The organism is Desulfobacter sp. (assembly GCA_028768525.1).
Classification (GTDB): Bacteria; Desulfobacterota; Desulfobacteria; order Desulfobacterales; family Desulfobacteraceae; genus Desulfobacter.
This window is the reverse complement of record CP054837.1, coordinates 57,672-288,357: the sequence shown is the minus strand read 5'-3', so window position 1 is coordinate 288,357 and position 230,686 is coordinate 57,672. Positions and strand designations below refer to the sequence as shown.

Here is a 230,686-nt window from a genome sequence, read left to right as displayed (position 1 = left end):
GGAGCTTCTCTTTGAATGGATACAGGCCCTGCCTGCCGAAATGACCGCCAAAGACCCATGGCTTATTTTTTTCGCAACGGCCGCCCGGCGGATCAAGGGAGGGAAAGCCAATATTACCGCATTTAAGCAGGCATTAGACCTGTTCCGGGACAGGGGGGACCTCAGGGGAACCCTGCTTTGCCTGGCCTATCTCATCGAAGCGGCCGTGTTTATCCGGCAGCCGGCCACGGTGATTCTAAAATGGATCCGCCAGGGAGAAGATGCCTTGACGGCCATGCAGGGCAAACAGCGGTATACCTGGGCCAGGACCCTTCTCTGGCAGCAGATCGGCCTGGGCTATATCACCGGCAACGGGGATATACCAAAGGGGATTTCCGCCTGCCGCAACGCCATGCTACTGGCCAGGGGAATTGAAAACAGGGACCTGCTGCTCAATGCATCGGTGATTCTGACCCTGGGCTTTGTCCAGTCCGGAGACTTTTCCGGGGCCAGGGAAATGCTGGACAGAATATCCGCCTCCACCGGAGAGGAGCCTTTTCCTGAATACAGGGCACTGAACAATATCACCAATATCGATTTTGCCCTGAAACGGGGGGAACTGGATACGGCGGGCCGGCTCCTGGCAAGGGCCGAGGAGGATATTGAAAAATTCGGCCTTATTTTCCTTTACCCTGGATTTGTGGAGGCCAAGGCCATTTACCATACTGCCAGGGGACAATACGACCAGGCCCTTCAGACCGCCGATCACCTGTCGGATTTTTCCATCCTCGAAGGCAATGAGTTCTACCTCGGAGTGGCCCACCGCATCAAGGCGGTGACCTGGCTTTCCCAGGGGGAATACCGCCGGGCCGTTGATGCGGCCCAGGCGGCAGTCAGGGAACTGGGGCGGCGCATGCGGGGGGATATCCATCTGAATCTGGCCCGCCAGGTGCTGGGTATTTCCCTCTTCCACTTAGGAGAATACGGGGCTGCAGTTCCTTTGCTTGAACAAGTCCTGGAATATTTCAGGGGCATCGGTTCGGATCTCAGCCTCTGCGAAACGGACCTGGTGCTTGGGCTGATCGCCGTTGAAAAAGGTGAAGACGGAGCCGCCTGGTTCGCCGAAGGATTTGAAAAGGCTGTGGAAAACCGGTATCTCAATTTTCCGTTTCTGGGTGCCGGCCTTCTGGGGCGGTCCCTGGCAGCGGCTGCGGCTGCAGGGGCGGTTCCCGGCGGTTTGACGGCATATTTCAATGCGGCCAAGGACCATAGCCTTGGCGGGGCTGTGAAAGCGGGGATCACCACCTGCCTGGAACGGGCAGGGAAGAAAGAACAGGCGACCCTGGCCGGACGGCTGGAACCCCTTTACAGGGCGGCCCAGCCACCGGTTTTCATCCGGACCCTGGGCAGTTTCCGGGTGAGCCTTGGGGGGCGTGAGCTTATGCCTTCCCTTTTCGGCGGAGCCAAGCCCCTTCTCCTGCTCAAGGCCATGGTGCTCAAGGGGAGGGAGGAGATACCCAAGGAGGTGCTCATTGATTCCCTATGGCCAGGGGCCGCTGCCGCAGCCGGGGATAAAAATTTCAAAATCAATCTCCACCGGTTGAGAAAGGCGCTGGAACCTGATCCGGTAAAAAATTTCGGGTATGTCTATATCGCTCAGAAATCCGGACGGGTCTCCCTTGATCCGGATCTGGTCCGGCTGGATACCCAGGATTTTCTGGACGCCTATTCCCAGGGCTGCAGGCTTGAGGCAGGCAATGAACCGGAAAAGGCCATTGATGCCTTTGACAGGGCCTGGGAATTATACGGGGGCGAATACTTTGCCGATGACCTTTATCTGGAATGGGTGGGCCACCATCGGGAGTTTTATCGGCACAAGTGCATTGAAATTCTGGAAAAAAAAGCCGCGCTTCACCGGCAACTCAACCAGCTTCAGGCGGCCGCAAATACCTGGCAGGCGGTGCTAACCCTGGACTGCTGCCGTGAAGAGGCATTCCGGCATCTCATGGCCCATTACGGGGAGGCCGGGCTGAAAGGGGAGGTGGTGCGCCTGTACCACCAGTGCCGGGCCGCCCTGAGATCCGAACTGGATGCCGAGCCGGACAAGGCCACCCTGGATCTTTTGACAAGATACACAGGCGGCGATGCATAAAGCTGCGGTGATTACTTCATCGGGTATTCAACCGGCCCTCCACTCATTTCGCTGAAATCCTTCCACCCCAATTTGTTTGAGCTTCCATGGAAGAATAAGACATTTAACTCACTGAATACTCTGTGAGCCCTAGCTTCTAGGACAATGAATTAGGGTGAGATGAATCTTGAAAATTCCTGGAGGGCCAGCCCGATAGGGATGGCAAAGCCCAGGCCTTCAAAATTGCGGGTCAGTTCCTTCATGGTATTGATGCCCATGACCCGGCCCTCTTCGGTGACCAGGGGGCCGCCGCTGTTTCCCGGATAGATCTGGGCATTGGTTTGGATATACCCCCGTTCCATGCCGGAAACGATGCCCGAGGACACCGAATCCTTCAGGCCGATGGGGCTGCCGATGGCAAAGGCGGGCATGCCCTGGCGGGCGCCGCCGCGGTGGGCTGGTAAAAGACGGGGCGTTGTATACCGGTCCAGTTTAAGCAGGGCAAGATCGTATTGTTTGCTGACCGCAACCAGGTAGACATCGTGGGTTGAACCATCCTTGAGGATGGCCGTGAAATGCCTGGCCCGGCTTGCGGTATTGGTCCTGCGGTGAAAATCCGATTTCTGCCGTTGGTAGTCGTTTTTCCGGCTGTTGAATTCCCGGAGCCGCTGGTTGTAAATCTGTTTCCGGCGCTGGTAGTCCTTTTCAACCACGGCATATTTCGCCTCTTCGTTTTTTTTCAGGGCACCGCTTTCCAGGGAGGCGATATAGGTGCGGAACCGGGCGAGGTAGGTTTGGATTTTTTCGAGCTGGGCCTTTTCCTTGGAAAAATAGGCAGTATAGTCTTTGAGCTGCTGGTCGGCCTTGTCAAACTGCTGCCTGGCCCGCTGGGTGTCGCCCTGGCTGCCCCGGATCACATGTTTGTTGGTGATGATATAGCCCGTGGGGGTGATGAAAAATCCTGAACCGGTACCGGCGGGACTGCGGATGGTCATGACAGAGAGGGAAGCGGTTTCAACCCCTGTCCTCGGGCGGAATTTTTTCTTCATCCGGCCGGCCAGATCCGTATTCCCGGCATCAACGGTGCCGTCCAGGGTATTCAGGGACTGCTGCCCGGCAGGCGGGGTGTCGGTGAAAATCCAGTTGCCCTGCGCATCTTTGTACTTGTATATCTGCGCGGAAGAGATGCCAATGAAGGGCAGGGCAAGGAGTACTATAGCCAGGGGAATCAGGTATTTTTTCATTGTCCGTCCTTTTTTTATCATGAAATAACCATAGCCCAAGGCTAAAGTCAAATGGGCTGGGCACCCCGGTATTTTATGGGCATGGAAAATACCGGGATGACGAGGGTGGATTTCAGGCTAGATCACCTGCCACTTCGCCTTGAGGCGGTCGTAGGTGCCGTCCTCTATCAGCTCAGAGAGGGCCGTGTCGATTTCCCGCTGCAGGGCGGCCTTGTCCTTGCCCATGGCAACGGCGATCTCCTCGCGCTGAAGCGGGGTGATCAGGATTCTGAACCCCTTGGCCGATACATAGGTGTTGGCAATGGCATCCTCCAGGACAACAGCGTCGGCTTTGCCGGTTTCAAGCAGGGAGACGGCGGTGCTTAAACTGTCCACGGCCTTCAGCTGGGCGCCGTCGATGAGCTGGGCCGAATCTATGGCGGTGGTGGCCTTGACAGCAGCAACGATTTTACCGTCCATGTTTCCAAGGGTTTGGATGGGGGAGCTTCCGGCAACCATCACCACCTGGGAGGTGACAATATAGGGGGTGGAGAATTGGACCTGGATTTTCCTGGCGCCGGTGATGGAGAGGCCTGACATTCCGATATCGACCATCCCCTTTCCCACTTCGGTAATGATTCGGTCAAAGGGCATTCCCTTAATATCGGTTTTCACCCCTATCTTTTCAGCCACGGCCTTGATCAGATCGATGTCAAAGCCTACGATTTTTCCTTTTTCATCTTTGGTTTCAAAGGGCGGGTAATCCGGGCTGGTGGCCACGGTGATCACACCGGCCTTTTTAATCTGATCCAAGGCGGTGTCCTGTTTTTTCTCTTTTTCATTGCATCCGGTCGCCAAAGTTAAGGCGGTGAACATCAGGATTGCAATTGCAAAAAGTGTGCGCTTGTTATTCATTCGAGCTCCTGTAATTATACTGATAATGCGGTTACACCTCTGGCAGGTACTTCAGATGGCAAACCGCCAGAGGCAACGGGGCAAAATACACCGGTTATCGTGAATTGTCAAATACTTGCTGCCGACTCTGCTTGACTTGAGTTCTCCATTTAATTATTGTTTTTGTATCCATGGGGAATGGGGTTTATCCTGGATAATATGGTTGAAAAAGGAAAAATTTTTACCAACCAACCGAAACAACTGGAGGCAAAATGAAATTTTTTAAATGCGTATTCATTTTTATGGCTGTGATCTGTTTGATGTCACCATCCTTTCTTTTCGCCGGGGAAAAGGTGATTCTGGCAAACGGGGATTGGGCCCCTTACCTGGGAAAAAACCTGAAGGACGGCGGCCCGACAAGCCACGTGGTCACCCTGGCCTTTAAAGAGGCGGGAATTGAAGTGGAATATAAGTGGTACGGGGAAAGCTGGAAGCGGGCCTATCACGATGCCCTGGCAGGACAGAAGGCCCACGGGACACTGGTCTGGTCAAGAAAACCGGAAAGGGAAAAAGAGATGTTTTATTCCGAAGGAATTTTGATCCCTGGACGAAAAACCGTGTTCTTTCACCTCAAGGACAAATCCTTTGACTGGAAAACCATAGATGATCTCAAGGGGCTTAAAATAGGCGGAAGACTTGGCTACACCTATGGAGAAGCTTTTGATGCGGCCGCTGAAAAAGGCCTGTTCAAGCTTGAGCGGACCGATAAAGAAATTATAAATTTTAAAAAACTCATCGCCAATCGGCTTGACCTTGTGGTGGTGGGGCTGGATGTTGGGGAAGCGCTGCTGAAAAAGGAGTTGGCAGCGGAGCAGGCGGCCCGGATCGTCGTCCATCCCACCCCTGTCCGGATTTCAGGATACCATCTGCTGCTAACCAAGGCCCTTCCAGGAAATGAAGCGCTGATGAAAAAATTCGATGAAGGCTTTAAAAAACTGGTAGACAAAGGCCTTTTTGATAAAATTATGTCAGGAATTTAATCCTCTGTACCCGTCAGTTGACGGGAGACCCTGCCTAGATACCTTTTTTCACGTGCCGGTGCTGAGTCCGACCCCAATCCGGCATCTCCCCTTAGAAAAAGTGGGCTGATAAAAATTTGTCAGCCCACTTTTACCGGTTGGCGAATTGGATGTGAACAATTTTTCATTGCGGACTGCGATGGTGGATGCCAGGCTCTGACCATTCGACCAAACAGGTAATGGTTGACAAGGCAAGATTGGAGGGTTAAATTGTCCTACAATTAAACAGTTTAATTTTAATCCATTTATTGGAGGTTGCCTTGGCCTTGAATTTTACCCAAATGGTCCCCAAAAAGTCCTACGAACATGTGGTGGAGCAGATCCAGGAGGCCATATTTGAGGGGCGGATCAAGCCCGGGGAACGGCTTCCCTCGGAGATGAAGCTCAAGGAGACCTTCAACACCAGCCGGGGCACCATCCGGGAAGCCCTGAGGGTGCTGGAGCATAAGGGCCTGGTTGCCATCCGTACCGGGGTGAAGGGCGGCGCCGTAATCAAACAGGCGAATTCACGGGCCATGCGGGACGGCATTGAACTGCTCATCCGCCACCGGCAGGTTTCACTGGAACAGCTTGCTGAGTTCAGGGCCCACCTGGAAGGGTATGCGGCGCGGAAGGCGGCTGAAAAAAAAGATAAGGAAACGCTGGAGATCCTCAACAATATTCTGGAAGAGATCCGGATCCATGTTGACAGCCGCCCAAAAGACTGGGAAGAATTCCACAGGCTGGACGCCCGGTTCCACAAACAGACGGCCATCATGGCTGACAACCCATTGGTACTGGCCAACCTCACTGCCGTCCATGAGAATATCCATGTTTATTTTCACTCCTATCTGCCTTTTTCCCCACAACTGCTGGAGGAGGATTTCAACGACCTGTGCCGGATCGCCAGGTCCGTGGCCGCCGGAGACGGCGATGCCGCAGAGGCCGCCGCCCAAAACCACATTGCCAAGTTTTCCCGGCTGATGGAAGGACGGCAAGACTGATGGCCATGGGGAAACTGTTTGCCATAAAAAAATATGCCATCCATGACGGCCCTGCCATCAGGACCACGGTGTTTTTCAAGGGCTGCCCCCTGAGTTGCGCCTGGTGCCACAACCCGGAAGGCATGTCTCCGGAAGTGGACCTGGTGTGGCTGAAAGACCGCTGCGCCGGCTGCGGTCAATGTCTCCAGGAGTGCAGGGCAGGGGCCCTCACCCTGGAACAGGAGACTATTGTCAGGGACAGGGTGCGTTGTACCGGGTGCGGGCATTGTGCCGATGTCTGCCCGGCCCTGGCCCATGAGGTCAGCGGGTGGGAGGCTGAGGCCGCCCAGGTTATGGATGAGGTCAAAAAGGATATGCTCTTTTACGACCAGTCCGGGGGCGGGGTGACCTTTTCCGGAGGTGACCCCCTGTTCCAGCCGGAGTTTTTATCGGAACTGCTCAGGGCCTGCGGGGAACTGGGCATCCACCGGACCGTTGATACCTGCGCCCATACCACACCGGCGCAGATCAAGGACATCGCTGCCCTTACTGATCTTTTTCTCATCGATATCAAGCATATGGACACGGCTGCCCACAAGCGGTTCACCGGAGCGGGCAACGGGCAGATCCTTGAGAACATCCGGTTATTGGCAGGAATGAAAAAGGAGATCCGGTTTCGCATTCCCCTGATAGAGGGGGTGAACAGCGATGCCGCAAATATCGCAGAAACCGGGGCTTTTATAGCAGATGCCGCACCGGGGAGCCGGGTGGACCTGCTGCCCTATCATCGCCTGGCCGGATCCAAATATGCCAAACTGGGAATGGCCATGGTGCATGGGGAATTTTCAGCACAGTTTAACACCCCTGGTCAAGACCGCTTGAAATACTGTGCACAACAGCTTGAAGGATTCGGCCTCAAGGTGACCCTGGGAGGATGATATGACAGCCAGAATAAAAAAATTAAGGGATATCAGTTTCAATGCCAAACCCTCTATTTCCATAGAGCGGGCGTTGATCGAAACCCGGTTTTACAGGGAAAATGCCGGCAAGTATTCACTGCCCGTGTTACGGGCCCGGTTTTTTAAAACCCTTTGCAGGGAAAAAAATATTTATATCGGCGAGGGCGAACTCATTGTGGGTGAACGGGGCCCTGCCCCCAAGGCGGTGCCCACCTTTCCTGAACTGACCTGCCACAGCGCCCAGGACCTGCACACCCTCAACACCCGGGAAATGACCCGGTACCGGGTGGATCCGTCGGATATACAAAACTATCAAAAAAAAGTGATCCCCTATTGGCAGGGGCGGTCCATCAGGGACCGGATTTTTTCCAAGGTGCCGGAAAACTGGAAAAAATCCTACGAGGCCGGAATGTTCACCGAATTTATGGAGCAGCGGGCCCCGGGCCATACGGCCCTGGACGGCCGTATTTACCGCCTGGGGATGGCCGGCTTTAAGGAACAAATCAGGGAGAATATTCAAAACCTGGATTATCTCACCGATCCCGGTGCACCGGACCGGTTTGAGCAGCTGTCCGCCATGGAGATTGCCTGTGACGCCCTGATCCTATTTGCCCGGCGCCATGCCGATCTGGCAGAGCAGATGGCGGGTGGGGAAGCAGATCCCGGACGGAAGGCAGAGCTTTTGGAGATCGCCCGGATCTGCCGCCGGGTGCCTGAATATCCGCCCCAAACATTTTACGAGGCGGTTCAGATGTACTGGTTTGTTCACCTTGGCACCATCACCGAGCTCAACGGCTGGGACGCCATGTCTCCGGGCCACCTGGACCAGCACCTGGATCCCTTTTATCAAAAGGGGCTGGCCGACGGCAGCCTGGACCGGGACCGGGCCAAGGAACTGCTGGCCTGCCTCTGGATCAAGATCAACAACCATACTGCCCCGCCAAAGGTGGGCGTGACGGCTAAGGAAAGCGGCACTTACAACGATTTCACCCAGATCAATCTCGGCGGGCTCAGGGCCGACGGCAGTGACGGCAGTTCAGAGGTGTCCTTCATGGCCCTGGAAGTGGCGGACGAACTGCAGCTGCTCCAGCCCCAGCCTTCGGTGCACATCAGTGCCAGGACCCCGGACCGGCTCCTGGAGGCAGCCGCACGGGTGATCCGCAAGGGATACGGCTACCCCTCCATATTCAATACCGACACCGTGGTTATGGAACAGGTGGGGATGGGAAAAAGCGTCGAAGATGCCAGGGAAGGCGGCACCTCTGGCTGTATCGAGACCGGCGCCTTCGGCAAGGAGGCCTATATTCTCACAGGCTACCTTAACGTGCCCAAGATCCTTGAAATCACCCTGAACAACGGGATTGACCCCCTCACCGGGGAGAGGGTGGGGGTAGAGACCGGTGATCCTGCCGGATTTCACACCTATGAAGACCTCTACCGGGCCTTTGTCCGGCAGCTGGAATATACGGTGGACCTTAAAATCCGGGTGAACAACTACATCGAACGGATGTATGCCAAGTATTGCCCGGCCCCGCTGCTTTCCGTGGTCATTGATGGGTGCATTGAAACCGGCAAGGACTACTACGACGGGGGCCCCAGGTACAACACCAACTATATTCAATGCTGCGGCATCGGCACGGTTACGGACAGCCTCTCTGCCATCAAAACCCATGTATTTGAGCAGAATAATATCTCCATGGCAGACTTGCTCACCGCCCTGGAAAACAATTTTAAAGGGGCGGAACCCCTGCGTCTCAGGCTCTGGAACAGGACCCCCTTTTTCGGGAACGACGACGACCGTGCCGATGCCATCATGCAGCAGGTCTACAACAGCCTTCTGGAGGCCATTGACGGAAAGCCCAATACCAAGGGGACGGCATACCGGCTGAACATGCTGTCTACCACCTGCCACGTCTATTTCGGCAAAATGTTGGGAGCCACTCCAAACGGACGCTTTGCCCATACCCCTGCATCCGATGGAACCTCCCCCTCCCACGGGGCCGACCGCCACGGTCCCACGGCCGTGATCAAATCCCTGAGCAAAATGGACCAGAGCAGATCCGGTGGCACCCTGCTCAACCAGCGGTTTCTGCCCTCGGTGCTTTCCACGGACAAGGATTTGAAAAAACTGTGTGCCCTTATCCGGACCTATTTCAGATTGGGGGGCCACCATATTCAGTTTAACGTGGTGGATACGGCAACCCTCAGGGCGGCCCAGCAGTCGCCGGATGATTACAGAAATCTTCTGGTCCGGGTGGCCGGCTACAGCGATTATTTTGTGGATCTGGACCGGGACCACCAGGAGGAGATCATCAGCCGGACCGAGCAGGCGCTGTCCTAAAAAAGAAGGTCCCTGCCCAGCCGGACAGGCCTGGCAAAGGATGGGCTGCCGTTTAAAAGTGGCTTGGCAAGCTCCCGAAGAGTATGATACAGCTTGAGTTAAACGGGTATCGTAACGGAGTTTGGTCATGATCAAAAAGAGATTCAGGTATCTTTTATATCACTATCTTTTTCCCTACGCCGGTCTTTTCCTGGTCAGGTTGCTGGCAGCCACCTACAGGGTCCGCATTGTGGATCCCGAGAATGAGCAGGATATTTTAAACAATAAAGGGCAATTGGTATATGCCTCCTGGCATCAGCGCTTTTTCCCCGGGATCACATTCTTTTCCTCCCGCAGACCCATTGCCATTATGATTTCCAGGAGCAGGGACGGGGAAATGGCGGCCAGGGCCGTCAATATCCTGGGATGGCATGCGGTACGGGGCTCCTCATCCAAGGGGGGCAAAGAGGCCCTGGCTCAAATCAAGGCCCTTACCCAGCAGGGCTACAAGGTCGGCCATATTGTGGACGGGCCCCAGGGGCCCTTTGGCACGGTTAAGCCAGGGCTCATCAGCATTGCCCAGCATGCCGGCCTTTCAATCCTGCCCACCATCACCTCGGGCCAGAACCGCTGGGTATTCAACTCCTGGGACCGGTTCATGGTGCCCAAGCCCTTTTCACGGGTTATCATCCGGTTCGGCCGGTCCATTGAGGTGCCGGAAGAACTTGATACGGCGTCTTTTAATCGCCTGCAAAAAAAAGTGGAAAAACGCCTGGCAGACCTGTACAGGGATACAGACGATATCTGGCGATCCCCGACGCGCATCAATTCAATCTACGGTTAGGTTCGCTCGTTGACAACTCAAAGGGAACCATTTAGTATTGTAAACAAACCAACCCTTGATTGACGGATTCAACATGAAGACCAAATCCCGGCAGAAACAATTAAATGCGGAAAAATACGCCAAATACGCCCAGATCCTTGAGCGGACAAAATGGGCCAAGGATTTTTCCTGGAATCACATTAAAAAGATCTGTCTGTATATTGATCCGGTGATGGCCAAGCCCGGTGCCATTGTGTTCAAGGAAGGGGAAAAGGACAAGAGCCTGGGTATCATCGTAAAAGGCGCCATCGATATTATCAAAGAGAATACCAAAGTCGCCACCCTCACCAGTTCGCAGACTTTCGGTGAGATGGCCCTCATCGACGGCGAGCCCAGGTCGGCCTCGGGGGTCGCGGCCACCGAGACCATCATTTTTTTCATGCGCGAGGACCATCTTCTGCGCCTCACCGAAGACGATCCCCAGCTCGGGGTCCAGCTATTGTGGAAAATTTCAAAGGCTATCAGCCAGCGGCTGCGTCAGACCACGGGACAACTGGTGGATTATATGGGAGATCACGACACCCATTGACCAGGGCCCTCTGGACAATCAATTATTGAAAAAATAGCGGGACTCAAACCCTCTAAACAGGAATCGGCCACGGAATTTCGGCGGGTCCCCTGGGTTGAAAAATTCCCTGGCCAGGCCAATTAAAATGACATGCTGGACATAGCCCGCAGGCGATGAATAGAAAATTAATCTTTTTCAGCCTCAGCCTTTTTATCCTCTAAAATTTCCCACCTGGCATATAATTGCTGGACCTTTGATTCTGCCGCTTCAAGCTCGGCGCAGATTCCGGTGAGCAATTCCGGGTCTGAAATCACTTCATGGGTCTGGACCTTTTCGGTGAGTTCGGCGACGGCATCTTCCGCTTCAAGGATGTTTTCTTCAATGTGTTCCAGCTCATACTTATCCTTGTAGGACAATGCCTTTGATGATTTGCCTCTTTTGGGGGCCTGTTTTTTTTCGGCCTGGGTCTGGCCGGCCTCTATTTTGGTGCGGCGGGCGGTCTCTTCGGCGTCAGCTTTGGCCTTCAGGATCTGGGCAAAATCCCTGTAAAATGCAGGGGGCCTGTTTTTATCCAGGAAAAGCATTCGGTGGCAGACATTATCCATGAGATACCGGTCATGGGAAACGATGATCACGGCCCCGGGAAATTCGCGGATGGAATTTTCAAGCACTTCAAGGGATAGGATATCCAAATCGTTGGTGGGCTCGTCCAGGAGCAGGATGTCACAGGGGCGGCGCATGATGTCCGCCAGCATAATCCTTGCCTTTTCGCCGCCGGAAAGCCGTTTTACAGGCATGTCCAGCTGGTCGGGCATGAAGAGGAATCGCTTGGCCCAGCTCACCACATGGATGGTCCGGTCCTTGTAATTCACCGAGTCCCCGCCCGAGGGGTTCAAGGCTTCCCTGAGGGTGAGTTCCGGGTCAAGCCGGGTGCGGTTCTGGTCGAATACGGCAATTTTAAGATTTTCAGCCCATTTGACCGTGCCCTGGTCCGGGGCGGCGGTCTGTTCCAGCAGAGAGAGGAAGGTGGATTTTCCGCTCCCGTTTTCCCCCACCACGCCGAGGCAGAATCCCGGACCCAGCTCAAAGGTAATATTGGAAAAAAGAGGTTTCCCGCCGAATCCCTTGCACAGGTTGTGCACCCTGAGCAGTTTCCGGGTCTGGCGGCCTGTACCGGAGAAATCAATATCCACTTTTGCGGTCTGCCGGTTCCTGTCCTTAACCGCGGCCAGTTCCTGTCTAAGGACAGCAGCCTGGTCAATTCGGTATTTGGCCTTGGTGGTCCGGGCCTTGGCGCCCTGGCGCAGCCATTCTTCCTCCCGCCGCATTTTTGAGGCCAGGGATGCCTGTTTCTTTGACTGGGCCTCCAGGTATTTTTCCCGTTCCTCTTCGAATTTTTTGTACCGTCCCTGAATTTTGAAGTGGCCCCCCTCAAAGCAGGCGCCTATTTCCATGGTATGGGAACAGACATTTTCAAGAAAGGTCCGGTCATGGCTGACCAGCACAAAGGAAAATCTGGCGGACTTAAGCATTTTTTCCAGCCAGAGAATACCGGTGATGTCCAGATGGTTGGTGGGTTCGTCCAGCAGCAGAAGGTCCGGCTGCATGCACAGGGCACGGGTGATGGCCAGGCGCTTGCGCCATCCGCCGGACAGCTGGGCGGTTTTTTCGGTTGCATTGGCAAAACCGCCCCGGCCCAGGGCCTGGCTGACCCGCCTGTGGCGCTCTTTATCATCAATGGGCAGAGAGGCAAGGGCCTTGTACAGCACCTCTTCAATCGAGTCCTCCGGATCAAACCGGTCCTCCTGGGCCAGGTAGACCAGCAGATCTCCGGATTTGACCTTGACCTCGCCTTCATCGGGCAGGGTCATTCCGGCAACAATCCGGAGCAGGGTGGACTTGCCCGAACCGTTCATGCCGATGAGGCCGAGTTTCTCACCCCGTTTGACATCAAAGCTCAGGTTGGAAAAAAGGGTGTCATCCCCGTATGATTTTGAAATTTCACTAACACTGAATAGTACGGTCATATTTTTTATTACTGGCTTATTTTTCAGGTAATTTGTTTTCAGGTGCGGCAGGGGCCTTAAGCTGGCGGTAAACCCGGATCATTTTTATCATGAAACCGGCCCCAAGGGCCAGGCTGATCAGAATAATAAAGCTGGATGCAAAAAATGTCATAATGAATTCAAAGGGGTGCCCAAGCTGGTAGGATGCACGGAGCAGATCCAGCCCGAAAACAAGAAAAAATACGGAAACCAGCACCACCATCGACTGGAGTATCCACCAGGTATATTTCATAAAAATCCTTTATTATCAATCGGTCACAGCCATTCACCGGGCAGAGAGAATACCGGTTCCCCCAAAAAAAATCAAATGAATAACGGCATAAAACAGATAGACGCTGCGGTTTTTATTAATTGAAATATCCCTTGGAAGACCGGATTAAAGGCGGTCAAGGGCTTTAATGATCATGCCCAGGTCCGGGCGGATATTAATATCGGATACATGGATCCAGCGGATAACTCCCTTTTTATCGATGAGAATCAGGGCCCGCTCCGCTGTTCCGTCGCTTCTGAGGACCCCGTAGGCCCCTGCGGTTTGACCGTGGGGCCAGAAGTCGGAGAGCACGTCGAACCATAGCTGCCCCATTTCCCGGGTCCATGAATAGAGGGTGGGGATATTGTCCGTGGTGATCCCCAGAAGAACGGTATCTTTTTGTTCAAACAAGGGGCGGGCGATATTATATCCCGGCCACTGATCCGAACATACCGGTGTCCAGGCTGCCGGCACAAAGGTGAGGAGCACGTTTTTTTTCTGTCTGTAGCCGTCCAGGGAAATGGTGTTGCCTGAAACCGCTTTAAGTGTGAAACCCGGCGCAGGATCCCCCACCGCCACCTTGAGGCTGCTGTCAATGGGGGGGAGCCTGCCGGGGTCGTACACCTTATCCCCAAATGCCAGGGTAAGGGCCTTCACCGGAAACACCGGGGCGGATAGAAGCAGGAAATTGACCATGAAGAAAATGAAAAGTCGGCGCACGGTACCCTCCTTTATTCCGCCGCCTTGAGCAGGCGGCCGATAAATGCGTCCAGGTCCTTGATCTCCCCGGAGTGGGTGAAAAAGATACGGCTTCCCTTGGGCGCATTGGGTTTTAATCCGATGAAATACGGCGTCCCTTTTTCACCTACTTTTTTATGGATGATGAATTTACCGTCGCTGAAAAGGGGGAATTCAATGCCGTAGGTTTTTTGGAAATACTGGGTTTCGAAATCAGAATTGCCGGCCCCGATACCCATTAGCCTGACGGATTTTTCCTTGATTTTGGTTATCCGTTCATAAAGGGTGTTGACCTTGGGCGCCTCCCTCTGGCAGATGGGACAGTACATGGAAAAGATTTCAATGATCAGGATATCGGCCTTTATCCGGTCCGGGGTAAAGGATGTGCCCGCTTCAAGGCCGAGATACCGGAGATGGGTCTGACCTTCAGGGGCGGGAAGGGTGAACTCAAGTTCATGCAGTTGGGCATTGGCCGGATCTGTTTTATTGGTGCCTGCAGCGGCCATACCTGTAAGTGTAAGGATGACCGCAGTGATGACCAGTATTCGCATGCGATAAACTCCCATAGGCTTTCATTAATGTTCAGGTGAGGCTGCCGTCCTGGACCGGGGGCCGGTATCCCTCCTCGCCGGCTTTCATGTCCAGGTGGATGGTGGCGATCTGTTCCAGTTTGGGATAAAGCCTGCGGCCCATCTGCCGGACATCCACGGCTTTGATGTAGCGGCGGCAGTTGTTGCAGCAATAGACCCTGTATTCGGCCTCATCGCCGGTGAAAAAGTATTGCTGGTCCTCTCTGTTTTGGGAATCGCAGAAGAGGCAGCCCATGCGCGGTACCGGCCAGATATGGCTGCAGAGGCTGCAGGACACATGCCTGGCCCCGGTCTCATCGAACAGGGCCAGGTTGGGGGCGCTGCCGCAGACCGGGCAATATCCCCTGGCTGTGCTGCTTCTTTCGGGCATCTGTTCAAGATAGGGGGCCAATTGCAGGGCACATGCCTGGATGGACGGCGCCATGGCAGAGAATCCGAACAGGGCCAGGGCCTCTGCCGGGATATCCAGGGCCTCAGCGGTCTGCTTCATGTCCATGCCGTCCAACAGGTCTGTGAACATCCGGGGCAGGTCCAGTTTTTCGGCGGCCAGGGCCCGGCCCATGTTTTCTCCTGCTCCGGAGAGTTTGGGGGCATAGGCCACGGCAAGGTTACAGATTTCACCCATCAGCTTTTTTGCCGCTGCCACATCAATTCTGAACTGCACCGGCGTGACCAGGGGCATTTCGTTTTCGCCCTTAAGGGCCAGCGCCTCCTTTTCCAGGATAATGGGCGGGATGACGGTTTCTGCCATGGCAGCGGCCTGGGCCCTGAAAACCCGGCTGTAAAATTCAATGATGGGGCCGTAGGCCGGCCGGATTTTTTGGAGGGCGCCGGCAGCAGTGCGTATCTGGTCCTCGGTCAGGTTCACGCAAAAGGTGGTGGCAGACGGATTCGGGTGGTTCAGGATTTCTTGACTCATTATTGTATCCTTAGAATTGATCCTTGCCCCGGGATTCCCGGGGCAAGGCAGTGGACAATTAAACTATACCTTCATTAGCCTGGCAAAGGGGCCCATCATCCTGCGGATGGCAGCTGTCCGGGTTATGCCGCCGCTGCGGCGGCTCGTGCCGGCAACGGCAAAATCCCAGTACAGGGCCGGATCCTGGGCCGTCAGATAGATAACACTCACGTCATCGGGATCCAGGAGCATGGCCTTGGGATTCTTTTTTTGTACTTTTTCCAGCCGTTCCCGGGCAAGGGCCAGCATCTCATCCCTGTCGCCGAAGTTCATGGCGCCGGTGGGACAGGTGGTGACACAGGCCGGTTTCAGTCCATTGTGAACCCTGTCGTTGCACATATCACACTTATACAGGGTGCCGTCGGGCCCCTGGCGCGGGATGTTGTAGGGACAGGAGCCGATGATTTCTTCGGCATCCAGCTTTGCGGTGTTGGCCGTATAGATGATGGCACCGGTGGCCTCGTCCCTGTAGATGGCGGTGTCGTCAAAGGCCGTTTCCAGGCAGGGAGCCTCGATGCAGTGGCGGCACTGGTCGGGAAAAAAGAGCCAGTGCAGCCTGTTGTCGATGACTTCCTCTGTCATGCGCACCAGTTTATAGGTCATATAGGACAGGTCCGGCGGATTCTGGAAGCTGCCCTGGTTTACGGTTTTTTCCGCCGGCAGGTCGTGCCATTGCTTGCAGGCCACCTGGCAGCCCCTGCAGGCGGTACACAGGGTGGTATCTACGAAAAATGATTTCGTCATAATCTTCCCTCCTTACAGCTTAGTCACATTGACCATAAAGGCCTTGGTTTCCGGGATCCTTGTGTTGGGATCGCCGGCCGGCGGGGTCAGCAGGTTGGCGCTTTCTTCTGTGCCGGTTGAGGGCCAGCGCCAGCCGAAATGCCAGGGAATGCCCACCTGGTGGACCGTGGCATACCCGATCTTAAAGGGCTTGAACCGCTTGGTGACGATGGCTGTACACTCCAGGGAGGCCCGGGCAGAGGATACCAGCACCCGTTCTCCGTTTGAAATGCCGCGCAACTGGGCAAGCTCCTCGCTCATCTCAACAAATACATTGGGCTGCAGTTCCATGAGCCACTCCTGGGGACGGGTCATCAGCCCGGTCTGCCAATGCTCGCTCACCCGGTAGGTGGTGCCCACAAAGGGGAAGCGGGGATCGCAGGTAGCGTGCTGGTCGTCCTTGGTGGAGTAGACCACGGCCGTGGGATTGACCATCTGGGAGGAAAAGAAATTCTTTTCCACGGGGCATTCCAGCGGCTCGTAGTGCTCGGGGAAGGGCCCGTCTGTCCGGCCCGGGCCGAAGATCTGGCCGTGGCCGTGCTTGCGCATGATAAAAGGATACTTGGAGTCCTTGCGCTTGGAGCCGTCGGGGTTTTCCATGGGATACCAGCCGCCGTCGGGTACATCTCCGGTCCATTTTTTGGAAACATATTTGCCGTTCTTTGCCTCCCCTTCAAACCGGATGACCCAGTCTTTTTCATCCCAGGGCCTTCCCTTGGGATCCACGGAGGCACGGTTGTAGATGATGCGGCGGTTGACCGGCCAGCACCAGGCAAACTCGGGATACAGACCGATATTGTTTTTGGCGTCCTTCTGGGAACGCCGGGCGGACATATTGCCCTTTTCCGTATAGGAATTGCAGTACAGCCAATTGGCCGAAGAGGTGGAACCGTCGGCCTGGAGAAAGGCAAAGGAGGGGACCAGGGTGCCTTTTTTATAGGTTTTGCCCTTGATCTTTACATCTTTGAGGAAATAGCCGTTGACCTCCTTGGCCATTTTGTGGGGATCGTAAACCCCATCGGTTTCATAGTCCCATTTCAGGTTGAGGATGGGGTCGGGGAATTTGCCGCCCTTGGCATATTCTTTTTTGATCAGATGCCCCAGGTGCATGATGATGTCGCCGTCGGGAAGGCTGTTGCCCAAGGGTTTAGGCCCCTGGTACCGCCACTGCATCCACCGGCCGGAGTTGGTGATGGACCCTTCCTTTTCAACGGATACGCAGGCAGGGAGCATGAAAACTTCGGTTTTGATCTTTTTGGGATCCATGCCCGGCCCTTTCCAGAAGGAACCGGTCTCGTTGTCAAAAATATTGACATTGACCATCCAGTCCAGTTCCGCCATGGATTTTCTTATTTTGGAGGCATTTGAGCCGGAGCAGGCGGGATTCTGGCCCCAGGCAAAAAATCCGTTGATCTGTTTTTTGTACATGGCGTCAAAGAGATCAAACCAGGAATATCCCTTACCGTCGTCGACCTTGGGCAGCCAGTCATACCCAAACCCGTTTGATTCTTTTGCAGTGTCTCCGAAAAAGGATTTAAGCAGGCTGACGGAGTATTTGGGATAATTCTGCCACCAGTTGGCGGAGAGGGGATCGTTGCTCTTCGGGGTCCACTTTTTATTATAGGCGGCCAGACTGGTATTGGAGGACCTCGGGGTTTTCAGGTATCCGGGCCAGATATGCCAGAGCAGGCAGTGGTCTGTGGATCCCTGGACGTTTGACTCCCCGCGCAGGGCGTTGACCCCGCCGCCGGCCACGCCCATGTTGCCCAGCAGCAGCTGGATCATGGCCATGGTACGGATGATCTGGGTGCCCACGGTATGCTGGGTCCAGCCCATGGCATACATGATGGTGCCGGCCTTGCCCCTTGCCCCGGTGGCGGTATAGGTCTTGTAGACCTGGAGAAGATCCTTTTTAGGGGTGCCGGTTACCTTGGAAACCTTGTCCAGGTCGTACCGTTCATAGTGTTTTTTCAGCAGCTGGAATACGGAACGCTCGTGCTTGAGGCTCCGGTCCATTTTGGGCACGCCATTGGCATCCATTTCAAAGGCCCATTTGGATTTGTCGTAACTGCCCAGGGCCGGGCCTTCCTTGGCGGATTTGTATCCGGAGAACAGGCCGTCGTCAAAACCGAATGCCTTGCCCACGATAAAGGGGGCATTGGTATAGGCTGCCGTATAGGCCTTGTTGTATAGGTTGTTGTCCAGGATGTACTTGATCATCCCCCCCAGAAAGGCGATGTCTGTGCCGGAGCGAAGCGCTGTGTAAATATCGGCCTTGGCCGATGTCCGGGTGAACCTCGGATCCACGGAAATGAGTTTGGCCCCTTTTTCCATTGCCTGGGTCACATATTTGAAGGATATGGGATGGTTTTCGGCAGCGTTGCTGCCCATGATTATAATGCAGTCACTGTTTTTAAGGTCGATCCAGTGGTTGGTCATTGCACCGCGTCCAAACGACTCTGCCAGAGCCGCTACAGTTGCGCTGTGTCAGATCCTGGCCTGGTGTTCGACATATACCAGCCCCAGGGACCGCATCAGGGCCTGGTAAATCCAGCACTCCTCGTTATCCATGGCCGCCGATCCCACCGAAGCCATGTTGGTGACCCGGTTAACCACCTGGCCCTTGCCGTTTTTATGGGTGAACCCTTTGTCCCGGGTCTCTTTTACCCTTTTGGCAATGGTTTTAAGCGCCCATTCCCAGGAAACCTTTTCCCATTTATCGGAGTTGGGGGCCCGGTACATGGGTTCGGTAAGGCGGTTTTCGTTCTCGGCCAGCTGTTTCAGGGAAGACCCTTTGGAGCAGAGCGCTCCCCGGTTGATGACATGATCGGGATCCCCTTCAATGTTAATCACCCGGCCGTCGCCCCGTTGGCTGGTGTGAACGATGGCACCGCAACCCACTGCACAATAGCAGCAGATGGTGGTGGTTTCCTTGGCATACTTGGTTTTCAGCATCTGGGCATGGGACTTGACCGGTTTCAGGTCAAATCCTAGGCCGCTTACGGCCACCCCGGCAGCCGTAACTCCTGAAATCTTGATAAACTCCCTTCTGTTGAGTTCCATCGACTTTCTGCCTCCTTGACAAAGTATTATTGACATACTGCCAAGCCGGTATCCGGCCGGAAATGGAGGTGCCCAGAACTGCAGGCCCGGATGGATACCGGCAGGCAGCTAACCCTCACGCAGAAATTTCCATACCATGGAAGGGGTTACAAAAAAGTTACAAGGCAAAAGGGGGAAGGTAGGAAAGAAAGAAGTGGTTTTATATCGCATGCGTAATTATATTTAACTGATGGTGAAATATAATAAAATTATCAATCCACTATTCCCTAAGCGCCAGGTATTGTAGCACGTTTTTTGCTACACTCCAGTGTATAGCGAAACCGATAATAAAGGGGGATGTTATGAATAAATCGTCTGCTGTCAAATGGGTCCGGGGTGTTGGCGCGGCTGTGATCTTCCTGGCCTTGTGGACCTGCCCGGGATTTTGCAAGGACGAACAAGAGGCCGTGCGTTCCGCAGGGTCAGGATTTCATATCATGGCCCTGACCCGGGCGGTAACTGAGGTGCCCATGTTCATATCCTTTAACGGCATCTCAGACCGGTTTGCCTCCAGGGGCGCCGGAGAACCGGTTACCGGCAGGCCCGCCGTCCGTCTTCCCTTATCCGGTTCCGGCTCCGGCATTGTGGCCCGGCTGGCAAAGTTCAAAAACTGCCTGTTCCAGTATATACAGGTATCCGGGATGAAGGAGATATCCGGTCCGGGCATCGGGTTCCCGGCGGCTGCCGTACCCGGTTCAGAGGGTTCCGGTTCCGCCGGGGACATCAGCCTGGAATTCCAGGCCGATATGGCGGATAAGAGCGGCGCCCTGTTGTTTGTATTCCAGCTATGATTTAGGCCGGCAATGCCTCCGGAAACCCGAGCCGTTTAACAAAGTCGGCATGGAAATCCGGGTCTGCAGCCAGGTCAACCACCTTTATTTTTCCGGTCATGGCCCTGGCCGCTTCTAAATAGTCCCCATGGCAGAGTGCCATTACGGCGCCGGTGCCCGCTGCATTGCCTGCCATCTTAATCCGTCCGTCTTCAAGGTTCGGGATCATGCCCAGAGTTTTCATATCCCCCTGGTTCAGGTGGGATCCGAATGCCCCTGCAATAATCAGTTTTTCCGGAGAGGGGATTCCAGCCTTTTTCAATAGAAAATCAATACCGGTAATGAGCGCTCCTTTTCCCAACTGCACCGACCGGATATCCTTTTGACTGATGTATACCGGCCCCAGCCTCAATTCTGATCTCCCCGGGGCAATGGTATACCGGTATTTTCCCGCCTTGTCCCGGTTCAGTGACGGGGATCCTGAATGGGGATTAAACCCGCCGTCGGGCAGGATGATCTGCTGCCTGCAGAACTGGGCCACGGCGGAAACCACCCCTGAACCGCAGATGCCTGTGGGGCCGTTCACGTTGTTTTTGGGGCCAATGATGCAGTCGAATTCAGGCTGGGCCCCGGGGGAAGGAATGGAGACCCGGTTAACGGCCCCGGGCACCGCCTGCATCCCGCATGCAAGGGTGGCTCCTTCAAAGGCCGGTCCGGTGGCGCAGGAGGTGGCAAAGAGCCCTTGCTCCCCCCGGAGCATCAGTTCCCCATTGGTGCCCAGGTCAATGAGCAGGGTGCCAACGGGTTGGTTGGGCAGATCCACGGCCAGGGCCGCCGCCAGGATATCCCCGCCGATGAACCCGGATACCTGGGGCAGGGTATGGACAGGAAAATTTCCTGAACTGAAGCCAAGTGTTTCTGAAGCAAGGGTTTTTGGCTCGTAAAAGGCGGGCTGGTAGGGGGAGACGCCAATGGGGGCAGGATCCACACCGGTGAAAATATGGATCATGGCAGGGTTGCCCACCACCACCATTTTAGAGATATCAATTCCCTTAAATCTTTTCGCTTTTGTCAGTTCCCGGAGGCCTTCTTCCATGGCGCCCACCACCAGGCCCTGGAGGTGGGGCAGATTTGCCGGGGCCTGGCCGATGGCGCCGATGCGGCTCATGACATCGTCGCCGTACAGGGCCTGGGGGTTTTTGATGCTGGCGGAGGCCATCACCGTTCCCCGGGTCATATTGCACAGATAGACGGCGATGGTAGTGGTGCCCAGGTCCGCGGCAATGCCGAATCTGTCGGATGCGGTTGTTTTTCCCGGTTGGGAAGCGGAAAATCTATCCGTGAATTCTCCGGGAAGGTCAATGGCCGCTTTTCCCAGGGTGTGAGTGGAAAAGAGCGCTTCCGGGGGAATTTCAATTTTAAGGTTGGATTCGACGGGATGGTTGCAGCTCAGGACATCCTCCCTGTCCCCTGTGAGGGGATGGATAATGTCAACCCGGCATTTGCCGCATTTCCCCTTTCCCCCGCAGTCCGAGCGCAGAATGATATTTTTTCCCTTAAGGGCATTAATGAGAAATTCCCCTTTGTCCGCCTTAATTTTCCGGCCGTGGGGGGCAAGTTCGATGGTATAGCTCTCCTCTGTCATGACGCCTGTCCTGTATTTTGGTTGTGGCGGATGGTGCAGTGCTCACGCCGGCTGCATACCCGGCAGGTGGACCCCACCTTCCGGCTTTTATATCCGGGGCCGATGCCGATGAGGCAGGAAATGGTTTTAAAGGGGGAAAAGACCCCGGTTCCGGACATGCTGACCCCGATGTCGCTTAAGGGGAGAAATGAAGCCAGGCACACCTGTTCTTCAAGCGCCCACCCGTGGACGGAACCGGGACTGAGAAAGGGGCTGACACCCCAGCCCCTGCGAGCGGCCTGTTCTTCGGCCTGCTGTTTTACAAGCGCTTCGGTTTTTTCAAGGACCAGAAGGCCGATAAGATCGATGAAATGGGCGCCCATGAAGTCTTTTGCTTCACTGGCCGCAGCCGCCAGTTCATCAATCTGGCTGCCGGCCGTATAAACGGCTGCAAGGGCATCCCCGGCCTGGTCGAGAAATCTGGCGGAATGTCCGGGATGGATCCGGATACCGGTGCCGTCGGGCAGGGTTATGGTGCCGTTCTCTTTGCCCGGGCCTGGTGAGTACCCTACCCATTGCAGGGCCATGGCAGGCTGCCATTTTCCTTTTGCCTTGTCAAATGCGGATTCGGCAGCCTGGAGAATGGCGGGATTGGGACTCTTCATCTGGATTTTTTGGACCAGGTCGCTGAATTCAAGATGGATTTTAACCGTTTTGTCCACATGGGGGGGGCTGTCAATCAATGTCGGCTTTCCTTGGGGCTGTCAACCCTGTTTAATTTCCTAAGGTCAGGAGAATCCTCAACTGCAACATCAAATAAAATGTGCGCCCTCCCAATTTTGTCAAGGGCTGTGTCCGACTATATTAATGAGGGTGAGGGCATTCCCCATTGTCCCGGCCGACCTGGCCCGGTCGCCGGCGCAAGTTTATTAAATTCAGTCCTGCCTTTAAAGGGTGGCGGTAGGGGGGCCTAGGGAAACCCGTTGAAAAGAATTGCAAATGCCCATGAAATACAATAAGATTTATCCATTTCCACAGATCTTGATTCTCAACCAGATTCTGCCTGTTTTTCGTTCAGGACCGTTCCGGGCTGATTTCCATTTCACGGCGTCAATATAACCCAGGATTCAGAACGCAACTATTGGGACGGGGTATATGCAGCACAGCATAAAACGCACTCTCAATACCCAGATCGGCCTGGTGATCATCAGCATCAACCTCATTGTCGGCATGATCTTTTACCATGTGTCCATGGAGGCCAGCCGGGATGATTTCCAAAAGCGGATGGAGCTTGAGACCATTTATCTCGTTAGTGCTTTCACCAGGCATCTTTGGTACATTGAAGAGCTTGCATGGCTCAATGTCGCAGATATAGCCATGCGTTCCAGGGATATCGCCGGGCTGCGATTAACAAATGAAATAAATGAAGTCCTGGTTGAAAAAGGGCGGTTTGATATCCCCACCGCCGTAAATGTCAAAAAAAAACTGCTGTATGAAGAGGTGCAATACACGGGGCTGCTTGAGATTTCATTTGTCAACCGCACCGGAGAAAAGCAGCAGAAGATGACAATGGTGACCGGTACATTGCTGGCCGCCGCCACAATATTGATTTCCTTTCTGGTGATCACTTTTCTTTTAAACCGGCATCTGGTCCTCCCCCTGGAGCATCTGCAGCAGGATATGAATTCTCTGGCCAACGGCGTGTTCAAGCAGACCTCGGCTTCGGACCATAAAAAAGAAATTCAAAGCATCATCGATATTTTCAATTCCATGTCTCTGGCCATTGAGGGCAGGGAAAAGGCCATCCGGAAAAATGAGAAAAAGTATAAAAGCCTGTTTGAGAATACAGGCACAGCCACCTTCGTGGCCGACAAAAACGGTACCATAACTGAGGTCAATGAGAATGGGATCCGGCTGATCCATTCCTCGCGAAACCAGATTCTCGGGAAGATGAAACTCTTTGATTTTTACCACGGGGCGGCACTTGACCTGGTATCGGAGAAATCAGTGGCTGACGGCCCCGGACTGAACCATGGAATAAATGAGTATGAATTCACAATTTCACCGCCTGAATCGGCGACCATCCATGCCGTCGCCTGCATCGGCAGGATTCCCGAGTCTGAAGAGGTCATTGCATCGGTGATGGATATTTCCAGCCTTAAACAGGCGGAAAAATTAAACCGCGCGCTTTTCCAGATATCCAATGCCGTCAACACGGCCCCAAGCCTAAAAGATCTGTATACAGCCATTCATTGCGCCTTAAGCGGGTTGCTGAATTTTGATGATCTGTTTATCGGGCTCTATGACAGGAGCGGGAAAAAATTATCAATCCCCTTCCATCTGGATGGTCGGGAATTCAGTGAATCCGGTACCGGCAGCCTGCGGCGGTTTCTGACAGACAGGGACAGAAAGGCATTTGCAGACCTGGTCCTCGACAGCAGTGCGCCAATGAAACTGAATCCAAATACCGGATCTCAAGAGGGTCGGGGCTCAGGGGAGGCAACGGCGCCTGGGAACTGGATGGGTGCCCCTCTGATTATTGAGGAGGAGGCCCTTGGCGTAATCGCGGCCTGGCGCTCTAAAGAGGCGGCGGTGTTCACCGACGGCGAGCTTGAAATCCTGGGCGCTGTATCAGACCAGGTGGCCATTGCCGTGCAGCGGAAACAATACCGGGAGTCCTTGCTGGCCTACCATGAGCAGCTTGAAGATTTGGTGAGAAAACGGACCCTGGAACTGGAAGAGGAAAAAAAACGTGCCGAGGCCGCCAACAGGGCCAAAAGCAGGTTTCTTGCCAATATGAGCCATGAGATCCGGACCCCCATGAATGCCATCATCGGCCTGTCGGAACTCGCCCTGAGAACCGATCTCTCCCTTCGGCAGCAGGATTACCTGGAAAAGATACGAATGTCATCAAACACCCTGCTGACCATTATTAACGATATCCTGGATTTTTCTAAAATCGAAGCGGGCAAGCTGAAACTGGAGGCCATTGTTTTCAGTCTTGAAAGGGTGATCAAGGAGATCACCGACCTGGTTGTACTGGAAGCGGAAAAGAAGGGGCTGGAATTGCTGGTGGATATCAGCGGCAACGTACCGGACCGTCTCGTGGGAGATCCTTTGAGGGTAGGGCAGATCATCCTGAACCTGGCGGCCAACGCCATTAAATTCACCGATCAGGGTCAGGTGGTGATCCGGGTGGACAGCCAGAAAGCCGGTACCGGCAATGGCGTGGAAAAAGTCAGGTTAGCGGTGTCTGTTCAGGATACGGGCATGGGCATGACCCGAAAACAGGTTAAGGGCCTGTTTCAGTCCTTTGTCCAGGCGGACGGGTCTGTCACGAGAAAACACGGGGGCACAGGGCTCGGCCTGGTCATCTGCAGGCGCCTGGTAGAGATGATGGACGGCAGGATCACCGTTGACAGCCGTTTTGGTGAAGGAAGCCGCTTTGATTTTTACATCGTACTGGGAGTGGCACTAAAAGATAAGGAAAGAAAAGAACTGCCTGAGGCCTTAAAAAAGATGAAGGTAATGGTGACAGACGACAATGAACCGGCACGGAAAATCCTGGCCCGTAATCTTAAAACCTTTGCCTTTGAGGTCTTTCAGGCGGAATCCGGCCGGGCTGCCATTGATCAACTGAAGCAGGCCTACCTGGCCGGCAGGCCTTACAGACTCATATTCATGGACTGGAAAATGCCTGGAATGGACGGACTTGAAACCGCGGGCAGGATTAAAGCCCAACCTGAAAAATGCGGAACCCCCGCAATTCTTATGCTCACGGCCTACGGCAGCGAGTCCCTTAAAAAAGAATGTACGGCAATGGGACTAGACGGCTTTTTGAACAAACCGGTTTCCAGGAGCCTGCTATTTGATGTCATTATGGACACCCTGGGTTTGGGGAGAGGTACACAAAAACATACGGGGGAAAGAGAGAGGACATCTCTGGTCAAGGGGCTTGACCATATACGGGGGGCCAGAATCCTTGTGGTGGAGGATAACCGGATCAACCAGCAGGTGGTCGCGGAATTGCTGACCGCGGAGTCCTTTTTTACTGATATTGCGGAAAACGGTGCCCAGGCCCTTGACCGCATCACCAGGGCCTTATCCAAGGGCATCCCTTATGATGCCCTGCTCATGGACATTCAAATGCCGGTAATGGACGGTTATACGGCCACCCGGAAAATCAGGGCACTGGATGACGTGCCGGTCATTGCCATTACCGCCCATGCCCTGTCCGGGGAAAGGGAAAAATGCATGGCCGCCGGCATGAACGGTTATGTAAGCAAGCCCATAGATCCGGGGACATTGCTTGCGGAACTCGTCAAATGGATAAAACCCGGCCGCCGGGACCTGCCGGTGTCCGGACATGAACAGGGCAGGGGGGAGGGCGGCCTGCCGGGATCAATAGAGGGAATTGATATTCAAAGCGCCCTGGAAAAGGTGGCCGGGAACCAGGAGGCCGTTGCAAAGATTCTGCTTCGGTTTCCAAAGGACCAGGGCAGGCTTCTGGCAGATCTTGAAACCGCGGCGGCTGAAAATGATGTTGAGAAAATGGCCGCTCTGGTTCACTCCATCAAGGGGGTGGCAGGAAATATCGGCGCCGCCCGGCTCCATAAAAAGGCGGTGGCACTTGAGACGGCCATAAAAGAGAATCCAAAAAACATGGAACCCGTATGGAATGATTTTGCCGCCGCCTTCAGCCAGGTCCTTGATTCCCTTTCCGCCCTTGAAGAACAGCTGCGGAAAAGTGGTCGAAAGGAAGGATACGACCATTCAGGGCCGGCGGTGGATGCTTGTGAACCGGAAGATCTTCTCAGGGAATTTATCAAACAGGTGGAGGTGGATATTATGGCGGCCCGGGGATTGTTCGGGCGGCTGGCAAAAGAGACGAAAAAGAAAGGATTGGAAAATAAAGGGGGGGCCAGTGAACTGGAATGCATGGGCAGGGCCCTGGAGGACTATGATACAGGGGCCGCCGTTGAGGCCGCCGCAGGACTGGCCAGCATCCTCGGGATCAGCTTAAACCGGATGGAAGGAGGGGACGGTGAAAAATAAACATAAACTCCTGATCGTGGATGATGCGGCGGAAAACATCGATATTCTGATATCGCTGCTGACCGCTGACTATAAAATAGGGGTGGCAAGGGACGGCCAGCGTGCGCTTGCAACAGCCGGGAAAACACTGCCCGACCTGATTCTGCTGGATATCATGATGCCCGGGATGGACGGTTATGAGGTCTGCCGCCGCCTCAAGGCCAATGAACGGACAAAGGATATCCCCGTGATTTTTATCACTGCTTTGTCCGAACCCATGGATGAGGCAAAGGCCTTCAGCCTCGGGGCGGTGGACTATATCACAAAGCCCTTTACCCCTGTCACCGTCAAGGCAAGGGTGAACACCCATATCAGCCTCAAGGAAAAAACAGATATGCTGGAACGCATGGTTTCCCTGGACGGGCTCACAGGAATATACAACCGGCGGAAATTCGACGAAATCCTGGCCAAGGAATGGAACCGGGCGGCCCGTTATGAGGATCCGGTGGCCTTGGTAATGATGGATATTGATTATTTCAAGACATTCAATGACCGTTACGGCCATGCCGGAGGAGATGAATGCCTTAAAGCCATCGCTGACTGCATGAATAATTGTATTGAGCGGCCCGGAGACCGCCTCTGCCGGTACGGCGGAGAGGAATTTGCAGCGGTGCTGCCCGGCACAGGCATTGAGGGCGCTTTGCGGGTGGCTGAAAAAATGAGGGCGGCCGTATATGGCCTGGGTATTCCCCATGAGGCATCCCTGGTCGATTCCCGGGTAACCATCAGTGCCGGAGCGGCCTCTGCCATCCCGGGAAGCCCGGGGCAAACCCCGGCCCACCTTCTGGGACTCTCCGATGAAATGCTTTATAAATCCAAGGGCGAAGGCAGGAACCGGATCTCCGGCGCTGAAGGATAGATGGATGCCAGAATTCAGGCGGCATAGGCATTGGGGAATGATGATACTTGCGGCCCTGCCTGTTTTTTTCGCCCTGATTCCATTTATGGTTCCCCCGGCCCTGGCCGGGCAGCCCCAGGTGGTGACCCTCCAGCTCTCCGCCCCACATCAGTTCCAATTTGCCGGGTATTATACGGCAAAGGAAAAGGGCTTTTACCGGAAGGCCGGGCTGGATGTTCTGATTCTGGAAGGAGGACCCGGAGCGGATGTGGCCGGAGCCGTTGCCGCCGGAGATGCGGATTTCGGCATCCTTGGTTCAGAACGTGTTTTCGACCAGTTTGCTTCCGGTCCGGTGGATCCGGCCCGGCTGAACCAATACCGGCCGGACGGAGAAAAGCCGGTGATCATGGGGTTTATTTACCGGCATTCCTCCAAAGGGCTGACGGTGGATCTCTTGTTTAGCTCCGCCCGCTTTTTAAGCCTCAATCAGGAAAAAGCCGCGGTCTTCCGCCGGGCAAGCCTGAAGGGGTGGCAGTATACCCTGACCCACACCCATGAAGTCATTGACCTGATCATGGATACCTATCAACCGGATACAAGCCGCAGCCAAATGGAAAAAGATGCGGCCCTTTTTCGTTCGGTAATCTTTCCCGGCCTGGCCGGTTTGGGTCAGTTGGAGTCCCGGGTCATCCGGAGCAATGGGCAAACCTATATGGAACTGGACCGGTCTCCCATGGGGGAAAAAGGACTGCTGGCCGGATTTATCTACCATGGGGCACCGCCTGAATCCGTCCGCGTATCCCTCACCCCAGGGGAGGCATTATGGCTTAAACGCCATCCAAGGGTCAGGGTTGCCAATGAAATGAACTGGGCACCCTATAATTTCAACAAATATGGAAAACCCAAGGGGCTGGCCATCGAGTATTTCCAGCGGATGGCCGAGATTCTGGGGATAGAACCGGTATTCATAGACGGCCATACCCGGGCGGAATTGCTGGAGATGTTTAAACAAAAGCAGATCGACATCATGCCCGACTTTTACCGGAACACGGAACGGGAGCCCTTTACATTGTTTACCCCGCCCTACACCCGGGCCCGGCTCAGTGTTTTTGTCCGGAACGATGCCCAGAACGCCCTTACCCTTGAAACACTGAAGGGAAGAAAAGTGGGGATTCTGAAGGGGGACGATTACCTGCCGGCGGCCAGAAAGCGGGTTCCCGGGCTCTTGCTTGAGGAGGGTGAAGACGAACTTGGGCTGATCCGTGATCTGGCATCTGGCCGGCTGGATGCCATATTGGGCGATCCCCTCCATATATTCTACCTGGCCCAAGATAACGATATTAAAAATATTGCCCTGGCCTTTGATTTTCATACCGGCGATGACCAGGAGGTGCCGGCATCACATCATATCGGTATACGCAATGACTGGCCAGTACTCCACCGGCTTGTAAAAAAAGCCATGCGTCTCATGGATGATGATGAAATCAGGGCATTGGAGAACAAATGGGGGGCAGGCATCAACAGAAAGGTTCAGCTCACCCCCAGGGAACTGGCTTACCTGAGAAAACATCCCGTGGTCAGGGTAAGCAATGAGTTGGAATGGCCGCCCTTTGATTTTGCCATCGGCGGCCAGGCCCAGGGGTTCAGCATTGATTTGCTCCGACTCATGGCAAAGCGGATCGGTGTCTCTTTAGAGTTTGTAAACGGCTATACCTGGGCCCAATTGCTGGAGATGTTCCAACGCCGGGATATCGATGTGATCCATTCCCTTTGGAAAACGCCGGAACGGGCTGAAATAGGCCTGTTTACCGCCCCTTATTTTAACAGCCGGAATCATTTTGTCATCCACCGGGACTCGCCCGGGGTGAAAGATGTGCAGGATTTATACGGCAAAACCGTTGCCCTGCCGGCGGGATGGGTTACGAAATCATTCCTGGAGGTGCATCATCCTGCCGTCCATATTCTTGCCGTTGATAATATGGACCAGGCATTTGAGGCGGTAAACAAAGGGGAGGCCCATGCCACCATTGAAATCGGTGCCGTGGCCCGTTATCACATCAAAAAGAATCTGCTCACAGACCTGCGTATCTCCGAGCGGTTTACCGAGTTTGACCGCCACTCCCCAAAATCCCTGCATATCCTGGTGAGACGGGACCGGCCGGTGCTTTATCAATTATTTGAAAAGGCCATGGCCGCTGTCACCCAGGAGGAGATGGCCGAACTCAGGACAAAGTGGCTGGGCCGTGAAGAAGGTGACATGAAGCTGGACCTTCTTCCCGGTGAATATGCCTATCTGGACAGCCGGGGACCGATACGGATTGCCGTTGATCCCGACTGGATGCCCTTTGAATGCATCAATGCCAAGGGGGAGCATGAAGGGATGGGGGCGGATTTTGTCAGCCTGATATCCAACCGGATTGACAAACCCTTTATCCTTGAACCCACAAGAACCTGGCTGCAGAGCATGACATACGGCAGGGAACGAAAATGTGATGTCTGGCCCCTGGCCATGGCCACGCCGGAACGCAGCAGGTATATGAGCTTTACCGTCCCGTTGATGACATTCCCCATCGTTGTTGCGACCCGGGCCCAGGAACCCTTTGTGGAGAGCCTGGACAGAATTTTGGATAAACCCCTGGGGGTGGTTAAGGGATATGCGCTGGGGGAACTGCTCCGCTCAAGATATCCCGGTATCGGTCTTGTGGAGGCCAATACCGTGGGCCATGGCCTGGCCATGGTCCGTCAGGGATCCCTCTTCGGTTTTCTGGACAGTGTCCCCGCACTGGCCCACCAGATCCGGAAAATGGGGGGGTATGATCTTAAAATCAACGGCAAATTCGACATTGAATGGTCCCTTTCCATGGGGGTGAGAAAGGACGATCCCCAACTGCTGGGCATCCTGGACAAAGCCGTGAGATCCGTGACCACGGAAGAACGCCAGGGCATATACAATAAATGGATTGCAGTAAAATATGAGCAGAATTTTGATTATTCCTTTATCTGGAAAATCTTCATGGGCGGGATATTGGTTTTCGGTGCTGTATTTTTCTGGAACCGGCATCTGGTGGCCATGAACCGGAAAATCCAGATTGCTGACCGGTTTAAAAGCGAGTTTCTGGCCAATATGAGCCATGAAATCCGGACGCCCATGAATGCCATCATGGGGCTGACGGACCTTGTCCTGCTCACAGAACTTACCGGCCGGCAGCGTGGATTCCTGGAGAAAATCAGGGTGGCCTCTGCATCACTGCTGAGGCTGCTCAACGATATCCTGGATTTTTCAAAAATAGAGGCGGGAAAGCTCTCTCTGGAATCCATCGATTTCAAACTCGGGGAGGTTTTGGGGGATGTGGAGGGGCTGATCGGGCCCAGAGCCAGGGAAAAGGGACTTTCCTTTGATCTTGAAATCGAGAACGGGGTGCCGGAAGACCTGTCCGGTGACCCCCTGCGCCTGGGCCAGGTCATATTGAACCTGGCCGATAATGCCGTCAAATTCACGGAAACCGGTTGGGTCCGGATCACTGCGGGGGTGGAGACAGGGGCCAGAGGCCTGCCAAAAGGGCGGACCCGGCTCAGGTTTGCCGTGACCGATACCGGCATCGGCATGACAAGTGCCCAGGCGGATAACCTCTTCACTTCATTTGTCCAGGCCGACGGCACCACCACCAGAAAATACGGGGGGACCGGCCTGGGCCTTTCCATCTGCAGGCGCCTGGTTGAACTGATGAACGGAAACATAGAGCTGAAAACCGAGTGCGGCCGGGGAAGCTGTTTCAGCTTTTCCTGTGAATTCGGGGTGGTGCAGCGTCAAACGGATACGGCCGGAACGGACCCCAGCCACGGGGCCGTGATGCCTGAAAAGATGCCCTTTGACACCGCCCGTCTCAAGAAAATCAGGGGAGCCAGAATCCTTCTGGTGGAAGATAATCCCATCAACCAGGAGGTGGCGGCTGAATTATTGAAAAGCCAGTCCTTTGCGGTTGAGATCGCGGATACCGGTGAACAGGCTGTGGAGATACTGACGGCCTGCAGCCGCCGGGGCAGGGAGCAGGGCGCTTCAAACGGGTTTGCCGCTGTCCTCATGGATATTCAGATGCCGGTGATGGACGGGTATACGGCCACCCGGAAAATACGGGAACTGCCCGGACGGTCAGGGCAGATTCCGATCATCACCATGACGGCCCATGCCATGGCCGGGGAAAAGGAAAAATGCCTTGGCGCAGGGATGAACGATTATTTGAGCAAACCCATCAATCCGGACCGGCTTTTTTCCGCACTGGTCAAATGGATTGAACCCTTGGAAGGAGATGAAACCAGGGACGTGCATGCCTCCGCAGAGGCGCCTGAACAGGATAGTGATCTGCCCGGCGACCTGCCTGGCATTGATATCAGCGGGGGACTTGCCCGGACCGGGGGGAACAAAATGGCATATTACAGGATTCTCACAAGATTTTGCCATGAACAGGCCGATGCCCTGGATGGGATTTTAAATGCCCTGGAAACCGGAGATGCTGAAACCGCTGCCAGGCGGGTTCATACCATAAAGGGGGTGGCGGGAAACATCGGTGCCGGGGAACTGCATACGGCGGCATCATACCTGGAGGAACAAATTAAAGCCGGAATGGATAAATTGCCGGAGGCCAGCCTTTCAGCATTTGTAAATGCCTTTAATGAAGTCATGGAACCCCTGGGGCAATTGAAGGTGAAGACAGCCGACAAGGGGGCACCGGTGCCGCTGACCGGCGAAGCGGCACAGAACCGGAAACAGGGGATGGCGCAGTTAATTGATGCGTTTATGGCAGAGGTTGAGCTTGACCTGCCCAGGTCCGTGGAATTATGGGAGGCTGTGGCCTGCCGCCTTGATTCCGATGTTGAAAAGGATCTCGACCGCAAGGTCAGGACGGCACTGGATGCCTATGACAGCCAGGAAGCCCTTGAGAACGCCCGATTGCTCAGTCAGCATCTGGGACAATCGGTTTCAAAGGGCTGAATTTTAGGGAAGGTGTTTGACCGGTTTCCCGGCTCGGGCGGCTGGTTTAAAAAATATTGATTTTTAGAATGAACAGGCGCATAACGCTTATGGAGAACAGGCGGTTTGACGGGGGGCTGATCAAACCAAGGACCAAAAGACAATTATGCGTACCGAAAAAATTGATACCATTATCATCGGGGCCGGCCTCAGCGGGATCTATGCCGCTTCGCTGCTGGCGGCAAAACAGGAAAAATTTATCGTGCTTGAAGCCCGGTCCCGGGTGGGGGGCAGAATCTTATGCCCGGCCCATAAGGGGTTTTTTGCCGACCTAGGGCCATCCTGGTACTGGCCCATGATCAATCCCAGGGTCAGCGGGCTGGTAAAGGCCATGGGACTGAAAGCGTATCCCCAGTTTGAAAGCGGCCTGTGCCGGTTCCAGGCCAAGGACGGCCATTCCGAAACCGTTGCAGGTTGTCCAATGGAGCCCGCCGGCTGGCGGCTTGAAGGGGGGATGATTTCCCTGATCCAAGGGCTGTGTGCCAATCTGCCCGCAGATACCGTCCGGCTGGACCACCCGGTCTGCGAGATTCAACGTCAGGACAGCGGTCTCCTGGTCATTGTGGGACGGCTTGACGAAACACCCCGGTGCAGGCTTGTGGCCGACAGAATTATTCTGGCGCTGCCGCCGCGCCTGGCCGCCCGTTCCATCCTGTTTACCCCCGATCTTTCCCACGGCCTCAGCCAGGCCATGTTAAGGGCCAGTACCTGGATGGCGGGGCATGCAAAATTTTTTGCCCTTTACGATAAGGCAAAATGGCGGACATCAGGCCTGTCAGGACAGGGTTTCAGCCTCTGCGGCCCCCTGGGGGAAATCCATGACGGATCCGGCATGGATAACACCCCGTACGGCCTGACCGGGTTTCTGGGCATCCCGGCATTGCGGCGCAGGGATAAGGATGCCATGGTGAACGCCATCCTCTCCCAGCTGGCCAGTGTCTACGGTGAGGAGGCCGGAGAGCCGGTTTCCGTTTATTACAAAGACTGGGCAAAGGAAGAATTCACCGCCACCGAATATGACAAGCGCTCCGCCCATAACCATCCGGAATTCCTGCCGCCTTCCGGAAAAACCAGCATCTGGGACAAGAGCCTTCACTTTGCAGGCACTGAAACCGCAGACGAATTCGGCGGCTACCTTGAAGGTGCATTGGCCAGCGCCGAAAGGGCTGTACATTCCTTTTGTTAATGCCTATACTCTCTCTTGCCAAGGAGTTGCGGGGAAGATGCCCAAGGAGCAAATGATGACCTATTCTGATGCACAAATGAATGCCAGTAATGTTCAGACCCTGTTCCAGGCCCAGAGGGCCGCTTGCCTGGATTCTCCAGAGATCCCCCGCCAAAAGCGGATGGAACTGCTCAGCACCATCGAGACCATTCTCCTGGAAAATGACAGGGAAATCTGTGAGGCCGTATCCGAGGATTTCGGCAACCGGTCCGTCCACGAAACCAAAATTCTGGAAATCACCCCCTCGCTCATGGGACTGAGGTATACCCGGAAGCGGCTGAAGAAATGGATGAAACCCCAGAGGCGCCACGTATCCCTGGTGTTCGCCGGCGGAAAAAACCGGGTGATTCCACAGTCCAAGGGGGTGGTGGGCATCGTCACCCCCTGGAACTATCCCCTTTTTCTGGCCCTCAGCCCCATGACCTCCGCCCTGGCTGCAGGCAATCGGGTGATGGTGAAACAGGCCACCAACAGCCAGAATCTCTGCCGTCTTCTGGACCGGCTATTTTCAGAAAAGATTTCCCGTGAGTATGTTTCCTTTGTGCCCGGTGCCGGGGCAGGGGAATTTTCCAGCCTCCCCTTCGACCACATCATCTTCACCGGGTCTCCCAATGTGGGAAAAACCGTGATGAAAACCGCCGCTGCCAGCCTCACCCCGGTGACCCTGGAACTGGGAGGGAAATCCCCCACCATCATTGCCGATGATTTTGATCTTGGGCTCGCCGTGGAGCGGATCATGTTTGCCAAGCTGATGAATGCCGGCCAGACCTGCGTTGCTCCGGATTATCTCTTTGTGCCGAAAAATAAAATGGATGCCTTTGTTGCCAGGGCGAAAGAGGTGGTCCGGCACCGCTATCCCGCCATGGCGGTGAAGGATTATACCTGTATTATTGATGACAGGGCCTTTGGACGGCTGTCCGAAACACTGGCAGATGCCCGGGATAAAGGCGCGGCAATCATCAATCTTCTGGACGGTCCCATGGCGGATGTGGAAACCCGTAAGATTTCACCCTGCCTGGTCACCGGGATGACCGATGAAATGCGGATTATGCAGGAAGAGATTTTCGGTCCTGTCCTTCCCGTTTTCTGCTATGACACCATTGAAGAAGTCATGGGGTATATCAATGACCGGGAGCGCCCCCTGGGGCTCTATTTGTTCACCAATGACCGTCACCTGGCGGACCGGGTCATCGCCGCCACCCGTTCCGGAGGGGTGACCATAAATGACTGCGCCCTCCATGTGGCCCAGCACGATATCCCCTTCGGCGGCATCGGCAATTCCGGCATGGGCCATTACCACGGGTATGAAGGGTTTGTGGAGTTTTCGAAACTCCGTCCGGTTTTCAGGCAGTCCCGGGTGACCCTGGCCCTGACCCCGCCCTACGGCAAGACCATCAACCGGATTTACCAGGCCGTTAAAAAAATGAAGTGGCTGTCCTGATGCTGATGTCTCAGGGGCACCCGCCCCGCCCTTGGCAAGATCATAAGGTGCCCCTGAGATATTTTAGGTGACAAAGGTATCAGGAGGCGAACCACCACCGTTCAGCGTTTTTATGGCCGTCCATTTCCATATGTGCGGAAACAGGGCCGTGGGCCAGTTGTTTAGAGTGGCCTTCAACAATCTGATTAAACATGGGAATGAGTGTACCGCCGTCATTTTTGCAAAGCGCCTGCATGTCCGTGTACAATTGTCTGCGCTTGCTGTCATCCAGTTCCGCCCGGGCCTCCTTGAGCATCTTGTTGAATTTCTCATTGCTCCAGTGGGTGTCATTCCAGGGGGCGCCCGTTGCATATGCAACCGAGAACATCATATCCTCCACCGGCCGGCCTGACCAATAGCACATGCACCATTCTTTTTTGGTCCAGACATTGCTCCAGTATCCGTCATCAGGCTCACGTACCACGTTGACCTTGATACCGGCTTTCTTGGCGGTTTGCTGGTAGAGCATCGCCGCATCAATGGCACCGCCAAAGGCGGCGTCCGAAGCGTGAAGGTTAAATGTATGATCCGACATGCCGGCCTTTTTCATCAGGAACCTGGCCTTGTCCGGATCATAGGTCCGCTGCTCAAGCCCGGATGCATGATACCGGTTGACCGGTGAGATGGGATGGTCATTGCCCACTTCGCCATATCCCTTGAGGATGGTTTTGACCATTGCCTTTCTGTTAACGGCCAGTTTTAAGGCCGTTCTTACCCTGTTGTCGCTGTACGGCTTCTGATCCACCAGCATGGGCATGGAATAATGCATGGTGCCTGTGAGGGCGGTGACATTGATTCCCGGCATCCGCTTGAGCAGGTGAACGGTTTTCAAATCAACACGGTCCATGGCATCAATCCGCTTGGTTTTCAATGCATTGATCCTGGCATTGACATCTGAAATGGCCAGCGTGTCCACCGAATCAAAATGGGCATGCCCCTCTTTCCAGTAGTTGGGATTGCGTTTGACCTGACCCCTTACCCCCGGTTCCCAGTTCTCAAGGATGTAGCCGCCTGTTCCGATTCCTTTTTCCCAGTCTTTTCCCTGGGTCCCGGCAGGATAGATTTTCAAATGGTAATCCCCCAGGATGAAGGGAAAATCCGCACTGCCTTCTGTCAGCTCAAAGACAACCCCATGGCTGCCGTCCGGTTTTATGTCCCTGACGGTTTTTAAATAGGGCTTTGCCGCGGATTTGGATGTTTCACCCCGGTGGTGGTTGATGGAGAAAATCACATCCTCGGCTGTCATGGTTTTCCCGTTGTGGAACTCCACCCCTTTTCTCAGTTTGAATGTCCACTTTTTGGCGTCGGGAGAGGCATCCCAGGATTCGGCCAGTTCAGGAACCGCCTTAAAATTATGATCGATTTCCACCAGGCAGTTGCTCACCTGGTTGCTGATATTAATGGCGTGGTTGGCCAGGAGTAATGCCGGATCCAGGGAATCCGAGGTGCCGGCACCGGTCAGCGCCTGGCGAAAGTGACCGCCTTTTTGAGGGGTCGCGCCGAAAAGCCTGCCCGGGAACATGGCCGGGGTTATTGCGGCTGCAAGTCCGGCAGCAGAGGCCTGGCGGATGAATTGGCGCCGGGTGATTTTGTTTTGTTCAACCATTTTGATTAACTGAGACAGATCGGCCATCTTTGCACTCCTTATGATAGATTGTGGGTCACAATGAGATTCCGCTTACGCCACGAAACATATAGAACACGAACTATTTTGTCAAATGCCTACCGGCTTGCATTTTAATAACTGCTGATATATAAGCCTTGTTGAGCTTTTGAACACCATTGAACTCTATGATTTGAAATTGCCTTATTCAGGAGGTCGAAGATGAACATCAAAACGGAGAAATCAAATGCATCCTCCTATTGCGACTACAATGATGCATTTACCGGATATGACCACAACAGACAACCCAACGGCCTAAAGGAAATCCTAGCTCTGTTGGGGAAAAATACCATCCCGGTTCAGGAACAGACCATTTTGGAGGGCGGATTCGGAACCGGTGCCTATATTGACCATATCCGGCATTCTGTAAAAAGGATCTTCGGCGTGGAAGGATCCGAGCAGGGATATGAGCAGACCGTCAAAAAAACCAAAGGCGCGGACAATGTCCGCCTCCAGATCGGCAACATTCTGGATCTCTCCTTTGAGCCGGACCTTTTCGATGGCTACATGGTCAACCAGGTCCTTCACCACCTTGATACGGAACCGGCGTTTCCCAATCTTGACACATTTATTAAAGAGGGATACAGGGTATTAAAACCCGGCGGCATCCTCACCATCAACACCTCTTCACAGGAACAGCTCGATCCCCTGTCCGGGGTGTACTGGAATTATAAATATATTGAACAGGCCGCCCGTGCCATGCGGGAACGGTATGTTCCAGTTGACGATCTCATATCACGGCTCACCACCTGCGGATTTACAGATATCCAGACCCTTATTCCTTCGGGAAAACTTTTCCAGGGCGCCTATTATGACAATCCGGATCTTGCACTGACAAAGGAATTCCAAAAAGCCGATTCCGTCTATTGTTTTCTCAGTGAAGAGGAGATCAACGCCGCCAATACCCGGCTTGCCGCTGACATAGCAGACGGTACTGTCTACCGGCATATGGCCGAGAGGGCCGAGAAAGCGGCAACAACCGGAGAGGCAATCATCGTGTCCGCACGGAAACCAGGATAGTATGCCCCAAGGATAGTATGCCCCATGGGTTGCTGGGTGCGGGACCATGTTTAAACGGGGTCTTTTGATGATTCAGGAACCCGCCCGGTTCGGCATCGATGGGAAAAGTAAACACAGGTCCTGAAGCTTCCCTTGGTGTCTTTGTTTACCCCTTTTGCTATTTTGTGTATATTCCCTGTGAATATAAACTATGATTATTCCATGGAGGCGTTTATGGAGATGGAGGCGCAAAGAAAAGCGATTGTAGGGTTTGGGCGGAAAATGGTTGCGTCTGGCCTGACCACGGGGACCGGAGGTAATCTGAGTATCATTGACAGGGATTCGGGCCGCGTGGCCGTCAGTCCCAGCGGCATTGAATATGCCGCCCTCAAGCCGGAGGATGTGGTGCTCACCGATCTTGAAGGCAGCATAGTGGACGGCCAATGCACCCCCACCAGCGAACTGGGATTTCACCTGGCCGTATACCGCAGCCGGCCCGATGCCGGGGCTGTGGTCCACACCCATTCACCCTATGCCACCACCATGGCCTGTCTGGGCTGGGAAATCCCTGCGGTGCATTACCTTGTGGGCTTTGCCGGGAAAAAGGTTCCCATCGCCCCCTATGCCACATTCGGAACCCCTGAACTGGCCGAAAATGTGACACAGACCATCGGAGAATACAATGCCCTGCTCCTTGCCAACCACGGCCTGCTGGCGTTGGGGGCGAACATTGACGCCGCCTTTGCCGCTGCAGAGGAGATCGAATTTGTGGCCCAAATCTATTACCAGACCAAAAGCGTCGGCAGCCCGGTGATTTTGCCTGAAAAGGAGATGGACACCGTGATTGAAAAGTTCAAGACCTACGGGCAGAAGAAAATGGGGTCAGAATAAGCACAAGACACCCGGGAAGAACCATGGCGGGGGCTCCGGACCTTGTCAGAAAAAAATACGGAATGCCGGATTTTTACCCCGGCATTCCGTAACGCTGCGGATCAAAAGGCGCAGACTAATTCTTTTTCAAGTCCTTACCAAATCCTTTGACAATTGAGAACATCATGGCGATCATGACCACCGTGAAGGGGAGGGCACAGACGATGGAGGCGGTCTGAAGGGCTTTCAGCCCGTCGGTCTGGAGCAGGATAATGGCCAGGGTGCCCAGGACGAATCCCCAAACGATTTTCATACCGGCTTTGGGTTCCAGTTCGCCCTTGGACATGAGCATGGCAACCAGAAAGGATGCAGAGTCGGCGGAGGTGATCAAAAAGATGATCAGGCTGACGAAAATCATGATGGAGGCGAAAAATCCCATGGGGTATGCAGAGAGCAGGGTGAAAATTCCCGAACCCATGTCGGCCTGGACGGCCTTCCACAGTTCAACCGTACCTGAGCGTTCTGCAAGTATGGCCGCCCCACCGAAGATGTCAAAGCAGACAAACATGACCACTGAGGGAATGAGTACCACCCACAGGATGAATTCACGGACGGTCCTGCCCTTGGAGATCCGGGCGATGAAGCCGCCGACAAAAGGGACCCAGGCAATCCAGAAGGCCCAGTAAAAGACCGTCCACCATCCCAGCCATTTGCCGTCAAAGGCCTGGTTCATGGAATCGGTCCAGAAGGTCATGGTGATGAAGTTGGACAGATAATGGCCCAAAGAATCCGGGAAGAGGTCCAGCAATTGAAGCGTGGGGCCGGCAAAGAAAATAAAGGCGATGACGGCAAAGGCCAGCCAGAGATTGATCAGACTCATGTATTTCAGGCCGCGTTTCAGTCCGGACACGGAAGAGGCAATATAGGCGGCCATGAAAAGAATGAGTACGAACACAGTGATTCCCGGCGTCATTTCAATGCCTGTGATATGGGTCAGGCCGAATTTAATGGAGAGGATGCCCAGGCCCAGGGCGGTGCTGATGCCGGCGATGGTGGCAAATGCAGTGACCAGGTTGGTCAGCTTGCTCCAGATGCTGGTTTCGGTTTTTTCTCCCAGCAGGCCGTACAGGGAGGTGGCAATGGTCATGGGCTGGTCATGCCTGAAGGAAAAGTAAGCGATGCCCAGGCCCCCCACGGCATACAGGGACCAGGGGTGGAATCCCCAGTGCAGGTAGGAGATCTGAAGGGCCACGGGCACGGCTCCGGCTGTACCCGGTTCAGCGCCGTAGGGGGTCTGCATATAATGGTACAGCGGTTCCGCAATGCCCCAGAATATAAAACCAAGGCCGATGCCGGCTGAAAAGAGCATGGCCAGCCAGGCCATGGTGGAAAATTCGGGCTGGTCCTCATCCTTGCCCAGCTTCATATGGGCAAAGGGGCCTACTGCCGCCCAAAGGGAAAAGATGAGGCAGGCCGCGGTAAAAAGCATATAATACCAGGTGAAGTTGGTGGTAATGAATGATTGTGCTGATTTGAGGGCGGTGGCCAGTTTTTCAGGGGTTGCGACCCCCAGCCCGACGATGAGGCCGAAGATTACAAGGGTGATCCAGAAAAGCTGGTGGTCTGTCTTACCCAGAAATTTTTCCATTACCCCTGTCCTGCTGCTGGTTTGGGGGGACATTACGCTCGGTTGAGTGCTGGTTTGTGTTGCCATTTCTCTGCCTTCCCTTTCTGTTAATTATTTGTTTTTTTATCCACATAGGCATTGAGATCTTTTTCAACCCCCGGATCAATCTCGGGTTTCTCATAAGATTCAATCCTCTTTTTTACGTACTCTGCGGCCCGGGCGACCATATCGCCGTTGTTTTTGGCCACCCAGTCATCGTAGGTGCTTCTGCAGGTCAGCCGGGCCGGGAAAAAGGCCGTCCTGCATTTCATTGCGGTTTCAGGCTGCATCATATAGGAGCCAGAGGGGCCCACCCGTTTGATCAGGTCCGTGTTAATGCTTTCCTCGGAGATATCCAGGGGGGCTACTGCGCGTTTGATCATGCCGCAGACCTCTTCGTCGATGACAAATTTTTCAAGGCTGACAGCGGCGTAGGCCCCCAGGATGCCGCAGGCCTGGTGGATGAAGTGGGCGCCGGCGATCACCGGGGCGGCCATGAGCAGGGCGGACTCGAACCCGGCCTGGGCGTTGATGGCGTATGAGTCGGTCAGGTTGCCTCCGTAGCGGCAGGGCAGACCGTAGTGTTCGGCCATCTGGGCGGCGATGGCAGTAAGCTGCAGGGATTCGGGGCCGCCCAGGCTGACGCCGCCGGTGCGCATGTCAGAGGCGCAGGATGTACCGCCGCAGACACAGGGGACGCCGGGGGTAATCAGCTGGGCCAGGGTGATACCGGCCAGGCATTCGGCCATTTCCTGGGCCGCAGTGCCGGCAATGTCGATGGGGCCGGTAATGCCGGCCAGTACCATGGAGGAAATGAGCAGGGCCTGGCCGTTGCGGGCAAACTCAATTAGCCCTTCCAGGGTATCATCGGCATAGGAGAGGGGGGAGAGGGGGTTCACCGATACGATGGAAACAGGATGCTCCAGGTCGGCGGCCTTTTTACCCCAGACGATGTGCGCCATTTCAGCGATCTCCCGGCCGTTTTCCTTGGCACAGGGATTTGAGATCAAAGGCATGTCCGTCATGGTGATGGCGGCATGAAGCATGCGGGTGGCGGCCTCTTTGGGAGGAAATTCAGCAGGAACAGCCATTGAGCCGGCGGCAAAATCCACATATTCTGAAGTCTGGACCAGCCGGCACATATTTTCCTGATCCCCAAGGGATGCATTGCGGCGGGTGCCGTCTGCATCTATGACAAAGGGGGCGGCCCAGGCCGGGCCGAATGCAAAGTGGTCCCCGCCGAGGCGCACTGATTTTTCAGGGTTGCGGGCCATGATGGTGAACTCGCGGGGCACGGTTTCAAGGGCCTTGAGTACCTGGGACTCTTCAAAGTAAACCTTGTCCCCATCGGTGTTGAAGCCGTGTGCTTTGAAAATTTCTATGGCCTCAGGCAATTTAAAGGCCACCCCGGTCTGGTTGAGGATGCGCATGGCCGCATTGTGGATAATATGGATCTGTTCTCTGGTAAGGGGCTGTAATCTATTTCCCATGTTCATCTTTCCTTTGCAGATGCCTGGGATGTCCCGTCAGGCTATGGGATTCAAAAAACGGAACATCCCGAACACCGGTTTCATCATCTTTGCCAAAAGTGTTAGTCATCTTCCGACCCGGGCTCAAATCCCTGGACGGTACTCTCCCGCCATGTGAGCAATAGCCGTGCCAGATGACGGCTTGGTTTGAAATAACGGTGTGAATCCGGAAGGTTAGACTGTTTAGGCCTGTTTCCTTGATGAGGCGGGTATGCGAAGGTAATTGAGAAAAATGTTAAAATGATAAATTCAAATTTAATAAAATTATCAATAATTTTAAATTAATGAAAACCATTCCCGGAGGCTTTGGTTGTTATTTTTCTTTATACAGCGGCAGTTGCATTAATTTTTATGGGGCAGCAGTTTTGTGGTATGAATATTGGAATTGGTTTATGATAAGTTTTGCTGGATCCGTTTCACGGGAGTGCCCGGAATCCTGGATCTGTTGAATTCCGGAACCGAGTTTAGGAACGTTCAATATGAAATCCCTTGTATGTATACTGAGTACCTCTTTTTTAATCACCTGGGCGGTGTTTTTTGTCTATCCCAGTGTCCATGGGGCCGGGGCGTTGCAGCTGACCGCGGAGGAACAGGAATGGCTGGATGACCATGACGGTAAGATCCGGCTGGTCCATACCCCGGACTGGCCCCCCATGGATTTTCTGGATAAAGAGGGGCGGCCCGCGGGCATGGCCGCCGATTATATCCACCTTATGGAAGAGAAGCTTCAGTTCAGGTTCAAAAAGGTACCGGTGGCTTCCTGGGATGAAATGCTGGAACTGGCAAGGTCAAAAGAGATCGATGTGATTTCAGCCGGCCAGGAAACACCGGAACGCAGGGCCTATATGAGCTGGTCCACCCCTTTTTTGAATCTTAAGACCACGATAATCGTCCAAAAGGGCAGGTTTGGTGATTTGAGCCTGGACCGGATGCAGGGAATGAAAATCGGGGTGGTCAGCCAGTATGCCGTGGGTGAATTTATCCGGGGGCAGTACCCCGACCTTGATCTGGTGGATGTGGCCAGCTCAAAGGAGGGCATCGAAAAGGTCTCATTTGGTGAACTGGATGCCATGATCACCGAGGTGCCCAATGCCCTGTATATCATTGAAACCGAGAAAATCACCAACCTGAGCCTGGCGGGCGACACGGGGTTTGAGCTTCACCACGGGCTGGGAATACGCCGGGACTGGCCCATTTTCAGCCAAATTATTGAAAAGGCCCTGCTCTCCATTTCAGAAGAGGAGCACCAGGCGATCTACGGCCGGTGGGTACGCCTGGACCGCCCCGGCTTTTACCTGTCCCGCACCTTCTGGTACTGGGTTTTGGGCATGGCTGCCTCGGTTTTGCTTATGACAGGCACCGTTCTCGTCTGGAACCGGGCGCTGAAACGGGAGGTGGCCCAGCGCACCGAAGCCCTTCGTTTCAACGAAATCGGTCTGGAGGCTCTGTTGGCCTTGAACGAGGCGCCGCATAATTCCATCCGGGATATTGTGGAATTTTCCTTCCGTCAGATGCTGGACCTCACCAAAAGCCGGTTCGGATATCTGACGCTTGAGGATCAGGAAGGAATTACCTATGTGGTGGAAACCCGGGAGGGGGAAGGGGGACGCCCGGTGACGGTGGCGGTCCGTTCCACCGGGTTTGCCGGGGAAACCAAGGGATTCTGGGGGGATGCCGTAAAAAAAGGCAAACCCATTATCTCCAATGATTACCATTTGTCCAACCCGGGGCTGAAAGGGGTGCTCGAGGCCCATAAACAAATTTACAGGTATATGAATGTTCCCATATTCAGCCACAACCGCATCGTGGTGGTGGCGGGCATGGGCAACAAAAACAGTGACTACACCCCTTCGGACCTCCGCCAGCTCAATCTCCTGGCCCACGGCATGTGGCGCCTGATCCAGCGTAAAAAGGCGGAACAGGCCATACAGAAAAGCGAAAAACGTTTCCAGGATCTGATGGAAAACACCCCCAACGGCATTGCCATTGTCCAGGACAAGATGGTGGTCCACCAGAATGCCAACCAGGTCAAGCTCATGGGGGATGTCAATTTTATGGAGCCGGATTCGGATAACCGTTTCCATGAGGAAGACCTGCCCAAGGTCCGGTCCTTTTTTGCCCAGGTCCGGGACGGCAGCCTTAAGGCCTCGGAGGTGGATTTCAGGTTTTATCCGGGGACTCCGGGTGAGGACAATGATGCCGTGACCTGGGTGTGACTTGCCCCCTTCTTTAGTACAACCCGCAATGTTAGGAAGGCTCCGAATTTTCAAAATATTGTTGTTGTGTACCACTTCCTTTGCTACTTTTCAAATACCTGCCCAGGGGATAGGGCAACGCTGGGGAGCGACCCGAGCACTGCGGCAGGTGCCAATACGGATGGGCCATGTTCATAGCGTGGCCTTTTCCTTTGGCCCATCCGGATGGCCCGTAGGCGTTAAACCCCGGGGGCTTGGGGGCAGAGCCCCCATATAAGATTGTTCCCATTCCTTTCTAATGTTTTCCGGTGTCTGATATCCCAGGCTGCTATGCAATCTTTTCGTGTTGTAGTACTGGCGCCACGTCTCTATGATTGCCCTGGCATCCGGGACGGAATAGAAGACCTCCTGATTCAGACATTCGTCTCTGAACCGGCTGTTAAAGCTTTCTCCAAAAGGATTCTGCCATGGTTTGCCTGGCTCAATGTACTTGGTTTTCACCCCTTGCTCTTTGAGCCAGTCCTGGATTTTATATGCAATAAACTCAGGCCCATTATCGCTCCTGATGTATGTTGGAACCCCACGGGTTGCAAATAGAATCTGCAAAACGATTTTCACCTGTGAAGATGGTATTGAGGTATCAATGTGGATTGCCAGGCTTTCTCGTGTATATTCGTCAACCACCGTTAAAAATCTCAGCCGCTGCCCTTCAAGGCAGGAATCTTCCATGAAATCATAGGTCCATACATGATTGGGATACTTCGCTGATATTGGCAGCGTTGTCCCCTTGCCACGCCGCCTCTTGCGCCTGACCCTCGGCACGCACAGCCCTTGTTCCTGCCAGAGCCGCTCGACTTTCTTATGATTGATGATCATCCCGGATCTGACCAACTGCATATGGGCCTGGCGGTACCCATGCCTCGGATACTTACCAGAGAATGTTCTTAGCCAGATAACCAAAACAGTGTCATCCCTTGGGTTTGCTTGGTATCTGTAGCTTGACCGACTTATCTTCAAAAACAGACATGCTTTGTATTCTGAAAGGCCCCGTTCCGTCATAGTATGTACGGCTTTCCTGCGATCCGGGACCTTTACCACTTTTTTGAGACCACCGCCTTTAGAGCATCAACTTCGAGGTCCCGTTCAGCCAGGAGCCTTTTTAATCGTACGTTCTCCTTCTCCAACTCTCGCAGCCGCTTTACATCCGGAACGGACATGCCACCGTATTTCTTTTTCCAGCGGTAATAGCTTTGCTCGGAGAATCCTCCCAGCTTGCAGAATTCAGCGATAGGTCTTTCCTGTTTCTCGGCTTCAAGCAGAATTTTGACGATCTGTTCTTCAGAATAGCGTTTCTTTTTCATCTTGATCTCCTTTTTAGCTCGGAGATCCTAACATATCACATTGTACTGTTTTTGGGGGGCATGCCCGGTGGCCTGTATCGCCACCCCCATTGATTACCACGACCGCAACGCCTTTCTTCTGGTCTTCATCGATATGACCGAGGCTAAAAAATTGACCCGCCTGCTGACCATACAGGACAAGATGGCCTCCCTGGGCCATGTCTCTGCAGGCATCGCCCATGAAATAAGAAATCCCTTATCCGGAATTAATATCTATCTGGGCACCATAGAGAAGTATTTCAGGAACCCGGATAAAGTTCAAAAAATAGATTCATCCATCCAGGCCATCCGGTCGGCCTCGGGAAAAATTGAATCGGTGATCAAGCGGGTGATGAATTTTGCCAAGCCGGGGGAGCCCAGGTTTGACGTGATCAATATCAACGATCCGGTAAAAGAAGCCGTGAAGCTGACCCGGTTTACCCTGAACAAAAAAGGGATCGACATCATCAATGAACTTGCAGACGGTCTTCCGGACTGTATTGCCGAGCCTCATCTCATTGAAGAGGTGGCCCTGAATCTGATCAACAATGCTGCCGACGCCATTCTTGAGCAAGGGGACCACGGGCGGATCCGGATTTCCTCCAGACAGGAAACAGGAAAAATCATCATCCGGGTGGAGGACGACGGCCCAGGGGTGGCAAGGGATGTCCGGCAGAAAATCTTTGATCCGTTTTTTACCACTAAAAATCATAGTACCGGCATCGGCCTGAGTCTCTGCCACCGGATTATCACCGACCATAAGGGTAAACTGGACATCGGGGTATCGGATCTGGGCGGGGCCTGTTTCAGAGTGGAACTGCCCCTCACCGGGCAGACTGTGATATAGTTGCCGCAACAATAAAAATGAACCACCCCCAGGCGACCCGGGCTGATGAATAAAGACAGTTGAATAAAGATAGTTGAATTAGGACAGATGAATATGGATTACACCCTTTTTATTGTCGATGACGAAACCACCATCAGGGAAGGCATCACCGCTTATATCGAAGATGATTACACCGTATTTTCCTATGGAACCGCAGAAGAGGCCCTTGGGGCCTTTGCTGAAATAAAACCGGACCTGGTGCTTCTGGACATCGGACTGCCGGGCATGGACGGCATGGCCGCCCTTGACCGGTTCAAAGCCCTGGATGGCGATGTGGTGGTGATAATGATCACGGCATACGAGGATGTGGGCTCGGTGATCCAATGCATGAAGCAGGGCGCCTATGACTATATTGTGAAACCCCTGCAGATGGAAGGGCTGGAGGTGACCATTTCCAATGCCCTGGAAACCATTCGGCTGCGCAGGGAAATAAAGGACCTTCAGGAAGGCCGGATCAAAAAGGAGATGCCCTGCTTTATCGGTGAGAGCCGGGTCATTCACGAGATCATGTCCTATATTGAAAAGGTGGCCAAAAGCCCGGATACGCCGGTGCTGATTTTAGGAGAGACCGGTACGGGAAAGGAATTGCTGGCCTCAACCATCCATTACCGGAGTCCGAATTTTGCCGGGCCTTTTATCACCGTGAACTGTGCCGCCATTCCCAGGGATCTCATTGAAAGTGAATTGTTCGGATATGAAAAAGGGGCGTTTTCCGGGGCCGGGCCCAATGGAAAAAAAGGGTTGATTGAGCTGGCGGACAAGGGCACCCTCTTTTTGGACGAGGTGGGTGATCTCAACCCCGATGCCCAGGCTAAGCTGCTCAGGTTCATGGAAAACGGGGAGTTCTACAGGGTGGGGTCCACCCAAAAGCAGCATGTCGCCACCCGGATTGTTTCGGCCACCAACCGGGATCTGGAAGAGATGATCGAAAAGGATGAATTCCGCAGCGACCTTTTTTATAGGATTTCAGTGGTTTCCATCCAGGTGCCGGCCCTGAATCAACGGGGCGGGGATGTGGAAATCTTTGCCCAGCATTTTTTAAAATTTTTCAATGCCAAATTCAGCCGCCGCCTCACCGGGATACGGGATGATGCCATGGCCATGCTCAGGCAGTACAAATGGAAGGGCAATGTCAGGGAAATGAAAAATATGATTGAACGGGGGGTACTCACGGCTGAAGGCCCGGAGCTGACCCCATCGGATCTGGGACTGGATGCCGCCATGGCCGGCAAATCCTCCCAAAAAGCAACCCCCCTTGAACTGCCGCCGTTATCATCGGAGGGGGTGGACCTGGCCCGAATGAAGGCATATATGGATGAGTTTTATTTTACCCGGGCCATGGAACTTGCCGGCGGCAATGAAACCCGGGCTGCAAAACTGCTGAACCTTAAACACCATGCCTTCAGATACCAGTACAAGAAAATTATGGCGGAGAAAGGTTCAGGAAAAGACGCCCCCTGTCAATAATCCCGGGCGCAGGATGCAGAAAAATGGATTCCGTCCAATACGCCCTGTGGTGCGGTGCAGCACTATCCGCCCGGGGCAGGGGACCCGGCCTGGGCCCTGTCAATCATTTCATGTATTTTTGCAGTCAGGTTGCGGGTGTCCACGGGTTTTTGCAGGAAGCAGCAGTTGTCATGCATATAGGCCCTGGCTTTACCGGTCTTCTCCCGGAAACCCGAACAGAGGATGATCGGCAGGGTGGGCCTTTTCCCGAGTATGTGCCGGATAAGGTCATCACCGCTCATTTCCGGCATGGTTAAATCCGTAATTATCAGGTCATACCCATGGGGCACGGCTTCAAAGGCGGCCAGGGCCTCGGCGCCGTTCTTAAAAATGGAAACCTGGTAGCCGCAGTCTTCAAGCATGTCTCTAAATGCGTTTCGAATATTCGCCTCGTCATCCACAACCATGAGGTGCCCGCTGCCTGTTGCAGGGATGCCGGTATCCGCCGGCGGAGTCTCGGACAATTGCGCCTGAGTTCGGGTACAGGGAATAAGAATGGAGAATACAGACCCTTCTCCCCTGACCGAGTCCACGCTGATATGGCCATTGTGATCCTGGATAATCGAATAGACAATGGCCAGGCCAAGGCCGGTGCCGTCCCCCGGTTTTTTGGTGGTGAAATAGGGCTCGAAAATATGTTCCAGATCGGCCTTGGGGATACCGGTTCCGGTATCCTTGATTTCCAGGGAGGCATACCTGCCCGGGGGAAGGGACCGCAGAACGGTGGTATCCTGTTCAGTGATGGATGTTTCGGAAAGTCGTACGGACAAAGTCCCGCCGTTTTTATTCATGGCATGGGCGGCATTGGTGCACAGGTTCATTAAAACCTGGTGGAGGCGGGTGGGATCCCCGAATACACAGGCCTGGGATTCAATCTCTTCATTGACCCGGATATAGGACGGAATGGTGGACCGGATCAGTTTCAACGCTTCCGCCACCAGTTCAGACAGGTTCAATTGAATTTTTTTCTGGTCGTCCCGCCGGGTGAAGGTCAGGATACGGCCGACGAGATCGGCAGCTCTCCGCGTCCCTTTTTCCACCATCTCAATCTGTTTTTTAGCCCTGTCGGGATCCTTGTTGATCTGCATCTGCCCCAGCTGGGCATAGGCCATGATCCCTGTCAGAATATTGTTGAAATCATGGGCGATACCGCCGGCAAGGTTGCCCAGGGATTCCATCTTCCCGGACTGAAAGAGCCGTTTTTCAAGATCCATCCGGGCCTGCTCCCCGGCGATCCGCTCCTCAATCTCTTTTTTTAATTGTTCGTTCACCCCCTGAAGTTCACGGGTCCGCCTCATCACCCGCTGTTCAAGATCTGTTTTAGCGGCCTGGAGTTCAGTCACCTGGGCCTGGATGGTATCCGACATTGAATTCAGGGCATTGAAAATCCCTGACAATTCGGTGAAATCAGCCTCTGAGACAGGAATCCGGTAATTAATATCCTCTCTGATGCGCCGGGTTTCCTGCAATGTCCGCCTGAACCCTGAGATAAATGCCCACCCGAAAAAGAAAAGCAGGAATAGCATGAACAGGCTGGTGCTCAGGGAGAGCATCTGGAGCCCGTTCATCAGCTTGTACATGTCGGTATGGGCCAGGATCTTGAGCTGCTTCTCATGTTCAACATGATCAAGAAAGGTGTTTCTGTTGGCCTCAAATTGTTTCTCAAGGGCCATCAGCCGTGTTTCAATATCAAGAAATTGCTTGAAACTGCTTTCAAATGTCCGGCCGTTAATGAGCAATTCCTCTGTCAGGATGCCGTCCTGGGCATCCAGGGAGTAATCCTCAAACCGATTGACCGAATTGTAAAAGGCCTGGATTCTGGCATTGAATTCCGCGCTGATGCCGGCGGGCGAGAGGCCGGATTTAAGCTTGGAAAAAGTGTCGTAGATCATCTGCATGTCGGCGTGGATCTGGAGAACAGCTTCAATAATGTAAATCTCGGGCGCAGGCGTATCGTTTTTTCTTCCAAAGTAGCCGGGCATGATCCTGCCGTCTGGATTCAGGGGGGTGGCGGTGAGAATATTTTTCAAGTAGGCAATATGGTGGGCATGGATATACTGGATGCTGCCGGCCAGGTTGGGCAGCATGGCCTGTATCCGGGTATGGATGGCATCCCTTTGTTCACGCAGGCCGGTCATCCGGGTGAAAATGCCTTCCCGCTGGGAGACCAGATATGCGGCCATATGTACCCGGGGAGAATACATCAACTGTTTTATTTTGGCGTATTGCACCATGACCTGGTCTTCTTTTTCATCCGCCGGTGCATTGGCGCCATTTTCCAATGAAAGGGCTTTGCAAAGCGCCTGTTCAACGGCCTGGATGATTTCCAGTTCTTTTCTTGCGTCTTCCTGAAAATAATGGATGGCAAAGGTCCCGAGAACCGTGGTGATCTGGAGAATGATGGCAAAAGCGAAGATCCCTGTGCTGTTTTTTATGGTTCTTTTTTTTGCCGGGATTGCTTTCAGCGGGTTAAGGTGCATCATTCTGCCCCGTCCGGTAGGTAATGGGAAATCTTTTTTTGATCCAGTCCCGCATCCCAAACTTGAGTCCGGCGATATTGGTAATGCCGAACCTGGAAAGATGCCTGATGGCAAAACTGTCACGGTTGCCGGTTTCGGTGATGGTTACCAGCATTCCAAAGCGGGGCAGGGATTCAATGGTTTGGGCGTCCATAAGGTCGTCCAGGGTGAGATAGATCCTTGGACAGGAAGTTTTGATGCTGGGCGGCGGGGTGTCCGGATTTAAAAGGATTTCATTTCTAAGGTCCAGCAGGGTCAGGCCCTGCTGCTGTTTCCTTGATCCAGAGCACCGGGTTTCCTGGGAGGTAAGCTTGGCAAATAATTCCTCCGAGGTGATGAATCTGACGGGAATGTCTGGCAGGGGAGCGGCAGATACCAGTTCAAACCCCTGCTTTTTCCAGTCCTTGATGCCGCCGTTATATATCTTGATGTTGGTATAGCCCAGTTTCCTTACGGCAACTGCCGTTTTATATGAGAATACTCACCGATACCCCATACAATAGGTGATGATCAGTATATCAGGTTCGGGGCCGAGGCGTTCGAGGGCTAGGTCCGAGACTCTGGTCCAGGGCAGGTTGATGGAACCCGGAATACTCTGGTTCTGGAAGATAAGTTCTCCCAGGGTATGGACGAGGATGAACTCTTTTTCTCCATTTGCCCGCTGATCAAGCAGACTGACAAGTTCACGGGTGGTAACAATGGGGAACCGCTCCATGGCGCCAAGATCCATGGGGACCAGGGGGATAAGCAGGCAGAACAAAAATAATGGTGACAGGGATCTTGGCATTCCAGATTCTCCTTTCCCAATGGTTGCACTATTGGATTTTTGCCATATTCCGGTCATTTTATGTCAATATCAGGCTAAATGCAACTGCCTGGAATTTCCACCAAAAGCGTGCCGCCACAGGACAATTACCGGGGTGATTACCGGGGTGACTTGTCCCCTTGCCCGGGTCTTTTAAGGAAAGGTGAGTACAGGGAAATATAATACCTAAAATTATGAATATTTTCCCATAAATTGTTCTTTTATATATCAATATGACAGGGGGACTGCCCCACTGATTGGTGCAGAACCTATTGAAATAAAATTGGATCGGGGCATTTCTGAATTCAGGTATATATTTTGCTAATGTAATTAGCATACCTTCCTAACCCCAATTGCAAGACAAGGCAGGTGGCAATGCAGGAAAATAAAAGCAAGAATATAGGACTGGAACTGCTGATACAAAAGTACAAGCGCGAATTTGAAACCGAGGAAAATATCAATTACTACAATTATCAGGATTTTATCCGGGCCCAGCGAAAATACATCAAGTTTCTTCTTGGCGGTGCATCAGGCTCTTTAAACACCTGATTCAATGCGCTGCCCCCGGAATACCCACCTAACAACCACTAAAAAATGATCGGATACGGGCGGTCCACGGGCCGCCCTTGACTTTGTCAGGCCCCGGGAATAGAATCCCCACCAAGTTTACCCGTGCCAAAGAAAGGTATAAATGGAAATCACAGCAGCGGCTGCCTGGAGAAAGCGCCGCAGATGAGGCTGAGTGTAAAGGCAGTTTAGATCAATTGAAAAAAAAGAAAAATCAACATTCTTCCGGTGTTGCTGAAGAAAAGGGGACCATCATCGCCCATTACGGCATTGCCGTGGGGGTGCTCTTTGAATCCGGCCAGCGGCGGAAAATAAAGGTAAAACGGCGGGCAGGCCACGTGGTGGGAGACAATGTGATCTTAAGGGGACATCGCCTTGAGGGGCTTCCCAGGAAGACCGCCTTATCCCGCCGGGATTCCCGGGGCAGTGTCCGAATCATCGGCGCCAATCTCGATATTCTCGGAATCGTGGTGTCGCCGTTGCCGGCCCCCACAGCCGGATTCATCGACCAGGCCGTGATCTGTGCCCGCCAGGCCGGACTGACACCGGTTCTGGTAATCAATAAATCAGACCTCGACATTGCCGATGCATTCGTTTCGGATATAACGTCACTCTACCAGGGGATACTGGATATTTTTGTTGTCAGTGCCCACGCCGGACACGGGCTTGACAGGCTGACCGCCTTCCTGGGTAACGGCCACCGGGGATTTTTCGTAGGGGTGTCAGGTGCGGGGAAAAGCAGCCTGCTCAATACCATCTGCCCGGAGCTGGATCTGAGGATCGGAGACCTTTACGATGCCGGAAAGCGGGGATGCAATACCACCACCGTTTCCACCCTTCATAAGCTGCCCGGGGGCGGAGAACTGGTGGATACACCGGGATTCAACGAATTCGGCCTGGTGGACGTTCGCATGGAAGACCTGGCCGATGTTTTTCCGGGGTTTGAATCCCTGGATCCAGGCGCCTGCCGTTTCCGTAACTGCCGCCACCGTACCGAGCCCGGCTGCGCCCTGTCGGAAATGCTTGAACAGGGCACCATTTCCAGGGAACGGTACGAGGCCTACCTTGCCATCATGGACCAGCTTGAAGCCGGGGACGACCTGTTCAGAAAGCGGCGCTGATTAATGTGTGCCGGCGGCTACTGATGTATGGTCCATGGGATTTCACATTCATCCTTTTCCCCTGAGACATAGATCCTGCCGTCGGAAACGGTGACGCTGATTTCCATTGTCCGCTCTGCCATCGCCGCCATGGACTGGACGCCTTTCCACTGGAACTGGATAACGGATACCGGCAGCAGGGACAGCTTGGCCTGTTCCCGTTTATACCATTCCTCGGATTTGAAATTAAAGGGGTAGACCCTCACCTTTTCGGCCTGCCGGGAAGCCTTTTTGATCCGTTCGGCAGCGGGTTCTCCAATGTCAATCCACAGGGCGACCCGGCCGTCCAGGGACCGTTGCCAAATATCAGGTTCTTCGGTTGTGGACAGCCCTTTTGTAAAGGCCAGGCCCTCACAATCATTCATGCAGAAGGCCAGTACCCTGGCCATCATCCGTTCTGTATTTTCCGAAGGATGGCGGGCAACGGTAAGGCTGAGGTCATTGTAATGGCCCCGGTCGATATCGGCCAGGGTGACTTTGAATTTGTAAATGGTGGGTTTTAACGCCACGCATACCTCCCTGTTTCATGCAGCACCGATCATCCGGCCTGCCCGGCACCAATAAAATAAAAATGATAAGATGTCAATCAGCCCCTTTTGTCGCCGTCGTGAAACCCGGTTGAATTTCCAGGGCAGCGATATTTATATTTTTGATTTAACAAGGATTTATGCTAACCTGGTATTTCAAGCACACACCGGTAAAATTCAAAAAAAAAGGTCCCTGTTAACGGATAGGGACGGAAATTAAAAAACAATTGCGGGTACATTAAAATTTAATGATTTCCCAGCCCCAACATAGGCAGATAGGCAAGCCGGCTCATATTGGAAGCCTGTTCTTGTTTTATGTCTTGTTTTACGTTTTGGTTCTGCTGCTGGTCTCTGTTCGCCCCTCCTTGGGAAAAGATGCCCGTCATGTTTTATTATTGAATTCCTACCATAAAGGATACCTGTGGACCGACGAGATTACGCGAGGCATAGAAGACGGACTGAAAAACGAAAACATCGAGCTTCATGTGGAATACCTGGATACCAAGCGTCAGTTTGATCTGGTTTACAGAAGTATACTGAACAGATTGTTGTCGTGGAAACACAGTCAACACCATTACGATCTGGTGATAACATCAGACAATAATGCCTTTGATTATTTTATCGAACAGGGAAGACAGTTTTTCGGCGATACACCGCATATTTTCTGCGGCTTGAATTATTTAAACAAACAAACGCTAAACGGCCTTGAGCACACCACAGGAATAAACGAAAAGGCGGATCTGAAATCAAATCTTTCCCTGATTAAATACCTGCATCCGCACTGCGATACGGTTTTTGTCATTACGGACAATACCATAACAGGTAAAATAATCCAGCAGGAGGTGAAGAAACTTCAGCCTCTGTTTTCAAAGTCAATACAGATCAAGCTGATCTATGATGTCTCTTTTAAAGAGCTGAAAACAGAGCTAAATCACATGAAATCAGGGGCTGTGGGCCTGTACACCTTTTTTTCCAGGGATAAATACGGAAAATTCATGGAGTTTGATGAGGCTGCACAATTGGTCGCGGATAATTCCCAGGTTCCAATATACGGGGCCTGGGATTTTACATTGGGTTCAGGTATTGTCGGCGGATACCTGGTAGACGGATACCAGCACGGTGAAGCGGCCGCGGCCCAGGCTTTGAAAGTGCTCAATGGCGCAAATATCAGCGATGTTCCAGTAATGTGGGATACCCCGGTCATCTCACTGTTTGATTACAACGGGCTGAAAAAACATAATATCCCGGTACATAGGCTGCCGTCCGATTCGAGGGTGGTCAATAAACCCACATCATTTTATTTCAGGTATAAATTTATGATCTGGAATGTGGTCAGCGGATTTTTATTTCTCATCCTTGCGCTGATCGGAACAATTTCCGGATTAATAAGGGCAAAAAGATCAGAAAAAAAAGAACAGGAAGGCCGGGAACACCTCCAGACCACCTTAAATTCCATCGGCGATGCGGTTATTGCCACGGATATTAACGGATATATCACCCAGATTAACCCGGTGGCCGAGCACCTGACCGGCTGGTCCAGGGATCAGGCGCTGGGGATGCCACTTGGTCAGGTTTTTAAGATTATTCATGCCAAGACCCGCTTGCCGGCAGAAAATCCTGTTCTGGAAGTCCTTGAGACGGGAGACCAGGCAGGGCGACCCAACCACATGGTTCTGGTATCCAGAACCAATGACGAGTATCAAATATCTGAATCCGCCGCGCCCATAACAAGCCGGAATGGGGGGCTCCAGGGCGTTGTCCTGGCTTTTAAGGATATGACAGAAGAATACGCGCTTTTAAATACACTGAGAAAAAGTGAGCTTTTGCATCGAAACCTGTTCGAAAAAAGCAGTGACGCCATTTTTATGGTGAACAGGCACAGCGGCATATGCCTGGATGCCAATCATGCGGCCATTGAACTTACGGAGCGTCGACTTGAGGAGTTGAATCAATTGGCGATCCGGGACATTTTCACAGAAATTGCAGATAAGTGGGCAGCCCCGGGCATAGTTTCGGAACAGGCGGTGAAGCTGGGCGAGGTACGGTATTCACCGCCTGGTGGATCGGACAAAAGGGTCAGGGTCAGTTCTGTCATTCTGGATGATGATACAATGGTGGGGTTTGCAAAAGACATTACCAAGCGGAAAAAGGCGGAAGAGGAATTAATCAAATCCAAAGAAAAATTTTCCAAATTATTCTACCACAGCCCGGTATGGCTGCTGGTGTCCACGGTTGATAAAGGGCGGTACATCGATGTCAATGATGCGTTTTGCCGGGTAACGGGCTATGACAGGGAAGAAGTCATTGGTAAAACATCCATTGAATTCGGGCTTTGGGAAAATCCTGAAGAGCGGAGGGATATTGTTGCGCTTCTCAACAGGGACGGCCAATTTGATGCCCACCCCGTCAGATTCCGGATGAGGGACGGGACCATCCGGAATTTTTTGTGGTCCGCTGTTGTCATCGATGTCGATGGCGAAAACTGTGCACTCAGTACCATCATTGATATCACTGAAATAGAGAATACACGAAAAGAGAAAGACAGGCTTGCGGAACAACTTCACCAGGCACATAAGATGGAGGCCATCGGGACGCTTGCCGGGGGAATTGCCCATGACTTCAACAATATTCTTTCCGGCATTTTCGGATATACCCAAATGGCACTCACCCACATCGGAGACAGGGAAAAGGCGTGCGAGGATATAAACGAGGTATTGAAAGGCGCACATAGGGCGGCCGATTTGACCAGACAGATTCTGACCTTCAGCAGGAAAACAGAGTATGAAAAACGACCGTTTAAAATTTATCTGGAAATTAATGAAGCATTAAAGCTGTTACGGTCGACAATACCCTCTTTCATAGAAATAAAAAAACAGCTTAATTCCCGTTCCATGGTTTTGGCGGATCCCGTCCGGATCCATCAATTGATAATGAATCTTTGCACCAATGCATATCACGCAATGGCGGAGTCCGGCGGGATACTCAATATCTCTTTAACCGATGTCAATGTCACGGAGGACAAATTTATCCGGGGCAAAAGATTGCCGGCTGCCGGCTATTTAAAACTTGAAGTCAGTGATTCCGGCGTGGGCATGGATAAGAATACATTGAAAAGAGCCTTTGATCCCTATTTCACGACAAAAGGTGTCGGGCAGGGAACGGGATTGGGGCTGTCAATTGTCAAGGCAATCGTTGAGGAACATGATGCGTTTTTGGACATCATCAGTGCGCCTTCCAAGGGGTCAACATTTTTCATCTATTTTCCCGTTGTTGAAAAGCAGGAAAAAAATAGGGCGGCGGATACCAAAAGCAGCACCCGCCTGCGCGGCAGTGAAACAATCATGATTGTTGATGATGAAGAGGCGATCCGGAATGTATGTAAAGCCAACTTAGAGGATTACGGATATAAAGTCGCTGTTTATGAAAATGGCGATAAGGCGTTACGGGCATTTAAAAAGGACATCAACTCTTTTGATATGGTTATTTCAGACATAACAATGCCGGTTCTGACCGGGGATAAGCTTTGCCAAGAGATTCTGAAAATTAAACCCGATCTACCCGTAATTTTGTTTACGGGTATCAGCCAGGGCGCTGCCGACTCCAATGCCGTGAAGGCCGGGGCTAAAAAACTGATTCAAAAGCCATTTGACAATACCGAACTGATTGGTTTTGTGCGTGAATTTTTAGACAAAAAAACAAAATGACTGCATAGGAACAGCTTTCCAATGGCGGTTACTGCCGGGACAGGTATTGTTTCAGCATCTGTATCATTTGTTTAGCGAACCTGTCACCTGACCCGAAAACGATCCACAGGGGAACGGCAATGGCAGTGCCGAGCATGGCCAGCCTGGCGCCTGAACCGGCAATGGCCAGTGTGGCCCAGAGTGTTGCGCCGGTTCCCAGTCTGGATTGCCAACCGGCCTCATCCCATCCCGTCCGTTTTAATTCAAGAGCGATTTTTTTTATCAGAGGAAAGAGAAGGGGGGCATCCCTGGTTAATCCGATAAGGGTCCGGAGTTTTTCTTTCCTTGATTTGCCGGAGTTCCTGAGGGTCAGCAGGCTGGCGGTCCAATGGTAAAGCGCCTCGGCCTCCTCATTGGTGATCTCCGCAAGGACCCGGTTGACAATGAGGGTGAATCGGTTTGCCCTGTTGCTCATTTCACTGTGCTGAGCTGTCTTAAGTTACGGGCGGTGATGGGGGCGGTCCTGGGCAGTTTGATGATGAATTTAGTGCCCTTATTCTTGGTGGAAACCACCTTAATATCCCCACGGTGCTGGTTGATGACCTTGTTGGCGATGAACAGCCCCAGCCCTGTCCCCTTGTTTCCCTTGGAGGAGAAAAAGATGGTGAAGATATTTTTAAGGGTGGACTTGTCCATGCCCTGCCCGTTGTCCTGGATTTTGAACAATACCTTTTCCTTGTCCACCCGGGCCTGGAAGGTGATGGTATGGTCCTTGCCGGTATTTTTATCGTCCATACAGGCTTCGATGCCGTTTTCCAGGATATTTACCAAGGCCGTCTGGAGGCTGTTTTTGTCGATATCGAAATTGTCGTTTCCGGTGAGGGTTTCGAATTTGGTTTCAACCACAATACCGTTTTTCTGTGCTTTCATGGCCACCAGGGAAAAGGCTTCGTCAACAAAGGCCTTGCATGATACCGGTTCCCATTCCAGGGTACGTGTTTTGGTATAATAGAGGATATCCAGAACCAGCTTTTTTATCCGTGAGGTCATGTCCCGGGTCATATCATACCCCTCTTTGACCTTTTCGATGCGGTGGGTGTTGAGACCGGTTTCCATCAGGTACAGGCCGCCGTCGAGGTTGGTGAGCAGCCCCTTGATCCCGTGGGAGATGGACCCGATCATGAAACCCAGGGAGGTCAGATGGTCTTCAAGGAGCCTTGCTTCGGTGATGTCCATGAGCACCACAAGGGAGTTCACCGGCCTGCCAGATGCATCCCGGATGGGGGCGGTGTAGCACAGCACCACGTGTTTCACCCCGTCCGAGGAGATGATTTCCATTTCCGAGATCTGGTTCACCCCGTCCTTGATCGTTTTGCGCACCGGACACTCCCGGCAGGGTTCGTCCCGGTTTTTCAGAATGCCGAAGCAGTATTCGCCGATGTGGTGGCCGAAATATTCCTCAAATTTCCGGTTGGCGTCTATGATGCCGTAGTCCCCGTCCTGGACAAAAACAAAGCAGGGCACCTCATTGAACAATTGCTGGTAATTGCGCTGGGAGTGGGCAAACCGGCTTTTATAGCAGTTTTCATTGAAGCAGATATGGCTGTGCAGGTAAATCCGTTCCAAGGCCCTGTTAATGTAAAAATCAAAGGTGGAGGCCTTTGCCGGTACAATCATGAAATCAGATGCGCCGCTTTGCAGGGCCTGGATACCGGTGTCTGAATCATCGATATCAACGGCTGCGATAATTTCCATATTCACCATGCTTTTGGCAATTCTGGCAATTTTTTTAAGACAGCCTTCCCTATGGTCGTCAATGAACACCACGGAAATATCGCTTTGCTGGGTCAGGGTGGAGACATCATAGTCCGCCTTCCGTTTCATGGAGATAAAATTCAGCTTGTCAAAAAATTTGGAGGTCTGGAGATCGGGAACCGCGGTTTCCCAATAGTTGATCATATGGATATAAGGCTTCATGGTTGTCTCTTTTTTTCTGTCTTTTTCCTCAGTCCCGTTTTAGTTTCCGGGGTGCAGCCAGGAAAGGTAGCACGAAGTATGCCTGAAAAAAAGAAAAAAAACTTGTTGCATTAAATAAACAAATGTGAAAAAGATATACATCAAGGAGATGATGATGGAAAATAAAGTCGACATACTGCTTACCCGGCTCATGGCGGCCACGGGAATTTCATCCCAGTCCGAGTTGGCACGGGAACTTGGGATCAACCGTTCCGGCATCACCCACGCCCGGAAAAAAAACCATATCCCGGACAATTGGATTATCAAGCTGTACCGGCGGTTCAGGATGAATCCGGAATGGGTGGAAACCGGTAAAGGCCCCGTGTTTCAAAACCAGGGCGGGCCGGCAAACGGGGCCGGAGGCGAATTCCGCAGAATTCCCAAGGTTGCGGCGCGGCTTTCCGCCGGTACCGGATCCTTTGAATGCGGACAGGATGTGTCGGAATATCTTTCTTTTCCACATTCATGGCTTTCCCGAAAGGGGTCTGCCGCCGCCATGGTAGCCATGGAGGTGTTCGGCCGGAGCATGGAACCCCTGATCCGGGAAGGCGATACAGTACTCATTGACCAGTCCCAAGTGAGAATCATGGCCGGGGCGATTTACGCCGTCGGGGTGGATGACACCATCATGGTCAAACGCCTGGAAAAACACCCCGATGCATTGGTACTCTGCAGTGACAACAAGGATTTTGCCCCCATCCGTCTGGATGTGCATTCCACGGATAAGGTGCGGGTGCTGGGCCGGGTGATCTGGAGCTGCCGGGAATACCGGTAATTTTTTTTGGAGACGATGTTTAGTTTTTTCAACAAACGTGTATTTTTAATTCAACAGGAGATGAACAATGCAGCAATTGAGTGGAAGAACTGAGGCCGCGGCAAATTCAAAAATAAAGAAAATACAACTCCTGATACCGGCGCTGGTGTGGGTGGCGGGGCTGCTGCTGGCCGGCAGCGACGGGCCCTGGATGCCCTATGCCAATTGTGCCGGGGGGCTGGCTTTTTTAGCGGCAACAATCTGGCTGGGCCGGCTGCTGCCTGGGTTGGACCCCAAAGCACAGGAGGAGAGAGAAACAAATAAAGTCAAAGCCTCTAAAGTCAAAGCTTCCCTGTGCCGAAGCGGGGCCTGCATCGTCAAAGGGCGGTTCGCAAGGGATCTGGGGGTTGTTTAGATTAAAAGATTCCATATTGACATCTCGTATTAAATGCAGGATATTTTGTGAACCTGATTTAATGGTTTCTTTGGAAAATTTCAAAAATTAGAATTTTTCAAAAAATTAAATTAGAATTTTCAAAAAAAACCGTATAAAGTTTTGTCCTGATATCTGTTTTTTTCAAAGAAAACAGTCTGTTATTTGCTGAATAAGTATTCATTTTACATGTGGCATATTATCTGCTATATGCTATATCTAGTTGTACATAAAGATTTTGGTAAATGGCAGTTGTGCGGCACGTCTTGGTGCTGAAATTGGCTGCTCGATGCCAGACCCGAGCAGCAAATGATAAAAAGGGATATTGAATATGAGTTTTCAAGAAAAACTTGCCTCCGGGGATTTTGCTGTTTTGGCTGAAATGAATCCTCCCAAAGGGATCGATATATCAAGCCTGATCACCCACGCCACCCACCTTAAATCAAGAATAGACGCCGTTATCATCCCAGATATGGATACCGGTGTCATGCAGATGAGTGCGTTGGCCTGCGGCTCCCTCATGAAGCAACAGGGCATTGACCCCATGATCCACGTTTACGGCAGGGACCGCAACCGTATGGCTCTCCAGGGCGATCTTCTTGCCGCCCATGTTCTGGGTATCCACAATTTTCTCGTGGTTCGCGGAGAGGAAATGGCCTACGGCGACCATCCTGAGGCCAAAGTGGTCGACGATGTTGACGAAATCGGCCTGATCTCCATGATCGGCACCCTTGCCCAGGGCAAGGATATGGCCGGCTTCGATCTCAAGGGGGTGCCTGCCCTCGCTGCCGGCTGTATGGCCGGGCCCATTGCCGATGAAACTGCCATTGAAGCCGAAGTCCAAGCCGTCCGGAAGAAAGTGGAAGCCGGCGCCGGTTTCATAATGCTTCCTCCAGTGTTCGATACAGCCTTCTATGCAAAAATCATTGAAGGCTTTTCTTCTCTCAACGTGCCGGTGATTCCCTGCGTCTTTCTATTGAAAAACGTGGGCATGGCCCGGTATATCTCGATTAACGACCCCAACTCCCGCCTATCCGAGGACCTCATCCGCCGGATCCGGCAGGCTTCAGACCGTGAAGCCGAATGCGTTGCCATTGCCGGTGAGATGATCCAGTCTCTCAAATCCCTGTCCCAGGGTGTGAAGATTTCCGCACTGGGCTGGGAAGACAGACTGCCGGCCATTCTGGACAGCGCAGGTCTTTAGGGAATAATACATCCGTTACCATCCTCTCTGTCTGTGCATCAGCTTGTAAGGGTGTGCCGGCAAATGGATACCCGCGGGTAAAATCGGCTAAAACCAGATAAACGTTAAGGTAACACATGCAAAAGATTAAACAGGACGATAAAACGTCAGGCAAAAAACGCGTGCTCGTCATCGGCGGCGGTGTCGGCGGCATCAGGGCGGCCCTTGATCTGGCCGAATCCCGTAAAGAGGTGCTGCTCATCGACTCGGATTATGCCATCGGCGGCTTGATGACCCAGCTGGACCGCACCTTCCCCACCAATAACTGCGATTTGTGTACAGTCTCCCCCTATTTGTCTGCTTCTGCCAGGGAACAATTCCTCCAGGTCAGCCCCATGACCGTTCTGGACGGGTTGTCCGGAGAAGCCGGCAATTTTACGGCCACCCTTAAAACAGCGCCCCGTTACATTGACATCGACAAATGTACAGGCTGCGGCGAATGCCTTAAAAAATTCCCCGAAGCGGTGCGTTTTACCCCGGGACTGGATCCCAGGGCCCCGACCTGCATGCGGTATCCCCAGGCGACGCCCTATGCTTTTTCCATTGATATGGATAAAATCGAGGATGTTGAGGCCCTGAAATCCGTGTGCAAGGCCGACGCCATCGTCGCCGACGACAAGGAGGAAACCTGTGATGTTACCGTGGGCTCCGTTGTCCTCAGCGTCGGTGCTGAACTCTTCAACCCCGAGGTGCTGGATAATTTCGGCGGGGGAAAATTCGACAACGTGGTGACCGGTCTTGAATACGAACGGATCATGTCCGCCTCAGGCCCCTTCCAGGGGAGCCTGTTGAGGAAATCCGATCAGAAACGGCCAAAGAAGGTGGCCTGGATCCAATGTGTGGGATCCAGAGGGATCAACAGGGCTGATGTCCCCTATTGTTCAGGTGTCTGCTGCATGTATGCCCTGAAAGAAGCCATGGTGACCAAGGAACGGTTTGGTGAGGATATTGAGACCACCATCTTTTTCATGGATATGCGGACCCACGGCAAGGATTATGAACAATATTACAACAGGGCCCGGGAAGATTACGGGGTCCGCATGGTCCGTTCGCGTCCCCATACCATCGTCGAGCTGCCCAACAAAAATCTGTCCATCTCATATGCCATGGAAGAGACCTCTGCCCAGGAGGTGGAAGAATTCGACATGGTAGTGCTGTCAACCGGTTTCAGGCCGTCTGAAAAAACAGTTGAACTGGCAGGAAAACTGGGTATCGACCTCAATGTCCATAACTTTGCAGATACCGACAGTTTCAACCCGGTAAAAACCTCAAAAGAGGGCGTTTTCGTCTGCGGCGTTTATGAAAGCCCCAAAGATATCCCCGAAACCATGGTGCAGGCCAGTGCTGCTGCTTCCATGGCAGGTGCAGTGGTCCAGGGCCACGGTGCCGACGATGTGGATGAATTTGAATTCCCGCCGGAACGTGACATTGCCGGCGAAGATACCAGAATCGGGGTCTTCGTATGCGACTGCGGCTTTGAGATCGGCGGCGTCATCGACGTGCAGCAGATTATCGACCATGCCAATAGCACTCCCGATGTGGTGGTGGCCAAGGCTGTGGGCTACGGATGCTCCGCTGAATCCATGGCAGATATCGAAGCGATGATACAGAGCCACAAGCTCAACCGTGTGGTCATCGGCGGCTGTTCCCCGAGAACCCATGAAACCAAATTCCAGGATCTATTGCGCCGGGCCGGACTCAACCGCTACCTGGTGGAAATCGTCAACCTCAGGGACCAGAACACCTGGGCCCACATCACCGAGCCCAAGGAAGCATTGGACAAGGCCTTCAAACTGATGCAGATCGGCATTGCCGGTGTCAGACAGGCCAAGCCCCTGACGGACAACACCCTGCCCATGAGTCAGAACGCCCTTGTGGTGGGCGGCGGCGTCACCGGTATGACCTCTGCATTGAAGATGGCAGACCAGGGAATCTTCACCTATATCATCGAACGTGGCCCGGCCCTGGGCGGACTGGCACTGAATGTTTCCAGGACCATTGAGGGAGAAGATGTGGGCGCATTTGTCCAGGATCTGGTTGACAAGGTAAATGCCCATGAGAATATCCGGGTAATGACCCGGTCCATTATCGTTGACCACGAAGGCATGCCGGGGCGGTTTAAGACCGGTATCCAGACCGGTCTGCGCATGAACTATATGCAAATTGACCACGGGGTGACGATCCTGGCCACCGGCGCACTGCCCAACCGGCCGGCTGAATACGGACTGGGAAGCATTGACTCTGTCATGACCCAGCTGGACCTGGACGGTATTCTTGAGAATGATCACGATAAGATCCGCGCCATGAACCAGGTGGTCATGATCCAGTGCGTGGGCTCCAGGGAAGGGAACAATCCCAATTGTTCGCGGATCTGCTGCCAGGCTGCCATGAAGAATGCGCTGCGGCTCAAAGAGATTAACCCGGAAATGGAAATCTTTGTGCTTTACCGGGATATCAGGACCTACGGTTTCCAGGAAGATTATTACAGGGAAGCCCGGGACAAAGGGGTTAAATTTCTCAGGTTCGCCGTTGAAAACAAACCCGTTGTCAAAGAAGAAGAGGGGAAGACAACTGTCCTCACCCATGATTTTATCCTGGGTGCCGATGTGGAAATTGAAGCAGACTGCGTGGTGCTCAGCACCGGTCTCATTGCCGACGACGAGACCACCGAAGATCTGGCGATTACCTTCCATCTGCCCAGAACCGAAGACGGTTACTTCCAGGAAGATCATGTAAAACTCCGCCCCGTGGATATGGCCCTGCGCGGCTTTTTTATTGCCGGCACCGCCCATTCTCCAAAGATCATCCGGGAAAGCGTGACCCAGGCCCTGGCCGTCGCCGGCCGCGCACGGACCATGCTGGCCAAAAAGGAAATCAACCTGGGTGCGGCAGTGGCCAAGGTCGATCCCAAAAAGTGCGCCACCTGCCTGATCTGTGTTCGGGCCTGTCCCTTTGACGTTCCCTTTATCAATGCCGACCGGTACTCCGAGATCGATCCGGCCAAGTGCCACGGCTGCGGCGTCTGTGTCGCCGAATGCCCGGCCAAGGCCATCCAGCTGTCGGCCTATGAAGACGACCAGATTCTGGCAAAATTAGATGGTTTATTTGAGAGGTATAACTAATGGAAAACTTTGAACCGGAAATTGTGGCATTCTGCTGTCATTACTGCGCCTATACGGCAGCTGACATGGCCGGCAGCAAACGGATCTCCTATCCGTCCAACGTGAAGATCATCCGGGTGCCCTGCACTGGCAAGGTGGATGCCATCCATTTGATGAAAGCCCTTGAAAAAGGCGCCGACGGCGTATATGTTGCAGGCTGCCTCGAAGGGGACTGCCATTTCAAAAACGGCAACCTCCGGGCCAAAGCCAGGGTCCAACGGGTACAAAAGTTCCTGGAAGATCTGGGCTGGGAAACCGATCGGGTGGCCATGCTCAACATGTCCGCCGGCATGGGCGAACATTTTGCAAAGACTGCCCGTGAATTTACGGAAAAAATTAAAGAACTGGGCCCCAATCCTGCTAAGCTGACAGCAAGCAAGGCCGTGTAAACATAATTTTGGAGAATTATTAAGATGATAACAGCAGAACAAAAACCGTTACAGGAAATTATCCAGTACATTGCGCCCTATGATAAAATTCTTCTGGTCGGCTGCAACGAGTGCGTCACCGTATGTGCTGCCGGCGGCAGAAAAGAAGTCGGCCTGCTGGCTTCCGCCCTTCACCTCAACAGCCTGAAACAGGGCAAAACCATCGATATCAGGGAACTGACCCTGGAACGCCAGTGCGATCCCGAATATGTTGAAGAACTGGCCGCCGAGATCAAGGATGTCCAGGCCATCGTATCCATGGCCTGCGGCTGCGGGGTTCAGACCGTTGCCGCCCGCTACAAAGTGCCTGTATTCCCGGCCGTGAACACCAAGTTCATGGGCGCGTCTGAAAGCCAGGGCATCTGGGCGGAACGCTGCCAGGGCTGCGGCGACTGCATGCTGGGCATCACCGGCGGCATCTGTCCGGTGGCCCGGTGTTCCAAGAGCCTGCTCAACGGCCCCTGCGGCGGCACCTCCAACGGGCAATGCGAAATCAGCCCGGACGTGGACTGTGCATGGCGCCTGATCTGGGAGCGCCTTGTGGAACTGGGCATCCAGGATCGGTATGAAGAACTCAATGCGGCAAAAGACTGGCGGCCGGCCGGCGGCGGCGGACCCAGAAAAATTATCAGGGAGGACTTGGCATAATGAAAACTGAAAGCAGACTGGAAAAAGTACTGGCCGCAGGCCACATCGCAGTAACCTCTGAAGTGGGTCCTCCCAGGGGTTGCGGAGTTGAAATCGTTAAAGAAAAAGCCAACATGATCAAGGATTATGTGGACGGCATCAATATTACGGACAACCAGACCGCCATGGTCAGAATGTCCTCCATCGCCGGCGGCGTCATCATCAAGCAGATGGGGCTGGATCCCATCATCCAGATGGTATCCAGGGACAGAAACCGTCTGGCCATGCAGGCGGATATCATCGGCGCATATGCCCTGGGCATCAACACCATGCTCTGCCTCTCCGGCGATCATCCCAAGTTCGGCGACCATCCCATGGCCAAACCGGTTTACGATATCGACTCGGTGAATATGCTTAAGATGGTAAAGGACATGCGGGACGAAAGCAAATTCCAGGGCGGCGCCGACATCAAAAATCCCCCCAAGATGTTCATCGGCGCGGCAGCCAACCCCTTTGCCGATCCCTTTGAGCTGCGGGTGGCCCGCCTGGCCAAAAAAGTTGCCGCAGGTGTTGATTTTATCCAGACCCAGTGTATATTCAACATGGATAAATTCGAAAAATGGATGGAAGGTGTCTGCGACCGCGGCCTCCACGAAAAAGTTCATATTCTGGCAGGCATCACCCCCATGAAATCCCTGGGCATGGCCCGTTATATGAAAAACAAGGTACCTGGGATGGATGTACCCGACGAAGTCATCAAACGGCTCGAAGGGGTGTCCAAGGAACAGCAGCCCGAAGAAGGCATTAAAATGGCCATCGAGCAGATGGAGCGCCTCAAGGAAGTCAAGGGCGTCGCCGGTTTCCACATCATGGCCATTGAATGGGAAGAACGGGTACACGAATTGGTAGAAGGGGCTGGATTATATCCACGGCCTGAGGTATAAGGAAAGCGTGTAGTTCCATCGCTGGCCCATTAACAGGAAGAACGCCCAAGAACAAGGAGATTTTCCTATGAGTGAAAACAAACTGGTTTTAGTTGTTGATGATGATCCGGATCTGGTAGAAGCGGTATCCATGAAACTGGAAGCCAAATCCTACAAGGTAGAAAAGGCCTATGACGGCGTGGAAGCCATGGAAAAAATCGCGGCGGAAAAGCCGGCCCTGGTGATTCTGGATGTCATGATGCCCCGTAAAAACGGCTGGGAAGTCTGTGAAGAGATCAAGAACGACGACGGGCTCAAGGAAATTGTCGTGGTATTGCTGACGGCGGTGGCCGATTCAGTGAAAACCACTTCATATACCCATCACGACGGCAAAACCACGCTGGCGGACGACTACGTGCCCAAACCCATCGACCTGGACGCGTTGATGGAAATCGTTGACGACCACTGCAAATAAAAGACCACTCGCCACAGGGCTGAATACCTGAAATAAACCTGCGGCAGCCGGGAAACGGTTTACCCATCAACCGGCTGCCGCACATCCTTTACAACCCATCAGCTATGAGGTCCGGGGTGCGTGTTTATCCATGAGTGCTATTCGAATCAACGGCATCCGGGTGGGCCACCGGATGTTTCATCTGAATCAAACACCGGATCCGGCGGTTTCCCCACCGGAAGCGCCGCTTTACCGGAACCTCGCAGGCAAGGGGATAAACCTGCCCTGCCTGGGCGTGGAATCCAACGTCCTCGGCCACACCCTTTCATGCTGCACCGAAGACGATTCCTTACCTGACCATGTGCCCGTGTGCATGGTCTCCGTATACCCCCACGGATCCAGTTCACACATATTGGGGTCTCTGCTCTCCCTTTTCGGTGATTCCAATCTTGATTTTTTCCATATGGTATCCTCCAACGCCATGATTTCTTTCGTCATCGCCCAATATGACAAGAGCCAGGTGCTTGACCGGCTTGAGCAGGCCTTTGATCTCCCCCCCACCCACACCCCCTACGAACCCGGGTTCCATGAAGAAACCGCCGCATTTGTGAAAAAGCGCTACCAGGAGACCCGGGCCTATTTCCGGGAAAATAAGATCAAGACCTATGGGCTTGACCTCAAACAGGGGCTTGCAATTAGCGGACGGCGCTGCTCCATAGACCGGCTCGGACAGGCCGGAGAGGAAATTTCCGCCTTAAATAAAAAATTTTATTTCGCAACCGCCTTTGGCCATGCCCCGGAGAAATCGGTCACCCTCTACCTGGTGGCCGATCAAGAGCAAGTCCATGAAGAAACCGGTTTTAAAACCGGGACGGGCGATGACGGCAGCTGGTTGGCAAATGCGGATATGGTTTATTTCCACGGCCCCCATTTCGGGGACCGGTACGGGATATTCAATGCGGCTGCCGGCTGCCTGGATAATGCCGGTATCCCATTTCTCCTGGCGGGATGTACCGGCGCCTCAATCACCCTGGTCTTTGAGGCCGGCCTCGGAGAGGCCGCTGTGACCGCCCTGAAAACAGGATTTGATACCCCATGAACCCGACACCGGAATTTTCAGATGACCCAAAAACCGGTGAACGCTTCTGGCAGGCCCGTATTTTCGACTCCCTTTCCTATCCGTCCGTGGTGATCGACCCCTCAAGGAGCGTTGTCGGTGCCAACCGGAAGTTTCTCGATACCTACCGCATTACCCTGGACGATATTGTGGGCAAAAAGTGCTTTCACTCTTTTTTGTATAAAGACACCCCCTGCGAGTCAGAAGACTGTCCCATCTCACGGGTTATCCGGGATAAAAAAGTCCATTCCTATACGGTACGGAGACAGTATAAGTGGGAGGACCGGGTGTTTTCCCCTATTTTCGATGATGACGGTGAGGTGGCCTATGTGATTTCCTCCATCCGGGACGTGACCCGGACCAAATCCCTGGAAAACGAACTCATCGGGGTCAAAGAATTCATCAGCCGGGTGATCTATTCCTCGGCCTCGGCCATCGTCGCGGCGGACCGCCAGGGGAAAATCGAATTAATGAATTCCGTGGCAAAGAAATTGTTCGGGGATTTCAACGGCGATTCAGGGAAAATTAAACATGTGGAGCAGCTCTATCCCCCTGGCCGGGCCAAGGAAATCATGAAGATGCTCAGGGATGAAAAAATCGGGGGGCGGGGAAAGCTTATTATCCCCCGTACCGCGATCATCAATGCCGAGGGCGAAGAGATCGAGGTGGAGATGTCCGCGGCCATTATTTACGATGACAAGGGCAACGAATCCGCCACCATGGCCATCTACAACGACCTTAAGGATAAAATCAAGGTGGAGCAGGAGTTGAAGATAACCCAGAAGCAGCTGGCCCAGTCGGAAAAAATGGCTTCCCTGGGCCAATTGGCTGCAGGGGTGGCCCATGAGGTCAACAATCCCCTCACCGGGATTCTGTTTTATGCCAGTCTGCTCATGGAGCGCCAGGATCTGGACGAGAGCGCCAAGGAAGACCTGGGATATATTGTGGAGGATGCCCAGCGATGCAGGAATATCGTTAAAAGCCTTCTGGTCTATTCCCGGGGGATGGATTCCACCAAAAATATCGTCCAGGTCAACGATATCGTCGAAAAAAGCATGAAATTGATTCGGGACCAGAAAAGGTTCCAGAATATCAGGATTAAAAAATACCTCTCCGAAGATATGATGCTGGTCAATGCGGACCTGAATAAAATGAACCAGGTCATTATCAACATGGTCATGAATGCGGCCGATGCCATTGAAGAAGAAGGGACCATCAGCCTGTACACCTACCGGGATAAAACCATAAAAAAAGTATTCCTGGAAATTAAGGACACGGGAAAGGGGATCCCCCATCAGAACCTGTCCAAGATTTTTGATCCCTTTTTTACCACCAAGGAGGTGGGCAAAAGCACCGGGTTGGGGTTGAGTATCGTATACGGTATTATTGAAGAGCACGCGGGCAGGATCAGTGTGAAAAAAACAGGGGCCAAGGGCACCACCTTCATCATTGAACTGCCCCTGTACCTGCCCAAGGAGGGTGGCATGGCCTTCTGCCCGCCTCCCGGGGTCAATGAAGAGCAGATAATGTAGCGTAACCAATGCAGCATAACTAGGATAAAATAAATTAAGGATAACCTTTTCCAATAGAGATGAACCATATGCAGGATATTTCCAGGAATACAGATAGTTCAAGCGGCGCACCCGCCTCCCTCAAACAGATGATTGATGATGTCCGGTTCCATCCCAGGGTGCTGGTGGTGGATGATGAAAAACGGATCAGGGACGCCTGCAGCCGCATGCTTTCGGATGAAGGCTGCCGGGTGGAAACCGCGGACAACGGCGGAATAGGGCTGGATATGCTTAAACAGTCCCATTTTGATATCGTGCTCCTGGATCTGATGATGCCCGGACTGTCGGGACTTGATGTGCTGGCCGATATCAAGGCCAACCATCCGGACACCGTGGTCATCGTTATCACCGGGTATGCCACCCTGGAGCATTCCATAGAGACCATGAAAAAGGGCGCCTTTGATTTTTTATCCAAGCCCTTTTCCCCCAGCCAGCTTCGGGTTATCATCACCAAGGCCATTGAATTCATCCAGACCCTCCAGGACATTGCCACGGAAAAGTCCAGGATGCGGGTGATGATCAACACCCTCAGAGACGGGGTGCTGACCACGGACCACCAGAAAAGAATCGCCCTGGCCAACCCGGCGTTTCTGAGGCTTATGGGGTGTGCCAAGCCCAGGGTCATCGGCAGCGAAGTGTCCAAGGTGGTTAAGGAACCGGTGATTCTGGAAATGATAGACAAGGCCGTTTCCCAGCCCGAAGACGCCTATGCCGAGTTGACCGGGGAAATCACCGTCACCGTGGGCGGGGAAGAGATCATCATCGGGATCCGGTGCATTCCCTTCAGGGACCGGCTCAACCGGAGCCTCGGCACGGTGACGGTATTCCACGACATTACGGCCCTTCGCCAGGAGGACCAGCTCAAATCGGATTTTGTTTCCATGGTGGCCCATGAGATTAAAAGCCCGTTGAATTCCATACTCATGCAGCTGAAGGTGGTGCTGGACGGCCTGGCCGGCAGCGTAACGGAAAAACAAAAGGAGATCCTGGAACGCTCGTCTCTGAAAATTACCTCGCTGACAGAACTGGCAACCGAACTGCTGGATCTGTCCAAAATCGAATCCGGCCTGATCAACCAGGATCGGGAGGCCATGAATCTGGTGCCCCTGATGGAGGAACATGTGGCCCTTTACCAGGCCCAGGCCGAGGAAAAAGAAATCGAGCTTGTTTTAAAGCCGGGGGATGCCGACATCCAGGTGGTGGCCAACCGCAACAACATGGGGGAGGTGCTGTCCAACCTTATTTCCAATGCCATCCGCTATACCCCCCAAGGGGGCCGGGTGGAAGTGCGGGCCGACCAGGACGACAACTGGGCCCGGCTCCATGTGGAAGACAACGGTTTCGGTATCCCCGAGGAGTCCCTGGACCAGATCTGGGAAAAATTTTTCAGGGTAAAAAATGAAAAAACCAGGTTTATCAACGGTACAGGGCTTGGCCTGGCCATTGTCAAGCGCATTGTTGACGGCCACCACGGCCGGATAAAGGTGGCGTCACAGGTGAATAAGGGCACTTGCTTTAGCGTGCGCCTGCCTAAGACCGGCTATCCCATGTCCTAGATCATGCAAAAAATAGCCTGCCCCCGGCCCGGTGCTTGGGCCGGGGCAGGCACCCATCCTTTTTTTTCTTGAATTTAACCTGAAAAAAACATATTCAAAGGGGAAAATTTTTGTGAAAGAGCTTATCTGACGGATAGGTTTTTTTCATGATTTATGGTGGGCAAACCTTTGATGACCAGGGTTGCCCATTGTCGTAAGACAGATGGGGTTCGCGTGGAAAACGAGATACGCATTGAGAAAATAGAACGGCTCAACCTGGTGTTTAACGCCATCAGGGAGGTGGGTCGGCTGCTGGCCAAGGAGAACGACCAGGAGCGGCTCATCAAGGGCATCTGTGATATCCTGGTTGATAAACGGGGATATTACAACGCCTGGATCGGGCTGCTGGATACGGACAAAAAAATCACACGGATCGTTGATTCCGGATTTGACGGCGGATTCCATGGGATGAGGCAGCGGCTTGAGCAGCAAGAATCTTTCCGGTGTATTGATGCGGTAATGGAAAACGGAGGCGTATTTACCGCCGAAGACCCGGTGGCTGAATGTGCCGGATGTATCCTTGCCGAAAATTATGCAGACAGGGGCGCCATTGCCGTGGCCCTGGCCCACGAGACCCGGATCTACGGATTCATGGTGCTTTCCATCCCCCGACGCCTGGCCATGGATAGTATGGAAAAAGCCGTCATAAAAGAGGTGGCCGACGATATTGCCCTGGGGCTCTACCGCATGGACCTTGAGGAAAAACGGTTGACGGCGGAAAGGGCCAGGGAAAGGAGCCGGGCCCGGTTCCAGATGCTCATTGAAAATTCGCTGAACCATATATCCATCATCCAGAACGATACCATCGTTTACCGGAGCCACGGCAGAAGAAAGGTTCACCGGCTCATCGACCAGGCATTCAGCCCGCCGGAGTTTCCCCATGTTTACGAAGAAGACCGGAAACGGATCCAGAAAAAATACCTCGACCTGGCCGAGGGACGGATCGACCACATCGAAACGGATTTCCAATACCATCCCATGGTGGACGGCAAAAAAAACGCGGGCCTGAGATGGGCACTGGTATCCGCATGCAGGATAGACTATCTGGGCGAACCTTCGGTACTGACCAATATTATGGACATCACGGATTCAAAAAAGGTCCAGACTTTTTTAAGGATCCAGGACAAGATGACTTCCCTGGGAAGGGTCACTGCGGGCATTGCCCATGAGATCCGCAATCCCCTGTCCGGCATTTACATCTACCTGAAGGCACTCAAGCAGATTTACAACCATATGGGGGATATCACCAGGGTATTGTCCATCATCGAAAAAATTGAATCGGCCTCCAATAAGATTGAGTCCATTATTCAGCGGGTGATGGATTTTTCAAAGCCCACCCGGCCGAAATTCGTAATGGCGGATCTGAACACCTACATCGACGAGGTCACCAAACTGACGGCTGTATCCCTGAGAAAGAGCCATATTAAACTGGAGAAAAAACTGGATCCGGACCTGCCCAAGTGCTGGGCCGAGCCCCACCTCATCGAGCAGGTGATTCTCAACCTGGTCACCAATGCGGCCGAGGCCATGAAGGCCCATGACGGGGAGAAGCGCATTGAATTGTCAACAGGGCAGTGCAAGGCCAAGGGGGCGATTTTTATCCGGGTGAAAGACACGGGCCCCGGCATTCCCTACGCCCACCAGTCAAAAATTTTTGACCCCTTTTACACCACAAAGGCAAATAGTTCGGGCATCGGCCTCTCCATCTGCCACAGGATAATCCTGGACCACGGCGGGTCACTCAAATTCCACGCCGAAGAGGATCTTGGCGCCGAATTTATCATTAAACTGCCCGTTAACGCTCCGGAAGAACAGCGCCAGTCATGATTGAATATACCGTTGCCATTGTCGATGATGAGGAAAGTATCCGTGATTCTCTGGAGATGGTCCTCTCCCATGAGTATGCGGTCCAGCTCTTTGAAGATGCCGAAACATTCATTGAGTCCCTGGACAGGGAGCCGCCGGACCTGGTGCTCATGGATATCGGCCTGCCCCGGATGAACGGGATTGAGGCCATGGCCCGGATCAAAGGAACCCACCCCGGCATCCCGGTGGTCATGATAACGGCCTACGAAGATATTTCCATGGTCATCCAGTCCATGAAAGGCGGGGCCTTTGATTTTATCATCAAGCCCATTAACCCGGATATCATGGAGCTGACCATTCAGAAGGCAGTGGCCTCCATTGCCTTGACCAAAGAAGTCCATCTTCTGCAGGAAAAATTTCTCAAGGCCAACGAGCCCTGTTTCATCGGAGAGAGCAAAAATATTGAAAATGTGATGGATTTCATCGACATGGTGGCCCAGAGCCCGGATACCCCCATCATGATTCTCGGGGAAACGGGGACGGGCAAGGAGCTTATTGCCAAGGCCATCCATGCCAGAAGCCCGGTATTCCAGGGCCCCTTTGTGGCGGTGAACTGTTCGGCCTTTCCCGAGGACCTGATCGAATCCGAACTCTTCGGCTATGAACCCGGCGCCTTTTCAGGGGCCCGGCCCCAGGGCAAACGGGGATTTATAGAAGAGGCTGACCAGGGCACACTTTTCCTTGACGAGGTGGCGGATCTGAGCGCGGCCGGGCAGGCCAAGCTGCTTCGGTTCCTTGAAAGCAGCGAATTCTACAAGGTGGGCGGCACCCGGAAACTGCAGGTGCAGACCCGGGTCGTATCAGCCACCAATAAGGATATTCAAGCCCTTGTGGAAACTGAAAAATTCAGGAAAGACCTCTTTTTCCGCCTCTGCGTGGTGCATGCGGACATCCCTTCGCTGAACCAGCGGCCCGACGATATCCTTCCGCTGGCCAAGCATTTCCTCCATGAATTTAACACTAAATTCAGGAAGGACTTAAAGGGGTTTTCCGATGAAGCCGTGGGCGTTCTGCTCTCCCATACATTCACCGGCAATGTCCGGGAGCTGAAAAATATCATTGAGCGCAGCGTACTCGTGGCAAAAACCGCCCTGGTCTCTGTGGACGACCTGGGCTTGGGGCCCCGATCCCCGGCCCGGCCGCCGAACTCACGGCCCGAAGAGGTAAAGCCGGTTACAATACCGGAAGAGGGGGTTCACCTGGGGGATATCCTTAACGGGATAGAGCGCCGTTACATGGCCCTGGCGGTGGAGCAGGCCGGGGGAAACGAAAGCCGGGCAGCAAAGCTTTTGAATATGAACCACCACACCTTCAGGTATCGCTGGAAAAAGTTAAGGGGCTGAACGGCCTTAAATCACCTGGCCGGTCTGCTTTAATCGGTGCCGCAAGATATTAATTTAAAAGCTGTTTTCCATACAGCCCCAGTCCGTAGGCCACACTGGTGAAGGCATCCCCGGTGCGGATTTTGTCTGCCCCGATTTTTTCTGAAAAAATGGACCGGATCAACGGAATATGCGAGGAGCCGCCGGTGAGGAACACCACATCCACCTCTTCGGGGGCTAGGCCGGCTCCTGCCAGGGTATCGTCGATGCAGGTGCGGATCTCTTCCACTTCATTAATAATCATCTCTTCAAAATCACTGCGTGAAAGCAGATCCTCTATGGCCATGCCGTAGTCCTTGAAAACCAATGGCGCCTGGTCCTGTCCGGATAGCAGGCACTTAGTCTTTTCAATGGCCCGGAACAGAATATATCCGTAATTGGAATGGATAAGGGTTTCAAGGTTGGTCAGCAGCTTTTTGTCCCTCAGGCCCGCCCCCACTTTTAGCTCCTTAATATTGTCCAGGGTGACAGGCCTGCGCAGCTGTGGGATGAGATGCCATTGCATGAGTTTTCGGATGACCAGGGGGGAAAGCCCGGTCATATTGTCGCTGAACATGGATTTGACCTGGACATTCTTGCCATAGTAATCCGCCACCCGGTTGCGCATGATCTGGGAATCAAAACTGTCGCCGCCCACATAGACGCCGCCCACGGAAAGGATATCACCGGCCCGCGCTTCAAGGTTGCCTTTGCCCGTATTGCCGGCCCGGTGGATGGTGAAGTCCGAAGACCCCGCACCGAAATCCCCGACCAGAACGATCTCTTCTTTGCCGGCCGGAAGACTGTTCTCATAGGAAAAGGCCGCGGCAATGGGTTCCATCTGAAAGGTGATATTTTTAAATCCGGCCAGTTTCGCCGCCCGGATCAGCCGTTCCCCGGCAAGGGTCTCCCGCTCCCTGTCCTGGGAAAAAATGACCGGCCGCCCCAGAACCAGGTCTGAAACCGCTTTACCGATAAGGGCTTCGCCACGCTCTTTCATGATTTTGAGAAAAATACTGATCAATTCTTCAAGGGTGTAGTTCTGGCCGTAAATGGCTGTTTTTTCAAAGCCAGTGTCTGGAAGAAAGGTCTTTATTGACTGCATATAACGGCCTTCGGCCTCGGTGTCGATATACTGGGTGACCCCTTCATATCCCACATAGGAGGTTGTTTTTCCCTCTTCCTTGAGAAAATAGAGGATGGATTTCAGGGAATTTGAAATAGGGTTGCCCGGGTCCACGTCAAGCATCTTTACCTGGCCGTCCATGCATACGGACAGGGCTGAGTTTGAGGTGCCGAAATCAATACCGAATATGGGTGACATAATTTTTTTCCTGTAAGTGATTTAAAGCGCAAAGGATTGGGTATTTACAGGAAAATCTATGAATTGTAAACCTCTGTTTGGAATTCAGTTGCACCTGGACGATGGGATGTTCTGGATGGGGCGCCGGTTCTCCAGGCCAAGGGGCAGTTTCCCCCGCCTGTGGATCAGATAATATTCTGGGGCATTTTTTCGACAAATGCCCGGATTTCATCCCGGACGCTTCGGTAGCAATCCATCTGTCTTTCTTCACTTTCGCCTTTTTGGGCCAATTCCTCGGCCAGCCTGGGCGGGTCGTCAAATCCCACATGAATAACCCTGCACGGCCCGGGGAAATAGGGGCAGTTCTCATTGGCATGGCCGCAGACCGTTACCACCACATCCCAATCCCTGTGATCCAGTTCACTGACCAATTTTGAGGTGTGTCCTGATATATCAATCCCTGCTTCGGCCATCACCTTCACCGCATTGGGGTTGAGCCCGTGGGTTTCGATCCCTGCCGACCAGGCCTTTATTTTGTCTTTTTTGAGTGCATTGGCCCATCCCTCGGCCATCTGGCTTCTGCAGGAGTTGCCGGTGCACAGAAATAACACGTTTAATTTATGGGTCATGATGCGCCCTGGATTCCCTCATGCCTTAGGGGTTTATATCTTTTTTATCCGCTGCCCCGGCCGTTCCTGTGGAAAGGCGTACCCAGATGCGGAACCAGCAGGGGGAATAATCGTACCCGCTTTTACGATAATACCGGTAAATTTTGATTTCATAGCGGATATAAGCGGCCAGGTAAAGGCCGAAAAAAATTGCCGGAACAACGAGTATTAAGTATATAACAGCCATGTTCCACCTCCTCCAGGTCTTGGTAGGATCTTTGAAAAGGATAGCATTTCCGGTATTGTGTTGTAAATACAGGCCGCATAATTGTTTTCGCAGTAATTCCCGGTTTAAAATCGCGACTAAAAATGATATAGCTGCCTGCCGTTGAATAACGATTCTCCTTTATTTTATTGAGGTATTGAGTGGAAACAGAACAAAGAGCGGTATCAAGGCTGATTGCCCAGGCTGGCCGGATGCTGCTGGCCCATGGGGCCGAAAGTACGCTGGTGGGCAATATAATGAACCGGATCGGGAAGGCGGCCGGCATGGATGAGGTTGAGGTCTCCCTCTCCGCCAGTTCTCTGGTGGTGACCACCGTGGCCGGCGGCCATTGCATTACCACGGCCCGGCGCTGTGCCGACCGGGGCATCAACATGCGGGTGGTCACCCAGGTGCAGCGCACCTGTATCCTGATGGAGAAAGGGGTGCTGGACCATTCCGGGGCCCAGGAAAAATTGGACAGCATCTCCCCTGAACGCTATAACCGGTGGCTGGTGGTTGTGATGATCGGGCTCTCCTGTGCGTCCTTCAGCCGCCTGGCCGGGGGGGACTGGCTTGTATTCGGTGTGACTTTTATCGCCTCCGCCGCCGGAATGGTGGTGCGGCAGGAGATGGGATTCCGTCATTTCAATCCCATGCTTACCTTTGGAACCACTGCATTTGTGACCACCCTTATTTCTTCCCAGGCCATGATCTGTCACCTGGGCAATCTGCCCTTTGTCGCCACGGCCTCATCGGTGCTCATGCTGGTGCCGGGGTTTCCGCTGATCAACGCTGCCGCGGATATGCTAAAAGGCTATACCAATATGGGGGTGGCACGGTTTGTCATGGCCAGCCTGCTGACCCTGGCCACCAGCCTTGGAATTGTCGGGGCCATGATGCTCATGAATGTCAGGGGGTGGGTCGGATGATGAGTTCAGCGATGTCCTTTGCCATGGGCCTATTGAACGATATGGCCTTTGCGGCCGTGCCGGCGGTGGGGTTTGCACTGGTGTTCAATGTACCCAGGAATGCACTCGGCTATTGCGCACTGGGCGGCGCCTTGGGGCACGGCAGCCGTTTTTTGTTTATGGCATCCGGTATCCCCATTGAATGGGCCACATTGTTTGCCGCCTCACTGGTGGGAATGATCGGGGTATACTGGTCCCGCCGCTTCCTGGCCCATCCAAAGGTTTTTACCGTTGCCGCCGTGATTCCCATGGTGCCCGGGGTATATGCCTTCAAGGCCATGATCGCCCTTGTGGAAATCAATCACATGGGCTATACCCAGGAACTGGCCGGTGCCATTGCGGAGAATTTTTTAAAGGCCATGTTCATCATTGTGGGCCTGGCCCTGGGGCTGGCCATGCCCGGCCTGCTGATTTACCGGCGGCGGCCTGTCATTTAGCGCCTGTATCCAGAATCCGCGGGCGGCCGAAAGCGGTCTTGAATTGAATCCGTTAACACGGCCCCCGGCAATAAAAACTGTCTCCGAAGAGGCGAGTAATAAAGGAGGATTCCATGAGTGCCAACCACCCGATCCGGTTTACCAGCACCCGGGGAAAAATAGCACCTGTGGGGTTTGATTCAGCCGTACTCCAGGGGTTTGCCCAGGACGGCGGGCTTTTTGTGCCCGACCGCTTGCCGAAATTTTCCAGGGAAGATCTGGAAGAGATGCAGCACCTGGACTATATCCAATTGTGCAGCCGCATCCTTTCCGAATTCATTGATCCGGCCATTATCCCCACGCCCGACCTGGACCGGCTGATCCGTGAAAGCTTTAAAGGGTTCGGCCACCCGGATATCCTTCCGGTGGTTCCATGTCCAGGTCAGAAAGAGATGTACATCCTGGAACTCTTCCACGGACCGACCCTTTCCTTTAAGGATATTGCCATGGGATTCCTGATCCGGACCATGGACTATCTGCTGGCCCGGGAGGATAAACGGCTGAATCTGGTGCTTGCCACCACCGGAGACACCGGCCCGGCTGCCGTCCATGCAGCCGCCGGACGTTCCACCATCAACTGCTGGCCCCTGTTTCCCATCGGGATGATTTCCCCGGAACAGGAGGGGCAGATGACAGGCATACGGGCCGCAAACATACATCCTGTCGGGGTGACCGGCTGCCCGGACGGGGGCGACGACCTGGACCGGGTGGTGCTACGGCTGTTCAGTGAACCCGACAGGAAACACCGGCTGAATCTCTCCAGTGTCAATTCAATCAATTGGTGCCGGGTCATGGTTCAGTCCGTACACTATTTTTATGCCTATTTCCAAGTTAGCCGCCAGCAGGACGGGGGAAAAAGATGGAAGATCGGCGAGCCCTGTGTGTTTTCGGTCCCTTCGGGCGCCTTCGGCAACCTGTTCGCAGGGTACCTGGCCAGGGAAATGGGACTGCCCGTTGAAACATTTGTCTGTGCCGCCAATGCCAACCAGACCCTTTTTCGGGCCTTTACCCAGGGAATTTTCCAGCCCGGCACCCTGATCCCGACCTGCGCCTCGGCCATCGACATTGTCCTTCCCTATAATTTCTGGCGGTTCCTTTATTTTGCAACGGGGCGGCAGACCGGAAAAATCAATTTGTTGATGGATGCCCTGGAGGACAGCGGCGGATTTGAATTGGATGCCCGGACCAGGGCCGAAGTCAACAAAGGGTTTCAGGCTGTTTCCGTGGGCGATGAACTGATCCTGGACACCATTAAGGCCTTTGCCGGTTCCACAAAACGGCCCTACCTGCTGGATCCCCACGGGGCTGTGGCCCTGGCGGGCGCCCTTGAGACCAGGAAAAAGACCGGCCTGCCCGTGGTCTGCCTGGCAACGGCCCATCCGGCAAAATTCCCCCAAGTCATTGCCCGTGCCCTGGGCGCCGGCGGGGAAGGGCCGTTACCGGAAGGGGCCGTTCACCCGGCCCTCTCCCGGATACCGCAAAATAAAAAAAATCTTTCTGTCTGCGCCCTTGAAAACCTTGAAGATTATCTGGCAGGGGAGATAGGTGGCTATGCAGACAGGGGATACAAACCAAATCCATAAGAAAACCAGGAGATGTCATTGGCCGATTACACAAAATTAGATGTTAAGGACATCAACGATATTTTAGGCAGTTACGACCTGGGCCGGGCCGAAAAGGCGGTGCCCCTTTCCGGGGGACAGGCCAATTCTTCCTACCGGCTGAACCTTTCCAAGGGAAATTTCACCCTTTGTGTATGCGATGAAAAGACGCCTGACGAGGTTGAGGTCCTGACCCGGGTGCTGGATTATATTGACGCCGGCGGTTTCCCCTCCACCCGGGCTGTCCATACCGCAGAGGGCTCCAGTTTCATCATCCACGACGGAAAACCGGTGTATATAAAGGAATTCCTGCCAGGGAAGGTGGTCAGGGATCTGGACAGGTCCATGCTGGAACAGGTGGGAGACGCCATGGCCAAACTGCATGAGCTTGAGCCTCCTGCAGGCCTGCCCCAGGCCTTTCCTTACGGCCTCGGCCATTTTGATGAAGTCCTTGATTCCCAGGGGCTCTCCCATCCCTTCAAAGACTGGTTGGCAGAAAAGGAGACCTGGCTGAAAGGGGAACTGGACCCGGCCATGGCCCGGGGATTTATCCACGGTGATATATTCTGGGATAATCTGCTGTTCGACAAGGGCAGGCTGTCAGCGGTGCTGGATTTTGAAGAGGCCAGCCTGTATTATCTGCTCTACGATCTGGGCATGGCTGCTGTGGGCTGCTGCTCGGCCCGCGGCCAGTTTGACCGGGATAAAATCGACGGGATGCTCAGGGGATACCAGAACCGCCGTCCCCTGAGCCGACGGGAAAGGGAGCAGTTCATCCCGTTCCTGGTGTATGCGGCAACGGCGGCTGCCTTCTGGCGGTTCAGGCAGTATAACCTGCGCCATCCAGACCCGGACCTGGCCGACTATTATGAGGAACTTGCGGCTCTGGCCGACCAGGCCGGGGACCTTAAGATACCGGCCATACCCTGAACCCGGTTCAACGGTTTTTCAGGATGACCTGTCAGGCCAAGACACCGTAAAACCGGTGAATTTTCATAATCTATATGGCTATTTTGTATTTTTTCAACAGGCTGTAGAAGTGGGATTTTGACAGTCCTGACCACTCCAGAATGGTCCGGACATTGCCGTCTGCCGCATCGATAACACTTTCAAGATAACACCGTTCCATATCCTGCTTATAGGCTTTGAATCCAGGGAATTTCCCCTGGGAAAAGGCAGGGGCGGATCCGGGCAGGGGGGACGGCCTGTCCTGGGCCTGCCCCTTTTCAATGGAGGCCTTGGCCACCTGGATCCGGATGGTGCCGGGCAGGTGCATGGCATAGAGGGTGCCTTCGTTGCCCGAAGCCACAAAGGCCGTTTCCAGTACATTGAACAACTCCCGAACGTTGCCCGGCCAGGGATAGGCGTCCAGGGTATCGAAAAATCCCTGTTCAAATCCCTTTACCGGCAGGCCGTATTCATCGCAGAGCTGGTTGGTACGGTAGATGGCCAGGCGTTTGATGTCCTTTCCCCGCTTTCGCAGGGGGGGCAGATTGAGGTGGACGGTCTTAAGTCTGTACAGCAGGTCCTGGCGGAAGCTGCCCTTTTCCACCATGGCCTCAAGGTCGCGGTTGGTGGCGGCAATGAGGCGGAAATCGCTTTTTTCCTCAACGGTTTCGCCCAATGGCCTGAATTTTTTTTCCTGGAGCACCCGGAGAAATGATTTCTGGGTGGACAGGGGCATTTCCCCGACTTCATCAAGGAAAAGCGTGCCCCGGTGGGCCAGTTTGACCAGGCCGTCCCGCTTTTCCACCGCTCCGGTAAAGGCGCCTTTTTTATGGCCGAACAAGGTGCTCTCAAGCAAGGTTTCTGTGAGGGAGGCACAGTCCACGACAATAAATCCCTTTTTTTGGCGGGGGCTGTTGTGGTGGATGGTCTGGGCAAAAAGCTCCTTGCCCGTCCCGGTCTCGCCGGTGATGAGCACCGGGGCGTTGGACAGGGCGCCCTTTGCCATGGTTTCAAAGCATTGCCTCATGGCCGGAGATTCCCCGATGATCCGGGTAAGATCCAGGGCAACGGCCTGGTATTTGCTTTTTTTCTCCTCCCTGTAAGTCAGGGCCCGGGTCAGGCTCAGCCGGGTTTCTTTCACGGAGGTGGGCTTGACGATGTAATCCCATACCCCCTGGGCAATGGCGGTCTCCGCACCGTCCGGGTCTCCAAGACCGGTGATGATAAAAATTTCCGGAACGGAAAAGGCGATTTCCTTGATCCGGGGCAGGGCGGCCAGTCCGTCACCATCCGGCAGGCGGACATCCAGAAGCAGAATGTCAATTTCCTGGGTCCGGAGCAGTTCCATCCCCAGGGAGAGACTACCGGCGGAAAGAAAGTCGTGGCCCATGCGAAGGACCAGGCTTTCCATGGTTTCGCAGAAATTGTTATCGTCATCTATGATCAGTATCCGTGCCATATCCCCATCTTATATCACGTCGCCGATGGCCTTGGAAAGTGTGGTTTTATCATAGGGCTTTACAATAAATTCCTTGATATTGCCCGATTCCTGGCGGCTGAATTCCACATTCCGGCCCGAAACCATGATCACCGGGAGATCAGGCATTCTTTTTTTAAGCTCCTTTGCCAGGTCAAGGCCGCTGATTTTAGGCATGTCATAATCTGTGATCACCAGATCGTAATCCTGTGAGGAACGGTCCAGAATATCGAGGGCGACCACCGCACTTTCCGCTGGGAAGACTCGGTATCCAAGTTTTTCTATGATCCTGGGGACGCTTTCCCGCTGTTCCGGATCATCCTCCACAAATAGTATGCGCCCCTGGCCGGAGGTGCTGTTTTCTTCCGTCGGTAATTCCTCTTCACCCTCGTCATCCATCTTGGGAATGAGAATGGTAAACCGGGTCCGGTCAAATGGCCTGCTGGTTATGGAGATGCCTCCGTTGTGGCCCTGGACGATGCCGTGGACCATGGAGAGCCCCAGTCCGGTACCGATATTTTTCCCCTTGGTTGAAAAAAAGGGGTCAAAGATTTTATCCAGTATTTCCGGATCAATACCGGGCCCGTTATCAGACACGGTCAGCGCCACATAATTGCCTTCCGGGACATTGAGCGGCTTTATGCCGGTATCGGATGTATTGCCGTTTTCGACCACCCGGTCCCTGAGCATGACCTCCAGGCGTCCGCCCATGCCGCCCATGGCCTGGAAGGAATTGGTGCACAGGTTCATGACCACCTGGTGGATCTGGGTGGCATCCCCCTGGCACCAGAATTCATTCTGTCCGATATCCGTGACCACCTCTATATTGCCCGGCAGGGAGGTTTCAACAAGGGCCATGGCATCGGCAACCACCCTGGAAATATTCATTTTCCTGAATCTCACGTGGCCGGGCCGGCTGAAAGTGAGGATCTGCTTGACAAGGGCGGCACCCCTTCTTCCCGCCGACAGTACCCGTTCAAGATCTTTCCGGGTCATGGAATTCTCGGGTACGTCGTCAATGGCCAGTTCTGCCGAATTGATAATGGAAGTAAGTATATTATTGAAATCATGGGCAATGCCCCCGGACAATATTCCAAGGGCCTCCATTTTCTGGGCCTGGGCCAATTGTTTTTTCAGATTTATTTTTTTTGTGGTGTCCTCGGCCGTGCTCAGAACGCCTGCCACCTGTCCATTCTTGTCGATAATGGGAATTTTGTTGATTTCAAGCCATATCTGCTCCTGGCTGCGGCGCTGGATTTTAACCAGCTTGGCATAGCAGGGGGTGGCGGTTTCCAGGATTTCCCTGCCCCGCTGCCTGGATGCCTCGGCCGTATAAACCAGGTCCGGTACAGATGAAATGTCCTGTCCAATGATGGTTTCCTTGTCTCGGACATTGAAAAAATCCAGAAAGGACTGGTTGACATCCACCAGTTTCAGGTCCCGGTCCTGCCAGAAAACCAGGTGGGGGATACTGTCAAAGATCAGGCGCAGCTGCTTTTTAGAGGCCTCCATGGCCAGGTTGGCCTTTTTTTTCTGGTCCATGTTCAGGACCAGTAGGAGGACTAAACCGGCTAAAACCGCCATGACACCGATAATCCCCCAGAAAAGCTGACGGTTGAGCCGGTAAAAATTATATGGCTGGTTGATGAGCCGGCTGTTTTCCGGCAGCAGGGAGGTATCCACCTTGAATCGTTTAAGCACCTGGTAATCAAAGACATAGGCATGGCCGCCCCGGGTTTTTACCGGAATAGTATCGGGGTTTTCCCCGTTAAGGATTCTAAGGGCCACACCGGCTGCTGTTTTTCCGTGCTCTACCCCGGAGGCCAGTTTGCCCCCAACAATGCCGGTGCCGGCCAGGAATACCCATGAACTGTAAACCGGCAGGTTGACGGCATTGCAGACCATGCGGCAGATCTCCTCTGAACCGTAGAAGATGCCGTTGCTTTCTTCATATCCCGGCACGGTGTAAATCAGGGTGTCCGGCGGCAGATCATTGAAATAGGACCGCTTCCCGGCGATTAACTCTTCAATACGGAATCCTGTGATAAAGGAGATGGGAAAGTCAATTTTATCCTTTTCAATGGTCTCTTTGATTTCACGTATAATCGCCTCGGAGGTGACGCTGTTGTTGCCGATGACCATCATCTGCCGGGCATTTGGATGCAGCTTCCGGGCAATTTCAAGATTGCTGCTGAAATCCACGCTTTCGGCAATGCCGGTGATTCCCTTTCTGCCCTGGATCATTTCCGGACGATAGTTATTAAGGCCGCAGAAAACAATGGGGACACCAGCAAAAAGGGCTTTCCTGTGGGCGATGGCAAATTCAAAGGCCGCATTGTCCGAGGTAATGACCACGTCAAACCGGTCATCCCTGTATTTATTCTTCAGAAAATTATATACGGTTTCCCGCATGGCGGCAGTACTGTACTGCTTTGTATCCAGGTACTCCACCTGGAAATTCAAGTTCTGAATCTCCCTGGGCAGTACGAGACGGATGCCCTTCAGGATGCCGTCGGACCAGGCATATCCGTTGTGGTAGGAATTCAAGTATAAAATCCGCTTGTCTGCCAGGTTTGCACCCATGGCGCCGGATCCGGCGAACAGCAGCACAGCGATGATCGTAAGAACGTATTTAAATAAGCCCATATTGGTTTGCCTTGATAAAAATAATTGGTTCAGTTTACCCGAAAAACAGGTGCTGAGGCAAGATGGCAAGTTTCATGCCATTAAATTTGACTGCATTGCTGCGGGAATCCTAAAAAAATCGGAGCCGAGGTGGGATAAACCGGGGCAAGGGATATACCAGAATTCTATAATCGGCAGGAACCCCATGAGTCCGAAAAAACAGACTACATTCATAACCGCAGGAATATATAGGAATATTCTATGAGGCCGGGGGGCAAACCCATTTTAATGGTCTGTTTTTTCGGACCATTGGTGCCCGGTATTCCATGATTTTTTATCCAAAAAAATGGATAATTTTCCAATTAATGCATGATTACAAGACCTTATAAACGATGGCACGGAATCTGTAACGGGGGGCATGCGTTGATTAATTTTTAATCTAAAAGTTGCAGGTGTCTTTGGGTACTGAATATGGGACAGGAAAACAACGCGCGGGTACCCTGCCAAAAGATGCTCCCGGAGGGGGTTCACTGTTTTAAACCAAACTGCCTGAAAACAGGCTGGGAATGATATTGAATTCCAATATAACACGATACCTTGTTCTTTATCATTTAGAATTTAAAACAGTGAATGCAATTTTTAGGTTCACTTAAAAGGAGGAAAAATGTCTCTCGGTTTGCTTGCGTTTGTTGCCTTTATCCCAATTGCCATCGTTTTGATTTTCATGGTGGGTCTGAGATGGCCTGCCACCAAAGCCATGCCCCTGGCCTGGCTGGCCTGTGCCATTATCGGTGCCGCTATCTGGAAAATGCCGGCCGGCCTGGTCGCAGCAGCCACCCTCAGCGGTTTCGGCAGCGCCATAAACGTCCTGATCATCGTATTCGGCGCGATTCTGATTCTTTATACCCTGCGGGAAAGCGGGGCAATGGAGACAATTTCCTACGGCTTTACCACCATCTCCCCGGACCGCCGGGTACAGACCATTATAATCGCGTTTTTATTCGGGGCCTTCATTGAGGGGTCTGCCGGATTCGGCACCCCTGCTGCCATTGGCGCCCCTCTGCTGCTCGGCCTTGGGTTTCCTGCACTGGCTGCCGTCTGTGTCTGCCTGATGCTCAACTCCATACCCGTGACCTTCGGGGCGGTGGGCACCCCCATCTGGTTCGGCCTTAAAACCCTGAAAACAACTGTTGAACAAGCCATTGCCGCCGACGGCGCCTCAGGTGCAGTCGCTTCCTTTGACGCCTTCATGAAAGACGTGGGCATATTTTCAGCCTTGACCCACGGAGTGGTTTCCTTTCTGCTCCCCCTGTTTGTTGTCTGCTTTCTCACCCGGTTTTTCGGCAAGAATAAATCCTGGAAAGAAGGGATGGGGGCATGGAAATTCGCCATGTTCGCTGCCGTCTGCTTCTCTCTTCCCTATCTGTTCACCGCATTGGTATTCGGCGTTGAGTTCCCCTCCCTTCTGGGCGGCCTGCTGGGCCTTGCACTGGTCGTTGCCGGTGCCAAGAAAAAAATGTTCCTGCCCAAGGATGTATGGGAGTTTGGAGAACGCGCCGCCTGGGAAAAAGACTGGGTGGGAGAGATCCAGCCCGGTTCCAACAACCTTACACCCAAAATGGGCCAGGTCGCTGCATGGATGCCCTATGTCCTCATTGCCGGCCTCCTGGTGCTCACCCGTATCGGATCCCTTCCCTTTAAAGGCTGGGTCACCTCCTGGGTGATTTCATTTCCCCATATCCTGGGCTTTGAGACCGTCAACTTTGCCATGAAACCGCTTTACCTTCCCGGTGTGGTGCCTTTCATGCTGGTTGCTGTCATTACCATTTTTCTCCACAGGATTCCTGCCGGCAAGGTCAAGACGGCCTGGAAAGATTCCATTGTAAAAATGAAAAATCCAACCATTGCCATGCTTTTTGCCGTGGCCATGGTAGAGATCCTCAAGCAGTCCGCCAACGGGGCAGGGGGATATTCTTCCATGCCCCTGACCATGGCAGAGTTCGTTGCCGGAATCACCGGCGCGGCATGGCCGGTGATGGCCTCCTACGTGGGGGCGCTGGGTGCATTTATCACCGGGTCCTGCACCGTGTCCAATCTCCTGTTTGCCGATTTCCAGTACGGGATTGCATCCAAGATCGGTTCCAGCCATGAGATCATTGTGGCCATGCAGGCTGTGGGGGCCGCCATGGGCAATATGATCTGTGTGCATAATGTCGTGGCCGCATCCGCTACCGTGGGCCTGGTGGGGATGGAAGGCACCATTATCCGCCGCACCATGATCCCCTGTATCCTCTACGGCATTATCGCCGGCGGTCTTGCCCTGGCTTACATTTACATTATTTTCCCCGGTACGTTTTAATTGGAAAGGATATTATAAATGCTTTCAAAATCTTTAATTACCGAGTTTGAAAATATCTGCGGCAAAAACGGGGTGATGACGGCCGAGGTGGACCGCCAGAATTATTCCTACGACGCGGCTGTACTTGATCCGGTCTCTCCCGCGGCTGTAGTCCGGCCCGGGTCGACAGAGGAAATCGGCAAGGTTCTGGCCCTGTGTAATGAAAACGGTGTGCCCGTTACCGTAAGAGGGGCAGGCTCCAACCTTTCCGGCGGCACCATTCCCATGAAAGAAGGGATTGTGCTTCTTACCAACAGAATGAACCGGATCCTGGAAATCAACGAAGCCGACATGTATGCCCGGGTTGAACCCGGCGTGGTCACCGCCGCCCTGGCGGCCGAGGTTGCGGGCAAGGGCCTGTTTTACCCGCCCGATCCGGGGTCCCAGGCGGTGTCAACCATCGCCGGCAACGTGGCTGAAAATGCCGGCGGCCTGCGGGGCCTTAAATACGGGGTGACCAAGGATTATGTCATGGGGGTGGAATTCTTTAGTGCCCAAGGAGACCTGGTCACCAGCGGGGCCAAAACCGTAAAATGCGTCACCGGGTATAACCTGGCCGGACTGATGACGGCTTCTGAAGGCACCCTGGGGGTGTTCAGCGAAATTACCCTGAAGCTGATTCCGCCCCCGAAAGCCTCCAAGGCCATGATGGCCATCTATGATACCGTTGAGGACGCCACCCAGACCGTTGCCGCCATCATAGCGGACAAAATCGTTCCCTGCACCCTGGAACTGATGGATAATTTCACCATCAACGCGGTTGAAGATTTTGCAAAAGTCGGGCTCCCCAGGGATGCAAAGGCTCTGTTGCTCATCGAGGTGGACGGCCACCCCGGAGAGGTGGCCGAGGACGGCGCCCGTTTGGAGGAAATCTGTAAAAAAATGGGTGCCCGGAAAATCCAGGTGGCCCAAAATGAGGCTGAAAAGGAAAAGGTATGGGAAGCCCGCCGTGCGGCACTATCTGCCCTGGCACGTCTTAAACCCACGCTGGTACTGGAAGACGCCACCGTACCCCGGAGCAAGATTCCGGCAATGGTTTCAGCCATCGAAGGCCTGGCTAAAAAATATGATCTTTCCATCGGTACCTTCGGCCATGCCGGTGACGGTAATCTCCACCCCACCATTTTAACGGACCGCAGGGACACTGCACAATGGCACAAAGTGGAGCAATGCGTCAGCGACCTCTTTGATGCGGCCCTGAACTTGGGGGGGACCCTCTCCGGAGAGCACGGCATCGGCATTGCCAAGGCCGGTTTCATGAAAAACGAGGTGGGCCAGTCGTCCATTGATTTTTCACGGACCATGAAGGCAGCCATAGATCCCAATACCATTCTTAACCCCGGAAAAATCATAGGAATGTAATATGTCGGATTTAAATGCACTGGCAAAATGCCTGAAAGATATAGAAAACCAGCTGACCGACTGCATGAAATGCGGGATGTGCCAGGCGGTCTGTCCGGTGTTTAAAGAGACCGGTGATGAAGGGGATGTGGCCAGGGGGAAAATTTTCCTTCTTGAACGCCTGTCACAGGAACTGCTCACCGACGCCAAAGGGGCCAAGGCCCGGATCGAAAAATGCCTCATGTGCGGTACCTGTGCGGCCAATTGTCCCAGCGGGGTGAAGATTCTTGAGATTTTTCTCAAGGCCCGTGCCGCCCTCACCGAGTACCTCGGGCTTTCCCCTGTGAAAAAGCTCATTTTCAGGGGAATGCTTAAACACCCGGAACGTATGGACACTTTGGTCACGGCGGCGTCAAGGTTCCAGAACCTGGGGACATCCAAGGCTGATCCTGCCCTGGGCACGAGATGCTCAACGCTGTTGTCCAATATCATCGGGGAACGGCATTTTCTGCCCCTGGCGAAAAAACCGTTCCATAAAATCTGCACATCGCTGGATACGCCGGCCGGTAAATCCGGCCTCCGGGTGGCATTTTTCCCAGGCTGCGTCACCGACAAGATGAATCCGGAAATCGGGGAGGCCGTATTACGGGTGCTCAACCACCACGGTGTGGGTATTTTTATGCCCAAAGGGCAGGCCTGCTGCGGCATCCCAGCCCTTGCCTCGGGAGAACAACATACCTTTAACAGTTTGTTGTCCCATAATGTGGACCTGTTTGAAGCCGGGGATTTTGATTATTTGATCACCCCCTGCGCCACTTGTACGGCCACCATTAAGGAGATCTGGCCCATGATGGCGCCGGAAAACTCAAAGGCCAGATACCGTGCCGGGCAGTGGGCCGAAAAAACAATGGATATCAGCCAGTTTTTGGTGGATGTTCTGAATGTGGCACCGGCCGGGGCCGATAAGGCAGCAGTGAAACAGGTCACCTACCACGACCCCTGCCATTTGGAAAAATCTCTTGGAGTCAGCCGGCAGCCCAGGCAGCTCATCAAGGCCAGTGCCGACTGCGAACTGGTGGAAATGGCCGGCGCCAATACCTGCTGCGGAAACGGCGGCAGTTTTAATCTGCAGAACTACAGTCTGTCCAAGTCCATCGGCATGAAAAAACGGGACAGCATCCTGGCCACCGGCGCCGGTGTGGTGGCCACCTCATGTCCGGCCTGTATGATGCAGATCCGGGATATGCTCTCCCAGAACCATGACAAGGTTACGGTGAAGCATGTCATCCAAGTGTATGCAGAAACCCTGGAATAACCGACAATACAGATAATTGACGCGCCCAATTTAGAATAAGCAGGATAAACAATAATGGAAAAAAAGTTTGGTCTGGCCGGCAGAATTAAAAACATCCTTTTTATGGGATGGTTCACCGGCATCTGGGGGATCCTTGGATTTGTGATCCTTCTCAATACCACGCATTAAACCGATAAAAAGGCCCGGATTATTCACATGATAATCCGGGCCTTTTTTATTTTCCCGTCAATTTCACCACCGTTTTTTTCGTTAATATTTTATCATTAACCTTTTTCCATTGATCGATTCTCATTAATCAGTGCCGGAGGAGGACTGGTTTTCAGGGTTTTTAAATCCCAGGAATACCCGGTATGGCCCCGGCGTTCCCTGGGGGACAAAGGCCAGCCTGTCCCCGTCACGGATGGGGGTGTCAAAGGGGACAACCTTACCGTTGAGAAAGACCACCTCAACCTCGTCTTTCCCCAGCCCCATCTGCCTGATCAAATCGGCCGGGGTTGAATCCTTGGCTATCTCAAGCTGTGCATTTTGATAGGCTATCTGCTTTTTTTTCAGTTTTTTCTGTAAAAAAGAAAACGCGTTAAATGTAATGGTCGGCATGCTGATCTCCGTTTTGGGTTAACTGGGTGATATTAGCACAAAAGCGGAAAATCGCCTATGGTCTTCAGGCCAGAGGCTGAATAATCATAAACAGCCCATGCCTTCAGCCTTTTTGTATCCCCACAGGCTGTTTCACCACGGTAAGCAGCATTTTGAACCGCTGCCGGGCATAAACGGCATGGGGCACATTGGCCGGCATGACGATAATCTGCCCGGCGCTAACCTCTGTCACCTTGCCGTTGATGGTGATTCTGGCCGTTCCGTCCAGGACCTGAACCATGGCATCGCCGGGAGAGGTATGGGCCGAAATTTCCTCACCACGGTCAAAGGAAAAACGGGTGATGTTGACATGGGGCTTGGCAGCAAAGGTTCGGCTTACCACGCGTCCTTCTTCGTAATCCACCAGGTCTTTGATGTCCACCGCCCGGGAGAACTCTATATTTTTGATCAGGCTTTTTTGTGAATCAGCCATTTTGAATTTCCTTTTCTTTTTGGTTATCCGTTAATGCATATTATATTTTTTGGGAACGCCTGGAATTGATCCAAATCAAGAATCAATGAATTAATCCGCCGCCATTGACAAGCCCAGTATAATTGGCGTAAATTTACAATTACATCCCTTTGCTCCATCTCCGTGGTTATTACGATTTTCAAGCCGGCTTTCCTTGGGTCAGACAGGCGGGCGTGGAAATCGGAACCGGATATAAGATTCGGTCAGGATTTAAATTCGTGGCCGCTCAGCCAACCCCATTAACCGCAAGGAAAGGATGACATCCATGAAAAAAAAGATCGTATTTTTGGTGTTCGGAATTTTTCTATTGGGTACGATACCCTGTTTCGGCGAAACCATCACCCTGGCCACAGGGGAATGGGCCCCTTTCATCGGGGAAACCCTGGACGGATACGGCCTGCACAGTAAAATCATCAAAAAAGTATTCAAGGAAATGGGGCATGAGGTCCAATTTGAGTTTATGCCTTGGAAGCGGGTGTGGGAGCTGACCAAAAAAGGGGAGTATGTGGCGACGTTTACCTGGTCCAAAACCAAGGACCGGGTGGACCAGATGCTATACCCGGTAAATGAGCTTTCCCTGTCAAAAGAGGTGGGCTTTTATAAAAAATCCAGATTCCCCGACGGCCTGAAGGTCAAAAGCCTGGATGATTTAAAGGCGCAGAATTTAAAGGTGGTCGGCATTGCCTCCTATTGGTATGAAGAAGAGTTGAAAAAAAGGGGCGTCAAGCTGCATGTTGTTTCAACGGGCGCACTGGCCTGGAAAATGCTTAATGCCGGGCGTGCCGATCTCATGATTGAAAATATAGATGTGGGAAATGCCGAGGCCCAGACAACCCTGGGCAAGGGGAAAAACGAAGATTTCGGCAACACCGCTCCCTTGAAAACCCAGAAAATGTACCTGGTTTTTTCCAGGGTCCATCCAAAAAGCAAGGCGCTGTTGAACGAATTTGATGCGACCGTGTCAAGACTCAAAGCCGAAGGGGCTCTCTGAGAACTCGCTTTAAGCGTTTGAAAATTAGAGAAATTCCCCGGGAATAAGAATTTTTCCGGGGGAATTTCAATTAGTTTTTTCGGCTCAGCGACATTTATTCAAAATTCTGGTATATTTCTCCGTTGTTTAAGGTGGATTAATCCATCGGTTTATAACCGTCACTTACGGAGGACAATTGTGGAAGACCAGGATTTTTGGAACAGGCACTCCCTTCAGTTCCTTGAAATGGCATATAAGGCAGATCACAGGGAACGGATTGAAAACCCCCATGGCTACGGTTCCCGGACAGGGGAGTGCGGTGACAAAGTGGAATTCTTTATTATGGTGGACAAGGGAAAACTCGATATTATCTCCTTTGAAGTGGACGGTTGCCTGCACACCACGGCCTGCTGCAACACCGTTGTTCATATGGCAAAGGGAAAGACGCCGGACCAGGCCTGGGAAATTACCCCGGACCAGGTGGCCGAGTATCTTGAAACCCTGCCAGACGACCATTATCATTGCGCAGAACTCTCCCTGGGTGGGTTTTACTTGGCGCTGACCGACTATCGTAACCGGATTGCCGGAGGAAACAGGCCCTCTGAAATATAAATTTTCCTATTTTTCTTAATTTTTCAAAAATACGGATTCCAAAAATTAGCAACCTTTCCAAAAACCAGCAGGGCCACCGCTATTAAGGAAGTCCTTGGGTGTTTAATCCTTTTTAATTCAGCCTGTTAAAAAACTATATTGGGGGTGGTATGGTTTCTGCAATATACTAAGGAAGGTAGGCGGTAAAGCCAGAAGCAACCTAATTGCAGGGGGATTGGAACATGTCTGAAAAACAGCGGCTGCGCATCATGCTCATCGACCAGGATAAGCATGTCAGGGAGTCCTTGAAGGTTTTTTTTGATACGTCCAGCACCCATTGCCTGATTTTCAAAACTGCACAGGAGGGGCTTAACGCGCTCAAATACCAGCGTGTGGATGTTGTGGTATCGGATTATTTTCTGCCGGATATGGACGGTGTCCAGTTTTTCAGGCAGGCTGCCCTAATTCAGCCGGGCGTTACCCGGATCCTGATGGCCACCATTACCACCGATGACCTGGAGCAGGAAATACAAGAAGCCGGGATTGACCGGTTCATTGAAAAACCTTTAACTGTGGCCTCACTGGACACTGTGATCGGAGAATTGGAAAACGTCAATTTTTCTAACCCTAGTCGGAGATAAATATGGAAGAAAAACAATCATGGGACTGGAGCACCCAACTCAAAGAGATACCGGTGAAAGAATGGGAATCCCGCTTCAATTGGGTGGAGGATCCCTGTATTACGCCGGACGGAGAGTCCGTAGCCGCCATCGTCAATGTGGATGAAATGGCCTTCGGGATCTGTGTCAACGGCGAACTCTGGGAGGGGGAACATGAAAAGGCCTGGAGCCTGAAGGCTATGCCCGACGGGCGTCTGGCCGTCTGCGCCTGCCAGGATGAAGAATGGTCCCTGGTGGTGGACGGAACGCCCTGGTCCAATCAGTTTGATTTTATCTGGGACCTGAAGGCCAGCCCCGACGGCAGCATCGGTCTTGCCTTCCAGCGTGACATGGAATACGGCATGGCCGTGGAGGACCAGCCCTGGGAGGAAAATTTTGAGCAGATTACCCAGATGGTCCTGGGCCGGGGGGGGAAAACCGCTGCCGTGGTACAGGTGGACTCCATGGCGGCCGCCGATGTGGACGCTTTTTCCAAGGGGCTGTTTTCAGTTGCCGTGAATGGAGAGGCACTGGAAGAACGTTTCCTGAACATCTGGGACCTCTGCTTTGACCAGGACGGTCAATCCATTGCCTGGGCCGCACGTTTCGATCGGGAAAAATACGGCATTGCCGTGGACGGAAAGCCCTGGGATGGCCGGTACCAGGCGGTATGGCGGCCCATGTTCTGCAACGGGGACGGCGGCAGCAAATCCGTGGTCGCACCGGTGCGGACCGGCGGTAAATGGTATCTCTACAAAGACAACCAGCCCCTATGGGCCAGCGGCTATGAGAATATCTGGCGCCTGGCCGGAAATGCAGCCAATACCGACATTGCCGCAGTGGTGGCCACCACCTTCGGCAGGTGGAGCGTGGCCAGAAACGACAGGCCATGGACACTGAGTTGGGACACCATGGTCAGGGACATCTATTTCTCCGGGGACGGCAGCAGCCTTGCCGCCGTATTCAAGAATAACGGCGTATGGGGGGTGGCCCAGGATGACAAGGCCTGGCAGCTTTCCTGCGACAAAGTGTTTACACCGGATATGACCGCCGACGGTTCCGTAGTGGCGGTGAGCTATGAAAAAGACGGCCGGTTCTTCACTGCCGTGAACGACAAGGTGGTGACCGGACCCTATGAATACATGGCCGATCCCGTGGTCAGTCCGGAGGGAGACAAGGTCCTGGTCAAGGGAATTGAAGACGGGATTTACAAACGGCGCATTATCGCTCTGTAAGGAGAATAAAAATGAACGGATTTATTGATTTTATCATGGGGCCCATGGTCTGGATTTCCTTCCTGGTCTTTTTCGGGGGACTATGCTGGAAACTGGCCGCAGTTATCCGGGAGATCAGGGAAACAGAGCCCTATATTTTTACCTATCTGACGCTGTTCCACAGCCTGCGGTCCATCGGCGCTTGGCTCATCCCGTTTTTCCCCCGGTCCACCCGGCAGCAGCCCATATTCTACGGGATCTCCTATGTCTTCCACCTGGCCTTGTTTGCGGTGCCCATTTTTCTTTCCGCCCATGTGGTGCTGGTTGAGGAGGCATTCAATATCTCCTGGCCCGTACTTAACGACGGCCTGGCGGATCTGCTCACCGTGGTCATCATCGCCGCTCTGGTGTTTTTCGGCGGACGCAGGATCATGGTTCCGGAAATCAAGTTTCTCACCTCGGCCAAGGATTTTGTGCTGCTTTCCATCGTCCTGCTTCCTTTTTTGACCGGATTTCTTGCCTATCACCAGGTCGTTGCCTACCGGTGGATGACCATCATACATATTTTAACCGGTGAGTTTATGTTGATTATCATACCTTTTTCACGGCTGGCGCATATGATCACCGCCCCCCTGACCCGGGCCTATACCGGATCGGAATTCGGCAACGTCAGACACGCACGGGACTGGTAATATTTACAAGGAGAACAAGGAGCCATCAGCCATGGAAAATAAAACAATGGAAAAAGCGACAGACCCGGCGGTCGAGGCAGGCCTTGAACGGCTGACCCGTGACCGGATTATCAATACCATCAACCAGGTTCTGGAAAAGGAAACCGGTGCCCGGTTCAAGACCTATGTGGAAACCTGTATGCGCTGCGGCCTCTGCGCCGACGCCTGTTCCTATTTTCTGTCCAATGACAGGGACCCGAGCTACTCCCCGGCAGCCAAGGTGAAACAGACGGTCTGGGAAATGATCGATAAAAAGGGAGATGTATCCAAGGATTTCCTGAGACGGGCCGTTCACATCTGCCACCTGGAGTGCAATGTATGCCGCCGGTGTTCAATGTATTGTCCCTTCGGCATCGACATCGCCTATATGATGCTCATGGTCCGCCGGATCTGCCACAAACTTGAGATCACCCCCCAGTACATCCAGGATACGGTGAACTCCCATTCCGTGACCCTGAACCAGATGTGGGTGAAAGAAGACGAATGGATCGACACCCTCCAGTGGCAGGAAGAGGATGCCAGGGAGGAATTCGAAAACCTGCGTATCCCTCTGGACAAACGGGGTGCAGACCTCATGTACTCGGTGATTGCGCCGGAACCCAAGTTCCAGGCCGGCCTGATCTACCAGGCCGCCGTGATGATGCATGCCGCCGGCATGAACTGGACCATGCCATCCATGCCGGGCTGGGACAATTCCAACATGGCCATGTACACCGGGGACAACGAAATCTCCGGGCGTATCGCCAGGACCTTTTATGAAAAGGCCGCCGAACTCGGGGTCAAGCGCATCGTCATGGGGGAATGCGGCCATGCATTCCGGTCCATCTACGATGTGGGCAACCGATGGGTCTCCTGGGGCATGCCGCCCTTTGAGGTGGTCCATGCACTGGAATTCTACCATGAACTGCTCACCCAGGGCCGGATTACCATAAAAGAAAAATACGGTAAAAAGGTCACCCTCCACGACCCCTGCAACGTATCCAGGGGCAGGGGGCTCCACGACATGGCCCGGCGGGTGGTGAACATGATCTGCGATGATTTTGTTGAAATGACTCCCAACCGGGAGCATAACTACTGCTGCGGCGCCGGAGGCGGCGTCATCAACTGCGGCCCACCCTACAAGGGCGAACGCATGGTAAACAACCGGGTCAAGGCGGAACAATTGAAAGCAACCGGTGCCGAGGTGCTCATTGCCCCATGCCACAACTGCCATTCCGGCCTGGAGGATATTGTCCACCACTACGAACTTGGTATGGAAGTTAAATTCCTGGGAGACATCATTTTCGAAACCATGGATAAAAAAGTATATAAAGGCAAATAAACCGGGAGAAAAAGATGAAAACAAAGATTATTACCCTAGCGTTTATCCTCTTGACCCTGGTAACAATGGGGCTTGCCGTGGGCCAGGATGAAGAGAGTGAACAAAGCCGCATTGACGCCTCGGCCTTTGACACCCTAAAACGGCCTGCGGCCTTGTTTGACCACGATACCCACAATGAAGCCGCCGGAGTTGAAGACTGCGAGGTCTGTCACCACGTCTGGGAAAACGGCAAAATTGTGGAAGGGGAGTCCAGCGAGGACAGCCCCTGTTCCGAGTGCCACAGCCTTAAAGCGACGCCTGAAAACAAAATGGCCCTGGCCAATGCATACCATACCCAGTGCAGAACCTGCCATATTGACAAGGGAAAAGGACCGCTGCTCTGCGGCGAGTGCCACAAAAAAGAATAAGGAGGCCTGCAATGACAAAAAAAATAATGATTGTAGACGATGATCCGGCCATTACCCGCTATCTGGACGCCCTGTTTCAGGACAACGGATATGACACCTGCATTGCCCAGGACGGTAAAGACGCCTTTGACGTGTTCCAGGCAAATTCCCCGGACCTCATCACCCTGGATCTGGAAATGCCCGAAGAGTGGGGTCCCAGGTTTTTTAGAAAAATTTCGAAAATAAAGGGGTTCTCAACACCGGTTGTGGTTATTTCCGGCCTCTCAGGCCGCAAATACTCCATTCCCAAAGCCGAGGCTTTTTTTGCCAAACCCTTTGACAAGGATGAATTATTGAAAACCGTTAACCAGATTCTCACTGGTTAGTGGCCACGACCCATACGGAAGGGACCATGGAAAAAAGAACTGCGGAATCAGGACTGAACACAAGGAGCGGGCTGGCATTTAAGCTACTCGTACCTGTCGGCACGGTCCTTTTTGCAAGTATTTTTATATGGTCCCATTTTTCCATCCGGTACCAGGAACGGATGCTCATAGACAAGGCCGTGTCCGACGTGGATAAATTCTGCAATTCAGTGCTGAAGCTGACCTGGTTTGCCATGCTTCATTCCCCCACCGAGGACATGCAGGACATCATGGCCTCCATGGCTGAGTACAATGACATCCAGCAGATCCGCGTATATAACTGCAAGGGCCAGGTCCGGTTCTCCAATGTTCCTCCGGAAATCGGCACCTCCGCCAAAAAACAGGATATTTCCTGCAGGGTCTGCCATGAGGTGGACCCGCCGGTTATGGAGCCGGACATCAAGGCGAGGACCCGGGTTTTTACCTCGGAAAACGGGGAACTTAAACTGGGGGTGATCAACCCCATTCTCAACGCTCCGTCCTGTTCCACGGCGCAATGCCACTACCACCCACGCCGCATAAAGAAACTGGGATCCCTGGATGTGGTGGTCTCCCTGGAAGCGGTGAAGGAAGAGATCTCCCAGAGCCGGAAAATGTACCTATGGACGGCCGTCTATCTCTTTGCCATTCTGGCGGCCACCATCTGTATCATCATACTTTTTATTGTCACCCGCCCCATCAATCGCCTTATCAAGGCGACCCGCCACATCGCCCGGGGCCGGTTCGACCGGCTGGAGCAGCCGGTGGCATCCAAAGACGAAATCGGCCTTCTTTCTTCGGCCATCAATTCCATGGGCCGGGAAATTCAGGAAAAACAGAATCAGCTTAACCGGGAAAAAACCAGGTACCAGTATCTGTTTGAACAGGTGCCCTGCACCATCACCGTCCAGAACAAAGACTATGAACTCATTGAATTCAACCAGGAATTTGCCCGCAAGTTCAACCCGCAATACGGCCAGTATTGCTACGCCGCATACAAGGGGCTGGCCAGCAAATGTCTGAACTGCCCGGTGGAAAAGACATTCCTTGACGGGAAACCCCACTTCAGCGAGGAATCCGGGGTGAACCGGGATGGTTCCGAAGCCCATTGGTTTGTGAAAACAGCGCCCTTGACCGACGAAGAGGGCAATGTTACGGCAGCCATGGAAATGAGCCTGGACATCAGCCACAGAAAAAAACTAGAGGAAAAAGTCAGGATTTCCGAGAAAAAATACCAGGCCATTTTTAAAAATATCCCCCACCCCGTGTTTATTCTGGACCGGGAGAATATGTCTTTTCAGGACTGCAACGATGCGGCTATCAGCGTTTACGGGTATGACCGGGAGGATTTTTTGGGGAAAGGGTTTGTGATGCTCTTTCCTGGGGTGAGCGAATTCAGAAAAATTCAGACCAATTTGTCAAAACCCGTCCACGAACGGGCGGTGAATGTGAAAAAAGATGAGGATTATATCTTCGTCAATATCTGGATCCGCCCGGCTGAATTCGAAGGAAAAAATGTGCTCATCGTCATTACCGTGGATGTGACCCATTCCGTAGAAACGGAACACCAACTTATCCAGGCGGGCAAAATGGCCACTTTAGGTGAGATGGCCACAGGGGTGGCCCATGAGCTGAACCAGCCCCTGTCTGTGATCAAGACGGCGTCCGGCTTTATTGCCAGAAAAATGGCATCTGAACAGGAAGTGGACCGGGAGATCCTCAGGACCCTGTCCAGTGAAATCGAAACCCACGTTGACCGGGCGTCCAAAATCACCAATCATATGCGGCTATTCGGACGTAAGTCGGAGTTTAAAAAAGAGCCTGTGGATATTAATGAGGTATTGAAACGGGCATTTGATATTTTCAGCCAGCAGCTCAAACTCCGGGAAATCAATGTCGTATGGAAACTGGGCGGCGGCCTCCCCAAGATTGCAGCAGATCCAGTGCGGCTGGAACAGGTTTTTATTAACCTGCTTATCAATGCCCGGGACGCCATTGTCAGCAAATTTGAACAAAAAGAAGGCGTTTCGGCAGGTGCCGCTCCCAGAAACGGACTCAAGCAGATTACCCTGGAAACAAGTCAGGAAAAGGAACGGATTCGGGTCAAAATAAAGGATACGGGAACGGGTATAGCCCGGCTGGATATGGACAAAATCTTCGAACCTTTTTTCACCACCAAAAACGTTGGGCAGGGCACAGGACTCGGCCTTTCAATTTCCTATGGCATCATCCAGGAATCCGGCGGGGAAATTTCAGTGCACAATAATAAAGAGGGCGGCGCCACATTTATCATTCTGTTTGATCCCGGGGAAAATGAGCCAAAGGAAGGTGAAAATGGATAAGGCAGACCGCAGGTATACCATCCTCCTCGTGGATGATGAAGAGGGGATCAGGAATGTGCTGAACATCACCCTGGGCCATGCCGGGTTTAACATGCTCCTGGCCCCGGACGGGGACAGGGGGCTTGCCATTTTCGAGAAAGAACGCCCGGATATTGTGATTACGGATATTAAGATGCCGGGAATAGACGGCATTGAACTGCTGCGCCGCATCAAGGGGATAAACCCGGAAACAGAGGTGATTATGATCACCGGGCACGGGGATATGGACCTGGCCGTGAAAAGCCTTCAGTACGAGGCGGCTGATTTCATCACCAAACCCATTGATTCCCAGGAGATCGAATCGGCTGTGGCCAAAGCCGTGGACCGGATTTCAATCAATTCCAGGATCCAGGCACACATGGACGACCTTGAATCCCTGATCAGGGAAAAGGATAAAAAACTGGATGAGACCCAGGGACTGGTTACCATCGGCCAGACCGTGGCCGGGATGTCACACGTGATCAAAAATATTGCCGGCGGGCTAAAGGGGTCTTCCTTTATCCTTGAACAGGGCATTGAAAACGAAAACAGGGAATACCTGGTCAAGGGCTGGGAAATGATGAAGGGAAATATTGACAAGATTACCAATCTATCATTGGACCTGCTCAATTACGCCAAGACCAGCCGGCTCAAGCTGTTGGAGACGGATCCCAACGCACCGGCAGAAGAAGCAATATCTCTGCTGATTCACCGGGCACAGGAGGAAAAGATCAAACTGACCCTGTCCCCATTGGACGGGAGGGCGAGGGTCCTTATGGACACCGATGCCCTGACCAACGCCCTCCACAATATTCTGACCAATGCCCTGGATGCATTTGAGCCGGGTGCTGAAAACAAAAGCCTTGCCGTCACTGTGACTGAAAACAAGGGCCGGGTGGTCTACCGGATCCGGGATAACGGCCCGGGCATGGATCCGGCGGTCAGCCGTTCGCTGTTTAAGGAGTTCATCACCACCAAAGGAGCCAGAGGCACAGGGTTTGGTCTGATGACCACTAAAAAAATTATAGAAGAGCACAAGGGAGAAATTTCCTTTACCACTGAAAAGGGGCGCGGATCTGAATTTATGATCCAACTTGACGCCGTCCCACAGGAAAAATAATCCATGGAAAAACTGACGCTGAGAAAAAACGGGAAAATTGAAAAAAAAGGAAAATTATTTTCCGGCAGCCCGTTAAAGCTCCTGTCCCATCTGATTGAGCTGGAACAGGGATTTACCCTGGCGTCCTTTTTTGCCATGGTGGATCGATACAATATTTTAATCCAGTTGTCCGAGATGCTGGAACCCTTGGCGGTAATGGCCAGGGTAGCAGGAGACGACTACCCGGCTGCCGACGGCATTGACCGTCTGGTTTTTTACAAGACCATTGCCATGAAGGGCTTTCCCGGCAAACCGGGGGTTGAGATCTACAACAGCCTTAAGGGGGTTAAGGGTGATGAGATCCTTGGATTAAAATTCTTCCAGATGGAAAGTTTGCTGGAACATGAACTTTGCCTGGGGGAGCTCAAACATATCATCTTCGGCGACAGCCAGGATATGTTTACCTATGAAACCCATTACAGCCTGTACGAGCTCATCGAAGGGGTGTCCTGGGAATTGTCCTTTAATTTTAATCCGTTACAATGTTCCATTAGGGGGTAACCATGTTTAAGCAAATTCTATTCGCCACCAATTCCTCGCCTGCCTGTGATGCCGCCGCCAAGATCGCCTTTGAACTGGCGGAAAAATACGAGGCTCAACTGACCCTGCTCCACGTGTTCGGCGAGCCCTCCCATGGGAGCGGAGCTTTTATTACCGACTACGTCACAGGAGAAAAAGAGACGGCTGGCCCGGATTATATTGAATGGGTCAAGGACGAAATGAAAACCAATTATGAATCCTTGGCCAAAAAACACGGAGAACCGGTTTATGAGACCATGGCCGGCATACCGTCAACGGAAATTCTCAGATATGCCCGAAAAATTAACGCGGACTGCATCATCATGGGCGCCCATGCCCGCCAGGATGACCCGGCTGCGGAGCGGTTCCGGGGGATTGTGGGCACCACCATGCAAAAGGTGGCCTTACGGGCCAAATGTCCTGTACTGATCATATCCCGCCCGTGCGAGACCTGTTTCTGGTACTTTAATCAGATTGTATTTGGTACGGATTTTTCAAAGGCATCCATGTCCGCCTTCCAGTTTGCTTATAAGATGGCCAGCCACATCGGGTGCAAGCTTCACCTTTTCCATGCCGTAAATATTGAGACCTCCCAGGCCGGCGTGGGGCCGGGGCAGATGTCCATCGAAACCAGGATCAAGGCGGCCAAAGAAAAGATTGAAGAGATTTACGTCTCACAGATGGGGGATTTTGATAACTATGAAATATCGGTTTGGGAAGGAATCCCCTATGTGGAGCTTTTAAAATTCGCCCGGGAAACCAGCGGGGACCTTATTGTCATGGCCCACCATACCAAGGATGTGGATATTGATTATGCGGTTATGGGCTCCACAGTGGAGCAGGTGGTACTGCGTTCAGCCTGTCCTGTGGCCAGTGTGAATAAGCCCGACAAGCTTTAATTCAACTTTATACCTTGTTTCGTGCCCTGGCGGATGGGAAACCTGGAACCAAGCATTTCAGACAATTCACTTAATGGTTCCCTGTCGGTCAGGGCCGAAGCCCAACACCACCCCATGACAACAAAAGACAAGAAAACCGTTCTCATCATCGAGGATGAGATGGAGATGCGTTTTTACCTTATGACCATGGTCAACGCATTGGGACACCATCCGGTGATGGTGAAAAACGGGGCCCAGGGACTCCAGGCGCTGGGAAAAACCGCCGGGGTGCCGCTGGACGGCAACCAGGGTGGAAAACTGCCCGACATGATTATTTTAGATATCATGATGCCTGAAAAAGGCGGTGCCCTGGTCTATCAGGAACTGGTAGCCGATCCGATGCTCAAGGAAATTCCCCTCCTGATTTTTTCAGGTGTCGATCCCAATGCCTTTGTCCATTACGTGAAAATGCTCAATGCAGGGGCGTCGGACAACACTCCGCTACCCAAATACTATGTTGAAAAATCGGCTGATCCAGATTATTTAAAGGCGATGATCATCAAGTGCATGGGCCAACACCCCGCAATCAAAATTAATGAAGATAAGATAGATGGGAAATCAAACCATGAAGGTCCTTCTGGTTGACGATGAAGAGGGCATCCGAACGGTATTGAATATCACGTTGACCGATGCCGGATACGAGGTCCATACCGCCGCAGACGGCCGTCAGGCCTCAAGAATGATTCACGACTTGAGGCCGGACATCGTCCTGTCCGATATCCGGATGCCGGGCATGGACGGCATTGAACTGCTGAAGTTCATTAAAACGGGAACCCCGGATATAGAGGTGATCATGATCACGGGGCACGGTGACCTCGGCCTGGCCATCGAAAGCCTGAAAATGGATGCCGTTGATTTCATCACCAAGCCCATCAATAACGATATCCTTGAAATTGCACTGAAGCGGGCACGGGACAGAATTGAAACCAGGGACAAGCTGCGCCGGTACACCCGGAATCTTGAGGAACTGGTAAAGGAAAAAACCCGGAAACTTGCCGCTTCGGAAAAGCGGTATATCCAGTTGTTTAACGAGATTCCAGCCTATATCACCATCCAGGACAAAAGTTTAAATATCGTGGAATCCAATCACCGCTTCAAGGAGGAGTTCGGGGATGGGGGCGGGCACCGCTGCTACAATGCCTATAAACAGAAGGACGGACCCTGCGAGGGATGTCCCGTTCTTAAAACCTTTAAGGACGGCCGGTCCCATCTGGCGGAAATGGATGTCACATTGGCCGACGGCCGTGTGCGCAATTTTCTGGTCCAGACTTCGGCTGTGGTGGATGAAGACGGGGAAATCCGCCATGTCATGGAGATGTCAACCGACGTTACCTATATACACGACCTCCAGGACCACCTGGCCGCCCTCGGGCTGCATATTTCCTCCATTTCCCACGGCATCAAGGGGCTGCTCACCGGACTGGACGGGGGAGATTACCTCATTTCCACAGGTATCCAAAAAAAGGACACGGAGATGGTGGCCGACGGTTGGGAGATTGTAAAGGAAAAGATCACCATGGTCAGAAAAATGGTGCTGGATATCCTTTACCATTCAAAGAACCGGGCCCTTGAACCGGCGGATGAAGATGTGTTTGACTTTATCCAGGAAATCACCACCACCCTGGACACTAAAATGAAAAAACATGGCATCGTCCTGAATCTGGATATTCCCAGGCCGGGCACCACCATTAAAATGGATAAAATCTCACTGATGCCGGCCTTCATCGCCATTCTTGAAAATGCCATTGACGCCTGTGCCGGGGTCAGAAACCACCCCGGTCCGGAAATCAAAATACAGGTAGAGCTTGAAAAGGACCGGGCTGTGTTTACCATTCGGGATAACGGCACCGGCCTGGACAGAACCTATCAGAAGGAGATTTTTTCCCTCTTTTATTCAGAAAAAGGGAAAAAGGGAACAGGACTTGGTTTATTTATTGCCAAGCGGGCGGTGAAGCAGCACAAAGGGACCATTGAAGTGGATTCGGAGCCGGGCAGTTTTACGGCCTTTACCATTACCTTGCCGCTATAGCTAAAGGAGCATAAGAATGGATATTGAGCAGTTCGGGTTTTCCTCTGATAACCTGGGGTATTTGGTTTACAACGATGGGAGAGGGATAGCCATAGACGGCGGGGATCCGGTGGCCATCGCCTCATTTGCAAAGGCAAAGGGCATTCGGATAACGACGGTAACAAACACCCACAACCACCCGGACCATACGCCGGGCAATGCGGGGCTCCTTGAATTGACCGGTGCTGAATTTATGGACTGCCGGTCCTTTGCCCATGGACAGAAGTTGCCCCTTGGGGGGCAGTCCCTTGAAGTGCTCCTGACGCCCGGGCATACCACGGATTCGGTATGTTTTAAAGGAGCGGGGTTTGTCGTCACCGGCGACACTTTGTTTAACGGGACGGTGGGCAATTGTTTTTCCGGTGACCTAAACGCCTTTTACCACTCTTTGGAACTGCTCATGGCCCTTCCCGGAACCACACGAATTTATGCGGGCCACGATTATGTTGCCGAATCTTTGAAATATGCACAAATTATAGAGCCCGGTAACCCTGCGCTCAAAGACTATGGTGAAAAATACAACCCAGGCCTTGTTGTGTCATGCATGGAGGATGAACTGAAAGTCAATCCCTATCTCAGATTTAATGTCCCGTCCATGATCCGGCGCCTGGAAGAAAAAAAATTGCCCCGGGAAACAGCATATCAGCGTTTTTCCTCCATCATGGAATTATATTGATTTCCTTTATCCATTGATTTTTTCCCAATCAAGATTACCTTTGCAGTAATTTTGTTGTTGATTGTGGTTTTAACGGGCCGGAAAGACCAGACCTGGAATGTGATAATTGAAAATTCCCATGAACATACTGGAGTTGTTTTGAATGCTTGATAAAAATATAAAATCCGCTACTGACCAGCCGGTTTTTGCCCTGGGCCGGCAGTTGACCCTTGAATACTACGACTGCGGAGCAGGCGCACTGCTGGATAAAGCAATTGTTGAAAGAACTCTTTTAAAGGCGGCCAGAGACAGCGGGGCAACTGTCATCAGCAGCTCTTTTCACCAGTTTGCCCCCCAGGGAGTCTCAGGCGTGGTGATTATTGCAGAATCCCATTTCACCGTCCATGCCTGGCCGGAACATAATTATGCGGCTGTGGATATTTTTACCTGCGGGGACAATATTGATTTGAACCGGGCCATCGGGTCCATGCAGGATGGATTCGGGTCCAGGCGGGTGGTGGTATCATCGGACCAGAACAGGGGGCTTCTGAATTCCGAAGGACAAGGCGGCGACACTACCCGGGGTACCCTGGTGGACAGGGAAACCCTGCCCATTTCCTGGAGAAAAGCCTATGAGCAAGCCCTGCCCTGGGGGGTGCTGACCTCTGTGGATTTATATGACTGTGATCCAGCGGTCATCTGTGATTCGGAATATATTGAAAAATTCGTGGTGGAACTCTGCGAGAAAATCCGGATGAAACGGTTCGGGGAGTGCCGGATTGTCCATTTCGGCGAGGATGAAAAGGTGGCTGGCTATTCCATGACCCAGCTCATTGAGACCTCTTTGATCTCCGGCCATTTTGCCAATGCAGCCAATGCCGCCTACCTGGATATTTTCTCCTGTAAATTTTACGAGCCCAGAGAAGTGGCTGAGTTCGCCCTCTCTTTTTTCAAGGCAGATAATTACAAGATGCAGATTTCCCTCCGACAATAACCTGAAAGTAATAATCCAAGAAATATGAAGAATCTAAGCAAAATTGAAAAAGGATGGTTTTCAGAAATCTGCCCCATGTGGGAAGGGGTTGCCCTTTCGCTCCAGGTGGATGAGGTGCTCTATTCCAATAAAAGTCAATACCAGCAGATTGATCTTTACCAGACCCGGTCCCACGGGAAAATGCTTGTTTTGGACGGCATCATCCAGCTCACCGAACGTGATGAATTCGGATACCAGGAGATGATGGCCCATCTGCCTCTGTTTGCCCATCCCAATCCTGAAAAGGTGTTGGTCATCGGCGGGGGGGACGGCGGTGTGCTCAGGGAAGTGGCCAGGCACCACTGCGTTACCTCAATTGATTTTTGTGAAATTGACCCTGAGGTTATCCAGGTCTCCAAAAAATTTCTGCCGGGCCTTGCCTGCGGATTTGACGATCCCAGGGTGAATGTTCACCTTTTGGACGGGAATGAATTTGTCGGAGGCAAACACCGGGCCTATGATGTAATCATTGTGGACTCCTCCGACCCCATCGGTCCCGGAGAAGCCCTGTTTGAGAAGCCTTTTTACGAAAAATTGAAACAGGCGCTGAAACCCGGCGGTGTGGTGGCCACCCAGGGTGAATCTTTCTTTCTTCACCAGGAATGCGTGGAGAACTTGATTAAGATCACCAGTGAACTGTTCCCGGTCCGTGGCTTTGCCAATATTTTGGTTCCGACCTATCCGGGGGGCCATATCGGTGTCTGCATGGGGTCCCTGGGGCCTGAGCTTGTCAGGCCGGCCAGGCCGGTTCCCCGGGAGGTCCAGTCCCAATTGAAATACTATTCCGAAGCTGTTCATCAGGCGGCTTTTGTGTTGCCGTATTTTGCAAGGAAGATAATGGCAGGTGAGAGTGGCACATGAATATAGTTTGACAGACGTGAGGATTGAGTTGGTGGAGCAGGCGCCGGTGGCTGATATGAAGGACCTTTACAAGGATGCTGGCTGGTGGGAGCCCGCCTTTGAGGATGACTACGGCTTTCTGGAGCGCCTTCCAATTTCATCTGCCCTTTTTGCAGGAGCCTTTGCCGGCAACCAAATGGTGGGAATGGGCCGGGCCCTGTCTGATCTCTGCAGCGATGCTTTTATTCAGGATGTAGTCGTATTAAAGGCATATAGGAATAAAGGAATCGCCAGGGAAATCGTTTTGTTTCTGGCCCAAGAATTAAAAAAAAGGGGCGTGGACTGGATCGGATTGGTTGCTGAACCCGGTACCGCATCCTTTTATGAGAAAATGGGGTTCAGCCCCCTTGAGGGCCATATCCCCATGAGATTAAAGGTTTAAAATGGTGGAGGTCAGCCTCGCGGAAAATAAACCGGCAGCGGGAATAGGCAGGGACGGGACGTTTAATTTGCAAACCCGTTCAACGGTGCATCGGTTTGAGACGCTTGCAGCCCATGCCGGAGCAGGGCTCCTGTCATGTGAATACAATTTCGTTAATCTCTTTTGTTGGGCGGAGATTTACCAGTATAGCTGGTTTACCCATGGAGATTGCCTGGTTAACTACGACGGCAGAGACAGGGTCATGTTCATGCCCCTGGGCCCCGCCCTGGACCCTGAGTCCCTTCGGGCGCTTTCGGTCAGGGCCTTGGATGCAGGCCTGTCTCCGGATATCTGCCTCGTACCGGAAAACTATCTGGACAGATTCCCCGGCATTGTCCGGTATTACAAGGTCGAGGAAGACAGGGACGCAGCAGAATATATCTACCGGACTGAAAACCTAGCAGAACTGAAGGGTACAAAGCTGCATAAGAAGCGGAATCTGATATCCCAGTTTAAAAGAAACCATCCAGATTACAATCTGCACCAACTGACTCCCGAAAAATTGCCCTGGGCCAGGAAGTTTGCAGGGGATCTGCTCAATACCATGGATCCGGTTCCAGCAACGTTGGCCGAAGAGCTCATTGCCATGGAGAACGCCTTTGCCCATTGGGAGGCACTGGGGCTTGAAGGAATAATGATAACGGCGGATGGCAGGGTCGCGGCATTCTCCGTGTTCAGTCCCATGGGGCAGAATACATATAATGTGCATTTTGAAAAGGCGAATATCGCGCTAAAAGGGGCTGCACAGCTGATCAATCGAGAAACTGCCATCCACCTGAAGGGCAGGGCGGAATTTATAAACCGGGAACAGGACCTCGGTATAGAGGGGCTTCGCAGGGCTAAGCTCTCCTATGAACCCCACCGGGTATGGATTCCTTACATGCTGAAGTATAAAACGCCAGACCTGTAGATTCAGAAACCTGCCGGTGGTTGATAATGGCGGTTTTTTATAAAAATGATCTGGCGCCGATGAAATACCTGTCGAAATAGGGATTTGCCAGGGAGGCCTGCCGTACTTTCTTGCCCCGGCCCGGTGCATGGACAAAGGCGTTGCCACCGATGAAGATGCCGACATGGATGCTGCTGCTCTTATGGGGGGAATTGAAAAACACAAGGTCCCCTGGCTGAATAGGGTTTGATACCCTTCGTCCCCCTGCAAACATGGCCCTGGCGGTTCTTGGGGTTGTAACCCCGGCAGCCGAATGGGTATAAACCACAAGCCCGGAACAGTCAAACCCGGTTGAAGGCGAGATACCGCCCCAGGCGTAATCTGCGCCGATGCTTTCGACTGCCCGTCCGACGACGATGCGGCGGGCTTCGGGCAGGTTTTTAAGGTCGGTGGATGTCCGGTTCAGAACAGAAGCCGGAGGCGTGTGGCCCGCGCTGGAGCAACCCGCGACAATGGCCAGGAGCAGAAAACATATTAAAAGATTAATATGCTTACTGGGGAGGCTCAAGGGATAGAGTTCCTTTTTTGGTGACCCGGATCACTGGATGCAGGGCGCCCGGGTCGAGCTTGGCTTCAAGGCTGTATGAGAGGCCGTCAAGATTTTTGTGCCCGGCAAGATCCGCAAAGAAGGCAATGCTGTTGAAAAGACTGACGGTACCGGTGAGTATCACCTCTTCTTCGCTGTAGGCTTCAATTACAGGCAAATCCTTTGCCACCCCTGTCATTATTTTATGGCCCTCTATTTCAATGGTATAGGCCACGCCTTTGAGGGAAAGTTCTGTTCGGTTGGGGTTGACGATGTGCAGTCCTATTTCGAATCGGGGCACTGGACCTTGGCCGGGAACGGCCTTAAAAGAGGATACCGTGACGGTTGGCTGGTCGTAGCCTGTGTTCAGACCGGCGCAGCCGGCCATCAAGAAAAAAAATAGTGTGGCAAGTATCGGCGGAGAGTGCTTGAGTCGGCGCATGTTCTTCCCTGATTTATAGTTTGATTTGTTGCCCTTTATATCGGTTTTAATTTAATCTGTCCCGATACTCTCGCACTCTATTAAAGTTATCCTATGGTGTCAATCAATGATCCAAGGGTTTCATCGTAGGTTGAAATCACCTTGGCGTTGGCATCGAATCCGTGCTGGGCCGAAATCTGGCTGACAAGCTCCTTGGCGATATCGGTGTTTGACAGTTCTTTAAGAGAGCCGTCATTTTTAAGCGGGTCCTCCACCAATGGGCCTGATTCGGTGGATTTGGAGATATGGGTAGTCACCCCGCCGTTTTTGTCTTCAATATTATAGGCGGTGGAGGCTTTGAATTCATCCGACAGACTGTTGGCGACATTATTGGCGGAGACATTCATCTGGCGGGTAAAGGCCTGGAGTGCCGATGCACTGTTATGGATGGATATGCCCATGGTTTCTCCTTTATTCTTTGTGCCTTTGGTTTAAGTTTATCAAAACTTAATAAAATAACCAAGCCCGGAAAAGTAAATAATTTCTTGCCTTTTCAGGGCAATATACGTTTAAAATGGCCCAAGCACCATGGAATTTCAATACGCTGTCAGAACCAAAAAAGGAGAGCGACATGTTTGAGATTGATAAATCCGTCATGCTTCTGGTTGATGTTCAGGGGCAACTGGCAGAACTCATGTATGAAAAGGAATCCTTGTTTAACAATCTGGAAATATTGATCAAAAGCATAAAGCTGATGGGGATTCCAATCATATGGATGGAACAGATACCGTCCAAGCTCGGCAGGACCACACCGCGGATTTCTGAACTGATGGAAGGGGAATCACCCGTTGAGAAGTCCTCATTTTCCTGCTGTGGCGAACCCGAATTTATGTCTCGTTTTAATACGCTGGGAAGGAGCCAGGTTATTATTACCGGAATTGAATCCCATATCTGCGTTTACCAGACCGGTCTTGATCTGGTGGGCAGAAACTGTAAGGTGCAGGTGGTAGCAGACTGCGTTTCGTCAAGGACTGCTGAAAATAAAGCTATCGGGCTGAACCGACTGGAACGGGGCGGTGCGGGTATCACCAGTGTTGAAATGTTGATTTTTGAATTGCTGAAAACTGCTGAAGGGGATCTGTTTAAACAGATTGTCAAGCTCATAAAATAGGGTGACGGAGGAGATTCTGCAACCGGCTAAACGGCGATTTGAAACGAGGAGGTCTCAGTTTCGGGCAGGGCACTGACCTGGGAATAGGTGTCTGCAGCTTCTTTTCTTCGATCCCCAAATACCTGGGTGTCGTTTTGTTCGGTTCGTTCTTTGGCTTGTTGAATGGTGAGTTCGGACATGGCTTTGAGGGCCTGGGCGGAAGCATTGGCCGCCACCTTTCTGTCCTGGGGGGAGGGGTCTCCAGGGGCAAGAGCGGCTCTGCGGACCTGATTCATTTTTTGGATAGTGGCCTCGGGGTCTCCGGGCACCGGAGCTGAGTCAATGCTGACTTCCCCGCCTACGGCATAACTCTTGCCGTCAGGTCCCTTTTGATAGGTATAGCTTGCTCCTGAAGTGATATAGGAACCGCCGGCAGCAATGTGGGCCATTTCATGGTTGCGCACCTGGGAGTCAATCTGTTTGAGTTCATACACCAACTGCATCTCTTCTTGGGTCAGTTGCGCTGAGTCAGCCCCGGCATTGCCTGATTCCTGGGCCCCCGGTGATGCCTGGTTCTGGTCCTGGCCGGATTTTTCCGCGCCGTCCAGGGCATCATTCTTCCGGGCGGCCGCAGTAAGGGCACCACTCCTGTCAACTTCCCCAGACCGGTCTATGGTTTTAAACTCGTCGGACTGCTTCAATTCGGAAGGGGTGACAGCAGTTGTACTCGCGTACCTATTCTGGTAAATGCCGCCCTGGGCGTATGCGTTTGATATGGCGGTTGGAATATTCATGTTGCTCTTTAATTTTTAGAGAGTGTAACATAAAATATAACGGCTAACCGTTTAATTTTCAAGGACTTTCCTACGGACATTTTTGATACTAATCCGGATTGACAAATATATACATATCGGGTATTTTAAAAAGATTCGTTTTGACGTGTCTTCCGGGGGAGACCTTTCAGAGCGACAGCGGGTAAGGCACCCGAAAAGAATGACCCGGATATAGAACATTTTGCTGCCAGTTTCAAGGAAGATTTAATGAGCCGAAAATCCACTGTTACTCGAGACACAAAAGAAACCAAAATAGAGATCCGTCTGGATCTGGACGGAACGGGGAAGGCCGATATTAGTACTGGAATCGGTTTCTTCGATCATATGCTTACGGCCTTTACCGTCCACGGGCTTTTCGATCTCAAGGTGGCAGCCCAAGGGGATCTTGAGGTGGATATTCACCATACCGTTGAGGATACAGGACTGGTACTGGGTCAAGCCATTCACAGCGCCCTTGCAGATAAAAAGGGCATACAGCGGTTCGGCGACAGTTGCGTCCCTATGGATGAAGCATTGTCCAGGGTGACCATCGACCTGTCGAACCGGCCCTATCTCGTGTACAATATCCCCGGAGATTTAAAGTCAAGGGGTGCTTTCGATGCATATCTGGCCAAGGAATTTTTCCAGGCCCTGTGTGTGAAAGGCGGATTTAATTTGCATATTAATGCCTACTACGGCGTCAACGAACATCATGTGCTTGAATCTGTGTTCAAGGCGCTTGGAAGGGCTTTGTGCGCAGCGACCAGACCCCATGAACGGGTTTCGGGCTCCCTGTCCAGCAAAGGCAGTTTGTAGTAGGCAGTCCAGTTTAATTGTTGACAGACCGTATTCAGTAATTAACTTATTAAGCTTGCATAACCGCTTTAATTTTGGAGTCTGCACCACCCATAATGCTAATTCCTGAAGATAAAATTTCAGAAGTATTAAATGCCTCGGATATTGTGGACGTGGTATCCGAAGCCGTCATACTTAAAAGATCCGGCAGGAATTACTTTGGGTTATGTCCTTTCCATTCTGAAAAAACGCCTTCTTTTTCAGTTAATCCTGAAAAACAGATTTTTCATTGCTTCGGATGTTCCGCAGGAGGCAATGCCCTTTCATTCATCATGAAATACCATGGCATCTCCTTTCCCGAAGCCGTGCGCATGCTGGCCCGTAAATACAATATTGTTGTTGAAACCCAGGAGATGAACCCGGCCCAGCGCAAAGAGGTTCAGATCAGGGAATCCTTGTTCAGGCTGAACAAGCGTGTCATGGCGTTCTACTCGGAAAAAATGGAGGAGTCCAGAGCGGATACCGGGGTGAAAGGGTACCTTGAAAGGCGGGGCATGACAGCGGAAACCATTGAAACCTTTAAGCTGGGGTATTCCCCGGATGACTGGGACGCTGTGGTAACCCTGTTCAAAAAAGAAAAGCTTTCAAGAAACATAGCCGTTAATTCGGGACTGGTACTGCCCAGAAAATCCGGCAACGGTTTTTATGACCGGTTCCGGAACCGGCTCATGTTCCCAATCTTTGATATTAATATGCAGGTGGCCGGATTCGGCGGGCGGGTCATGGATGACGGGATGCCCAAATACATGAATTCACCCGAGACCCCGGTGTACAGCAAAAGCCGCATATTATACGGACTCCATGCAGCGAAAACCGAATGCAGGAAGCAGGGGAAGGTGTTTATTGTGGAGGGGTATTTTGACTTCCTCTCCCTGTTCCAGCACGGGATTAAAAATACGGTAGCCAGTCTGGGCACGGCCCTGACCAGGGAACATGTACGGATTTTAAAAGGGTATGCCGGACAGATGGTCCTGGTTTTTGATTCGGATGACGCCGGTGTCAACGCCGCAAAGCGGAGTATTGATATCTTTGTCAATGAAGGAATCGATACCCGGATCCTGGTGCTGCCTGGAAAAAATGATCCAGATTCCTTTGTAATGTCACAGGGGAGGGAGGCGTTCCTTGCCCTTGCAGACAAGGCCCAGACTGTGTTGCAGTTTCTTCTGCAGCTTGCCATGGAAACCCACGGGGCAAGTGTTGAGGGGCGGATAAAAATCCTTGATGAAATGAAGGGACACCTTGCCCAACTGAGCAATTCTGCCCTTCGCTCCCTGCATGTCCGGGAGCTTGCCGAGACTTTGAACATAGATGAAAAAGCTGTTCTGGAAAAGGTGAGGGAGGCGGTCTCCGGGCAGAACAGGCAAAAGGTGCCTCTTGTCCCTGCTGAGGAAACAGAAGTGATGCAGATTCTTGAATCCGATCCCAGGGAAAAGCAGATACTGGCCATGATGCTCCACCACCCGGACCTTATTCCGGAAGTAATCGAAAAAAAAGTGATCGACGCTTTCAATTCCCAGGACCTGAAATCTTTGGCGATGTTGATTGTCGACACCCCGAGGGACTGCGAAAATTTTGTAACGGCAGTAATGGCCAGGATTGGGTCGACCAAGGGGCAGGAAGATATTGCGGCCATGGCCATGGAAGATTTTTCGGGAACAGAAGACCTGGGAGAAACCGCAGGTGCACTGATTACCCGGATACTGAAATCAAAAGAAAAAAACGATAAAATATTAAGAATAAGTAAAATTAGAAGCGCGGGGAAGGGCTGTAATGCTGATGTGATGGACCTGCTGAAAAAACAGCAGCAGGAAATTCAGCAATTGCATAACAGTTAATTCTTTAAGCCTTTGGGAGGCATTATATGGCAGGGAAGACCAGCAAGTCTGGAGAGAATGTTGTTATCAGTAAAGAAGAAATGCTTAAACTCATAGAGAAAGGTAAGAAAGCCGGTGTTCTCTCTTTTGCCGAAATAAATGATGCAATCTCTGGTGATTTAAAATCCTTTGATCAGATTGATGATATTGTCGTGCAGTTCAATGAGATGGGCATTGAATTGGTGGACGGCAAAGATCAGGCTGAGAAAATCAAAAAATCCGGCAAGAAACCTGCTGCCGCAAAAAAGAAAAAAGCGGCATCCACTGCTAAACAGTCTTCAGATAAAGATAAGAAGGACCTTTTTGCTCCCAAAAAGGAACGGGCCGATATGGAGTTCGGCGCCGTCACCGATCCGGTTAAAATGTACCTCAAAGAGATGGGAATGGTTACCCTGCTCAGCCGGGAGGGGGAGATCGAAATTGCCAAAAAGATTGAGGTTGGGGAACGTGATGTACTCAGAGCCATGCTGGACTGCCCGCTGGCCCTAAATACCATTTTCATGTACGGCCAGAAAATGGAGAAAAAATCCATGCGTCCCAAGCATGTCCTCAGGGATGTTGACGAAGGCGACGGCGCGGTGGATGAGGTGTCTAAACAGGAAAAATTCCTGGAATCCCTGGCTAAAATCCAGGAACTCCATGAGGAGAATCAGACCAAGAGAGATCTGCTCAAGGAGACAAAAAAGGGAACTAAAAAATTCACCACGCTCCAGGAAGACATCTTCAATAATACAGAAGAAATTTTCGAGCTTCTCAAGCGCTGGCGGTTTGAATCCAGTGTCATTGATACGATTGAGAAAAGCATCAGAACTTCCATCACCTGGTTTCAGACCATTGACAGTCTGATGAGCAAATGTGCCAAAACCTTTAACGTACAGCAGAGCACTTTGCTGAAGCAGGCTAAAGAGGAAGATGTCTTTGTCGAATGGGCCACATCCAGAAGCGATATCACCCAGGAGCGTGCAACTGTCCTCTACAATGATATCTGTGCCATTTTAAACCAAGTCTCCTTGAGAAAAAGCCTGATCAAAGGCGGGGTTGAGGAACTCCAACTGATTACCCGGGGGATCGACAGGGGCAGAAGAAGTGCAGATAGGGCCAAGCGGGAACTGGTCCGTGCCAACCTGCGACTGGTTGTCAGTATTGCAAAGAAATACACCAACAGGGGCCTTCAGTTTCTGGATCTCATCCAGGAGGGCAATATCGGGCTGATGAAGGCGGTGGACAAATTCGAATACCGCCGGGGTTACAAATTCTCGACCTACGCCACCTGGTGGATCCGGCAGGCCATTACCCGGGCCATTGCCGATCAGGCCAGAACCATCCGGATTCCTGTCCATATGATAGAAACCATCAACAAGCTGATCAGAACCTCCAGGTATCTGGTTCAGGAAATGGGCAAGGAGCCTTCACCTGAGGAAATAGCCGAAAAAATGGAAATCCCAATTGAAAAGGTCCGGCGGGTGTTGAAAATCGCCAAGGAACCGATTTCCCTTGAAACACCCATCGGTGAAGAAGAGGACAGCCATCTTGGTGATTTCATCGAAGATAAGAAGTTCTCCATCCCCTCCGAAGCGGCCATTGATTTCAGCCTGGCAGAGCAGACCCGTAAAATTCTGGCCACACTGACCCCCAGGGAAGAAAAAGTATTGCGGATGCGGTTCGGAATTGGTGAAAAATCCGACCACACACTTGAAGAGGTGGGAAAAGACTTTACCGTTACCCGGGAGCGTATCCGTCAGATCGAAGCCAAGGCACTGCGTAAACTGCGCCATCCCACCCGGAGCAAAAAACTGAAAACCTTTATTGAGAATTAGATATTGACACTGCACCTGCGTTGCTATATATATTCCAAGTTTGTTTAGGTGCTACGGGCCTATAGCTCAGTTTGGCAGAGCCACCGGCTCATAACCGGTCGGTCCCTGGTTCGAATCCAGGTGGGCCCACCAACAACATTCAGCACACATTGATCCAGGGGATTCCCATGGAAGTGACGGCAACAAAAGCGGCAAGACGCAAAAAAGGACGGCCAGGTCATATATGAATATGCCTGTAAAGCAGCACATTTATATAAATTTTAAAAAGCGTGGTCTCAGCCACGCTTTTTTTATTACAACAGGCAGGGAGGCGATACGGTGAGCCAGCCAACCGTCAATCATATCATTGATGTGATCAACGATATCGCGCCTTTCAGCCTGGCTGAGAATTGGGACAATTCAGGGCTCCAGGCCGGTGACCCGGACTGGGCGGTTACCGGTATCCTGGTGGCACTTGACGTTTCCCGTGAAGTCATGGAAACCGCTGTGGAAGCAGGGTGTTCCATGGTGGTCACCCACCACCCCCTGGTCATGGCGCCGGAAAAATCATTGGATTTCAGCCGAATGCCCGGGGCTATAATTTATACTGCTGCAAAACATGACATTGCCGTGGTTTCAGCCCATACCAATCTGGACAAGGCTCGTGACGGGCTCAACGATTATTTTGCCCAGAAACTGGGGATTCAATGTGAGGGGCCGCTCTTTGTCGACTCTGCCGCAACAGAAGAACGCCCGACAGGAATCGGGCGGACAGGCCGCCTGTCCAGCCCAATGGCTGTCGGCGATCTGGCCGCTATCATCAAGACACAGCTCAATACCCCCTTTGTCCGCCTCGTGGGGGATACCGGACGTAAAGCCTATAAAGTCGCATTGTGTACCGGGTCGGGCGGGTCACTTACAGAAAATTTTTTGAAATCCGATGCAGATGTTTATATCACCGGCGATCTCAAATACCATGAAGCAAGGGATATTGAAACGGCCGGCCGAATTTGCATTGATGTGGGCCATTTTGCCTCTGAACGTATTGTCGTGGACATGCTGACCCACAGGCTTAAAAAAGAGTTAAAACTTCGGGATTTCGAAGTTAAAATTCTTGGATACAATAGGGAAAAAGATCCATTTAGAATCATTTGAGGACAAATTATGGCGAAACCAGAAATTGCCACCCTTGTTAAACTTCAGGAAGCTGAGACCGAAATTGTCAGGCTTCGGGAAGTCATCGGCATTGTAGAAAAAAAGAAAAATAAGCTGGCATCCAGGCTCAAACAGTTTGAATCCGCTCTGACGCAGAACCGCGAGGACTATGAGAAGGCAGCAAAGGCCTGCAGGGAGCAAGAGCTTGAAATCAAAGTGGTTGATGAGCGGATAGTCAAGAGTAACGAAACCCTGCGCAATGTGACGACCAATAAAGAATACCAGGTCCTGTTGCGGGAGGTCGATGACAATAAAAAGCGCAAAGACCTTCTTGAGACCCATCTGCTGGAATTGATGGACGAGCGGGATAAGTCCAAAGGGATTGTAGATGAGAGTGAAAAAGAGTACACCCTTCTGGCAGAACAGATCAAAGCGGAACAGAGCGAGGTCGAAAAACAATCCGCCGAAGACAGGGACAGCCTTGAGGAATGCCTGAAACGCCAGGAAGAAATTGGGGACAGCCTGGATTCCCGGCTCATGAATATGTTCCGAAAAATTTCAAAGATGAATAACGGGTCCGCCGTCAGCAGGGTGAGGGACCAGGTATGTATGGGGTGTTTTATGAATGTTCCGCCCCAGATGTATATAGAAGTTCAGAGGGGGAATGAACTGATTTCGTGCCCCCAGTGCAGTAGAATCCTCTATTACGAAAAAGAATAAAGGTTTCGGCCTGACCGGACTAAACGATCGCTGGGCGGGGCGCGTCCCCGCCTGGAGGAAAGTCCGAACACCGCAGGACAGGACGCTCCATAACGTGGAGTCGCGGCGACGTGAAGGAAAGTGCAGCAGAGAGTAGACCGCCCTGTGCCGGAAACGGTACAGGGTAAGGGTGAAACGGTGCGGTAAGAGCGCACCAGTTTCCCGGGTGACCGGGAAAGCTTGGTAAACCCCGTCCGGTGCAAGACCAAATAGGGAAACGCTTAAGGGCTGTCCGTCCGAGTTTCCGGGTAGGTTGCTAGAGGTGCATGGCAACATGCATCCCAGATGAATGATCGTTGACCCGGGCCGGGTAACCGGGCCGGGTAACAAAATTCGGCTTACAGGCCGGTCAGGCCGAAACTTTATTTTTAAGGCTTTAACCAAATTCCGGAAACTGGATGTATGATTGAGACGCACGACATTTCTTTCAGGGAAAAGGCCGATATATTTTCCTTTGAATATTTAAGATGCATATTGTTCATCAATAATCTGGAAGATGATGACTATATCTTTACTAAAAAGCTGTATTCAAAGCTGATCACCACCTCCCACATCCTTGAGGATTTCCTTGATTTCCACGGTGCGAAAAAAAACAAGGACTGGGTCTTTTACAGGGAGCTCAGTGCCACCATCCGCCATCTTTCCCTGGCCTGCTACTCCCAGCGCCATACCCTGAACCGATTCCGGTTATACTCCTTTGAAACCGGGAATCTTGACATGTTCAATCGGGAAGCTATTGATACCCTGAAGATTATACAGGATTCAATTCGGCTTGCTGTCCCGGTTATCCTGGAAGAGGCGGCCCGGCTTAAAATAACCATTCCCAAGGAGGGCTATCCTTTAAGTTATTTCCCGGCCATAACCTCCAATGACCTGCTGGAACCCAATATTGACGATACCCTGGTAAAAACCGACCAGAAAAAAAACCTCACCCGGATCGCTTCGGAATTTCTTGACGTGGTTAAGGATTTCGAACAATACTCCTTTTACGAGCGTTACGATCTCAAAGAAATTCATAAACTGGTGCCAGAAAAAATCAATGAGGTCACCATCCGTAGCTACGAGATGCGGGTGCATAATATTCAGTCTTCTTTTGATTCCTATGTGGTTTCCACCCGGCCAGGTGCAGATACCCTGCTGCTCAATCAGCTCAGAAGCCATTTTTCCATTGTATTTCATATCCTCCAGGTTATGGGGCGTCTGCTCCATTTTTATGAACGTCACCTCAATGATATCGGGTTTAAGGATGTCTATAAAACCATCAGTATATCCCTGTCAGATCTCATTGATCCCGATGTTCTGCTGGACCGGGCTGTGAACTTCTGCCTCTATTACGCGGCGAAATTTCTTTCTTCGGGTAAAGAGATTGCTTCCAGGGTACTTAATGAAAACATGGAAACCGCCACCATTGAGGTGGGTATCCCCAGAGACAGGGGATTTCACAGCCGTCCCAGCCTGCTGGTGGCTAAAATTGTACAGCATTACGGCGGGGAGGTGATTCTCCATGTGGCCGGAGACCAGTTCGACGCATCGTCGGTCCTGGATATTCAATGGGCCGGTGGGAAAATCAAAAAAGAAGAGATTGAAACCGTGAGCTTTACCGGGGATTCCAGGGCATTAAACGATCTGGTTATACTGGCTGGTGTTAATTACGGAGAAGATCATATGGGGAAAGGCATCCCACTTCCCAAGGAGTTAAGCTACCTGGTTTAGTTTCGATGGATAAACACCCGACAAAAAAGGGGGCCTTTGACAATGCCGCCTCCTCCAGTGAATATCTGAATATCGCCGTCATTGTCGCCGGGGGCAAGGGGCTGCGCATGCAGTCCGATATAAAAAAACAATACCTCACCCTGGCAGGCCTCCCGGTATTATCGAGAACCATCCGTGCCTTTGACGGCCATCCCCGGATAGACGGCATTATTCTTGTAGTGCCCCCTGCTGATTTTAAGTATTGCCGGGACAATATCGTTGCACAGGCAAATCCTGCAACCCCCCTGCACCTTGCTGCCGGGGGGCAGACCCGGCAGGAATCTGTATCCAGCGGTTTGGCAAAAGCCGCCGACATTTCACAGAGAAACCCCAAAACCGTCTTTGTGCTGGTACATGACGGGGTCCGTCCATTTGTTAAGCCTGCCCTTGTGGATGCCTGTCTTGACAGGGCCAGTGAAACAGGGGCCTGTATCCCGGCCCTTGAAATGACGGACACCATAAAACAAGTCGATGCCGGAAGAAGGATCGTTAAAACCCTTGACCGTACAAAGCTATTCAGGGCCCAGACTCCACAGGTATTCCGGCTGGACCTGCTGGCGGCCGCCTATGACCATGCGGCAAAAACGGAATTTACAGGTACGGACGAAGCCTCTGTTCTGGAGCATACAGGCATGCCGGTGGATACGGTGGCCGGAGATTCGTTCAATATCAAGCTGACAACGCCTGCTGATCTCATGACGGCCGAGTTCCTGCTGACATCACTCCAGGCTCGTCAACCGCGGTAATAATCGAGAATCCCCCGGCGCAGGTCCGCTGGAAGCGGCTGGGCGCCGGCCCCTTTGCCGGTGCAAACCAGGTTCATTTCCACCTGGTTTGCCAGAATATCTGTCTTGGTTCTTTCATCCGTGCATACCATCTTCTGTTCCACCCCGAAACTGCGGCTTCGCAACCAGGAAATCCTGGTGTGAACCACCACCAGGTCCCCGTAAAAAACAGGTTTGAAAAACCGGGTATGGAGTTCGGCAACACTGAGATTCACCCCCCGGTCCATCAGGGAAAGATAGGGTACGCCCAGGTCCGCCATAAAAATGTCCCGGGCCTGGTTATACAAGGCAAAATACTTTCCATGGTAAATGCCTCCGCCGTAGTCTGTATCCGACACCTGGGGAACAACCCGTGCCAGGTGCCACTTTTCAGGGGAGAGAATATGGGTATCTTTAAGCTGTGTTGGGGCGTCAATGGCTTGTTTCATAAGGGTTCTCAACTTATCGCTTTACTTTATTTGCAATTTATGACATTTTTTACCAGTTAATAACTAGGATCAACACAATATATCGGCCATTTGTCAAGTATTAGTTGTTGACTTTGAATTTAACTTACGCATAATAGAAAAGAATCAATCAGACCATAGCAAAACAACCCCATAAGTTAAGCATGGTAAAAACCCATCCCGGAGGTGCCTGAAATGGCGGAAAAACCCGCAATTAAGATCGGATATCTGAAAATTACGGATCATTTCATTCTTGGTGTAACCGCTCGAAAACTTGAGAAAGGCATGGAAGATTTTGAGCATTGTACACTGCAGCCCGTTGCAAAAAACGGGTGGAACGAAGTTGCCGACGCACTTTCAGTCAAAGCCCTTGACGGCGCTCTTGTCCTCGCACCTACGGCCATGGATCTTTACAAGTCCGGTGTGGATCTAAAGCTCCTGCTTCTTGCCCATAAATCCGGCAGTGTGCTGGTAAAAAATAAGCGGGCCAACATCCAGTCCATCGAAGATTTCGCCGGCAAAACCGTCCTTATTCCCTACCAGCTTTCCATTCACAACATGCTTTTTCACAAGCTTCTTTCAGAAAAGGGGCTGCGCCCGGGGCGTGCCACTGAAAAAGGCGTGGATGTGATCCTTGAGGTGGTGGCGCCGTTCCAGATGCCCGAAGCCCTGGAATATGACGAAGAGGGCGAAATCGGCGGATTTATCGTTGCAGAACCATTCGGTTCCCAGGTAATTGCCAACGGCACCGGCGAAGAGTTCGAGTTGTCCAAAAACCTCTGGCCCAAACACCCCTGCTGCGTTTTTGTCATGCGGTCCGAGGTGATTGAAAAGCACCCGGAGGCCATCAAAGAGATCTGCACCAGCTTTGTCCGGTCCGGCCAGGCTATTGACGCCCAGCCTGAACCCGCCGCCATTATCGGTGCGGATTTTTTCAGCCAGGACAAGGATATCATTCAGCGGGTACTCACCGATCCCCCGGACCGAATTCTCACCGGTGAACTTTTTCCCAATATAGAGGATCTGGATCTTATTCAGAAATATATGATGGATGAGATGAAGATAATGACCTCCCTCATCGATCTGGAGAAATTTGTGGATACCAGCTTTGCAAAACTTGCGGGAGCAAAGTAATCCGGCGTTATTTGGCCGAATCTATGAAACCGTAAATTTTTTCGATGGCCTTTTCCCCCCAATTGGGTTTCCCGGACAGGGTGGCAACCTGATCTTTGTTCAACCTGTCCGTGGTCTCATTTGCCGACAGCCCCTGGGATTTTAATTCAATAATAATTTTCATGACCGCGGCCTTATACTTGGGCAGATCCTCCTCCGGAGAGACATCCGGCTTCAATGAGGGCTGCTCTTCGGAAACAGGGTCAATCAATGCCGAAAGATCGTCGAGAGCCACTGTGTCATTGCCGCTGCCGGCTACATTTTCAGACGTGCCGTCCTCTTTTTTATCAACCAGAGTCCAAAGGTCGTCCAGGTTGCCTGCGGCATCTTCCGGCAGATCGACGAGAAGAGAAAGATCGTCCATGGGAGACGGGCCTGTTTCCTCATCTGTTTCCGTCTCGGAAGGCGGGTCAATGAGTGCAGACAAATCATCGAGATTTTCTTCCTGATCCACCAGCGAATAGAGATCATCAAGGTCGGGATCTTCTTGGGGCTTGTCCGGAACAGCTTCATCCACCAGCAGTGAAAGGTTGTCCAGTTCCGGCAGTTCAGCATCCCCTTCTAAAAGGCCGTCGAGCTGGCCTGTGTCCGGCTCCGGGGCTGAAACCGTGTCTATTAGTGATGAGAGGTCGTCGATATCGTCTTCGGAGAGCCCGGGGTCGTCCACCAGCAGGGCCAGGTCATCCATGTTTTCAACAGGGGAAGCCTGTGCGGGATCGTCATCTAACGGCTGGCTGGCAAAAGAGGGCTCTTCAAGGGGAAGATCTTCAAGGGAGGGGGCATCAGACCCCTCAGGCTCAGGCGTGTCCAGAAGGGACTCCAGTCCTGCCAGGGGATCCTCAAAATCGTCATCGTCCCATTCCTCTTCAGGCTGGACCGATGTCCCCATATCCCCATCCATGGTCAATGCCTTTGCCGCCTGGCCGGCAATCTCCATGGACTGGGCATCAATGGCCCGCATCTGGTTCATCTCCTGAAGGGCCGAGGCAATATTGTTCATTGCAGCGGCTTTTTTTTCTTCCGCTTCTGCCCGTTTTTCTATGGCAGCGGCTTTTCTTTCCTCTGCCACAGCCCGCTTCTCATGGGCTTCGGCAATGCGTTCCTGCTGGCTCCGGATATCCCGGACCATGTCCTGAATAAAGGACATGGCTTCCGGGTTCATGCGGATATCATTATTTGTATTTTTGTCACCATTGCCCATCGGTTCCCTGGCCTGGAGGTCGTTTTCAATTATTTCTTCTATCTGGGACGGCAGCATGCCGGAAGAAAGCAGGTCCTTGATCCTTGCCAGCAGCGGAATCACTGAAGGGGAGTATTGCTGGTCTCCGTTGACCAGTTGTGAGGACAGCCAGGGATCGAACCGGTCCAATATAAATTTGACAGTAGCCCTGCCGGCTCCCAGTTCTCTGATGAGGTCTTCAACATTTAGGGGATTCACCTGGGTCATTTGTCCTTAGCCTTCCTCAATTCAGTTAAACCGGATGACCGGCTTTTTACGACCGGTCACCCTCAAGTAGGATTCATCAGGATATCCAAGGCCAACAACGGCGTGGATGGGTTCCTTGGCGGGTATGTTCATTTTTTTACCTATGGAGGGATCCGCCTTCATGGCCTCAACGGCAAATCCGATCAGGCAGGACCCCAGCCCCATGGCATGTGCCCCCAGGGCGATGTTGCCGGCAGCCAGCAGGGCATCCTCTTTGGGGCAGGAGGCGTCTGGCCGGGATCCGATGAGTATGCAGGCCGTAGCGCCGTGGAATAGCCGGTCCCTGTTGCCCCGGTCCATCTCCTCCATGGCTTCTTTGACCGATTCGTAATATTCCTGGTAGTAATTATCCAACGCCTTGTATCCCATCAGTTTCAGGCTTTTCCGGAGTACCAGGTTTTCAGCTTTTTTATTGAGGGATTCAAAGAAATTTTTAATCAGAAGGCCGAAGTCCAGCACCTTTTCCCTGTTGTCCAGACAGGTAAAGGTCCATTCCTGGCTGTTGGTGCCCGAAGGGGCAAGACATCCTATTTTAATCAGGTCCATGAGAATGTCGCCTGGAATTTGCCTGTCCGTGTAATTCCGGCAGGAACGCCTGGAGGCCATGAGACTTGCCAGGCCCGCAGAAGAGACGCCTTGGTTTCCGTCCGTCTTTTGATTGAGGGAAAAACTTGAAAACCGGGTCATTTCCGGATCAATGGCCTTTACTGTCACGGCCCCGGCAGGGCAAACGCCTGCACAATGGCCGCATCCCAGTGATTTGTCACCGGTTACCCTGGCCGTTCCTCCCTGGAGGGAAATGGTGTCCGAAGGGCAGACCCGGATGCAGGAACCGCATCCGATACAGGCATCCGCATCAATAACAGTGGTTACTTCTCTTGGGTTCATTTAGGAATCCATCGGAAATATCTAATTTATGTTTAATTAAAAATTTAATTCTCAAATACTCTATTGTTACCACAAAATCATAATTGGAGAAAGCGTTTATCGCCGACCAATGAAAGTGATGATTATTGTTTGACTATGGATTTTTCTATTGTTATATTTTTTATACAAGATTCTTTGATCCACGCAGATTAAACTCAAGTTTACGCACATGCAGACCCCGGCAGCGATCTTACGACTTCCGGGCAGATAATTCGATTTCCAACCAAAAAACTGGCAGCATTTGCCTCCGTGCTGCCCATGGGAGGGTAAAATGGCCAAAACAACAGATCCCAAATCATTGGTTTTCCATGTGGATGCAGTTAAAAAAGGCGACCGGAAATTCGAAGATGCCTTTCAGGGGGTATCCCGGATGATCCTGGATGCCGGTATCCAAAAAGTGACAGTCAAGGGGAAAACCACCTACCAGTTTGATTTGTTCAGCCGTGGAAAAAAACACCTGGTAGGCATGTACGATGAAATCAACTCCTTTGTATCCTTTGTAAAGGATGCCTCGGAAGGCGGCTCCTCAAGGGAAATGGCCTTTGTTCTGGTGGGTGAGCCCGGGAACGGTAAAACCTTTTTCGTTGAATATCTCTGTGCCCGGTACCGAGAATTTTTAAGCATTCCCCAGAACAGGAAATACACCTTCCGGTTCAAACATCTCGACAAGCTCGGTGGGTACGGGCAGATCAGGGAGATCGAATCCCAGACATACGAAGACCCCATGATCCTGGCCATGAGTTTCAGAGAAACCAAAGAGGAATCCATGTCATACCTGTCCAAGCGGTTCAAGTTCAAGGATAAGGACATTGAGGCGCTTTACGAAAGCTACCGTCCACTTGGCGCCTGTTCAGCGTATATCTGGGACCAGATCCGGGGTTTTACCGACAATGACCCTGTAAAAATGATGGAATTTGTGGAAATCGCACCCGTCCCCCTCATTGAAAGTCTGGGAACCATTACGGGTAAATATCCGGCCAAGGATAAGATCACCTCCTCGGCTGTGGATCTCATGGGGGAGGAGTCCATTCAGCGACTGCTCCACATCTCCGACTCAAACAATCCCTACCGCTTTGACTTAAGAAGAGGGGCACTGGCCCGGGTGGCCGGCGGGGGCATCCATTTTTCCGATGAAATCTATAAAAACAAAAAAGATCTGGTCCAGGTTTACCTGGGGGTCATCCAGAACCGGATGATAGAGCTGGATGGGTTTAAATGGCCCATTGACACCCTGATCATCGCCACCTCCAACAATTCTGAATTCAACACCTTTCTGCTGGAAAGGGAAGAGGCGCCCATCGTTGACCGGTGCCGGATCTGCTATGTGGCCCATAATACCGACTACAAAATACAGAAGACCCTGACGGAATACGCCATTGGCACCGATGTCAAACGCTCCCTTGACCACGAGGTGCTCCACCAGGATCCCAACCTCAACTATGCAGCTTCCGTGGCCGTGGTGCTCACCCGGCTGCCTAGATCGGATAAACTCACCCCGGTGGAGACCATGAAACTTGCCGCGGGGGAAGTGGCCGGGGAAAAGAGTCTGAAGACCCTTGCCGAACTCATTGATTCCCTGAACCAGGACACAGAGATCACCAAGCGTTTCGGCCAGAAAGGACTGGGCCAGCGTAACCTGGGCAGGGCGATACAGCTTCTTCTGGAGTCCTCGGAAACCAACGACGGCAAATGCATGTTTGCCCTGGACATTTTCAACGCCCTGGAACGCATTGTTCTGGATTATGTCCAGGAACCGGCGGACCGGACCAAGTTCGCAGAAGATCTGAAAATTGCCCGGGGCCTCTACCGGGAGCGGATCATGACTGAAATGTTCAACGCATACATGGACGAACCTCTGGCCATCAAAAAGGATGTGCTCAACTATGTCAACATGATCATCGGCGTGGATGCCGAGCACCTGGGACCGGACATGATGTGGAAGTACAAGGATCCCCAGACCGGGGAACTCCGTGCCTTGAAAATAGACGAGCGTTATATCAAGAATGTTGAAGAGCGCCTCGGCCTGAAAACCGAAGAGCAGCGGGCCTCATTCAGGAATTCCATCAGAAAGATATACGGCCAGAAGCTCTCCGTTGATGCCAATTATGATTTTATGGACAACCTGGAACTGGTCAAAGCCATTACCGATGTCCGTCTGAAGTCAGACATTGCCGGGGCCGGGTCCCTCATCGGGGCCCTGGCCAACCGGACCAACGAGGAAAACCAGAAGCTCTATGAGCGGATGATATACACCATGGACCAGAAGCTGGGGTACTGCCCCACCTGCGCCCAGAAGACAATTGAATACTTCTGCAGCCAGGAAGACGATAAATAAACCAGACGGGAGGCGGCCATGATAACCCTAGACGAACTTCTTGAACGGGACCGGCAGCGGGAGGAAGACGGGTTCAACCGCAAAATCCGCATCGGAAAGATCGTCAAGCCCGGCACCGGGGGCAAGGAAAAGATCATTGTGGTGCCCACCACGGTGGAGGAAAAATTCGTCCATGATGAGATTTCCTTTGACCAGCAGACCGGTGAGGGACAGCCATCGGGCGGTACCGGCGAGGGTGAGGAAGGAGATGTGATCGGCGAGCAGCCGGTACGCCCCGAAGAGGGGGAGGGCGAAGGCGAGGGAGAAGGGTCCGGGGAAGGACCAGGGGAAGGCGAGGGCGGAGAGCATGAGTTCGAGGCCAATGCCTATGAACTGGGCAAGGTCCTGTCCCAGGATTTCCAGCTTCCCAATCTCAGGGACAAGGGAAAAAAAAGAAGCCTGGCCCGTTATATCTACGATCTCACCGACAAAAACAAAGGGGTCGGCCAGATTCTGGATAAAAAGGCCACCCTCAAGCGCATCGTCCAGACCAACATCGCTCTGGGCCGGATCCCTGACGTTGGAAAGATTGATCCCAGCAGATTCATCGTCTCCCCCCAGGATCTCATCTATCGGATCCTCTCCCGGGAAAAAGATTACGAGTCCCAGGCCCTGGTCTTTTTTCTCCGGGACTATTCCGGATCCATGGGGGGCAAGGTGACCGAAGCCGTGGTCTCCCAGCATGTAATGCTGTATTCCTGGCTGATGTACCAGTATGAAAAGCAGGTGGAGACTCGGTTTATTCTCCACGACACCGAAGCCAAGGAAGTCTCAGATTTTTATAAATATTATTCCTACAAGGTGGCCGGGGGCACAAAGGTGTTCACCGCCTTTAAACTTGTCAACGATATTGTGGAACAGGAGAGCCTGGACCGGGACTATAATATTTATGTTTTCCACGGCACCGACGGGGACGACTGGGACAAGGACGGCAAACAGACCATTGAGGAAATCAAGCGGATGCTGCGCTATGTCGCCCGGATCGGCATCACCGTGGTGGAACACTCCTATGTGGGCTCCAAGCAGACCGAGGTGGAAAAATACATTAAGGAATCCGGCATGCTGGAAAAACACAAGGACTTTATCAAGCTGGATAACATGTCCGAAAACGTGGATGACACGCGGATAATCCAGGGCATTAAAAACCTGATTTCCTGATGGGGCCGATCCTTACAGGGGCGTGACAAACAGGATAAAGAGAGGTGATACCTAATGGAACTGGTCAGTCAACATGTCAAACAGATCATGGAAGAGTGCAAGGTCAGGGCCAGGGACGCGGGACTTAGCTTTGACGACGAAAGCCTTGAATATATCGTGACCAACCGGGACATGATCGAACTCTCACCCAAGGTTATGATCCCCACCCTCTACGATTACTGGGTCCACGATGTCAGGGTATTGTCCGGCAAGGGTATGTACGAGGCCTATCCATCCAACCCCTATGAAACCGTCATCAATACCCGGCCGGCCATCTCTTATTACAACGACAACAACCCGGACTGGCTGAATGTTATGATTTTCTACCATGTTCTGGGGCACATTGATTTTTTTCAAAACAATATTTTTTATAAAGAAACATGGGATATAGATCTCACCGGCCAGGCCCTGGCGGACAAGCGCCTTATTGCGCAACTGCGCAGTGAGAAGGGCCGGCGATGGGTGGATTACGTCATCGAATTTTCAAGGGGGATAGATAACCTGGTCGGATTCCATCGGGAACTTGACCGATCCATCCGGTCGGAGACCCGCAGGAAACTCTCTAAGGAAGATTTTTATTTTGATGTATTTCTCCAAAAAATAAAGCAGGTCTCCCACAACGACTATTTAAAGGAAATCACCCGGTTCAACGCGTGCAGGAAAAGCGGAGAGGACTTTTTTGAACTGGTGCTCGCCAAATATCCGGAATTCGGGGAATTGTACAAAAAAGCCCTTGCGTCCAAAGACGACAACCGCCTGGATGTCATGGAGTATATCATCCGCCATTCCCCCTTTCTGCGGGCGGAGGAAAACCAGTGGATGAAATCCGTTATCCAGATCGTTCGCAATACTTCCCTTTATTTCCAGCCCCAGATCCGGACCAAGATCATGAACGAAGGCTGGGCATCCTATTGGCATGAATACCTGTTCATGCGGGATGACCGGATTTGCGGCCACGAAGCGGATTTTGCAAAAGTCAATGCAGCGGTTACGGCCATGCCCAAAGTGGGGCTAAACCCCTATGCCCTTGGGCTCAGGCTCTTTCAGCATATTGAGGATATGGAGGACCGTGGCTGCTATTCCCTGGACTACGACCTGCTCAAAGACGAGGTGGAAAAGCAGAAATACGACACCGGGAAGGGCAGGGGACAGGAGTATATTTTCAAGGTCAGGGAGACCATGAACGATTTTACCTTTGCGAACAAGTATATTGACCAGGAGTTTCTCACCCGCCACAAGCTCTTTGTCACCGGAAAGCGGTTCAACCAGCAGCGGATGACCTGGGTTTACTACATTAAATCCAAAAGGGCAGAAGACTACAGGGATATGGTGATTAACACCCTGTACCATCCCCCTGAAATCCATGTGGATACGGCAAAAACAAAGGATGGACAGCTCTGTCTGGACCATAAATTCGAAGGCAAGCCCCTGAAGGCGGATTGGATTGAGAATACCATGATCGGCATTGAGTTCCTCTGGGGCGGCCCTGTTCATCTGGAGACCAGCGAACCCGCCGCCCAGGGCAAGCAGGATTCTGCCTATTCCAATTTTTGGGATCCATCTTCAGCCTCGGCTTCGCCCCATCAGCAAACCGAACCCCCAAAGGAAATTACCTGGAAACGGGTTCGTTATGTGATGGAAAACCGTAAACTGACAAAGCGGGAGGTATAGCGATCATGAATACCAACTCACACGGTGCTGACACCACCCCTTCCGAATCCGTCGGCCAGGCCCTTGAGTTCCTGAATACAAGCATTCAGGATTACCACCATCTGAAACCGGTGCCTTTCCAGGCATTTTTACAGCTTCTCAATGAAAATCCCTCCCGGATTCTGAGAAATATATTCCAGTCCTTCCATGATATGATCAAAAGCCATGTGGATGAACTTGATCCCTCCTTGTCGGAGGACCTGGATCGTCTCAGCGTTACCAAATACGATTGCGAACGGCTCTTTGTGGAGGATTCCTCCACCCCTTATTTCCCGGATATGCTGTTTGCCAACCGGCTCATGAAGCAGATGGAATATTTGCGCCATGGTGCCCAGCAGAACCGGATATACGTATTTTACGGGCCCCACGGCTGCGGTAAGTCGACCTTTTTGAACAACCTGCTTAAAAAATTTGAGCAATATGCCAACACCGAAGAGGGGTTGAGATATGAGGTGATCTGGCGTTTGGATATAAAGAAGCTCAAGGGAAAGGACAACTCCGTCATGAGCCTTTCAACCTTTGAAAAGCTCATCCAGTATATTGACGGGGACAGCGAAGAAAAAAAAGAGTTCAGTTCCCAGGATATCCCCTTCGAAGAAAAAGAACAGGATTATATTGAGGTGCCCTGTCTCTGCCACGACAACCCCTTTTTAGTCATTCCCAAGGACCAGCGCCGCAGCGTTCTTGATGAGCTGATCAAAAACGACGAATTCAAATGGAAACTGTTCACGGAAAAACAATATGAGTGGGTATTCAAGGAAGATGTCTGTACCATCTGCTCTTCAATTTACCAGAGTCTGCTGGAGCGCCTGGGCAGTCCGGCCAAAGTCTTTGAGATGCTCTATGCCCGTCCCTATTACTTTAACCGCCGCATCGGCAACGGGATTTCAGTCTTTAACCCCGGCGACAAGCCGCTGCGCCGGAACTTCATCATCAATCAGATGCTCCAGGGGCGTATCAACGCACTCTTTCAGGACTCCAACGTCATCAACTATATCTATTCTGCCTATGCCAAAATCCACAATGGTATCTACGCCCTCATGGATATAAAATCCCACAATGTGGAGCGGATGGTGGAATTGCACAACATCATCTCCGAAGGAATCCATAAGGTGGAAAATGTTGAAGAACGGGTGGATGCCCTGTTTTTTGCCCTGATGAACCCTGAAGACAAGCGAAACCTGAGGGATTTTCCCTCCTTTGAGGACAGGATCCAGTATATTGATATCCCCTATGTTCTGGATGTGAACACGGAGGTGAAGATTTACCTGAATATCTTCGGGCGCCACATCGAAGGCAGCTTCCTGCCCATGGTGCTGGAAAATTTTGCCCGGATCATTATCTGCACCCGGATTGGAAAAAAATCCCTGGCCCTGGAGGAATGGATCAAGACCCCTAAAAAATACCTGAACTATTGTGATGAGCAGCTGCTGCTTCTTAAAATGGAAATCTTTTCCGGCACCATCCCCAAATGGCTGGATGATGACGACACCAAGGCCCTGGATAAGAAAATGTATAAAAAAATCATCGCGGAATCCGAGATTTACGGCAAGGAGGGGCTTTCAGGCAGGGATTCCATAAAAATTTTCGACCAGTTCTATTCCAAATACGCCAAAGAGGACCGGCTGATCAATATGCCGGACCTGTGCACCTTTTTTTCAAAGCTGGACGATCAGCCCAAAAAAATCATTCCCCAGGGATTTTTATCCTCCCTGCTGCGCATGTACGATTACACCATCCTGCAACAGGTAAAGGAATCCCTGTACTACTACAACGAGGAACAGATCGGCATAGATATAAAAAACTATATCACGGCGGTCACCAACGAGTTTGATTCCGTGGTCAAATGCATATTTACCAAGGAAGAGATTCATGTCACAGAGGCTTTTCTGGAAAGCATTGAGAACCGGTTGCTTTCTGAAAATGCAGATAAAAAGCGCAGGGAGGAGATTCGAAAGGATGTGCTCAAGCAGTTCACCACGCTTACTCTTTCCCACGAGATCATGATTGAAGGAAAGGATATCACCGAGACCCGTCTGTTTCAGTCCCTGTATGAGCGATACGTCCACAATCTGAAAAAACGGGTACTGGAACCCTTTATCGACAATGAAAACTTCAGGCAGGCCATTAAGGACTTTGATACCGACGATTTCAAAACCCATGACAAACGGATCAAGCGGGACGTTAAATTTCTCATGGATAATTTATCCAAGAAATTTGGATATACCCTTCAGGGTGCCAATGAAGTATGCATCTATGTCATAGATAATGACCTGGCCAACAAGTTTAAATAGGTATTGCTTCTAACGGGCATGGGTGGTATTTTTCACCTTTTACGCAATTTTAATTAAAAGCCCCTGAATTAACATGATCGATACCATTATCCCCTCCCTGAAAAAGAGTGAGCAAACCATTGTCACCCTGGGCCAGGATACCGCCAGAAAGGCCTGGTTCACCGCCCGAACCTTTGCCGCTATGGACCGGCCCATGGCCGTGGTGCTGCCGGACCAGAAAAACGCCAGGACCTTCATGGATGACCTGTCCTTTTTCATGGCGGGGAACCGGGACCGCATCATCTATTTTCCCGGCTACAATATTCTTCCCTTTAAATCCCTTTCCTATCACAGGGAAACCTCCACCTCCAGGCTGGCAGCCCTTTCCAGGATCACCGAAGGGGGCCCTGATAATTTTATTCTGGTAACCTACGTGGATACGCTGCTCCAGAAACTCATCCCCGGTAAGGTATTGGCGGACTTCAGCGAACTGGTGATGGTCAACGAAGAGATCGACCGGGATGAACTGGTGGAAAGCCTTGAAGCCGGCGGGTATACAAGGGCGACCCTGGTGGAAGATCCCGGTGAATATGCGGTCAGGGGTGGTATCCTGGATGTTTTTTCCCCGGGAGAGGAAAAACCGGTCCGCATCGAATTTTTCGGGGATCTGGTGGAATCCATCCGGTATTTTTCACCCTTTACCCAGCGCGGCACCAAAGAATTGTCCGAAACTATCATTGTCCCGGCCACAGAGGCCGTGATTTCCAAGGCCGTTCTTCCCCACGTCCAGGCCCGGCTCCGACAGGCCGGAAACAGTGCCGGGCTGTCGGCCGACCAGGTCCGGGACTATGTTACCCAGATCCGGGAATTCGGCCGTTTCCCGGGCATCGAATCCATGCTTTCGGTGGTATATGAAGAGTTGGGCGCCCTTTTTGATTATCTGCCGGATACCACCCTCTTTGTCATGGACGAGCCCGAAACCATGGCGGCCAGGGCAGAAGATTTCCAAAACAGGGCCCGCCATAATTACGAGACTGTGGTTGAGGAAAAAAGGCTTTGTGTGGCCCCTGAATCCATCTATTTTAACTGGAACCGGGTCCTTGAAAAGGCCGGGCGGTTCCATACCCTGTCATTCAAAGAGGTGGTTCTGGAAGGGGACCGGACAGTGGCGGAGGTGTTCAGCATTGACTGCGGCGACAACCGCGCCCTGTCCGAGGAGATTAAAAACCGGGGCAAAAAAGAAAGCCCCCTGACGCCATTGGTGGAATGGCTGGAGGAAAAATCGGCGGACCACCGCAGAATCCTATGCGTTGTGGGACAGGATTCCCAGGCCGGCCGCCTTTCGGCTTTATTGGCGCCCTACGGTATTAAGCCTTCTCCCTGTAAAAAATTTTCGGATTTGGCCAAGGCACAGCCGGGGGTATATTATACCCTGGGAACACTCAGTTCTGGCTTTGTGCCAAAGGACGACGCCTTCTGCCTGGTCACGGAAAACGAGATTTTCGGCAAGAAACGGATCCGCCGCCGCAAAAGCCCGCAGCGCAACCTCAAAACCGAATTTATCGCCCCTGAAGAGTTGAAGAACGGGGACATCGTTGTTCATATGGAGCACGGGGTCGGCCGGTACGAAGGGTTGTGCAGTCTCTCGGTCTCCGGTATTTCCCAGGATTTTTTGCTCATTGTCTATCAGGATGAGGACAAGCTGTACCTGCCTGTGGACCGCATGGAAATGATCGGAAAATATGTGGGGGTGGACGGCTACTCCCCGGTGCTTGATAAAATCGGTTCCAAAAGCTGGATCAAATCCAAGGCCAAGGCCAAGGCGGAAGTTGAGAAAATGGCCGCCGACCTTCTGGATCTTTATGCCAAACGCAGGGTGAGCAAAGGATTTTCCTTCAGCCGGCCGGACAACTATTACAGCGATTTCGAAGCCTCCTTTCCCTATGAAGAGACCCGGGACCAGCTTCGGGCCATTGATGACGTCCACCTGGATATGGAAAAGGATATGCCCATGGACCGCCTGGTCTGCGGGGATGTGGGGTACGGCAAGACCGAAGTGGCGATACGGGCCGCATTTAAGGCGGTGAACGACGGCAAACAGGTGGCCCTGGTGGTCCCCACCACCATTTTGGCCGAGCAGCACCTCAATACCTTCCGGGAACGATTTCAGGCCTATCCGGTAATCATTGAATGTATGTCAAGGTTCCGAAGCAGAAAAGAGCAGACCGATATCCTGAAGCGGACAGCCGCAGGCTCCGTGGACATTGTCATCGGGACCCACCGCCTTCTCCAAAAGGATGTGACCTTCAAATCCCTGGGGCTGCTGGTCATAGACGAGGAACAGCGGTTCGGCGTCAAACATAAGGAAACCCTTAAAAAGAAACGGGCGGACGTGGATGTACTGGCATTGTCGGCCACGCCCATCCCCAGAACCCTGCACATGTCCCTTACCGGGATGCGTGATATTTCGGTGATTACCACGCCGCCTGCGGCCCGCCAGCCCATCCTTTCCTATATCTCAAAGTACGAGGACGCCATTGTCAAAGATGCCATCCGCAGGGAACTGAACCGCAACGGCCAGGTTTTCTTTGTCCACAACAATATCCAGACCATATTCAAGACAGCAAAAAATATCCAGGCCGTTGTCCCGGAAGCCAAAATCGGGGTGGCCCACGGCAGGCTCTCTGAAACCGAACTTGAAAAGGTCATGGTGCAGTTCATCAATAAGGATATCAACGTCCTGGTCTGTACCACCATCATTGAATCCGGCCTTGACATCCCTTCGGCCAATACCATGATAATCAACAAGGCGGAACGGTTCGGCCTTTCCCAGATCTATCAGCTCAGGGGGCGGATCGGACGGGGGGACCACCAGGCTTACGCCTACCTGTTTATCTCCGATGAGTCCAGGCTGACAAAGGACGCAAAAAAGCGGCTGTCAGCCCTCATGGAATACAGGGATCTGGGATCGGGCTTTCAGATCGCCATGAAAGACCTGCAGATCAGGGGGGCTGGCACTGCCCTTGGGGCCTCCCAGTCCGGTCACATCGCCGCTGTGGGCTACGATATGTTCCTCAAGCTTCTGGACCAGGCCGTCAAGGATATGAAGGGAGAGGAAGCCCTTGCCCCCCTTGACCCTGAGATTAATGCGTCCATGTCCTCGGGTTTCCCCGAAGAGTACATTGAATCCGTTGAGCAGCGGTTGACCCTTTACCGCAGGCTGTCACGCCTTTCCAGTGTTTCCGATATTGCCGACATGAAATCGGAACTCATTGACCGCTACGGAAAACTGCCCAAGCCCGCTGAAAACATGCTGCTGAAAATCATGCTCCGGATCTACGCCATCAAGGCCGGGGTTAAGCGGCTGGACGTATCCCCCACCACCCTTGTCCTGGAATTCTCTCTGGAACACATGGCCCGGCCCCTGGCTGCGCTTGAACCGGTGCTGGCCCGTACCACTGATTTTAAATATGTGAAAAAGAACAGTATGCGGATTAATCTGGGCAAAAAGAGAAACAATATTTCACGGGCCCTGCTGGATACCAAAAAAATCCTCCAGGCCATTTCCTGATCAGGGCCGTCAACGCCCCGGCCTTGAATTTGGCAGAAACAAAATTATAGTATTGAAATAATAATATAAACCCGTCTTTAAGGATAAAAACAGATGAGCGAACTGCCGGTGCCGGAAGGCATAGAAGGTGATGACAATGCCCTGGAAATGCTCAGGGTATGGATCGGAAACAAGGATATTCAGGTCTCCATGCTCCTGGGAATGTGGGAACAGGCCTCAGAATTCGATATCGATGAACGGGAAGCCTGGGGAGAACTGCTTGCGGATCTTGTCCGGCACATTGCCAACGGCCTGACCCAGAGCCATGACTACAACACCACTGCTTCGGAACAGAAAATTGCCAACGCCATGCTCACCCACCTGGGATACGGCGCCAATACCGTTGAAGGCGAAATTAAACCCTGAATTAATTTGATAAAGAGAATGGAAGGGGTTGATTCCCAATGGAAAACTTGTTAAATTTCCTCTCTTTATTTCAAGAACGCGGACAAAGGATAGCATTTCCATGGGAGCAGAAACCCAGACCATAGAGAATACCGATAAATCATTGGACAAAACCCTGATACCGGAGATCCAGAAACGGAGAACCTTTGGTATCATTTCCCACCCCGACGCCGGTAAGACCACGCTGACTGAAAAGCTGCTGCTTTTCGGCGGTGCCATCAAGCAGGCAGGGGCCGTAAAATCCAGGAAAGCAGCCAGGGCCGCCACCTCCGATTTCCTTTCCATTGAGCAGGAGAGGGGAATCTCCGTGTCCTCCTCGGTGATGAAGTTCAACTATAAGGACTACGAAATCAACCTGCTGGATACACCCGGCCATAAGGACTTTTCAGAAGACACCTACCGGGTACTCACGGCCGTGGACTGTGCTGTAATGATCATTGATTCGGCCAAAGGGGTGGAACCCCAGACCCGGAAGCTGATGGAGGTCTGCCGGATGCGCAACACCCCCATTATCACCTTCATCAACAAGCTTGACCGGGAGGGACTGGAACCGCTGGATCTTTTCCAGGATATAGAGGACAAACTCCAGATTGAGTGTGTGCCCCTGACCTGGCCCATTGGTATGGGAAAGCGCTTCAAGGGGGTTTATAACCTGGAGAAAAAGGAACTGGGCCTCTTTACTGCGGGATACTCGCCAAAGGATGACGACGGAGTGGTGATTCAGGACCTGGACGACCCAAGGCTCAACGAACTTTTAGGGGATTCCCAGGCCGACCAGCTCAGGGAGGATGTGGAGCTGATTTCAGTGGCGGCCGAACCCTTTGACCTGGATCTGTACCTCAACGGCACCCAGACGCCGGTGTTTTTCGGTTCGGCCATTAACAATTTCGGTGTCAGGGAGATGCTGGACGCATTTGTTAAAATCGCCCCGCAGCCGGGTATCAGATCTACGGCTTCCAGGGATGTGGATCCCAGGGAGAAGGCTTTTTCAGGTTTCACCTTTAAAATCCAGGCCAATATGGATCCGGAACACCGGGATAGAATCGCCTTTTTCCGGATCTGTTCCGGAAAATTTACCAAGGGGATGAAAGTGAGGCATCACCGCATAGGCAAAGATGTCAAGATTGCAAATGCAACCATTTTCATGGCACAGGAGCGGTCCAATGTGGAGGAAGCCTATCCCGGCGACATCATCGGCATCCACAACCACGGCACCATCAAGATCGGGGATACATTCACCTCAAAAGAGCCGTTAAAATTCCTGGGTATTCCCAATTTTGCCCCGGAGCATTTCCGGCGCGTTGTTCTCAAGGACCCCATGAAGGGCAAGGCCCTGACCAAGGGGTTGACCCAGCTTGCGGAGGAGGGCACCATCCAGGTTTTCAGGCCCCTTATCGGAAACATGCAGGTCATCGGCGCCGTCGGGGTGCTCCAGTTTGATGTGACCATGGCCCGCCTCCAAGCCGAGTACAATGTCAGTGCCGGATATGAAACCATCGACCTGTCCGTGGCCAGGTGGGTGACCTGTGAAGACGAAAAAATGCTCAAGGAGTTCCGGCGGAAAAACGAATCCAGCCTGACCCTGGATGCAGAAGGGCGGCTGACCTTTTTGACCACCAGCGAATACCAGCTGGGGTTCACCATGGAGGAGTGGCCTGAAATCGAGTTTCACAAAACAACGGAGCACAATTTATAATTTCCCCAGAATGACCGGGTTTAAACCAGCTTAAACCAGATGAAAAGGAATCCAAAATGACAGACCAGAGAATTTACAATTTCAATGCAGGTCCATCGGCCCTTCCCCTGCCTGTTTTGGAGGAGATCCAGGGGGAATTTCTGAATTTTAGAAACTCAGGCATGTCCGTTACGGAAATCAGCCACAGATCCTCCCACTTTGATGCTGTGATCGAAGACGCCGTGGTACGGGCCAGGCGGCTGCTTGACCTGGATGACCAATGGCATGTTCTTTTCATCCAGGGCGGCGCCTCCATGCAGTTTGCCATGGTTCCCATGAATTTTCTGGGCCAAGGGGAGTTTGCCGATATTGTTGATACGGGAACCTGGTCCACCAAGGCCATCAAGGAGGCCGGGATCCAGGGAAAAGACTTCAGGGTGGTGGCCTCAAGTGCGGACAAAAATTTTTCATATATCCCAAAGGATATACAATTTAATCCCAATGCCAAATTTGTCCACCTGACCTCCAATAATACCATCAAGGGGACCCAATATTACAGCTTTCCGGACACCAAAGGGGTGCCTGTTGTCTGCGACATGTCTTCGGATATTTTTTCCAGGCCCCTGCCCATGGAAAAGTTCGGCATGATCTATGCCGGTGCCCAGAAAAATCTGGGGCCGTCGGGGTGCTGCATGGTGCTGCTTAAAAAGGATTTCCTTGAAAAAGCCAATACCGGTTTGCCCTCAATGCTTTCCTACAAGACCTATGCGGACAACAACTCCATGTACAATACCCCACCCTGTTTCGGGGTGTATACCATCGGCCTGGTTCTGAAATGGATTGAGGAGGAGATGGGGGGGCTGAAAAAGATGGAAGAGTACAATATCCAGAAGGCGGATATTCTCTACGACTTCATTGACAGCTCGGAGTTTTACAGCACAACAGCTGAGAAATACTCCAGGTCACTGATGAACGCCACCTTCCGGCTGCCGGACGAAAATCTGGAAAAAGAGTTTGTCCAACGCGCCCAGGAGAGTGGCCTGGGAGGGCTCAAAGGCCACCGCTCGGTGGGTGGTTGCCGGGCATCCATCTATAATGCCGCCACCATGGAAAGCATGTTTGCCCTGGTGGAATTCATGGAATCCTTTGAAAAGGAGAAAATGTAATGAAAGTATTGGTCAGTGACAAAATCAACGAGGATGGAATCGAAATATTCAAATCCCATGAAGGACTTGAGGTGGATGTCCAAACCGATCTCTCCCCTGATGAACTGATCAAGATTATTCCTGATTACGACGCCTTGGTCATCCGCTCCACCACCCAGGTCACCCGGGAGGTGCTGGCCGCCGCTGTCAAGCTCAAGGTCGTTGCCCGTGCCGGCTCCGGTCTGGATAACGTGGATATTGATGAAGCCACCAAGCGGGGGGTGGCCGTGATGAATACCCCCGGGGGCAACAATGTGACCACGGCCGAGCACGCCATTGCCATGCTCATGGCCCTGAGCCGCAACATCCCCATGGGAACGGCCTCCCTTAAGGCGGGCCGGTGGGACAAGAAAGCCCTGCAGGGCCGTGAAATTTCCAACAAAGTACTGGGGGTGATCGGTTTCGGCAACATCGGTGCCATTGTTGCCCAGCTGGGCAAAGGGCTGAAGATGAAGGTCATTGTCTCGGATCCCAATATCTCCTCTGAACATATCCAAAAGGCCGGGTTCGAGCCGGTGGGCCTGGATGAGCTCTACGGACGCTCCGACTACATCACCATCCATGTGCCCAAGATGGATTCCACCATTGATCTGCTGGATGCCGATGCCTTTGAAAAGATGAAGGACGGGGTAATGATCATCAATTGCGCCAAGGGCGGGATTGTCAATGAAAATGCCCTTTACCGTGCCATTACAGACGGAACGGTGGCCGGAGCCGCCCTGGATGTCTTTTCCACTGAACCTCCCGGGGAGAGCCCGCTGCTGGAATTGGACCAGGTCATTGCCACCCCCCATCTGGGTTCCTCAACCATGGAGGCCCAGTCCAACGTGGCCCTGGCCGCGGCCAGGCAGGTCATTGCCTATCTTTTTGAAGATACGGTGATCAATGCGGTAAATGTGCCTGCGGTATCCGGGGAGGTGCTTCGCCAGCTTCGGCCCTTTCTTTATCTTGCCGAAAAAATGGGCAAGATGCAGGCCCAAATCACCAAAGGCGGTGTCCGCCAGGTCAACATCGAATACATTGGCAAATTCCCCGACCTGGACCTCAAGCCGGTTACCATCGCCGGACTCAAGGGAATGCTGGCCGAGTTTGTCCGCCATTCGGTGAATTCGGTAAACGCCGTCACCCTGGCCAAGGAGATGGGAATAAAGATCACCGAATCTTCCTCCATGGAGGCAGGCAACTTTTTAAATCTCATCCGCATGACCGTGACCACTGACGCTGAAACCAATATCCTTGAAGGCACCATCTTCGGCAAGGATGACGCCAGGATCGTAAGGATTAACAAGTTCCGGCTTGAGGTCATTCCGGAAGGGCACCTGGGGTTGATCCATAACGTGGACAAGCCCGGTTCCATCGGTGCCATCGGCGTAAAACTTGGGGAGCACAATATCAATATTTCAAGAATGATGGTTGGCCGGGAAGATGATGGTGAAAGAAATATCATTTTCCTGAGGACCGATACCCCCGTCCCCCCTGAAGTAGTGCAGGAGATCATTGACCTGGATCTTGTGGTGAACATGACAACTTTTGAGCTATAGAAACGATTAAAATGATCGATCCCAAACGGAAGATTCCCTACAATTATACATCGGCAGACGACGACCAGATTATTGACCATCTTTTCGGGGCCAAAATTCTTTCGACCATCCGTTCCCTTGAAACCCTGAAAGGCACCGGACGATCGTCGCGTCTGCTGCACCGCTTCATGGGGGACCTTTTCATCATCCAGAGAAATGCCTTTCTTTTCCAGGAATTGGTTGAACATCCGCTGCTGCGCAGAAAGCTCTTTGCCGAGTTTGAAAATGATTTGGGGATCATTGAGTCCCATGCCAGGCACCCGGAGGTGGCCGAAGTCCTGGAAACCTGCCAGGGTGCATTGGATAAATTGCGCAGGCAGATCCGTTCCCTGGAGTCGGACCAGGCAAAGATCAAACGGCATATGGCACCGGTACTGGGTAAAAACAATGTCTACTTTGACGCGTTCAATATTACTGCCCATGCAACCGATGCCACGGACTGGCGTCGGTTCACCCCCCTTGCCGTGCTCAGGCCCGACCATGAGTCCCAGGTGCCCGGCCTGGTAAAACGGATCAAAAAACTGGGATACAGCATTATTCCAAGGGGAGCCGGTACCGGGCTCACCGGCGGGGCCACCCCGCTGACCCCGGACTGTGTCATGATTAATACGGAAAAGCTCAATACCATATTTCCGGTGGAACAAAGAAAAACCCCCAACGGCAGACCGTATTGGGCCATGGCCATGGAATCCGGCGTCATTACCCAGGATGCCAAAGATGCGGCAAAAGCCCAGGGACTGATTTTTGCCACGGATCCGACCTCTGCCTGGGCCTGCACCATCGGCGGGAACCTGGCAGAAAACGCCGGCGGCAAAACCGCCGTACTTTACGGCACTGCCATTGACAATGTTCTGTCCTATAAAATCACCCTGCCCGACGGTGAATCCTATCTGGTGGAAAGGGTCGGGCATCCCCTGCGCAAGATTCTGCCGGGGGACAGTCTTGAGTTCACGGTAAAGGACCAAACCGGCAGACCCATTGATACCATCCGGCTTTCCAGTGAGGATGTCAGAAAAAAAGGCCTGGGCAAAGATGTCACCAATAAGACGCTCAATGGTCTTCCCGGCATCCAGAAGGAAGGGTGTGACGGTATCATTACCTGGGCCGAATTTATCCTCTATCCGGAATTTGACCATAAAAAAACCTGCTGCATCGAATTCTTCGGCAACGATATGACCGAGGCCGGAAGGGTGATTACGGAAATCTGCGGCCGTTTCAATAACGGAGATCCTTCCCTGATTGCCCTTGAACATTTTGACGAAGAATACATCAAGGCCATCAAATACAAAACCAAACAGTCCGTGGGGGACCGGCTCAAGGCCGTGCTTCTCATAGACATGGTGTCCAATGATGCCGATTCCCTGGAAAAGGGCATGAAAACCCTTGAGAATATACTGGAGCCCTTTGATAAGACCGGGTTCACCGTGGCCGAAAACGAGGCAGAGGCAAAACGGTTCTGGGAAGACCGAAAGCGACTAGGCGCCATTGCAGCCCACACCAATGCATTCAAACTCAACGAAGATATTGTCCTGCCCATAGACAGCCTGGCGGATTTCGTCAGATTTGTTGACGAAACCAATCTGGAAGAAAAGAAATACAATCAGACCCGGATTATCCAGGATATCGTGGCCTACCTGGATAAGGCCATTCCCCAGTCGGACCCCCAATGGCTTAAAAAGAAAATCGGGCCCATCAAGGACCTGGCATATGACATTAGAAAAAAGCTGGATATGGCCTCCAGGGAAGCGCTGGAGCGTGCCATCCACTCCAGAAATTTCTATTCCGAAGTCCAGGAACGGCTCAGGGGCTACAGCCTGGTCCTTGACAATGTGGATAAGATTTTTCAGACAACCGCAGGCCGGCTCATTGTAATTGCCACGCACATGCACGCCGGAGATGGTAACGTCCACGTGAATATACCGGTATTGTCCAATGACCGGGAAATGATGAACCGGGCCAATATGACCGCTGATAAAGTGATGGAAAAGGCCGTTGCATTGAATGGCGTGGTTTCCGGGGAACACGGCATCGGGGTGACCAAGTTCAAATACCTGGATCCGGCCCAGGTGGATGAATTTAACCGGTACCGGAAAAAAGTCGACCCAAAAGGGATTATGAATCCGGGCAAGCTGGATGAAAAAGATGTGCTTTCCAGGGTATTTACCCCCTCATTCAACCTGCTGGAGCTGGAGGCCCGGATTCTCAAACACGGGTCCCTCTCCGATCTTGCCGCCAACATTGCCAATTGCGTCCGCTGCGGTAAGTGTAAACCCCAATGCCCGGTCTTTTTTCCCGGAAAAAACATGTTCTTCCATCCCAGAAACAAAAATCTGGCTGTGGGCGCCCTTATTGAAGCCTTACTTTACATCGCCCAGCGGACCCAGTCCTCCGGGTTCAAGGTCCTTAAAAGCCTGGAACAGATCGCCGACCATTGCACCATTTGCCACCGCTGTTTTATCAAGTGCCCGGTGAATATCGATTCCGGAGTGATTTCCATCCGAGAGCGGGATATTCTCAAAAATATGAAATTCAAGCACACCCCGCTATCCACACGGCTGACCCTCAAATACCTGGGATCCAAGGACGCCATGCTGAACAAGGCCATGCGTGCTGGGCTGCTGACCGCTGGGGGCATGGCACAGCGCACCGGTGTAAAACTGGCCAAGCCGCTGTCGCAGATCACGCCCTTAAAGGAATCCAGGACGTTTCAACTGCTTAGGACCCCTGTGTCCAAGACAGGATTCACCACCCTGCGGGCCTACCTGCCCCGCACTGGCCGGAACCAGGCCGTGATGCTGGAACCGGACGGCGACATTCTGTCAACAGTCTTTTATTTCCCCGGCTGCGGCAGCGAACGGATGTTTTCGCGTATATCCATGGCGTCCATCTATCTGCTGCTCAGCCAGGGGCACCGGGTGGTGCTGCCGCCGCCCTACCTCTGCTGCGGTTATCCTCTAAAGGTCAATGCACGGAAAAAAGAATTCGATAAGGTGTTCCTTGAAAATATCATTATCATGACCCAGATCCGGGATATGTTCAATGACCTGAAATTTGCAGCCTGTATTGTCTCCTGCGGCACCTGTATGGAAACCATAACTGACCTGGGCACCCATGATGTATTTGATGCGGATATCCTGGATATTTCAGATTATATTCTGGCCGGAAATCCTGAATTCATCGCCCCGCTGGAACCAAGTCTGTACCACGCGCCCTGCCACGATTCGTTAAAGGACCGTGCTCCTGACCTCCTCACAGGCGCCGGCATGGATATTACCAGCGTTCCCCATTGCTGTTCCGAGGCGGGAACCCTGTCCCTTTCCAGGCCGGACATCAGCCATGCCATGTTTCTTCGCAAGCAGGAAGCCATTGCCAATGCGCAGGGGCCTCAAGGGCGAAGGAGAAAAATCCTGACCAATTGTCCTTCCTGCATACAGGGGCTGGGCCGGCAGAAAAACGTGACCCCGGTCCACCTGGCTGAAGAACTGGCCTGCCTTATCGGCGGAAAAAACTGGCACAAAAGATTCAAGAAACTGGTTAGCGGATCCGAGGTGGTTACCTTCTAAAATGAATCTACTTTTGCTTGAAGAAGATGATTTCATTTCCGATACCCGGGTGGAAATCACAGGGGACCGGTTCATGCACGCAAAAAAGGTGATCCGTGCACAAGAGGGATCGGTCCTGGCCTGTGGAAGACTCAACGGAAAGATGGGAAATGGCCGGGTGTATTCCATGGGGAAGGGCAGGCTTAGAATGGAGGTCGAATTAAATACTGAGCCGCCGCCGCCATTGCCCTTGACCCTGGTATTGGCATTGCCGCGCCCCAAAATGCTCAAGCGAATTCTGCAGGCCGTCACAAGCCTGGGCGTAAAACAAATCTACCTGATAAACTCATGGCGGGTGGAAAAAAGTTTCTGGAACAGCGATCTGCTTGAAACGGAACGGCTTAACCGCCATCTGAAGCTGGGACTTGCACAGGCAAAAGACACCTGCATGCCCTCCCTGGTGCTTAAACGGTATTTCACCGCTTTTGTAAAAGAGGAATTGCCCCGGATCAGTGAGGATAAAATCCGGCTTCTGGCCCACCCAAAGGCTTCACAAACCTGCCCAACTGGTGTAAATAATAAGGCGGTACTGGTTGTTGGCCCTGAAGGCGGCTTTATAGATCTTGAAGTGGATACACTGGCCGATTCCGGGTTCCAGCCCTTTACCATGGGCCCAAGGATTTTAAGGGTCGAAACAGCCGTAACTGCCCTGATTTCCAGACTATACACATAATATCGAATAAATAAAGTGATGAAAATGGATAAAAAAACACAAAAAGAACGGCGTATTGCCTTTGAAAGCCTGCCCCCGGCCGTCCGGGACACTTTGACTCCGGAAGAACAGGAGTTGTTTTTATCAGCCGAAGAATGGCCCGAAGAATTGTTTGCCAAACTGGAGGAATTCATCATCAAGGATTAGCCCGGCAACAAGTGGGCGTACCGGCCAACGGATAACCTTTTAGGCGGGAAAAGGCCTTAACGACGGACCTAAAAACACCTTGACATTCCTGCATGATTTTAATATAAATCTCGCTCGTTGTACAAAGACATTGTCTGAAGGACAGTGCCAAAAAACAAAAAATGCCGAAGTGGTGGAATTGGTAGACACGCTAGATTTAGGATCTAGTGCCGCGAGGCGTGAAGGTTCAAGTCCTTTCTTCGGTACCAAATAATAAAAAAAGCTGCTGTTTTTACAGTGGCTTTTTACATTTATAAAGCCTGATTTTTCAAGCCATCCATACTTACACACTAAGCTTACACACTTTGTGTTAATGGAGGATGGAAAAAAATGAAAACAGGCAGCTCCCCTTCCTACCTTATCAGGAATCCACATTCTTATTGTTTTCGGATGAAAATCCCACTGGATCTCCAGGCAACCATTTCCAGAAAAGAGTTGCGGTATTCCCTTGGAACCGGTAATTTATCTGCTGCCAAGACAAAGGCCAGATTTATGGCTGGACAAGTTCAGCTTTTATTCAGAGATTTACGGAATAGGTGTTTTAGCAAAATGGATTTATCAGATTCACAAATCCAAAGCATGTTGGCAAAATTTATGAGAAGGACAATCAAGTCCTATGATAAACCTATGCCCGATAAAAGATACATTGATCCTGAAAAATATTACCAATATGAAAATGACGCTGATGCCCTTGAAGGCACCTTAGAAATCCTTCCCGATATTAAAAAGGATTATCTGGCTAAAATACATGGTAAAAATTTTTCTGAGGCAGAACTTGAAGCCGATAAATTGTTGGCAGAGGAGGGAATTGCAAAGTCAGATATTGATAAATCCTCACCTGTATATGGCAAACTATGTGAAGGGATTTACAGAGCAGTAGTTAAGGGCATTGATTATCACCAAAAGAATCTAACAGGTGATTTTTCAGACGAGTTTGATTCTGTATTAAATAGTTGTCTTGTGCTAATCGACAGGGGGCATGAACCAAACCCTATAACTCCAAGCGTTGATATCTCATCTCCCACCGCACAGATCGTAACCTTGGGCCAGCTTATGGATGAGTATGTAGCTGCACACAAAAAGAAGTGGGTGCCTGGAGCTGTAGAGGGATTTGGTACTACCAGAAAGCTGCTTGAACAATTTATAGGGAGCAAAACTCCAGTACACACCATAAAACGTACAACCACAAGACAGTTTAGGGATACATTGGGATGTCTACCTTTAAGGTTTAAACAAAGCAAGTACCGAGATATGTCTGCCTCTGAGGTTAGAGCATTGGATCTACCTGTTACAGAGGTAATCAGTGGGGCAAGAGTTAATTCTCATCTGTCATACTTGACAAGCATGCTTAACTGGGCAATCAGAGAAAAGGATTACATAACGGCCAATCCTGCTATGGGCATTAAAGTGGAGGAAGAAAAGAAAAGTTATGACCCATTTTCAAAGTCGGATATTGAGGTAATCTTTAGCTGTGATGCCTTTAACAAGGCTAAATATCCTTATCAATTTTGGCTTCCGATTCTGGGGCTTTATACTGGTGCCAGAAGGGAAGAGCTTTGTAATTTATATGAAGATGACATCAAAAAAGATGAAGATATCTGGTATATTGACATCCGACAGAACCGTCCAGATAAACGAATCAAAGGGAAAGCAGGGAGCCCCAGTGAAAGAAAGGTTCCTCTCCATCCATTCATCATAGAGTTAGGGTTCATTGAGTATGTCAAAACCTGCAAGGGGGGAAGACTGTGGCCTGAATTAAACAATAAGAACCAGAGCCAAAAGTATGGGGTGTATTTTGGTAAACGGTTCAATGATACTGTTCTTAAAAAGACAGGCATCAAGCCCACAAAAGAACAGCAGCAGCAAGGTGCAGGCAACAAGACCTATCATAGTTTCCGACATACAGTAATTACCCATCTGATCAACCTTGACTTGAACATCATTAAAATCAAGGATGTTGTAGGGCATGAAAAGGGCTATGGGATGACGACAGGAACATATTATCATGGTCAACCGATCAAAAAGATATATGATGAGGTCATAAGCCAAATTGATTATGGCATTGATCTGGCCCACCTGAGAAATAGCAAGTGGGTGAAAACTGTTTTAGCCTGAAGTAACCGCAAAAAGCCATATTTGCACACGCAAATATTTTTAAATGCTGCCTCCCCTTGGGAATGAGAAATCCATTTCTTGTCCGAATACATGTGTTTTTACATCATAAAGAAAACACATTATGTTTTTCCTGGTACTACCCCATAGGTCGAATGCAATATGGTCATTATAATCAGTTTTAAATAGATAAAATGAACATAGAATTGGAAATTTAGATTATCACCGAAAAAGTGCTAAAAAATGTTAAGCAATTTGCGTGCCGCTCCTTGACAAATCGCATATATGTATTATATTTGTCATATGGAAGTAGATCTACACCTCTTCCTTGTCCCCATCCATTTTAGCTGCCCGCCTATTAGTCTTATTTGGTATGAGGACAACCAAACCCACACCAAATTCGTGCTGCTGGCTGATCTGGCCGTCAACGAAAAACACAACACCTTTAAAAAGGAGAGTTACCAATGGCAAAATGAATCAATTTGGACGAGTTTAAACCCAAACAACACCCCTTGAAATCAGAACTGAAGAAGCATGGTGTTTCAATTGCAACCGTGGCAAATTATTTGGACCTCACTTACCCATACCTGCTGAATATGCTGAATGGAACTTATAAGATGCAGGAACAGCATGAGCAACGGATAGAAACGCTGCTATACGGCATGAAGCTGGATGCGAGACAAGACTAACATGAAGAACCTCTATCGAATACATTTCATCTGACCTACCAAAGCCCTTCGCCAAAAGATGATCGGAAAGGTCATCTCATACAAAATCAGAATCCTGACATTGGCCCCTTGTATTGTACTCCTGTGGGTACGTATACCTGGGTGGTAATGCCCATCATCAATAACCGGTAAGTTCCCTGACTTCCAGCGGGAGGGATACCTCACAGGAGGAATGTTTCTGTGGGTTTGGTGCTGTGAGGCCCCTTCTTCGCTGGGCATCGGTAGCTTTTAGGGAGAATGCTAAGTATGACGTAACATTGTGGTATAGTTAAATATAAATAGATGTTATCCGTATACCCCGGAGTAATAGAAGGTAAGTTATTTACTCTTGGATACAGGTATAAATCTACAGAGGTTAAATAAAATATTGGAAAGGAAATAACTCAATTGGAAACTAACAATAACAAGAAAAATGGTTCTTATTTAAATTACTGGTGGTTAGACAGACATAAACACTGTACTAATCCTGAATTTGTAATTGTAGTGGACTGAATGTTCAACAAGATGAAACAAGATTTTAGGGATCGGTATGTGATCCCATATCAACTTAAATATCAGGCTAAGTTGAGGAATAACTTGGATGTAATCCTCTGTAATCTGCTAGCTGCAAGTCAAGTTGATGAAGATGTTTGGACTGGTTTTCTGGCTGGTAATGACTTTTACCATTATAAACGGAGAACAAAGGGGTTCAGGTTTTCTACTTCCAGTGTGGTTAAGATCAGAAATTTCCTTTATGACCATGATTTCATTGAACTGATAACCGGCTACCCGGAATCGGATTGTTGGGAAGCACAGCCGTCTAAGATGAAGGCTACCTGAAATCTGCTTGAGCTTATACGGGAACTGCTACCACCAGCACAATCCCCACCTGTAACTGGTACTGATTCTGAAGGCAGCAAGTCCATACCCCTACAGATTGTAAGAGATTATAAAAATATCACCACAATTCGTATGAAGGGAAAGCGGCATGAAAAGAAGGTGAAGCAGTGGAATGGGAAACTTAGACCAAAGAAATTTAGAAACAGTGCACCCATTCCCGATCGGCTCTGAAGAAAAGCAAAGAAGCTTGCTGCTAATGTAGCCAAGATCAATGCCGTGTTAGCCAGGGCAGATATTGAACTGGATATCACTGAAGCTGAGTTCAGGGAAATGAATTGGTTACTTAATCGTGACCCAGACAAATGCCCAGTAGACCTGGCTTCTAAATACCTGTACCGAGTATTCCATGACAGAAGATTTGACCGGCATGGTCGGTGGTATGGCATATGAGTTCAGAGCATACCCAAAGAATACCGGCCCAAGCTTATGATAGATCGGATGTTCACAGTTGAAAGGGATTTTAAAAGCCTGCACCCGTCTATGCTTTATGCCCTGGAAGGAAAACAGATTCCCTCAGAAGATCTGTACACTTTGGAAGGATTTCCCCATGACTGGGATAACCTTTCTGCTTGCCCATACCGGAAATTTTTCAAAGATATTATGCTAACCATGATCAATGCTAAAAATGAAGTTAAGGCGTTCCAGTCTTTAAATAATGATTGAACCAAGAAGAAGATCAAAGCCAAAAGGCAGAACAAGCCGATACCTGAACCCCCAATCAAGATCCTGAAGAAAAACATAGACCCAGTCATGCAGAAGATCCGGGAGAAACACAAACCCATTGCCAAGTACTTCGATGATGCCAGCATCGGTAATATTCTGATGAACTATGACAGCCAGATCATGGAAAAGGTTTTGCTGCATTTTGCTGATAAGGGCGTTGCTGCAATTCCAATTCATGATTCTGTCATTGTCCCTATTGAGTATTGCGATGAATGCGGCGAAGTGATGAAGTCTGAATTCCAGAACGTATTCCACCAGAACATTGAAGTATCCGGGTCATATACCGAAGCAATGCGGTACAATCTAAACCGGATTAACCATATTGACCGGAGCAGTCGCTGTATTGGCTTGGAACTTGACGCTATTGCTGATGGAATCCTTAATAACTGGGGATAGGGATATCTAAACAATATTATTTATAAGTACTTGAAATTAATAGAAATATCGTGATTTATCAGGGCGTTGGGTAATAAAGAATGTCTGTTCGCTTTGTCCAAATTGTTTTACTGGTAAAGGATATATTGCAGATAAATCATTTTAGATCATCCAAATGGCGTTCCTGCTTGCATAGAATTTTCTGGGTTGTGTAATCCCCCAGGCTTTTTGCGTAGGAGCGTCATTTGGGTTTATTTCCCCTTGAATTTCGGGAGCGGATCAGGATAATGTCCAATTGGCTAAGGGGTTGTACAGGGAAAGTTGAACTGATAATTAATGGTTGGGCAGGAGAAGATGAAACCGCTACCAAATGACATATCGGACGAGAGGCTGATTGCTGTCATTGATGAATGGGCCGCGCTAATGGAGGCGGAGGACTATCACGCTGCATTCTATTTCACTGATCAGGTTTCGGAAATGGCGTGGACGCCGGAGCTGTACCGGAAGGTGGTGAAGGGCTACGGGGACGCTTTGCCTAAACAGAAGGTCACGGTACAGGGCAAACCGACTGACATCACACAGCGGAAGGAGGTTGATCGGTGGGAGCCGAACGGCCTCGGGGAGATCGGAGAGATCTGGTATGATCTCAATTGTAGTAGTTCAGACTTGATCTGACAAATACCGGTTTTAAAAAGGTGTCTGTCAGGTCAAATCTAAGCTATCATTTTTTCCTGACAAATAGTTCTTCCTTCTTCAAGGGTCTCGATTGGAGTCCTACCACAACACATTTTACCTTGATGAGTTCGCTCATTGTTATAGTAGTAAAGCCACGAGTCCAGATCACTTTGCAACATTTGAATATCGGTGTAAATCTTTTTTCTAAAAGTCACCTGATAAAATTCCTGTAATATCGTTTTATGAAATCGCTCACAGATCCCATTTGTCTGTGGATGGCGTGCCTTGGTTTTGGTGTGATCAATGTCGTTAATCGCCAAATATAGCTGATAATCATGCTTTTCGGCCTTACCGCAGTACTCGGTTCCTCTGTCTGTTAAAATTCTCAACATTGGAAGTTTGTTGTTTTCAAAAAAAGGGAGGACCCGATCATTGAGCAGATCGGCTGACGTTATAGGTGTTTTGGTGTTATAGAGTTTAGCAAAAGCGACCTTGGAATATGTATCAACAAATGTCTGCTGGTAAACTCGCCCAACACCTTTCAACGTCCCAACGTAAAACGTATCCTGGGATCCGAGGTAGCCAGGGTGGAAAGTCTCAATTTCTCCGTGGGCTGCATCATCCTGCTTTTTGCGTTCAAGTGCCTGGACCTGTGTTTCAGTCAGAATCATCTTCTCGTCGGCCATCCTCTTTTCAAGCGCTATAAGGCGTTTTTTAAAGCATTCTAACTGGTGCCGAAGCCAGACACTTCTAACACCGCTTGGTGAGATAAATACACCCCGTTTTCGCAACTCATTGCTTGCACGGACCTGGCCATGTGCGGGTTGTTCAATAGCATATTCAACAACAGCGTCTTCCGTTGCTTCATCTACTCTGTTTTTAAGGTTCGGTTTTCTGCGATTTTGATCAAAGAGAGCATCGAGACCATTATCATCTACGGCATTTTTATATCGGTAAAACGTATCTCTTGAAAGCCCCATAATTTTGCAAGCCTGAGAAACATTACCGAGTTCTTCTGCCAGATTTAAAAGTCCTACTTTGTGTTTAATGATTTTTTTGCTACCATGCAGCATGAGGGTTACTCCTTGTTTTGATATTTTGGTTTGGTCACCTTTATCAAAACCGGTAACCCTCTTTTTTTCAAGAGGACTGTCAGATTTTATCTAAACTAATTCATCTCAATATCGACGGCTTCGTGTCAGACCTGACGGCAACGTTCCGAATATGTGGGGAGCCTGGAGGTATCATTCTCAGGCTAAACGATATACACGTGATGTAGGAAGCCCAATCGCGGGAATGTGACCGGGCCTACTTCCCTGATTCTCCTTCCCAGGTAATCACAGTTCATTCAAATAAACCGACTTTATTTCTTCAGGCTGGATACACAGATAATCCAATGTCTGCCTTTGGGTGCTGTGGTTAAAGCATACCATCAATTCAGGAATCCCCACATTGAACGAAACCCGCTGATGATATCCCCAGGTTTTACGGAGTGTATGACTGGCGTAATTCCCCTTCAGGTTGATCATCTTGCACCAATTTTTAACAAGCCTGGATAAACTGGGAACAGTCAGAACATCACCCCTTTGGGAGCTAAACAGGTAATCCTCCATATCGGGTTCTGCAAATTCCAGAAGCCTTGAAATTGCTTCATGGACAGTCTTGTTGATGGTGATCTTTCTGGCCTTTCCGGTCTTTTTCTCCTTCAGGTCTAACTCATCCCCAGGCTTCAGGTGGGATACCCGATTGACCTTGATCCGTAGCAAATCAGATGCCCGTAAATTTGTGTTAATCCCCAGGGTAAAAAGACACAGATCCCTTGGTTTGTCTGCCAGCAGCTTTTTAATGGCTTTGATGTCCTTGGTGGATCTGATGGGTTCTACAGCTATTCGAGATCCTGCTTTAGGGTGGTTGAAATTCTGTTTCTTTTTCATGCTGAACACCTTTTTAGGATTAGTTAAGATTTTGTGCTTGGATATGTATTTCTTAACCAGTTAAAAAGGTGATGTCAACCAGAAATTTGCCCAAAACAGTGGAAAAGCCTTTGTGATAAGGAATACGGGAGTTTTGCAGCTTGTTAACAAATGTCATAAAGTTAACGAGTTTTAAGATGGGTTCATCACATTACACCAGTTCTGCTACTCCCTCCAATATCGAATCCCTGGTTTGCCATCCTGACACTTAGGGCATTTTCTGTCATGCATATCTGAGCCATTGACCCCATAGACGTATCCGCAAAGGATGCATTCAGTCTTGTAAGCAAATGGATTGTTATCATTCCCTTTGACCCCACAATGCCCACAGCACCTCTGGTTGTTTGGGTTGATATAACCGATTTTTACGGAGTAGCCATCACCTTCTTTCCATTCGACAGGTTTCATGATTCACCATTACTGTCCAAAATAAATTGCAATCCGAATTTTTTGTCATCAAAAACCCTTTTAATCACGCATCAGGTTTGCATTTCAAAAAACAGGTCCCAATTTTCGTTTCCTATATTTTCAGAACCTTTTAAAAGGCAATTCCATCTGTACTGGCGGTGGGGTCGTCGGCACGGTCTCAAACGGTTTATCGAGCCATTTCCAAAGATCCCTGTAGCTGAACAGGTTCCATCTCAAAAAAGCGATCAAGTTGGATAAAGACCAACCAAATTTTGATTTGAGTTGTAGAAATTTGATCAGCAGCATGGCAATTAATGCTGTCCAAATCTGTGTGTACAAGGCATTCTCACTCGTTCCGACAAAGGTCTTGATTCTCAGATTCTGTTTTATGGCCTTGAAAAACAATTCGATTTGCCAGCGATCCTTATAGATAGACGAGATGGTGGTTGCTCCGAATTTATAATGATTTGTCAGCAAAATGATTTCCCGCTGGTTATCCGCATCCCAAACAACGATTCTCCGCAATATGAATGGACATGCTTTCCGGGCATTGTGGCCGGTAAACTTGATCATTTCATCTGAGAGAATGTTTCTCCGAAGAGGTAGCTCACGCTCTGATAACACCTCATAAGCTGCATTGGTTTTCAGCCTGGTCACAAAAAATACATCTTGTGCTGTCCAGGAAGCAAACAGGCTGTAATCGTTATATCCACGGTCCATTGTGATAATTGATCCTGGTGCGAGCGGGAATCTTTTGGCATATTTGGATTCGTGATTCTTGCCATTTGATATGTAAGCATAGGAAGGCAGGTAGCCATCATGATCCAGTAGCAGATGAAGTTTAACGGCACCTTTCGTACGACGGAATTCTGCCCAGGGGAAAAGACTGAGACACAAGGATATTGTTGTGCTGTCCAAAGAAAGCAGTTTGTTTTTGAACCTGAATTTGTGACCACCAGGTGAATGTTTGCGACAAAATTCAAAGGTATCATAGAAAAGATCTTGAAACAGCTGCCATGAGCGGTTCTTATTAGCATAAGACAACGTTGATTTACTTGGCGCCGAGGATACACCGAGGTGGCGCAGTTTCCCCATGCAGCAGGCAAGGCCCCCACTGATTTCCCTCAGGCTCTTTGCCTGGGCAACTTGACAGAAAAGCATAGCAACAAAATGGTCCCATGATCAACGACAAATATTTTTTTCCTTCAACGACAATTAAAACTCCCGTTCCCCAACCTGCGTAACCATTTAATTTCATTAAAAAATACTTGCAAAACAATTCTGATTATGTTTTTTAAGACCATCCTTCCGGAGGATAAGGCTATGCTGGAGAGCAACCTGAGCGCCGAGAAGGTGACTGAAGTATGAGGGGCCGTATTTTCCACGTACGGCCTTTCGCTTTTTGCTCTCATACTTTGGTCTATAATGCGCTAAACTCCGGGGGTTTGGGGGCTGGCCCCCATTATAATCCGGTAAAAAGTCCTTTTAATTACCATCACAAAACCCGGTTCTTCCATGGGTTAAGCCCTCTATCGATAGTATCCGTCCGATAGTGCTTGCTGACGGCATTGGTTCAATATTTTCCGCTTCCATCTCCTTGCTGATAGCACCGGCACCGCAGTTCAGGCCTCGATTGTATAAATCCAGTCGGATCATTTTAATAATCTCAACAATCTCCTGCCTGGTATATCTGGTCTCGATCATTATTCGGCCTCCATTTTAGCCTGTTCCATGCGATAGCTTTCCACATTCAATTCAAGGATGATACTGTGATGAACGAGTCTGTCGATGGCTGCTGCCGTTGTCATAGGGTCCTTAAAAATCTGTTCCCACTTAGAGAACGGAAGATTGCTCGTGATCATCAGGCTGCCCTGTTCATACCGTTCCGCCAAAAAGGTAAACAGCACTTCCATTTCTCCCCGGCTTTGTTGGACATACCCAATGTCATCTATAATCACAGCATCAAACCTGGAGAGGGATTTGAGTTTTTTGGTTAGCTCAAGATCCCTTTTGGCAATCAGCAGATCCTGGACGAGCTGACTGCATGAGATAAAAAGAACCTGCTTACCCTTTGCAATTAATTCATGGCCAATGGCACAGAGCAGATGGGTTTTCCCGCTACCCGGATTACCAAAGGCCAGGATGTTTTCACAGCGCTCTAAAAAAGCGCCGTTGACCAGGACACTTAAATGATTGGCAACCTTTAAGGGGAGGCGCTTTTTATCAAAATTCTCAAATGTCTTGGAAGATGGCAACTTGGATGCCCTCAGGTTACGTGATATCCGGTTCTGCCAGCGGACTTCGCATTCGAGACTCAACAATTGTAAGAGGTACTTTTCATATCCCCATGCCTCCGCCCTGGCCTGATCCGCCATTTCTTCATAACTGCGGCGCATGGTCGGCATATGGAGGCTTTTAAGATTGGTGTCTATCTGATCCCGATCATTGATCATGCCGCCACCCCCTTGAGCAATTGGTCATAACGAGTCAAATCAACTGCCTGGATATGAACATCATCCGGCCTGCTGACAGAGGCGTTGGACTCAATAAGGCGTTTAACAGCCTCTTTGCTGATTTCCTGATCCTCGTTTATTAGAACCATCAGGGCGCTGTCTACTGCCACCTCGCTTGTCTTTGCTGCCAGGTATAATATTTTCAGATACCTTGCTGCTGAGCTTTTAACGGTATAACGCTTTCTTAAATGATCGTAGGCAATCCGGAACCGGCTGGTGGGGAACATGGCATTACGATAACGATAATTTTCAAATGCCCCCGGTTTTTTGACCAGGCTGTCAATGATATGCCGGTAATTGATTTTATATTTGCCCTCACCCCGCAACCTTGGCAAAGTATCGACCTTTCTCTGGCCGTACCAGACCTCCAGGCATTCCATGTAGAGGCGGACCTGGATATTTTCTCCTATGAGCCTGCTGTCTACAGAGTAAACGTTGTGATTGACCCGAATGGTACTGCTGGGACCAACCTTTAAATCCATCTTTTTACATGCATCAAGCCGGCGTTTGGGCAACCGGTGTAGGAGATCCAGTTCTTGTGTAAACCGTTTCCTACGACCGGCATTTAGCTGTGCGAACAGTTTGGCCAGGAACAAGTCATATTCTTCCCGGTCTTTAAAATCCCGGTGTCCTCTCAGCATCAGGGCCTGGTCAACGGCTTTTTTGAACCGATAATTGCGCTGCTCCACGTCTCCATTTTCATTGGGGCTGGCAGGGTTAGTTTTGCAAGGAATGATACCGTAATGGTCAACAAGATCCTGATACCTGCTGGTGAACTCCTCAGGGTGACTTACCTTGTTAACAGCGGATGTCAGACAATCGGTGCGATGTTGCTGCGGCACACCACCAAGTTCCCATAGGGCATTTTGCAGGCCCTGGCTCAGGCTTTCGAAACTCTCTGAAAAACAGACTGTACCTGTCTCCCAATTGGAATAGGTCAAAACAAAATGGTAGATCAGGTGGTCAAAAGGGACGCCGCCTATAGTGACGCCCAGTTTATCCATGTGGGTGAAGTCTGACTGGCATAATTCGCCAGGCTTATGAATTTGAGCAAAAAAGATTTCTTTGGGCGGCCCCTCTGTAGCACGCCATTGCTTTATTCTCCGTTGCAGGGTCCGTAATTGTCCATCGGCGAACCGGCCGGGGTGTCTGCGTTGCAAATCCTCAAACAGTGTCTTGGCCTCCAGACCTGGATTTATGGTCAACATGCCTTTGATACCATCCCAGGTCTCCTCAAACGGATCTTTGCGTGTGCGCCATGTATGATCCGTTTTGAGTTCACTCGGCAACTTCCCGTGTTCACGGTACTTTCGAGCTGTTTTTTCATCCATTCCAGCTTTCATTGCTGCTATCCCGAAACTCTTCTCTGACTGAATCAACTTGAACAACCTCCTCACTTGCTGGTCCGTTACCATCCAAATCTCTCCTTCTGTTCAATTTGGATGTTTCTACCATTTTTTTTGATTCTTAAATTTCGGGAATTTTAATTGTCGTTTGGCGGGAATTATAAATGACGCTGATCAGGTCCCAGCTTTTGAACCCCTTGGAATATCGTTCTGTTTTGTTCTTCGCTACCAGATTCATAAATTTATTACGGTTAAAAAAGGCTACCAATTGACTGAACAGACTCGCATGACGTACCATCATTTCGGAATTCTCCTTGTTTGGGATTCTCAGGTTATTGTTTGGTCGCAACAACCATAATCTCGCAAGGAGAATTCCTACAATATTTTTTTACCTAAATTCCGTTTTTGGACAACAGTGATGATTCACCCTTTATGATTAGGTTTAGATATCTTTTGATATCAGACATTTCACTCAACTACAATTGGGGGAATCCAAAGTGTGTGATTTGCAGGTAGGGGGGGCGTCGGCAAGGCCCCCGCCGTCGCCTGGAGATGTTCAGTCGGGGTAATCAAATAATGTCGCACACGGATATTTTTTAGAAAATTTTACGAGGAAACGAACACAGTCTGCTCCGGGTTGCCTGTAAAACTTTTCTTTTTCCAAATTTTTATGAAAAAAACATCACAAAAATCAGGGTTTCCCTGATTGATTTGCTCCATTTCTTGGGATAAAAGCTACTTTTACTGTGGAGTTCTGCTTTTTTGCAAATTTTAATTTGGAATAAAACAGTCAGAGAAGACTGTTAATTAGGCTTAAAACCAGGATAAGTGTGATAAATGATGAGCAACCTAAGAATCTTATTTTGTTTCCTAATAATCTTATGTAGCGCGTTTTTTGTATCAATAGACGCTAACTTTGCGGTTATTTCTAATGCTGAGGCTGAAACTGTACAAACCAGAAATGTTTGCGAAAGCGGCTATGAATTTGTCCGAGATACTTTGACTGTATGGACAAGTTATGGATGGACTTATAGTATTCTGGGTCCCTATTACGCGTCCTTTTCTGATGCAAGTTCAGCCCATCCTACCTTGGTCGGGAGGAATACCTTCGTCCAACATGAAATCAATAATGAATGCCGACCAGGCGGTTACATATACAAAAAGAATCAATCGGGAGATCACATTTATGTTGCCCGAATTGCGGAGCCTCCAAGGATTTGTCAGTCGGGTTATGAATTTACTCGGGACACATTAGCAGTTTGGGCGAGTATGGGCCGAAGGTATAAAGTTCATGGCCCTTATTACACATCCTATGCAAAAGCAATTTCAGCGCATCCAACCTTTACCGGAAGGAACGGAGATGTCCAGCACGAAATTGGTAATGAATGTTGGCCAGGCGGATACATCTATGACACTAAGAGAATAAATGGAAGGATTCATTACGATGTAGCGCGCATTGTGGAAGGATATCAACCCAACACCGATGATCACGATGGGGATGGTGTAATAAACATAGATGACCTGAATTCACAGAATACAGAGAAGAAATATTTGGGCAAAAATCCTAACAATTGTCCAATCAATAGAGATCAAAATTTCGTTGCAAACCCAATCAACATATTCAACGGAAATAAGTTTGAATCCGTAATTGATGTCAGCTTTCCTTCACCCTTTGAAGGTGGCCTGAAGTTCCAGCGATACTATAACAGCCTCAGTGAAAGCGATTCGTCCATCGGGTATGGCTGGACCCACACTTATAACTATAAGCTCAATAAGAATTTTGCAGGCAGCAGTCAATTGATAGAGATCCTCGATAGCACCGGAAGAGGAGTTTACTTTGAGGATAATGACCAGGATGGCACCTTTAAAGGGGCTTTTGATGAAAACAGTTCTATTGTCATAGGACAGGAAGGCGATTACGTATGGACCCGAGATGACGGCAGTGTCTATGTATTTGGTCCAGAATACGGAAGGCTGTTTTCGGTCACGGACAAAAATGGCAATCAGCAGATTTTGACCTATGATGCAAATAACTATTTGTTATCAATCACCGACACTGCAACCGGCAGAACCATTAACTTTAATTACAATGCCGACAACAGAATTCATTATATCTCAGGCCCAGTCACAACGGCTATAGCTGACGGTATCTGGGTATCTTACCAGTATGATAGCAATGGGAACCTTATCCAGGTCACCTATGCCGATGATGGAAACGGGTCTACTGCATCAGGTTTCATCTATGAGTACCAAGATGCCTATGACATCCATAACCTGACGGCTAAAAAAGATCTTGATAATCACCTCTTGTCCACCTGGACATATGATGCCAACGACCAGGCCGTGTCTAATGTCAACAACCAGGGCACCAGTGCAACAATTGATTATTCAGATCCCCTTGCTGTAAAAGTCACGGATGATTACGGCATAGATAATACGTACACGATCGTAGAAATTAAAGGCAGTAAGAAGATCACCGAGAAATCAGCATCACAGTCATGTGGTTCCTGTTCTGACGGTATTTTTAAAACTGAATTTGACCCCAACACCGGATACCCGGTGAAGCGTGAATACTTTAACGGCCGCATTGATCTGTACCAGAATTACGACAGCAACAATAATCCGCAAACCCTGATCATTGCCCAGGGCACACCGGATGAAAAAACAATATACAAGACCTGGCACCCTGTGCTGTCCTCCCCGTTGACAGAAACAAAGAAAAGCCTTCTGGCGGATACCCTCAACCCTGACAGGAACAGGGAAACCATCTGGGATTATGACGATCCGTCAGCCAGCGGTGATACCGCAACGCCCAATGAGAATCCCACCAACAGGATTTACAAGATGATCCTCAAGGGCTTTACGCTGGACGATGCAGGCGCTGTTGTTCCCTTTGAGCAGGTCACAAGCTATACCTACAACACCAAAGGTCAGATTACATCAGTCAACGGTCCCCTGGCCGGGGATCAGGATCTGGTATCCTTTGCGTATGATGATTCCACCGGAGATATGACCAGTGTTACACGGCCCTTGACCGGTACGGTGTCCTTTACCCATGACGCTGCCGGTAATATCATCACCCAGACAGATGAAAACCAGGTTGAAACCGTCTTCGGATATGATGGCCGTAACCGTCAAATATCTGCTGCATCCAACGGAGTTTCAGACACAAGAACCTTCAATGCGGCAGGTGATTTGGCAAGTGTTACAGACAGGTCCGGGCGTATCCGGTCCATGACATACAATACCAAAGGATTTTTGCAACGGCTTGTTGATCCGTCTGGGAACTACCAACTCTATACCTACGATGAAAACGGGAATCCCATTGAATCCTCAATTTATACCTCAGCAGGTGTTCAGGCCCTTTTCAGCGGCTTGGATTATGGAGATCCTTTAACAAACGCAGAACTTGCCCCAGGCAAACCGGCCAAAGCCCTTGCCAAAAACCAGGATAATACCGCCACACTTGAAACCCTGTTTGCCTATGAGCATGGAAATCTTGTACGGGTAACCGACCCCATGTCCACGGTGAAGCAATTTACCTATGACAAACTGAACAGAATGGTTCAGGCCAGGGAACAGCAGACAGACACCGTCAATGCAGATACCAGTTATGTCTATGATGCCAATAACAACCTGATCCAGGTAACAGATCCTGAAGGCAGGATTACCAGTTACACCTATGACGATGCCAACCGCATTGTAAAAGAGGTGTCACCTGATACCGGCACAACCACATATCTCTACGATGCCGCAGGCAACCTTGTTTCCAAAAAGACAAATGACGGCACCATTGTCCAATACACCTATGATCTGTTGGGCAGAAGAACAACCATGGAATATCCCGATACCGGCCTGGACGTCATCTTTATGTACGACCAGGGAACCAACGGCATAGGACGGCTTACCGGGATCAGTAATGACCAGGATACATACGGATTTACCTATGATGCCTCGGGCAATCTGACCCAGGTCCAGAGAACCACACCCTCTGCAACCTTTACCACCACTTACAGCTATGATGCCGCAGGCAGGCTGACAGGAATGGTCTATCCCGATGGCAGAACCATTACCTATGAACGGGATGCCAATGGGGAGATATCCAAGGTAACAACCACCAAGAACGGAATTACCCAAATCCTTGCTGAAAACATTGCCTATAAGCCCTTTGGCCCTGTTGAGTCCATGACCCTTGGGTCTGGTCAGCAGGTATCCAAAGGCTTTGACCTGAACTACAGGCCCCTGACCCTGGCAACGGGTAATGTTCTGGATTATAGCCTTGACTATGACCCTGCCGGTCGCATCGCTGCCATCACAGACAACCTGAATGCAGACCGTACCAGAAGCTTTGGCTATGACAGGGCAGGGCGTCTGACAACTGCCGCAGGTCCATTCGGTAATCTTGGCTTCACCTATGACAAAACCGGCAACCGGCTTACCAAAACCAAAGACGGTATCAGCGAATCCTATACCTATACCCTTGGTACAAACCATCTGACCCAGGTTGCGGATTCCAATGGTGCCACATCATTGACCTATGACACCAACGGCAAGATTAAAACCAAAGGCAACCTGACCTTTGAGTACACAGATGCCGGTAGGATGCTCAAGACCCTGAGCCAGGGCAATGTGATACAGGAATCCATTTACAACAGCTTTGGGCAACGGACCAGGAAGACCGCAAACGGCACAACCACATTGTACCATTATGATCTTTTTGGTAATCTGATCGGGGAGTCTGATACCAGCGGGAATTTCAGTGTAAGTTATGTGTACCTGAACAATACCCGGCTTGCGGGATTCACCGGCAGCAATGCCCATTTTTATCTAAATGACCACCTTGGTACACCGGTTAAGGTGCTTGATAATGCAGGTCAGGTGGTATGGGATGGGGATTATGCTCCGTTTGGGCAGGTAAATGTCACTGTAAACAATCTGCCCAATGCATTCCGGTTCCCGGGACAGTATTACGACAGTGCAACCGGACTGCACTACAATTGGCATCGGTATTATGATCCTGCGACTGGTAGATACCTGACGCCTGATCCCATTGGGCTTGCCGGTGGGATTAATCCGTTTGGTTACGTTTTAAATGATCCTATAAATAAAATTGATCCTTTGGGATTATATGATTTAGAAAATTACTTTTATGATTCCATTACGGGAACTACAGATAATCCAGGTGAATTTGCAGATTATCAATATGCCGATCATAAAGTATCTACTGAAGTAGCCGGCGAAATCTTAGCAACAACATCATTAGGCTCAGCCGCTGTTTTGGGGGTGGCGGGTGGCGTTGGTGCCGCGGCAATATATGGTCCAGAGATCACAACGGGAGCTTTATACACATACAATTTCATATCTCAAAATCAGATGATTGCATATGGAGTATTCGCAGGAGCAACTATGCCTGATTGGCCTCCACATTCACGAGCAGGTTATCTGGGTTGGGCTTTGAAAAATTTTATTATTGATCCGTTTTTAGATTTCTATAATCAGGATAAAGATCCTTGCTCGAATTGAAAAGTAAAACATCATGAATAAATTTATTAATTGCATTTTCGGTTTAGTTTTAATTTTTAGTGGTTTATCGATTTGGATCAATCCTGTCATTTATAGCAGACAATATGGTATGACTTTTAATTTTTCAGATATAAAAATCATTGTCTGTCCATTCCTTATGATATTAGGATGTTACTTTTTTTTAACTACATTCAAAAAATAGGCATTGACGATGATTAGTGGGTAAAGATTAAGGGGCAGGCCTTGAGATGTAAATTTGGGGGCTTTGCAATTTAAAACACCTCTTTAAGGGGGAGAGGTGCATCGCATTATATCCGGGACAGTACTATGATGCTGAGACCGGAAACCATTACAATTGGCGTAGATATTACGATCCTGCAACGGGGAGATACCTGACTCCTGATCCGATTGGGTTGGCTGGGGGAATTAATCCGTTTGTTTATGCTCTAAATGATCCTATAAATAAGATTGATCCGTTGGGATTGCGATTTGTGACTGGATTTTTTGGAGGCGCTTCCGCAGGCGTTATTGGAGCAGGTGATGCAAGCGTAGCAGTATTATACGACTGGGGAAGAGATGATGGTTTTGCAGCATTAGATGGTCAAGTTTCTAAAGGCTTACAAGCTACAGCAGATTTGGGAGCAGGTATCATTTTCGCTCCTTTTGCAAATGCAGAAGATTTAGGTGGATTATCACATCGGCTATCTTTAAGATGGTTTTGGGCTGTTGATATTGCTATTCCTGACGGTAAATGGTGGGCTACATCAATAACTATAGACTTTGTACCCGGATTTGACTTTGGGTTTGGTGTAGGCCCAGGTTATACTAAAGTGTTTGGAGTTGATGAACCATGCGATTAAATTGTCCTGACTGTAATTGCAAATTCAATATTAGAGATTTGCGTCGTTTTCATGTATATGGATCTCAGATAAAATGCGATCATTGTATGAAATACTATAAATTAAATTGGAAAGTTAGTCACTTAGGGATAGTTTTCGTTGCTGTATTTGCAATGCTCTCATTTTGGTTTCTTACATCGGCTTATAGTATAATTGCTAATTATTTTGAATTATCCCAAATTGTGAAATTCATATTTATAGTTTTTGTTATGCTTTTTAATATTTGCATTATTATTTATGGATATCCTGCCTACTTGGTATGGATGATTAAAAGAAAATATACTACAAAATGCTGAAGGGGGAATCTGGGATGACCCTGGGCCGGACCGCTCCGTAACGAAAAACAGCACCTTAGAAGGGTAAAGTGCATCGGAATACTTCCGGGACAGTATTTTGATGGGGAAACTGGACTCCATTACAATATGCACCGGTACTACGATCCAGTCACTGGCCGATATGTTACTCCTGATCCCATTGGTTTGGCCGGTGGCATCAATCCATTCCTTTATGCTGAAGCAAACCCCATCAACTACATTGATCCTTTCGGTTTAATTGGGGGACCCAAATTCTATTGGGATAAAGTTCAAGAAAATCCAACAGTTAAAGATAGGCATTATGATAGGAATCAATACAACCAAAATGTAAACTACGAGGAAGCCAAAAAAAGCTGGACATTATTACCACCAGGACAATCTATTTTTCATCGTATGGGGCCTGGAAATGAAAATAACCAAAAATTCGTTTCCTCAGATGGGCATAGTGAAGCGGTGTTTTATCCGAATGGTAGTGTCGTAAATGATCCTGCAAATATGGCTACTTACAATTTTAGCCCTCCCAGTAATTGGGTTGGTCATTTTGGATATGATGTATTACCGTATTGGATTTGGGGAAATAGTCTTGATGATCCAACAACTTGGTGGGAACGTCTGACTGCTTCATATGAAGGAGAAACACCATGCGAATGATTATAATGATAATAATTGCTGCTGGATTTATTGGTACACTCTGTTCTGGCTGCTCTTCGCGCTTGAATAAAGATTATGACTATAAAACGGTACAATCTAACTTCAGTGAAGGCAGGATTATAGCAAAGTTGATTGGGACCTATGAAACTTATGAAAACGAGACCTTAAGAACATCTCCTTATGAAATTTTTCTCGCCATAGAATCAAATACTAAAGAGCATATTGCTGCTACTCTCAAGAATGTTAAACTTACTGATGCTGATAGCAGAAAGATTGCATTTAGTTTGGAGGTCCCAATTGAGAAGAAATTTGTGCCTGATAGTAATGGTTCATTTTCTGCCTATTTTTCGATCAAAGGTTTGGACATTAAATATGTAAACTATGAATTATTGTTGAATTTTGAAATTAGTGGTGATGACAAATCAAAACTTCAAAAGAGAATGATACTCCATTTTAAAAAAGCCTATAAAGAACATAGAAGTAATGACTTCATAGAAAAAATTATGAGTGTCTGAGAGTGCTGCTGCCATTAAGCGATCTTGCTTAAAAAGGCCGTAGCATCAAGTATCTGCACACCCTGGTAGTGCTTGAGGTTCCGCAGGTCTTTGGGAGGGGGAGGTGCATCAGAATACTTCCGGGACAGTATTTTGATGGGGAGACCGGGTTGCATTACAACTGGCACCGGTATTATGATCCTGATATCGGCAGATATCTGACGCCTGATCCGATTGGTTTAGCCGGTGGGATTAATCCATTTGTCTACGCAAACGCAAATCCAATTACCTTTATTGATCCTTCAGGACTAATAATTCAAATTATGGGCGATTCTGAACAACAAAAATATATCCTCGCTCAACTCCAAAAATTTGTTAATGGCGACTTATCAATTGATGAAAATGGAATGCTTGACAGGGGAGCATGTAGTAATGACGAAGGGATTGAAAGTGCTATTGATGAACTAATGAGAAGTGATAAGCTTTTTCGAATTTATCCTCATTTATCTCCAAAAGGCTGGGGGCGTGCATCAACTCGTGAAACCTTTGAAGGAGCAGATATTTATTTCGACCCGGAAGTGAATGCCAATTATTTTACAGGTGTGTTTTCTCAAGATTTGATGACCCCTGCTGCTGAACTTGCTCATGAGCTATTAGGTAGGGCAATGCAAGTTGAACGTGGAGAATTGCATGGAAAAGAAGGCAGTTCAATTCGACGTAAGTCTAGGGGCTGTTTCCAAAAAAGTTTAAAATAATCTAGACATTTGAAATGGGGGATGATTTCGTCCTGTTTATGAACAGACACTCTATTTCAGATGAAAAATGGAAGCAAATAGAACCAATACTTGCACCACCCAAAAAAGAAACACGAGGGCGGAAGCCCAAAGATAACCGATTAATGTTTAACGGGATTTTGTGGATTTTAAAAACAGGGGCTCCTTGGCGTGATCTTCCTGAAAGATTCGGGCCTTGGCAAACGGTGTATAAAAGATTTGCAAAATGGACCTCTTTGGAAGCATGGGATGATCTTCTCAATAATGTCGCAAAGAACCAGGATAAAGAATCCGGTATGATAGACGGATCCTACGTAAAACTTCACCAACACGGTTGCGGGGCACGAGGTGGACAATACTCTCAGGCCATTGGGCGAAGTCGAGGTGGTTTAACAACAAAAATCCATGCTGTGGTTGATGGCCTTGGTAATCCAGTACGAATAAAACTGACCGGGGGTAATGTTCATGATATGGTACCTTCTTATGAGTTAATGGCAGACATAGAAGCAGATCAATTCCTTGCTGATAGAGCATATGATACTGACAAACTTATTGAAATTGTTGAATCTAAAGGTTCTAAGGTCATTATCCCATCAAGAAGAAACAGAACGGTTCAGAGAAAAATTGATAAACACCTTTATAAGGAACGACATTTGGTGGAATGCTTTTTCGCAAAAATAAAATCCTGTCGGCGAGTTTCGACTCGATATGAGAAACTCGCCAGCAGTTACCATGCAATGGTGCTTATTGCTTCTTGCTTGGTTTGGTTAGCATGATTTATTTAGAAACAGCCCCTAATGGAGGATGGAAAAAAATGAAAACAGGCAGCTCCCCTTCCTACCTTATCAGGAATCCACATTCTTATTGTTTCCGGATAAAAATCCCACTGGATCTCCAGGCAACCATTTCCAAAAAAGAGTTGCGGTATTCCCTTGGAACCGGTGATTTATCTGCTGCTAAAATTAAAGCCAGATACATGGCTTCACATATCACTTCAAATCATAGACTCCTTGCCATAAATAGAAGTTCCCTGTTCTGGAAGGTGCGGGTTGTCTGAAAAGAAAAGTCCAATTTTTTATAAAAAGCAATATTCCTGCCATTATGAGCGGTAACAATATGGACCCCTGTAATATTCATTTGCAACAACGTATCAATGAACGATTTTATAAGTATAGTGCCGATACCTTTACCCTGAAAATTTGGACGGCAATTTATATGTAGGTGTGCAGGGTACTGATTATATAAATTTCTAAAAACACCATAAGCCGAATTCATTTTAAACAGATATTTTTCTGATGCACTATCGGGGAGCCCCGTAATATACCCAACACATCTTCGATCCAAAATGGCAAGTAAAGTTAATTCTGGATGTGAATCAAGATAGAAACCTAACCAAGTTTTGTAGTATTTTTCTTTCTGTAAAGGGGGTTGGAATTCTTTTCTTATTGAAGTTGCAAAAAAAATCTCCTTCATTTCCATAAGATATCTTTTAGCATCATCAACACCAAATTCCGAAAAGCTAATTATATCAACATTATTCACTCTACCCCCTTAAAGCTACGAACTGACTCTTATGGCACTGGGTTCATCTCATATTGGCTTAATAGATTTTTTGGGGGCTGTCAATTTATAGCCGGGAGTACGGCATCCTGGTTCATCCGCAATTTTCACTGAAATAGCGATAATGCGATCCTATTTTTTGTTTGATTTATCAGGGTGAACTGGCGTAGAAAGGTTAGGGCGTGTAAGTAATCTTGATCGAAAAACTTACATCCCTTACTTACACATTTTTTAATTTTGTGATTGTGTTGAAGGGCTAAAAATAAAACGTAATTACAGTGACTTGAAAAGGATGAAAGGGGCGTTGAGGTTAAAGCCCTCTCTTTGGTACCGACTACTCTCCATATGAACAAAGATGTGACCTACAAATACTGCCCCCTGTGTGCTGCTGAATTTAAAAAGAAGCGGCTGTTTGAAAGCGGCCCTGAACGACTGGTTTGCTCTGCCTGTCGATTCGTTTTTTACCTGGATCCAAGACTTGTTGCATGCACCATCGCGGAAACCTCCAGCGGCGTGGTGCTTCAGCAGCGGAACAAGCATCCTAAAAAAGGCTACTGGGTCCTTCCAGGAGGCTTTGTCGACCGTGGGGAGACCCTTGAGGCGGCTGCCGTCCGGGAATTCCATGAAGAAACCGGACTCCAATCAAAAATCACTTCCCTGCTGGGCAATTACTCCTACCCTGGAGAGGCCAATATAATCATTGTATATGAGTCAACGGTCACGGGGGGGACGATCCGGCCCTGCAATGAATCCATGTCAATTAAAGAATTTAAAATAGAGGACATTCCCTGGGATGATCTTGCCTTTGAAACCACCCGGCGGGCCCTAAAAAAATACCTGCAGCATTCAGGGCGGGGATAAAATGTATGCGCCGGCGAGCCCAGTAAATATGGCCCCTAATCAACCAGAAACAACCCCTGGTGCCTTGCCAACTCCACGGCCCGTCGATATTCTTCTACTGTCGGGGGGCGGGATAGTTTTACATTGGCAAAGGCATTTCCTACTGGTCTGTACTGGGACATGATATTCACGGCGGTGCGGGAGGATACCTTTTGGGCAAGAAATTGAACAATTTCCTGGGTGCCGGCCAGGTCATCGGGAAGAACCAGATGGCGGACCAGCAGCCCTGACCGAGCAATACCTTGTCCGTCAACCTTGAGATCGCCGACCTGGCGGTGCATGATTTTCAATGCCTGCCTGGCAACCTCGGGGTAATCCGGCGCATCACACACCATGTCCGCCACTTCTGAATCCCAGAATTTAAAATCCGGCAGGTAGATGTCAATAATCCCGTCCAGCAATGCCAAGGTCTCAGCAGTATCGTATCCCGACGTGTTGTAAACCAGGGGGATCTCAAGTCCAAGATCCAGGGCCCTGTCCACGGCCTTTAGAATGAAGGGGACCACATGGGTAGGGGTGACAAAATTAATATTATGGCATCCCAGATCCTGGAGCCGGACCATGGCCCTGGCCATCTGCTCGGGATTTGCCGGCTCACCGTCTCCCCTGATGCTGATATCTTCGTTCTGGCAGAAGCAGCACCGAAGATTGCAATGGGTGAAGAATATGGTGCCGGATCCGCCGGAACCTGACAGGGGCGGCTCTTCGCCGTGGTGTGGCATGAATCCGTAAACAACGGCCTGGTCGCCCGTGTTGCAGATGCCTGTTTCGCCGGAGGTTCTGTCCACTCCGCAGGCCCTGGGGCAGAGCCGGCAACGTTTAAGCTGTGCCCAAGCCTTGGGGATGCGTTGCTGGAGCATTGCCTTTTTCATGGCATTATATTTTATCCCGGAAGGCCGTTGTGTGCTTCCTTAGGGCCTCCATGAGAACCATGGTGCCGGGGCCGGGCCGGCCGCTGCCGATGGGAATGCCGTTGATCTGTACCACCGGCACCACGCCTTTATTGGTGGCTGTGATAAATACCTCTCGGGCCTCAAGCAGGTCAGACAGGGGCAGGGGCTGTTCCGCCACCTTGTAGTGACAACGGGCGAGGGATATCACCGTTTCCCGGGTAATGCCCTTGAGGACCCCTTGATCGGGGGTCACCAACACCTCTCCCATGAATGCAAAAAGGTTGGATGTGGTGGCTTCAAGCACCAGGTTGTCCCGGGTCACATAAAGGGCGTCAACGGCACCAGCAGCCCGGGCGGTTTTCAGGGCAAGGGCCGCCTGTACATAATCCGTAACCTTGGCATCGGGAATCGCCCGTTCTTCCTGGTGGGTGACCACTTTAATCCCTTTGGAATACCATTCTTCAGGCGGTTTGGGGATATTGGTGGGCAGGACAATGAGCCTGGGGCTTCCAGCAGGAGAGAAATAATCCGGGCTGGAACCGCCGGTGATCAGAATCCGGATGTTGACCTCTTCCATGGCAGGGTTTTTTTCCAGCACTTTGTGAACCACCGCCTTGATCTCATCTTTTGACCAGGGAATATCCAGACCAATCTTTGCGGCCGAAGCCATGAGCCGGTCCACATGTTCATCCAGAAAGTAGGGGCGGCCCCTGAACGTCCTCAATATGTCCCACGCCGCATAGCCCCTGAGAACGGCCAGGTCGTCAACCGGGATCAGGGCCCTGTCCCGGGGCAGGTATTTTCCGTCAACATAAACTATTTTCATCTTCACTTTCCCAGCAATTGAAAATCCATTATAACTATAGTACAAAATTATTCCCGTAAGATAAACATCAATAGCTCAAGGAAAAGATTTAAAAATGGGATTGTTTGCAGGTATCCGGTATAATTTAAAAGGGTTCGCCCTGGCGTTGAAAACACCTTCTTTGCTGATCCTCGGATTGATTCGTTTTTTTGTGGTGCTTCTGCTCAGCCTGGCATTGTCCGGCATGGTGCTATACTGGCACAATGAAATTCTTGCCATGATCTGGCAAATGCCGGAAAGCGGGTGGCTGGTCTACCTATGGCAGGGAGTATCCTGGCTCCTTTCACTGGTTCTTGCCGCTCTGGCCATGGTGGTCTCCTACCTTTTGGCCCAGGTCTTTTTCTGCGTATTTATCATGGATTACATGTCCAGGATTACAGAACGTATCGTATTGGGCCGTGAAGCCGAAAGCATATCGGGTTCCTGGTTTGAGTTTTTTATCCATCTCATCCGCCAGGAAATCCCCCGGGCGGTGATTCCGGTGATGATTTCACTGGGATTGCTGATCCTTGGATTATTCACCCCCTTGAGTCTGGTTGTGCTGGTGGTCTCTTCGGTTACGGCATCATTGTTTCTGGCATGGGACAACACCGATCTTGTACCGGCCAGGCGCATGGTGCCTTTCAGGGAACGGGTTGGATTTCTCAAGCGAAATCTTTTTTTTCATATCGGGTTCGGCCTGCTTTTTTTGATTCCCTGGGTGAATATTTTGTTCCTTTCCTTTGCGCCGGTGGGGGCCACCCTGTATTTCATTGAAAACGAAAATTAGATCCCATGACTATGGATCTGGTCTGCAAAAAAGTATCTGACAAGACCGGCGTTGATTCTGAAATCAAGGTGCTTGAAAAGGATGATCCCGTTATTGCCTGCCGGAAATGTTCCGCAGTTGTAACCCGCCCCGAGTACCGCATTTCAGTTAACGGCGGTTTTGCCCACACCTTTGCCAATCCCCACGGCCAGGTATTTGAAATCGGGTGCTTTTCTGTTGCAGAGGGCTGCGTCAGGGCATCCGGGGTGTCTGATGATTTTTCCTGGTTCAAAGATTTTGTCTGGTCCGTGGGACTCTGCAGGTCCTGCCAAAGTCAATTGGGCTGGGTATTCCTGCCGGTCAAGGCCGGGGAACGATTTTACGGCCTCATTCTTGATCAATTGATCTTTCCATAATATATGGAGAAAAACCGCCGGAAAATTTGACAAATCATATATTTTTTATATAATTTAATTAGTGATCTGTTTTCTAAGTAGGTTCCACTGAATTTGCAGCACCACCTCCCCCCGTATTTTTTAACCATATCGCAATATTTTGCAAGGAGCGTTAACTATGGAAGAAAAAATCAAGGCCAATGAGGTGCCGGCACAACCCATAAAAAGCATTTATATCAAAAGGGCACCGGTGGACCGCAGGTCTCCGGTGGACAGGCGTATTCTGGACATGGGCCCCGGATATCCCGGAACCGAACGGCGGATTAAAATCAAGGACAGGCGGAGGGGGTGGGAAGACCGCTACGGCTGGGAACGTATCAGTAAATGGAGCAGTTCCCCCCTGTATTCCGACCTTCCCTGACCCAAGCGTTTGCCAATATTTATTTGTTTTGCCCTGCCGTTCATGGTAAGACTTCTGATCGTAACCAATGATCCAAATTTCAATGAGGCTATGCCATGAACGTGCTTATTACCGGCGCTGCCGGATTTATCGGATCCGCCCTTGCCCTGAGACTCCTAAACGACGGGCATATGGTTTGCGGACTGGATAACCTAAACGACTACTACGATGTCAATTTAAAGAAAGATCGTCTGGAAAGACTGCACCCATTTGAAAATTTCGATTTTCAGGAAATTGATCTTGCGAACCGAGAGGGGATAAAGGCGCTGTTCGCCTCCCGGGAATACGATTGCGTGGTGAACCTGGCTGCCCAGGCCGGCGTGCGCTACAGCATTGAAAACCCGGCATCCTATGTGGATTCGAATATGGTGGGATTCGGCAATATTCTCGAAGGCTGCCGGCATTCCAGGGTCAAGCACCTGGTTTATGCGTCTTCCAGTTCCGTATACGGGCTCAACACCCTGATGCCCTTTTCCGTCCGCCATAATGTGGATCATCCCGTGAGCCTTTACGCCGCTTCAAAAAAGGCCAATGAACTCATGGCACATACCTATAGCTACCTGTATCAACTGCCCACGACAGGGTTGAGGTTTTTTACGGTTTACGGACCCTGGGGAAGGCCGGACATGGCATTGTTTCTATTCACCAAAGCCATTCTCAATAACGCCCCCATCAAAGTGTTCAACAACGGCAATATGCAGCGGGATTTTACCTATATTGACGATATTGTTGAGGGGGTGGTCCGGGTGATGAAAAAAGTGCCCCAGGCCGATCCGGAGTGGTCCGGGGACAGTCCCAATCCTTCGACCTCATGCGTTCCCTATAAAATCTACAATATCGGGAATAACCAGCCGGTGGCACTGATGGATTTCGTGCGGGCCATTGAAAAGGCGATCGGCCGGGAAGCACGGATTGATTACCTGCCCATGCAGCCCGGAGATGTCCCGGCCACATGGGCGGATGTAAACGATTTGATCGCAGATACCGGATTCAAACCCCGGACGCCTGTTGAAGTCGGGATTCAGAATTTTGTAAGCTGGTACAAGGAATATTACGCATAAAGCACCGTGGGGATCTTTCCCCACGGTGCTTTACCCTTTATTCCAAGGCTCTGGATACAATCTCATATACATTCTTGGATAGGCCGTCGCTTCCGATAATTCGCTCCAGCGCCTCTTTCATCAAGGGCCGCTGGTTCGCGTCATATCGTTTCCATAGATTAAAACAGGATGCCAGGCGGGCTGCCACCTGGTGATTTATCTTGTCCAGGGCAAGGATCTGATCCGAAATAAAATGATAACCACTGCCGTCGGGCTGGTGAAAGTAGTAGGGGTTGTGAAGGGCAAAGGTATAAATCAATGACCTGACCTTGTTGGGGTTGGTCAAGGAAAAATCTTTGTGGGTCATGAGGGATTTAACAAGATCGAGCACATCATCGAGGGGAGATGCCGCCTGTACCACAAACCATTTGTCCAAAACCAGAGCCTGCTGGTTCCATTTGCTGTAGAAAACCTTGCATGCCCAATCCCGGATTTCCGGATCCACTCGGGTCAGCAGCCTCAGCGCACCGAATTCATCGGTCATGTTCTCTGCGGTCTCAAACTGATTTTTCACCATGTCGATGGTATCATCCCGGTCCAGGCTTCCCAGGTAGGAGAGGCAGAGGTTTTTCAGACTCCGGTCGGCCATGGCCGTATGGGAAATATCCTTTGGATCGCTGTGATTGCATTTCTCGTAGGTTTCGGTAAATGACTGCGACAGCTGGGCGGCCAGTTTTTTCTTTAAAAACCGACGGGCCCGGTTGATTGCACGGACATCTATGACCTCATAATGGTCCTTGATTTCCGTCTCAAGGGGAAGGGAAAGGGCCTTGGCCAGGAACGCCCGGTCCTTTTCCGGATCGGTGAGGGCGGTTTCAAATGCTCGGACAAGGGTCGGGCTCACATGCATGGGCCGGTTTTCCCTGTAGGCGGTCACCAATTGCTTGATCTCTTTGGTAAACAGGGTCCGGGCGGCATCCCACTGGTTGAACTCATCATCATCCCCTGCCATGAGGCCGGCCAGTTCTTCATCGGTAAAATCCGTGGTCAGCAGGACCGGCGCTGAAAATTCCCTGAATACCGAAGGCAGGGCGGTGTCCGGCATATCCTCGAAAACAAAGGATTCTTTTTCCCTGGTCAGTTCAATCAGGGTGGATGAGGCTGATAGCTGAGGCGCGCCCACAAACCCCAGACGGACGGGAATATGCATGGGCGCCTTTTGATCCTGATTCCGGTCGGCGGGCGTTTTCTGGGTAAAGGTCAGTGTCAGGCTGCGGGTTTCGGTATCATAGTCCCTTTCCATGGTGACCCTGGGGGTGCCGGACTGGGTATACCAAAGATGGAACTGCTCCAGGTTCCGGCCGGATACCTCGGCCATTACGCCAAGGAAGTCCTCTATGGTCACGGCCATGCCGTCAAATTTTTCAAAGTAGAGGTCCATGCCTTTTCGAAACATTTCCCTGCCCAGGAGCTGATAAATCATCCGTACCACTTCCGCCCCTTTTTCATAGACGGTCATGGTATAGAAATTATCCATTTTAATATAGGAATCCGGGCGGACCGGATGGGTCATGGGGCCGGCATCCTCAGGAAACTGCAGTGCCCGCAGATTCCTGACATCCCCGATCCGTTTGACGGATCTTGAATTCATGTCGGAAGAAAACTCCTGGTCCCTGAACACCGTGAGCCCCTCCTTGAGGCTGAGCTGGAACCAGTTTTTAAGGGTCACCCGGTTGCCGGTCCAATTATGAAAATATTCGTGGGCGATAACGCCCTGGATTCCGAGGAAATCGTCGTCGGTTGCGGATTCAGGGTCGGCCAGGACGTACTTGGCGTTGAAAATATTCAACCCTTTATTTTCCATTGCCCCGGCATTGAAATCGTTTATGGCCACGATCTGGTAGAGATCCAGGTCGTATTCCAGTCCAAACCGCTGTTCATCCCATGCCATTGACTGTTTTAGGGAGGCCATGGCATGACCGCATTGGGAGATATTATCCTTTTCCGAATAAATCCTCAATCCCACCCTTTTACCTGAACCGGTGGTGAATTCATCTTCAAGCAGGGCCAGGTCTCCGGCCACCAGAGCGAAAAGATAAGACGGCTTTTTATGGGGATCCTCCCACCGGGCCCAGTGCCGGTTGTTTTCCAGGTCGCCGGAACCTGATGGGTTTCCGTTGGACAAAAGTACTGGAAACCTGGTTTTATCCGCCATGATGGTGCAGGTAAAGGGGGCCATGACGTCGGGACGGTCAGGGTAGGGCGTAATTTTTCTGAACCCCTGGGCCTCACACTGGGTGCAGAGGATCTCGCCTGAACGGTAAAGCCCTTCAAGGGTGGTGTTGGCGGCCGGATCAAGGATGGACGTTATTTCAAGTTCAAAGCTATCCGGGGTGCTGTTGAGCCTGAAGGTGTCTTCATCCGCCTGGTATTCATGGGGAAGCAGCACCATGCCACCGGCGATGACCGATTCAATTTTATAGGGGCCTTTGTTAAGCACCAGGGGGGTGGCGTCGTCGGCCAATTCCGGGTCTTTCCTTAATTTCAGGGTAGAGGCCACCCGGGTATGGTCTTCCCTGATATCGAACTTAAGGTCAACATGGTCGACGATAAACTCGAACGGACGGTAGTCTTTAAGGTATTTGGTCTCAGGTGTATTCATCATTCTAAAGATTCTAAAACCAGGCGCACCGCATGTCAATCAGGAAGGAAAGAAAAACACTAAGGACAAAAAAATTTACCTTCCGATTGTTTAAAAACTGTGAACTTAAACTGGCGGATTGACAACGAGCAATGAGCTGAACTAAGATAGCGGATCTTGAAGCTTAAATTCGAATCATAATATGAGGTAATTTAAATCCATGAAACTGACCATCATCGGCACCGGCTACGTCGGGCTAGTCACCGGCGCCTGTTTTTCTGAAATGGGGAGCCGCGTCACCTGCGTGGATATTGACCGGGAGAAGATCGAAAACCTCAAAAAAGGGATTCTGCCCATTTATGAACCCGGACTGGAATCCATTGTCCTGGACAACTACAAAGAAAACACCCTGGCGTTTTCCACCAGCCTGGAAGAGGCAGCCCAAGACTGCAGTGTCTTTTTCATTGCCGTGGGCACCCCGCCCGGGGAGGACGGCTCTGCAGACCTTCAATACGTTCTGGAGGTGGCACGGAATATCGGCCGGGTGATCAAGGATTACGCGGTTGTGGTGGATAAGTCCACCGTTCCCGTCGGGACGGCAGACAAAGTCAAGGCCGTTATTCAGGAAGAACTGGCCGCCCGGGGTGCCGACATTCCCTTTGACGTGGTTTCCAATCCCGAATTCCTGAAAGAGGGTGCTGCGGTCAATGATTTCCTTAAGCCGGACCGGATTATTGTGGGTGCGGATTCAGAAAAGGCCGTCAAGGTGATGCGGCGGCTCTACGCCCCATTCTCGAGAAACCGTGATAAAATTCTGTTCATGAAGGTCAGGGATGCGGAAATGACCAAATACGCAGCCAATTCCATGCTGGCCACAAAGATTTCCTTCATGAATGAAATCGCCAACCTATGTGAACGGCTGGGAGTGGATGTTGAAAATGTGCGGAAGGGAATCGGTTCGGATTCCAGAATCGGTTACTCATTTATCTATCCGGGATGCGGATACGGCGGATCCTGCTTTCCCAAGGATGTAAAGGCCCTGGTGAGAACCTCAAAAGAAGTGGACTTCAGCCCGGTTCTGCTTGAGGCCGTTGAGAGCCGCAATGCCCTCCAAAAACAAGTGCTGGGTAAAAAAATTCTCGGGCAGTTCGGAAAAGACCTTTCCGGCCGGACCTTCTGCATCTGGGGGCTTGCCTTTAAACCCGGTACCGATGATATGAGGGAAGCCTCGTCACTGGTGCTCATGGAGAACCTGATACGTGCCGGGGCAAAAATCCGGGCCTTTGATCCCGTGGCCATGGAACAGGCCAGAAAAGAGATGCCCGCCCATTGGAAGGATAAGGTCACCCTGGCGCCGGATATGTACCAGGCCCTTGAAAATACAGATGCCTGCATTTTGGTGACGGAATGGAAAAACTTTAGGCAGCCTGATTTTAAGAAGATGAGGGCATTGATGAACGGCCCCGTGATTTTCGACGGCAGAAATCAATATGACCCTGAAGAACTCAGAGAAGAAGGATTTGAGTACCACGGCATCGGCCGGGAACTGAACCGTCAGCCTGAATAGTAAAATTCGTTCATTAATACAATCGTATCGGAAAGGCAATTTTTTCGTATCCCAGAGTGTTACGGGGACTTAAAAATTGCCTTTTCTATCTGATCTCCCGTTGTTTGACAGCCACTGTCTTATAATTCCAGAATCAGCACCCGGGAATTGCGCTGCAGGTTGTAGCTGGACTGCCTTTGGGGCGGAAGGTCGGCGGGGTCTCCCCATACAAATCCGAATTCGAAAAACCAGTCCGCCGCCTGGGTGGTGAGCAGAAAAAGCCGGGACAATTGTTTCTCCCTGGCCCTGTAAATGAGGTACTGGATCATGCCCCGTCCGATGCCCTTTGATTTATAGGCCTCATTGACGGCAACCGCACCGATCTCAGCCCAGCCGTCTCCGATCTCATACAGGGCAGCGCATCCATAAACGGCATGGTCAACCGCATAAATATGGTAGGAATGGATCTGCTTCTGGATATCGGCGGCGGATCGGCTCACCAGATTGCCCTTTTGCACATAACCGTCAAAAAGGTGCAGAATTTCAGGCATATCTGAAAGTTCTGCCCGGCGGATGTGGGCGTATTGATTTCCGTAGATCAGGGTGCCGCCGCCAATGCTTGAAAATACCTCCTGAAGCAGCCGGCCTTCCCGCCGCCCGTCAATGATGTGCACCCGGCTCACCCCGCCGACCCGGTCTATGACTTCCCTGGCACAGGCCAGGAGCGTTTGGTCTTCAAAACTCAATCGTTCCTGGTTCTTGGAGAGCAAATATTCCACATGGCTGATATCCATATTGGAAAAAATTTTACCGTTGGGGTGGACCTGGCTGCCCGGCGGCAGGTCGAGGCCCTCCGATGGAATTGCTTTTTGTGCCCTGATGTAAAACAACTTCTCAATATCCAGATCCAGGCAGATCTGCCTGGCAATCCTGTCTGAGTTGAGGTTGTAGCAGTCCCCGGTGGTATTCATCCCGATATTATAAATTACCGGGATGAAATTCTGGCCCAGCAGTTTTTGAACAATATTGGACTGAATCCGTTCCACCCGGCCGGTGAACTGGTAGTCAATGCCGTTGTGGACCCCCAGGGACCTGGCCCGAATCCAGTTGCCCATGATACCGTTGGCATTGCCGGCGGACAGATGGGAAATCACAGCCTGAACCACCTCCATGGCGGCAAGCTTGATATGGGGCATGGCGGCTTTGGGGGTGATGCGGATGCCGGATTTGACATGGGTGGAAACCCCGGCACGGGCAAGGTGTTTTTCAATGGTGGCCCGGGTTCCGGTCACAATAATAATTTTTATACCGATATCATGAAGATGGACAATATCCTTCATCAACAACGGGAACAGGGAATGGGTAATGAGGCTGTCCTCAATTTTGAGCACAAAGATTTTGTCCTTGTACTGGCGGATATATTCAAAGACCTCGCGTATGGTATTGACGCTGGCCCGGTCGACGTAGCGCTGTGGCAGTTGGGTATTCATGGCCGGCATTCTAATGAAAAACCGCATGGTTTTCAATGCCCGGAGACAGGATTGGGGCAATAAAATTTCAGGTTTCAGTAAATGGCGGCCCTGGGATCATAAATCAGGGGCCAGGATTCATAGGAATGGTAACCGTGCCGGACGCCACCAAGGGTTATATGGGATGAGGTGTTAACTGGAGACGCCCGGTGCGGCTAAAAATGGAGGGTTTTCCCCGGGGCAGTGACAGCCCCGGGGAAAACTAGTGTAAAAATTCTTAGGACAATCCTAGTTGAGGAATTCTTCAACCGGGGTGTAATCCAGGTCAAAGGCTTCGGCAACGGCCTTGTAAACCACTTTGCCGTTGATGACATTGGCGCCCAGTTTGATTTCCTTGTTTTCTTCCATGGCTTTCTTCCAACCCTTGTTTGCGATTTCAATGGCATAGGGGAGGGTGGCGTTGGTCAGGGCACGGGTGGAGGTCCTTGCAACGGCGCCGGGCATATTGGCCACGCAGTAGTGGAGGACGCCTTCTTCCTCATATACCGGCTCAGCATGGGTGGTGGCCCTGGAGGTTTCGAAGCATCCGCCCTGGTCAATGGCAACGTCAACAATAACGGCGCCTTTTTTCATGGTTTTAAGCATTTCACGGGTCAGCAGTTTGGGTGCTTTTGCACCGGCAACAAGCACGGCCCCGATAACGGCGTCGGCCTTGGCAACCAGTTCCGCCAGTACGGCAGGGTTGGACATGACGGGGAAACAATTTGCAGGCATCACATCGTCCAGGTAGGCCAGCCGTTCCAGGTTGGTATCCAGGATGTATACTTTGGCACCCAGGCCGCAGGCCATTTTAGCCGCATTGATACCCACAACACCGCCGCCGATGACAACCACGGTGGCCGGCTCAACACCGGTGACGCCGCCCAGCAGAACCCCCATGCCGCCCTGGGGCATTTCCAGGTATTTGGCCGCTTCCTGGGTGGCCATACGGCCGGCAACCTCAGACATGGGAACCAGCAGGGGCAGGGACCCATTGTCTTTTTCAATGGTTTCGTATGCAATGCACACGGCGTTGGATTTAATCAGGCCGTGGGTCTGCTGCTCGTCGGCCGCCAGGTGGAGATAGGTGAAAACAATCTGGTCTTTGCGAATCATGTCGTATTCGGAAGGCTGGGGCTCTTTTACGTGCATGACCATGTCAGCCTTTGCATATACCTCTGCAGGGGTGTCAACAATGGTGGCTCCGGCAGCGATGTATTCCGCATCGGGGAAACCGGCACCGGCACCGGCGTCTTTTTCCACGATAACCTCATGGCCGTTCTGTTTCATGGCGATAACGCCGGCAGGGGTCATACATACTCTTTTTTCCAGTACTTTGATTTCTTTAAGAATACCAACAAGCATTGTTTTTCTCCTTTAATGTTCGTTTAATTAATCCTAGGCTCAATGATTTGGAGCGCAATTAAAATTAACCGTTAACTTAAAACGTTTTTTGGATGGCGGTTTCAACTGCCGCCACAATGGTATCCACCTGTTCCTTGGTAATGATCAGGCTTGGCGCAAAATTCATGATATTATTCAGACCGTGAAAGCTGGAGTTTGTCCGGCCGACGATCACGTTCTGAGCCATCACGTTCCCCATGAGCTGGGCCATCTGGCCTTCCGTGATGGGTTCTTTGGTTTCTTTGTTGGTTACGAATTCGATTCCGGCGAACAGCCCCTGACCGCGGACATCTCCGACCACATCGTATTTTTTAAGGGCGTTGAGTTTCTCTATAAGATATGCCCCCACCTCGACGGTATTGTCAAGCAGGTTTTCCTCTTCGATAATCCTGGTGGACTCCAGGGCGGCGGTCAGCGCAGCGGTGCAGCCGCCATAGGTTGAAATATCGCGGAAATAATTGAGGCGGTCGTTTTCATCTGCAGGGTCGCAGAGGAAGACATCGTAGATTTTCTGTTTTACAACAGTGGCTGAAAGGGCGCCGTAGGAAGAGGCAAGACCTTTGGCCATGGTAATGATGTCAGGGTCCACATCGAAGTGTTCATGGCCCCAGAAGGTGCCGGTTCTGCCAAAACCGCATACCACCTCATCCATGATCATCCAGATATCGTATTTTCTGCAGATTTCCTGGAGGATGGGATAATATTCGGGTACGGGTTTGAGGATGCCGCCGCCAGCGGTGATGGGCTCTACAATCATACCGCCGATGGTCTCCGCGCCTTCTTTGAGGATGATATCTTCAACCCTGCGGGCACATTCAATATCGCACTGGCCGTATGTTTTGTCGTAGGGGCAGCGATAGCAGCAGCAGTGGGGGAATTCCACAAAGCCTTCCACAAAGGGGCCGAACCCTTCTTTTCTCTGGGCCTGGCCCGTGGCGCTCATGGCACCGATGGTGGTACCGTGGTAGTCACGGTCCCGGTACATGATTTTGTATTTGCCCTTACGCTCCGGGGCGATCCGGGAGGCCTGACGAACGATTTTAAAGGCTTTTTCGTTGGCTTCCGAACCGGAGTTGGAAAAGTACACCTTTTGGTGGTTGGGCAGTTTTTCCAGCAGTTTCTGGGCAAATTTAATGGTGGGAATATTTCCGAAAACACCTGCGAAATACGGCATTTTCTTGAGCTGCTCGGCCACGGCCTCTGCAATGGACTCCCGGCCGAAACCGACCATGACAGACCAGACGCCGCCGGAGGTGGCATCCATGTATTCACGGCCCCTTATGTCTTTGACCATGATACCGTCGCCTTCAACGATGATCATCTGTTCCTGTTTTTCGAACACCTTGTGAGGTTTGAGGTGATGCCAGAGGGCATCTTTGTCGCCGGCTACCATTTCATTGATGTCGTAGTCCAGCCAATCGAATTTTTCTACCATGGGATTGTCCCCCTTATAAAAACGGTCGTGTCTCTATTGGTATTTTTTATGTGGGGCCGGCGGTACTGGCGGGAACCGCCGGACCCGGTAACATGCAAAGAAGTTTGCAGTGTTCGCTTAGATGCCCTTCTGGGGCTTCATGTCCGCTTTGTCGATCCCTGCGACGGGGACCGGTTTTTTCATGGCATCCCGGCGGAACGGTTCGCCAAGTTCCATATTGGTCATCACTTCAATGAAAGTGGTCTTGCCTTCTTCCATCTGCCGTTTGACGGCCAGGTCAAGCTGCTCGGTCAATTCGTCCATGGACCATGCCTTCACCCCTTCTACACCGCAGGCTTTGGCAATTTCAGAGTAATGTACATTACGGTCAAGCTCGGTGCCCACGAAATTGTCATCGTACCAAAGGGTGGTATTTCTTTTTTCCGCGCCCCAGTGGTAGTTCCGGAAAACAATCATGGTGATGGCGGGCCAGCCGTCGCGGCCGCAGGCCGTCATTTCGTTCATGGAGATACCGAATGCACCGTCGCCGGCAAATCCTACAACCGGGACATCCGGCTGTGCGATTTTGGCGCCCAGGATAGCCGGGAAACCGTATCCGCAGGGACCGAACATGCCGGGTGCCAGGTATTTACGCCCCTTTTCAAAGCTGGGGTAGGCCGCGCCGATGGCACATGAGTTTCCAATGTCCGATGAGATGATGGCATCCTTGGGCAGGGCCTTGGAAATGGCACGCCAGGCCATGCGGGAAGTGATCTTGTCTGGGTCCTGGGCCTGGGCACGGGCATTCCAGGTGGTCCCGGGATCGTCCGCCTCGTGGTCCATGGTTTCAAGTTCCTCAGCCCAGTTCGCCTTGATGGTTTCTACAGTGGCCCTGCGGCTGTCGCGGTCGGTATCACCGGCGTTGTCGGCAAGCTTGGCCAGAATGCCCCGGGCAACCTTTTTGGCATCACCGACGATCCCCACGCTGATGGGTTTGGTCAGACCGATACGGTCGGTGTTGATGTCTACCTGGATGATGGAGGCATCTTTGGGCCAATAGTCGATGCCGTAACCGGGCAGGGTGGAGAAGGGATTGAGACGGGTGCCCAGGGCCAGAACAACGTCAGCCTTGGCGATCAATTCCATGGCAGCCTTGGATCCGTTGTATCCCAGGGTTCCGGTATGGAGGGGATGGCTTCCTGGGAAGGCATCGTTATGCTGGTAGCCGCAGCAAACCGGCGCATCCAGTTTTTCAGCCAGGGCCATGGAATCTTCAATGGCGCCGCCGATAACCACACCGCCGCCGTTGAGAATAACGGGGAACTTGGCATTGGACAGCAGTTCCGCTGCCTTGGCAACGGCTTCTTCACCGCCGGCGGGCCGTTCAAATTCAACAACGGCAGGCAGTTCAATATCGATGACCTGGGTCCAGAAGTCACGGGGAACGTTGATCTGGGCAGGGGCTGAGGCGCGTTTGGCCTGGAGAATGACCCGGTTCAAGACTTCAGCAATCCTGGAGGGATGAAGCACTTCTTCCTGGTAGGCCACCATATCTTCAAAGGTCGCCATCTGGGGCACTTCCTGGAATCCGCCCTGACCCATGGTCATGTTGGCGGCCTGGGGCGTTACCAGCAGCAGGGGAGTGTGGTTCCAGTAGGCGGTTTTCACAGGAGTGACAAAGTTGGTGATACCGGGGCCGTTCTGGGCGATCATCATGGACATTTTTCCTGATGCCCGGGTATACCCGTCGGACATCATGCCGGCGTTGCCTTCATGGCCGCAGTCCCAGAAAGTGATACCTGCTTTGGGAAACAGGTCGGAAACCGGCATCATGGCAGAGCCGATAATCCCAAATGCATTGTCAATTCCATGCATCTGGAGAACTTTAACAAAGGCCTCTTCTGTTGTCATTTTCATGGGTGTTCTACCTCCGTTGAATCGTTTTTTTATTTTCCCGGAGGCCCCTTCTGAAATTAAGGTAACGCCCGGGTATTTATTGGCTGATCGATTGATATCTGATGTGTGATATATCAGATATCAGTATTTGGGTTATATGCCATATGCCTGATAATGTAAACAAGTTTTATGCCGTTTTTTTTTAAAAAATGTTTTTACCCGGTGAACTAACCGAATTGTTTTAATTAGCAGGGGGTTACCCTTTTTTAAAATGTTAAAAAAAAGGATTTAAACGCATGACGCATCACCCCAAATATAAAAAATAGGGCATTAATGCCCCATGATCCCTGCTGTTCAAAACCGGTAATTCCCATGGATCAAAAATAACTATCTAATTTATCAATTTTTTTTATCAAGTCGGTCATTAAGGGGCAATTCTGCCACATCGCCGTTTGAAAAACAAAATCCGCGAAAACGCGCGCGGTTAAAGTTGACGGCGAAAACAACACTTGGATTTTTGGGGCATATTTGTCCCAATCCTGACGAAACCATTCTTTTCTCCTTTGAGTGTAAAAGGATGAAAACCCTATAACATAGAATGGTTAGAAAGAGTTTCAGGGCAGTGGCACACCCATTGCAAACCTTACATATTCGTGAAAGAACCACGCCCTGTGAGGGAATTTATACAACTTAAATGAGGAGAAAGTTAGATGAAAAAAAGTTTCTGGTCAAAAATCCCGGCAACATTCGCAGTACTTACCCTTATATTTACTCTGGCAGGTACCGCCCAAGCCAGAACCTGGAAAATGTCCTTCGGCGATGCTGCCGGCGGCACCCAGTGGGAAACCGGCAACAAATTTGCTGAAATCCTAGAAAAAAAGGCCGCCGGCAAGGTGAAATTCGGCTTTTTCCCCAACGGCCAACTGGGTTCCGAACAGGATACGGTAAATGACTGCGCCATGGGCACACTTGATTTTTCAGTACTGGCCATCAACAACCTGACCCCGTTTTCCCCTACTGTTGGCGTGCTGACCCTTCCCTATGTTATCCAGGGAATTGATGATGCCGTTAAACTGACCCAGGGCGCCATGGGCGAAGAACTGACCCAAAACACCTTGAGGGACGCCGGTGTCCGGATTGTTGCCTGGACATACTCAGGTTTCCGGGTGCTGACCAACTCAAAACGCCCTGTGAAAACCCTGGCAGACCTCAAAGGCCTGGTCATCAGGGTTCCCAAAAACGCCATCATGATTGATTCCTACAAATCCTGGGGCATCAATCCCACCCCCATGGCATGGTCCGAAACCTTTACCGCGCTTCAGCAAAAGGTTGTAGACGGCCAGGATAACCCCTTTATCACCGTCAATGCCATGAAATTTTATGAAATCCAGAAGTACGTGACCACCATCCGCTACCTTTTCTCCCTGGAACCCATCATCATGTCCGAAGAGCTGTTTCAGAGCCAGAGCCCCGAAATGCAGAAAATGATTCTGGAAGCCGGCAAGGAAGCCACTGCCTACAGTAAGGACTGGCTGATGAAAACTGAAGATTCCATTAAACAATCCCTCATTGAAAAGGGCATGGAGATCACTGAGGCCGCCGACGGTGAAAAAGAATGGATCGAGAAAGCAACAAAAGCGGTATGGCCCAAATACTATGACAGCATCGGCGGTAAGAAAAAACTTGAAGACGCGCTGAAGCTTTTGGGAAGAGGCATGTAACGCCCTTTACACTCTAATCATCAATCTGCCGGCAGGAGCGAGTCTCCTGCCGGCATACAAGACTCAAGACATCGTTTAGCCCCTCGGCTTTATATATAAAGGGAAGCACATGAACAAGAAACAGATTCTATTCAAATTGCTGGATAATTTTGAGAGCTATGCCTGCCAGCTGCTGCTGGCATTCTTCGTGGTTCTGCTTTTCCTGCAAATCCTGCTCCGTGAGTTCTTTCAATATTCCATTTCATGGGGAGAGGAACTTGCCACCTATCTATTTGTCTGGTTTGTATTCCTGGGGGCCAGCTACGCCTGCCGCCTGGGTGCCCACAACAGAGTGACCTTCCAATTTAAAATGCTCCCCAGGAAAGTAGGCATGGCCATTGAGGCGGCCGCCGATCTGATCTGGGTGGTATTTAATATTTATTTCATCTATTTGAGCTATAAATTTGTTTTCGTGAAGATGAACCTGTTCTGGAAATCCCAGACCATGGGAATCCCCATGAAGTACTTTTATATGATTCTTCCCTTTGCCTTTGCCCTTATGGCGGTGAGGGTCATCCAGATCAACTACATCCGGTACGTAAAGGGTGAGGAAATTAAAGATCCCGATGCCGTCGAAATTGAAAAAAATTTTGAAACAGACGCGGACTCAGGACCGACGAATTAGCAGGAGATATTTAAAGTGGAAACATCCATCGTTTTGGTATTATTTGGTACATTTATCGCTCTGCTGCTCATCGGTGCTCCCATTTCAATTTCCCTGGGCGTGTCGGCAGTAGTTGCCTTTCTGACCCTTGACGACAATCCCATTAAACTGGTGCAGATTGCCTTTACCTCTGTGGGCTCTTTTCCCCTGATGGCCCTGCCGGCCTTTATTCTGGCAGGTTCGCTCATGGAAGCGGCCGGAGTCTCAAAGCGACTGGTCAATCTGGCCGAGTCCTTTGCCGGTCCCATGACCGGTGGCATTTCCTGCGCCACGGTCATTGCCTGCATGTTTTTCGGGGCCATTTCAGGTTCCGGGCCGGCCACCACAGCCGCCGTGGGCATGCTCATGATCCCGGCCATGATGAACCGTGGGTATGATAAGGGATATGCCTCCGCCATTACGGCCTCTTCCGGCGGTCTTGGCGTCGTGATCCCGCCTTCCATCCCAATGGTTATTTTCGGCATTTCAGGCATGAGCATCATGCCGCCGCCGGAAGCGGTGGCCAAATTCGGCAGCTTCCAGACCGTGTCCATCCCAAAACTCTTTGTGGCTGGATTTTTGCCGGGTCTGGTGATTTCACTGAGCCTTATGTCCATGAATTATTTTTTATGCAGAAAGTACGGTTACAAAGGGTTGACCGACCGGTGGTCCGGTTCCAAAATCGCCCAGGCATTCAAAAGCGGATTCTGGGCCATCATGGCGCCTGTGGTGATTCTGGGCGGGATTTATTCCGGTCTTTTCACCCCGACGGAATCTGCCATCGTCGCTATTTTTTATACACTTTTCGTGGGGTTTGCCATCCATAAGGAACTTAAGGTCAAAGCCATTATGAAGGCCCTTGAAACCACCACCTGGCTCACCGGCCGGGTGCTGCTCATCCTCTTTACGGCAACGGTATTCGGCCGGCTTTTAGTGGAAAACCAGATCCCGGCAATCATTGCCAAAGCAATGCTGGAGATCACCACAAATCCCTACCTGATCTGGGCCATGATTATTTTTTTCCTGCTTTTTGTGGGCATGTTCATGGAAACCCTGGCCACCATTATGATTCTCACCCCGGTGCTGCTGCCGGTGATGTATAACCTGGGAATCGACCCCATCCATTTCGGCATTGTCCTCGTCTGCTGCTGCGAGATCGGATTCCAGACACCGCCTCTGGGCGAAAACCTTTTTATTGCATCGGGCATCGCCAATGTGACCATAGAGGATATTTCCATCAAGGCCATTCCCTTCTCAATCGTTGCAATGATCGCAGTCTTTATCATTGCCTATATTCCGGAAATTTCCCTCTGGCTGCCCAGGCTGCTCGGGTACTAACCTCCAGTTTGACTTAAAAATGCCCCGGGCCGCCTTCAGGCGGTCCGGGGCGTTTTTTATAATCCATACCGTTTCATTTTCCGGAACAGGGTCTTTCTGTCCACTTCAAGGGCCTTGGCCACGATTCCCTTTTTCCCCCTATGCCTGGACAGAAGCCTTGAAATATGGCTTTTTTCAAATTCTTCCACCGCCGCCTTCAGGCATGTGGTGCCGGCATCCTCGCCGGAGTGGCCGCCCCCCCCAGGCCTCCGGGGGCCTAATCCTTCAGGATCCAGAAAATCCAGCCGGCCCAGGACCAGAAACTGGTAGACCATATTCTGGAGCTGCCGAATATTTCCAGGCCAGGGGTAGTTCACCATGGCTGCCATCATTTCCGGGGTGAGTTCGGCGGTGATATTTTCCTTTGGATAGGAGTTGAAAAAATGTTCAATCAGCAGAGGGATGTCTTCTTTTCGTTTGCGCAGAGGGGGGAGGGTGATGGGAATAATATGAACCCTGAAGAAAAAATCTTCCCTGAGCTTTTTGACCCGGATCCGCTGCTGAAGGTCCCTGTTGGTTGCGCAGACAAAGCGGATATCCGGTTTTTTAAGTTCTGTTCCGCCAACGGGGATATAGCCGTTGCCGTCCATGACCCTGAGAAGTTTTACCTGCATGCCCATGGAGATTTCCCCGAGTTCGTCCAGAAACAGGGTGCCGCCGTCGGCCATGTCCAGCACCCCTTGCTTATCTGAATTCGCCCCTGAAAAGGCCCCTTTTTTATGGCCGAAAAACTCGCTTTCAAAAAGGTTCTCAGGAATGGCGCCGCAGTTGATGGGAACAAAGGGCTTTTCTTTTCTGGCGGAATTTTTATGGATGGCCCGGGCCACCAGTTCTTTTCCGGTGCCGGAGGGGCCGTAAATGATCACACAGTCGTCACAGGCCGCACCTTTTATGATCAGATCGTACACCTTCTGCATGGCCGGGGACCGGCCCACAATATCACCGAACCGGTCCCGGTCAATCATCCTGGATTTCAGGTCTTCGTTTTCCTGGGCCAGGGCAATGGAAGCGCGCTGTTTATCCGTGACATCGGTGATTACCCCTTCGACGCCCACAAGGGTGCCATACTTGTCAAAAACCCCCACCCCTTGCTCCAGTGCCCACTTCTCCCTCCCGTTCCGGGTCTGGATGCGGTAGAGCAGTTCAAAGGGCTCCTGAAGTTCCAGGGCCGAATCACGTTCCTCAAGGACCCGGTTCCGGTCCTCAGGACTTTCGATCAGGCTGTAATGACTGCCGCGGTATCGTGTAAAATGGGCCGGTTCATATCCCGTCAGCCTGCGGCATCCCTCGCTGACGAACTCCATCTGCCATCTGCCGTCAAACCTGGCATGGTAAACCATACCGGGCAGGTTGGAAATAAGGTCGTCCAGCTGCCGGCTTTTTTCAGCCAGGGCCTGCTTGGTGATTCTGTTTTTTTCATCCAGGGCCTTGTGCATCTGCCTCAGGGTAAGGTGGGTTTTCACCCGCGCCAGTACTTCTGAGGTATTGAAGGGACGGACAATATAATCCACAGCCCCGAGTTCAAAGGCTTCGGTTTTGTGCTCAGCCTCCTCCATGGCGGTGATGAAAATAATGGGGATATTCCGTGTCCCGGCATCGGCCTTGAGCCTTCGGCAGACTTCGAACCCGTCCATCTCCGGCATCATTACGTCCAAAAGGATAAGATCAGGAGCCTGCTGATTGATGCGGTCCAATGCAGTCATACCGCTTTTGGCAATGGTCAGCCGGTACAATCCCTTTAGGGTATTGGCCAGAATATCTATATTTGTGGGCGTATCGTCCACAATCATGATCAGGTCGTTCATTCGCCACCTATTTTATGTTTCGAGTACTGCTGTCAGGTTCCGTACCGCCTCCCGGGCAAGATCGTGGTCATGGGCACCGATATGGAATCTTATTTTATCCCCCTCCGGATGTGAGCAGACAGCGGCAAGCTCCGCACAAAGGCCTTCAAGTTCTAGAAATTCCGGGAACTCAAGAGCCTTGTCCAACCGGGCAAGCACGTTTTTGATACTGGCCTTGTCCTCTGTTTCCCTGCCCTGTGGGAGGATGCCGTCGCTAGTTGTATCTTTTGTATCTAAAGATTTGATGGAAGCCAGTACAATGGCCAGCCGGTTTTCCAGCACCCCGAGTCCGGCCTTTTTAATGGACAGCAGACGGGGGGAGGACTTGCACAGGGCTTCCAGCTCCTTTGCCAGGCTGTGGACTTCAAAGGCACCGATCCCGGCGGCACTGCCCTTGAGGCTGTGGACAAGATTGATGACCCGGTCCCGCTCACCGGTTTCCCAGGCGGCTTCAATTTCAGCGATCACCCCCTCATGGGTATTAAAAAATGTGTGGAGAATCCCGAGAAAAATTTCATTACCCACCCCCAGGGCGTGGAGTGCCCGCCTGATTTCAATGCCGGGCATATAGTCGGGCAGAAGACCGGGTGCCGACGGTTGAGATGCCCTGTACTCAGCTTCGGCCCTGTCCATGGACAGGTCGGTACCGGTTTCATTATTCCGGATCAGGCGGATCAGGGTGGAAAAAAGTTTTTCCTGGTTAACGGGTTTTGAAACATAGGCGTTCATACCGGCGGCCATACATTTTCCCTTGTCTTCCTTGAGGGTATGGGCGGTCATGGCGATAATGGGCAGATCGGTTCTGTCCATGACCTTTCTGATGGCCCGGGTGGCTTCGAAACCATCCATCTCGGGCATCTGGAGGTCCATGAGCACGGCGTCGAACCGGTCGGCCTTAACCGCTGCCACCGCTTTTGCCCCAGTATCCACCAGAACGGTACGGCAGCCAACAAGGTCCAGTACCGCCAGGATGATTTTCTGATTGGTGGGGGTATCTTCCGCCACAAGAATATGAAGGTCCTTTAGCTTTTCCCGGTATTCGGACAGGGAAACCTGGTGCCCGCCGTCCTCATCCGGGCCGATTCCCTGATCCGCGGTCCGTTCCAGGGGAATGGTGAATACGAATCTGCTCCCCTGGTTGGGTTCGCTTTCTACGGTAATGGTCCCTTCCATCATTTCCACCAGCTGGCCGCAGATACTCAGGCCCAGCCCTGATCCGCCGTATTTGCGGGTGGTTGAGGCATCAATCTGGGAAAAAGGCGTAAACAGCAGGTCCTGGTGTTCCGGACTGATACCTATACCCGAATCTGCCACCTCGAATTCCATGAATACCCGGTCCGCCTTGTGCGTGCATGCATGGCCCGTAACCCTGAGGCGAATTTCGCCGCCCCTGTCCGTGAATTTCACGGCATTGCTCAGAAGATTGGTGAGGATCTGCTGAACCCTGAAAGAATCACCCAGGAGATGGGCCGGCGTATCCGGGGTGATATCGGCCGTAAAAGAGATATTCTTGTCTTTGATTTTGTGCTTGAACAGGTTGGCCGTCCGGGTAATCAACTGATCCAAATGAAAGGTATGAACTTCAATTTCCAGTTTGCCGGCCTCAATTTTGGAAAAGTCCAGGATATCGTCTATGACCCCCAGGAGGGCATGGCCGGAACTGCGGATGATATTGATATACCGGGCCACCTTTTTGGGCAGCGACTCATGCATGACCAGTTCGGAAGCTGATATCACCCCGCTTAAGGGGGTGCGGATTTCATGGCTCATATTGGCGAGAAAGGCACTCTTTGCCCGGGTGGCGGCATCAGCCTCTTCCTTGGCCTTGTTCAGTTCCCTATTGGTGTTTCTCAGTTCCGCGGTCCGCTCTCGCACCCGTTTTTGAAGTTCCTTGTAGGCAGACCGGAGGGCCTTCTGGGCCTTAACCCGCTCGGTGATGTTGTGGATGGACCCGACAATTTTCACAGGGGTGCCGTGGCTGTCCCGGATCATCACGGCGTTCATGGAACAATTAAGGCTGTTTCCGTCGGGGCATACCAGAACGGTACCGTGGTCATCCAGGCGCTGCTCCTTGGCCGCCTTGTCCAGCATACGGCGGAATTCTTCCGATTCCTGGAACATCTTGGCCATGGATCGATTGATCAGGACTTCTCTCTTGTATCCGAAAACCTTTTCCACGGAGGGACTGATTTCAATGACCCGCCCCTGGGGAAGGATTTCATAATAAACATCCTGGATATTCCGGTAAATGCTTTTGTATTTTTCCTCGCTTTCCCTGAGGGCCTGTTCCATATGGGTCCGCTGGACCAGTTCCTGGTTGAGTTTTTCCGTTCGCTGGATCACCTGGCGCTGGAGGGAGCGGTTCCAGAGAATAACGCCAATGAATCCGAGCATGGCAACGGCTGCCCCCGGAAAGAAGATGCGGGTGACCAGCCATCCGAAATCATAGGCCCGGGTAAATTCAAGGCTGATCCATTTACGCAGAATCTGCTTTTTTTGGGCCTCTGTCGTCTGGGCCAGGACCTGATTCAAAATTCTTTTGAGCTGGGGTTTCTCCCGGTTCACTGCAAAGGCGATATCAAGAACGGATACGGTTTTGCCGGAAATTTTCAAGTTAGAAATGCCAAGCCGCTCAATATGATGGGAGGCTGTGGCCATGTATCCCACCATGGCGTCGGCCATTCCGAAAGAGACCTTTTTCAGGGCGGCTTCGATGTCCTGGGCCGGGTTAAGGAGAAGATCTGGATAATTGGCAGCCAGGTAATCCCGCCAGATATAGTTATGCACCACCGTCACCTTCATTCCCTTAAGCTTTTCAAGGGACATGGGCTCGGTGACGGATTTGTGAACGATGATCACCCCTGAAAGCCAGGCATAGGGCTGGGTGAAATCCATAAACCGCCGGCGGCGGTCCGATGCCACAGCCGCCCCGAGCATGTCGATCTCCCCCGCCTTGATCCGCCCAAGGCTTTCGGTCCAGGAATGCTCGTGGTCGAATTTAAAGCGGAGGCCTGTTTTTTCAGTGACTAGCGATAGAAAGTCGGCGGTAACACCGATATAATTACCCTCTTTGTCGATATCCTCAATGGGCGCAAAATCCGTGTCAACACCCACCGTGATTACCGGATTATCCTTTATCCATGCCTGATCATCCGGGCTGAGGAGGATTTGGGAGGACTCGGGCAGGGCAGGGGGCTCGGGCAGGATCGTTTTATACCCCACCGCCAGGATGACGGATATACCGGCCAGGAAGAAAAAAATACGGTACTTGAATAATAAAATTTTCACAGGGCGGATAATACACCACCCGATCTGTTTTTTCAATGATTACAAGGAGTGGGATCCCCTTAAAAACCCAGCTCCGTACGCAGTCCCGGCCTTTTTCCTAAATTGATGACCGAAGGTGAAACCCAGGTGAACAACCGGGGTTTAAGAATCAAATAATTCCTGGGCCTTGTAAGAGCTTCTGACGTGGGGGCCGGCAGCCACCTGTTTGAATCCTAGTTTTCTGGCAGTCTGTTCAAGCGCCTTGAATTGTTCCGGGGGGTAATAGGTGAACACCGGCAGATGGTCCCGGGTGGGCTGGAGGTACTGGCCAATGGTCAGGATGTCGCAATGGTGTGCCCTCAGGTCGGCCATGGTCTCTTCCAGTTCTTCCATTGTTTCGCCCAGCCCCACCATGATGCCGGATTTTGTGGGCATGGCCGGATTGATTTGCTTCACATTGGCCAGCAGGTCAAGGGAACGCTGGTAAATGGCCTGGGGCCTTACCCTGGAATACTGGGAAGGGACGGTTTCCACATTGTGGTTGAGTACGTCGGGGCCGGCATCAATGACGGTTTTCAGGGCGTCGGTATCCCCCTGGAAATCGGGAATCAATACTTCGACCCTGGGATTTGGCAGCTCATCTGAAGTCAGAACTGATTTAATGGACCGTATGGTTGCTGCAAAATGACCGGCCCCGCCGTCGGGCAGGTCGTCACGGGTGACGGAAGTCACCACCACGTAGCGCAGCCCTAATGCTTTGGCCGCCTGGGCCACCCGCTCGGGTTCCTTGGGGTCCACTGCCATGGGGGTGTTGTCTGTGACGTTGCAGAACCGGCAGTTCCGGGTGCACTGGGAGCCCAGTATCATGAATGTGGAGGTGTCTTTGGAAAAACATTCAAACATGTTGGGGCAATTGGCTTCCTGGCAGACCGTATGGAGTTTGGATTTGGCCAGAAGCGATCTGACCCGCTGGTAGTCACCGCCCACCGGCAGTTTCTTTTTAAGCCAGGCCGGCTTTGCAACGGCACGGGGCCTGGTTTTAGCTTGACATGACATGATTGTTTTCCCTTATCAATTCAAAATTAAAGATATCGCAAAAATGCCGGATAAAACATTGGCATACCGATTCCATGGTTTTCAGGTCGGCCTCATCTCCTGCTGCCCCCAGTGTGAGGGAAGAGGTGTTTTTTTCGACCGCAATGGAGGTCATGGACTGGTTGGCAAGCCCGCAGGGGTTTATCCAGGAAAAGGGGGAAAGATCAGGATTGACGTTCAGGGCCAGACCGTGGATTGAAATGCCTTTTTTAAGTGCGATGCCCACACTGCCTATTTTCCGGTCTCCGACCCAGAGGCCGTGGTTGCGGTCATCCCGGTCGGCGGCCACGCCGAAATCCTGGCAGGTCCGCTTCATGATCTCTTCCATTCCGTAAACAAAATCCGGCACGCTTATTTTGTTTTTTTCCAGGTCGACGACGGGGTAAAGCACGGCCTGCCCAGGGCCGTGGTAAGTGATATTGCCGCCGCGGTCGGTCTGTACGATGGTGATGCCCTTGTCCTCAAGAAAGGATTCGGCCACCACCAGGTTTTCCCGCCCGCCCCGGCGGCCCAGGGTATAGACCGGCGGGTGCTCGACAAAGAGCAGCCGGTCCGGGGTGTCCCTGTCCGCCAGTTTGTCGGACAGGATATCCTGCTGAAGGGCCAGCGCCCCTGTGTATTCAAGCACGCCAAGGGCGTTGAATTCACATGAGCGCTGGCTGTTTGATACCGTCATGAAATCATCCCCTCAGGACGGGTTTTCTGGCGGCCGCGACCTCGTCCAGCCGGGTTACCTTGGTGAGCAGCGGGGCCTTGTGAAGTTGCTCAGGGGTTTCCTGTGCCTCTTTTGCAATGGCTTTGACTGCGTCGATGAACTGGTCGATATATTCCTTGGACTCGGTTTCAGTGGGCTCCACCATAAAGGCGGCATCCACCACCAGCGGGAAATACACCGTTGGGGGATGGAATCCGTAATCCAGAAGACGCTTGGCCATGTCCATGGTGGTTACATGGTTTTCCTGCTGGATCTTGTCGTTGAACACACATTCATGCATGCAGGGACGGTCATAGCAGAGGTTTAGGGTGCCTTTAAGGCTCTCCTTGATGTAGTTGGCGTTAAGCACCGCCAGTTTGGAGGCCATGGTAAGCCCTTCTCCGCCCATGGTCAGGATATAGGCAAATGCCTTGATCATCACTCCGAAATGACCGTAAAAAGTATGCAGCCGGCCGATGGTATCCGGGCAGTCCGTGAGGAATCTGTATGAATCCAGTTCCTTTTCCACCCTGGGAACGGGCAGAAAGGGGATCAGTTTTTCCACAACCGCAACGGGACCGGAACCGGGGCCGCCTCCGCCGTGGGGGGTGGAGAAGGTTTTGTGCAGGTTGAGGTGGAGAACATCAATACCCAGATCTCCTGGCCTGACAACGCCCATGATGGCATTCATATTGGCGCCGTCCCCGTAAACCAGTCCGCCTTTGGCATGGACAATATCGCAGACTTCTTTGATGTTTTCTTCAAAGAGCCCAAGGGTATTGGGGTTGGTGATCATGATGCCGGCAGTGTCTTCGTCCATGACCGCTGCAACAACCTCGGGATCAAGAATCCCTTTGGGACCGGACTTGATGCTGACCGCTTTATATCCGCAAAGAGCGGCAGAGGCCGGGTTGGTGCCGTGGGCCGTATCCGGGATCAGGATCTTGGACCGCTGTTTGCCCTGTTTGGCATGGTAGGCATGGATCATGAGTATGCCGGCCAGTTCGCCGTGGGCGCCGGCTGCAGGCTGCAAAGTCACTGCAGGGAACCCGGTGATTTCACCCAGGGACTGCTCCAGGTCGTACATGAGTTTGAGGGCGCCCTGTGAAAATTCTTCCCCGGCCAGGGGATGGGCTGAGGCAAATCCCTGGCGGGCCGCCTGGACCTCGTTGGTTTTGGGATTGTACTTCATGGTGCAGGAGCCCAAAGGATACATACCGGAATCCACGCCGAAATTCCATTGGGAGAGCCGGGTAAAATGGCGGACCACATCCAGCTCTGAGAGCTGGGGCAGTTCAGGCGCATCGCCGGTCAGTGCGGGGTCAAGCTCCGCGCGTTGGACATCGGCCCGGGGCAGGGAAATGGCGCACCGGCCTTCCCGGCTTTTTTCCCAGAGCTGGGGTTCATTGAATATGAGGCCGCTGGTGCCTGGCTGTTTCATTATTGCACCTCCTTTGCCAGCTGGTCCATGGCATCTTTGGACACGGTTTCAGTGGCGCAGAAAAGATAATGGTCTTTCATTTCAGGGTAGCTGGATTCCAGGGGGACCCCGGCAAAAATGCAGTTGTTTTTAATGAGTTCCGCCCTTTTTTCAGCAAATCCTGAGGGCGCCTTAAGAACAAATTCGTTGAAAAAGGGGCCGTCAAACACGGATTCAAACCCTGCACCGGTGAGTACCTTTTTGAGGTAGACCGCCTTGTCGTGGTTCTGCTGGGCAATTTCACGGATACCCACCTTGCCGATGGTGGCCAGGTAGATGGAGGCCGTCATGGCGTTGAGTCCGTTGTTGGAACAGATATTGGAAGAGGCCTTCTCACGGCGGATATGCTGCTCCCGGGTGGCCAGGGTGAGCACATACCCCTCTTCGCCGTTGCTGTCCTTGGTTTTGCCGATGAGGCGGCCGGGCAGGTTACGCATCATTTTCTGGGTACCGGCCAAAAGTCCCAGGCCGGGGCCGCCAAAGGTTTTGGCAATGCCCAGACTCTGGCCCTCGCCGGCCACAAGGTCGGCGCCGAAACTGCCGGGATTTTTCAGCAGCCCGTAGGCCAGGGCTTCGGTAAAAGAGGTGATAAAGAGTACTTTTTTCGCATCGGCAGCGGCTTTGAACGCACCCAGATCCTCAATATTCCCGAAGAAATTGGGGGACTGGACGGCAACTCCGGCCACCCCTTCCATGGATTCAAAGGCAGAAAGATCGGTCAGCCCCTGGTCATTGGCAGGAATTTCCACCATCTCATAGCCTGCCGGCACGATGTAGGTGTTGATAATATCCCGATGGGCCGGATGCACCAATGAGGATACCGCTATTTTATCTGCCTTGCGGTTTTTTCTCAGGGCGATCAATGCGCATTCGGCAAGGGCGGTGCCACAGTCGTAATGGGAGGCTGTGGCGATGTCCATGCCCAAAAGCTCGGTGATCATGGTCTGGAACTCGTAAATCCCCTGGAGGGTCCCCTGGGAGACCTCCGGCTGATACGGGGTATACGCGGTCATAAATTCCGATCTTGAGATCAGGTAGGGCACGATGGATGGAATATAATGGTCATAGGAGCCTGCCCCCATGAGGCAGGTGTAGCCCTTGCAGGCAATATTTGCAGATGCAAGTTCTTCCATATAGGCGTCCAGGTCCCATTCGCTCATGCCGTCGGGCAGGTTGAGCCCGCCTTTGACCTTTAATTGATCGGGGATGGTTTCAAACAGATCGTCCAGGGATGCCCGGCCGGCTTTGGCCAGCATCTGGTCGATGTCTTCCTGGGTATGGGGCAAATAGCGCATGGCATCTAACCTTTCAGCATCTCAATGTATGCTCCCTTGTCCATTAGTTCGTCCATCTGGGCGGGGTCTTCGGGTTTGATTTTAACCAGCCAGCCGCCGGTGTAGCATTCGTTGTTAACCAATTCCGGGGCGTCTTCAAGTTCTTCATTGACGGCAATGATTTCACCGGCAACGGGAAGGTAAATTTCGGATACGGCTTTTACAGACTCTACGCTGCCGAATTCATCACCCTGTTCAAAGGTATCCCCCTCTTCGGGCATTTCCACAAAAACGATTTCTCCCAGCTGATCCTGGGCATAATCGGAAAGGCCCATGATAACGCTATCGCCGTCAACTTTGGCCCATTCATGGGATTTGGTGTATTTTACGTCTTCGGGAAAATTGAGTTCGTCCAATGCTTTCATAGTGTCCTCCTTGTTCTACCTGGTGGTTTTATAAATGGTGCGTTCTCTGCTTAAATAAAATTCTTAAGGGCAAGCCTTGCCGTGCGATCCGGCCTGATATCCTGGACAATTGTGGCTTTCAGGGCCCGCTTCCCCTCTTTGAGGGTAATCCGGGTCCCCTGGGCCAGCGCCTCGGATACCATGACAAAACCGCAGGCAATGCCCTTGATTTTAAGATCCGCCGGAAGGTCCGGGGTATTGATGCTCACAATGTTGCCGTCAACACGTGTGATGCCCATGTCCGTGGCGCAGGTCAGGACTTTGCCGATGGTATTTCCGGCCTCGTCCAATACCTGGGTATTGTCCCCGGAGTTCACTTTTCTCAATGAATCCCCGGCAAAAGCAAAGGTAAACGGGGTATCGGCAGCGCCGGCGGCATCGGCCAGGGCGGCGGCCCCGAGGAAGTCCTTTGTAAACCCGGATTTGTCCTCATTATAGGGCAGGGCGAAATCCCAGGGATGGTTGATAAAGGGGAAATGCCCGATGTCCTGGTGGGAGAGGGGCAGGCAGGCGCCGGCCCTAAGGGAATCCCGTGCGCCCAGGCCGCAGGGGGCAATGCCGTATTCTTCACCGGCCTGCAGCAGGTCGGTCCATAGTTTAACCACCTTGTCCGGGGCGATGAAAATTTCAAACCCGAATTCCCCTGTATATCCGGACCGGGACAACAGCACGGGGGTGCCGTCTGACAGCAGTACCTGACCCTGCTGTACGGGATCAATATCTCCCTTGAAGGAGAAATAGGGAACCTTGTCAAACACCGCTTCAGGGTCCTGGAGCAGGGTCGAGAGGATTCTGGCGGAGTTTTTGCCCTGGATATCCACCTTGGCCAGTTTTCCGGTCAGATCGGTGATCTCAGCCGTTTTTCCGCCTTTGTTGCCCTTCAGATGATCGGCAATGGTGCCGCCCATGCCGGCATTGACACAGACCATGAACCGTGTCGGGTCGAACCGGTAGACAATAGCATCATCGATGCAGTGGGCATTGTCATCCAGAAAGGCACCGTAGACGCACCTGCCGGCCGCAAGATTGGAAATATCACGGGTGAAACAATAATTGATCAGGTCAAGGGCGTCGGCCCCTGTGACCTTAATACATGCCATGTGTGAGGTATCAAAAATACCTGCGGATTTAAGCACGGCAAGGTGCTCGTTTTTTACGCCGGTGTCGTACCACAGCGGCATGTCGAACCCGCCGAAATCGGCCATATTGGCCCCGGCGTTCCTGTGCCATTGATTCAATGGCGTGGTCTTCAGACTATCGCCCATGACAGCCCTCCCTTTTTTAACAAGTGGTGAGTTAAAATATATAGGGAACTTTTAGGTTGTAGGATTTATAGACCACAAAGGTTTCAACTGAACTGACGCCTGCAACCCTGGAAATCTCTTCGGTATAAAATTCAAGCAGGCCAAAGCCCTTTTTGAACAGTACCAGCACCATGAGATCATAGCGGCCGGTAACCACGGATACCGAAATAACTCCTTTAAGCTTGCTGATTTCTTCGCCCTTGTCCACCAGGTTGGTGTCGGCCAGCTTGATACCGATGATGACGGTTCTGTGACCGGGCAGTTTTGCCGGGTCAACCAATCCGCAGATTTCAAGCACCCCTTCTTCCTGCAGGCGGTTGACCCTGGACCGGACCGTATTTTCGGTAATGGCAAGCTTATCAGCGATTTTTTTAAAGGACCGTTTTCCTTCTTTTAATTCCCTGATAATATCAATGTTGGTTTGATCGATCTTCATTATACCTCTTTTTGCGCAAAAAAGATTGTGGAAAAAATAAATTTATTAATTTCATATTGATAATTATCTCACGATATGGGTTATGTCAAATGAAAAATTTTAAAATTATGGTTTTTTTAATTTTTATTTGCAAAAATTGATGAATTTTATATATAATTCGTTTTTAATATCGGATTTAACAAGTTTTTCAGTAAAAACAACCTGAAAGAAATGGGGGAAACCAAATGGCGACAAAAATGACCATCATCGGCGGGGGGCCCGGCGGCTACGTTGCAGCGTTAAAAGGAGCTGCTCTTGGTGCGGAAGTTACCCTTATAGAAAAGGAAAACCTGGGGGGCACCTGCCTGAACTGGGGCTGCATTCCGTCCAAGATTATGAAAAACTCAGCGGATTTGCTCCTGAAGTGCATGAAAGCCGGGAAAATGGGGATCAATATCCAGGGGGAGATTACACCGGATATTACCGCCCTGATGGAACGGAAAGAAAAAATCCTGGCCGATCAGAGAAAGGGCATTGCCGGGCTCATGGAAAAAAACAACATCAAGGTGATTGCCGGAAAAGCAAGAATCCAGTCCCAGGGTATGGTAGCGGTGGACGGCGATGAGGGCCAAGTCCTTGTAGCCTACGACAAGCTTATCATCGCTGTGGGCACAAAGCCCATGGATGTTGCGGACTTCCCCTTTGACCACAAAGCCGTACTTTCCTCCAACGATATCCTGGTGCTCGACCGGATTCCGGCGTCCATGACCATTGTCGGGGGCGGGGTCATCGGCTGCGAGTTCGCCTTTATCTTCAATGCGCTGGGCTGCGATGTCACCGTGGTAGAGGCCATGTCCAGACTGCTCCCTTTGCCTTCGGTGGATGAATCCTGCTCCAAGCTGCTCCTCAGGGAGATGAAGAAAAAGAAGATCAAGGTTTTTTGCGATACAGTGGTCACCCATGCCGACAAAAAAGAAGGCGGTGTGGACATCTCCCTGGCGGTCAGTCCCTTCACGGACAACCCCAAGCCTAAAAAACTGAAAACAGAGACGATTCAATCCGAGGTCATGGCCGTATGCATCGGACGGACACCGCTCTCAGAAGATCTGGGCCTGGAGGCCATCGGATTGGAAACGGACCGGGGATGGATTCCGGCCAACGCGCACATGGAAACTGCGGTTGAAAATGTCTATGCCATCGGCGATATCCTGGGGCCTGCCAAGGTGATGCTGGCCCATGTCGCCTCCCATGAAGGCCTGGTGGCATCGGAAAATGCCATGAAAGGGGAGGGGGAGAAAAAGGCGGCCATGGCCTACGATGTGGTGCCGGGCGCGATTTTCACCATGCCTGAGGTGGGCACCGTGGGCCTGAGCGAAGCCGAAGCAAAGAAAAAAGGCATAGCGGTGGAGACGGCCACGGTGAATTTCAGGGTGCTGGGCAAGGCCCAGGCCATCGACGAAATCGCAGGGGAAGCCAAAATGATTGTTGAAAGCGGCACCCAGAAAGTGCTGGGTGTCCACCTCACCGGGCCCCATGCCACAGACCTTGTGGCCGAGGCCACCCTGGCCATAGAAAAAGGACTCACCGCCGGGGAGGTGGCCCATACCATCCATGCGCATCCGACACTGGCCGAAATCATGGGAGAAGTCTCTTCAAAGGCCTCGGGAATGCCGCTGCACGGCTGATTCTCCGCAGGCAAAACGAAGTTTTAGAGCGGGGCCCGGCAGGTCCCGCTTTAAAACAAGTGCAAATTAGTGTAAACCATGGGGCATGCGCACCTTAATTTATAACAGAACGGAATACACAAACATATCCTGCCGGATCATCACGGCGGTCTTAACCGCCATCCTGCTTATCCTGGCGGCAATGCCGGGGTTTTGCAATACCAACCCGCCTTCCCACAACACAAAAGACACCAGGCGTCCTCCCCTGAAAATTGCTGCCAGTATCGACAACACCCCCTTTCATTTTGCCGATGACAGAGGTAGGGCGGTGGGCATGTTTGTCGACCTCTGGCGGTTATGGTCCAAAAAAACGGGCCGGGAGGTTGAATTCATCCCCCTTCCCTGGGCCCAAAGCCTGGAAATGGTGAAGACCGGCAGGGCGGATATCCACGCCGGCTGCTTTTACTCGGCCCAGCGGGACGAATACCTGGATTATGCCGCCGAACTCAGGGACTGCCAGACCCATTTTTTTTTCCATGACTCCATTTACGGGCTCAAAACCCTGAAAGACCTGAAGGGCTTTGAAATCGGACTGCTGGATAAAGACTACGCCTTTGAATTTGTTTCCAGGGAGCTGCCCGGGGCGGCCATAAAAATTTACAACAGCCACCAGGCCCTGTTTAAAGGGGTGGAAAAGGGGGATATCAAAGTCTTTGTCTGCGATACCCCCACGGCCCTCTACTTTCTGACCCGCAACCAGCTTATATCCAAATTCCGCTACCACCCGTCAAGCCCCCTTTACCGAAAACCCTTTTTCGCGGCAGTAAGGGAGGGGAACGCCCCGTTGGTAAGCCTGATCAACCAAGGGCTTTCCGCCATCACCCGTGAAGAGCGGGCCTCCATTGAACGAAAATGGATGGGCCGGGCCCCGGTTCAGCCGAAGGACCGGCTGATCATCGGCGTTGACCGATCCTTCCCCCCATTTTCCATGCGGTCCGCCCAGGGCGCCCCTTCGGGCTTCCTTGTGGACTATTGGCAGGCCTGGGCCGAAAAATCAGACCGCCATGCCGTTATCCGGCTGTATGAGCGCCAGGAAGGGGTCAATGCCCTCAAGGACGGGATCATTGACATTCTTTCCACATTCCCCTCCGGTAAAAATATGGGGAATTGGTCGGACACCTGCGCCCCCATCTACCGGTTGGACTGGTATTTCTACCAGCCCAGGCCAAAGACGGGGCCTGCCCTGCTGGACCTTAACCCTAAAGAGCCGTTCAAAGGGATCGTACTTGGGATTCCAAAAGCCTCCCAGGTCGGGGAATGGGCCCGTCAAAGCCCCATGGCCGCCGGCATTGTGCCAATTGATACCACCAAACAGATGATACTGGCCTCGGGGCAGGGACAAATCGACGGGTTCCTGGCCACGGCCCAGGAGATGGCGGTCCTGCCCGGTCAGATGGGGATTGCCGGAGATTTTGCCAGGAGCAGGATCCCGGTATTCAGGCTGCAGCTTCGCCCCGGCGTCAGGGATTACGCCCCCGGCCTTATCCAGGATGTGGACAAAGGATTTAAACGCCTTTCCCACTGGGAAAAGGCAGAAATCGAAGCCAAATGGATTCCTGATCCCAATCTTAGAATCTACAGCCCCGGCAGCCCTGACATTCATCTCACCGATGCCGAAGAAGAATGGCTCACCGCGCGCAAACTATCCGGCATTCCCATCAGGCTCGGCATCCATCCGGGGCTGCCTCCCATTGAGTTTATGGGAAAGGGCAGCACCCACCAGGGCATGGTTTCCGATGTTATTAACCTGCTCAAGGAGCGGCTGGGACTTTCGTTTGAGCTGGTTTCCGCCACCGGGGCCGAAACCGTGGATGCCGTGCCGGCAGCCCTCTCCTTTGATGCGGAACATCCGGATATGGTTTACACCCGTCCCTATATGAGTTTTCCCCGGGTCATCATTACCCGGACCCAGTCCCCCCTGTTGACAGGTCTGATGGACATGACCGGCAAAACCCTGGTATGCATCGGCACGGATCCGGCGGTTGAGCAGTTGAATACCCAGTGGCCCGGCATACGGATACGCCCGGTGGAATCTGTAAAAGACGGGCTGAATATGGTGCTCCAGGGCAGGGCGGACGGTTATCTCGGCAATCTGGCCCTGGCCGCCTACCAGATCCAGGCCAATAATTACACCCAGCTCAAGGTGGCGGCTGCGGCAGCCATCTCCGACAGCGACCTGGCAATTGCCGTAAATAAAGAATTGCCTGAACTTTTATCGATTTTAAACAAGGGAATCGCCACCATTACCCGCCCGGAATTGGATCAGATCCGCCAAAAATGGTTTACGGTCAGGGTGGACCAGGGATCTGACCTGGCCTTTGTCCGGATCATGGCCAGGCGGGTGGCCTTTGCCGTCCTCCTGGTTTTCTGCCTGGTTCTTTTCTGGAACCGGATGATCCGTCGCCGGGAGGAACGGTTCAAATGCCTCACCGAACACGGTACCGATATTATCCAGGCCTTTGAACCGGACGGCAGGCTGGTCTACGCCAGCCCCTCCCATGCAACGGTGCTGGGATATCCCATGAAGCAGATTAAAAACAGTTCGGTTTTCAGCCTCATTCATCCGGAAGACGTCCCCGGATTCCGGCAGATGCTGAAAAACCTGATGAACACGGGCAGCACCGCCACCCAGGTCTATCGGATCCGGCACTATAAAGGCCATGATATCTTCTTTGAATCCCATTGCATGGACCTGCTGGAAAACAAGGCAATAAAGGCTTTTGTCGTCAACGGCCGGGATATCACCGACGCCTTGAAAACCCGGGATGAAATCGAAAAAGCCAGGGAATCGGCGGAAGCGGCCAACCGGAATAAATCCGATTTCCTGGCCGGCCTGAGCCACGAGATCCGTACCCCCCTCAATGCCATCCTGGGGATGACGGAAATGACCCTGAATTCCTCTCTGAAGCCGGCCCAGAGCCAAAACCTGAATGCGGTATTGTCGGCGGCCAGGCACCTCAAAGCCGTCATATCCGATATCCTGGATTTTTCCACCATTGAAGCCGGTAAAATGAAGGTATTCCAGAAAAATTTCAGAATTGATACCCTGTTGGATAATATCGCCCATATATGGCGGGCAGAGGCCCATGCCAAGGGGCTGGAATTCCATCTGGAAACCGACAAGACCATCCCGGCAGGGGTCAGGTCCGATCCGGTCAGGCTCAACCAGATTCTGACCAACCTGTTGTCCAACGCCGTAAAATTTACCCCGAAGGGGGGCATCACCCTCAGTGTTGGAATAGCCAGCACCCCTTCCCAGGAAACAGATTTTGGAAATTCCGGACGCCTGGTGCCCAAGCCCCTTCCCTTTGATGCAGACCCGAAAAGCGGGGAAAAACGGCTCATTTATGTCTCTTTCAAGGTGAAGGATACGGGTATCGGCATAGACAAGGCCCATTTAAAAAAAATATTCAAGCGGTTCACCCAGGCCCAGGGGGATATTACCCGGGAATACGGCGGTACCGGACTGGGGCTGTCCCTATGCCGGGAGATGGCCGTGATGCTGGGCGGGAATATTGAGGTGAAAAGCCGCCCGGGTAAAGGCAGCACTTTTACACTCACCCTTCCCCTGGTGGTATTGCCTTATCCTGTAAAAGTAATGGCGACGGAAACCGTCAAGCCTGTTGCAGGGGTGGATGCCCTGACCCTGCTCCTGGCAGAGGATGATCCGGTCAACCGCTCAGTTTTCAAGGAAATGGTTACCCCCCTGGGCTGCACGGTTCTTGAAACCGGGGACGGGGAACAGGCCGTCGCCCGGTTAAAAGAAAAAGGGGCGGACCTGATTTTCATGGATCTTGAAATGCCGGGCACCGATGGTCTGACCGCCGCCCGCTTGATCCGCGAGGGGCGGGCAGGGGAGGCGTACCAGGAGATTCCCATCATTGCCATGACCGCCCATGTGCTGGATGAATACCGGTCCAGGGCAAAGGCCTCCGGCATGGATGAATTCATTCCAAAACCCGTTGAATACAATGAATTGATCGCCATTCTCAACACATATGCAAAACTTAAAGCCCAGAAATCCTCCGTGCCTGTTGATTCGGACAAGGCCCTGAGCGCCCTGGGCGGAAATGTAATGCTCATGGACAAAATCAAGGAGATTTTCATTGCCCAGACCCCTGAACTGATGGCCGCCCTTGAATCCGCCAAATCCTCGGGAGATCCCGGAAAAATCGCCCTGGCCGCCCATACCCTGAAGGGGGCTGGCAAACGGGTCTACGCACAGAAGGCAGCAGAGGCCGCCGCCCGCCTGGAAAGTCTGGCCCGGGATGCCGATACCCTTTCGGGACGGGAAGATATCTCCCTGGCCATCCATGAGACATTGGCGGCCTTTGATCAGCTTATTGAATGGCTGAAAAATAATCAGCATAAAGAGCAGGAAAACAGATGAAATCCATACCTGAAAAGAAAACCCCGGTCCTGATTGTGGATGACGATACCGGATTTTTACTGACCATCAAAGAAGTCCTTATCAGTGCAGGCATGCCCGAACCGGCCCTGGCCTCGGACAGCCGCGAGGTAATGGAAATGATCCGGACCCATGGATTTAAATTCGTTCTCCTTGACCTGTGCATGCCCCATCTTTCCGGCATTGACCTGCTAAAAGGGATCAAGTCGGAATTTTTTGATACCGAATGCGTTATGGCCACTGCCAGCGAGGACATCGCTACGGCCGTCTCTGCCATGAAAGAGGGGGCTTACGATTACCTGACCAAGCCGGTACAATATGAAAAACTGATCATTCTCATCCAGCGGGCCCTGGAACACAACTGCCTGCGCAGGGGGCTCTCCCTGTACGAGAGAAAAAACACCATGGCGGATCTGGCAGACCCGGATGCTTTTTCAGACCTGGTGGCAGTGGATCATGCCCTCATCCGGGTACTGCGGCAGGTGGAGATGGTGGCCCCCACGGAATACTCCGTGGTTATCACGGGTGAGTCCGGTACCGGCAAGGAGATGCTGGCCAGGAAGATCCACCAGTTGAGCAACAGGAGCGACGGCCCCTTTGTGGCGCTGAACATGGGGGCTGTCAGTGAAAGCCTGTTTACCGATGAGCTTTTCGGCCATGCCAAAGGCGCCTATACCGGCGCATCCACCGAACGGAAAGGATTTTTTGAGTCAGCCAGGGGGGGCACCCTGTTTCTGGATGAAATTACTGACCTGGATATCACCCTCCAGGCGGGGCTGCTAAGGGTAATCCAGGAAAAGGAATACTACCGGGTCGGTTCCAGCCAAAGCCGGCAGGTGGATGTCCGCATCCTGGTGGCCACCAACCGGGATATCCACGAAGAAATCCAAGAAAAACGGTTCAGGGAAGACCTCTTCCACCGGTTGAACATGTTTCACATCCACATCCCGCCCCTGCGGGAGCGGCCCGGAGATATTCTTCCCCTGGCCCGTCTTTTTCTTGACCGGTTCGCCCTGGAAACGGCCAAAGAGATCACCGGGATATCACCGGATCTTGAGGCGGATCTGATGAACCGGGAATATCCGGGGAATATCCGGGAACTGAAAAATTATATGGCATCAGCAGTGTTGAGGGAGGAAGGGGGCACCCTGACGTTCAACGCCCTGGACCGGCCGCCGGAAAATGGGACGGCCGCGGCGGCGGAAACGCTTGATGAACCTGAGACGGCGGGTCTCCCCCGGGACAAATCCAGGTGGCAGCTGGCCCGGGTGGAGCAGGCCCATATACTCAAAGTCCTTGAAACCACCGGAAACAACAGGACCCAGGCCGCAAAGCTACTGGGCATCGGTCGGAAAACCCTGCTTAGAAAGTTAAAATCATACGGCCATTAAAAAAACGGGTCAAAATGACACACTCGGGTTAAATTGACCCGGTTGAAGACAAAGCCCCTTTAAATCCGCGCCCCCCATACTCAAATGCAGAAACCGGGTCATTTTGACCCGGTTTTTACTTTCACCATCCCCCTTGCCTCCGGATTAAACAGATTGAGCCAACCCACTGATAAAACAGCGTATTTTCGCTTTTATCAGATAAAACACTCCTCTGGCACATTAAATGTAAAGTAATCCATTGAAATTAACCGCGGCTGAACCGCAGTTCCCATACAGGCACAGGAACTGCGCCAGGCCTTAAAATTTAATTTAAGGAGTGCAAATGGAATTTTTAAATTTACTTGTCGGGAAAATAGGCAGTTTTGCCTGGGGTCCCATCATGATTTTCTTCTTGGTTGGTACCGGCGTCATTCTCACCCTCATGACCCGGGTGGTACAGTTCAGAAAACTATTCCATGCATTCCGTCTGCTCTTTTCCAAAGAGCATTCCGGAGACGGGGATATCACTCCCTTCCAGGCCCTGATGACCTCATTGTCAGCAACCATCGGTACCGGTAACATTGCAGGGGTTGCCACGGCAATTGCCGCAGGCGGTCCCGGCGCCGTATTCTGGATGTGGGTTACCGGCGCCTTCGGCGGCTCCGTTAAATTCGGGGAAGCGGTCCTGGCAGTCAAATACAGAATTACCAATGAAAACGGAGAACAATCCGGCGGCCCCATGTACTACATCAAATTGGGCATGAAGGAAAAATTCGGCGGCAACTGGGCATGGCTTGGCTGGCTCTTTGCCCTGTTCGGATTCGTCGCTTCCTTTGGCATCGGCAACATGGTGCAGTCCAACTCCGTGGCCTCCGCCCTTTCCTCCAGCCTTTCCATTCCCAACTGGGTCACTGGCGTGGTACTTGCCATTGCAACCGGCGCAGTGGTCATCGGCGGCATTAAAAGCATCGCCGGCGTAACCTCCAAAATCGTTCCCATCATGGCCGTTGCCTATGTTGCCGGATCACTTGTGGTTCTTTTTGCCAAAGCCTCCATGATTCCCGAGGCATTCAGCATGATTTTCTCCAATGCCTTCTCCGGCACTGCAGTGGGCGGCGGTTTCCTTGGAACGGTTGTCCGCTTCGGCGTAGCCCGGGGTGTATTTTCCAACGAAGCCGGCCTTGGCTCAGCTCCCATCGCCCATGCGGCTTCCAAGATTAAAGATCCTGTTGTACAGGGCATTATCGCCTCTCTGGGATCTTTTATCGATACCCTGATCGTATGTACCATGACCGCCCTGGTAATCCTGGTTTCCGGCCTGATTTCCTTTAACGATGCCGGCCTCATGAGCATCACCGACGGCCTCTCCGGTGCAGCCCTGACCTCAACTGCATATGCAACTTCCCTGCCCGGCGTCGGCCAGTTCATCGTTACTTTCGGCCTGATTTTCTTCGCCTTCTCCACCATTCTGGGTTGGTTCTACTATGGATCCAAATGTCTGGAATACATTGCCGGCGTTAAAGCCGTTGAAATCTATAAATGGGTATGGGCGGCACTGACCCTGGTCGGCGCCACGGTTTCCCTGGACTTTGTATGGAATCTTTCCGATGCCTTCAACGGCCTCATGGCCATCCCCAACCTCATCGCCCTGCTGGCACTGAGCCCGGTCATTGTTGCCCTGCTCAGGACCCACGAAAGCAAAGAGATGGACTGATTACCCTAAGCCTCTCCAGTTTCATTTAGATGAAACTGCATAATTGTACTGCCGGATTCAGGTTACTGAATCCGGCAGTCTTTTTTTGGCCCCAACCCATCTTGCCTGGGTCAGTTCATCATGGATTAAATACAGCGTCTCATACGGACAGAAGCCTTGCATTAACCAGATTCACCAGTTCCCAGACCATGGGCGGATTGAATATCCGGCAGATGGACCGGTCAAACAGAATGGAGAGTCTTGGATCGTACTCGGTTTCCAGATCCCAGAACACATAGTAGACAGCCAGCCTGGGAAAGGGGCGGAATTCCCAGGCGTGGTCTCCCATTTCCGCCGGTTTCCCTCCCAGGGCTGCGGCGGAACGGCCCAGTCCCTTGATATCATCCTTAAAACGGTTAAGCACATGCCCGGTTTTCAGTTCATGGTTACCGGCAAAATAGCTGCCCTGGTTATCCATGTCATGAATTGAAATCAAATCCCGGCCCATGGGAAAAAGACGATCAACAGTTTTAAAATAGATCAGCACCGTCAGGGTCAGCAGGGGCAGGTCCAACGCGGCATACCGGCCCTCCCAGTCCATTTGTTCAAGCTGCCTGCCCTGTATATCCAGCCTTAGGCCCAGATCCAGGAACCCGAATGAAAGCCTGCTGTTTTCATCGGCATGGGCAAGGGTGACCGACTGGACCAGATTCAGGTCCCTGTTGCCCATGGCCTCCCAGTATTCGTCGGGGATCTCAACGGATTTACCCAGGGGATCAATGCGGGGAAGCCATTCCCTGCGTCGCCGTTTCTGCATGTCCAGGAAACCGGACGAAAAGGGATAGGCCGGGGAGATGGTAAAATTTTCGCAGGGGAACTGGGAGCAGTCCCGCATGCAATGGCCGATATTATTCAGAGCCGCACAGGAAAGAATGGCACAGGTATCCCCCAGGACACGTTCCTGGGCCGCCAGCTTTACCTCTGCCTCCAGGCTTTTCCCGCCGCCGCAGGTGGTGCAAAGCCCGAGGAGGTTCAGCCGGCAGACATCGCAGTTGATTCCGCATGCTCCGGTGGCCATGGCGACTTCCTTTCAAGGAATGATTACATCACTAGGATATCCCTGATCGGCGTAAAAAGCCAGCTTTTAAATGACTCCCAGTAAACCTGACCGCAGGTATAGGACATTGTATCCGACACTTGGCCTCGGTCAAATCGTAAAACAAAACTGCATGGCTTTTATGGAAAAATAACTGTATGGTGCAATGGATTTTAACCCAATAGAAAACGGATACCAACCATGGCAAACAAGTGGAATTTTGATGAAATCATAGACAGAAGCGGAACCAATTCCATGAAATGGGAACCGGGCATTCTGGCAGACCGGTTCGGGAAAGGCAAATCAGAACTGTTGCCTTTCTGGGTGGCAGATATGGACTTTTATTGCGCCCCGGTCATCCAGGACGCCATGGAAAAACGGATGGCCCATGGTATTTTCGGATATACCATTCAAGATCCCGGACACAATAAGGCACTCATTCACTGGTACCGCCGCCGGCACAACTGGATGATCAAAAATGAATGGATCGTCAATACCCCGGGCATCGTTCCCGCCGTGCATTACCTGGTTCAGCGGTTTTCTAGCCCGGGGGACAAGGTATTGATCCAGCCGCCGGTCTACTATCCCTTTGCCTCTGCCATCAGGGCCAATGGAAGGAGGATCAGTGAAAATCCCCTTAAGAACCAGGATGGCCGGTATGGAATGGATTTTGAGGATCTGGAAGAAAAGGCGAAGGATCCACGGGTCAAGCTTGCCATCCTCTGTTCTCCCCACAATCCGGTGGGCCGGGTATGGACCCGTGAGGAACTGGCACGGTTCGGCGACATTTGCATACGCAACAACATAATGGTGTTTGCCGATGAAATCCATTGCGACCTGATCATGCCCGGATACCGCCACACCAGTTACCAGTCCATATCAGAAGACCTGGCAATGCACTCGGTGGCGGCCAATGCCGCATCAAAAACCTTTAACCTGGCCGGCCTGAACCATTCCAGCCTGGTGATTCCCGATGCAGATCTGCGGAGCGACATGGGTATTTATTTTGAAACCCTGGGGTGGCATTCCAAAGGCAGTTCAAGCCTGTTTGGGGCCATTGCCGCCCAGGCCGCCTATGAGGGCGGCGAACCCTGGCTCAATGACCTGATTGCCTATATCCACGAAAATTTCATCTTTCTTAAAAAGGAGCTGGAATCAGAACTTCCCGGGATAAAGGTCTTTGAACTTGAGGCCACCTACCTGCCCTGGATTGACTTCAGGGCCCTGGGGCTGCCCGCCGAGAAGATCGTTGGGCTTGTGGAAGAGGAGGCCTGCCTGGCCCTTGATCCCGGCCATTGGTTCGGAACTGGCGGCGCTGGATTCGAACGGATCAACATCGCCTGTCCGAGAAAAACCCTGGCCCAGGCCGTGTCACGGCTGATAGATGCCTTCAGGCCCTATGCCGCATCAGGCGCCTAGATAGGCTTTTTTGACATCGGGATTGTTGAGCAGCTCCCCGGCCGGTCCTTCAAGCACCAGGGAGCCGTTTTCAATCACATATCCCCGCTGGGCGAACTTCAGGGCCAGGCGTGCATTCTGCTCCACCAGGAGAATGGTGGTGCCAAGTTTGTTGATCTCTTTGAGCGCTTCAAACATATCCAGCATGAGCAACGGCGCCAGCCCCATGGATGGTTCGTCCAGCAGCATGATTTTACGGCCGGACATATAGGCCCGGCCCACAGCCAGCATCTGCTGCTCACCGCCGGAAAGTGTCCCTGCCAGCTGGTTTTTCCGTTCTTCCAGCCGGGTAAAGAGGCCGAACACCCATTTGAGGTCCTTTAGGATCTGGTCTTTGTCCTTTCTGGCAAAACAGGCCAGGGTGAGGTTTTCGGTGACGGTAAGGTTGCCGAAAATCCTGCGGCCTTCAGGCACATGGGAGATACCCAGGCGGGATACCACCTTGTCTGCACTGTATTTCAGGATATTCTGCCCCTCAAACTCAAGAACAGAGCCGGCCTCCGCCGGAATCATCCGGGAAATGGCCCGCAGGGTCGTACTCTTACCGGCCCCGTTGGCACCGATGATGGTGAGAATCTCACCGGCCGTAACCGTGAAACTGATGCCGTGGAGGGCCTTGATATTACCGTAGGATACCTTTAGATTTTCTATTTTCAGCTGCATCAGGTCAGATCCTCCTTGCCCAGATAGGCTTCAATGACGTCCGGATTGTTCTGGATTTCCTCCGGCGGCCCCTGGGCAATAACTTCCCCAAACACCAGGGTCTGTATATGCTGGCAGAGTTCCATGACGAATTTCATCCGGTGTTCGATAAGAAATATGGCCACATTGAAATCCTGGTGAACCTGGCGAATGATCCGGATCATCTGCACCAGTTCGTCCGGCGTCATGCCGGCGGTGGGTTCGTCCAGGAAAAGGATTTTGGGATCTGTGGCCATGGCCCTCGCCATTTCCACCCTGCGCTGGGCGCCGTAGGGCAGGTTGGTTACCAATTGGTCTGCATGCTGTTTGATATCAAACAGTTCAAGAAGGCGGTATGCATTTTCCTCCACCTGCTTTTCCTGGCGGCGGCAGGCCGGGGTATTGAAAAAAGCGCCGAAGAGCCCGTAGGTAAGCTGGGAATAGTGGGCCATTTTAATGTGGTCCAGCACACTCATATGACGCCAGAGAGCCAGGTTCTGGAAGGTCCTTCCCAGGCCTTTTGCGGCAATCTCGTTGGTTTCAAGGCCGATGATGCTTTTGCTTTCCAGGGTGATTTCCCCCTCGGTGGGGGTGTAGACGCCGGTGATCAGATTGAAAATGGTGGTTTTACCGGCGCCGTTGGGGCCGATAAGCCCAGTGATCTGCTTGGGGGCAATGTCCAGATTGTAATCGTGAACCGCCCGCAGCCCGCCGAAATAATGGGTCATATTCTTGACCCTGAGCAATGAAGACATGAATCACACTCCTTTACCGGTTTTCGCCCGAAGCAGCTTTTTCATATTCAGTTCTGTAAAAGAAATCAAACCGTAGGGTCTGAAAATCATGACAAAAATCAGGATGAGAGGGATGATGATCCACTTGAATAATTCCAGTGGCCGCAACGCTTCGCCCAGAACATTGATGGAAACCGCCCCCACAATGGACCCTACAATGGAGTTGAGTCCGCCGAAATATACCATGGCCAGAATTTCGGCCAGGCGGTTGATGCTGAACATGCCCGGGTTGATATAGGCCAGTACATGGGCAAACAGCCCCCCGCCGACTCCCGCCCAGAATGCACCGAACATGAAGGCGGTCATTTTGGTTTTCCGGGTTTTGATGGTCATGGATTCCGAGGCGGCCTCGTCGTCCCTCACCGTGTTCAGGGCTTTCCCCATGATGGAAGTGACAAAATTATGGATGATCCAGATGCAGAGTATGGTCCAGATAAAGATCACGTGGAGGGGGGCAAAATCAGGCTGGCCGCCCATGCCCCGGGCCCCGCCGATGATGTGGAGATTTTCCACCGCCGATTTGACGATGAACATGAAGGCCAGTGAAATAATGGCCAGGTAATCCCCCCGGGTCCGGAAAGAAGGAATGGCCACGGCCAGGGACCCCAGGGCTGCGGCGGCGCCGCCTGCAACCAGCGCCAGCGGAAAGAACCAGGGGCCGTATTCCGGCGGCAGCAGGGGGGCGCCGAAAATTTTGTCATTGGCAAAGAGCACCAGGGTGATAATGGAAGATACATATGCTCCCAGGGCCATGAAACCGGGATGGGAGCATGAAAATTCTCCCTGGTAGCCGTTGATCACATTGATACTGACGGTGAGAATGATGGAAATCATGGTCAGCTTGATGACGAGGACCCGGTAATCGTTTATCCCGGCCCATAGGTGGAGAATACCGTAGAACAGCACCAGATGGATGAGCACCGACAGGGCCAGCGGAAGCTTCTCCAGCAGTGCGGCCAGCGGATTGGTCAGTCCCGAGGTTAATTTTGCCACCAGAAATACCGGCACCACATAGACGGCCAGGTCGTACCCCAGGGCACCGGGTATCATCATCGGCTCCTTAAGCATGATCAGGGTGCCGAAGAGGACTGGAATTTTTGGCAGTCCCAGGTAATAGGAGATATAATCATACCCCCAGTAAAACTCGATTAGAACCCCGGTGAGAATGCCCAGCATCCACCCCAGCATGGGCACGGTGGAGAATGCTGATTTGAATTTTCTTGCAATTTCCATGGTTATATTCCTAACAATTGCCCGGTTTACCGGCGGATTAATATCACAACCTCAGCTTGGTGCTGTGCTCCATGCCGAAAAAGCCCCTGGGTCTGAAGGTCAGAATCACCAGGATAATCGAATAAGCAATGAGATCCCGGAGGGTGGATGGAAAAATGGTGGCCACAAAAATCTCTATGAAGCCCAGCAGGTATCCGGCCAGGGCAGCCCCCTTGATAGAGCCCCGGCCGCCCAGGATGGCGGCCACGAATGCCTTCCACCCGATAATCACCCCCATATAGGGATCAAGGATGGGATAGGCCTGGCCGTACAGAATGCCGGCGACAGAAGCCAGGCCTGCCCCCACAGCAAAAGTCAATGGTGCGATGATATTAATGGAGACCCCCATAAGGGGCACCGCAAGAAAATCATAGGACATGGCCCGCATGGCCATGCCCCATTTGGTCTTTTGAATGAAACCGTGGAGGGCCAGCATGAGCAGCAGGGAAAGAATGATAATCATGGCCTTCACATTGGTGAAGTACACCCCGCCGATATGATAGGTCACCGATTCCATGAGGGGCGGAAAGCTCAGGCGCTTGGCCCCCAACAGGATGAGAATGCCGGTCTCGAAAATAATACCGATCATCAGTCCTGTAATGGCTGCCGATGCCCTGGGGGCTTCGCGCAGTGGGCGGTATCCGGCCACCTCGACCAGTACACCGATCCATGAGGCCAGGAACATGGTCACCACCACCGTGGACAGAAAGATCAGGGGCCCGGGCAGCAGCCCGGCAAATATGGCCAGAAAAAGGGTGGCGATGCCGAAACCGATATAGGTGCCCACCATGAAGATATCGCCATGGGCAAAGTTGAACAGCATGAGCACGCCGTATACCATGGAATACCCGATGGAGATCACCGCATAGAAACTGCCCCGCTGGGCGGCATTGATCAGGTTCTGCACAATATACTGCAGAATATCAATTATAGATTCCATTCATTTAAGTCCTCAGAAAACTTAGGTATAAGATAAGGGCAAGGACTGCCGGTTCACCGGGGTGACCGGCAGCCCTTATGGGAATAATCCTGCCTGCCGGAATCAGGGACAGCTGGATTTATAGAATTCATATTCGCCCTTATCGTTAATCCTTACGATAACGGCGCATTTGATGGGATCACCTTCTTCGGTGAAGGTCATGTTACCGGTGATGCCGGCAAAGTTTTTGATTTTGGCCAGGGCGTCGCGTACCGCGGCACGGTCTTTATTCACCCGTCCGCTGATTTTACCCGCATCCTGGATGGCCTGTTCCGCCAGCTTCAGGGCGTCCCATGTCAGGGCGGCGACATCATCGGGTATATACCCGTAGCTCTTTTCATAGCGGTCGATAAAGGCCTTGGTTGCGCCTTTGGCACCGGCGGCCGCATAATGGGAGGAGAAAAAGAGACCGTAGCAGTTCTTGCCGCAGAGTTCAACCGTTTCGGCAGATCCCCAGGAGTCCGACCCGACAATGGGGCCGGTCCAGCCCAGATCCTTGGCCTGGCTGACGATCAGGGGCACCTCGTTGTAATATTGAGGCGTAAAAAGAACCTGGGCGCCTGATTTCACAATTTTGGTCAACTGGGATGAAAAATCCGTATCTTTGGTGGTAAAGCTTTCATAGGCCACGATTGAATCGGGACCATGTTTTTTCTCCCATGCCGCCTTAAACACTTCTGCCAGGCCTTTGGGGTAGTCGGAGGCCACATCGTAGAGAACGGCGGCTTTTGTGAAACCGAATTCTTCGGTGATGAAATTTGCCACAACAGGTCCCTGGAAAGGATCCAGAAAACAGCCCCTGAATACATAGGGCCGGTCCATGGTGGTATTGGGATTGGTGGACCAGGGGGAGATCATCACGGTTTTATATTTGTTGGCCACTTCACCGGCCGGAACGGCCTGTTTGGAGGACTGCGGGCCGATAATGGCCAGAACATCGTCCTGGGTGATCATCTTTGTATTGGCCTTCACTGCGGATTCTGCCTTGGACTCATTGTCTTCGATGACCAGTTCGACCTGGTATTTTTTTCCACCGACTTCAAGTCCGCCGGCCTTTTCAACATCCTCAAGCCACAGCATGGCGGCGTACTTGGAGCCTTCGCCGACCTTGGGGATGTCTCCGGTTAAGGGGGCGTTAATGCCGATTTTGATGATGGTTTTCCTGGCGCTGAATGCCGCTGGTGTGAATACCATTGCCAGTGCAAGAACTGCGATTAAAAACAGGGCGATCTTCCGCATATCTCCTCCTTTGATGAAAAATGAATAAAATTAAATTTGTATTTCCACTATTTACCTGGAACAAAAAACGGAAAAACAAAATTTAAAACGCCGATTTTGATCTACACCAAAAACTGTCTTTCATAACACCTGAAACGTCGAATTCAGGCAAGGAAGTACTGCGTATTACCTGAATTAGTTCTATATGTAAAAAAGCAGGGGAAGTAAACCCCAATGTGAAATATTTTCAGGGGGTCAGGCACCGGGCGAGGAGGTCCCGGGCAAATTGAAAATCTAAGGTGTGGAAAAAGTCTGGCGGGCCGTTTATTTCACCGGCGGGCTCACCTTGAATTCACTCATTTTGTAGAGCAGTGTCTTATAGCTGACCTTGAGGATTTTGGCCGCCCTGGAACGGTTCCAGCCCACCTTTTCAAGGACAAAGGTGATCACTTCTTTCTCCACCTTGTCTGAGGCCATTTTCTTGATTTTTTTAAGGGAAATATCCTCAAACAATTTTTCAGAACTGGTGGAAAGATCCACGAATTCCGATATGATGTTCAGCCGTTCATGGTTGACTTCATTGTGGTAGGGATTGGGCGGTGCGGCCTGGACAGCTGGGCTGTCTACAAAAGCATCGCGGGAAGATTCCCGTGGCAGTTCCTCAAAAATTTTATCCCAGGAATTGAGCACCAGTTGTTTTTTGATGCAATTCTGCAGCTGGCGGACATTTCCGGGCCATGGATAGGCGCAAAGCCGGGCCATGGTATCGGAATCAGGCTTGCTGCCCTGGCTGTTGGGATATTCGGATTTGTACAGCCGGCAGTAATATTCCACCAGGGCCGGAATATCCTCTTTACGTTCGCGCAGGGGAGGGATATCGATCTTGATGATGTTCAGCCGGTAGAAGAGGTCTTCCCTGAATTCCTTGTTTTTGATGCTGTCTTCCAGGTTTTGGTTGGTGGCGGCGATCACCCATACATCGGTTTTAAAGTCTTCATCAGATCCCAGGGGGGAGAATTCTCCGCTCTGGAGGACATGGAGCATTTTAGACTGGAGCGACAGGGGCATATCGCCGATCTCATCCAGAAAAAGAACCCCCTTGTCTGCGGTGAGGAATTTACCGGGCCGTTTTTTATGGGCACCGGTGAAAGCGCCCTTTTCATATCCGTAAAGTTCGGATTCCAGAAGGGTCTCCGGCAGGGCCGCACAATTAATTTTTACGAAATTTTTGGACGCCCTGGGCGACTCGGTATAAAGGCTTTGGGCAACCACTTCTTTGCCTACGCCGGTTTCGCCCGTAATCAGTACATTGAGGCAGGTGTTGGCCACATGGTTGATCAGTTCCTTGATCTTGAGCATGGACTTGCTGACGCCGATAAGAGGTGTACTCGTAGGTTTAGTCATCTCTTGGGTTATTCCTTTTGCTGTCCGAGAAGCCCGGACACGTTCTCTTCAATTTTAAACAGGTCAATGGGTTTGAACAGAACGATATCAGCCTCGGCTTCAGAAGCAAGCGCACCGGGCTGGTCACCGTAACCGGTCATGGCGATAATCTTAAGGTTGGGGAATTCTTTTTTGACGATTGAGATCAATCCCACGCCGCTGATATTGGGCATGACCAGATCGGTAATCAAACAGTCAAAATGGTCAGGCTTATCCCTCAGGATTTTAAGAGCGGCAAACCCGTCCACGGCCGTTTTGACTTCATATCCCAGGGAATTGAAGAATTCGTAGAAGGTTGACAAAATATCTTCGTTGTCATCAACGATTAATAATCGCTTGGGATCTGCCATATCAGCCTCGTATTATGAAGTGGAAATTTTTTACCTACATCTCCATATAATAGAATGTACGGGTGTTGCAAGCAAAAATTAAAAAAAATTATTTTTACCCGGCGCAGGAGGCTGCTGCGACGGAAAGCATATATCTATTTAAAGTAGGAGACACCGATATAAATGAAAAACAGGAGAATGAAAAGCATGCCCCCCTTTTTGCCGACTCCCCTGGATTTCAGAGCGATCCCTCCCAGCACCAGCCCCACAAACACCATAAATGGGAATTCAAACCAGTGCAGCCCGGCATCCACGGTCATGGGATTGAACAGCCCCACCACCCCCATTACCAGACAGATGTTGAACAGGTTTGATCCGACCACATTCCCTACTGAAATATCACTTTCACCACGGGCGGCGGCCACCACGGAGGTCGCAAGTTCAGGCAAGGAGGTCCCAAGGGCCACCACGGAAATACCGATGAAGGTCTGGGAAAGGCCGATGACCTGGGCCATTTCAATGGCTTCTTTGACCACAAAATTCGCACCAAAGGCCAGCATCAGGATGCCGCAGAGGATATAGACCATATTTTTGGCGATGCGGCCCGAGGTACGGATGGGCTGGCTGTTGCCGCTGCCGGTTTTATCACTGGCCGTCATCAGTCCGTAAGCCAGAAAAATAAACAGCAGGACGATGAGGACCACCCCGTCTGTCCGGTTGATGCTCCCGTCCATGCACAGGCACCAGAAGACCAGGGAAACCATGATCATATAAGGGATTTCGATGCGGACGACCTGTTTTTTTATCTCCACGGGCTTGATCATGGCCGAGGCCCCCAGCACCAAAGCGATATTGATCACATTGGATCCAAGAATATTGCCCAGGGAGATACCTTCCGATCCCTTTATGGCAGCGACCAGACTCACCAGCAATTCAGGGGCAGAGGTGGCCAGGGAAACGATGGTCAGCCCCACGATAACGGGACGGACAGAAAACATGATGGCGGTTGAGGCGGCGCCCTCCACCAGGATGGATGAGCCGTAATAGAGCAGGGCAAGTCCTGCTATAAGGATGAGTAGACTTGTTAACACGATTCTCTTTTTTATTTATTCTTTTTTATCTATAAGGTTCTGTCTGCACCGGCAGTTTGTAACTAATTGTAATTCTGCCCTGTCCCCGGGTTAAGTTTCTTGCCTTAATTTAAAATACATATTATAAGTACTGTTTTGTCAAAGCCATAAATAATATAGCAGTATCAGCTGTTTGGCAATTGAATAATTAATAGATAGTATCAGTACAATTAGCTTAATAGGGGAATCTGAATGAAAAAATCGATTATAAAAGGTACGGGCAAATATGTTCCGCCGCACATCGTGACCAATGAAGATCTTACTGAATTCATGGACACTTCGGACGAATGGATCCGGCAGCGGACAGGTATCCGGCAACGGCATTGGATCACCGAAGAAGATGCCTGCGGTTCCTCGGACCTGGGGACCAAAGCGGCTGAAATGGCTCTTGAAAATGCCGGATGGACCGCCCAGGACCTTGATTTCATCATTTTTGCCACGCTGAGCCCTGACATCATGTTTCCCGGCGGCGGATGCCTCCTGGCCCGCAATCTCGGCCTTGACGCCACACCGGCCCTGGATATCCGCCAGCAGTGCACAGGTTTTCTCTACGGCTTTGCCACGGCCGACGCCTATATTAAATCCGGGCTGGCATCAAAAATCCTGCTGGTGGGAGCGGAAGTTCACTCCTCCGGCCTGGACAAAACCACCAGGGGCCGGGATGTCAGCGTTATCTTCGGTGACGGGGCTGCAGCCCTGTGCATTGAGGCCGAAGAGACAGATGACAATATCGGTCTGATTGCATCTGCCCTTCATGCGGACGGCAACTTTGCCGATGCCCTGAAAACCGAACTGCCGGCCTCCAACCTGTTTAAACGGATGCCCGAAGACGTACCCATGGACGACCCCCGGTACTTTCCCTACATGGACGGCCCGGCCATATTTAAAAAGGCCGTTCGCATGCTGCCCAAGGTCACCCAGGAAGTTTTGACGAAGGCCGGGCTGACACTGGAGGACATCGACCTTGTCATTCCCCACCAGGCCAACAAACGGATCAATCAGGCCTACGGCCAATTTTTGAAACTGCCGGAAAGCAAGATTTTCCATAATATTGAGAAATACGGCAATACCACTGCTGCCAGCATCCCCCTGGCTCTCCATGAAGCCGTTGAAGAGGGAAGAACGGGCAAAAGCGGAGACCTGGTGCTCTTTGTGGGGCTGGGTGCCGGCCTGACATGGGGAGCCTCCCTCTACAAATTCCCTTAGACCGGATCCCCATCAATTGAAATCCACATACCGCAGCCGGCTTAAAAACCTGCTGCGGTATTTTTATTCCGAAGCAAAAAGCCTGTCCAGGTAAAATCTCTCCCCGTCGTCAATGCCCTTGAACCGATAATCCTTATTTTCATTGGCAGCGGCCATTTTTTGTCTCAGGTCGCCGGCCATGGTCTTTCCCAGTTCCACTCCGAACTGATCAAAGGGGTTAATGCCTAAAATGAACCCCTCAAGCACGGTTCTGGCCTCGTAAAAAGAAAGCAGCATTCCGATACTTTCAGGTGAAAGGTCATCAAGGGAGATGATGGAAGAGGGGCGGTTGCCCTCAAACTGGCGGGCGGGATTTTTGTGGTCCTGCCCGGTGGCCAGGGCCTTTGCCTGGGCCAGGAGATTGGCCCAGAGTTCCTGGTGGTTGGTCACCCCTTTGGACAACGCCTGCTCCCCTTTAAAGCCCGGTCGAACCACCCCGATAAAATCGATGGGGAATGCCGGGCCCTGGTGGGCCAGTTGGAAAAACGAATGCTGGGCATTGGTGCCGGGTTCCCCGAAAATAATGGTGCCGGCCGGCCGGGTCAGGTGAAGCCCCTGTGAAGATACGGACTTACCCATGCTTTCCATGTAAAGCTGCTGAACATGGGGGGCAAGCTTGGACAGCCTGGATGCATACGGAATGATTCCCTGGGCCGGATAGTTTAAAAACAATGTATTCCAGATGGAGACCAATGCAGCGGTAAGGGGGATATTGGATTCTGGCGGTGCCGTGAGGGTATGCTCATCCATGGCGCGGCAGCCGTCCAGAAACCTGGAAAAGGCATCCCACCCGAAGGCCAGCCCCAGGGGCACCCCGCCAACGGCAGAGGAGACCGAATACCGCCCCCCGATGAAATCAAACATGTGAAAGCTTGCCAGGACCGGATTTGAAGGATCATCCCCGGGACTGCCCTTGGCCGTGACCGTCACCAGATGGTCCCTGGGGCTCAGTCCCCGGGTATGGAGAAAGGAAAGGGCCTGGTTGAGGTTGGCCATGGTTTCGGTGGTGGTATAGGATTTTGAAATGATAATCCAGAGGGTGGTCTCCGGATTGATCTCACGGATCACCGAAGCAAAATTATCGATATCCACATTGGGGAGAAAATGCAGTTCAATAGGGTGCTCCCCGGTTTCATCCTGACGGGCCATGGCCCTGTAAACAAATTCACATCCAAGGTAGGAACCGCCGATGCCCACCACCACCGCATGGGTAAAGGGGCGGCCGGTGGTGCCTTTCAGGGCCCCGGATCGGATGTCCCTGCAAAAATTGCGGATCCGGCTTTGAACCTGTTCAATTTCCCGGCGCACATCCATTTCCCCCAGGCAAAGATCCCCCGTGCCGGAGCCCCTGGCTGCCGTATGCAGGGCCGCACGGTTCTCAGTGGTATTAACCCGTTCGCCTGAAGCCATGGCTGAAAACCGGGCCAGAGCATTGGCCGTAGCAGCCGCCTCCCTGAGCCGGTCCAGCGTTTCCGTGTCCAGCCGCTGGCGGGAAAAATCAAAGAAAAGCCCCTTTGTTGCCCCGGAATTATCCATGGACAGTGAAAATTGCTTAAAGCGCCCTGGCTGCTTGACCAGCTTCCTGAGATGCAGGTTTTGTTTTGAAAAGGCCGCTGCCTTTTCAGTCAGTTGACGATTGTGTTTGTCCATGCCGGGATGACCGGAAAGGAGCAGGCCGGGATGATCCATGTAACTTATCTCCTGTGACGCCTTAATTTCGGGAAAACGGGCCGAACCCATTCGTTTCTTCTTTTATAGAAAAAAATACCGCGGGGATAAAGGAAAAATACGGGGACTAACGGCAAAAAAACTTGACAATCAACGGCCAAGACTCCTAATAGATACCCCATGACTCAAAAATTACTCACCAAACTCATTGAAAAAGGGGTGAAGATTCCAAATCCCGAAACCGTTTATATCAGCAGAGATGTTGATCCGGACCGGATATCTGGAAATGGTGTCACCCTGTTCAGCGGAACCAAACTCACAGGCCCGCGCACCTTGATAGCGGACAACGCCAGCATCGGATACGAGGCGCCGGCCACCCTGGAAAACACCGTGGTTGGGCCGGATACCAGACTCCACGGCGGATATTTCCAGGATACGGTATGTGTGGGCCGAAATGTATTCGGTTCCAACGCACATGTTCGCAAAGGCACCATTCTGGAAGAAGAGGCCAATGCCGCCCATACAGTCGGGCTTAAGCAAACCATTTTGTTTCCCTTTGTCACCCTTGGCAGCCTGATCAATTTCTGCGACTGCCTCATGGCCGGAGGGACCAGCCGGAGAAACCATTCCGAAGTCGGCTCATCTTTTATCCACTTTAATTATACCCCCAACCAGGACAAGGCCACCCCCTCCATGATGGGGAATATCCACCAGGGGGTTATGCTCAACCAGCCGCCGGTTTTTATGGGCGGCCAGGGCGGGCTTGTGGGGCCTGCCCGGATCGGATTCGGATGCATCTCGGCGGCCGGTTCCATTATACGGAAAAGCGAAGAGCGGCCAGGCCGGTTGATCATGGGCGGCGCCTTGAAAAACGGGTCCATGCCCTGGCAGACAGGTGTATATACCCAGCCGGAAAAAATCCTGGATATGAATCTTGGCTACATTGCCGGCCTCTTTGCCCTTAAGGCCTGGTATACACATGTCAGACCCCTGTTTAAAACGGATTTTTACGCCGGGCAGATAATTCAAGGACTCCAGGAGAATTTGGAACTCTGTATTAAGGAACGGATTTCACGCCTGACGGCCTTCGGGGAAAAACTGAGCCTGTCAAGGGATATCCTGGCCCATAAAAAGAAGGGGCAGGGGGCATTGGATGCCCACGACAGGGTGCTGGGCATATTGTCAGAGGCCAAATCCCGGCTTATACTGGAAAAAGATTTTCTTTCTCCTGACACCACCGGAGAAGTCTGCATCAGAGCCGTAGAAAATAACATTTCCCGGCTGGGCAAAGAGTATATTGCCGCAATCCAGGAACTGCCTCTTGAGGCGTCCAATGCAGGATCGGCCTGGCTCAAAAGTATTGAAACAGCAATTATAAACCGCATCAAACAGGATTAGTACCCCATGGGAAAACTTTTTGGTACCGACGGAATCCGGGGGAGGGCAAATACCCACCCCATGACCTGTGAACTTGCCATGAAGACCGGTCAGGCAGTGGCGCTGCTGGTCAAAGAAGCCGGGAATAGCGCAATCGTTATCGGCAGAGATACCCGGATCTCAGGACAGATGCTTGAAGCCGCCCTGGCGGCCGGCATTGCCTCCATGGGGGTGGATGCCATGCTGGCCGGAGTGATTCCAACCCCCGGCGTGGCCTACCTCAGCGGGGTCCTGGAAAATGCCGGGGCCGGCATTATGATTTCCGCCTCCCATAATCCCTTTTATGACAACGGAATCAAAATATTCCAAAAGGGAGGGATCAAACTCACCGACGACCAGGAGGCAGAGATTGAATCCAAACTCCTTGGGAAGGCCATTGTTCCACAAGAAGCCGTTGGCAAAATAGACAAGATTTCAGATGGTTGCGAGCGTTATTCAAATTTTTTGATGAACAAGTTTCCATTCAGGAAACCCGGGAATATCAAACTCAAACTGGTCCTGGACCTGGCCAACGGTGCCGCAGCGAGCTGTGCTTCCTTGATATTCAATTCCCAGCTATTTGACCCCGTATTTATCAATGATTCACCGGACGGAATCAACATCAACCACAACTGCGGTTCCCAGCATACTGAGACCCTCAGGGCCAAAGTACTGGAAACCGGGGCAGATGCAGGGCTCGCTTTTGACGGGGATGCCGACCGGCTTATCGCAGTGGATGAACGGGGCCGTAAGATCACCGGTGACAGGATACTGGCCATCTGCGCAGATTATGCCAAAGGGGCAGGGCGGCTGGCCAACAACACAGTTGTCAGTACAATCATGAGCAACATCGGCCTGGTGAATGCCCTGAAAGACCAAGGCATCTGCCATGAAATCACCGACGTAGGCGACCGGAAGGTGCTGGAACGGATGCAGGAAAAAGGAGCGGTTATAGGGGGGGAAGATTCCGGCCATATGATTTTCCTTGACGAGCATACCACCGGCGACGGCATGCTGTCGGCCCTTAAGCTGCTTGAGGTCATGGCAGGTACCGGAAACTCCCTGTCCAGCCTATCAGAAATCATGACGGTTTATCCCCAGATCCTGATGAACGTTGAAGTGGATGCATCCCGGCCTGATTTTACCAAGATAGCCACAATTGCAGATGCAATCAAAGAGGTTGAAACCCGCCTGGGAGAAGAGGGGAGGGTGCTGGTCCGCTATTCAGGCACCCAGCCCTTGCTCAGGGTGATGGTGGAAGGCCCGGAAGAAGGTCTGACCCGGGAATCCTGTGAAAAAATATGCGCCGCCATTCAGGAGAGCATATAAGCCAATTGAGGCAAAACCGCCGGTATCTAAAAAAACAAAACGGCGGTGAATGGCTGAATAATTGCCATTCACCGCCGTTTAACTTTTGGGTTGGATCTATCTGATTTCCGGAGTTAATCCCTTGCCACACCAAGGAGGCTGAGCAGGTGGACGAAAAGACCCATGAAATCAAGGTAGAGGCTTAATGCGCCCATGAGCGCGCCTTTTCTCATCATGGCACCGGTGGCGTTGTCGGGAATGGTAAGGGCCATGGATTTCAATTTCTGGGTATCGTAGGCCGTCAGCCCGGTGAATATAACAACGGCAATCATGGAAATCATGGTCTGCATGGCAGAGCTGCCTATAAAAATATTAATGACCATGGCGATGATTATACCCATCAGACCCATCATCAGAAACTGTCCCATACCGGTCAGGTCTTTTTTGGTAACCATACCGTAAATACTGGCGCTGCCGAATGTAGCGGCACAGATAAAAAAGGTCGAAGCAATGGAGGTGGCCGTATACATCAGGAAAATCGGGGCAAGGCAGACACCGTAAAGCACAGTCAATGCCATATAGAGTCCGGTTGCTGTGCTGGCCTGCATTTTATGAACCCTGGCACCCAGGAAACCGCAAAGCAGTACAAGCCCTATGAAAAGAATAAAAGGCATCATGGGCGTGCCGAAAATCACCTGCAGGGCAGCCGGGCTTGAAGAGATAAAATATGAAGTCAGGCCGGTGGCCGCCAGGCCGATGGCCATCCAATTGTATGTGCTTCTGATAAAGGCGTTGACATGGGTCATCACGCCGGTTTGCTGAAAAGAGAGGTTCGCGTTCATGATTATCCTTTCGTTTTGGGTTTGGTTTCTTTGCATCTCTTTTCCGGTAATATAACACGGGCAGGGGAGAATTCAAGATTACAATTTGGTCATTCACATGCCATCTATCCACATCTCTGTTCTTGAGTGCCAATAATAAAAGTTTACATAATATATATTATCGGACAAAATATGTTTTTCAGATTTATTGACTTTTTTAAGGCTTTCATCCTATAAGTATGAACTTTGCACGGCATTGGACATGAAGGATGAATTCAGCACAGAAAAACTCCGCAAAAATATACACGGTTGCACTGCTGACCCGGGAGATAAAAAACTTATTGGAAAACCGGTATCCTTTTCTATGGATCACCGGTGAAGTCTCCAATTATGTCACCCCGGCATCGGGACATTCATACTTTTCCTTAAAAGATGCCGATGCAGTAATCTCCTGTGTCATGTTCAAAAATCAAAAACGGAACCTGCGCTTTGTCCCTGAAAACGGGATGAAAGTCAAAGGCATGGCCAGAATTTCCCTGTATGAACCCAGGGGCAATTACCAGCTCATCTTTGAACATATGGAACCTGATGGTGCAGGTTCTTTGCAACAGGCCTTCGAAGAACTTAAGCAAACCCTGTCGGCAAGGGGCTGGTTTGATACGGACCGAAAAAAAGAAATCCCGTTTCTGCCGCAGCGCGTCAACCTTATTACTTCCGGTACCGGTGCGGCCGTCAGGGATATACTTAACGTTGCCGGCCGCAGGTGTCCCAGCGTACCCATTGAAATTCTTCCGGTGAAAGTCCAGGGGGATGCAGCGGTAAACGAAATTGCAGCCGCCATAAAGACCGCCAATGCACTCACGCGGTGTGATTTGATTATTCTGGCCAGGGGTGGCGGTTCAATTGAGGATCTCTGGGCCTTTAACACGGAAACCGTTGCACAGGCAATTTTTGAATCTGATATTCCCATCATCAGCGGTGTCGGCCATGAAATTGACTTTACCATCGCAGACTTTGCTGCCGACCTAAGGGCCCCTACCCCCTCGGCTGCTGCAGAAATGGCCCTGCCGGACCAAGCGGCCTTGGTTCACCGGATCAAAACCTTGGCAGATACTGCACAACGGGCCATGGCAAGGCGCCTGGCGGCCATGGCCGGCCAGGTCAAAGATTATGAATCCAGATTGAAAAGCCCGGCACGGGTGATGGATGATTACAGGCTTAGGACCGGCGAGCTTGAATCCCGTCTTCACCTGGCCATGACCCAAAAAATTAACAGGGACAGGGAGCGGCTGTACTGGCTGCGCCGAACCCTTAACACCACCCTGCCCCCATCCAGAATTTCTGAGCATAAAAACCAGGTCGCCGGCCTTCAGTCAGCCATGGATCGCGCCATGGCCAATAAAATAAACCGGCTCAGGTCCTCCCTCAGGGAAGCCTCAGGCCGGCTGGAGTCCCTGAATCCATCATCAGTGCTGGCCAGGGGCTACAGCATTACCCGTGACCTGTCCTCGGGCCAGGTAATAATGGATCCCGCGCAGGTGGAAAAAGACGATCGCCTTGAAACCATATTGGCCAACGGCCGTCTGGTTACCCGGGTGGAATAAACAAGGATAATAATTAGGTATGGCAAAAAAAACTTTTGAAACGGCACTCAGACAGCTTGAAGAAATCGTCAAGGAAATGGAATCCGGAGAACTGACCCTGGAACAGTCGGTAAAAAAATATGAAACAGGCATTGCCCAGACGCGGTTTTGCCTGGACATTCTGGATAAGACCGAAAAAAAGATTTCCCTGCTGACATTGGATGCAGAGGGAAACCCCAAAGAATCGTCCTTTGAGACGGAGTAAGCTGACATGACCGATTCAACTTTATCTGAATTCAATCTTGCGGATTACCTGAAGGAAAACCGGATACTGGTTGAAAACAGCCTGCAAAAAATTCTGGGGCGCCTTGATCCGGAAAGGGAACTTGTCCAGGCCATGGCCCATTCTCTCATGGCCGGCGGCAAACGGGTCAGGCCCGTCCTTGCCCTTGCTGCGGCCCAGGCCCTGGAAGAAAATCCAATGATCGCCCTGCCCGCCTGCTGCGCCATTGAAATGATCCATACTTACTCTCTAATCCATGACGACCTGCCGGCCATGGATGATGATGATCTGCGTCGGGGCCTGCCCACCTGCCATAAGAAATTTTCAGAGGCAACGGCCATCCTGGCCGGAGACGGGCTGCTCACCCATGCCTTCAGCATCCTGGCGGATCCGTCTCCTTATTTTGACACCTATCCCGATTCTGCCCTGCGGCTGGCGCTTGTAGACAGGATTTCCCGGGCGGCAGGTGTAAACGGAATGGTGGAAGGCCAGATGCTGGATATGCAGGCCGAATCCATGGGTCCCGAAGATTTAGGGAATAAAGATCAGGCCCTGGATCATCTGAAAAAAATACACAAGCATAAAACCGGAATGATGATCCGGGCCAGCGTGGAAGCCGGTGCCGTCAGTGCCGGTGCCGACCCTGAGATCCTTAAGGCTTTTACCGACTACGCCGGGTATATCGGCCTTTCCTTCCAGGTCATGGATGATATCCTGAACGTGGAAGGCGACCCCGAGATCATGGGAAAGGCAGCCGGATCCGACGCCCTCCATGACAAGATGACATTTCCCGCCATCATCGGCCTTGACAATTCCAAGGCCTTTGCCCTGGAACTGACGGATAACGCCGTCAGCGCCCTGGACCATGCCGGATTTAAAGCCAGCGCCGACCCCTTGAGGGCCATTGCAAGGTATATTGTAAACCGGAAACGATAAGCCCAATCAACTAATATAAGGTATTGTCATATTGAACTTTCTTGAACAGATCAACTCCCCCGAGGATTTAAAAGAGCTATCCAGAACCGATCTGGGCATTCTGGCCAATGAACTGAGGCACAGGATCATTGATGTGGTATCCAGAAACGGCGGCCACCTGGCCTCAAGCCTGGGCGCGGTGGAGCTGACCCTGGCCATCCACTACGTTTTCGATATTCCCAAAGACACCCTGGTTTGGGATGTGGGCCACCAGTCATACGCCCATAAACTGCTTACCGGCAGAAACAGGGATTTCGATACCCTCAGAAAGTACAAAGGCATTTCCGGGTTTGCCAAAATAAAGGAAAACCCCTGTGACGGATTTACAGTGGGCCATTCTTCAACCTCCATTTCAGCCGGACTCGGCATCAGCTGCGCCAAATACATGAACCAGGATGACTCCGACGTCATCTCCGTTATCGGTGACGGCTCTCTGACCGCAGGGATGGCTTACGAAGGTCTCAACCAGGCCGGCGACCTTAAGCGGGGACTCATCGTCATCCTCAACGACAACGATATGTCCATATCCCCCAATGTAGGCGCCCTCTCCTCTTACCTCTCCCGGACCTTTTCAAACAAGGCCCTGCAGAATATGAGAAACCAGTTCGGCCAGGTCTTGAAAGCCGTCCCCAAAATCGGGGACGACATGTATGGCTGGGCAAAGCGCTGGGAAGAATCCTTTAAAACCTTTGTGACCCCGGGAATGCTCTTCGAAGCCTTTAATTTCGATTACTTCGGCCCCATTGACGGTCACAACCTGGACCACCTCATCAATATTTTGAGCAATATCAAAAACCCCGATTCCCCCGTGCTGCTGCATGTCACCACCAAAAAGGGAAAAGGATATGAACCGGCAGAGAAAAATCCCGTTTATTTCCACGGGGTTGGCTCCTTTGCCGTGGACACGGGCAAGAGCAATAAAACAGCCGGCAAAATTCCCTCTTACACCTCGGTGTTCGGGGACCATATGATCCGGCTTGCCAGGGAAAATGACAAGGTGGTGGCCGTTACCGCCGCCATGCCTGAAGGAACCGGTCTGACCCGGTTTTCCAACGAATTCCCCGATCGTTTTTTCGATGTGGGAATCGCAGAACAGCATGCCGTAACCTTTGCCGCCGGACTTGCCTCCAAGGGCGCCCGGCCGGTGGTAGCCATCTATTCCACCTTTCTCCAACGGGCCTATGACCAGATACTCCATGACGTTTGCATAGACAACCACCCTGTGGTTTTCGCACTTGACCGGGGCGGTATTGTCGGAGAAGACGGTCCCACCCACCACGGCCTGTTCGATTTTTCATATCTGCGCGCCATGCCCAATATGACGGTGATGGCCCCCATGGATGAAAATGAACTGGCACGGATGCTCAGGACAGCCCTTTCCCACAAGGGCCCCATTGCCCTGCGCTACCCCAGAGGAGCCGGACAGGGAGTCGCCATTGATCCTGACGCCCCGGCCCTTGATATCGGTAAAGCCAAGGTCGTCAGGGAAGGCAGGGACCTGATGATTATTGCCGCCGGACAGCCGGCAAATGACGCCCTTGCCGCCGCCGAAGTATTAGCCGGACAGGGCATCCAAGCCACGGTGGTCAACGCCAGGTTTGTAAAACCCCTGGACTCACAGCTTTTCCTTGACCTGGCCGGGTCCATAAAAAAGGTGATCACCGTTGAAGAACACGTGCTTGCCGGCGGATTCGGCTCCGCTGTACTGGAGATGTTCTGCGACAACGGATGCACCGGAATGGCCTTTAAACGTATCGGCATATCCGACACCTTTGTGGAGCACGGCGGCCAGGACCAGCTTCGCAAAGACTATCATGTGGATGCCCAGGCAATCATTGATGCAGGACTGGAACTTTATCATGGCCAAAAAGGGTAAAGCCAATAAAAAACGGTTGGATCTGGTCCTTGTGGAACGGGGCCTGATCCGTTCCAGGGATCGGGCCAAAGCCATGATAATGGCCGGCAAGGTATTGGTTAATGATATGCCGGTGGATAAGCCGGGTGCCCAGGTCACCCTTGATGCCGCCATCAAGGTCAAAGTGGATGACCACCCCTACGTCAGCCGGGGCGGCCTCAAGCTTGAAAAGGCACTTACCACCTTCCCGGTAAGCGCGGCTGACAAGATCTGTCTTGACATCGGCGCCTCCACTGGCGGATTCACCGACTGCCTGCTTAAATCCGGTGCAAAAAAAGTATACGCCGTGGATGTGGGATACGGCCAGCTGGACTGGTCACTGCGTCAGGATGACCGGGTGGTGGTGATCGAACGGACAAATATCCGCCATCTGTCACCGGACCTTGTGGCCGAACCCATGGACATGGTGGTGGCAGATACCTCCTTTATTTCCCTTAAAACTGTGATTCCAGCCGCAGAAAAATTCATGAAGCCCGGCACCGTTATCCTCGCCCTAATCAAACCCCAGTTTGAGGCCGGCCGCGAGAATGTGGGCAAGGGCGGCGTGGTGAAAGATCCGGCTGTCCGCGCCCAGGTCGTGGAAGATATCAAAACCTTTTTTTCCGATCGGGGCTACCGGGTCAACGACACCGTCACCTCTCCCATTCTCGGTCCCAAAGGCAATGAGGAATACATCATATTCCTCCAGCGGATCTAAGCGCAACCTCCCCTCTTCTGCTTTAATTTTCAAATTCCAGTAAATCGTTGACAAAACCAGATATAGATGGTTATGTCATTCGATACTGTTAGCCGGCGGTTAAGAAACGGCCGGCGGTATATGGCGAGAAACCCTAAAAAATGAAAGGATAAGTCAAAGACTCTATACGCTGTAAAAAGCTGTCAGCATAAATTTAAATGTTAAAAGATAGACCGTAAATTTGAAGCATTAATAATTGTGTAAAGGAGCAGTAATGAGCGAAGAAATCAAAACAATGAGAAATGTGGCCCTGGCCGGCCATGGAGGTGCAGGCAAGACTACTCTTGCTGAGGCTATGCTGTTTAAAGCCGGGGTAACCAAACGCCTTGGCAAGGTTGAAGAGGGAAATACCGTAATGGATTTCCAGCCTGAAGAGACCAAAAAACAGCAGAGTATCAACACATCATTCATTAAATACACCCACAACAAACATACGATTACCTTAATGGATACCCCGGGTGACCAGAATTTCTTCTCTGCTTCCAAAACATGCTTTCCCGTTGCCGACAGCATGGCATTCGTCATCGACGGCGTAGGCGGACCTTCAGCAATGACTGAAGAAGCAGCGGCATCCGCCCTTGATTACAACCTTCCCGGTTTTGTCATCATTAACAAGCTGGATCGGGAGCGGGCCGACTTCACCACTGCCGTTGATGCCTGCAACACCTCCTTGAAAAAGAAAGTTATTCCCGTCTGCTATCCCATTGGAAAAGAAGACGATTT

General features: G+C 51.6%; 186 protein-coding genes, 2 tRNA genes, 1 other RNA gene and 2 pseudogenes (2 of these 191 only partly in view). 119 read left to right on the top strand and 72 right to left on the bottom strand.

Going from position 1 to position 230,686, the window contains the following annotated elements:
- Window positions 1–2,131, top strand: partial view of a protein MalT gene (locus HUN04_01210; protein ID WDP93119.1) — the 3' portion only. 1,112 nt of this gene lie to the left of the window's left edge; 2,131 of the gene's 3,243 nt are visible here — the last part of the coding sequence; its start codon lies off the left edge, out of view; its stop codon occupies window positions 2,129–2,131.
- 149 nt (window positions 2,132–2,280) lie between these two features.
- Here the strand turns inward: HUN04_01210 and HUN04_01205 are convergent, their stop codons facing one another.
- Window positions 2,281–3,354 (bottom strand): trypsin-like peptidase domain-containing protein, encoded by a 1,074-nt coding sequence (locus tag HUN04_01205; GenBank protein ID WDP88433.1) that lies wholly within the window; start codon window positions 3,352–3,354, stop codon window positions 2,281–2,283.
- A 117-nt stretch (window positions 3,355–3,471) separates the two neighbouring features.
- Window positions 3,472–4,248 (bottom strand): amino acid ABC transporter substrate-binding protein, encoded by a 777-nt coding sequence (locus HUN04_01200; GenBank protein WDP88432.1) that lies wholly within the window; start codon window positions 4,246–4,248, stop codon window positions 3,472–3,474.
- A 251-nt stretch (window positions 4,249–4,499) separates the two neighbouring features.
- On the opposite strand from HUN04_01200, the gene HUN04_01195 reads away from it, so the two are divergent.
- The 6 genes from HUN04_01195 to HUN04_01170 all read left to right on the top strand — a co-directional run bounded on the left by HUN04_01195 (window position 4,500) and on the right by HUN04_01170 (window position 10,959).
- Entirely contained in the window at window positions 4,500–5,267 is a 768-nt protein-coding gene (locus HUN04_01195; protein WDP88431.1) for a transporter substrate-binding domain-containing protein, read from the top strand.
- Between the two features lie 305 nt (window positions 5,268–5,572).
- The gene (locus tag HUN04_01190) at window positions 5,573–6,289 is read left to right on the top strand and encodes a FadR family transcriptional regulator (GenBank protein WDP88430.1); all 717 of its coding nucleotides are present in this window, start codon (window positions 5,573–5,575) and stop codon (window positions 6,287–6,289) included.
- The gene (locus HUN04_01185) at window positions 6,289–7,206 is read left to right on the top strand and encodes a glycyl-radical enzyme activating protein (GenBank protein ID WDP88429.1); all 918 of its coding nucleotides are present in this window, start codon (window positions 6,289–6,291) and stop codon (window positions 7,204–7,206) included. Before HUN04_01190 ends, HUN04_01185 begins: the two co-directional genes overlap by 1 nt.
- 1 nt (window position 7,207) lies before the next feature.
- On the top strand, window positions 7,208–9,568 hold the full coding sequence (locus HUN04_01180; GenBank protein WDP88428.1) for a glycyl radical protein: 2,361 nt from the start codon (window positions 7,208–7,210) through the stop codon (window positions 9,566–9,568).
- 127 nt (window positions 9,569–9,695) lie between these two features.
- The gene (locus tag HUN04_01175) at window positions 9,696–10,391 is read left to right on the top strand and encodes a lysophospholipid acyltransferase family protein (GenBank protein ID WDP88427.1); all 696 of its coding nucleotides are present in this window, start codon (window positions 9,696–9,698) and stop codon (window positions 10,389–10,391) included.
- A 73-nt stretch (window positions 10,392–10,464) separates the two neighbouring features.
- A complete protein-coding gene (locus HUN04_01170) occupies window positions 10,465–10,959 on the top strand; it encodes a cyclic nucleotide-binding domain-containing protein (protein ID WDP88426.1) in 495 nt (164 codons plus the stop codon).
- 164 nt (window positions 10,960–11,123) lie between these two features.
- Here HUN04_01170 and HUN04_01165 read toward each other — a convergent pair whose 3' ends face one another.
- The 7 genes from HUN04_01165 to fdnG form a co-directional block, all read right to left on the bottom strand.
- Complete coding sequence (locus HUN04_01165) at window positions 11,124–12,965, bottom strand: ABC-F family ATP-binding cassette domain-containing protein (protein WDP88425.1); 1,842 nt, start codon at window positions 12,963–12,965, stop codon at window positions 11,124–11,126.
- Between the two features lie 16 nt (window positions 12,966–12,981).
- Window positions 12,982–13,236, bottom strand: a complete 255-nt coding sequence (locus HUN04_01160) for a hypothetical protein (protein WDP88424.1) — start codon at window positions 13,234–13,236, stop codon at window positions 12,982–12,984.
- 144 nt (window positions 13,237–13,380) lie between these two features.
- Window positions 13,381–13,950 carry a peroxiredoxin gene (locus HUN04_01155; GenBank protein WDP93118.1) on the bottom strand — a complete coding sequence of 190 codons (570 nt, stop codon included), beginning with the start codon at window positions 13,948–13,950 and terminating at the stop codon, window positions 13,381–13,383.
- A 35-nt stretch (window positions 13,951–13,985) separates the two neighbouring features.
- Window positions 13,986–14,498 carry a TlpA family protein disulfide reductase gene (locus tag HUN04_01150; protein ID WDP93117.1) on the bottom strand — a complete coding sequence of 171 codons (513 nt, stop codon included), beginning with the start codon at window positions 14,496–14,498 and terminating at the stop codon, window positions 13,986–13,988.
- Window positions 14,499–14,574: 76 nt separating this feature from the next.
- Window positions 14,575–15,501 carry a formate dehydrogenase accessory protein FdhE gene (locus HUN04_01145; GenBank protein WDP88423.1) on the bottom strand — a complete coding sequence of 309 codons (927 nt, stop codon included), beginning with the start codon at window positions 15,499–15,501 and terminating at the stop codon, window positions 14,575–14,577.
- A 63-nt stretch (window positions 15,502–15,564) separates the two neighbouring features.
- Window positions 15,565–16,284, bottom strand: a complete 720-nt coding sequence (locus HUN04_01140) for a 4Fe-4S dicluster domain-containing protein (GenBank protein ID WDP88422.1) — start codon at window positions 16,282–16,284, stop codon at window positions 15,565–15,567.
- Between the two features lie 12 nt (window positions 16,285–16,296).
- Window positions 16,297–19,386 carry a formate dehydrogenase-N subunit alpha gene (gene fdnG, locus HUN04_01135; GenBank protein ID WDP88421.1) on the bottom strand — a complete coding sequence of 1,030 codons (3,090 nt, stop codon included), beginning with the start codon at window positions 19,384–19,386 and terminating at the stop codon, window positions 16,297–16,299.
- A 341-nt stretch (window positions 19,387–19,727) separates the two neighbouring features.
- Between fdnG and HUN04_01130 the strand changes: the two genes are divergently transcribed.
- Window positions 19,728–20,216 carry a hypothetical protein gene (locus HUN04_01130; GenBank protein ID WDP88420.1) on the top strand — a complete coding sequence of 163 codons (489 nt, stop codon included), beginning with the start codon at window positions 19,728–19,730 and terminating at the stop codon, window positions 20,214–20,216.
- 1 nt (window position 20,217) lies between these two features.
- On the opposite strand, the gene HUN04_01125 is transcribed toward HUN04_01130, so the two are convergent.
- Together HUN04_01125 and HUN04_01120 are read right to left on the bottom strand one after the other, a co-directional pair.
- Entirely contained in the window at window positions 20,218–21,840 is a 1,623-nt protein-coding gene (locus tag HUN04_01125) for a DUF4445 domain-containing protein (protein ID WDP88419.1), read from the bottom strand.
- Window positions 21,837–22,562: a hypothetical protein gene (locus tag HUN04_01120; GenBank protein WDP88418.1), complete on the bottom strand. Its 726-nt coding sequence runs from the start codon at window positions 22,560–22,562 to the stop codon at window positions 21,837–21,839. Before HUN04_01120 ends, HUN04_01125 begins: the two co-directional genes overlap by 4 nt.
- 412 nt (window positions 22,563–22,974) lie before the next feature.
- Here HUN04_01120 and HUN04_01115 point away from each other — a divergent pair, with 412 nt between their 5' ends.
- The 5 genes from HUN04_01115 (at window position 22,975) to HUN04_01095 (ending at window position 35,446) form a co-directional block, all read left to right on the top strand.
- Window positions 22,975–26,874 carry a response regulator gene (locus HUN04_01115; protein ID WDP88417.1) on the top strand — a complete coding sequence of 1,300 codons (3,900 nt, stop codon included), beginning with the start codon at window positions 22,975–22,977 and terminating at the stop codon, window positions 26,872–26,874.
- Window positions 26,864–27,772 carry a diguanylate cyclase gene (locus tag HUN04_01110; GenBank protein WDP88416.1) on the top strand — a complete coding sequence of 303 codons (909 nt, stop codon included), beginning with the start codon at window positions 26,864–26,866 and terminating at the stop codon, window positions 27,770–27,772. Before HUN04_01115 ends, HUN04_01110 begins: the two co-directional genes overlap by 11 nt.
- Before the next feature lie 37 nt (window positions 27,773–27,809).
- Window positions 27,810–32,741 carry a transporter substrate-binding domain-containing protein gene (locus HUN04_01105; GenBank protein WDP88415.1) on the top strand — a complete coding sequence of 1,644 codons (4,932 nt, stop codon included), beginning with the start codon at window positions 27,810–27,812 and terminating at the stop codon, window positions 32,739–32,741.
- 145 nt (window positions 32,742–32,886) lie between these two features.
- Window positions 32,887–33,966 carry an FAD-dependent oxidoreductase gene (locus HUN04_01100; protein WDP88414.1) on the top strand — a complete coding sequence of 360 codons (1,080 nt, stop codon included), beginning with the start codon at window positions 32,887–32,889 and terminating at the stop codon, window positions 33,964–33,966.
- Window positions 33,967–34,018: 52 nt separating this feature from the next.
- On the top strand, window positions 34,019–35,446 hold the full coding sequence (locus HUN04_01095; protein ID WDP88413.1) for a coniferyl aldehyde dehydrogenase: 1,428 nt from the start codon (window positions 34,019–34,021) through the stop codon (window positions 35,444–35,446).
- A gap of 79 nt (window positions 35,447–35,525) precedes the next feature.
- Here the strand turns inward: HUN04_01095 and HUN04_01090 are convergent, their stop codons facing one another.
- On the bottom strand, window positions 35,526–37,118 hold the full coding sequence (locus HUN04_01090) for an ABC transporter substrate-binding protein (GenBank protein WDP88412.1): 1,593 nt from the start codon (window positions 37,116–37,118) through the stop codon (window positions 35,526–35,528).
- A 192-nt stretch (window positions 37,119–37,310) separates the two neighbouring features.
- Here HUN04_01090 and HUN04_01085 point away from each other — a divergent pair, with 192 nt between their 5' ends.
- Together HUN04_01085 and HUN04_01080 are read left to right on the top strand one after the other, a co-directional pair.
- Window positions 37,311–38,168: a class I SAM-dependent methyltransferase gene (locus HUN04_01085; GenBank protein WDP88411.1), complete on the top strand. Its 858-nt coding sequence runs from the start codon at window positions 37,311–37,313 to the stop codon at window positions 38,166–38,168.
- A 213-nt stretch (window positions 38,169–38,381) separates the two neighbouring features.
- The gene (locus HUN04_01080; protein ID WDP93116.1) at window positions 38,382–39,038 is read left to right on the top strand and encodes an L-fuculose-phosphate aldolase; all 657 of its coding nucleotides are present in this window, start codon (window positions 38,382–38,384) and stop codon (window positions 39,036–39,038) included.
- A 115-nt stretch (window positions 39,039–39,153) separates the two neighbouring features.
- Here the strand turns inward: HUN04_01080 and HUN04_01075 are convergent, their stop codons facing one another.
- Both HUN04_01075 and HUN04_01070 read right to left on the bottom strand, forming a co-directional pair.
- On the bottom strand, window positions 39,154–40,698 hold the full coding sequence (locus tag HUN04_01075) for a BCCT family transporter (GenBank protein ID WDP93115.1): 1,545 nt from the start codon (window positions 40,696–40,698) through the stop codon (window positions 39,154–39,156).
- Between the two features lie 53 nt (window positions 40,699–40,751).
- Window positions 40,752–42,173 (bottom strand): trimethylamine methyltransferase family protein, encoded by a 1,422-nt coding sequence (locus HUN04_01070; protein ID WDP88410.1) that lies wholly within the window; start codon window positions 42,171–42,173, stop codon window positions 40,752–40,754.
- Between the two features lie 518 nt (window positions 42,174–42,691).
- Between HUN04_01070 and HUN04_01065 the strand changes: the two genes are divergently transcribed.
- Window positions 42,692–44,428, top strand: a complete 1,737-nt coding sequence (locus tag HUN04_01065) for a transporter substrate-binding domain-containing protein (GenBank protein WDP88409.1) — start codon at window positions 42,692–42,694, stop codon at window positions 44,426–44,428.
- 171 nt (window positions 44,429–44,599) lie between these two features.
- On the opposite strand, the gene HUN04_01060 is transcribed toward HUN04_01065, so the two are convergent.
- Window positions 44,600–45,466, bottom strand: coding sequence for an IS3 family transposase (locus tag HUN04_01060; protein ID WDP88408.1), 867 nt, complete (start codon window positions 45,464–45,466; stop codon window positions 44,600–44,602).
- 32 nt (window positions 45,467–45,498) lie between these two features.
- Window positions 45,499–45,768 (bottom strand): transposase, encoded by a 270-nt coding sequence (locus HUN04_01055; protein WDP88407.1) that lies wholly within the window; start codon window positions 45,766–45,768, stop codon window positions 45,499–45,501.
- A gap of 73 nt (window positions 45,769–45,841) precedes the next feature.
- Here HUN04_01055 and HUN04_01050 point away from each other — a divergent pair.
- A pseudogene (locus tag HUN04_01050) lies at window positions 45,842–46,633 on the top strand (GHKL domain-containing protein).
- Window positions 46,634–46,726: 93 nt separating this feature from the next.
- On the top strand, window positions 46,727–48,139 hold the full coding sequence (locus HUN04_01045; protein ID WDP88406.1) for a sigma-54-dependent Fis family transcriptional regulator: 1,413 nt from the start codon (window positions 46,727–46,729) through the stop codon (window positions 48,137–48,139).
- A gap of 62 nt (window positions 48,140–48,201) precedes the next feature.
- Here the strand turns inward: HUN04_01045 and HUN04_01040 are convergent, their stop codons facing one another.
- The 3 genes from HUN04_01040 to HUN04_01030 all read right to left on the bottom strand — a co-directional run bounded on the left by HUN04_01040 (window position 48,202) and on the right by HUN04_01030 (window position 51,484).
- The gene (locus HUN04_01040) at window positions 48,202–50,661 is read right to left on the bottom strand and encodes a response regulator (GenBank protein ID WDP88405.1); all 2,460 of its coding nucleotides are present in this window, start codon (window positions 50,659–50,661) and stop codon (window positions 48,202–48,204) included.
- Window positions 50,648–50,851 (bottom strand): hypothetical protein, encoded by a 204-nt coding sequence (locus HUN04_01035; GenBank protein ID WDP88404.1) that lies wholly within the window; start codon window positions 50,849–50,851, stop codon window positions 50,648–50,650. Before HUN04_01035 ends, HUN04_01040 begins: the two co-directional genes overlap by 14 nt.
- Before the next feature lie 327 nt (window positions 50,852–51,178).
- Window positions 51,179–51,484, bottom strand: coding sequence for a hypothetical protein (locus tag HUN04_01030; protein WDP88403.1), 306 nt, complete (start codon window positions 51,482–51,484; stop codon window positions 51,179–51,181).
- Window positions 51,485–51,877: 393 nt separating this feature from the next.
- On the opposite strand from HUN04_01030, the gene HUN04_01025 reads away from it, so the two are divergent.
- Both HUN04_01025 and rsgA read left to right on the top strand, forming a co-directional pair.
- Window positions 51,878–52,051 carry a hypothetical protein gene (locus HUN04_01025; protein WDP88402.1) on the top strand — a complete coding sequence of 58 codons (174 nt, stop codon included), beginning with the start codon at window positions 51,878–51,880 and terminating at the stop codon, window positions 52,049–52,051.
- A 215-nt stretch (window positions 52,052–52,266) separates the two neighbouring features.
- Window positions 52,267–53,190, top strand: coding sequence for a ribosome small subunit-dependent GTPase A (rsgA, locus tag HUN04_01020; GenBank protein WDP88401.1), 924 nt, complete (start codon window positions 52,267–52,269; stop codon window positions 53,188–53,190).
- Window positions 53,191–53,207: 17 nt separating this feature from the next.
- Here the strand turns inward: rsgA and HUN04_01015 are convergent, their stop codons facing one another.
- Window positions 53,208–53,738: a YaeQ family protein gene (locus HUN04_01015; GenBank protein WDP88400.1), complete on the bottom strand. Its 531-nt coding sequence runs from the start codon at window positions 53,736–53,738 to the stop codon at window positions 53,208–53,210.
- A gap of 326 nt (window positions 53,739–54,064) precedes the next feature.
- On the opposite strand from HUN04_01015, the gene HUN04_01010 reads away from it, so the two are divergent.
- Window positions 54,065–57,460: a PAS domain S-box protein gene (locus HUN04_01010; protein WDP88399.1), complete on the top strand. Its 3,396-nt coding sequence runs from the start codon at window positions 54,065–54,067 to the stop codon at window positions 57,458–57,460.
- Between the two features lie 28 nt (window positions 57,461–57,488).
- Here HUN04_01010 and HUN04_01005 read toward each other — a convergent pair whose 3' ends face one another.
- Both HUN04_01005 and HUN04_01000 read right to left on the bottom strand, forming a co-directional pair.
- A complete protein-coding gene (locus HUN04_01005) occupies window positions 57,489–57,914 on the bottom strand; it encodes a hypothetical protein (GenBank protein WDP88398.1) in 426 nt (141 codons plus the stop codon).
- Window positions 57,911–59,416: a PAS domain-containing sensor histidine kinase gene (locus tag HUN04_01000; GenBank protein ID WDP88397.1), complete on the bottom strand. Its 1,506-nt coding sequence runs from the start codon at window positions 59,414–59,416 to the stop codon at window positions 57,911–57,913. Before HUN04_01000 ends, HUN04_01005 begins: the two co-directional genes overlap by 4 nt.
- A 151-nt stretch (window positions 59,417–59,567) precedes the next feature.
- Here HUN04_01000 and HUN04_00995 point away from each other — a divergent pair, with 151 nt between their 5' ends.
- The 13 genes from HUN04_00995 to HUN04_00935 all read left to right on the top strand — a co-directional run bounded on the left by HUN04_00995 (window position 59,568) and on the right by HUN04_00935 (window position 74,970).
- On the top strand, window positions 59,568–60,230 hold the full coding sequence (locus HUN04_00995) for a helix-turn-helix transcriptional regulator (GenBank protein WDP93114.1): 663 nt from the start codon (window positions 59,568–59,570) through the stop codon (window positions 60,228–60,230).
- Between the two features lie 67 nt (window positions 60,231–60,297).
- Window positions 60,298–60,624, top strand: coding sequence for a hypothetical protein (locus HUN04_00990; GenBank protein ID WDP88396.1), 327 nt, complete (start codon window positions 60,298–60,300; stop codon window positions 60,622–60,624).
- Between the two features lie 349 nt (window positions 60,625–60,973).
- The gene (locus tag HUN04_00985) at window positions 60,974–61,846 is read left to right on the top strand and encodes a methylenetetrahydrofolate reductase (protein ID WDP88395.1); all 873 of its coding nucleotides are present in this window, start codon (window positions 60,974–60,976) and stop codon (window positions 61,844–61,846) included.
- Window positions 61,847–61,962: 116 nt separating this feature from the next.
- Window positions 61,963–65,007, top strand: a complete 3,045-nt coding sequence (locus HUN04_00980; GenBank protein WDP88394.1) for a CoB--CoM heterodisulfide reductase iron-sulfur subunit A family protein — start codon at window positions 61,963–61,965, stop codon at window positions 65,005–65,007.
- Window positions 65,007–65,435, top strand: coding sequence for a hydrogenase iron-sulfur subunit (locus tag HUN04_00975; protein WDP88393.1), 429 nt, complete (start codon window positions 65,007–65,009; stop codon window positions 65,433–65,435). Before HUN04_00980 ends, HUN04_00975 begins: the two co-directional genes overlap by 1 nt.
- Before the next feature lie 24 nt (window positions 65,436–65,459).
- A complete protein-coding gene (locus tag HUN04_00970) occupies window positions 65,460–66,122 on the top strand; it encodes a methylenetetrahydrofolate reductase C-terminal domain-containing protein (GenBank protein WDP88392.1) in 663 nt (220 codons plus the stop codon).
- Complete coding sequence (locus HUN04_00965; protein ID WDP88391.1) at window positions 66,122–67,045, top strand: methylenetetrahydrofolate reductase; 924 nt, start codon at window positions 66,122–66,124, stop codon at window positions 67,043–67,045. The genes HUN04_00970 and HUN04_00965 overlap by 1 nt, the downstream gene beginning before the upstream one ends.
- Before the next feature lie 67 nt (window positions 67,046–67,112).
- Entirely contained in the window at window positions 67,113–67,499 is a 387-nt protein-coding gene (locus HUN04_00960; GenBank protein ID WDP88390.1) for a response regulator, read from the top strand.
- A gap of 130 nt (window positions 67,500–67,629) precedes the next feature.
- Entirely contained in the window at window positions 67,630–68,577 is a 948-nt protein-coding gene (locus tag HUN04_00955) for a hypothetical protein (protein ID WDP88389.1), read from the top strand.
- Complete coding sequence (locus tag HUN04_00950; GenBank protein ID WDP88388.1) at window positions 68,574–70,127, top strand: PAS domain S-box protein; 1,554 nt, start codon at window positions 68,574–68,576, stop codon at window positions 70,125–70,127. The genes HUN04_00955 and HUN04_00950 overlap by 4 nt, the downstream gene beginning before the upstream one ends.
- 68 nt (window positions 70,128–70,195) lie before the next feature.
- A complete protein-coding gene (locus HUN04_00945) occupies window positions 70,196–71,722 on the top strand; it encodes a response regulator (protein WDP88387.1) in 1,527 nt (508 codons plus the stop codon).
- A gap of 213 nt (window positions 71,723–71,935) precedes the next feature.
- The gene (locus tag HUN04_00940; GenBank protein WDP88386.1) at window positions 71,936–73,588 is read left to right on the top strand and encodes a GAF domain-containing protein; all 1,653 of its coding nucleotides are present in this window, start codon (window positions 71,936–71,938) and stop codon (window positions 73,586–73,588) included.
- Window positions 73,585–74,970: a sigma-54-dependent Fis family transcriptional regulator gene (locus tag HUN04_00935; GenBank protein ID WDP88385.1), complete on the top strand. Its 1,386-nt coding sequence runs from the start codon at window positions 73,585–73,587 to the stop codon at window positions 74,968–74,970. The genes HUN04_00940 and HUN04_00935 overlap by 4 nt, the downstream gene beginning before the upstream one ends.
- Window positions 74,971–75,019: 49 nt before the next feature.
- Here the strand turns inward: HUN04_00935 and HUN04_00930 are convergent, their stop codons facing one another.
- The 3 genes from HUN04_00930 to HUN04_00920 form a co-directional block, all read right to left on the bottom strand.
- Window positions 75,020–76,312: an Hsp70 family protein gene (locus HUN04_00930; protein WDP88384.1), complete on the bottom strand. Its 1,293-nt coding sequence runs from the start codon at window positions 76,310–76,312 to the stop codon at window positions 75,020–75,022.
- Window positions 76,313–76,476: 164 nt separating this feature from the next.
- Window positions 76,477–76,920, bottom strand: a complete 444-nt coding sequence (locus HUN04_00925) for an arsenate reductase ArsC (protein WDP88383.1) — start codon at window positions 76,918–76,920, stop codon at window positions 76,477–76,479.
- A 25-nt stretch (window positions 76,921–76,945) separates the two neighbouring features.
- Window positions 76,946–77,146 (bottom strand): hypothetical protein, encoded by a 201-nt coding sequence (locus tag HUN04_00920; GenBank protein WDP88382.1) that lies wholly within the window; start codon window positions 77,144–77,146, stop codon window positions 76,946–76,948.
- 179 nt (window positions 77,147–77,325) lie between these two features.
- Here HUN04_00920 and HUN04_00915 point away from each other — a divergent pair, with 179 nt between their 5' ends.
- The 4 genes from HUN04_00915 to HUN04_00900 all read left to right on the top strand — a co-directional run bounded on the left by HUN04_00915 (window position 77,326) and on the right by HUN04_00900 (window position 81,139).
- Window positions 77,326–78,093: a threonine/serine exporter family protein gene (locus tag HUN04_00915; GenBank protein ID WDP88381.1), complete on the top strand. Its 768-nt coding sequence runs from the start codon at window positions 77,326–77,328 to the stop codon at window positions 78,091–78,093.
- Window positions 78,094–78,104: 11 nt separating this feature from the next.
- The gene (locus HUN04_00910) at window positions 78,105–78,569 is read left to right on the top strand and encodes a threonine/serine exporter family protein (GenBank protein WDP93113.1); all 465 of its coding nucleotides are present in this window, start codon (window positions 78,105–78,107) and stop codon (window positions 78,567–78,569) included.
- Window positions 78,570–78,682: 113 nt separating this feature from the next.
- Window positions 78,683–80,191: a threonine synthase gene (gene thrC / locus HUN04_00905; protein ID WDP88380.1), complete on the top strand. Its 1,509-nt coding sequence runs from the start codon at window positions 78,683–78,685 to the stop codon at window positions 80,189–80,191.
- An 18-nt stretch (window positions 80,192–80,209) separates the two neighbouring features.
- Complete coding sequence (locus tag HUN04_00900; protein WDP88379.1) at window positions 80,210–81,139, top strand: homoserine kinase; 930 nt, start codon at window positions 80,210–80,212, stop codon at window positions 81,137–81,139.
- A 70-nt stretch (window positions 81,140–81,209) separates the two neighbouring features.
- On the opposite strand, the gene HUN04_00895 is transcribed toward HUN04_00900, so the two are convergent.
- Both HUN04_00895 and HUN04_00890 read right to left on the bottom strand, forming a co-directional pair.
- On the bottom strand, window positions 81,210–82,616 hold the full coding sequence (locus HUN04_00895; GenBank protein ID WDP88378.1) for a sigma-54-dependent Fis family transcriptional regulator: 1,407 nt from the start codon (window positions 82,614–82,616) through the stop codon (window positions 81,210–81,212).
- A gap of 9 nt (window positions 82,617–82,625) precedes the next feature.
- Window positions 82,626–85,280, bottom strand: a complete 2,655-nt coding sequence (locus HUN04_00890; GenBank protein WDP88377.1) for a response regulator — start codon at window positions 85,278–85,280, stop codon at window positions 82,626–82,628.
- 643 nt (window positions 85,281–85,923) lie between these two features.
- Between HUN04_00890 and HUN04_00885 the strand changes: the two genes are divergently transcribed.
- Genes HUN04_00885 through HUN04_00875 form a run of 3 tightly spaced genes read left to right on the top strand, consistent with a single transcriptional unit; the run spans window position 85,924 to window position 90,313 of the window.
- The gene (locus HUN04_00885; protein WDP88376.1) at window positions 85,924–87,618 is read left to right on the top strand and encodes an L-lactate permease; all 1,695 of its coding nucleotides are present in this window, start codon (window positions 85,924–85,926) and stop codon (window positions 87,616–87,618) included.
- Between the two features lie 18 nt (window positions 87,619–87,636).
- Entirely contained in the window at window positions 87,637–89,019 is a 1,383-nt protein-coding gene (locus HUN04_00880; protein ID WDP88375.1) for an FAD-binding protein, read from the top strand.
- 1 nt (window position 89,020) lies between these two features.
- Window positions 89,021–90,313, top strand: coding sequence for a (Fe-S)-binding protein (locus HUN04_00875; protein WDP88374.1), 1,293 nt, complete (start codon window positions 89,021–89,023; stop codon window positions 90,311–90,313).
- Window positions 90,314–90,604: 291 nt separating this feature from the next.
- Here HUN04_00875 and HUN04_00870 read toward each other — a convergent pair whose 3' ends face one another.
- Both HUN04_00870 and HUN04_00865 read right to left on the bottom strand, forming a co-directional pair.
- On the bottom strand, window positions 90,605–90,910 hold the full coding sequence (locus HUN04_00870) for a MoaD/ThiS family protein (GenBank protein WDP88373.1): 306 nt from the start codon (window positions 90,908–90,910) through the stop codon (window positions 90,605–90,607).
- 103 nt (window positions 90,911–91,013) lie between these two features.
- Window positions 91,014–91,382 carry a cupin domain-containing protein gene (locus tag HUN04_00865; protein ID WDP88372.1) on the bottom strand — a complete coding sequence of 123 codons (369 nt, stop codon included), beginning with the start codon at window positions 91,380–91,382 and terminating at the stop codon, window positions 91,014–91,016.
- 304 nt (window positions 91,383–91,686) lie between these two features.
- Between HUN04_00865 and HUN04_00860 the strand changes: the two genes are divergently transcribed.
- The 19 genes from HUN04_00860 (at window position 91,687) to HUN04_00770 (ending at window position 108,660) form a co-directional block, all read left to right on the top strand.
- Window positions 91,687–92,412 carry a transporter substrate-binding domain-containing protein gene (locus HUN04_00860; GenBank protein ID WDP88371.1) on the top strand — a complete coding sequence of 242 codons (726 nt, stop codon included), beginning with the start codon at window positions 91,687–91,689 and terminating at the stop codon, window positions 92,410–92,412.
- Between the two features lie 177 nt (window positions 92,413–92,589).
- Window positions 92,590–93,003 carry an iron-sulfur cluster assembly scaffold protein gene (locus HUN04_00855; protein WDP88370.1) on the top strand — a complete coding sequence of 138 codons (414 nt, stop codon included), beginning with the start codon at window positions 92,590–92,592 and terminating at the stop codon, window positions 93,001–93,003.
- Window positions 93,004–93,224: 221 nt separating this feature from the next.
- On the top strand, window positions 93,225–93,623 hold the full coding sequence (locus tag HUN04_00850) for a response regulator (protein ID WDP88369.1): 399 nt from the start codon (window positions 93,225–93,227) through the stop codon (window positions 93,621–93,623).
- Window positions 93,624–93,625: 2 nt separating this feature from the next.
- Complete coding sequence (locus HUN04_00845) at window positions 93,626–94,876, top strand: Tmc redox complex protein TmcD (GenBank protein WDP88368.1); 1,251 nt, start codon at window positions 93,626–93,628, stop codon at window positions 94,874–94,876.
- An 11-nt stretch (window positions 94,877–94,887) separates the two neighbouring features.
- Window positions 94,888–95,547 carry a nitrate reductase gene (locus tag HUN04_00840; GenBank protein WDP88367.1) on the top strand — a complete coding sequence of 220 codons (660 nt, stop codon included), beginning with the start codon at window positions 94,888–94,890 and terminating at the stop codon, window positions 95,545–95,547.
- Between the two features lie 31 nt (window positions 95,548–95,578).
- The gene (locus tag HUN04_00835) at window positions 95,579–96,907 is read left to right on the top strand and encodes a (Fe-S)-binding protein (GenBank protein WDP88366.1); all 1,329 of its coding nucleotides are present in this window, start codon (window positions 95,579–95,581) and stop codon (window positions 96,905–96,907) included.
- A gap of 65 nt (window positions 96,908–96,972) precedes the next feature.
- The gene (locus tag HUN04_00830) at window positions 96,973–97,314 is read left to right on the top strand and encodes a cytochrome c3 family protein (GenBank protein ID WDP93112.1); all 342 of its coding nucleotides are present in this window, start codon (window positions 96,973–96,975) and stop codon (window positions 97,312–97,314) included.
- Between the two features lie 11 nt (window positions 97,315–97,325).
- Complete coding sequence (locus tag HUN04_00825; protein WDP88365.1) at window positions 97,326–97,679, top strand: response regulator; 354 nt, start codon at window positions 97,326–97,328, stop codon at window positions 97,677–97,679.
- 26 nt (window positions 97,680–97,705) lie between these two features.
- On the top strand, window positions 97,706–100,039 hold the full coding sequence (locus HUN04_00820) for a PAS domain S-box protein (protein ID WDP88364.1): 2,334 nt from the start codon (window positions 97,706–97,708) through the stop codon (window positions 100,037–100,039).
- Window positions 100,032–101,177, top strand: coding sequence for a response regulator (locus HUN04_00815; GenBank protein WDP88363.1), 1,146 nt, complete (start codon window positions 100,032–100,034; stop codon window positions 101,175–101,177). Before HUN04_00820 ends, HUN04_00815 begins: the two co-directional genes overlap by 8 nt.
- 3 nt (window positions 101,178–101,180) lie before the next feature.
- Window positions 101,181–101,717: a hypothetical protein gene (locus tag HUN04_00810; GenBank protein WDP88362.1), complete on the top strand. Its 537-nt coding sequence runs from the start codon at window positions 101,181–101,183 to the stop codon at window positions 101,715–101,717.
- Between the two features lie 2 nt (window positions 101,718–101,719).
- A complete protein-coding gene (locus HUN04_00805) occupies window positions 101,720–102,634 on the top strand; it encodes a universal stress protein (protein WDP88361.1) in 915 nt (304 codons plus the stop codon).
- A 33-nt stretch (window positions 102,635–102,667) separates the two neighbouring features.
- Window positions 102,668–103,258: a response regulator gene (locus tag HUN04_00800; protein ID WDP88360.1), complete on the top strand. Its 591-nt coding sequence runs from the start codon at window positions 102,668–102,670 to the stop codon at window positions 103,256–103,258.
- Window positions 103,224–104,702 carry a response regulator gene (locus HUN04_00795; protein WDP88359.1) on the top strand — a complete coding sequence of 493 codons (1,479 nt, stop codon included), beginning with the start codon at window positions 103,224–103,226 and terminating at the stop codon, window positions 104,700–104,702. Before HUN04_00800 ends, HUN04_00795 begins: the two co-directional genes overlap by 35 nt.
- 16 nt (window positions 104,703–104,718) lie before the next feature.
- Window positions 104,719–105,417: an MBL fold metallo-hydrolase gene (locus HUN04_00790; GenBank protein WDP88358.1), complete on the top strand. Its 699-nt coding sequence runs from the start codon at window positions 104,719–104,721 to the stop codon at window positions 105,415–105,417.
- 142 nt (window positions 105,418–105,559) lie between these two features.
- Window positions 105,560–106,390, top strand: coding sequence for an adenosylmethionine decarboxylase (gene speD / locus HUN04_00785; GenBank protein WDP88357.1), 831 nt, complete (start codon window positions 105,560–105,562; stop codon window positions 106,388–106,390).
- 24 nt (window positions 106,391–106,414) lie between these two features.
- On the top strand, window positions 106,415–107,290 hold the full coding sequence (speE, locus tag HUN04_00780; GenBank protein ID WDP88356.1) for a spermidine synthase: 876 nt from the start codon (window positions 106,415–106,417) through the stop codon (window positions 107,288–107,290).
- A 55-nt stretch (window positions 107,291–107,345) separates the two neighbouring features.
- Window positions 107,346–107,711: a GNAT family N-acetyltransferase gene (locus HUN04_00775; protein WDP93111.1), complete on the top strand. Its 366-nt coding sequence runs from the start codon at window positions 107,346–107,348 to the stop codon at window positions 107,709–107,711.
- Between the two features lie 67 nt (window positions 107,712–107,778).
- Window positions 107,779–108,660 (top strand): DUF2156 domain-containing protein, encoded by an 882-nt coding sequence (locus tag HUN04_00770; GenBank protein WDP88355.1) that lies wholly within the window; start codon window positions 107,779–107,781, stop codon window positions 108,658–108,660.
- A 37-nt stretch (window positions 108,661–108,697) separates the two neighbouring features.
- Here HUN04_00770 and HUN04_00765 read toward each other — a convergent pair whose 3' ends face one another.
- The 3 genes from HUN04_00765 to HUN04_00755 all read right to left on the bottom strand — a co-directional run bounded on the left by HUN04_00765 (window position 108,698) and on the right by HUN04_00755 (window position 110,107).
- A complete protein-coding gene (locus HUN04_00765; GenBank protein ID WDP88354.1) occupies window positions 108,698–109,207 on the bottom strand; it encodes a C40 family peptidase in 510 nt (169 codons plus the stop codon).
- Window positions 109,191–109,667 carry an LEA type 2 family protein gene (locus HUN04_00760; GenBank protein ID WDP88353.1) on the bottom strand — a complete coding sequence of 159 codons (477 nt, stop codon included), beginning with the start codon at window positions 109,665–109,667 and terminating at the stop codon, window positions 109,191–109,193. The genes HUN04_00765 and HUN04_00760 overlap by 17 nt, the downstream gene beginning before the upstream one ends.
- Before the next feature lie 86 nt (window positions 109,668–109,753).
- Window positions 109,754–110,107: a hypothetical protein gene (locus HUN04_00755; protein WDP88352.1), complete on the bottom strand. Its 354-nt coding sequence runs from the start codon at window positions 110,105–110,107 to the stop codon at window positions 109,754–109,756.
- Window positions 110,108–110,277: 170 nt separating this feature from the next.
- Between HUN04_00755 and HUN04_00750 the strand changes: the two genes are divergently transcribed.
- Entirely contained in the window at window positions 110,278–110,817 is a 540-nt protein-coding gene (locus tag HUN04_00750; GenBank protein WDP88351.1) for a hydrolase, read from the top strand.
- Window positions 110,818–110,843: 26 nt separating this feature from the next.
- Here HUN04_00750 and HUN04_00745 read toward each other — a convergent pair whose 3' ends face one another.
- Window positions 110,844–111,590 (bottom strand): SprA-related family protein, encoded by a 747-nt coding sequence (locus tag HUN04_00745; protein ID WDP88350.1) that lies wholly within the window; start codon window positions 111,588–111,590, stop codon window positions 110,844–110,846.
- Window positions 111,591–111,836: 246 nt separating this feature from the next.
- Between HUN04_00745 and hisB the strand changes: the two genes are divergently transcribed.
- The 9 genes from hisB to ispD all read left to right on the top strand — a co-directional run bounded on the left by hisB (window position 111,837) and on the right by ispD (window position 120,545).
- A complete protein-coding gene (gene hisB / locus HUN04_00740; GenBank protein ID WDP88349.1) occupies window positions 111,837–112,424 on the top strand; it encodes an imidazoleglycerol-phosphate dehydratase HisB in 588 nt (195 codons plus the stop codon).
- Between the two features lie 95 nt (window positions 112,425–112,519).
- The gene (locus tag HUN04_00735) at window positions 112,520–114,298 is read left to right on the top strand and encodes a DNA primase (GenBank protein WDP88348.1); all 1,779 of its coding nucleotides are present in this window, start codon (window positions 112,520–112,522) and stop codon (window positions 114,296–114,298) included.
- A 26-nt stretch (window positions 114,299–114,324) separates the two neighbouring features.
- Complete coding sequence (gene rpoD, locus HUN04_00730; GenBank protein ID WDP88347.1) at window positions 114,325–116,154, top strand: RNA polymerase sigma factor RpoD; 1,830 nt, start codon at window positions 114,325–114,327, stop codon at window positions 116,152–116,154.
- 55 nt (window positions 116,155–116,209) lie between these two features.
- Window positions 116,210–116,286: transfer RNA gene (locus HUN04_00725), tRNA-Ile, on the top strand.
- Between the two features lie 186 nt (window positions 116,287–116,472).
- Window positions 116,473–117,288 (top strand): Nif3-like dinuclear metal center hexameric protein, encoded by an 816-nt coding sequence (locus tag HUN04_00720; protein ID WDP88346.1) that lies wholly within the window; start codon window positions 116,473–116,475, stop codon window positions 117,286–117,288.
- Between the two features lie 9 nt (window positions 117,289–117,297).
- Window positions 117,298–118,008 carry a nucleotide-binding protein gene (locus tag HUN04_00715; GenBank protein WDP88345.1) on the top strand — a complete coding sequence of 237 codons (711 nt, stop codon included), beginning with the start codon at window positions 117,298–117,300 and terminating at the stop codon, window positions 118,006–118,008.
- A gap of 10 nt (window positions 118,009–118,018) precedes the next feature.
- An RNA gene (gene rnpB / locus HUN04_00710) (RNase P RNA component class A) lies at window positions 118,019–118,404 on the top strand.
- A 45-nt stretch (window positions 118,405–118,449) separates the two neighbouring features.
- The gene (locus HUN04_00705) at window positions 118,450–119,760 is read left to right on the top strand and encodes an HPr family phosphocarrier protein (GenBank protein WDP88344.1); all 1,311 of its coding nucleotides are present in this window, start codon (window positions 118,450–118,452) and stop codon (window positions 119,758–119,760) included.
- Between the two features lie 5 nt (window positions 119,761–119,765).
- A complete protein-coding gene (ispD, locus tag HUN04_00700; GenBank protein ID WDP88343.1) occupies window positions 119,766–120,545 on the top strand; it encodes a 2-C-methyl-D-erythritol 4-phosphate cytidylyltransferase in 780 nt (259 codons plus the stop codon).
- Here ispD and HUN04_00695 read toward each other — a convergent pair.
- Window positions 120,533–121,012 (bottom strand): acyl-CoA thioesterase, encoded by a 480-nt coding sequence (locus tag HUN04_00695; GenBank protein ID WDP88342.1) that lies wholly within the window; start codon window positions 121,010–121,012, stop codon window positions 120,533–120,535. The genes ispD and HUN04_00695 overlap by 13 nt on opposite strands.
- A 213-nt stretch (window positions 121,013–121,225) precedes the next feature.
- Between HUN04_00695 and HUN04_00690 the strand changes: the two genes are divergently transcribed.
- A complete protein-coding gene (locus tag HUN04_00690; GenBank protein ID WDP88341.1) occupies window positions 121,226–122,164 on the top strand; it encodes an ABC transporter substrate-binding protein in 939 nt (312 codons plus the stop codon).
- Window positions 122,165–122,171: 7 nt separating this feature from the next.
- On the opposite strand, the gene HUN04_00685 is transcribed toward HUN04_00690, so the two are convergent.
- Together HUN04_00685 and HUN04_00680 are read right to left on the bottom strand one after the other, a co-directional pair.
- The gene (locus HUN04_00685) at window positions 122,172–123,650 is read right to left on the bottom strand and encodes a hypothetical protein (protein ID WDP88340.1); all 1,479 of its coding nucleotides are present in this window, start codon (window positions 123,648–123,650) and stop codon (window positions 122,172–122,174) included.
- Window positions 123,651–123,671: 21 nt separating this feature from the next.
- Window positions 123,672–124,577, bottom strand: coding sequence for a nitroreductase family protein (locus HUN04_00680; GenBank protein WDP88339.1), 906 nt, complete (start codon window positions 124,575–124,577; stop codon window positions 123,672–123,674).
- Between the two features lie 310 nt (window positions 124,578–124,887).
- Between HUN04_00680 and HUN04_00675 the strand changes: the two genes are divergently transcribed.
- From HUN04_00675 to HUN04_00590, 18 genes are all read left to right on the top strand, one after another.
- Window positions 124,888–126,951 (top strand): serine protein kinase PrkA, encoded by a 2,064-nt coding sequence (locus HUN04_00675; GenBank protein ID WDP88338.1) that lies wholly within the window; start codon window positions 124,888–124,890, stop codon window positions 126,949–126,951.
- Window positions 126,952–126,969: 18 nt separating this feature from the next.
- A complete protein-coding gene (locus tag HUN04_00670; GenBank protein WDP88337.1) occupies window positions 126,970–128,148 on the top strand; it encodes a DUF444 family protein in 1,179 nt (392 codons plus the stop codon).
- A 54-nt stretch (window positions 128,149–128,202) separates the two neighbouring features.
- On the top strand, window positions 128,203–129,858 hold the full coding sequence (locus HUN04_00665; GenBank protein WDP88336.1) for a SpoVR family protein: 1,656 nt from the start codon (window positions 128,203–128,205) through the stop codon (window positions 129,856–129,858).
- 5 nt (window positions 129,859–129,863) lie between these two features.
- Entirely contained in the window at window positions 129,864–132,191 is a 2,328-nt protein-coding gene (locus tag HUN04_00660) for a serine protein kinase PrkA (protein ID WDP88335.1), read from the top strand.
- A 73-nt stretch (window positions 132,192–132,264) separates the two neighbouring features.
- The gene (mfd, locus tag HUN04_00655) at window positions 132,265–135,741 is read left to right on the top strand and encodes a transcription-repair coupling factor (protein ID WDP88334.1); all 3,477 of its coding nucleotides are present in this window, start codon (window positions 132,265–132,267) and stop codon (window positions 135,739–135,741) included.
- Window positions 135,742–135,834: 93 nt separating this feature from the next.
- A complete protein-coding gene (locus HUN04_00650; GenBank protein WDP88333.1) occupies window positions 135,835–136,146 on the top strand; it encodes a DUF5076 domain-containing protein in 312 nt (103 codons plus the stop codon).
- 100 nt (window positions 136,147–136,246) lie between these two features.
- On the top strand, window positions 136,247–137,881 hold the full coding sequence (locus HUN04_00645) for a peptide chain release factor 3 (GenBank protein WDP88332.1): 1,635 nt from the start codon (window positions 136,247–136,249) through the stop codon (window positions 137,879–137,881).
- Between the two features lie 56 nt (window positions 137,882–137,937).
- Window positions 137,938–139,026, top strand: a complete 1,089-nt coding sequence (serC, locus tag HUN04_00640) for a 3-phosphoserine/phosphohydroxythreonine transaminase (GenBank protein ID WDP88331.1) — start codon at window positions 137,938–137,940, stop codon at window positions 139,024–139,026.
- The gene (locus HUN04_00635) at window positions 139,026–140,606 is read left to right on the top strand and encodes a phosphoglycerate dehydrogenase (protein WDP88330.1); all 1,581 of its coding nucleotides are present in this window, start codon (window positions 139,026–139,028) and stop codon (window positions 140,604–140,606) included. The genes serC and HUN04_00635 overlap by 1 nt, the downstream gene beginning before the upstream one ends.
- Before the next feature lie 11 nt (window positions 140,607–140,617).
- The gene (locus HUN04_00630; GenBank protein WDP88329.1) at window positions 140,618–144,208 is read left to right on the top strand and encodes a DUF3683 domain-containing protein; all 3,591 of its coding nucleotides are present in this window, start codon (window positions 140,618–140,620) and stop codon (window positions 144,206–144,208) included.
- Between the two features lies 1 nt (window position 144,209).
- Window positions 144,210–144,920 (top strand): 16S rRNA (uracil(1498)-N(3))-methyltransferase, encoded by a 711-nt coding sequence (locus tag HUN04_00625; protein WDP88328.1) that lies wholly within the window; start codon window positions 144,210–144,212, stop codon window positions 144,918–144,920.
- A 24-nt stretch (window positions 144,921–144,944) separates the two neighbouring features.
- Window positions 144,945–145,106 carry a hypothetical protein gene (locus HUN04_00620; GenBank protein WDP88327.1) on the top strand — a complete coding sequence of 54 codons (162 nt, stop codon included), beginning with the start codon at window positions 144,945–144,947 and terminating at the stop codon, window positions 145,104–145,106.
- A gap of 163 nt (window positions 145,107–145,269) precedes the next feature.
- Window positions 145,270–145,354: transfer RNA gene (locus HUN04_00615), tRNA-Leu, on the top strand.
- A 121-nt stretch (window positions 145,355–145,475) separates the two neighbouring features.
- Window positions 145,476–147,260: a site-specific integrase gene (locus HUN04_00610; GenBank protein ID WDP88326.1), complete on the top strand. Its 1,785-nt coding sequence runs from the start codon at window positions 145,476–145,478 to the stop codon at window positions 147,258–147,260.
- A gap of 479 nt (window positions 147,261–147,739) precedes the next feature.
- Window positions 147,740–147,946, top strand: coding sequence for a hypothetical protein (locus tag HUN04_00605; protein WDP88325.1), 207 nt, complete (start codon window positions 147,740–147,742; stop codon window positions 147,944–147,946).
- 1,356 nt (window positions 147,947–149,302) lie between these two features.
- Window positions 149,303–149,527 carry a hypothetical protein gene (locus HUN04_00600; protein WDP88324.1) on the top strand — a complete coding sequence of 75 codons (225 nt, stop codon included), beginning with the start codon at window positions 149,303–149,305 and terminating at the stop codon, window positions 149,525–149,527.
- An 87-nt stretch (window positions 149,528–149,614) separates the two neighbouring features.
- Window positions 149,615–149,983, top strand: coding sequence for a hypothetical protein (locus HUN04_00595; GenBank protein WDP88323.1), 369 nt, complete (start codon window positions 149,615–149,617; stop codon window positions 149,981–149,983).
- A gap of 333 nt (window positions 149,984–150,316) precedes the next feature.
- Complete coding sequence (locus HUN04_00590) at window positions 150,317–150,637, top strand: hypothetical protein (GenBank protein WDP88322.1); 321 nt, start codon at window positions 150,317–150,319, stop codon at window positions 150,635–150,637.
- Between the two features lie 38 nt (window positions 150,638–150,675).
- On the opposite strand, the gene HUN04_00585 is transcribed toward HUN04_00590, so the two are convergent.
- From HUN04_00585 to HUN04_00555, 7 genes are all read right to left on the bottom strand, one after another.
- Entirely contained in the window at window positions 150,676–151,710 is a 1,035-nt protein-coding gene (locus HUN04_00585; protein WDP88321.1) for an IS481 family transposase, read from the bottom strand.
- Between the two features lie 264 nt (window positions 151,711–151,974).
- Window positions 151,975–152,571, bottom strand: a complete 597-nt coding sequence (locus HUN04_00580) for a tyrosine-type recombinase/integrase (GenBank protein WDP88320.1) — start codon at window positions 152,569–152,571, stop codon at window positions 151,975–151,977.
- Window positions 152,572–153,138: 567 nt separating this feature from the next.
- Complete coding sequence (locus HUN04_00575) at window positions 153,139–154,179, bottom strand: IS4 family transposase (protein WDP88319.1); 1,041 nt, start codon at window positions 154,177–154,179, stop codon at window positions 153,139–153,141.
- Between the two features lie 324 nt (window positions 154,180–154,503).
- The gene (locus HUN04_00570; protein ID WDP88318.1) at window positions 154,504–154,722 is read right to left on the bottom strand and encodes a hypothetical protein; all 219 of its coding nucleotides are present in this window, start codon (window positions 154,720–154,722) and stop codon (window positions 154,504–154,506) included.
- Window positions 154,722–155,471, bottom strand: coding sequence for an ATP-binding protein (locus HUN04_00565; protein ID WDP88317.1), 750 nt, complete (start codon window positions 155,469–155,471; stop codon window positions 154,722–154,724). Before HUN04_00565 ends, HUN04_00570 begins: the two co-directional genes overlap by 1 nt.
- Window positions 155,468–156,907 carry an IS21 family transposase gene (locus HUN04_00560; GenBank protein ID WDP93110.1) on the bottom strand — a complete coding sequence of 480 codons (1,440 nt, stop codon included), beginning with the start codon at window positions 156,905–156,907 and terminating at the stop codon, window positions 155,468–155,470. The genes HUN04_00565 and HUN04_00560 overlap by 4 nt, the downstream gene beginning before the upstream one ends.
- A 91-nt stretch (window positions 156,908–156,998) precedes the next feature.
- Entirely contained in the window at window positions 156,999–157,178 is a 180-nt protein-coding gene (locus HUN04_00555; protein WDP88316.1) for a DUF4372 domain-containing protein, read from the bottom strand.
- 536 nt (window positions 157,179–157,714) lie between these two features.
- On the opposite strand from HUN04_00555, the gene HUN04_00550 reads away from it, so the two are divergent.
- From HUN04_00550 to HUN04_00520, 7 genes and pseudogenes are all read left to right on the top strand, one after another.
- Window positions 157,715–162,400, top strand: a complete 4,686-nt coding sequence (locus HUN04_00550) for an RHS repeat protein (GenBank protein WDP88315.1) — start codon at window positions 157,715–157,717, stop codon at window positions 162,398–162,400.
- Window positions 162,401–162,711: 311 nt separating this feature from the next.
- A pseudogene (locus HUN04_00545) lies at window positions 162,712–162,861 on the top strand (RHS repeat-associated core domain-containing protein).
- 30 nt (window positions 162,862–162,891) lie between these two features.
- Window positions 162,892–163,260 carry a hypothetical protein gene (locus HUN04_00540; GenBank protein ID WDP88314.1) on the top strand — a complete coding sequence of 123 codons (369 nt, stop codon included), beginning with the start codon at window positions 162,892–162,894 and terminating at the stop codon, window positions 163,258–163,260.
- A 461-nt stretch (window positions 163,261–163,721) separates the two neighbouring features.
- The gene (locus HUN04_00535; protein ID WDP88313.1) at window positions 163,722–164,264 is read left to right on the top strand and encodes an RHS repeat-associated core domain-containing protein; all 543 of its coding nucleotides are present in this window, start codon (window positions 163,722–163,724) and stop codon (window positions 164,262–164,264) included.
- Window positions 164,255–164,779: a hypothetical protein gene (locus HUN04_00530; GenBank protein WDP88312.1), complete on the top strand. Its 525-nt coding sequence runs from the start codon at window positions 164,255–164,257 to the stop codon at window positions 164,777–164,779. The genes HUN04_00535 and HUN04_00530 overlap by 10 nt, the downstream gene beginning before the upstream one ends.
- A gap of 44 nt (window positions 164,780–164,823) precedes the next feature.
- Window positions 164,824–165,513 (top strand): RHS repeat-associated core domain-containing protein, encoded by a 690-nt coding sequence (locus tag HUN04_00525; protein WDP93109.1) that lies wholly within the window; start codon window positions 164,824–164,826, stop codon window positions 165,511–165,513.
- A 38-nt stretch (window positions 165,514–165,551) separates the two neighbouring features.
- Window positions 165,552–166,307 (top strand): IS5 family transposase, encoded by a 756-nt coding sequence (locus HUN04_00520; GenBank protein ID WDP88311.1) that lies wholly within the window; start codon window positions 165,552–165,554, stop codon window positions 166,305–166,307.
- Between the two features lie 223 nt (window positions 166,308–166,530).
- Here the strand turns inward: HUN04_00520 and HUN04_00515 are convergent, their stop codons facing one another.
- On the bottom strand, window positions 166,531–167,073 hold the full coding sequence (locus tag HUN04_00515; protein ID WDP88310.1) for a GNAT family N-acetyltransferase: 543 nt from the start codon (window positions 167,071–167,073) through the stop codon (window positions 166,531–166,533).
- A 342-nt stretch (window positions 167,074–167,415) separates the two neighbouring features.
- On the opposite strand from HUN04_00515, the gene HUN04_00510 reads away from it, so the two are divergent.
- A complete protein-coding gene (locus tag HUN04_00510; protein ID WDP88309.1) occupies window positions 167,416–167,952 on the top strand; it encodes an NUDIX hydrolase in 537 nt (178 codons plus the stop codon).
- A gap of 35 nt (window positions 167,953–167,987) precedes the next feature.
- Here the strand turns inward: HUN04_00510 and HUN04_00505 are convergent, their stop codons facing one another.
- Both HUN04_00505 and HUN04_00500 read right to left on the bottom strand, forming a co-directional pair.
- Window positions 167,988–168,863 carry a radical SAM protein gene (locus HUN04_00505; GenBank protein WDP88308.1) on the bottom strand — a complete coding sequence of 292 codons (876 nt, stop codon included), beginning with the start codon at window positions 168,861–168,863 and terminating at the stop codon, window positions 167,988–167,990.
- A gap of 4 nt (window positions 168,864–168,867) precedes the next feature.
- Window positions 168,868–169,710, bottom strand: a complete 843-nt coding sequence (locus HUN04_00500; protein ID WDP88307.1) for an aminotransferase class IV — start codon at window positions 169,708–169,710, stop codon at window positions 168,868–168,870.
- Between the two features lie 94 nt (window positions 169,711–169,804).
- Between HUN04_00500 and HUN04_00495 the strand changes: the two genes are divergently transcribed.
- The 4 genes from HUN04_00495 (at window position 169,805) to HUN04_00480 (ending at window position 172,413) form a co-directional block, all read left to right on the top strand.
- Entirely contained in the window at window positions 169,805–170,518 is a 714-nt protein-coding gene (locus HUN04_00495; protein ID WDP88306.1) for an EI24 domain-containing protein, read from the top strand.
- A 5-nt stretch (window positions 170,519–170,523) separates the two neighbouring features.
- Window positions 170,524–170,913: a hypothetical protein gene (locus tag HUN04_00490; protein WDP88305.1), complete on the top strand. Its 390-nt coding sequence runs from the start codon at window positions 170,524–170,526 to the stop codon at window positions 170,911–170,913.
- 157 nt (window positions 170,914–171,070) lie between these two features.
- Window positions 171,071–171,313, top strand: coding sequence for a hypothetical protein (locus tag HUN04_00485; protein WDP88304.1), 243 nt, complete (start codon window positions 171,071–171,073; stop codon window positions 171,311–171,313).
- Window positions 171,314–171,408: 95 nt separating this feature from the next.
- The gene (locus HUN04_00480) at window positions 171,409–172,413 is read left to right on the top strand and encodes an NAD-dependent epimerase (GenBank protein WDP88303.1); all 1,005 of its coding nucleotides are present in this window, start codon (window positions 171,409–171,411) and stop codon (window positions 172,411–172,413) included.
- Between the two features lie 37 nt (window positions 172,414–172,450).
- On the opposite strand, the gene pepN is transcribed toward HUN04_00480, so the two are convergent.
- The gene (gene pepN, locus HUN04_00475) at window positions 172,451–175,054 is read right to left on the bottom strand and encodes an aminopeptidase N (protein WDP93108.1); all 2,604 of its coding nucleotides are present in this window, start codon (window positions 175,052–175,054) and stop codon (window positions 172,451–172,453) included.
- Between the two features lie 199 nt (window positions 175,055–175,253).
- Between pepN and HUN04_00470 the strand changes: the two genes are divergently transcribed.
- Window positions 175,254–176,600 carry a UDP-glucose/GDP-mannose dehydrogenase family protein gene (locus HUN04_00470; GenBank protein WDP88302.1) on the top strand — a complete coding sequence of 449 codons (1,347 nt, stop codon included), beginning with the start codon at window positions 175,254–175,256 and terminating at the stop codon, window positions 176,598–176,600.
- A gap of 119 nt (window positions 176,601–176,719) precedes the next feature.
- Here the strand turns inward: HUN04_00470 and argA are convergent, their stop codons facing one another.
- The 5 genes from argA to HUN04_00445 form a co-directional block, all read right to left on the bottom strand.
- On the bottom strand, window positions 176,720–178,069 hold the full coding sequence (argA, locus tag HUN04_00465; protein ID WDP88301.1) for an amino-acid N-acetyltransferase: 1,350 nt from the start codon (window positions 178,067–178,069) through the stop codon (window positions 176,720–176,722).
- A gap of 267 nt (window positions 178,070–178,336) precedes the next feature.
- Window positions 178,337–179,452: an alanine dehydrogenase gene (ald, locus tag HUN04_00460; protein ID WDP88300.1), complete on the bottom strand. Its 1,116-nt coding sequence runs from the start codon at window positions 179,450–179,452 to the stop codon at window positions 178,337–178,339.
- Window positions 179,453–179,528: 76 nt separating this feature from the next.
- Entirely contained in the window at window positions 179,529–180,926 is a 1,398-nt protein-coding gene (locus HUN04_00455; protein ID WDP88299.1) for an aminotransferase class III-fold pyridoxal phosphate-dependent enzyme, read from the bottom strand.
- A 117-nt stretch (window positions 180,927–181,043) separates the two neighbouring features.
- Window positions 181,044–182,822 carry a sulfoacetaldehyde acetyltransferase gene (gene xsc / locus HUN04_00450; protein ID WDP88298.1) on the bottom strand — a complete coding sequence of 593 codons (1,779 nt, stop codon included), beginning with the start codon at window positions 182,820–182,822 and terminating at the stop codon, window positions 181,044–181,046.
- A 378-nt stretch (window positions 182,823–183,200) separates the two neighbouring features.
- Window positions 183,201–183,353, bottom strand: a complete 153-nt coding sequence (locus HUN04_00445; protein WDP88297.1) for a hypothetical protein — start codon at window positions 183,351–183,353, stop codon at window positions 183,201–183,203.
- 158 nt (window positions 183,354–183,511) lie between these two features.
- On the opposite strand from HUN04_00445, the gene HUN04_00440 reads away from it, so the two are divergent.
- From HUN04_00440 to HUN04_00430, 3 genes are all read left to right on the top strand, one after another.
- Window positions 183,512–184,522 carry a TRAP transporter substrate-binding protein gene (locus tag HUN04_00440; GenBank protein ID WDP88296.1) on the top strand — a complete coding sequence of 337 codons (1,011 nt, stop codon included), beginning with the start codon at window positions 183,512–183,514 and terminating at the stop codon, window positions 184,520–184,522.
- A 109-nt stretch (window positions 184,523–184,631) separates the two neighbouring features.
- Window positions 184,632–185,186: a TRAP transporter small permease gene (locus HUN04_00435; protein ID WDP88295.1), complete on the top strand. Its 555-nt coding sequence runs from the start codon at window positions 184,632–184,634 to the stop codon at window positions 185,184–185,186.
- 15 nt (window positions 185,187–185,201) lie between these two features.
- Complete coding sequence (locus HUN04_00430) at window positions 185,202–186,542, top strand: TRAP transporter large permease (GenBank protein ID WDP88294.1); 1,341 nt, start codon at window positions 185,202–185,204, stop codon at window positions 186,540–186,542.
- Window positions 186,543–186,598: 56 nt separating this feature from the next.
- Here the strand turns inward: HUN04_00430 and HUN04_00425 are convergent, their stop codons facing one another.
- From HUN04_00425 to HUN04_00385, 9 genes are all read right to left on the bottom strand, one after another.
- Entirely contained in the window at window positions 186,599–188,386 is a 1,788-nt protein-coding gene (locus HUN04_00425; protein WDP88293.1) for a sigma 54-interacting transcriptional regulator, read from the bottom strand.
- Between the two features lie 12 nt (window positions 188,387–188,398).
- Window positions 188,399–191,713 (bottom strand): transporter substrate-binding domain-containing protein, encoded by a 3,315-nt coding sequence (locus HUN04_00420; GenBank protein WDP88292.1) that lies wholly within the window; start codon window positions 191,711–191,713, stop codon window positions 188,399–188,401.
- A gap of 141 nt (window positions 191,714–191,854) precedes the next feature.
- On the bottom strand, window positions 191,855–192,748 hold the full coding sequence (lipA, locus tag HUN04_00415) for a lipoyl synthase (protein ID WDP88291.1): 894 nt from the start codon (window positions 192,746–192,748) through the stop codon (window positions 191,855–191,857).
- Window positions 192,732–193,463: a lipoyl(octanoyl) transferase LipB gene (lipB, locus tag HUN04_00410; GenBank protein ID WDP88290.1), complete on the bottom strand. Its 732-nt coding sequence runs from the start codon at window positions 193,461–193,463 to the stop codon at window positions 192,732–192,734. Before lipB ends, lipA begins: the two co-directional genes overlap by 17 nt.
- 4 nt (window positions 193,464–193,467) lie before the next feature.
- Entirely contained in the window at window positions 193,468–194,895 is a 1,428-nt protein-coding gene (gcvPB, locus tag HUN04_00405) for an aminomethyl-transferring glycine dehydrogenase subunit GcvPB (protein WDP93107.1), read from the bottom strand.
- 26 nt (window positions 194,896–194,921) lie between these two features.
- A complete protein-coding gene (gcvPA, locus tag HUN04_00400; GenBank protein ID WDP88289.1) occupies window positions 194,922–196,256 on the bottom strand; it encodes an aminomethyl-transferring glycine dehydrogenase subunit GcvPA in 1,335 nt (444 codons plus the stop codon).
- A gap of 5 nt (window positions 196,257–196,261) precedes the next feature.
- The gene (gcvH, locus tag HUN04_00395) at window positions 196,262–196,660 is read right to left on the bottom strand and encodes a glycine cleavage system protein GcvH (GenBank protein ID WDP88288.1); all 399 of its coding nucleotides are present in this window, start codon (window positions 196,658–196,660) and stop codon (window positions 196,262–196,264) included.
- Window positions 196,661–196,710: 50 nt separating this feature from the next.
- Window positions 196,711–197,964, bottom strand: coding sequence for an aminomethyl transferase family protein (locus HUN04_00390; GenBank protein ID WDP88287.1), 1,254 nt, complete (start codon window positions 197,962–197,964; stop codon window positions 196,711–196,713).
- Between the two features lie 31 nt (window positions 197,965–197,995).
- Window positions 197,996–198,439, bottom strand: a complete 444-nt coding sequence (locus HUN04_00385; GenBank protein ID WDP88286.1) for an Lrp/AsnC family transcriptional regulator — start codon at window positions 198,437–198,439, stop codon at window positions 197,996–197,998.
- Window positions 198,440–198,663: 224 nt separating this feature from the next.
- On the opposite strand from HUN04_00385, the gene lpdA reads away from it, so the two are divergent.
- From lpdA to HUN04_00365, 4 genes are all read left to right on the top strand, one after another.
- Window positions 198,664–200,103: a dihydrolipoyl dehydrogenase gene (gene lpdA / locus HUN04_00380; protein WDP88285.1), complete on the top strand. Its 1,440-nt coding sequence runs from the start codon at window positions 198,664–198,666 to the stop codon at window positions 200,101–200,103.
- A gap of 85 nt (window positions 200,104–200,188) precedes the next feature.
- Window positions 200,189–204,532 (top strand): transporter substrate-binding domain-containing protein, encoded by a 4,344-nt coding sequence (locus HUN04_00375; protein ID WDP88284.1) that lies wholly within the window; start codon window positions 200,189–200,191, stop codon window positions 204,530–204,532.
- Window positions 204,529–205,941 carry a sigma-54-dependent Fis family transcriptional regulator gene (locus tag HUN04_00370; GenBank protein WDP88283.1) on the top strand — a complete coding sequence of 471 codons (1,413 nt, stop codon included), beginning with the start codon at window positions 204,529–204,531 and terminating at the stop codon, window positions 205,939–205,941. The genes HUN04_00375 and HUN04_00370 overlap by 4 nt, the downstream gene beginning before the upstream one ends.
- A gap of 322 nt (window positions 205,942–206,263) precedes the next feature.
- The gene (locus tag HUN04_00365; GenBank protein WDP88282.1) at window positions 206,264–207,634 is read left to right on the top strand and encodes a sodium:alanine symporter family protein; all 1,371 of its coding nucleotides are present in this window, start codon (window positions 206,264–206,266) and stop codon (window positions 207,632–207,634) included.
- A gap of 139 nt (window positions 207,635–207,773) precedes the next feature.
- On the opposite strand, the gene HUN04_00360 is transcribed toward HUN04_00365, so the two are convergent.
- Entirely contained in the window at window positions 207,774–208,691 is a 918-nt protein-coding gene (locus HUN04_00360; protein WDP88281.1) for a DUF3786 domain-containing protein, read from the bottom strand.
- A 219-nt stretch (window positions 208,692–208,910) separates the two neighbouring features.
- Between HUN04_00360 and HUN04_00355 the strand changes: the two genes are divergently transcribed.
- Window positions 208,911–210,128 carry a pyridoxal phosphate-dependent aminotransferase gene (locus tag HUN04_00355; protein WDP88280.1) on the top strand — a complete coding sequence of 406 codons (1,218 nt, stop codon included), beginning with the start codon at window positions 208,911–208,913 and terminating at the stop codon, window positions 210,126–210,128.
- Here the strand turns inward: HUN04_00355 and HUN04_00350 are convergent.
- The 8 genes from HUN04_00350 to HUN04_00315 form a co-directional block, all read right to left on the bottom strand.
- Window positions 210,117–210,830, bottom strand: a complete 714-nt coding sequence (locus HUN04_00350) for an ABC transporter ATP-binding protein (GenBank protein WDP88279.1) — start codon at window positions 210,828–210,830, stop codon at window positions 210,117–210,119. The genes HUN04_00355 and HUN04_00350 overlap by 12 nt on opposite strands.
- Entirely contained in the window at window positions 210,830–211,603 is a 774-nt protein-coding gene (locus HUN04_00345) for an ABC transporter ATP-binding protein (GenBank protein WDP88278.1), read from the bottom strand. Before HUN04_00345 ends, HUN04_00350 begins: the two co-directional genes overlap by 1 nt.
- A 3-nt stretch (window positions 211,604–211,606) precedes the next feature.
- The gene (locus HUN04_00340) at window positions 211,607–212,875 is read right to left on the bottom strand and encodes a branched-chain amino acid ABC transporter permease (protein ID WDP88277.1); all 1,269 of its coding nucleotides are present in this window, start codon (window positions 212,873–212,875) and stop codon (window positions 211,607–211,609) included.
- A gap of 43 nt (window positions 212,876–212,918) precedes the next feature.
- Window positions 212,919–213,854 (bottom strand): branched-chain amino acid ABC transporter permease, encoded by a 936-nt coding sequence (locus HUN04_00335; GenBank protein ID WDP88276.1) that lies wholly within the window; start codon window positions 213,852–213,854, stop codon window positions 212,919–212,921.
- A gap of 102 nt (window positions 213,855–213,956) precedes the next feature.
- Window positions 213,957–215,132, bottom strand: coding sequence for an ABC transporter substrate-binding protein (locus tag HUN04_00330; GenBank protein ID WDP88275.1), 1,176 nt, complete (start codon window positions 215,130–215,132; stop codon window positions 213,957–213,959).
- Between the two features lie 303 nt (window positions 215,133–215,435).
- On the bottom strand, window positions 215,436–216,515 hold the full coding sequence (locus HUN04_00325) for a sigma-54-dependent Fis family transcriptional regulator (protein WDP88274.1): 1,080 nt from the start codon (window positions 216,513–216,515) through the stop codon (window positions 215,436–215,438).
- A gap of 8 nt (window positions 216,516–216,523) precedes the next feature.
- Entirely contained in the window at window positions 216,524–216,904 is a 381-nt protein-coding gene (locus tag HUN04_00320; GenBank protein WDP88273.1) for a response regulator, read from the bottom strand.
- A 134-nt stretch (window positions 216,905–217,038) separates the two neighbouring features.
- Window positions 217,039–217,974: a calcium/sodium antiporter gene (locus HUN04_00315; GenBank protein ID WDP88272.1), complete on the bottom strand. Its 936-nt coding sequence runs from the start codon at window positions 217,972–217,974 to the stop codon at window positions 217,039–217,041.
- Between the two features lie 231 nt (window positions 217,975–218,205).
- On the opposite strand from HUN04_00315, the gene HUN04_00310 reads away from it, so the two are divergent.
- The gene (locus HUN04_00310; GenBank protein WDP88271.1) at window positions 218,206–219,219 is read left to right on the top strand and encodes a ketoacyl-ACP synthase III; all 1,014 of its coding nucleotides are present in this window, start codon (window positions 218,206–218,208) and stop codon (window positions 219,217–219,219) included.
- Window positions 219,220–219,282: 63 nt separating this feature from the next.
- Here HUN04_00310 and HUN04_00305 read toward each other — a convergent pair whose 3' ends face one another.
- Window positions 219,283–220,947 carry a glucose-6-phosphate isomerase gene (locus tag HUN04_00305; protein ID WDP88270.1) on the bottom strand — a complete coding sequence of 555 codons (1,665 nt, stop codon included), beginning with the start codon at window positions 220,945–220,947 and terminating at the stop codon, window positions 219,283–219,285.
- 159 nt (window positions 220,948–221,106) lie between these two features.
- Between HUN04_00305 and HUN04_00300 the strand changes: the two genes are divergently transcribed.
- Both HUN04_00300 and glmM read left to right on the top strand, forming a co-directional pair.
- On the top strand, window positions 221,107–222,324 hold the full coding sequence (locus tag HUN04_00300) for a protein GlmU (protein WDP88269.1): 1,218 nt from the start codon (window positions 221,107–221,109) through the stop codon (window positions 222,322–222,324).
- A 6-nt stretch (window positions 222,325–222,330) separates the two neighbouring features.
- Complete coding sequence (gene glmM / locus HUN04_00295) at window positions 222,331–223,671, top strand: phosphoglucosamine mutase (protein ID WDP88268.1); 1,341 nt, start codon at window positions 222,331–222,333, stop codon at window positions 223,669–223,671.
- 113 nt (window positions 223,672–223,784) lie between these two features.
- On the opposite strand, the gene HUN04_00290 is transcribed toward glmM, so the two are convergent.
- Entirely contained in the window at window positions 223,785–224,492 is a 708-nt protein-coding gene (locus HUN04_00290) for a Bax inhibitor-1/YccA family protein (protein WDP88267.1), read from the bottom strand.
- A gap of 248 nt (window positions 224,493–224,740) precedes the next feature.
- Here HUN04_00290 and HUN04_00285 point away from each other — a divergent pair, with 248 nt between their 5' ends.
- The 6 genes from HUN04_00285 to fusA form a co-directional block, all read left to right on the top strand.
- On the top strand, window positions 224,741–226,075 hold the full coding sequence (locus HUN04_00285; GenBank protein ID WDP88266.1) for an exodeoxyribonuclease VII large subunit: 1,335 nt from the start codon (window positions 224,741–224,743) through the stop codon (window positions 226,073–226,075).
- A 19-nt stretch (window positions 226,076–226,094) separates the two neighbouring features.
- Window positions 226,095–226,319, top strand: a complete 225-nt coding sequence (gene xseB / locus HUN04_00280) for an exodeoxyribonuclease VII small subunit (protein WDP88265.1) — start codon at window positions 226,095–226,097, stop codon at window positions 226,317–226,319.
- Between the two features lie 6 nt (window positions 226,320–226,325).
- A complete protein-coding gene (locus HUN04_00275) occupies window positions 226,326–227,273 on the top strand; it encodes a polyprenyl synthetase family protein (GenBank protein WDP88264.1) in 948 nt (315 codons plus the stop codon).
- 31 nt (window positions 227,274–227,304) lie between these two features.
- Window positions 227,305–229,188 carry a 1-deoxy-D-xylulose-5-phosphate synthase gene (locus tag HUN04_00270; GenBank protein ID WDP88263.1) on the top strand — a complete coding sequence of 628 codons (1,884 nt, stop codon included), beginning with the start codon at window positions 227,305–227,307 and terminating at the stop codon, window positions 229,186–229,188.
- Entirely contained in the window at window positions 229,172–229,924 is a 753-nt protein-coding gene (locus tag HUN04_00265) for a TlyA family RNA methyltransferase (GenBank protein WDP93106.1), read from the top strand. The genes HUN04_00270 and HUN04_00265 overlap by 17 nt, the downstream gene beginning before the upstream one ends.
- A gap of 253 nt (window positions 229,925–230,177) precedes the next feature.
- A protein-coding gene (gene fusA, locus HUN04_00260) for an elongation factor G (GenBank protein ID WDP88262.1) crosses the window boundary here: on the top strand, window positions 230,178–230,686 show its 5' end (the start). 1,558 nt of this gene lie beyond the right edge of the window; the window shows 509 of its 2,067 coding nt (coding positions 1–509); its start codon is at window positions 230,178–230,180; the stop codon falls past the right edge of the window.

What these genes read in the sequence shown, in the direction of transcription:
- HUN04_01095 (WDP88413.1), top strand. Translation starts at nt 34,019, where the DNA reads ATGATGACCTATTCTGATGCACAAATGAATGCCAGTAATGTTCAGACC.
- HUN04_00330 (WDP88275.1), bottom strand. Translation starts at nt 215,132, where the DNA reads ATGCGGAAGATCGCCCTGTTTTTAATCGCAGTTCTTGCACTGGCAATG.
- HUN04_01000 (WDP88397.1), bottom strand. Translation starts at nt 59,416, where the DNA reads ATGAAGCCTTATATCCATATGATCAACTATTGGGAAACCGCGGTTCCC.
- HUN04_00590 (WDP88322.1), top strand. Translation starts at nt 150,317, where the DNA reads ATGAAACCGCTACCAAATGACATATCGGACGAGAGGCTGATTGCTGTC.
- HUN04_00935 (WDP88385.1), top strand. Translation starts at nt 73,585, where the DNA reads ATGATTGAATATACCGTTGCCATTGTCGATGATGAGGAAAGTATCCGT.
- HUN04_00670 (WDP88337.1), top strand. Translation starts at nt 126,970, where the DNA reads ATGATAACCCTAGACGAACTTCTTGAACGGGACCGGCAGCGGGAGGAA.
- HUN04_00595 (WDP88323.1), top strand. Translation starts at nt 149,615, where the DNA reads ATGCAGAAGATCCGGGAGAAACACAAACCCATTGCCAAGTACTTCGAT.
- HUN04_01140 (WDP88422.1), bottom strand. Translation starts at nt 16,284, where the DNA reads ATGACGAAATCATTTTTCGTAGATACCACCCTGTGTACCGCCTGCAGG.
- HUN04_00645 (WDP88332.1), top strand. Translation starts at nt 136,247, where the DNA reads ATGGGAGCAGAAACCCAGACCATAGAGAATACCGATAAATCATTGGAC.
- HUN04_00375 (WDP88284.1), top strand. Translation starts at nt 200,189, where the DNA reads ATGCGCACCTTAATTTATAACAGAACGGAATACACAAACATATCCTGC.
- HUN04_00860 (WDP88371.1), top strand. Translation starts at nt 91,687, where the DNA reads ATGAAAAAAAAGATCGTATTTTTGGTGTTCGGAATTTTTCTATTGGGT.
- HUN04_00520 (WDP88311.1), top strand. Translation starts at nt 165,552, where the DNA reads ATGAACAGACACTCTATTTCAGATGAAAAATGGAAGCAAATAGAACCA.
- HUN04_00530 (WDP88312.1), top strand. Translation starts at nt 164,255, where the DNA reads ATGCGAATGATTATAATGATAATAATTGCTGCTGGATTTATTGGTACA.
- HUN04_00365 (WDP88282.1), top strand. Translation starts at nt 206,264, where the DNA reads ATGGAATTTTTAAATTTACTTGTCGGGAAAATAGGCAGTTTTGCCTGG.
- HUN04_00660 (WDP88335.1), top strand. Translation starts at nt 129,864, where the DNA reads ATGAATACCAACTCACACGGTGCTGACACCACCCCTTCCGAATCCGTC.
- HUN04_00325 (WDP88274.1), bottom strand. Translation starts at nt 216,515, where the DNA reads ATGACTAAACCTACGAGTACACCTCTTATCGGCGTCAGCAAGTCCATG.
- HUN04_00745 (WDP88350.1), bottom strand. Translation starts at nt 111,590, where the DNA reads ATGAATATTCCAACCGCCATATCAAACGCATACGCCCAGGGCGGCATT.
- HUN04_00895 (WDP88378.1), bottom strand. Translation starts at nt 82,616, where the DNA reads ATGGCACGGATACTGATCATAGATGACGATAACAATTTCTGCGAAACC.
- HUN04_00955 (WDP88389.1), top strand. Translation starts at nt 67,630, where the DNA reads ATGAGTGCTATTCGAATCAACGGCATCCGGGTGGGCCACCGGATGTTT.
- HUN04_00750 (WDP88351.1), top strand. Translation starts at nt 110,278, where the DNA reads ATGTTTGAGATTGATAAATCCGTCATGCTTCTGGTTGATGTTCAGGGG.
- HUN04_01060 (WDP88408.1), bottom strand. Translation starts at nt 45,466, where the DNA reads ATGACGGAACGGGGCCTTTCAGAATACAAAGCATGTCTGTTTTTGAAG.
- HUN04_01035 (WDP88404.1), bottom strand. Translation starts at nt 50,851, where the DNA reads ATGGACGCCCAAACCATTGAATCCCTGCCCCGCTTTGGAATGCTGGTA.
- HUN04_01195 (WDP88431.1), top strand. Translation starts at nt 4,500, where the DNA reads ATGAAATTTTTTAAATGCGTATTCATTTTTATGGCTGTGATCTGTTTG.
- hisB (WDP88349.1), top strand. Translation starts at nt 111,837, where the DNA reads ATGAGCCGAAAATCCACTGTTACTCGAGACACAAAAGAAACCAAAATA.
- argA (WDP88301.1), bottom strand. Translation starts at nt 178,069, where the DNA reads ATGAATACCCAACTGCCACAGCGCTACGTCGACCGGGCCAGCGTCAAT.
- HUN04_00790 (WDP88358.1), top strand. Translation starts at nt 104,719, where the DNA reads ATGGATATTGAGCAGTTCGGGTTTTCCTCTGATAACCTGGGGTATTTG.
- HUN04_00880 (WDP88375.1), top strand. Translation starts at nt 87,637, where the DNA reads ATGCTTTCAAAATCTTTAATTACCGAGTTTGAAAATATCTGCGGCAAA.
- pepN (WDP93108.1), bottom strand. Translation starts at nt 175,054, where the DNA reads ATGAATACACCTGAGACCAAATACCTTAAAGACTACCGTCCGTTCGAG.
- HUN04_00285 (WDP88266.1), top strand. Translation starts at nt 224,741, where the DNA reads ATGAATTCAGCACAGAAAAACTCCGCAAAAATATACACGGTTGCACTG.
- HUN04_00535 (WDP88313.1), top strand. Translation starts at nt 163,722, where the DNA reads ATGCACCGGTACTACGATCCAGTCACTGGCCGATATGTTACTCCTGAT.
- HUN04_01200 (WDP88432.1), bottom strand. Translation starts at nt 4,248, where the DNA reads ATGAATAACAAGCGCACACTTTTTGCAATTGCAATCCTGATGTTCACC.
- HUN04_00775 (WDP93111.1), top strand. Translation starts at nt 107,346, where the DNA reads ATGAAGGACCTTTACAAGGATGCTGGCTGGTGGGAGCCCGCCTTTGAG.
- speD (WDP88357.1), top strand. Translation starts at nt 105,560, where the DNA reads ATGCTTGATAAAAATATAAAATCCGCTACTGACCAGCCGGTTTTTGCC.
- HUN04_00965 (WDP88391.1), top strand. Translation starts at nt 66,122, where the DNA reads ATGAAAACTGAAAGCAGACTGGAAAAAGTACTGGCCGCAGGCCACATC.
- HUN04_00735 (WDP88348.1), top strand. Translation starts at nt 112,520, where the DNA reads ATGCTAATTCCTGAAGATAAAATTTCAGAAGTATTAAATGCCTCGGAT.
- HUN04_00300 (WDP88269.1), top strand. Translation starts at nt 221,107, where the DNA reads ATGACTCAAAAATTACTCACCAAACTCATTGAAAAAGGGGTGAAGATT.
- HUN04_00625 (WDP88328.1), top strand. Translation starts at nt 144,210, where the DNA reads ATGAATCTACTTTTGCTTGAAGAAGATGATTTCATTTCCGATACCCGG.
- HUN04_00335 (WDP88276.1), bottom strand. Translation starts at nt 213,854, where the DNA reads ATGGAATCTATAATTGATATTCTGCAGTATATTGTGCAGAACCTGATC.
- ispD (WDP88343.1), top strand. Translation starts at nt 119,766, where the DNA reads ATGGATAAACACCCGACAAAAAAGGGGGCCTTTGACAATGCCGCCTCC.
- HUN04_00825 (WDP88365.1), top strand. Translation starts at nt 97,326, where the DNA reads ATGACAAAAAAAATAATGATTGTAGACGATGATCCGGCCATTACCCGC.
- lpdA (WDP88285.1), top strand. Translation starts at nt 198,664, where the DNA reads ATGGCGACAAAAATGACCATCATCGGCGGGGGGCCCGGCGGCTACGTT.
- HUN04_00565 (WDP88317.1), bottom strand. Translation starts at nt 155,471, where the DNA reads ATGATCAATGATCGGGATCAGATAGACACCAATCTTAAAAGCCTCCAT.
- HUN04_00870 (WDP88373.1), bottom strand. Translation starts at nt 90,910, where the DNA reads ATGCCGACCATTACATTTAACGCGTTTTCTTTTTTACAGAAAAAACTG.
- HUN04_00600 (WDP88324.1), top strand. Translation starts at nt 149,303, where the DNA reads ATGTTCACAGTTGAAAGGGATTTTAAAAGCCTGCACCCGTCTATGCTT.
- HUN04_00820 (WDP88364.1), top strand. Translation starts at nt 97,706, where the DNA reads ATGGAAAAAAGAACTGCGGAATCAGGACTGAACACAAGGAGCGGGCTG.
- HUN04_00650 (WDP88333.1), top strand. Translation starts at nt 135,835, where the DNA reads ATGAGCGAACTGCCGGTGCCGGAAGGCATAGAAGGTGATGACAATGCC.
- HUN04_00390 (WDP88287.1), bottom strand. Translation starts at nt 197,964, where the DNA reads ATGGGCGATAGTCTGAAGACCACGCCATTGAATCAATGGCACAGGAAC.
- HUN04_00960 (WDP88390.1), top strand. Translation starts at nt 67,113, where the DNA reads ATGAGTGAAAACAAACTGGTTTTAGTTGTTGATGATGATCCGGATCTG.
- HUN04_00505 (WDP88308.1), bottom strand. Translation starts at nt 168,863, where the DNA reads ATGAAAAAGGCAATGCTCCAGCAACGCATCCCCAAGGCTTGGGCACAG.
- HUN04_01205 (WDP88433.1), bottom strand. Translation starts at nt 3,354, where the DNA reads ATGAAAAAATACCTGATTCCCCTGGCTATAGTACTCCTTGCCCTGCCC.
- HUN04_01115 (WDP88417.1), top strand. Translation starts at nt 22,975, where the DNA reads ATGCAGCACAGCATAAAACGCACTCTCAATACCCAGATCGGCCTGGTG.
- HUN04_01025 (WDP88402.1), top strand. Translation starts at nt 51,878, where the DNA reads ATGCAGGAAAATAAAAGCAAGAATATAGGACTGGAACTGCTGATACAA.
- HUN04_00550 (WDP88315.1), top strand. Translation starts at nt 157,715, where the DNA reads ATGATGAGCAACCTAAGAATCTTATTTTGTTTCCTAATAATCTTATGT.
- lipB (WDP88290.1), bottom strand. Translation starts at nt 193,463, where the DNA reads ATGACGGTATCAAACAGCCAGCGCTCATGTGAATTCAACGCCCTTGGC.
- HUN04_00350 (WDP88279.1), bottom strand. Translation starts at nt 210,830, where the DNA reads ATGCAGCTGAAAATAGAAAATCTAAAGGTATCCTACGGTAATATCAAG.
- HUN04_01065 (WDP88409.1), top strand. Translation starts at nt 42,692, where the DNA reads ATGAAATCCCTTGTATGTATACTGAGTACCTCTTTTTTAATCACCTGG.
- HUN04_00570 (WDP88318.1), bottom strand. Translation starts at nt 154,722, where the DNA reads ATGATCGAGACCAGATATACCAGGCAGGAGATTGTTGAGATTATTAAA.
- ald (WDP88300.1), bottom strand. Translation starts at nt 179,452, where the DNA reads ATGCTTGTTGGTATTCTTAAAGAAATCAAAGTACTGGAAAAAAGAGTA.
- HUN04_00755 (WDP88352.1), bottom strand. Translation starts at nt 110,107, where the DNA reads ATGGGCATATCCATCCATAACAGTGCATCGGCACTCCAGGCCTTTACC.
- HUN04_00930 (WDP88384.1), bottom strand. Translation starts at nt 76,312, where the DNA reads ATGTCACCCATATTCGGTATTGATTTCGGCACCTCAAACTCAGCCCTG.
- HUN04_00630 (WDP88329.1), top strand. Translation starts at nt 140,618, where the DNA reads ATGATCGATCCCAAACGGAAGATTCCCTACAATTATACATCGGCAGAC.
- serC (WDP88331.1), top strand. Translation starts at nt 137,938, where the DNA reads ATGACAGACCAGAGAATTTACAATTTCAATGCAGGTCCATCGGCCCTT.
- HUN04_00490 (WDP88305.1), top strand. Translation starts at nt 170,524, where the DNA reads ATGACTATGGATCTGGTCTGCAAAAAAGTATCTGACAAGACCGGCGTT.
- glmM (WDP88268.1), top strand. Translation starts at nt 222,331, where the DNA reads ATGGGAAAACTTTTTGGTACCGACGGAATCCGGGGGAGGGCAAATACC.
- HUN04_00945 (WDP88387.1), top strand. Translation starts at nt 70,196, where the DNA reads ATGCAGGATATTTCCAGGAATACAGATAGTTCAAGCGGCGCACCCGCC.
- HUN04_01080 (WDP93116.1), top strand. Translation starts at nt 38,382, where the DNA reads ATGGAGATGGAGGCGCAAAGAAAAGCGATTGTAGGGTTTGGGCGGAAA.
- HUN04_00665 (WDP88336.1), top strand. Translation starts at nt 128,203, where the DNA reads ATGGAACTGGTCAGTCAACATGTCAAACAGATCATGGAAGAGTGCAAG.
- HUN04_01030 (WDP88403.1), bottom strand. Translation starts at nt 51,484, where the DNA reads ATGCCAAGATCCCTGTCACCATTATTTTTGTTCTGCCTGCTTATCCCC.
- HUN04_01045 (WDP88406.1), top strand. Translation starts at nt 46,727, where the DNA reads ATGGATTACACCCTTTTTATTGTCGATGACGAAACCACCATCAGGGAA.
- HUN04_00760 (WDP88353.1), bottom strand. Translation starts at nt 109,667, where the DNA reads ATGCGCCGACTCAAGCACTCTCCGCCGATACTTGCCACACTATTTTTT.
- gcvH (WDP88288.1), bottom strand. Translation starts at nt 196,660, where the DNA reads ATGAAAGCATTGGACGAACTCAATTTTCCCGAAGACGTAAAATACACC.
- HUN04_00890 (WDP88377.1), bottom strand. Translation starts at nt 85,280, where the DNA reads ATGGGCTTATTTAAATACGTTCTTACGATCATCGCTGTGCTGCTGTTC.
- HUN04_00265 (WDP93106.1), top strand. Translation starts at nt 229,172, where the DNA reads ATGGCCAAAAAGGGTAAAGCCAATAAAAAACGGTTGGATCTGGTCCTT.
- HUN04_00875 (WDP88374.1), top strand. Translation starts at nt 89,021, where the DNA reads ATGTCGGATTTAAATGCACTGGCAAAATGCCTGAAAGATATAGAAAAC.
- HUN04_01085 (WDP88411.1), top strand. Translation starts at nt 37,311, where the DNA reads ATGAACATCAAAACGGAGAAATCAAATGCATCCTCCTATTGCGACTAC.
- HUN04_00555 (WDP88316.1), bottom strand. Translation starts at nt 157,178, where the DNA reads ATGATGGTACGTCATGCGAGTCTGTTCAGTCAATTGGTAGCCTTTTTT.
- xseB (WDP88265.1), top strand. Translation starts at nt 226,095, where the DNA reads ATGGCAAAAAAAACTTTTGAAACGGCACTCAGACAGCTTGAAGAAATC.
- HUN04_00385 (WDP88286.1), bottom strand. Translation starts at nt 198,439, where the DNA reads ATGAAGATCGATCAAACCAACATTGATATTATCAGGGAATTAAAAGAA.
- HUN04_00995 (WDP93114.1), top strand. Translation starts at nt 59,568, where the DNA reads ATGATGGAAAATAAAGTCGACATACTGCTTACCCGGCTCATGGCGGCC.
- HUN04_00970 (WDP88392.1), top strand. Translation starts at nt 65,460, where the DNA reads ATGATAACAGCAGAACAAAAACCGTTACAGGAAATTATCCAGTACATT.
- HUN04_01165 (WDP88425.1), bottom strand. Translation starts at nt 12,965, where the DNA reads ATGACCGTACTATTCAGTGTTAGTGAAATTTCAAAATCATACGGGGAT.
- HUN04_00425 (WDP88293.1), bottom strand. Translation starts at nt 188,386, where the DNA reads ATGAACGACCTGATCATGATTGTGGACGATACGCCCACAAATATAGAT.
- HUN04_01040 (WDP88405.1), bottom strand. Translation starts at nt 50,661, where the DNA reads ATGATGCACCTTAACCCGCTGAAAGCAATCCCGGCAAAAAAAAGAACC.
- HUN04_01130 (WDP88420.1), top strand. Translation starts at nt 19,728, where the DNA reads ATGAATAAATCGTCTGCTGTCAAATGGGTCCGGGGTGTTGGCGCGGCT.
- HUN04_00690 (WDP88341.1), top strand. Translation starts at nt 121,226, where the DNA reads ATGGCGGAAAAACCCGCAATTAAGATCGGATATCTGAAAATTACGGAT.
- HUN04_00320 (WDP88273.1), bottom strand. Translation starts at nt 216,904, where the DNA reads ATGGCAGATCCCAAGCGATTATTAATCGTTGATGACAACGAAGATATT.
- HUN04_00290 (WDP88267.1), bottom strand. Translation starts at nt 224,492, where the DNA reads ATGAACGCGAACCTCTCTTTTCAGCAAACCGGCGTGATGACCCATGTC.
- HUN04_00950 (WDP88388.1), top strand. Translation starts at nt 68,574, where the DNA reads ATGAACCCGACACCGGAATTTTCAGATGACCCAAAAACCGGTGAACGC.
- thrC (WDP88380.1), top strand. Translation starts at nt 78,683, where the DNA reads ATGAGTGCCAACCACCCGATCCGGTTTACCAGCACCCGGGGAAAAATA.
- HUN04_01180 (WDP88428.1), top strand. Translation starts at nt 7,208, where the DNA reads ATGACAGCCAGAATAAAAAAATTAAGGGATATCAGTTTCAATGCCAAA.
- HUN04_00480 (WDP88303.1), top strand. Translation starts at nt 171,409, where the DNA reads ATGAACGTGCTTATTACCGGCGCTGCCGGATTTATCGGATCCGCCCTT.
- mfd (WDP88334.1), top strand. Translation starts at nt 132,265, where the DNA reads ATGATCGATACCATTATCCCCTCCCTGAAAAAGAGTGAGCAAACCATT.
- speE (WDP88356.1), top strand. Translation starts at nt 106,415, where the DNA reads ATGAAGAATCTAAGCAAAATTGAAAAAGGATGGTTTTCAGAAATCTGC.
- HUN04_00990 (WDP88396.1), top strand. Translation starts at nt 60,298, where the DNA reads ATGCAGCAATTGAGTGGAAGAACTGAGGCCGCGGCAAATTCAAAAATA.
- HUN04_00440 (WDP88296.1), top strand. Translation starts at nt 183,512, where the DNA reads ATGAAAAAAAGTTTCTGGTCAAAAATCCCGGCAACATTCGCAGTACTT.
- HUN04_01170 (WDP88426.1), top strand. Translation starts at nt 10,465, where the DNA reads ATGAAGACCAAATCCCGGCAGAAACAATTAAATGCGGAAAAATACGCC.
- HUN04_00925 (WDP88383.1), bottom strand. Translation starts at nt 76,920, where the DNA reads ATGACCCATAAATTAAACGTGTTATTTCTGTGCACCGGCAACTCCTGC.
- HUN04_01175 (WDP88427.1), top strand. Translation starts at nt 9,696, where the DNA reads ATGATCAAAAAGAGATTCAGGTATCTTTTATATCACTATCTTTTTCCC.
- HUN04_00470 (WDP88302.1), top strand. Translation starts at nt 175,254, where the DNA reads ATGAAACTGACCATCATCGGCACCGGCTACGTCGGGCTAGTCACCGGC.
- HUN04_00845 (WDP88368.1), top strand. Translation starts at nt 93,626, where the DNA reads ATGGAAGAAAAACAATCATGGGACTGGAGCACCCAACTCAAAGAGATA.
- HUN04_00355 (WDP88280.1), top strand. Translation starts at nt 208,911, where the DNA reads ATGGCAAACAAGTGGAATTTTGATGAAATCATAGACAGAAGCGGAACC.
- HUN04_00585 (WDP88321.1), bottom strand. Translation starts at nt 151,710, where the DNA reads ATGCTGCATGGTAGCAAAAAAATCATTAAACACAAAGTAGGACTTTTA.
- lipA (WDP88291.1), bottom strand. Translation starts at nt 192,748, where the DNA reads ATGTCATGTCAAGCTAAAACCAGGCCCCGTGCCGTTGCAAAGCCGGCC.
- HUN04_00500 (WDP88307.1), bottom strand. Translation starts at nt 169,710, where the DNA reads ATGAAAATAGTTTATGTTGACGGAAAATACCTGCCCCGGGACAGGGCC.
- HUN04_01100 (WDP88414.1), top strand. Translation starts at nt 32,887, where the DNA reads ATGCGTACCGAAAAAATTGATACCATTATCATCGGGGCCGGCCTCAGC.
- HUN04_00305 (WDP88270.1), bottom strand. Translation starts at nt 220,947, where the DNA reads ATGGATCATCCCGGCCTGCTCCTTTCCGGTCATCCCGGCATGGACAAA.
- HUN04_01155 (WDP93118.1), bottom strand. Translation starts at nt 13,950, where the DNA reads ATGGTCAATTTCCTGCTTCTATCCGCCCCGGTGTTTCCGGTGAAGGCC.
- HUN04_00575 (WDP88319.1), bottom strand. Translation starts at nt 154,179, where the DNA reads ATGCTTTTCTGTCAAGTTGCCCAGGCAAAGAGCCTGAGGGAAATCAGT.
- HUN04_00610 (WDP88326.1), top strand. Translation starts at nt 145,476, where the DNA reads ATGAAAACAGGCAGCTCCCCTTCCTACCTTATCAGGAATCCACATTCT.
- HUN04_01125 (WDP88419.1), bottom strand. Translation starts at nt 21,840, where the DNA reads ATGACAGAGGAGAGCTATACCATCGAACTTGCCCCCCACGGCCGGAAA.
- HUN04_00715 (WDP88345.1), top strand. Translation starts at nt 117,298, where the DNA reads ATGGCGAAACCAGAAATTGCCACCCTTGTTAAACTTCAGGAAGCTGAG.
- gcvPA (WDP88289.1), bottom strand. Translation starts at nt 196,256, where the DNA reads ATGCGCTATTTGCCCCATACCCAGGAAGACATCGACCAGATGCTGGCC.
- HUN04_00830 (WDP93112.1), top strand. Translation starts at nt 96,973, where the DNA reads ATGGGGCTTGCCGTGGGCCAGGATGAAGAGAGTGAACAAAGCCGCATT.
- HUN04_01160 (WDP88424.1), bottom strand. Translation starts at nt 13,236, where the DNA reads ATGAAATATACCTGGTGGATACTCCAGTCGATGGTGGTGCTGGTTTCC.
- HUN04_00810 (WDP88362.1), top strand. Translation starts at nt 101,181, where the DNA reads ATGGAAAAACTGACGCTGAGAAAAAACGGGAAAATTGAAAAAAAAGGA.
- HUN04_00910 (WDP93113.1), top strand. Translation starts at nt 78,105, where the DNA reads ATGTCCTTTGCCATGGGCCTATTGAACGATATGGCCTTTGCGGCCGTG.
- HUN04_00455 (WDP88299.1), bottom strand. Translation starts at nt 180,926, where the DNA reads ATGGTAGAAAAATTCGATTGGCTGGACTACGACATCAATGAAATGGTA.
- HUN04_00340 (WDP88277.1), bottom strand. Translation starts at nt 212,875, where the DNA reads ATGGAAATTGCAAGAAAATTCAAATCAGCATTCTCCACCGTGCCCATG.
- HUN04_01090 (WDP88412.1), bottom strand. Translation starts at nt 37,118, where the DNA reads ATGGCCGATCTGTCTCAGTTAATCAAAATGGTTGAACAAAACAAAATC.
- HUN04_00705 (WDP88344.1), top strand. Translation starts at nt 118,450, where the DNA reads ATGATTGAGACGCACGACATTTCTTTCAGGGAAAAGGCCGATATATTT.
- HUN04_01145 (WDP88423.1), bottom strand. Translation starts at nt 15,501, where the DNA reads ATGAGTCAAGAAATCCTGAACCACCCGAATCCGTCTGCCACCACCTTT.
- HUN04_01150 (WDP93117.1), bottom strand. Translation starts at nt 14,498, where the DNA reads ATGGCCGCTGCAGGCACCAATAAAACAGATCCGGCCAATGCCCAACTG.
- HUN04_00865 (WDP88372.1), bottom strand. Translation starts at nt 91,382, where the DNA reads ATGGCTGATTCACAAAAAAGCCTGATCAAAAATATAGAGTTCTCCCGG.
- HUN04_00445 (WDP88297.1), bottom strand. Translation starts at nt 183,353, where the DNA reads ATGGTTTCGTCAGGATTGGGACAAATATGCCCCAAAAATCCAAGTGTT.
- HUN04_00885 (WDP88376.1), top strand. Translation starts at nt 85,924, where the DNA reads ATGTCTCTCGGTTTGCTTGCGTTTGTTGCCTTTATCCCAATTGCCATC.
- HUN04_00920 (WDP88382.1), bottom strand. Translation starts at nt 77,146, where the DNA reads ATGGCTGTTATATACTTAATACTCGTTGTTCCGGCAATTTTTTTCGGC.
- HUN04_00370 (WDP88283.1), top strand. Translation starts at nt 204,529, where the DNA reads ATGAAATCCATACCTGAAAAGAAAACCCCGGTCCTGATTGTGGATGAC.
- HUN04_00345 (WDP88278.1), bottom strand. Translation starts at nt 211,603, where the DNA reads ATGTCTTCATTGCTCAGGGTCAAGAATATGACCCATTATTTCGGCGGG.
- HUN04_00975 (WDP88393.1), top strand. Translation starts at nt 65,007, where the DNA reads ATGGAAAACTTTGAACCGGAAATTGTGGCATTCTGCTGTCATTACTGC.
- HUN04_01075 (WDP93115.1), bottom strand. Translation starts at nt 40,698, where the DNA reads ATGTCCCCCCAAACCAGCAGCAGGACAGGGGTAATGGAAAAATTTCTG.
- HUN04_00695 (WDP88342.1), bottom strand. Translation starts at nt 121,012, where the DNA reads ATGAAACAAGCCATTGACGCCCCAACACAGCTTAAAGATACCCATATT.
- xsc (WDP88298.1), bottom strand. Translation starts at nt 182,822, where the DNA reads ATGAAAATGACAACAGAAGAGGCCTTTGTTAAAGTTCTCCAGATGCAT.
- HUN04_00685 (WDP88340.1), bottom strand. Translation starts at nt 123,650, where the DNA reads ATGACCCAGGTGAATCCCCTAAATGTTGAAGACCTCATCAGAGAACTG.
- HUN04_00620 (WDP88327.1), top strand. Translation starts at nt 144,945, where the DNA reads ATGGATAAAAAAACACAAAAAGAACGGCGTATTGCCTTTGAAAGCCTG.
- HUN04_00310 (WDP88271.1), top strand. Translation starts at nt 218,206, where the DNA reads ATGAAAAAATCGATTATAAAAGGTACGGGCAAATATGTTCCGCCGCAC.
- HUN04_00985 (WDP88395.1), top strand. Translation starts at nt 60,974, where the DNA reads ATGAGTTTTCAAGAAAAACTTGCCTCCGGGGATTTTGCTGTTTTGGCT.
- HUN04_01070 (WDP88410.1), bottom strand. Translation starts at nt 42,173, where the DNA reads ATGGGAAATAGATTACAGCCCCTTACCAGAGAACAGATCCATATTATC.
- rpoD (WDP88347.1), top strand. Translation starts at nt 114,325, where the DNA reads ATGGCAGGGAAGACCAGCAAGTCTGGAGAGAATGTTGTTATCAGTAAA.
- HUN04_00850 (WDP88369.1), top strand. Translation starts at nt 93,225, where the DNA reads ATGTCTGAAAAACAGCGGCTGCGCATCATGCTCATCGACCAGGATAAG.
- HUN04_00485 (WDP88304.1), top strand. Translation starts at nt 171,071, where the DNA reads ATGGAAGAAAAAATCAAGGCCAATGAGGTGCCGGCACAACCCATAAAA.
- HUN04_00635 (WDP88330.1), top strand. Translation starts at nt 139,026, where the DNA reads ATGAAAGTATTGGTCAGTGACAAAATCAACGAGGATGGAATCGAAATA.
- HUN04_01005 (WDP88398.1), bottom strand. Translation starts at nt 57,914, where the DNA reads ATGAGCAACAGGGCAAACCGATTCACCCTCATTGTCAACCGGGTCCTT.
- HUN04_00835 (WDP88366.1), top strand. Translation starts at nt 95,579, where the DNA reads ATGGAAAATAAAACAATGGAAAAAGCGACAGACCCGGCGGTCGAGGCA.
- HUN04_01185 (WDP88429.1), top strand. Translation starts at nt 6,289, where the DNA reads ATGGCCATGGGGAAACTGTTTGCCATAAAAAAATATGCCATCCATGAC.
- HUN04_00795 (WDP88359.1), top strand. Translation starts at nt 103,224, where the DNA reads ATGGGAAATCAAACCATGAAGGTCCTTCTGGTTGACGATGAAGAGGGC.
- HUN04_00435 (WDP88295.1), top strand. Translation starts at nt 184,632, where the DNA reads ATGAACAAGAAACAGATTCTATTCAAATTGCTGGATAATTTTGAGAGC.
- HUN04_00580 (WDP88320.1), bottom strand. Translation starts at nt 152,571, where the DNA reads ATGAAAAAGAAACAGAATTTCAACCACCCTAAAGCAGGATCTCGAATA.
- HUN04_01055 (WDP88407.1), bottom strand. Translation starts at nt 45,768, where the DNA reads ATGAAAAAGAAACGCTATTCTGAAGAACAGATCGTCAAAATTCTGCTT.
- HUN04_01105 (WDP88415.1), top strand. Translation starts at nt 27,810, where the DNA reads ATGATGATACTTGCGGCCCTGCCTGTTTTTTTCGCCCTGATTCCATTT.
- HUN04_00680 (WDP88339.1), bottom strand. Translation starts at nt 124,577, where the DNA reads ATGAACCCAAGAGAAGTAACCACTGTTATTGATGCGGATGCCTGTATC.
- HUN04_00275 (WDP88264.1), top strand. Translation starts at nt 226,326, where the DNA reads ATGACCGATTCAACTTTATCTGAATTCAATCTTGCGGATTACCTGAAG.
- HUN04_00805 (WDP88361.1), top strand. Translation starts at nt 101,720, where the DNA reads ATGTTTAAGCAAATTCTATTCGCCACCAATTCCTCGCCTGCCTGTGAT.
- HUN04_00495 (WDP88306.1), top strand. Translation starts at nt 169,805, where the DNA reads ATGGGATTGTTTGCAGGTATCCGGTATAATTTAAAAGGGTTCGCCCTG.
- HUN04_00840 (WDP88367.1), top strand. Translation starts at nt 94,888, where the DNA reads ATGAACGGATTTATTGATTTTATCATGGGGCCCATGGTCTGGATTTCC.
- HUN04_00815 (WDP88363.1), top strand. Translation starts at nt 100,032, where the DNA reads ATGGATAAGGCAGACCGCAGGTATACCATCCTCCTCGTGGATGATGAA.
- HUN04_00800 (WDP88360.1), top strand. Translation starts at nt 102,668, where the DNA reads ATGGGAAACCTGGAACCAAGCATTTCAGACAATTCACTTAATGGTTCC.
- HUN04_00980 (WDP88394.1), top strand. Translation starts at nt 61,963, where the DNA reads ATGCAAAAGATTAAACAGGACGATAAAACGTCAGGCAAAAAACGCGTG.
- HUN04_00360 (WDP88281.1), bottom strand. Translation starts at nt 208,691, where the DNA reads ATGGCCACCGGAGCATGCGGAATCAACTGCGATGTCTGCCGGCTGAAC.
- HUN04_00675 (WDP88338.1), top strand. Translation starts at nt 124,888, where the DNA reads ATGGCCAAAACAACAGATCCCAAATCATTGGTTTTCCATGTGGATGCA.